The organism is Clostridium pasteurianum BC1, from assembly GCF_000389635.1.
Classification (GTDB): domain Bacteria; phylum Bacillota; class Clostridia; order Clostridiales; family Clostridiaceae; genus Clostridium_I; species Clostridium_I pasteurianum_A.
In genome coordinates this window covers 403,700-634,385 of sequence record NC_021182.1, presented here as the reverse complement: position 1 = coordinate 634,385, position 230,686 = coordinate 403,700, and the positions used below count along the sequence as shown (strand labels likewise).

General features: G+C 31.4%; 221 protein-coding genes, 3 pseudogenes, 2 riboswitches and 1 other annotated feature (2 of these 227 cut by a window edge). Of the genes and pseudogenes, 33 read left to right on the top strand and 191 right to left on the bottom strand.

The genetic code is table 11. The features are described 5' to 3' along the window. The 6 genes from CLOPA_RS03000 to CLOPA_RS02975 all read right to left on the bottom strand — a co-directional run. A protein-coding gene (locus tag CLOPA_RS03000) for a Yip1 family protein (RefSeq protein ID WP_015614000.1) crosses the window boundary here: on the bottom strand, positions 1–34 show its start. It extends 647 nt beyond the left edge of the window; 34 of the gene's 681 nt are visible here — the first part of the coding sequence; it begins with the start codon at positions 32–34; the stop codon falls past the left edge of the window. A gap of 18 nt (positions 35–52) precedes the next feature. Further along, positions 53–1,333 (bottom strand): ABC transporter permease, encoded by a 1,281-nt coding sequence (locus CLOPA_RS02995; RefSeq protein ID WP_015613999.1) that lies wholly within the window; start codon positions 1,331–1,333, stop codon positions 53–55. 1 nt (position 1,334) lies between these two features. Continuing rightward, entirely contained in the window at positions 1,335–2,159 is an 825-nt protein-coding gene (locus tag CLOPA_RS02990) for a hypothetical protein (protein ID WP_041710736.1), read from the bottom strand. 28 nt (positions 2,160–2,187) lie between these two features. After that, entirely contained in the window at positions 2,188–2,874 is a 687-nt protein-coding gene (locus CLOPA_RS02985; protein WP_015613998.1) for an ABC transporter ATP-binding protein, read from the bottom strand. Between the two features lie 169 nt (positions 2,875–3,043). Next, complete coding sequence (locus CLOPA_RS02980) at positions 3,044–4,378, bottom strand: sensor histidine kinase (RefSeq protein ID WP_015613997.1); 1,335 nt, start codon at positions 4,376–4,378, stop codon at positions 3,044–3,046. Next, positions 4,366–5,106, bottom strand: a complete 741-nt coding sequence (locus CLOPA_RS02975) for a LytR/AlgR family response regulator transcription factor (protein ID WP_015613996.1) — start codon at positions 5,104–5,106, stop codon at positions 4,366–4,368. The genes CLOPA_RS02980 and CLOPA_RS02975 overlap by 13 nt, the downstream gene beginning before the upstream one ends. A 193-nt stretch (positions 5,107–5,299) precedes the next feature. On the opposite strand from CLOPA_RS02975, the gene CLOPA_RS02970 reads away from it, so the two are divergent. Continuing rightward, positions 5,300–6,076, top strand: a complete 777-nt coding sequence (locus CLOPA_RS02970) for a CPBP family intramembrane glutamic endopeptidase (RefSeq protein ID WP_015613995.1) — start codon at positions 5,300–5,302, stop codon at positions 6,074–6,076. A 153-nt stretch (positions 6,077–6,229) separates the two neighbouring features. Here the strand turns inward: CLOPA_RS02970 and CLOPA_RS02965 are convergent, their stop codons facing one another. Continuing rightward, the gene (locus tag CLOPA_RS02965; RefSeq protein ID WP_015613994.1) at positions 6,230–6,577 is read right to left on the bottom strand and encodes a winged helix-turn-helix transcriptional regulator; all 348 of its coding nucleotides are present in this window, start codon (positions 6,575–6,577) and stop codon (positions 6,230–6,232) included. 152 nt (positions 6,578–6,729) lie between these two features. On the opposite strand from CLOPA_RS02965, the gene CLOPA_RS02960 reads away from it, so the two are divergent. Continuing rightward, positions 6,730–7,524, top strand: coding sequence for an amidohydrolase family protein (locus tag CLOPA_RS02960; RefSeq protein WP_015613993.1), 795 nt, complete (start codon positions 6,730–6,732; stop codon positions 7,522–7,524). Positions 7,525–7,590: 66 nt separating this feature from the next. Here the strand turns inward: CLOPA_RS02960 and CLOPA_RS02955 are convergent, their stop codons facing one another. The 4 genes from CLOPA_RS02955 to CLOPA_RS02940 form a co-directional block, all read right to left on the bottom strand. After that, a complete protein-coding gene (locus CLOPA_RS02955; RefSeq protein ID WP_278246042.1) occupies positions 7,591–7,836 on the bottom strand; it encodes an Lrp/AsnC ligand binding domain-containing protein in 246 nt (81 codons plus the stop codon). Between the two features lie 1,015 nt (positions 7,837–8,851). After that, positions 8,852–9,355 carry a GNAT family N-acetyltransferase gene (locus CLOPA_RS02950; RefSeq protein WP_015613992.1) on the bottom strand — a complete coding sequence of 168 codons (504 nt, stop codon included), beginning with the start codon at positions 9,353–9,355 and terminating at the stop codon, positions 8,852–8,854. A 198-nt stretch (positions 9,356–9,553) separates the two neighbouring features. Beyond that, complete coding sequence (gene arsM / locus CLOPA_RS02945) at positions 9,554–10,372, bottom strand: arsenite methyltransferase (protein ID WP_015613991.1); 819 nt, start codon at positions 10,370–10,372, stop codon at positions 9,554–9,556. 13 nt (positions 10,373–10,385) lie between these two features. Further along, the gene (locus tag CLOPA_RS02940) at positions 10,386–10,826 is read right to left on the bottom strand and encodes a MarR family winged helix-turn-helix transcriptional regulator (protein ID WP_015613990.1); all 441 of its coding nucleotides are present in this window, start codon (positions 10,824–10,826) and stop codon (positions 10,386–10,388) included. A 454-nt stretch (positions 10,827–11,280) separates the two neighbouring features. Here CLOPA_RS02940 and CLOPA_RS02935 point away from each other — a divergent pair, with 454 nt between their 5' ends. Continuing rightward, positions 11,281–12,507 (top strand): acetylornithine/succinylornithine family transaminase, encoded by a 1,227-nt coding sequence (locus CLOPA_RS02935; protein ID WP_015613989.1) that lies wholly within the window; start codon positions 11,281–11,283, stop codon positions 12,505–12,507. Between the two features lie 1,588 nt (positions 12,508–14,095). Continuing rightward, complete coding sequence (locus tag CLOPA_RS02930; RefSeq protein ID WP_015613988.1) at positions 14,096–15,655, top strand: glycoside hydrolase family 32 protein; 1,560 nt, start codon at positions 14,096–14,098, stop codon at positions 15,653–15,655. Between the two features lie 459 nt (positions 15,656–16,114). On the opposite strand, the gene arsA is transcribed toward CLOPA_RS02930, so the two are convergent. From arsA to CLOPA_RS02915, 3 genes are read right to left on the bottom strand one after another with little or no spacing between them, the layout of a single operon-like run. After that, positions 16,115–17,860, bottom strand: coding sequence for an arsenical pump-driving ATPase (gene arsA / locus CLOPA_RS02925; RefSeq protein WP_015613987.1), 1,746 nt, complete (start codon positions 17,858–17,860; stop codon positions 16,115–16,117). 19 nt (positions 17,861–17,879) lie between these two features. Then, complete coding sequence (gene arsD / locus CLOPA_RS02920) at positions 17,880–18,254, bottom strand: arsenite efflux transporter metallochaperone ArsD (RefSeq protein ID WP_015613986.1); 375 nt, start codon at positions 18,252–18,254, stop codon at positions 17,880–17,882. A gap of 57 nt (positions 18,255–18,311) precedes the next feature. Further along, complete coding sequence (locus tag CLOPA_RS02915) at positions 18,312–18,635, bottom strand: ArsR/SmtB family transcription factor (RefSeq protein WP_015613985.1); 324 nt, start codon at positions 18,633–18,635, stop codon at positions 18,312–18,314. A gap of 885 nt (positions 18,636–19,520) precedes the next feature. On the opposite strand from CLOPA_RS02915, the gene CLOPA_RS02910 reads away from it, so the two are divergent. Both CLOPA_RS02910 and CLOPA_RS02905 read left to right on the top strand, forming a co-directional pair. Beyond that, positions 19,521–20,741: an RNA-guided endonuclease InsQ/TnpB family protein gene (locus tag CLOPA_RS02910; RefSeq protein ID WP_015613984.1), complete on the top strand. Its 1,221-nt coding sequence runs from the start codon at positions 19,521–19,523 to the stop codon at positions 20,739–20,741. Positions 20,742–21,133: 392 nt separating this feature from the next. After that, entirely contained in the window at positions 21,134–22,804 is a 1,671-nt protein-coding gene (locus CLOPA_RS02905) for a ribonuclease J (RefSeq protein ID WP_015613983.1), read from the top strand. A 178-nt stretch (positions 22,805–22,982) separates the two neighbouring features. Here the strand turns inward: CLOPA_RS02905 and CLOPA_RS02900 are convergent, their stop codons facing one another. The 5 genes from CLOPA_RS02900 to CLOPA_RS02880 all read right to left on the bottom strand — a co-directional run bounded on the left by CLOPA_RS02900 (position 22,983) and on the right by CLOPA_RS02880 (position 29,325). Further along, positions 22,983–24,632, bottom strand: coding sequence for an FAD-dependent oxidoreductase (locus CLOPA_RS02900; RefSeq protein WP_015613982.1), 1,650 nt, complete (start codon positions 24,630–24,632; stop codon positions 22,983–22,985). Between the two features lie 29 nt (positions 24,633–24,661). After that, the gene (gene arsB / locus CLOPA_RS02895; RefSeq protein ID WP_015613981.1) at positions 24,662–25,717 is read right to left on the bottom strand and encodes an ACR3 family arsenite efflux transporter; all 1,056 of its coding nucleotides are present in this window, start codon (positions 25,715–25,717) and stop codon (positions 24,662–24,664) included. A 187-nt stretch (positions 25,718–25,904) separates the two neighbouring features. Further along, positions 25,905–26,288: an ArsR/SmtB family transcription factor gene (locus tag CLOPA_RS02890; RefSeq protein ID WP_041710734.1), complete on the bottom strand. Its 384-nt coding sequence runs from the start codon at positions 26,286–26,288 to the stop codon at positions 25,905–25,907. A gap of 361 nt (positions 26,289–26,649) precedes the next feature. After that, entirely contained in the window at positions 26,650–28,035 is a 1,386-nt protein-coding gene (locus CLOPA_RS02885; protein WP_015613979.1) for a glutamate decarboxylase, read from the bottom strand. Between the two features lie 132 nt (positions 28,036–28,167). Continuing rightward, the gene (locus CLOPA_RS02880; protein WP_015613978.1) at positions 28,168–29,325 is read right to left on the bottom strand and encodes a DUF362 domain-containing protein; all 1,158 of its coding nucleotides are present in this window, start codon (positions 29,323–29,325) and stop codon (positions 28,168–28,170) included. 775 nt (positions 29,326–30,100) lie between these two features. Here CLOPA_RS02880 and CLOPA_RS02875 point away from each other — a divergent pair. Further along, complete coding sequence (locus tag CLOPA_RS02875) at positions 30,101–30,652, top strand: Uma2 family endonuclease (RefSeq protein ID WP_015613977.1); 552 nt, start codon at positions 30,101–30,103, stop codon at positions 30,650–30,652. A gap of 1,154 nt (positions 30,653–31,806) precedes the next feature. Here CLOPA_RS02875 and CLOPA_RS25495 read toward each other — a convergent pair. The 5 genes from CLOPA_RS25495 to CLOPA_RS02855 all read right to left on the bottom strand — a co-directional run bounded on the left by CLOPA_RS25495 (position 31,807) and on the right by CLOPA_RS02855 (position 37,504). Beyond that, positions 31,807–31,947: a hypothetical protein gene (locus CLOPA_RS25495; RefSeq protein WP_015613976.1), complete on the bottom strand. Its 141-nt coding sequence runs from the start codon at positions 31,945–31,947 to the stop codon at positions 31,807–31,809. 94 nt (positions 31,948–32,041) lie between these two features. Next, positions 32,042–32,806 (bottom strand): MerR family transcriptional regulator, encoded by a 765-nt coding sequence (locus tag CLOPA_RS02870; RefSeq protein WP_015613975.1) that lies wholly within the window; start codon positions 32,804–32,806, stop codon positions 32,042–32,044. 529 nt (positions 32,807–33,335) lie between these two features. Continuing rightward, positions 33,336–34,025 (bottom strand): fructose-6-phosphate aldolase, encoded by a 690-nt coding sequence (locus tag CLOPA_RS02865; protein ID WP_015613974.1) that lies wholly within the window; start codon positions 34,023–34,025, stop codon positions 33,336–33,338. Between the two features lie 204 nt (positions 34,026–34,229). After that, positions 34,230–36,635 carry a glycyl radical protein gene (locus tag CLOPA_RS02860; RefSeq protein ID WP_015613973.1) on the bottom strand — a complete coding sequence of 802 codons (2,406 nt, stop codon included), beginning with the start codon at positions 36,633–36,635 and terminating at the stop codon, positions 34,230–34,232. A gap of 113 nt (positions 36,636–36,748) precedes the next feature. Beyond that, positions 36,749–37,504 (bottom strand): DeoR/GlpR family DNA-binding transcription regulator, encoded by a 756-nt coding sequence (locus tag CLOPA_RS02855; protein ID WP_015613972.1) that lies wholly within the window; start codon positions 37,502–37,504, stop codon positions 36,749–36,751. 504 nt (positions 37,505–38,008) lie between these two features. On the opposite strand from CLOPA_RS02855, the gene CLOPA_RS02850 reads away from it, so the two are divergent. After that, positions 38,009–38,911 (top strand): glycyl-radical enzyme activating protein, encoded by a 903-nt coding sequence (locus tag CLOPA_RS02850; RefSeq protein WP_015613971.1) that lies wholly within the window; start codon positions 38,009–38,011, stop codon positions 38,909–38,911. A gap of 641 nt (positions 38,912–39,552) precedes the next feature. Beyond that, on the top strand, positions 39,553–40,437 hold the full coding sequence (locus tag CLOPA_RS02845; protein ID WP_015613970.1) for a hypothetical protein: 885 nt from the start codon (positions 39,553–39,555) through the stop codon (positions 40,435–40,437). A gap of 60 nt (positions 40,438–40,497) precedes the next feature. Here CLOPA_RS02845 and CLOPA_RS02840 read toward each other — a convergent pair whose 3' ends face one another. From CLOPA_RS02840 to CLOPA_RS02740, 20 genes are all read right to left on the bottom strand, one after another. Then, the gene (locus CLOPA_RS02840; RefSeq protein ID WP_015613969.1) at positions 40,498–40,902 is read right to left on the bottom strand and encodes a hypothetical protein; all 405 of its coding nucleotides are present in this window, start codon (positions 40,900–40,902) and stop codon (positions 40,498–40,500) included. A gap of 57 nt (positions 40,903–40,959) precedes the next feature. Continuing rightward, a complete protein-coding gene (locus CLOPA_RS02835) occupies positions 40,960–41,913 on the bottom strand; it encodes a GH25 family lysozyme (RefSeq protein WP_015613968.1) in 954 nt (317 codons plus the stop codon). Positions 41,914–41,916: 3 nt separating this feature from the next. Next, positions 41,917–42,330, bottom strand: a complete 414-nt coding sequence (locus CLOPA_RS02830; RefSeq protein WP_015613967.1) for a phage holin family protein — start codon at positions 42,328–42,330, stop codon at positions 41,917–41,919. 77 nt (positions 42,331–42,407) lie between these two features. Continuing rightward, positions 42,408–44,567, bottom strand: coding sequence for a BppU family phage baseplate upper protein (locus tag CLOPA_RS02825; RefSeq protein WP_015613966.1), 2,160 nt, complete (start codon positions 44,565–44,567; stop codon positions 42,408–42,410). A 46-nt stretch (positions 44,568–44,613) separates the two neighbouring features. Beyond that, positions 44,614–47,433: a hypothetical protein gene (locus CLOPA_RS02820; protein WP_015613965.1), complete on the bottom strand. Its 2,820-nt coding sequence runs from the start codon at positions 47,431–47,433 to the stop codon at positions 44,614–44,616. 23 nt (positions 47,434–47,456) lie between these two features. Further along, on the bottom strand, positions 47,457–47,837 hold the full coding sequence (locus CLOPA_RS02815) for a hypothetical protein (protein ID WP_015613964.1): 381 nt from the start codon (positions 47,835–47,837) through the stop codon (positions 47,457–47,459). 16 nt (positions 47,838–47,853) lie between these two features. Further along, on the bottom strand, positions 47,854–48,123 hold the full coding sequence (locus tag CLOPA_RS02810) for a hypothetical protein (RefSeq protein WP_015613963.1): 270 nt from the start codon (positions 48,121–48,123) through the stop codon (positions 47,854–47,856). Between the two features lie 17 nt (positions 48,124–48,140). After that, entirely contained in the window at positions 48,141–48,488 is a 348-nt protein-coding gene (locus CLOPA_RS02805) for a DUF6711 family protein (protein ID WP_015613962.1), read from the bottom strand. Between the two features lie 10 nt (positions 48,489–48,498). After that, positions 48,499–51,867, bottom strand: a complete 3,369-nt coding sequence (locus tag CLOPA_RS23530) for a hypothetical protein (RefSeq protein ID WP_155241857.1) — start codon at positions 51,865–51,867, stop codon at positions 48,499–48,501. A gap of 74 nt (positions 51,868–51,941) precedes the next feature. Further along, positions 51,942–52,466, bottom strand: coding sequence for a hypothetical protein (locus CLOPA_RS25760; RefSeq protein WP_015613960.1), 525 nt, complete (start codon positions 52,464–52,466; stop codon positions 51,942–51,944). 51 nt (positions 52,467–52,517) lie between these two features. After that, positions 52,518–52,814 (bottom strand): Gp15 family bacteriophage protein, encoded by a 297-nt coding sequence (locus CLOPA_RS02785; protein WP_242834300.1) that lies wholly within the window; start codon positions 52,812–52,814, stop codon positions 52,518–52,520. 35 nt (positions 52,815–52,849) lie between these two features. Continuing rightward, complete coding sequence (locus CLOPA_RS02780) at positions 52,850–53,179, bottom strand: hypothetical protein (RefSeq protein ID WP_015613958.1); 330 nt, start codon at positions 53,177–53,179, stop codon at positions 52,850–52,852. Positions 53,180–53,192: 13 nt separating this feature from the next. Beyond that, positions 53,193–53,639, bottom strand: a complete 447-nt coding sequence (locus CLOPA_RS02775; RefSeq protein WP_015613957.1) for a phage tail tube protein — start codon at positions 53,637–53,639, stop codon at positions 53,193–53,195. 10 nt (positions 53,640–53,649) lie between these two features. Further along, positions 53,650–54,036, bottom strand: a complete 387-nt coding sequence (locus CLOPA_RS02770) for a phage tail terminator protein (protein ID WP_015613956.1) — start codon at positions 54,034–54,036, stop codon at positions 53,650–53,652. Beyond that, a complete protein-coding gene (locus CLOPA_RS02765; RefSeq protein WP_015613955.1) occupies positions 54,036–54,419 on the bottom strand; it encodes a hypothetical protein in 384 nt (127 codons plus the stop codon). The genes CLOPA_RS02770 and CLOPA_RS02765 overlap by 1 nt, the downstream gene beginning before the upstream one ends. Then, positions 54,419–54,745 carry a hypothetical protein gene (locus CLOPA_RS02760; protein WP_015613954.1) on the bottom strand — a complete coding sequence of 109 codons (327 nt, stop codon included), beginning with the start codon at positions 54,743–54,745 and terminating at the stop codon, positions 54,419–54,421. The genes CLOPA_RS02765 and CLOPA_RS02760 overlap by 1 nt, the downstream gene beginning before the upstream one ends. 9 nt (positions 54,746–54,754) lie before the next feature. Further along, on the bottom strand, positions 54,755–55,114 hold the full coding sequence (locus CLOPA_RS02755) for a hypothetical protein (RefSeq protein ID WP_015613953.1): 360 nt from the start codon (positions 55,112–55,114) through the stop codon (positions 54,755–54,757). A gap of 2 nt (positions 55,115–55,116) precedes the next feature. After that, a complete protein-coding gene (locus CLOPA_RS02750; RefSeq protein WP_015613952.1) occupies positions 55,117–55,344 on the bottom strand; it encodes a hypothetical protein in 228 nt (75 codons plus the stop codon). A gap of 11 nt (positions 55,345–55,355) precedes the next feature. Next, the gene (locus tag CLOPA_RS02745; protein WP_015613951.1) at positions 55,356–56,234 is read right to left on the bottom strand and encodes a hypothetical protein; all 879 of its coding nucleotides are present in this window, start codon (positions 56,232–56,234) and stop codon (positions 55,356–55,358) included. 17 nt (positions 56,235–56,251) lie between these two features. Continuing rightward, on the bottom strand, positions 56,252–56,827 hold the full coding sequence (locus CLOPA_RS02740; protein ID WP_015613950.1) for a phage scaffolding protein: 576 nt from the start codon (positions 56,825–56,827) through the stop codon (positions 56,252–56,254). 142 nt (positions 56,828–56,969) lie between these two features. Between CLOPA_RS02740 and CLOPA_RS02735 the strand changes: the two genes are divergently transcribed. After that, a complete protein-coding gene (locus tag CLOPA_RS02735) occupies positions 56,970–57,674 on the top strand; it encodes a nucleoside 2-deoxyribosyltransferase (RefSeq protein ID WP_015613949.1) in 705 nt (234 codons plus the stop codon). Here CLOPA_RS02735 and CLOPA_RS24740 read toward each other — a convergent pair. The 23 genes from CLOPA_RS24740 to CLOPA_RS02635 form a co-directional block, all read right to left on the bottom strand. After that, entirely contained in the window at positions 57,666–57,827 is a 162-nt protein-coding gene (locus CLOPA_RS24740; RefSeq protein WP_015613948.1) for a hypothetical protein, read from the bottom strand. The two genes, CLOPA_RS02735 and CLOPA_RS24740, sit on opposite strands and share 9 nt — an antisense overlap. Beyond that, positions 57,828–57,998, bottom strand: a complete 171-nt coding sequence (locus CLOPA_RS24735; RefSeq protein ID WP_015613947.1) for a hypothetical protein — start codon at positions 57,996–57,998, stop codon at positions 57,828–57,830. 5 nt (positions 57,999–58,003) lie between these two features. Beyond that, the gene (locus CLOPA_RS02730) at positions 58,004–59,224 is read right to left on the bottom strand and encodes a phage minor capsid protein (protein WP_015613946.1); all 1,221 of its coding nucleotides are present in this window, start codon (positions 59,222–59,224) and stop codon (positions 58,004–58,006) included. Positions 59,225–59,226: 2 nt separating this feature from the next. Beyond that, entirely contained in the window at positions 59,227–60,747 is a 1,521-nt protein-coding gene (locus CLOPA_RS02725) for a phage portal protein (protein ID WP_015613945.1), read from the bottom strand. 2 nt (positions 60,748–60,749) lie between these two features. Next, positions 60,750–62,078: a PBSX family phage terminase large subunit gene (locus tag CLOPA_RS02720; RefSeq protein ID WP_431602565.1), complete on the bottom strand. Its 1,329-nt coding sequence runs from the start codon at positions 62,076–62,078 to the stop codon at positions 60,750–60,752. Positions 62,079–62,220: 142 nt separating this feature from the next. Beyond that, positions 62,221–62,988 (bottom strand): phage terminase small subunit, encoded by a 768-nt coding sequence (gene terS, locus CLOPA_RS02715; RefSeq protein WP_015613943.1) that lies wholly within the window; start codon positions 62,986–62,988, stop codon positions 62,221–62,223. Positions 62,989–63,649: 661 nt separating this feature from the next. After that, complete coding sequence (locus CLOPA_RS02710; protein WP_015613942.1) at positions 63,650–64,198, bottom strand: hypothetical protein; 549 nt, start codon at positions 64,196–64,198, stop codon at positions 63,650–63,652. A gap of 12 nt (positions 64,199–64,210) precedes the next feature. Continuing rightward, positions 64,211–65,581 carry an SNF2-related protein gene (locus tag CLOPA_RS02705; protein WP_015613941.1) on the bottom strand — a complete coding sequence of 457 codons (1,371 nt, stop codon included), beginning with the start codon at positions 65,579–65,581 and terminating at the stop codon, positions 64,211–64,213. 6 nt (positions 65,582–65,587) lie between these two features. Next, on the bottom strand, positions 65,588–65,794 hold the full coding sequence (locus CLOPA_RS02700; RefSeq protein ID WP_015613940.1) for a hypothetical protein: 207 nt from the start codon (positions 65,792–65,794) through the stop codon (positions 65,588–65,590). Beyond that, a complete protein-coding gene (locus CLOPA_RS02695) occupies positions 65,794–66,075 on the bottom strand; it encodes a VRR-NUC domain-containing protein (RefSeq protein ID WP_015613939.1) in 282 nt (93 codons plus the stop codon). Before CLOPA_RS02695 ends, CLOPA_RS02700 begins: the two co-directional genes overlap by 1 nt. Before the next feature lie 292 nt (positions 66,076–66,367). Further along, a complete protein-coding gene (locus tag CLOPA_RS02690) occupies positions 66,368–68,788 on the bottom strand; it encodes a virulence-associated E family protein (RefSeq protein WP_015613938.1) in 2,421 nt (806 codons plus the stop codon). Positions 68,789–68,852: 64 nt separating this feature from the next. Next, entirely contained in the window at positions 68,853–69,083 is a 231-nt protein-coding gene (locus CLOPA_RS02685) for a hypothetical protein (protein WP_015613937.1), read from the bottom strand. A 143-nt stretch (positions 69,084–69,226) separates the two neighbouring features. Beyond that, positions 69,227–69,925: an aspartate/glutamate racemase family protein gene (locus CLOPA_RS02680; protein WP_015613714.1), complete on the bottom strand. Its 699-nt coding sequence runs from the start codon at positions 69,923–69,925 to the stop codon at positions 69,227–69,229. A gap of 253 nt (positions 69,926–70,178) precedes the next feature. Beyond that, positions 70,179–72,152 (bottom strand): DNA polymerase, encoded by a 1,974-nt coding sequence (locus CLOPA_RS02675; protein WP_015613936.1) that lies wholly within the window; start codon positions 72,150–72,152, stop codon positions 70,179–70,181. Next, entirely contained in the window at positions 72,149–72,901 is a 753-nt protein-coding gene (locus tag CLOPA_RS02670; protein ID WP_015613935.1) for a DUF2815 family protein, read from the bottom strand. Before CLOPA_RS02670 ends, CLOPA_RS02675 begins: the two co-directional genes overlap by 4 nt. Beyond that, on the bottom strand, positions 72,894–74,075 hold the full coding sequence (locus CLOPA_RS02665; RefSeq protein ID WP_015613934.1) for a DUF2800 domain-containing protein: 1,182 nt from the start codon (positions 74,073–74,075) through the stop codon (positions 72,894–72,896). Before CLOPA_RS02665 ends, CLOPA_RS02670 begins: the two co-directional genes overlap by 8 nt. Further along, positions 74,072–74,599 carry a hypothetical protein gene (locus tag CLOPA_RS25755; RefSeq protein WP_015613933.1) on the bottom strand — a complete coding sequence of 176 codons (528 nt, stop codon included), beginning with the start codon at positions 74,597–74,599 and terminating at the stop codon, positions 74,072–74,074. The genes CLOPA_RS02665 and CLOPA_RS25755 overlap by 4 nt, the downstream gene beginning before the upstream one ends. Positions 74,600–74,613: 14 nt before the next feature. After that, on the bottom strand, positions 74,614–74,841 hold the full coding sequence (locus tag CLOPA_RS02655) for a hypothetical protein (RefSeq protein ID WP_015613932.1): 228 nt from the start codon (positions 74,839–74,841) through the stop codon (positions 74,614–74,616). Between the two features lie 100 nt (positions 74,842–74,941). Continuing rightward, positions 74,942–75,064, bottom strand: coding sequence for a hypothetical protein (locus CLOPA_RS26370; RefSeq protein WP_015613931.1), 123 nt, complete (start codon positions 75,062–75,064; stop codon positions 74,942–74,944). Between the two features lie 33 nt (positions 75,065–75,097). After that, on the bottom strand, positions 75,098–75,283 hold the full coding sequence (locus CLOPA_RS02650; RefSeq protein ID WP_015613930.1) for a hypothetical protein: 186 nt from the start codon (positions 75,281–75,283) through the stop codon (positions 75,098–75,100). A gap of 38 nt (positions 75,284–75,321) precedes the next feature. Next, complete coding sequence (locus CLOPA_RS02645; protein ID WP_015613929.1) at positions 75,322–75,561, bottom strand: helix-turn-helix domain-containing protein; 240 nt, start codon at positions 75,559–75,561, stop codon at positions 75,322–75,324. A gap of 2 nt (positions 75,562–75,563) precedes the next feature. Continuing rightward, a complete protein-coding gene (locus CLOPA_RS24090; protein ID WP_015613928.1) occupies positions 75,564–76,619 on the bottom strand; it encodes a BRO family protein in 1,056 nt (351 codons plus the stop codon). Positions 76,620–76,632: 13 nt separating this feature from the next. After that, positions 76,633–76,866: a helix-turn-helix domain-containing protein gene (locus tag CLOPA_RS02635; protein WP_015613927.1), complete on the bottom strand. Its 234-nt coding sequence runs from the start codon at positions 76,864–76,866 to the stop codon at positions 76,633–76,635. Positions 76,867–77,094: 228 nt separating this feature from the next. Here CLOPA_RS02635 and CLOPA_RS23520 point away from each other — a divergent pair, with 228 nt between their 5' ends. Beyond that, complete coding sequence (locus CLOPA_RS23520) at positions 77,095–78,012, top strand: helix-turn-helix domain-containing protein (protein WP_015613926.1); 918 nt, start codon at positions 77,095–77,097, stop codon at positions 78,010–78,012. A 59-nt stretch (positions 78,013–78,071) separates the two neighbouring features. After that, entirely contained in the window at positions 78,072–79,232 is a 1,161-nt protein-coding gene (locus CLOPA_RS02620; protein ID WP_015613925.1) for a tyrosine-type recombinase/integrase, read from the top strand. 1,307 nt (positions 79,233–80,539) lie between these two features. Here the strand turns inward: CLOPA_RS02620 and CLOPA_RS02615 are convergent. The 12 genes and pseudogenes from CLOPA_RS02615 to CLOPA_RS02560 form a co-directional block, all read right to left on the bottom strand. Continuing rightward, a complete protein-coding gene (locus CLOPA_RS02615) occupies positions 80,540–81,472 on the bottom strand; it encodes an ABC transporter permease (RefSeq protein WP_015613924.1) in 933 nt (310 codons plus the stop codon). After that, a complete protein-coding gene (locus CLOPA_RS02610; protein ID WP_015613923.1) occupies positions 81,465–82,574 on the bottom strand; it encodes an ABC transporter permease in 1,110 nt (369 codons plus the stop codon). Before CLOPA_RS02610 ends, CLOPA_RS02615 begins: the two co-directional genes overlap by 8 nt. Positions 82,575–82,639: 65 nt before the next feature. Next, the gene (locus CLOPA_RS02605) at positions 82,640–84,166 is read right to left on the bottom strand and encodes an ABC transporter ATP-binding protein (RefSeq protein ID WP_015613922.1); all 1,527 of its coding nucleotides are present in this window, start codon (positions 84,164–84,166) and stop codon (positions 82,640–82,642) included. Positions 84,167–84,356: 190 nt separating this feature from the next. Next, positions 84,357–85,430, bottom strand: a pseudogene (locus CLOPA_RS02600) (BMP family lipoprotein). A 281-nt stretch (positions 85,431–85,711) separates the two neighbouring features. Beyond that, positions 85,712–86,398, bottom strand: a complete 687-nt coding sequence (locus tag CLOPA_RS02595; RefSeq protein ID WP_041711167.1) for a DNA alkylation repair protein — start codon at positions 86,396–86,398, stop codon at positions 85,712–85,714. A gap of 19 nt (positions 86,399–86,417) precedes the next feature. After that, entirely contained in the window at positions 86,418–87,251 is an 834-nt protein-coding gene (locus tag CLOPA_RS02590) for a deoxyribonuclease IV (protein ID WP_015613920.1), read from the bottom strand. Positions 87,252–87,358: 107 nt separating this feature from the next. Next, entirely contained in the window at positions 87,359–87,826 is a 468-nt protein-coding gene (locus CLOPA_RS02585) for a methylated-DNA--[protein]-cysteine S-methyltransferase (protein ID WP_015613919.1), read from the bottom strand. Between the two features lie 231 nt (positions 87,827–88,057). Continuing rightward, positions 88,058–88,537 (bottom strand): siroheme decarboxylase subunit beta, encoded by a 480-nt coding sequence (gene ahbB / locus CLOPA_RS02580; protein ID WP_015613918.1) that lies wholly within the window; start codon positions 88,535–88,537, stop codon positions 88,058–88,060. 6 nt (positions 88,538–88,543) lie between these two features. Then, on the bottom strand, positions 88,544–88,996 hold the full coding sequence (gene ahbA / locus CLOPA_RS02575; RefSeq protein ID WP_015613917.1) for a siroheme decarboxylase subunit alpha: 453 nt from the start codon (positions 88,994–88,996) through the stop codon (positions 88,544–88,546). Continuing rightward, positions 88,989–89,999 carry a putative heme d1 biosynthesis radical SAM protein NirJ2 gene (gene nirJ2, locus CLOPA_RS02570; protein ID WP_015613916.1) on the bottom strand — a complete coding sequence of 337 codons (1,011 nt, stop codon included), beginning with the start codon at positions 89,997–89,999 and terminating at the stop codon, positions 88,989–88,991. The genes ahbA and nirJ2 overlap by 8 nt, the downstream gene beginning before the upstream one ends. A 113-nt stretch (positions 90,000–90,112) precedes the next feature. Continuing rightward, positions 90,113–91,291: a putative heme d1 biosynthesis radical SAM protein NirJ1 gene (nirJ1, locus tag CLOPA_RS02565; RefSeq protein ID WP_015613915.1), complete on the bottom strand. Its 1,179-nt coding sequence runs from the start codon at positions 91,289–91,291 to the stop codon at positions 90,113–90,115. 226 nt (positions 91,292–91,517) lie between these two features. Next, positions 91,518–92,978: an amino acid permease gene (locus CLOPA_RS02560; RefSeq protein ID WP_015613914.1), complete on the bottom strand. Its 1,461-nt coding sequence runs from the start codon at positions 92,976–92,978 to the stop codon at positions 91,518–91,520. Between the two features lie 441 nt (positions 92,979–93,419). Between CLOPA_RS02560 and CLOPA_RS02555 the strand changes: the two genes are divergently transcribed. Continuing rightward, the gene (locus CLOPA_RS02555; RefSeq protein WP_041710728.1) at positions 93,420–93,662 is read left to right on the top strand and encodes a hypothetical protein; all 243 of its coding nucleotides are present in this window, start codon (positions 93,420–93,422) and stop codon (positions 93,660–93,662) included. Between the two features lie 43 nt (positions 93,663–93,705). Here the strand turns inward: CLOPA_RS02555 and CLOPA_RS02550 are convergent, their stop codons facing one another. From CLOPA_RS02550 to CLOPA_RS02525, 6 genes are all read right to left on the bottom strand, one after another. Next, complete coding sequence (locus tag CLOPA_RS02550; protein ID WP_015613912.1) at positions 93,706–94,512, bottom strand: MBL fold metallo-hydrolase; 807 nt, start codon at positions 94,510–94,512, stop codon at positions 93,706–93,708. A 145-nt stretch (positions 94,513–94,657) separates the two neighbouring features. After that, on the bottom strand, positions 94,658–95,266 hold the full coding sequence (locus CLOPA_RS02545; protein ID WP_015613911.1) for a class I SAM-dependent methyltransferase: 609 nt from the start codon (positions 95,264–95,266) through the stop codon (positions 94,658–94,660). A gap of 84 nt (positions 95,267–95,350) precedes the next feature. After that, positions 95,351–96,286 carry a cysteine synthase A gene (gene cysK / locus CLOPA_RS02540; protein WP_015613910.1) on the bottom strand — a complete coding sequence of 312 codons (936 nt, stop codon included), beginning with the start codon at positions 96,284–96,286 and terminating at the stop codon, positions 95,351–95,353. A 175-nt stretch (positions 96,287–96,461) separates the two neighbouring features. Next, positions 96,462–97,028: a PadR family transcriptional regulator gene (locus CLOPA_RS02535; RefSeq protein ID WP_015613909.1), complete on the bottom strand. Its 567-nt coding sequence runs from the start codon at positions 97,026–97,028 to the stop codon at positions 96,462–96,464. A 276-nt stretch (positions 97,029–97,304) separates the two neighbouring features. Then, a complete protein-coding gene (argC, locus tag CLOPA_RS02530; protein ID WP_015613908.1) occupies positions 97,305–98,246 on the bottom strand; it encodes an N-acetyl-gamma-glutamyl-phosphate reductase in 942 nt (313 codons plus the stop codon). Positions 98,247–98,543: 297 nt separating this feature from the next. Continuing rightward, positions 98,544–98,906, bottom strand: a complete 363-nt coding sequence (locus tag CLOPA_RS02525) for an MmcQ/YjbR family DNA-binding protein (protein WP_015613907.1) — start codon at positions 98,904–98,906, stop codon at positions 98,544–98,546. A 353-nt stretch (positions 98,907–99,259) separates the two neighbouring features. Here CLOPA_RS02525 and CLOPA_RS02520 point away from each other — a divergent pair, with 353 nt between their 5' ends. Continuing rightward, positions 99,260–99,436, top strand: coding sequence for an H-type small acid-soluble spore protein (locus tag CLOPA_RS02520; protein ID WP_015613906.1), 177 nt, complete (start codon positions 99,260–99,262; stop codon positions 99,434–99,436). 168 nt (positions 99,437–99,604) lie between these two features. On the opposite strand, the gene CLOPA_RS02515 is transcribed toward CLOPA_RS02520, so the two are convergent. The 13 genes from CLOPA_RS02515 to CLOPA_RS02465 form a co-directional block, all read right to left on the bottom strand. Next, on the bottom strand, positions 99,605–100,225 hold the full coding sequence (locus CLOPA_RS02515) for a transglutaminase-like domain-containing protein (protein ID WP_431602564.1): 621 nt from the start codon (positions 100,223–100,225) through the stop codon (positions 99,605–99,607). Between the two features lie 217 nt (positions 100,226–100,442). After that, entirely contained in the window at positions 100,443–100,580 is a 138-nt protein-coding gene (locus tag CLOPA_RS26730) for a 4Fe-4S binding protein (RefSeq protein WP_080648265.1), read from the bottom strand. A 15-nt stretch (positions 100,581–100,595) separates the two neighbouring features. Beyond that, positions 100,596–101,228 (bottom strand): MBL fold metallo-hydrolase, encoded by a 633-nt coding sequence (locus CLOPA_RS02510; RefSeq protein ID WP_015613904.1) that lies wholly within the window; start codon positions 101,226–101,228, stop codon positions 100,596–100,598. Positions 101,229–101,272: 44 nt separating this feature from the next. Beyond that, positions 101,273–101,530 (bottom strand): hypothetical protein, encoded by a 258-nt coding sequence (locus CLOPA_RS02505; protein ID WP_041710726.1) that lies wholly within the window; start codon positions 101,528–101,530, stop codon positions 101,273–101,275. After that, on the bottom strand, positions 101,520–101,822 hold the full coding sequence (locus tag CLOPA_RS02500; RefSeq protein WP_015613903.1) for a hypothetical protein: 303 nt from the start codon (positions 101,820–101,822) through the stop codon (positions 101,520–101,522). The genes CLOPA_RS02505 and CLOPA_RS02500 overlap by 11 nt, the downstream gene beginning before the upstream one ends. Next, positions 101,815–102,639, bottom strand: coding sequence for an EFR1 family ferrodoxin (locus CLOPA_RS02495; protein ID WP_015613902.1), 825 nt, complete (start codon positions 102,637–102,639; stop codon positions 101,815–101,817). Before CLOPA_RS02495 ends, CLOPA_RS02500 begins: the two co-directional genes overlap by 8 nt. A 2-nt stretch (positions 102,640–102,641) precedes the next feature. After that, positions 102,642–103,202, bottom strand: a complete 561-nt coding sequence (locus tag CLOPA_RS02490) for a PadR family transcriptional regulator (RefSeq protein WP_015613901.1) — start codon at positions 103,200–103,202, stop codon at positions 102,642–102,644. Positions 103,203–103,561: 359 nt separating this feature from the next. After that, a complete protein-coding gene (locus CLOPA_RS26725; RefSeq protein WP_431602571.1) occupies positions 103,562–103,696 on the bottom strand; it encodes a DUF2992 family protein in 135 nt (44 codons plus the stop codon). A gap of 14 nt (positions 103,697–103,710) precedes the next feature. Then, complete coding sequence (locus CLOPA_RS26720; protein WP_431602563.1) at positions 103,711–103,821, bottom strand: DUF2992 family protein; 111 nt, start codon at positions 103,819–103,821, stop codon at positions 103,711–103,713. 161 nt (positions 103,822–103,982) lie between these two features. Next, complete coding sequence (locus tag CLOPA_RS02480) at positions 103,983–104,225, bottom strand: zinc ribbon domain-containing protein (protein WP_015613900.1); 243 nt, start codon at positions 104,223–104,225, stop codon at positions 103,983–103,985. Between the two features lie 92 nt (positions 104,226–104,317). Further along, positions 104,318–104,905, bottom strand: a complete 588-nt coding sequence (locus CLOPA_RS02475; protein ID WP_015613899.1) for a TetR/AcrR family transcriptional regulator — start codon at positions 104,903–104,905, stop codon at positions 104,318–104,320. Positions 104,906–105,298: 393 nt separating this feature from the next. Next, complete coding sequence (locus tag CLOPA_RS02470) at positions 105,299–106,972, bottom strand: alpha-keto acid decarboxylase family protein (RefSeq protein ID WP_015613898.1); 1,674 nt, start codon at positions 106,970–106,972, stop codon at positions 105,299–105,301. 173 nt (positions 106,973–107,145) lie between these two features. Beyond that, positions 107,146–107,556: a CGGC domain-containing protein gene (locus CLOPA_RS02465; RefSeq protein ID WP_015613897.1), complete on the bottom strand. Its 411-nt coding sequence runs from the start codon at positions 107,554–107,556 to the stop codon at positions 107,146–107,148. A 300-nt stretch (positions 107,557–107,856) separates the two neighbouring features. Here CLOPA_RS02465 and CLOPA_RS02460 point away from each other — a divergent pair, with 300 nt between their 5' ends. Further along, positions 107,857–108,045, top strand: a complete 189-nt coding sequence (locus CLOPA_RS02460; protein WP_015613896.1) for a ferredoxin — start codon at positions 107,857–107,859, stop codon at positions 108,043–108,045. A gap of 166 nt (positions 108,046–108,211) precedes the next feature. Here CLOPA_RS02460 and CLOPA_RS02455 read toward each other — a convergent pair whose 3' ends face one another. The 7 genes from CLOPA_RS02455 to CLOPA_RS02425 all read right to left on the bottom strand — a co-directional run bounded on the left by CLOPA_RS02455 (position 108,212) and on the right by CLOPA_RS02425 (position 116,289). Then, positions 108,212–108,442 (bottom strand): type II toxin-antitoxin system MqsA family antitoxin, encoded by a 231-nt coding sequence (locus CLOPA_RS02455; RefSeq protein ID WP_015613895.1) that lies wholly within the window; start codon positions 108,440–108,442, stop codon positions 108,212–108,214. Between the two features lie 122 nt (positions 108,443–108,564). Further along, the gene (gene aspS / locus CLOPA_RS02450; protein ID WP_015613894.1) at positions 108,565–109,842 is read right to left on the bottom strand and encodes an aspartate--tRNA(Asn) ligase; all 1,278 of its coding nucleotides are present in this window, start codon (positions 109,840–109,842) and stop codon (positions 108,565–108,567) included. Positions 109,843–110,053: 211 nt separating this feature from the next. Further along, positions 110,054–110,273: a binding site (T-box leader), on the bottom strand. 205 nt (positions 110,274–110,478) lie between these two features. Next, on the bottom strand, positions 110,479–111,093 hold the full coding sequence (locus CLOPA_RS02445) for a TorD/DmsD family molecular chaperone (protein ID WP_155241856.1): 615 nt from the start codon (positions 111,091–111,093) through the stop codon (positions 110,479–110,481). A 72-nt stretch (positions 111,094–111,165) separates the two neighbouring features. Continuing rightward, entirely contained in the window at positions 111,166–111,768 is a 603-nt protein-coding gene (locus CLOPA_RS02440) for a DMSO/selenate family reductase complex B subunit (protein ID WP_015613892.1), read from the bottom strand. A 138-nt stretch (positions 111,769–111,906) separates the two neighbouring features. Beyond that, positions 111,907–114,222: a DMSO/selenate family reductase complex A subunit gene (locus tag CLOPA_RS02435; RefSeq protein ID WP_015613891.1), complete on the bottom strand. Its 2,316-nt coding sequence runs from the start codon at positions 114,220–114,222 to the stop codon at positions 111,907–111,909. A 19-nt stretch (positions 114,223–114,241) separates the two neighbouring features. After that, positions 114,242–114,703: a YbaK/EbsC family protein gene (locus CLOPA_RS02430; RefSeq protein WP_015613890.1), complete on the bottom strand. Its 462-nt coding sequence runs from the start codon at positions 114,701–114,703 to the stop codon at positions 114,242–114,244. 146 nt (positions 114,704–114,849) lie between these two features. Beyond that, positions 114,850–116,289 (bottom strand): MFS transporter, encoded by a 1,440-nt coding sequence (locus tag CLOPA_RS02425; protein ID WP_015613889.1) that lies wholly within the window; start codon positions 116,287–116,289, stop codon positions 114,850–114,852. A 606-nt stretch (positions 116,290–116,895) separates the two neighbouring features. Here CLOPA_RS02425 and spoIIP point away from each other — a divergent pair. Further along, positions 116,896–118,431, top strand: coding sequence for a stage II sporulation protein P (gene spoIIP / locus CLOPA_RS02420; RefSeq protein ID WP_015613888.1), 1,536 nt, complete (start codon positions 116,896–116,898; stop codon positions 118,429–118,431). Between the two features lie 274 nt (positions 118,432–118,705). On the opposite strand, the gene CLOPA_RS02415 is transcribed toward spoIIP, so the two are convergent. The 12 genes from CLOPA_RS02415 to CLOPA_RS02365 form a co-directional block, all read right to left on the bottom strand. After that, on the bottom strand, positions 118,706–119,920 hold the full coding sequence (locus tag CLOPA_RS02415; RefSeq protein ID WP_015613887.1) for an MFS transporter: 1,215 nt from the start codon (positions 119,918–119,920) through the stop codon (positions 118,706–118,708). A gap of 315 nt (positions 119,921–120,235) precedes the next feature. Beyond that, positions 120,236–122,152 (bottom strand): ribosomal protection-like ABC-F family protein, encoded by a 1,917-nt coding sequence (abc-f, locus tag CLOPA_RS02410; protein ID WP_015613886.1) that lies wholly within the window; start codon positions 122,150–122,152, stop codon positions 120,236–120,238. 335 nt (positions 122,153–122,487) lie between these two features. Continuing rightward, on the bottom strand, positions 122,488–122,655 hold the full coding sequence (locus tag CLOPA_RS24720; RefSeq protein ID WP_015613885.1) for a hypothetical protein: 168 nt from the start codon (positions 122,653–122,655) through the stop codon (positions 122,488–122,490). Positions 122,656–122,885: 230 nt separating this feature from the next. Continuing rightward, on the bottom strand, positions 122,886–123,476 hold the full coding sequence (locus CLOPA_RS02405) for a DJ-1/PfpI family protein (RefSeq protein WP_015613884.1): 591 nt from the start codon (positions 123,474–123,476) through the stop codon (positions 122,886–122,888). A 268-nt stretch (positions 123,477–123,744) separates the two neighbouring features. Beyond that, positions 123,745–124,179 (bottom strand): DUF523 domain-containing protein, encoded by a 435-nt coding sequence (locus CLOPA_RS02400; protein ID WP_015613883.1) that lies wholly within the window; start codon positions 124,177–124,179, stop codon positions 123,745–123,747. A gap of 361 nt (positions 124,180–124,540) precedes the next feature. Next, positions 124,541–125,068, bottom strand: a complete 528-nt coding sequence (locus CLOPA_RS02395) for a DUF1003 domain-containing protein (protein WP_015613882.1) — start codon at positions 125,066–125,068, stop codon at positions 124,541–124,543. A gap of 242 nt (positions 125,069–125,310) precedes the next feature. Then, positions 125,311–126,969 carry a dihydroxy-acid dehydratase gene (gene ilvD / locus CLOPA_RS02390; protein ID WP_015613881.1) on the bottom strand — a complete coding sequence of 553 codons (1,659 nt, stop codon included), beginning with the start codon at positions 126,967–126,969 and terminating at the stop codon, positions 125,311–125,313. 128 nt (positions 126,970–127,097) lie between these two features. After that, positions 127,098–127,784: a FadR/GntR family transcriptional regulator gene (locus CLOPA_RS02385; protein WP_015613880.1), complete on the bottom strand. Its 687-nt coding sequence runs from the start codon at positions 127,782–127,784 to the stop codon at positions 127,098–127,100. 185 nt (positions 127,785–127,969) lie between these two features. After that, on the bottom strand, positions 127,970–128,149 hold the full coding sequence (locus CLOPA_RS02380; RefSeq protein WP_015613879.1) for a hypothetical protein: 180 nt from the start codon (positions 128,147–128,149) through the stop codon (positions 127,970–127,972). A 156-nt stretch (positions 128,150–128,305) separates the two neighbouring features. After that, positions 128,306–128,659: a DsrE family protein gene (locus CLOPA_RS02375; protein ID WP_015613878.1), complete on the bottom strand. Its 354-nt coding sequence runs from the start codon at positions 128,657–128,659 to the stop codon at positions 128,306–128,308. A 430-nt stretch (positions 128,660–129,089) separates the two neighbouring features. Further along, positions 129,090–129,248 carry a hypothetical protein gene (locus tag CLOPA_RS02370; RefSeq protein WP_207637895.1) on the bottom strand — a complete coding sequence of 53 codons (159 nt, stop codon included), beginning with the start codon at positions 129,246–129,248 and terminating at the stop codon, positions 129,090–129,092. Positions 129,249–129,301: 53 nt separating this feature from the next. Further along, entirely contained in the window at positions 129,302–130,477 is a 1,176-nt protein-coding gene (locus CLOPA_RS02365; RefSeq protein ID WP_015613877.1) for a phosphoribosylaminoimidazolecarboxamide formyltransferase, read from the bottom strand. Positions 130,478–130,676: 199 nt separating this feature from the next. Next, a riboswitch (ZMP/ZTP riboswitch) is annotated at positions 130,677–130,752 on the bottom strand. A 175-nt stretch (positions 130,753–130,927) separates the two neighbouring features. Between CLOPA_RS02365 and treP the strand changes: the two genes are divergently transcribed. From treP to treR, 3 genes are all read left to right on the top strand, one after another. Then, positions 130,928–132,871 (top strand): PTS system trehalose-specific EIIBC component, encoded by a 1,944-nt coding sequence (gene treP, locus CLOPA_RS02360; protein WP_015613876.1) that lies wholly within the window; start codon positions 130,928–130,930, stop codon positions 132,869–132,871. Between the two features lie 58 nt (positions 132,872–132,929). Next, positions 132,930–134,609, top strand: coding sequence for an alpha,alpha-phosphotrehalase (gene treC / locus CLOPA_RS02355; protein WP_015613875.1), 1,680 nt, complete (start codon positions 132,930–132,932; stop codon positions 134,607–134,609). 137 nt (positions 134,610–134,746) lie between these two features. Further along, the gene (treR, locus tag CLOPA_RS02350) at positions 134,747–135,457 is read left to right on the top strand and encodes a trehalose operon repressor (RefSeq protein WP_015613874.1); all 711 of its coding nucleotides are present in this window, start codon (positions 134,747–134,749) and stop codon (positions 135,455–135,457) included. Between the two features lie 17 nt (positions 135,458–135,474). Here the strand turns inward: treR and CLOPA_RS02345 are convergent, their stop codons facing one another. Then, positions 135,475–136,035 (bottom strand): hypothetical protein, encoded by a 561-nt coding sequence (locus tag CLOPA_RS02345; protein WP_015613873.1) that lies wholly within the window; start codon positions 136,033–136,035, stop codon positions 135,475–135,477. Between the two features lies 1 nt (position 136,036). Beyond that, entirely contained in the window at positions 136,037–136,873 is an 837-nt protein-coding gene (locus CLOPA_RS02340; protein ID WP_015613872.1) for a hypothetical protein, read from the bottom strand. A gap of 395 nt (positions 136,874–137,268) precedes the next feature. Here CLOPA_RS02340 and CLOPA_RS02335 point away from each other — a divergent pair, with 395 nt between their 5' ends. The 4 genes from CLOPA_RS02335 to CLOPA_RS02320 all read left to right on the top strand — a co-directional run bounded on the left by CLOPA_RS02335 (position 137,269) and on the right by CLOPA_RS02320 (position 139,839). Beyond that, the gene (locus CLOPA_RS02335) at positions 137,269–137,919 is read left to right on the top strand and encodes a TetR/AcrR family transcriptional regulator (RefSeq protein ID WP_015613870.1); all 651 of its coding nucleotides are present in this window, start codon (positions 137,269–137,271) and stop codon (positions 137,917–137,919) included. 267 nt (positions 137,920–138,186) lie between these two features. Continuing rightward, positions 138,187–138,663 carry a flavodoxin domain-containing protein gene (locus CLOPA_RS02330; RefSeq protein ID WP_015613868.1) on the top strand — a complete coding sequence of 159 codons (477 nt, stop codon included), beginning with the start codon at positions 138,187–138,189 and terminating at the stop codon, positions 138,661–138,663. 25 nt (positions 138,664–138,688) lie between these two features. Beyond that, positions 138,689–139,252: a flavodoxin family protein gene (locus tag CLOPA_RS02325; RefSeq protein ID WP_015613867.1), complete on the top strand. Its 564-nt coding sequence runs from the start codon at positions 138,689–138,691 to the stop codon at positions 139,250–139,252. A gap of 2 nt (positions 139,253–139,254) precedes the next feature. Beyond that, the gene (locus CLOPA_RS02320; RefSeq protein ID WP_015613866.1) at positions 139,255–139,839 is read left to right on the top strand and encodes a CDP-alcohol phosphatidyltransferase family protein; all 585 of its coding nucleotides are present in this window, start codon (positions 139,255–139,257) and stop codon (positions 139,837–139,839) included. Here CLOPA_RS02320 and CLOPA_RS02315 read toward each other — a convergent pair. From CLOPA_RS02315 to CLOPA_RS02245, 16 genes are all read right to left on the bottom strand, one after another. Next, on the bottom strand, positions 139,804–140,754 hold the full coding sequence (locus tag CLOPA_RS02315; protein ID WP_015613865.1) for an alpha/beta fold hydrolase: 951 nt from the start codon (positions 140,752–140,754) through the stop codon (positions 139,804–139,806). The two genes, CLOPA_RS02320 and CLOPA_RS02315, sit on opposite strands and share 36 nt — an antisense overlap. An 82-nt stretch (positions 140,755–140,836) precedes the next feature. Beyond that, positions 140,837–141,607: a methyltransferase domain-containing protein gene (locus CLOPA_RS02310; protein WP_015613864.1), complete on the bottom strand. Its 771-nt coding sequence runs from the start codon at positions 141,605–141,607 to the stop codon at positions 140,837–140,839. A 42-nt stretch (positions 141,608–141,649) separates the two neighbouring features. Then, on the bottom strand, positions 141,650–142,513 hold the full coding sequence (locus CLOPA_RS02305; RefSeq protein WP_015613863.1) for a hypothetical protein: 864 nt from the start codon (positions 142,511–142,513) through the stop codon (positions 141,650–141,652). Between the two features lie 89 nt (positions 142,514–142,602). Continuing rightward, on the bottom strand, positions 142,603–143,130 hold the full coding sequence (locus tag CLOPA_RS02300) for a histidine phosphatase family protein (protein WP_015613862.1): 528 nt from the start codon (positions 143,128–143,130) through the stop codon (positions 142,603–142,605). A 31-nt stretch (positions 143,131–143,161) separates the two neighbouring features. Continuing rightward, positions 143,162–143,734, bottom strand: coding sequence for a GNAT family N-acetyltransferase (locus CLOPA_RS02295; protein ID WP_051115595.1), 573 nt, complete (start codon positions 143,732–143,734; stop codon positions 143,162–143,164). A 181-nt stretch (positions 143,735–143,915) separates the two neighbouring features. Next, the gene (locus tag CLOPA_RS02290; protein ID WP_015613860.1) at positions 143,916–144,542 is read right to left on the bottom strand and encodes a class I SAM-dependent methyltransferase; all 627 of its coding nucleotides are present in this window, start codon (positions 144,540–144,542) and stop codon (positions 143,916–143,918) included. Between the two features lie 166 nt (positions 144,543–144,708). Beyond that, positions 144,709–145,470 carry a peptidase MA family metallohydrolase gene (locus CLOPA_RS02285; protein WP_015613859.1) on the bottom strand — a complete coding sequence of 254 codons (762 nt, stop codon included), beginning with the start codon at positions 145,468–145,470 and terminating at the stop codon, positions 144,709–144,711. Between the two features lie 307 nt (positions 145,471–145,777). Beyond that, positions 145,778–146,239 carry a phosphohydrolase gene (locus CLOPA_RS02280; protein ID WP_051115594.1) on the bottom strand — a complete coding sequence of 154 codons (462 nt, stop codon included), beginning with the start codon at positions 146,237–146,239 and terminating at the stop codon, positions 145,778–145,780. Positions 146,240–146,438: 199 nt separating this feature from the next. Then, on the bottom strand, positions 146,439–149,693 hold the full coding sequence (locus tag CLOPA_RS02275; RefSeq protein ID WP_015613858.1) for an MMPL family transporter: 3,255 nt from the start codon (positions 149,691–149,693) through the stop codon (positions 146,439–146,441). Between the two features lie 246 nt (positions 149,694–149,939). Next, a complete protein-coding gene (locus CLOPA_RS02270) occupies positions 149,940–150,488 on the bottom strand; it encodes a TetR/AcrR family transcriptional regulator (protein ID WP_015613857.1) in 549 nt (182 codons plus the stop codon). 400 nt (positions 150,489–150,888) lie between these two features. Beyond that, positions 150,889–152,883 carry an FAD-dependent oxidoreductase gene (locus CLOPA_RS02265; RefSeq protein WP_015613856.1) on the bottom strand — a complete coding sequence of 665 codons (1,995 nt, stop codon included), beginning with the start codon at positions 152,881–152,883 and terminating at the stop codon, positions 150,889–150,891. A gap of 15 nt (positions 152,884–152,898) precedes the next feature. Continuing rightward, positions 152,899–153,072, bottom strand: a complete 174-nt coding sequence (locus CLOPA_RS24710) for a hypothetical protein (RefSeq protein ID WP_015613855.1) — start codon at positions 153,070–153,072, stop codon at positions 152,899–152,901. A gap of 237 nt (positions 153,073–153,309) precedes the next feature. Further along, positions 153,310–153,978 carry a metallophosphoesterase family protein gene (locus CLOPA_RS02260; protein ID WP_041710723.1) on the bottom strand — a complete coding sequence of 223 codons (669 nt, stop codon included), beginning with the start codon at positions 153,976–153,978 and terminating at the stop codon, positions 153,310–153,312. A 121-nt stretch (positions 153,979–154,099) separates the two neighbouring features. Then, positions 154,100–154,519, bottom strand: a complete 420-nt coding sequence (locus CLOPA_RS02255; RefSeq protein ID WP_015613853.1) for a GNAT family N-acetyltransferase — start codon at positions 154,517–154,519, stop codon at positions 154,100–154,102. A gap of 234 nt (positions 154,520–154,753) precedes the next feature. Next, the gene (locus CLOPA_RS02250; RefSeq protein ID WP_015613852.1) at positions 154,754–155,260 is read right to left on the bottom strand and encodes a hypothetical protein; all 507 of its coding nucleotides are present in this window, start codon (positions 155,258–155,260) and stop codon (positions 154,754–154,756) included. A 388-nt stretch (positions 155,261–155,648) separates the two neighbouring features. Continuing rightward, on the bottom strand, positions 155,649–156,248 hold the full coding sequence (locus CLOPA_RS02245; RefSeq protein WP_015613851.1) for a nitroreductase family protein: 600 nt from the start codon (positions 156,246–156,248) through the stop codon (positions 155,649–155,651). Positions 156,249–156,699: 451 nt separating this feature from the next. Here CLOPA_RS02245 and CLOPA_RS02240 point away from each other — a divergent pair, with 451 nt between their 5' ends. Beyond that, positions 156,700–157,977, top strand: coding sequence for an IS110 family transposase (locus CLOPA_RS02240; RefSeq protein ID WP_015613850.1), 1,278 nt, complete (start codon positions 156,700–156,702; stop codon positions 157,975–157,977). A 478-nt stretch (positions 157,978–158,455) separates the two neighbouring features. Here the strand turns inward: CLOPA_RS02240 and CLOPA_RS02235 are convergent, their stop codons facing one another. The 17 genes from CLOPA_RS02235 to CLOPA_RS02155 form a co-directional block, all read right to left on the bottom strand. Then, positions 158,456–158,764 carry a winged helix-turn-helix transcriptional regulator gene (locus CLOPA_RS02235; protein ID WP_015613849.1) on the bottom strand — a complete coding sequence of 103 codons (309 nt, stop codon included), beginning with the start codon at positions 158,762–158,764 and terminating at the stop codon, positions 158,456–158,458. Between the two features lie 281 nt (positions 158,765–159,045). After that, positions 159,046–159,249, bottom strand: a complete 204-nt coding sequence (locus CLOPA_RS02230; RefSeq protein ID WP_015613848.1) for a hypothetical protein — start codon at positions 159,247–159,249, stop codon at positions 159,046–159,048. Then, a complete protein-coding gene (locus tag CLOPA_RS02225) occupies positions 159,246–159,563 on the bottom strand; it encodes a PadR family transcriptional regulator (protein WP_015613847.1) in 318 nt (105 codons plus the stop codon). The genes CLOPA_RS02230 and CLOPA_RS02225 overlap by 4 nt, the downstream gene beginning before the upstream one ends. Before the next feature lie 166 nt (positions 159,564–159,729). Beyond that, on the bottom strand, positions 159,730–160,548 hold the full coding sequence (locus tag CLOPA_RS02220; protein ID WP_015613846.1) for an alpha/beta fold hydrolase: 819 nt from the start codon (positions 160,546–160,548) through the stop codon (positions 159,730–159,732). A 225-nt stretch (positions 160,549–160,773) separates the two neighbouring features. Next, entirely contained in the window at positions 160,774–161,517 is a 744-nt protein-coding gene (locus CLOPA_RS02215; RefSeq protein ID WP_015613845.1) for an amino acid ABC transporter ATP-binding protein, read from the bottom strand. A gap of 13 nt (positions 161,518–161,530) precedes the next feature. Continuing rightward, complete coding sequence (locus tag CLOPA_RS02210) at positions 161,531–162,199, bottom strand: amino acid ABC transporter permease (protein ID WP_015613844.1); 669 nt, start codon at positions 162,197–162,199, stop codon at positions 161,531–161,533. Between the two features lie 23 nt (positions 162,200–162,222). Beyond that, a complete protein-coding gene (locus CLOPA_RS02205; protein ID WP_015613843.1) occupies positions 162,223–163,014 on the bottom strand; it encodes an amino acid ABC transporter substrate-binding protein in 792 nt (263 codons plus the stop codon). 429 nt (positions 163,015–163,443) lie between these two features. Further along, complete coding sequence (locus CLOPA_RS02200) at positions 163,444–164,262, bottom strand: hypothetical protein (protein WP_015613842.1); 819 nt, start codon at positions 164,260–164,262, stop codon at positions 163,444–163,446. A gap of 658 nt (positions 164,263–164,920) precedes the next feature. Then, positions 164,921–165,478: a hemerythrin domain-containing protein gene (locus CLOPA_RS02195; protein ID WP_015613841.1), complete on the bottom strand. Its 558-nt coding sequence runs from the start codon at positions 165,476–165,478 to the stop codon at positions 164,921–164,923. Positions 165,479–165,484: 6 nt separating this feature from the next. After that, complete coding sequence (locus CLOPA_RS02190; protein ID WP_015613840.1) at positions 165,485–166,105, bottom strand: hypothetical protein; 621 nt, start codon at positions 166,103–166,105, stop codon at positions 165,485–165,487. 438 nt (positions 166,106–166,543) lie between these two features. After that, positions 166,544–167,509 carry a methylenetetrahydrofolate reductase gene (locus CLOPA_RS02185; RefSeq protein WP_015613839.1) on the bottom strand — a complete coding sequence of 322 codons (966 nt, stop codon included), beginning with the start codon at positions 167,507–167,509 and terminating at the stop codon, positions 166,544–166,546. A 116-nt stretch (positions 167,510–167,625) separates the two neighbouring features. Further along, positions 167,626–167,814, bottom strand: coding sequence for a hypothetical protein (locus tag CLOPA_RS02180; protein ID WP_041710721.1), 189 nt, complete (start codon positions 167,812–167,814; stop codon positions 167,626–167,628). 128 nt (positions 167,815–167,942) lie between these two features. Continuing rightward, complete coding sequence (locus CLOPA_RS02175; protein ID WP_242834255.1) at positions 167,943–168,176, bottom strand: hypothetical protein; 234 nt, start codon at positions 168,174–168,176, stop codon at positions 167,943–167,945. 225 nt (positions 168,177–168,401) lie between these two features. Further along, a complete protein-coding gene (locus CLOPA_RS02170; RefSeq protein ID WP_015613838.1) occupies positions 168,402–168,689 on the bottom strand; it encodes a Dabb family protein in 288 nt (95 codons plus the stop codon). Between the two features lie 56 nt (positions 168,690–168,745). Further along, positions 168,746–169,087 (bottom strand): nuclear transport factor 2 family protein, encoded by a 342-nt coding sequence (locus tag CLOPA_RS02165; protein WP_015613837.1) that lies wholly within the window; start codon positions 169,085–169,087, stop codon positions 168,746–168,748. A 337-nt stretch (positions 169,088–169,424) separates the two neighbouring features. Next, positions 169,425–170,330, bottom strand: coding sequence for a helix-turn-helix transcriptional regulator (locus CLOPA_RS02160; protein WP_015613836.1), 906 nt, complete (start codon positions 170,328–170,330; stop codon positions 169,425–169,427). Between the two features lie 48 nt (positions 170,331–170,378). After that, the gene (locus tag CLOPA_RS02155; protein WP_015613835.1) at positions 170,379–170,912 is read right to left on the bottom strand and encodes an HXXEE domain-containing protein; all 534 of its coding nucleotides are present in this window, start codon (positions 170,910–170,912) and stop codon (positions 170,379–170,381) included. Between the two features lie 173 nt (positions 170,913–171,085). Here CLOPA_RS02155 and CLOPA_RS02150 point away from each other — a divergent pair, with 173 nt between their 5' ends. Continuing rightward, positions 171,086–171,646, top strand: coding sequence for a TetR/AcrR family transcriptional regulator (locus tag CLOPA_RS02150; RefSeq protein ID WP_015613834.1), 561 nt, complete (start codon positions 171,086–171,088; stop codon positions 171,644–171,646). 255 nt (positions 171,647–171,901) lie between these two features. Here the strand turns inward: CLOPA_RS02150 and CLOPA_RS02145 are convergent, their stop codons facing one another. From CLOPA_RS02145 to epsC, 4 genes and pseudogenes are all read right to left on the bottom strand, one after another. Next, positions 171,902–173,020 carry a 5-methyltetrahydropteroyltriglutamate--homocysteine S-methyltransferase gene (locus CLOPA_RS02145; protein ID WP_015613832.1) on the bottom strand — a complete coding sequence of 373 codons (1,119 nt, stop codon included), beginning with the start codon at positions 173,018–173,020 and terminating at the stop codon, positions 171,902–171,904. Positions 173,021–173,036: 16 nt separating this feature from the next. Further along, a pseudogene (locus CLOPA_RS02140) lies at positions 173,037–173,969 on the bottom strand (LysR family transcriptional regulator). A 23-nt stretch (positions 173,970–173,992) separates the two neighbouring features. Further along, positions 173,993–174,736, bottom strand: coding sequence for an AAA family ATPase (locus CLOPA_RS02135; RefSeq protein ID WP_015613830.1), 744 nt, complete (start codon positions 174,734–174,736; stop codon positions 173,993–173,995). A 446-nt stretch (positions 174,737–175,182) separates the two neighbouring features. After that, positions 175,183–176,142: a serine O-acetyltransferase EpsC gene (gene epsC, locus CLOPA_RS02130; protein ID WP_015613829.1), complete on the bottom strand. Its 960-nt coding sequence runs from the start codon at positions 176,140–176,142 to the stop codon at positions 175,183–175,185. A gap of 918 nt (positions 176,143–177,060) precedes the next feature. On the opposite strand from epsC, the gene CLOPA_RS02125 reads away from it, so the two are divergent. Beyond that, the gene (locus CLOPA_RS02125) at positions 177,061–178,368 is read left to right on the top strand and encodes a UDP-glucose dehydrogenase family protein (RefSeq protein WP_015613828.1); all 1,308 of its coding nucleotides are present in this window, start codon (positions 177,061–177,063) and stop codon (positions 178,366–178,368) included. Positions 178,369–178,441: 73 nt separating this feature from the next. Here the strand turns inward: CLOPA_RS02125 and CLOPA_RS02120 are convergent, their stop codons facing one another. From CLOPA_RS02120 to mocA, 14 genes are all read right to left on the bottom strand, one after another. After that, entirely contained in the window at positions 178,442–179,374 is a 933-nt protein-coding gene (locus tag CLOPA_RS02120; protein ID WP_015613827.1) for a lysylphosphatidylglycerol synthase domain-containing protein, read from the bottom strand. A 118-nt stretch (positions 179,375–179,492) separates the two neighbouring features. After that, complete coding sequence (locus CLOPA_RS02115; protein ID WP_015613826.1) at positions 179,493–180,521, bottom strand: glycosyltransferase; 1,029 nt, start codon at positions 180,519–180,521, stop codon at positions 179,493–179,495. Further along, positions 180,508–181,491, bottom strand: a complete 984-nt coding sequence (locus tag CLOPA_RS02110) for a glycosyltransferase family 2 protein (RefSeq protein WP_015613825.1) — start codon at positions 181,489–181,491, stop codon at positions 180,508–180,510. The genes CLOPA_RS02115 and CLOPA_RS02110 overlap by 14 nt, the downstream gene beginning before the upstream one ends. 39 nt (positions 181,492–181,530) lie before the next feature. After that, positions 181,531–182,985: a hypothetical protein gene (locus CLOPA_RS02105; RefSeq protein ID WP_041711148.1), complete on the bottom strand. Its 1,455-nt coding sequence runs from the start codon at positions 182,983–182,985 to the stop codon at positions 181,531–181,533. 433 nt (positions 182,986–183,418) lie between these two features. Then, positions 183,419–184,288 (bottom strand): FAD binding domain-containing protein, encoded by an 870-nt coding sequence (locus tag CLOPA_RS02100; RefSeq protein ID WP_015613823.1) that lies wholly within the window; start codon positions 184,286–184,288, stop codon positions 183,419–183,421. After that, positions 184,282–184,758 (bottom strand): (2Fe-2S)-binding protein, encoded by a 477-nt coding sequence (locus tag CLOPA_RS02095; RefSeq protein WP_015613822.1) that lies wholly within the window; start codon positions 184,756–184,758, stop codon positions 184,282–184,284. The genes CLOPA_RS02100 and CLOPA_RS02095 overlap by 7 nt, the downstream gene beginning before the upstream one ends. Further along, positions 184,742–186,880 (bottom strand): xanthine dehydrogenase family protein molybdopterin-binding subunit, encoded by a 2,139-nt coding sequence (locus CLOPA_RS02090; protein WP_015613821.1) that lies wholly within the window; start codon positions 186,878–186,880, stop codon positions 184,742–184,744. The genes CLOPA_RS02095 and CLOPA_RS02090 overlap by 17 nt, the downstream gene beginning before the upstream one ends. 54 nt (positions 186,881–186,934) lie before the next feature. Next, positions 186,935–188,023, bottom strand: coding sequence for a 4Fe-4S dicluster-binding protein (locus CLOPA_RS02085; RefSeq protein ID WP_015613820.1), 1,089 nt, complete (start codon positions 188,021–188,023; stop codon positions 186,935–186,937). 190 nt (positions 188,024–188,213) lie between these two features. Next, on the bottom strand, positions 188,214–189,551 hold the full coding sequence (gene ssnA / locus CLOPA_RS02080; protein WP_015613819.1) for a putative aminohydrolase SsnA: 1,338 nt from the start codon (positions 189,549–189,551) through the stop codon (positions 188,214–188,216). 155 nt (positions 189,552–189,706) lie between these two features. Then, on the bottom strand, positions 189,707–191,095 hold the full coding sequence (hydA, locus tag CLOPA_RS02075; protein WP_015613818.1) for a dihydropyrimidinase: 1,389 nt from the start codon (positions 191,093–191,095) through the stop codon (positions 189,707–189,709). 56 nt (positions 191,096–191,151) lie between these two features. After that, a complete protein-coding gene (locus CLOPA_RS02070; RefSeq protein ID WP_015613817.1) occupies positions 191,152–192,336 on the bottom strand; it encodes a YgeY family selenium metabolism-linked hydrolase in 1,185 nt (394 codons plus the stop codon). Positions 192,337–192,482: 146 nt separating this feature from the next. Further along, positions 192,483–194,069: an N-acyl-D-amino-acid deacylase family protein gene (locus CLOPA_RS02065; RefSeq protein ID WP_015613816.1), complete on the bottom strand. Its 1,587-nt coding sequence runs from the start codon at positions 194,067–194,069 to the stop codon at positions 192,483–192,485. A gap of 473 nt (positions 194,070–194,542) precedes the next feature. Then, positions 194,543–195,355 (bottom strand): selenium-dependent molybdenum cofactor biosynthesis protein YqeB, encoded by an 813-nt coding sequence (gene yqeB, locus CLOPA_RS02060; protein WP_015613815.1) that lies wholly within the window; start codon positions 195,353–195,355, stop codon positions 194,543–194,545. Between the two features lie 54 nt (positions 195,356–195,409). Further along, complete coding sequence (gene mocA / locus CLOPA_RS02055) at positions 195,410–195,997, bottom strand: molybdenum cofactor cytidylyltransferase (RefSeq protein WP_015613814.1); 588 nt, start codon at positions 195,995–195,997, stop codon at positions 195,410–195,412. Positions 195,998–196,468: 471 nt separating this feature from the next. Here mocA and CLOPA_RS02050 point away from each other — a divergent pair, with 471 nt between their 5' ends. The 3 genes from CLOPA_RS02050 (at position 196,469) to CLOPA_RS24705 (ending at position 198,015) form a co-directional block, all read left to right on the top strand. Then, complete coding sequence (locus CLOPA_RS02050) at positions 196,469–196,945, top strand: hypothetical protein (RefSeq protein ID WP_242834254.1); 477 nt, start codon at positions 196,469–196,471, stop codon at positions 196,943–196,945. 178 nt (positions 196,946–197,123) lie between these two features. Further along, positions 197,124–197,233: riboswitch (SAM riboswitch) on the top strand. 240 nt (positions 197,234–197,473) lie between these two features. Then, positions 197,474–197,692, top strand: a complete 219-nt coding sequence (locus tag CLOPA_RS02045; protein WP_015613812.1) for a hypothetical protein — start codon at positions 197,474–197,476, stop codon at positions 197,690–197,692. A gap of 176 nt (positions 197,693–197,868) precedes the next feature. Continuing rightward, a complete protein-coding gene (locus CLOPA_RS24705; RefSeq protein WP_155241854.1) occupies positions 197,869–198,015 on the top strand; it encodes a hypothetical protein in 147 nt (48 codons plus the stop codon). Positions 198,016–198,739: 724 nt separating this feature from the next. Here CLOPA_RS24705 and ltrA read toward each other — a convergent pair. Both ltrA and CLOPA_RS02035 read right to left on the bottom strand, forming a co-directional pair. Then, positions 198,740–200,035, bottom strand: a complete 1,296-nt coding sequence (gene ltrA, locus CLOPA_RS02040; protein ID WP_015613811.1) for a group II intron reverse transcriptase/maturase — start codon at positions 200,033–200,035, stop codon at positions 198,740–198,742. 513 nt (positions 200,036–200,548) lie between these two features. Next, positions 200,549–201,376 (bottom strand): hypothetical protein, encoded by an 828-nt coding sequence (locus CLOPA_RS02035; protein WP_015613810.1) that lies wholly within the window; start codon positions 201,374–201,376, stop codon positions 200,549–200,551. A gap of 729 nt (positions 201,377–202,105) precedes the next feature. Here CLOPA_RS02035 and CLOPA_RS02030 point away from each other — a divergent pair. Further along, positions 202,106–203,982: pseudogene (locus CLOPA_RS02030) on the top strand (APC family permease). Between the two features lie 264 nt (positions 203,983–204,246). Here CLOPA_RS02030 and CLOPA_RS02025 read toward each other — a convergent pair. The 11 genes from CLOPA_RS02025 to dapF all read right to left on the bottom strand — a co-directional run bounded on the left by CLOPA_RS02025 (position 204,247) and on the right by dapF (position 215,836). Beyond that, positions 204,247–205,122 carry a VIT1/CCC1 transporter family protein gene (locus tag CLOPA_RS02025; protein WP_015613809.1) on the bottom strand — a complete coding sequence of 292 codons (876 nt, stop codon included), beginning with the start codon at positions 205,120–205,122 and terminating at the stop codon, positions 204,247–204,249. A 620-nt stretch (positions 205,123–205,742) separates the two neighbouring features. Then, positions 205,743–207,251, bottom strand: a complete 1,509-nt coding sequence (locus tag CLOPA_RS02020; RefSeq protein ID WP_015613807.1) for an IMP dehydrogenase — start codon at positions 207,249–207,251, stop codon at positions 205,743–205,745. Between the two features lie 176 nt (positions 207,252–207,427). After that, on the bottom strand, positions 207,428–208,141 hold the full coding sequence (yqeC, locus tag CLOPA_RS02015) for a selenium cofactor biosynthesis protein YqeC (protein WP_041711144.1): 714 nt from the start codon (positions 208,139–208,141) through the stop codon (positions 207,428–207,430). Positions 208,142–208,161: 20 nt separating this feature from the next. Beyond that, positions 208,162–208,818 carry an HAD family hydrolase gene (locus CLOPA_RS02010; protein WP_015613805.1) on the bottom strand — a complete coding sequence of 219 codons (657 nt, stop codon included), beginning with the start codon at positions 208,816–208,818 and terminating at the stop codon, positions 208,162–208,164. A 305-nt stretch (positions 208,819–209,123) separates the two neighbouring features. Then, positions 209,124–211,397, bottom strand: coding sequence for a xanthine dehydrogenase family protein molybdopterin-binding subunit (locus CLOPA_RS02005; RefSeq protein ID WP_015613803.1), 2,274 nt, complete (start codon positions 211,395–211,397; stop codon positions 209,124–209,126). A gap of 3 nt (positions 211,398–211,400) precedes the next feature. Further along, the gene (locus tag CLOPA_RS02000; RefSeq protein WP_015613802.1) at positions 211,401–211,850 is read right to left on the bottom strand and encodes a (2Fe-2S)-binding protein; all 450 of its coding nucleotides are present in this window, start codon (positions 211,848–211,850) and stop codon (positions 211,401–211,403) included. Next, positions 211,850–212,638: an FAD binding domain-containing protein gene (locus tag CLOPA_RS01995; RefSeq protein WP_015613801.1), complete on the bottom strand. Its 789-nt coding sequence runs from the start codon at positions 212,636–212,638 to the stop codon at positions 211,850–211,852. Before CLOPA_RS01995 ends, CLOPA_RS02000 begins: the two co-directional genes overlap by 1 nt. Positions 212,639–212,769: 131 nt before the next feature. After that, complete coding sequence (locus tag CLOPA_RS01990; RefSeq protein WP_015613800.1) at positions 212,770–213,039, bottom strand: DUF3343 domain-containing protein; 270 nt, start codon at positions 213,037–213,039, stop codon at positions 212,770–212,772. A 20-nt stretch (positions 213,040–213,059) separates the two neighbouring features. Further along, the gene (gene yedF / locus CLOPA_RS01985; protein ID WP_015613799.1) at positions 213,060–213,695 is read right to left on the bottom strand and encodes a sulfurtransferase-like selenium metabolism protein YedF; all 636 of its coding nucleotides are present in this window, start codon (positions 213,693–213,695) and stop codon (positions 213,060–213,062) included. Between the two features lie 35 nt (positions 213,696–213,730). After that, positions 213,731–214,768, bottom strand: coding sequence for a selenide, water dikinase SelD (selD, locus tag CLOPA_RS01980; protein ID WP_015613798.1), 1,038 nt, complete (start codon positions 214,766–214,768; stop codon positions 213,731–213,733). 198 nt (positions 214,769–214,966) lie between these two features. Then, entirely contained in the window at positions 214,967–215,836 is an 870-nt protein-coding gene (gene dapF, locus CLOPA_RS01975; RefSeq protein WP_015613797.1) for a diaminopimelate epimerase, read from the bottom strand. A gap of 441 nt (positions 215,837–216,277) precedes the next feature. Here dapF and CLOPA_RS01970 point away from each other — a divergent pair, with 441 nt between their 5' ends. Further along, positions 216,278–217,414, top strand: a complete 1,137-nt coding sequence (locus CLOPA_RS01970; RefSeq protein ID WP_015613796.1) for an aminotransferase class V-fold PLP-dependent enzyme — start codon at positions 216,278–216,280, stop codon at positions 217,412–217,414. A gap of 164 nt (positions 217,415–217,578) precedes the next feature. Here the strand turns inward: CLOPA_RS01970 and CLOPA_RS01965 are convergent, their stop codons facing one another. The 4 genes from CLOPA_RS01965 to moaC form a co-directional block, all read right to left on the bottom strand. Then, a complete protein-coding gene (locus tag CLOPA_RS01965; RefSeq protein WP_015613795.1) occupies positions 217,579–217,959 on the bottom strand; it encodes a RidA family protein in 381 nt (126 codons plus the stop codon). Between the two features lie 184 nt (positions 217,960–218,143). Continuing rightward, entirely contained in the window at positions 218,144–220,717 is a 2,574-nt protein-coding gene (xdh, locus tag CLOPA_RS01960) for a selenium-dependent xanthine dehydrogenase (protein WP_015613794.1), read from the bottom strand. A gap of 34 nt (positions 220,718–220,751) precedes the next feature. Then, complete coding sequence (gene dpaL, locus CLOPA_RS01955) at positions 220,752–221,978, bottom strand: diaminopropionate ammonia-lyase (RefSeq protein ID WP_015613793.1); 1,227 nt, start codon at positions 221,976–221,978, stop codon at positions 220,752–220,754. Between the two features lie 489 nt (positions 221,979–222,467). Next, positions 222,468–222,944 carry a cyclic pyranopterin monophosphate synthase MoaC gene (gene moaC, locus CLOPA_RS01950; protein WP_015613792.1) on the bottom strand — a complete coding sequence of 159 codons (477 nt, stop codon included), beginning with the start codon at positions 222,942–222,944 and terminating at the stop codon, positions 222,468–222,470. 265 nt (positions 222,945–223,209) lie between these two features. Here moaC and CLOPA_RS01945 point away from each other — a divergent pair, with 265 nt between their 5' ends. Further along, positions 223,210–223,779, top strand: coding sequence for a Uma2 family endonuclease (locus tag CLOPA_RS01945; protein ID WP_015613791.1), 570 nt, complete (start codon positions 223,210–223,212; stop codon positions 223,777–223,779). Between the two features lie 203 nt (positions 223,780–223,982). Here the strand turns inward: CLOPA_RS01945 and CLOPA_RS01940 are convergent, their stop codons facing one another. Beyond that, positions 223,983–225,728: an ABC transporter ATP-binding protein gene (locus CLOPA_RS01940; protein WP_015613790.1), complete on the bottom strand. Its 1,746-nt coding sequence runs from the start codon at positions 225,726–225,728 to the stop codon at positions 223,983–223,985. Continuing rightward, a complete protein-coding gene (locus CLOPA_RS01935; protein WP_015613789.1) occupies positions 225,718–227,463 on the bottom strand; it encodes an ABC transporter ATP-binding protein in 1,746 nt (581 codons plus the stop codon). Before CLOPA_RS01935 ends, CLOPA_RS01940 begins: the two co-directional genes overlap by 11 nt. Positions 227,464–227,631: 168 nt before the next feature. Here CLOPA_RS01935 and CLOPA_RS01930 point away from each other — a divergent pair, with 168 nt between their 5' ends. Then, positions 227,632–228,495 (top strand): LysR family transcriptional regulator, encoded by an 864-nt coding sequence (locus CLOPA_RS01930; protein ID WP_041711141.1) that lies wholly within the window; start codon positions 227,632–227,634, stop codon positions 228,493–228,495. A gap of 209 nt (positions 228,496–228,704) precedes the next feature. Here the strand turns inward: CLOPA_RS01930 and CLOPA_RS01925 are convergent, their stop codons facing one another. Beyond that, the gene (locus CLOPA_RS01925; protein ID WP_015613787.1) at positions 228,705–229,310 is read right to left on the bottom strand and encodes a Fe-only nitrogenase accessory AnfO family protein; all 606 of its coding nucleotides are present in this window, start codon (positions 229,308–229,310) and stop codon (positions 228,705–228,707) included. A gap of 94 nt (positions 229,311–229,404) precedes the next feature. Beyond that, a protein-coding gene (locus tag CLOPA_RS01920; RefSeq protein ID WP_015613786.1) for a hypothetical protein crosses the window boundary here: on the bottom strand, positions 229,405–230,686 show its 3' portion. The gene runs 266 nt beyond the window's last position; the window shows 1,282 of its 1,548 coding nt (coding positions 267–1,548); the start codon falls outside the window, past its right edge; it ends in the stop codon at positions 229,405–229,407.

The following is a 230,686-nucleotide window of genomic DNA, read 5'->3' as shown; positions in this document are numbered from 1 at the left end:
AAGTCATCTGTTCCACATTATTTGTATCTTCCATAGAAAATACCTCCTTTAATTATTCATCTTTGATTGATTTTATAACATTAAGCTTTGCAGCTTTTGAAGCTGGATAAATACCTGATAAAAAACCTATAAACAACGAAAATAATAGTACAAACAATACTAAGCCTACACTGGCAGTAGCTATTTTTACATTTCCACCTGAACTGCCGCTAGACAAGTATCCTCTTAGTGCTGCATTTATAATAAAATTGATTATAAACCCTATAATGATACCTGCCAATCCCCCTATAAAACCTATGGCACTGGCTTCACCTATAAATATCTTTTTTATATCAAACAGCCCTGCACCTATTACCTTCATAACTCCTATCTCTTTTTTTCTTTCATATATGGACATATTCATGGTATTGGCTATACCAAAGGCTGATACTAAAAGGGAAATTGCACCTAAGGCCCCTATAACCAGCTTTACACCATTTAAAGTTGTATTTGTAGCATCTAAAATTTCCTTAAGAGAAGATGCAGTATATCCCAAACTATTTATGCTCTTTTCTATTTGACTTATATTTTTTACATCATCCACTACTACATTTATTTGTCCGTAAGTTAAGCTATTTTGTCCTTTACCTTCCATTATCCAATCATTTAAGGTTTTCACAGATTTCAAAGGTATTTTTACCATAAAATCATCACTTGTGCTTTCTAAAGAAATTCCACTTATTTTAAAACTGTATTCTTTATTTTCCTGTTCTCCAGTGTCTGATACTCTGGAAACCACAATCTGAACTTTTTTCCTGAGAAGATCCTTTATTTGATTATCAGTAATATTATCAGAATTATTGCCACCTAAAATATACTTAGCTAGCTTATAACCTATGACACATTCTTCACTGCCATCTGATGGAAATCTTCCTGCAAATAATTTATGGTCTTTTGAGTATTCCTTCATTTCCATTCCCATAAAGTTTGATTGCAGTTCATTTTTCTTGTATTTTATACTTCCCTGTATATTTATTATAGGTACACAATATTTTACATTTGGCAGCTTTTTTAGCTCATTTAAGGACTTATCATTAAGTACTAATTTTTTCTTTTTTATATTATTGGTAGTTGTCTGCTGCCCATAGGAGTTATAAGGTAGTACCGTTATTACATTTGCATCTCCAAAAGAAGAAAATTGGTTTGATACATAGGATTGAAAGCCGTTACCTATGGACACAATAACAAATATAGCTATACTTCCTATTACTACTCCTATCATTGTAAGTATGGTTCTAGCCCTTCTACGCCACATATTACTCCATATTATTTCTAGTAAATCACTAAGTTTCATGTTAATCACCTAATCCAAATAATCTCTTGAAAAAATCTCCTATAGATGAAATCCCACTTTTTTTATTATTACTGGAAATTTTCTCATTATTGCTAGCTGATTTTTTTATATTTAAATCCTTAGATACTACACCAGTTCTATTGAGTTCATCTGTATAAGAAACTTCTATTTTCCCATTTATATCCTTTGTGAAAGGCAGTATTACTTCATAGTTTTCATTATCACCAGGATCTAAGCTTCCATAATACTGTGAAAACTCCCTTCCATTTGAAGTAACCTTTACCATAACCTGATCTAAAATACCTTTACTAGCATTTACAAAAGCTACTTTTAAATCTTTTTCAGCATCACTTTTATCACTGGAATCCACTGAAGTTATATTAAGATTGGCTTTGTTATCTATTACTATACCTATGATCTTACTATCCTGAACAACTGCATCATTATATTTATAACTTATATTGATTACAATATTATAAGTTCCAGTCTTTAACTGAGCATCTGCAATCATATCCAGACTTAAAACCGCTGTATCATTCTTGTTTATCTTACTGCAATAAACTTCATTGGTAGAATTAACTGGAGAAAATCCACTTAAAGCATTTTTACCCTCAATGCTGGCAAGCTTTATGTTTATATCACTTATACTATCACTTGATATATTTTTGAGGAAAAAGTTGATTGTGAATTGCTGACCTGGCTCTACAATTTCAGGTTTTGTTTCTACTCTTTGAAATAAAAGTTGTGAAGAATCCGCTTTCACATTAAATGAAGGGATAATTAATAAACTACAAAATATTATTGCTAACAGTATTACTTTTTTCATTTAGATTACCTCCAACCCCTTATAAAAATTAATTATAATTGTTTTCATCTACAATAAGACCATCTTTAACTCTTATAATTTTATCTGCATATTTGCATACCTGCTGTGAATGAGTTACTACTACGAAGGTTTTATTTTCCTTTTCGTTTAGTTCTTTTAGCATTTCTATAATTTCTACACCAGTTTTACTATCCAAATTCCCCGTAGGTTCATCGGCAAGTACAACAGCTGAATTATTTACCAGTGCTCTTGCTATAGATACTCTTTGCTGCTGACCCCCTGAAAGCTCGCTTGGTTTATGGTTCATCCTCTCTTCAAGACCGACCTTTTTTAGCATTTCTGCTGCTCTTTCCTTCCTCTCTTTTTTTGATATCCCTAAAAACACAAGTGGAAATGCAACATTTTCTAGAGCTGTAAATTGAGGCAGCAAATTATAAGCTTGAAATACAAAACCTAAATGCTTTCTTCTGAATAAAGCCAATTGATTTTCATTAAACTTAGATATATTTTCATTGCAGATATTTACATCTCCCATTGTTGGAGGCATAAGTCCTGCCAGTATATTTAAAAAAGTTGACTTACCTGAGCCGGATTCTCCTATAATAACTGCAAATTCACCTTCTTCTATGCTTATGCTTATACCTTTTAATATATTGACTTTTATTTTATTTAAATAAAAATCCTTTGTTACATTGTTAGCCTGAATTATTGACATATTTACCTCCACTTCAATTCAATATAAGTTTTGTATATACATCTTTAGCATTATAATCTAATATTTGGTACATACCCATATGTTAGATTAGGTATTTATAAATGTAAATATCCATGTCGTAAGACACGAATTATTTATCGTAAAAAGTTTTATTGTGATGGTTACCCACTTATTTAGATCTGTAAATAATAAATTCCTGTTTAAAAACGCTGTTTTCAATAGTAGTATTAAGAAATACATTACTATAATTTTTATGTATAATATTCATAACAGACTTTAAACCAATACCCCTGTTATTTCCTTTAGTTGAAAAGTCCTTTTTATATAAACCATGAACTGGTGGAGTACTCTCCAAACAGGAATTACTTATTATAAAGACCACATTATTCTCTTCCTTTATCACTACAAAATCAATAAATTTCTCCTGACATAATTCTGCCGCTTCAATTGCATTGTCAAAAAATACACCAATAATTCTACATAAATCTATTAGCCCTATAGATATCTCAGTTACATCCTCCTCAATTTCAATATTAACCCGTATATTTCTTTTCTCAGCAATATTAACCTTAGATGATATAAATGCCTTCAAGGGATTTATTTTTATATTCTGAAGTTTTGTAAAAGACATATTTTTAGTTATGATTTTTTCACTTTGAGGAAATAATTCCTCTTTGTAAAAAGCTTTAAGCTTATTTATGTCACCTAAATCAATGTAATATCCTATAATTTTAATTATATTGGCATAGTCATGTTTAAATTTTCTTAAATCATTAGACTGATTTTCAATCATGGCAGTATATTCATTAAGTCTTAATAGCTCTTTATCTTTATATTCTTTATCCAATCTTTCCTTATAATTATTATTGATCAAATATGTAATTACAATCAATAATAAAGTAAAAATACAAATGATAGAAAAGTTCATTATAGCAACTAATTTATTATAAGTCTTAAGTACTCCCTTAACCATAAGTAAAAAAGAATATATGGAAATCAATGATATTATCACACACAGCACTGGAAGTATTAGATTTTTGCCCTTGGTTTCTATGAAAACAGCATACTTTGACCTTTTAAAAAATAAATTTAGAAGTTTGCTTAAAATAATAGCTAATAGAAGAATGGTAAATGCAATACCCAAGTATATAATCTTATTGTTTGTAATCTCAGAATAATCAAGTCTAAAAATAAACATAAATATTATTCCAGCAAAAGCATCACTTAAAGCAAATATTATCTGTGTCGAAACAGAAATTAGTATTGAATAAGCTATTTTCTTAAAAATTGTATATAAATATATAATTGTTGTAATTGTTGAAAAAGGCACTGAAAATATATCTTTGTGATATATAGATAGCAAATAAATTAGAATAAAATTTACAACAATCAGCCCCAAAGTATGCTTCCAAGCTAATTTTGACATTGTGATATTATTTATAATTACTGCAATGTTTAAAGTTACAATAAGCACATATAATATATTACTAATTATAGAATACATATACTGATCAATCCTTTTAAATAACGTTTTGAAACAAGACAAATATCATCATTTATCATATATATAATAAGATCTTTTTTATCTATTGCTCTAATTTTACTTGTGTTTACTAAATAAGATCTATGACTTTTATAATAGTCCGTTGGCACCTGAGCTTCTATATCTTTTAATTTACCATAAAATTCAAAAACACCTTTTTCAGTATGCATCCTAAGCTTATGGTCAATTTCTGTTGTCTCAAAAAATAATATTTCATCCATATTGAAATTAGTAATTTTACTGCCTATTTTTATTGGCATAGCTTTTCTTTTATCAGCATTAAGCTTTTTATAATTATTTTGAATTTCTAATAAACATTTAAATATATTTTCTTTAAGAATACTATTATCTACCTTTAGAATATAATCAAATGCTTGTACCTTATACTTAAATGTCAAAAACGAAAATTCTATATGGGATGTTATAAATACAATATATCCTCTTAAATCATACTCTCTAATATTTTTTGCAAGCTCTATGCCGTTTATATCAGTATTTAAATCTACATCTAAAAAATAAATAAAGCTTCTTTCTTTATTTTTATATACATAATCAATTACATCTCCAGGATTATCTGTTGATAACTCAACAAAAATATCTATTTTTAAATTTACTAATTCTTCTTCTATAATATTTTGAATTTGTTTTAGTTGAATTTTATTATCTTCACAAATTATGATACTAAGCATTTTTCACCTCATGGACAAGTATTTAAGCTACAATCTGCTTTTTAATCATTATTATAGAAAAATATAGAAAATATTGCAACTTTCAACTTCTTTTAGTTAAAATAGAATGTATAATTAGTATGTAAATTAATGCAGACTTGTAAGATATGGTGAAGCAAAATTATTTATATTAGTTTAATGGGAGGATACCAATATGAGTAATAAAAATATTAAAAAATATATTGCCCTATTTTTGATTTTTGCGTTTGGCTTGCCGTTAATATGTGTTTTATTAGTAAAAAATTTCAGCATTTTTCAAGCTGGAACGCTGAATTTTATTTTATATGGAATTGAAGCAATGACACCAACACTTGCAGCATTAATTGTAACTGCAATCTTGGGTGGCAGTGTAAGAATACGGGTATTTTTAAAAAAGTGTTATTTTTACAATATAAAAATACATTACATAGTATTAGCGGTAATACTGCCGGTAACTGTAGTAACTATCACAAAGTTAACTTCGTTCATCTTTGTCCATGATACTCCATTTATAACAGGTATTACTGCAAAGAAACTGATAGTAATTATGTGGGCATTGTTTGCAGAAGAAATTGGATGGAGAGGGTTTTTGCAAGAGAAATTAGATAAACGTTATGGTCACATAGCAACACCTATACTTGTTGGGATCATTTGGGCATTGTGGCATTATCATTTCTTTTGGTTAGGAACTATGTCAGCACCATTGATATTATTTTTACTTGGGTATATTGCAGATAGTTTTGGGTATTACTGGGTCACTAAAAAGTCAGAAGGCAATGTTATTCCAGTCTCTTTATGGCATTTTATAGAAAATCTATTTTTCAATCTTTTTTTGATAAGGCATGGTAGTATTGTGCCGTATTTGATATTTGTAGTTTATTCAACCATTATGGCTATAGGTGTAAGTATGTGGGGAAGTTTTTCTATAAAAAATGACAGCAGCATTAATTGATAACATGAAGGGTTTGATTATAATCATTTGTTTCATTATTGCACAATCTTCAAATAGGTCGAACCATAAAGAATTGAATTAAATAGATATCTTAACTTTAATTAACTACTGCTCTATTGATAGGTTCAGAAGTTTAACAGCCTTATATAACTGCTATATTGGGTTATTAAATTTAGTTTGAAATTTTTTGTAACCTTTTCCCCATTCACACATTAAATTTAAAATAGGTTTTATACTTTCACCCAGCTCACTAAGTCCATATTCAACCTTTGGTGGACTTTCTGGATAAACTTTTCTATAAATTATTCCATCTCTTTCTAATTCTCTTAATTGAAGTGTTAGTGTCTTCTGAGAAATACCGTGTAATAATCTTTGCAATTCGTTAAATCTAACGACTCCTCTTATTAAATGCCAAAGAATTGATATTTTCCATTTACCACTTAATATATTTATAGTTATATCCATAGGACATTCTGTTGTTAATTTTTTTGATTTTGACATTTTAATTCTCCTTAAAATTTTTAAGTGTTAACTTTATAGTATCATTTACTACACTACATTTCAAATTTGTGCGTACTTTAAATGTATTATTCTTAGTGTTATGCTTTCAAAAAGAATAGAAAAGATGACTAAATAAGGAAAGGATGTTTTAAATGATAATTGATAGTCATGCTCATGTAATATTACCAACAGAAAAACAAATATTAATAATGGAGGAAGCTGGAGTAGATAAAACTATATTGTTTTCTACAACACCACATCCTGAAAAAGCTAATGATTTGAAATCATTAGAAAAAGAATTATTTATATTAAACAATATATTAGCAAGTAGTGTTTCATTAAATGAAAGAATTAAAAACATTAAGAGCACTACAGCAATATTAAAAGAAGTTATAGATAGAAATCCATCAAAATTTATAGGTTTTGGACTGGTACCATTATCTTTAAACTATAATAAAACAGCCGATTGGATAAATAATAATATAGTTAAAAACAATTTTTATGGTTTAGGAGAATTTTCACCAACATCTGGTCAAGTAAAATATTTAGAAATAATTTTTCAAGCTTCAAACGAGCTAGGACATTTACCAATATGGGTTCATACTTTTTATCCTTTAAATTTTGATGATATTAAAGAACTTATACAACTAGCTAAAAAATATCCCAAAGTTCCATTAATACTAGGGCATATGGGAGGTATACACTGGATTGATGTAATAAAATTTGCTAAAGAAAATAATAATATTTATTTAGATTTATCAGCTATGTATACAATTTTAGCCCCTACAATAGCAATTAAAGAATTACCTGAACGTACACTATTTAGCTCAGATGCTCCTTATGGCAATCCTCAACTGTTTAGAAAAATGATTGAAATGATTAGTCCAGATAGAAAAGTATCAGAACAAGTACTAGGTGGAAATATACTAAAATTATTAAAATTATAATATATTATAGTCCTTATGAAATATCACTACAGCTTATTTATATATAATTTCTAAAAAATAAAATTACTAATCTTCTGTATCAGGAACAATATGACGATAGGGTACAGGAGATTTAAGTACTACGGATGTGTTAACATTACCATAGGGCAATAACCTATCTATAAGTAAACTCATACTGTCCATATTATTTACAGCAGCTTTAATAAAATAATTAATATGTCCAGTTACTCTATGGCACTCTAAAATATCTTGATCTTCTTTAATCATATCCTCAAATACTTCCGGAGATACTTTTAAAGAACTTAATTCAATAAATAGTATAGTATTTCTACCAATTGCCTTTAAAGATATTCTCGTAGTAAATTTTTCAATAAATAAATCCTAATAGATAATTATATCTTAAAACTATATGTTTATAATAGAGTGCCTTTATCTCCAATGTTAAACCACTAATTTTCAACGCAAAAAATCAAACCACCAATTAGCTATATATTAAATATAAACTAATTGGTGGTTAAGCAACTCCTAACTCATTGGAACAATCCGATTCTATTTGAATATCCATCACCCTTTTTTCTAGTTATTTTTATAATGTGTATTACACTATAAAATCTACTTTTTTGAAATTCTCTAAATACAACCTTCTTCAATATACTATATTGATTAATAATTAGCCAATATACATATCTTTACAATTATATTTACTTCTTTTTTAACATTTGTAAATATCATTTTATAGTACACATCAAAATCAGATTCTCAGTATCTGTATTCTGCGTTTTCTATAAATTAATACTACTAAATGTTTTTAGTTTTTCTGAACATTCTCTTAAATCAAACGTTCATGGCATTTTCAGTAATCTTCTTACAGTTTACATCTTCAAATATTTAACAATATCCACTTTTGTTTACTTAAGGTATATTCAAATAAATAAATTGTCATCATACTACTTCACATTCTGTATCATACTTCACCAATAGAACCTTTTGATAACTCACTATCTATTTTCTATTTCCCTATATGATCCAAAATAACACAGTATATTTTGACTTAATATCCATTTTCCCATACCTGATAAGTTTTTTACTGTTAATGCTTTTAACCTTATTACTAAATCTTTGCAATTCTTTGTTACCTTTACTTTATGAGTTAGGGTTGCTAGAAGAAGTTTTTTTATATCTTCTTCATGCTTTTATGATAATGTAAACGTTTATATTTGTCAACTATTTTTAATAATTTTTTTCATCACATCACCAGATAATTCATCTAAACTTAGCAGAAGCTCAAACTTCCACTAAGTAAGATTCATTTATTGATACTAAATAATTAGTTTATTCCCACTTTATTACTTCTACGCTCCATAAATGCAACATCATGCCACACACCATTACTCATTTTGGCAATTTTTTCTCTTATGCCAATCTGCTTAAATCCACATTTCTTATGCAGCTCTATGCTTGCAGTGTTTTCTCTTATAATACCTGATTGCAATGTCCAGAATCCCTCTTCTTCTGATCTTTTAATCAAGCTATTAAAAAGATTTTTTCCTATTCCTAATCCTCTATAATTTTCTCCAATATATATACTGACTTCTGCAACCCCTGCATAGACACATCGACTTGATGTTGGACTTAATGCAGCCCAACCCAATATATTATTTTCTACTGAACGTGCTACTAATCTACAGGAAGCAATATGCCCATTATTCCAATTTTCAAAGGTTGGTACTTCTGTCTGAAATGTTGCTTTACCTGTATTAATGCCCTGTAGATATATCTTTGCTACTTGCTCCCAATCCGATTCCTTCATTTCATCAATTTTATAATCCATCTTTTTCTCCCCCAACTACTTATACGATGACTACCCACTCTAATACTCTCATCCCACTCTGTGAAAGCGATTCACACAAAATCAAAGATTTTTGTTCTCTGCTTTTCGTAAAGTGGGAGTAAAGAACGGCTACGTCCATCATAAATAACGATTTTTCCTAAAGGACGACGATTTCTAAGTATCATAGTACTAAGAATTCTATTTAAATGCCTTAACATGAGCTCCTGCAAAAGCTCTATCAAGAAGTTCTGAATCTATCTTACTATATACATCTCCTAAGTTCTTCTGTGTGGCAATATCCTCTATTATTTCTTTGGTGTATATATTAACTGGAGTAATTTCAATATCTTTAAATCCAACATTTTCAAGTATTTTTTTATACTCATTAACTTCCAAAGCACCAGCAATGCATCCAACCCACATTTCAACACTTTTCTTTATATTCTCAGGAATATCTTTAAGAACTATAACATCAGCTATTGCTAGCCTTCCGCCATTTTTTAATACTCTATATGCCTCTTTTAATGCATCTTCTTTACTCTCACAAAGATTTATTACACAATTTGATGTAATAACATCTACACTTTCATTTTTAAGAGGAATGTCTTCAATATATCCTTTAATAAACTCTACATTCTTCACTTCCATTTTATCTTTATTTTTATTTGCCAGCTCAAGCATTTCATCTGTCATATCAAGACCGTATACTTTTCCACTTTCACCTACATACTTTGATGAAATAAATACATCTATTCCACCACCACTTCCTAAATCCAATACCACTTCTCCCTTTTGAGGATTTGCAAGTACAATAGGGTTTGCACATCCTAGTGACGCATTAATAGCTTCCTCTGGCAATCCTTCTATATAATCTTTTGTATACAGATTTGAGTTGATTGCAGTATCATCTCCACAACATGAGCTTCCACACCCACAAGTAACTTTAGTTTCAGCATTCACTTTTTTAGCTATACCTCCGTAATAGGCTTTAACTTGTCCCTTAATATTATTTTTCATAATTAAATTCCCCCTAGCAACATTTATTTTCACTTACAGCTTTGATTAAAAGCTTTAAGCTATCAAGCACTTGATCCCTTTTATCTTCTGGAATAGAATTGAAAATAGCATTAAAATACTGTTTCATTCCTTCTTCAATATTTTTAAATATCTTTATTCCTTCATCAGTTAGCTTTATGGTTACATACCGTCTATCTTCTGGATGTAATTTTCTAACTACTAAAGCATTTTCTACAAGATTATTTATGGTTCTGCTCATTGTACTTTTATCTAAGGTTAATATTTCAGCAAGCTCATTTAAAGAAATTTCTTGTGCTCTTCCAATCTCCACAATAGCATGACATTGTGAAATTGTTACACTACAGCAGGTTGCATCCCCTTTCTCCAATATTCCCAGGTTTCTTACCAATACTCTGATCAGTTCACGCAAATAACTACTTTCCTGACTTTCCATTTAATCACCTCAATTTCATTGTAATACAAAACTGTTGCATATTGCAATTATTTTCTTGATTTATCTAATGGATTTTTTCTATTCATTAGATAATCACTAATATTTATGCATAAATACTTATATTAGTTATGTATAAAATTACAACAATTTTTAAATATATAAGCTGCAATAAATTATATTCATTATAAAATATCTATTCTATTCAAATTACTTCTATACCACTACTACCTGTCATTAATTAAATCTACAATTTTAATTTCAACTTGTTTAAGATAATTTTATCCCATGAATCAATTTAAATTAAAATTTAAAATAATTTATTGTATATTTATAAATTTAATTGTATAATAATGCATATAGTGTATTATAAATTTATCCAATAACAGCAGCACATCCCTAGATAATTCATCTAAACTCAACAGGAGTAGAAACTCCCACTAAATAAAATTCATTGATGAAAGGTGTTGATATATTTATGAAACAAATAAACATAAATTATACTGATAATCTTATAAGCGAAAATAAAAATTCAATATTGTTTACTACAAATCGTCCAAACATCGTGATGGAACATGGAAAAGGTATGTACCTATTAGACACTGAAGGAAAATGTTATCTTGACTTTGTAGGGGGCTGGGCTGTGAATTGTCTTGGACATTGTCCTGATATTATTAATGATGCTATTATAAAACAGGCTAAAACACTAATAAATGCCAGTCCTTCTTTTTATAATAAACCCATGCTTCAATTTGCAAAACTGCTTACTGATAATTCCTGCTTTGACAGAGTATTTTTTTCCAATAGTGGTTCTGAAGCAAACGAAGGTGCTATTAAGCTTGCGAGAAAATATGGTGAAAAATTTCTTAACGGTGCCTATGAAATAATTACTATGATTAACAGTTTTCATGGAAGAACACTTGCTACAATGTCTGCAACAGGGAAAAAAATCTGGGAAGATTTATATGAACCAAAAGTTCCAGGCTTTAAACACGTGCCACTAAATGATATAGATGCAATAAAAGCATCTATAACTTCAAAAACCTGTGCAATTATGCTGGAACCTATTCAGGGAGAAGGTGGCGTTAACAAAGCAGACAAAGTTTATATTGAAACCATAAGCAATATATGCAAAGAACGTGGAATACTACTAATTTTTGATGAAGTTCAAACAGGCATCGGCAGAACTGGTAAATTATTTGCCTATGAACACTACGGAATTGAACCTGACATAATGACACTTGCCAAAGGTATAGGCGGAGGCTATCCACTATCGGCATTATTAACTAAAGAAAAGTTAAATATATTTGAACCGGGTGATCAAGGTGGAACTTATTCAGCTCAACCCTTAGGAATGGCTGTAGGAATGGCTGTGGTAGAAGAAGTTATTAACAAAAAACTATTCATTAATGCTGAAATACAAGGAAATTATATATTAAAAAAATTAGATGAGCTAAAACATAAGTATAAATTGAAAAATATACGTGGTAATGGACTTCTCATTGCATTCGATCTTCCATGTAACAAAGGGACTGAAATTGTAGATAAATGTTTGCAAGAAGGCTTGATTTTAAATTCACCAAGACCTTCAATTATTCGATTAATGCCTCCTTTAATAGTAACTGAAAAAGATACTGATAATATGATTAATATTTTAACTGAGGCTTTAGATATGACTCTTTAAATGTATTTATTATTAAATAATCTTTAATCAAAAAATCAAACCAGCAATTAGCCATATTATTTATTAATATAAACTAATTGCTGGTTAAGCAACTCCTAATTCATTAAAACAATCTGATTCTATCTGAATATCCATCACCCTATTTCTCATTATTTTTATAATGTGTATTACACTATAGATTTTAACTTATTTTAAATATAATCTTCTTCCAATATTTATTATCAATATCTAAATACTTTTTGCAATTATATTTATTTAGATTTAATAATCTTTGACATTGTAAATATCATTCTATAGTCTTACACTAGGCTACCTTAAATAAATAATTATTAATATACTAGCGTATATTAGATTTGCTTTTCAATAAAACTTTTGATAAAAACATTATCATCAGCATTTATTTACTATGCTAAAATACACTGAATATTCTACTTCTTATTTATTTTTAGACTTCCTAATCAGATTTTTATATTCCCTATAGTCTAATATTACTAAATGTCTTTTTAGTTTCTATGAACATTCTTTTAAGTCAAATGTTCATAGCATCTATTAGCAGTATTCTTATAGCTTGGCTCTGTAAATATTTATAATTGTATTTACCTTTGCTATTCACAAGATTTCTACTATTAGATTTTTTGAAATTCACTAATACTCTAATACCATCTTATTAAAGTTTTAGTTTTCTTTATGAATTAGGGTTGCTTTATATAATATAAAGAAGTTTTTCTCTAACGATAAGCTTATGTCTGCATTAAAGTTTTTAAGCTTTAAGCTACAATACTTATTTTTAGATTAAGATTTTTAAATTTCAGTAGAATTAACATCCTTCTGCTATTTAAAATCTTTTTGTATCTTCTTTATGTCTTTATTATAATGTAAACGTTTGTAATTGTCAACTACTTTTTTAATAGTTTTATTTGAATCTGTTTTTATATATTTTTCTCATAACATAGTCAAGATATATTGGGGTAATACCAGTAGCTCTGTAACCAGGGGCAAGGTAGTTAAGCTTGTCCCATAATGCTGTATGTGTCTAACAGGTTGTTGTACCTTCACCCCAAATATCTTCTACTGGACTCTTAAGTATTGCATTTTTATGGTACTAACTTTTACTTATAATTAGATTAACGTGGGTAAAAACTTTAATTTATATTCAATTATTGTCTTAGCATGGGCTTTGTCGGAAATATTGGTGCTACCCCAGTTATAAAACGCTTGACCTATGTAAATGTTTACATTATAATAAAAAGTAAATTTAACAAATCTCAATTGCTATATATGTAACACGAATCCTATATAAAAATTGAAACATTTCAAAATTAATATTTTAACTCTTCAGTTATACTTAATGAAAAATAAAATAATTAAAACAATGCTGTACTGGGCCTATATAGTCAAAAACAAATTTTTATCTTTTTCTGAAATTTGTACTTTTATACTGAAAAAAAGTGTATAAAAGCACAAAGAATTATATATAAACGAAAATTAAAGCATAATTAAATATTCATAAAATCTAAAAAAGAAAAAGGAGTTGAAATTTAGATGATTTGTAGATTTTAAATTAAAAAATATAGAAAGGAAGTTGCTAATGAAAAGAAAAATTAAAAAAAATAGACAATTAATAAACTTATTTATTGCTTATTTATTATTACCAATAATATTTACTTTTTTATTATTGCTAACAGAATTAAAAGGAGTATATGCAGCTACAGCTGAAGACCCGTATAGACCCTTATATCATGTTACACCAGAATTAGGGTGGATGGGTGATGTACAGCGACCACTCTACATAAATGGTACACATCAATTTTATTATTTGAATAATTTAGATTATTCCTGGGGAGGTAATGGAACAGCGTGGGCACATGCAGACTCAACAGATTTAGTACATTGGAATAGAAAACCAATAGCTATAGAAAAGTATCAAACTCCGTATGGAGACCCCTGGACAGGTAGTTTAGTAGTGGATAAAGATAATACTGCAGGGTTTGGTGTAAACGTTGTAATTGCCCTAGTAACAATGCCTTATGAAAATCAATCTACCCATCTGTGGTACAGTACAGATAATGGAAATTCATTTCAGTATTATGGTATTGTACAGCATAATCCAACAGGAAGTTCAGACTTCAGAGACCCAAAAGTTATTTGGGATGAAGAAACAGGAAAATGGGTTATGTTACTTGCTGAACACGATAAGGTTGGATTTTATACATCATATAACTTAAAAGATTGGCAGTATGTTTCATCATTTGTAAGACAAGATGTAGGTACTATAGAGTGTCCAGATTTATTTCAACTTAATGTAGATGGAGACAGTAACAATAAAAAATGGGTATTAGCAATGGGAGCAAATGGTTTTAACTATGGTTTGACAACAGGGACATGTTATTTTGTAGGTGACTTTGATGGTCAGACATTTACTCCAGATACAGGTTCAGATATAAGTTGGTTAGAAGAAGGCGCAGATTCTTATGCAGGAGTAACTTGGGATACACCTTATACTAATGGTAACTATAGATATTTTATATCATGGATGAATAACTGGAATTATGCACTTCAAATTCCATGGAACAATTATTCGGGAAATGCAAGTATCGTTAGAGAGCTAAGACTAAATACAACCATCAATGGATTAAAACTACAAGAAGTACCAGTTTGGAATTTACTTAGTAACTTTAATCAAGTAATGGATATAGAAAATCAAACAATATATACTAATCAATCAAATATTCTTGATAGTTATAAAGGTTTATCCTATAGTATTGAAACCCAGATAGATGTATCAGACTTAACAAATGGTAAATTTGGATTCTCTGTCAGATGTGGATTAAATGAGCAAACAAATATAACTTATGATAAGAGTATAAATCAATTATCTTTTGATAGGAGTAACTCAGGTACAATTGTAAATGTAAACGAATTTACTAGTCCGCAGAGGGTTACAGCTGACCCTATAAATGGTAAAATAAAATTAACTATATTGGTAGATGTAAGTACAGTTGAAATATTTGTTAATGATGGGCAGTATACATTAAGCAATATAATCTTCCCTTCATTAACATCAAATGGAGTAAGACTATGGACTGATGACCATGTACATTTAGATTATTTGAAGATAAGAAATAACGATAATAATATGATTAATTAGTATGTCTTTAAAGACATACTAATTTTTAAAAGAAATGAACTGGAGTATAGTCAACTATTGGGCAATCAGGTACAGATCTTGTATTTTTAATTTGCCTTTTTTAGTATATTACAATATAATTTTCATAACAAAAAATCAAACCAGCAATTAGCCATATTATTTATTAATATAAACTAATTGCTGGTTAAGCAACACCTAACTCATTGAAACAATCTGATTCTATCTGAATATCCATCACCCTATTTCTCGTTATTTTTATAATGTGTATTACACTATAAAAATTTACTATTTTTAAATTTTTATAAATACAATCTTCTTCAATATACTATATTGATTAATAATTAGCCAATATACATATCTTTACAATTATATTTACTTCTTTTTTAACATTTGTAAATATCATTTTATAGTACACATCAAATCAGATTCTCAGTATCTGTATTCTGTATTTTCTATTTTTTATTTTATCAAATCAATTAACTCTTTACCTTTCACTTCCTCCGCTTTCCACTCCACAACTGCAAAATTTCCATTGGAAATTTCATTCACTTTATTTATCCAAGTTATCTCATTGTTTGCTTTCACCTTGAGAATGTCATTAGTGGTATCAGTTGCAAAAAGACTAGAATTTATAATCCACCACTTATTGTTGATTCCAGCTCTCTTTAAATCCGCTTCTAATCTCATAGCTTCATATACAGGTGTAGCTTCAGCTAAAGTTACAATAATAACCTCTGTTTCATTGGCATTTTTAAGCTTTGGTAAAAGCTTTTTAACTGACCCTGGTATATCCCCTTGTGAACGCTGTATCTCTTTGTTATAGCTTTGGGTAGAATCTAGTAATAATAGTGTATGGCCAGTTGGTGCTGTATCTATAACCACAACTTCATTTTCAGATCTTTCAACTATTTCTGCAAAAGCTCTAAATACAGCAATTTCCTGAGTACAAGGTGATCTTAAATCTTCCTCTATATAAGCTATATCTTCTTCACTCATGGTTTCCTTTGCTTTTGTCAAAACTTCCTCTTTATATTTTTCCAGTTCTTTCTTTTCATCCACATGGCTTAAAGTAATACCGTAACTATCATCTAAAACAAATTTTAAGTGTGCTGCTGGATCTGTAGTGGTTAAATGTACCCTTTTACCTTTTTCAGCAAGACCTAAAGCGATAGCTGCTGCTATTGTAGTTTTGCCAACCCCTCCTTTGCCCATTGTGAAAATCACTTTTTTGTCTGAAGCATATAAATCGTCAATAACATCCCTTAAATTTGGTACTTTCTGAGTATTAAGAATATCTTTACTATATTTAATATTGTCACGCTTTAAAAAAGCTCTTACATTTTCAATCCCTGTTATATTATATGGCCTTAATGGAATTTCATAGATTTGTAATCTACTTAAATGTTCTGGAATATTCTTTAAAGCTTTTTGTTGTTTTGTAAAAATTGCATTTGAAAGATCGTCATCATAATTTTTAAGGACTCCATTAATAACTAATACCTGATTATTTACACCTATATCCTGAAGTTCTTTAGATGCTCTTTCAGCTTCTTTGAGCGGTGATAGTTCAGGACGAGCTACAAGTATAAGTGTAGTTTTTTCTTTATCAGATAAATTACTAACGGCATTTTTATAAACTTCTTTTTTACCTTCAAGTCCTGAAAGCTGTCCTAAACATGATGCACCATGTGTGCTCTCACTAATAAAATTACTCCATGCTGAAGGAAGCTGAAGCATTCTCAAGGTATGACCTGTTGGTGCTGTATCAAATATAATATGATCATACTCCTCTGCTGCTTTTTCATCGGTTATAAAGGTTGAAAATTCATTAAATGCAGCAATCTCAACAGTGCATGAGCCAGAAAGCTGTTCCTCCATATTTTGCAAAACTACTTCTGGTAATTTTCCACGATAAGGGCCTATTACACTTTCTCTATACTCATCAGCAGCTTTTTCCGGCTCAAAATTTGCAACTACTAAATTAAGAACCTCTTTTATAGCTACTCCTTTATTGTTTAGCTCAGTGTTAAAAACATCTTGCAGATTTGAAGCTGGATCAGTGCTTATAAGCATGATTTTCTTACCTTCATCCGCCAAAGCTACTGCTGTCGCACAAGCTGTTGAAGTCTTACCAACGCCACCTTTTCCAGTAAAAAACAGATATTTTGTTAAATTAATATTCTCTACATCAAAACTTTTAAACATTCAATCCCTCTTTTCTCTCTTAGCAGCATCCACCATTACATCCACAATCATTTGATTTTTTAATTTTTATCTTAGCTTTTAAATAATCATCTGTAATTTCAAGAAGTTCACAGAACTCTTTATTAGTTGGATAAGCTTTAGTTTTTACTACTACACCATCAACCATTGTAACTGGAAGTACTTCTACTCCACCTTTATTTAATATTTCATTTATAGTTTTATTATCAACAAATATTTGTGGATTATTAGTAAGGTTATATCTTTCTACTAACATTCCTTTATTCTTTAAATTGTTTATTATAGTTGAAATTCTCAGTAACTCTGGATTAACAGATGGTCCGCATACCCCTGTTGAACAGCACATAGCTGGATCAAAAATAATCATTTTTTTCATAATCATTCACTCCTTGTCTTTTAGGCATCTGAAAATAAATAACAAGTCAAAGATGCCTTATTTGCATTCGCATTTAGTTTTATCTTTACAGATACATTCATCTGTATCTGTTATAAGATTCATAAGAAATAACATTAATTTATTGCAGTAGGCAATATTTAATGAATAATAACTCCATAAACCATCTTTTCTACAATTAACAATCCCACATTCCATTAAAACCTTCATATGATGAGAAAGTGTAGGCTGAGTAAAGTCAAAATATTCTAATATATCACAAGCACACTTTTCTCCACAGGACAGTATATCAATTATTTGTAATCTATTAGAATCAGCTAATGCTTTAATAACTTTAGAGTTTTCTTCATAATTTAATCGCATTCAATCACCTCTTACATAGATAATTATCTATGCATATAATATAGACTAATATCTATGTATTGTCAATATAATCTATTTATATAGGGAATAATTAATTATTATATTTATTATTCTCTATATATATTATAGTATTCATATTTTTCTTTTATTGCTACTACTTATTTATCTGATGACTAGTGGCTGTAACACTTCATAGCATTCTGTGAAAGCGAACAAATACAAAATAAATTTTGTTTTGCCTGCTTGCACTCTGTGAAAGTGATTCGCACAAAATTAAAAATTTTGGCTCTCTACTTTTCTAAAGATTGAGATAACAGCCACACGTCCCTGGATAATTCATCTAAACAAGTGGGAGTACAAACTCCCACTTGTAAGATTCATCGATAATTAAGTTTGATTATTTATAATTTATATTATATAGTTAATATGGCTTATTGTACTATTCATAACAAATCTCTAGAAGAGCATAAGAATAATTTGGTCACTATTAAATGATATTTATGAAAGAAGATGAATGAATATAAATATAACAACCTCAATCATTAAAAGCAGATTATTATATTTATTCAAGTTTTTTCATATACAGTAAATAATGAAACTATAGATTAGCTATTCAATGTATTTTTAACCTAATGTGCGGAATTCTCCCACTCTCTATAGGTGGGAGATGGATAGCACTTGCTTACGGGCATAAATGTGATAAATTACATGAAGTTATATAAATGTGCTGTCAGTAGACTTGTAAAAAAGTGTTTACGAATAGAAAGAAGCAGTTATGGAAAGAATATTTCTAAAATGGAATTTACTGACTTACAACAACTATTAGTGAGACCATAGATGTAGTAAAAAATATATAGATAATAAAAGCATAGGTGAGGTGAGAAGGTGAGTATCAAAAGAAATAAAGGTTATAAATACAGATTAAAGCCTACTAAAGAAGAAAGAGAGTATTTTGAAAAAGCCTTTGGATGCACAAGAAAATTATACAATATCTATGTAGACATGTTATATGAGAAACTTGAAAATAAGAATTATGTAAATGGAAAGGTGGATTATAGAACTGTAAAATTTCCTACACCAGCAGCCATAAAAAAAGAGTATGAGTATATGAAGGAAATAGACAGTCTGGCCTTTGCAAATGTCCAGCTTGATTTTCAAGAAGCATTAAAAAAATACAATAAGGAATATGATGGTAAAACCTACCGGAAAAAGTCAAAAAAACTTGAAAAAACTACAGGAAAAATACTGACATTTAGAGATATAAAGGGAATGCCATCCTTCAAAAGTAAAAGGCAAAACCATCATTCTTTTACTACCAACAACCAAAAGGGAACAATATCAATAGTAGATGAATGTTATGTGAAAATACCCAAACTTAAATCTTTGATAAAGTTTGTTAAACATAGAGAAATACCAGAAGGATATTGTATTAAAGCTGCTTCAGTGTCAAAGGACTGCAGGGGTAAATACTACATATCTTTCACAGTAGAATATTATGAAGAAGAAAAGGAAATAACACCAGAAAATTTTATTGGTCTTGATTATTCACAAACTTCTTTTTATGTAAGCAGTGAGGACGAGAAAGCCAATTATCCTCATTACTATAGGGAGAATGAAGAAAAGCTGAAAAAAGAATATAGAAAGCTCACAAGAAAAAAACTAAAGTCAAAAAATTGGTGTAAACAAAAATCAAAGATATCAAGACTGCAGGAAAAAATATCAAATCAGCGAAAAGACTGGCTGCATAAAAAGAGTTTTGAACTGTCACAGAAATATGATGCAGTCTGTATAGAGGATATAAACCTTAGAAATATTGCTCAATGTCTGTCTTTAGGGAAAAATGTACAGGATAATGGCTTTGGCATGTTTAGAAATTTCTTAGAATACAAACTGCAGCATAGAGGGAAACACCTTATAAAAATAGATAAGTGGTATCCTTCATCAAAAACTTGCAGCTCCTGCGGCAGTATAAATGATAAATTACAGTTATCAGAAAGAGTATGGACTTGTAAGAATTGTAATATTATCCATGACAGAGATAAAAATGCTTCAGTAAATATACGAAATGAAGGAATAAGAATATACGAGAAAAGTAAAAGTGCATAAAATATATAAAAAAACCGTTGGGCAAACGGGGTTAGCTTGGTAATTATACTGATATTAGTTGGTACATCCCAAGAAGCTCCAACCTCTTAGCATAGCGTAGGTGGCGGGAGTATGTCACTATAGAGATACATATACTGTTAAAGAAAAAAATCGAATTTGCTATTCAAGAATATTAATATTTAATAACATCATTTTTGTATAAAATAAACTATATAGAATTTGAAGCTGATTTGATTATTATTCATAATCATTGTTAAGAGGCTTTGATTTTATGTTGTTTTTATAAAACATATTTAAGGATATATTAAAAAAGTATTTATAAATACCAAAATAAAAAAATTAATGGTAAAGAAAATTTAAATAATCAAATTTCTTACCAGACTGGAGATTAAATGATAAAAAAAAGTAAGAATAAAGTAAAGGTAATACCACTAGGAGGATTAGGCGAAATTGGAAAGAATATTACTGCCATAGAATATGATAATGAAATAATTATTATTGACTGTGGTTTAGCTTTTCCTGATACGGAGATGTATGGTATTGATTTAGTTATACCAGATATAACATACTTATTAAATAATAGTGAGAAGGTAAAAGGTTTTGTATTAACCCATGGACATGAAGATCATATTGGTGCTCTCCCATATGTCTTGAAGCAACTAAATGTGCCAGTTTATGGCACAAAATTGACTTTAGGTTTAGTAAAAAGCAAGTTGGAAGAACATAATATGCTCTCTGACTGTACTCTTTTGGAAGTTAAACCAGGAGAAGAAGTCAAAACTGAAAACTTCAGAGTTGAATTTATACGAACATGTCACAGTATATCAGATGCCTGTGCATTAGCTATACATACACCTGAAGGTATTATAGTTCATACAGGAGATTTTAAAATAGATTACACTCCTATAGACGGTGAATTAATAGATCTTCAGCGTTTTTCAAAGTTTGGAAAGCGAAAAGTACTGCTGCTAATGGCAGATAGTACAAATGTTGAACGCCCAGGTTATACAGTTTCAGAGAAAATTATAGGAGAAAATTTAACAAGAATTTTTGGGACTGCAAAGGGTAGAGTAATTGTTGCTTCCTTCGCATCAAATATTAATAGAGTTCAACAGATTATTAACTCCTCTTTGTCTTATGGAAGAAAAGTTGCCTTTAGTGGAAGAAGTATGGAGAAAATTTCTAATATTGCTATAGAGTTAGGTTATATGCATTTACCCGAAGATCAACTTATAAGTGTAGATGATATTAATAAATATCCTTCTGACAAAGTAACTATTATAACTACAGGAAGTCAAGGAGAACCAATGGCTGCACTTTCAAGAATTGCATATTCAAGCCATAAAAAAATCACTATTGAAAAAGGTGATTTAATAATTATTTCCGCTTCACCAATTCCAGGAAATCAAAGACTTATATCCAAAGTTATAGATGAACTTTTTAAGAAGGGAGCAGAAGTAATTTATAATGCTTTAGAAGAAGTTCATGTTTCAGGTCATGCTTGTCAGGAAGAACTAAAACTAATACATAAATTAGTTAATCCTAAATTTTTTATGCCTGTTCATGGTGAATATAGACATCTAAAACAACATGAATTGCTAGCTAAAAAACTTGGTATGGATTCAAAAAATATATTTGTTTTAGAAACTGGTCAGGTATTAGAGTTAAGCAGAAATAGCGCTAGAAAATCAGGAATAGTCACTTCAGGATCAATTATGGTAGATGGCCTTGGGATTGGCGATGTAGGTAATATAGTACTTCGAGATAGAAAACATTTGTCACAGGATGGTATATTAACAGTGGTAGTAACAATAGATAAAGCGTCATTTAGTATACTTTCGGGACCTGAAATTATTACAAGAGGCTTTGTTTATGTAAAAGAATCTGGGAATTTATTAAATGAAGCAACAACACTAGTAAAATCAGAGTTAGATACATGTATGGATAAAAAAATTACGGAATGGTCAGTAATAAAATCTAATATAAGACATTCCTTAGGAGAATTCTTATATAATAAAACAAGAAGAAAACCTATCATTTTACCAATAATTATGGAAATATAAATATATCAAAGTGGGAGATAACGGCTGCTACGTCCCTGGATAACGATTTACCCTAAAGGACAACGATTTCTAAGTATCGAAAATACCGATACTTAGAAATCTGTTAGTAAGTTTCAGGTGGAGAAAAAACTCCACCTGAAACAAAGAACTCTGTTTATGGAAACTACTTTTCAGCAAATTATTTCGTTTGAGCTTTATAGTTCTTATGTCCTCCAGAAATATTATAAACCTTCTTAAATCCATTATTAATTAATATATTTTGTACAGCATTTCCTGTTACGCCTTTATTACAGTATGTTACAACCACTTTTTCCTTATCTAATTCGTCAATCTTATTCCTAACCTGGGCATGAGGTATATTTATAGCATTTTCTACATGGGCTTCTTCATATTGTCTGCTTACCCTGGTATCTATTACTGTAACATCATTTCCAGCTTTCCTAAGTCCATTGAGTTCTTTTGGAGTTATTAGTTCTCTGCCTCTATTTATTGCATTATCTAAAATCATCCCAGTATACATTACAGGGTCCTTTGTTGTAGAAAAGGGTGGTGCATAGGCCAAATCTAAATGGAATAGATCTTCTGCCTTTGCTCCAAAAGTTATTGCTGTAACAAACACATCAATTCTCTTATCTACTCCAGTATATCCAACAATTTGAACCCCTAGAAGCTTTCCTGTATTCTTATCAGCAACAGCCTTAATAACCATCTCTTTTCCATGATAGTATGCTGGTTTATCCGGTTTAATATTGTGACAAACTACTGTATCAAAGCCTTCACTCTGTGCCTCTTTCTCTGTAAGACCTGTTTGTGCAACAGCCATATCAAAAACCTTAAATATTCCAGTACCAAGAATACCTCTGAATTCAAGGTTGCCGCCCGTAAGCTGATCCCCTGCTATTCTGCCCATTTTATTTGCAGTTGAACCCAGCGGTCTGTATAAAGGTTTTTTATTGATAACAGAAAAACTCTCAGTGCAATCACCGCAAGCATATATATCCTCTATATTTGTCATCATTTTTGTATTTACCCTTATTGATCCCTTAGCTCCAAGGTCTATTCCGGCATTTCTAGCAAGCTCTGTATTAGTTTTTACTCCAATGGACATTATAACAAAATCCGTATTTAAAACCTTACCACTTTCTAAAGCCACTTCGTTAACCAAAGTTTCTCCCTTTAACGCTGCAACAGAATCGCCTAAAATCAAATTAATATCTTTACTTTTTAAATACTTTTCAACATATGCAGCCATATCACTATCAAGTCCTGGTGTAACCTGATTCAGTCTTTCTACAAGGGTAACCTCAATGCCAAGCTTCTTTAAATTTTCTGTCATTTCAAGTCCAATAAATCCCGTTCCTACTATCACTGCTGATTTAGGCTTGTGACTTAAAATATATTCCTTTATTTTATCAGCTTGCCTAACATTTCTTAAATAAAATACATTGCTCTTTTCTGCACCTTCTATATTAGGTACGATAGGCTTTGCTCCTGTGGCAATAACTAATTTATCATAGCTTTCATCAAATACATCATCAGTATCCAAGTTTTTTATAGTCAGCACTTTATTCTCAGTATTTATTTTCAAAACTTCGTGTCTTCTGAATACATCTACATTGTATTTTTTCTTAAAAAATGCTGCGTTTCTTGGAGTTAATTCATCCCTATCCTGTATTTCCTCACCTATATAATAAGGTAAACCACATCCAGAATAAGATATATCATAATCCATATCATATATTTTTATTTCTGCATCTTCATCATTTCTTCTTGCCTTCGCGGCTGCAGAGGTTCCACCAGCTACAGCGCCTATTATAACAATTTTCATCAATCTTTCCTCCCTCTTACATCAATATTTTACTTTTCTTGCTTTAAACCAAAGTATTTTCTTCCCCACATTAAAGCTACATGTACAAGTCCAATCATTACAGGCACTTCAATCAACGGTCCTATAACAGCAGTAAAGGCTTCTTTAGATTGAATACCAAACACTGCAACTGCAACTGCTATGGCAAGTTCAAAATTGTTACTTGCAGCAGTAAAGGATAGGCTAACTGTTTTATGATAATCTATTTTTGATTTATAACTTATATAGAAGGAAATAGAGAACATAATAACAAAATATATAATTAAAGGAATTGCAATTCTTACAACATCCATTGGCAGTTCTATAATATATTTCCCTTTAAAAGTAAACATTATAACTATAGTAAATAATAAGGCTATTAATGCCAAAGGACTTATCTTAGGTATAAATTTTTTAGTATACCATTCGGTTCCTTTCATAGGTTCTAACAATAATCTTGTAAGCATACCTCCAACAAATGGAATACCTAAGTAAATTATTACTGAGTAAGCTACTTCTCCCATAGAAATATGCACCTGCATCCCCTGTAAACCTATTGCTCTTGGCAATACAGTAATAAATATATAAGCAAATATTGAATAGAATACTACCTGGAATATGGAGTTAAATGCTACTAAAGCTGCTGCATATTCATTATCTCCATCTGCTAGACTGTTCCACACAATAACCATAGCAATACATCTAGCAAGACCTATAAGAATTAATCCAACCATAAAAGGTGGATAATTTCTAAGAAAAATAACAGCTAAAACAAACATTAAAATTGGCCCTATAATCCAATTTTGAACCAGTGAAAGACCTAATACTTTTGGGTTACGAAAAACCTTTCCAAGTTCCTTATAATTGACCTTGGCAAGTGGCGGGTACATCATAACTATAAGTCCTACGGCTATTGGAATAGACGTTGTCCCCACTGATAAACTTGACAATACATTAGATAGACCAGGTAAGGCCCATCCTAAAAATATTCCGAGTCCCATTGCAATAAAAATCCATAATGTTAAATAACGGTCAAGACATGATAATCTTAGTGATTTACTACTCATAATAATACCTCCAATTTTAATTAGTTTAAATATAATTTCAATTTCACAAATACATCAATGAATCTTACTTAGTGAGAATTTTGTACCCCAACTAAGTTTAGATGAATTATCCAGGCGCATGCGCTGTTATCTCCAGCTTTTAATGTATTTAAAATTTATAAAAAAATAATACTTAGTTATCATTATTCTATTCCATATGATTGTCACAAAAACATACTTTTCCAGCTTTTAAATCATCACAATTTAAACCACTGCTCTTATACTTTTTCAATCTTTCATAATCAATTTTACATTGCTCAAGTTTCATGGTTTCTTTTTCTATAATTTCTTTTATAAATGGATATTCTGCCAAAGTATTTTCATTTACCATATAATACACATATTTAGTTACTTTATAATAGTCAAGTATCTTAGCATTTGTCAGCTTTGTTAAATGTCTTGATACATTTGACTGTGTAATATCAAGTATCTCTTCAAGCTCACAAACGCACAGTTCTCCATCTCTAAGTATATTTAATATTCTTATACGCGTTTCATCTGACAATGCTTTCATCACTTGTATTAAATTCAAAATCGTTGCCTCCTTATCATATTTACTATATATCATATTCACATATTCAATTACAATCATATAACAATCATTTATACATTGCAAGATATTATTTATAGGTTTTCTCATAGTTTTTTGTTTCCATTCTTAAGCTTTATGAGGATCTATATTCCTATAAAATAAATTCTATATCATCACCTAAGAGATCAATCAATTAATTTTCAATGAAAAAAATCAAACCACCAATTAGTCATATATAATATATAGGCCAATTGGTGGTTAAGCAACTCCTAACTCATTTGAACAATCTGATTCTATGTATACAATTTACATTAAACTTTGAATTTAAGACTTCTAAATAAGTAATACTTATTTGTATTACTTAATGGTGAAAACTAATTTTTTCTGAAGAATTTAATACTGGATTATTTTTTAGATGCTCCAGTTCTTTACATAAATCTCTAAGGAGTAAAAATATCATATCACGACTAACACCGTGACGAATTAAAATACGTTGTACTGTTATATTTTCACGATTACTTGGAAGAGGATATGAGGCAATTTGCCAACCGTGCATCTTTAAGCGATCAGAAAGATCATAAAGTGAAAATCCAGTTGTATTTTCATCTTTTAAGGAATAACAAACTGCGGGGATACCACCATGCCCATCGTATAATATTTTCAAAGAATCTATTTTTCTAAGTTGTTCACCTAAATATTGGGCAGTACTTGCACAACTCTCTTGAATTGCTGTATAACCCTGACGACCCAAATACAAAAATTTGTAATATTGAGCAATAATTTGCCCAGCTGGTCTTGAAAAATTCAAGGCAAAGGTTGGCAATTGACCTCCTAAATAGTCAACATTAAAGATCAATTCCTTAGGTAAATCATCTATAGTTCTCCAAATTATCCAACCAACGCCTAGTGGAGCCATTCCAAATTTGTGTCCAGAAGCATTAATGGATTTAACCCTAGAAATAGAAAAATCCCACTTTATGTCCTTCTGTATAAACGGTGCAATAAATGCCCCACTAGCCCCATCTACATGAATTGGTATATCCCATCCTTTTTCATTTTGAATTACGTCTAGAGCTTTAGCTAGCCCCTGTACTGGTTCATATACACCTGTAAATGTACTGCCTAAAGTTGCAACTACTCCAATTGTGTTCTCATCACAGTAATCTTTCAGTTGACCTGGCTGCATACATAGATTATCTGAGGTTAGCGGAACTTCTCTAATTTCCACATCAAAGTAACGCGCAAATTTATGCCAACATATCTGTACCGGTCCACATACTATATTAGGATTATTAGTGGCTTTACCTTCAGCTTCACGTTGCTTACGCCATTGCCATTTAAGTGCCAATCCCCCAAGCATTGCCGCTTCACTTGAGCCAGTTGTTGAACATCCAATAGTGTCTTCTTTTTCAGGTGAATGCCATAGATTTGCCAGTATACTAACACAACGATGTTCAATTTCAGCAGTTTGAGGATACTCATCCTTGTCTATCATATTTTTGTCAATTGACAGATCCATAAGTTCCCGAACTTCATCTTCAATATAGGTAGTACAAAATGTTGCTAGATTTTGACGTGCATTTCCATCCATAAAAAGTTCATCACAAATCAGTTGCTTAATCACTTGCGGATCTGAAACCTTTTCTGGCAACTCACTTTTTGGGAGCTGCGTCTTGGATATTGAATTAGCATAAACATTTTTAAAATCTTCTTCATATTTCTTTTTCTTATAATGATGTAATGCCATATTTTAATTCACTCCTTCCTATCTCTCGTATACAATATACTAAAAAACAAATTTCTTTTTCTTATAGACTTATTATTTTTCCTTATATTAGATTAGCCTTTTCTGTTATTATACCCATTTTTCATCCACTATCTACTTTAAACCTAACATCCTGCTTAAGGGTTTGTTCTTTGTTACTATGGCTCCCCTTGGACAAAGCTCCTGGCAGCAAAAACATCGTATACAATTACTATACTTCCATTTTGGTATTACTTTGTTATTATGCTTTACAAAAGATATTACTTTAGATTTTTCTGGACAAACCTCACCACATTTCTTACAACCTATGCATTTTTCTTCAATCAAAACTGGATTAGGTGCAGTCAATGAAGCCACAAAGTTATTTAGTGAAGGACTTATAAAATTAATCACTTTTGCACTTCGTGAGAGCTTAAAATCTTTACACTTCATATCCTCAATCTTTTCTCCTAGAATCTCTATTTCTTCTGGAATTACAGTTCCCCATTTTGTATCATAAGCTGCCTTTAGAATAGGTATAGCTAATACATCATCATATCCAATTAACCTTACTGCTGTGGAATCAACTGCTGTAAGGCATTTCCCCATAATTATAGTATCCATTTTTTTAGGTGTTCCATTCCTAGGCCCATTTCCTTCCATGGCAATTATACCATCAAGAATTGCAAAGCTGGTTTTCACAACAGAATTTAAGTCCAGTAACATTTTACTAAAGTTAACTGCATCAGGTAGTTTTGTGTGCCATGCTGCCTTTTGAGAACCAGGTATACATCCAAATTGATTCTTAACCGCTCCAGTATAATACATCATGGCGTGAGTTTTAAGCTTAGGCAGGGTTATAACTACATCTGCGTCATAAGGCTCTTTAGCAATATTCCAGAACTTGTACATTAAGGGGTTTTTCAGTTCCACATGTACTTCATCATTAAAATCAACAAACCTAACTCCATATCTCTTGGCAACCTCCATTAGCCCTGATTCTTCAGCAGCTTTTCTCGTATCTCCTGAACCTGGAGAGTCACCAAATATTATATTATTACTATATTCCTTAATTATCCTGACAACAGCTTCAAACAGTGCATAATGTGTTATAACCGGGGAGCCCTTTTCAACTATACTAAGAAAATTAGGCTTTAATAATACTTTACTATTTTCCGGTATAAGGGTTCTCAAAAAAGAAGTCCCACCCAAAAGTTCAAAGCCTTCTCTAAGCTTTTTTTCAATATTATTGACATCATAATCTGTACATTTTAATAAAGCAACCTTTTCCATAACATTTCCGCCCCTTTATTTAATTCTTTTTTTCATACTTTCGGATTGACCCTTTTATTTCTAATTTCTAAACTCTACTACATATTTTTATATTACCATGCTCATTAGATTCTGTCGAAGGTTATTATGGAGTCAGAAAGTTTTGAAGTATATTTCTCTATTATGTTTTTTCACAATATATTTATATGTAGAAAAACCAAGTTTCAAAATCTATATACTCATTTTCTAGCATCGCCTAGTCTCTTATATCCAAAAAATCAAACCACCAATTAGCTATATATTAAATATAAACTAATTGGTGGTTAAGCAACTCCTAACTCATTGGAACAATCTGATTCTACTTGAATATCCATCACCCTTTTTTAGTTGTTTTTTTATAATGTGTATTACACTATAAAAATTTATTTACAGTTTACATCTGTAAATATTTAATCATATTTACCTACTTATAAGTTTCCTACCATTAAATGCTTTTAGATATACTAACTCTTTAACACTATTTTTATTACTTTTTTTAGTTTCTCTTATGAGTTAGGGTTGCTATAAAGAAGTTTTTTATATCCTCTTTATGCTTTTATTATAATGTAAACGTTTGTATTTGTCAATTACTTTTGACCTAATTTTTTTATTTTATTATAAATATCATTGTAGCTTTTAATCTTGAGTTAAAATAGAGTATACAATTTACATCAAACTTGGATATAATATATGTAAATACTAATAAAACAATTAACTTGCTTAAAATTAAAAATAAATCAAGGAGTTGAGAACTATAATGCTTCCAGATAAAAAATTTATCAGCTATGAAGAGTTTGAGAATATAGATATTGGAAATGAAAACTTAGAATTTATAAATGGATCAGTATATATGCAGGCAGCTCCATCCGTTGCACATCAAACAATTGTCACTAATTTATCCACTGAATTTGGAATTTATTTCAGAGGAAAAGAATGCAGACATTTTGTTTCTCCTTTTGATGTAATTTTTAAAAATAAAGACCATAAAAATAAGGTTCAACCGGATTTAACAGTTATATGTGATAGAAGTGGTCTTAACGAAAATAACTATATAGGCATACCAACTCTTGTTGTTGAAGTACTTTCACCATCAACAACTTCAAAAGATTATATAGAAAAGATGAATTTATATATGCAGTTTGGCGTAAAAGAATATTGGATAATATCTCCCAAAAGCAAAACCGTTGAAATATTTGCATTAAGTGAAAACGGTACATATTCTGAGCCCATAATATATTCAAAGGATGATATTGTCATATCAGAAATATTTAAAGATTTTTCAGTTAGATTACAAACGCTGTTTATATAATATAACAAAAATCAAACCACCAATTAGCTATATTATATATAAACTAATTGGTGGTTAAGCAACTCCTAACTCATTGAAACAATCTGATTCTACTTGAATATCCATCACCCTTTTCTAGTTATTTTTTACGATGTGTATTACACCATAAAAATTTAACTTTTTTAATTTGTTTTAAATACAATCTTCCTCGACATATTATATATTGATTAATAAAGTAATTAGGTTAATATAGTGCACTAATCTATACATATATCTTTACAATTATATTTACTTTTTTCTTTAACATTTATAAACATTATCCTATAGTCTAACATCGCTAAATGTCTTTTTAGCTTTCTGAACATTCTCTTAAATCAAACATTCATCACATCTATTAGTAGTATTCTTATAGCTTATATCTGTAAATATCTAATCATATTTACTTTTGCTATTTACGAGATTTCTACTATTAGATGCTTTAGATTTACTAATCCTTTAACACCATCTTATTATTGTTTTAGTTTTCTTTATGAGTTAGGGTTGCTATAAAGAAGTTTTTATCTAACAATCAGCTTCTCCGCTGCATTAAAGTTTTTAAGCTTTACGCTACAATGCTTATTCTTAGATTAAGATTCTTAAATTTCAGTAAGATTAAAAATCCTTCTGTTGTTTAAGAACTTTTATATCTTCTTTATGTTTTTATTATAATGTAAACGTTTATATTTGTCAATTACTTTTTTGAATGATTTTTTATTTTTCTTTCCTATATGAATGTCTACTATAATTATCTCTCTTGATAATCCGCTAAAACTTAGCAATAATTCAAATCCGCATTTAAAAAAATTCATTGATAATTATAGATAAAAAATAACACTCCTATGATAAATACACAGAAAGTGTTAGTGAACTACCACCACTTATAGAAGTGAATGGCTTCCTTTAATCCATCCTAACCACAAGGGAAATTTTCTTTTACAGGATATCAGTTTCCAAGGCTATGGATTTTTTATGAGGAAAATCCTTCCCGTAGTACCCACGGTAGTGTTATCTCACAAATAACGTTTGTAAACCTATAATTTTATTATAATTCATTTGTTGCCTATCGGCAAGTGCTATTATTCTCCCACCTAAGATGATAGGAGAATTTCGCACGTTTTGTTAAAATTTCATATATCTTATGGTCTTGTATACTTTTTAATGGATTCATATTTAGATTTATTTTTTTCAGAAGGATCAATGTATTCAAAATCTCCATTAATATTTTTTCTTATGCCTAGCCTTTCATACTGATTATTCTTTACTTTATGCTTATTCATAAAAGTATCACCTCTAATAATTAGTATGCAAAATATTGAATTGGATTATACTTATATTACTTACACCAATAGCTCTTAATTATTTGTAACAAAATTATTTTTTCATCCCCGTATAAATAAAAATAGCATCCCTTAAAAATTCTGCTGGACCAGGCTGCTCCTTATCATAGTAGGCTGTAAATCTCTCATCAACTACATACATCTGAGCAAGACCTGCATGGGCTTCTTTATTGTAGCTTCCCCAGGCATAGGTTAGCCATTTATGGTGTAGCTCTGCAGTTTTTTGTGCTAGCTCTCCTGCTGGATCACCTGTTGCAAAGGCTTCCTTTAAAGTACTTATTATACTGGCTCCAAGTTTTTCAAACTCATCATATTGCTCCTTTGTCATATTTTTAAACGCATTATTTGAATCATCAACTTGCTTATCACCGTATTTTTCTCTAATCTCTTTACCATATTTTTTCTCATTATCCTCAATCATTCTTTGTTTAAAACCTTCAAATTTTTCTTTATCAGCCATTGTAATTCCCTCCTCTGATACTGCTATGGTTTTATCAATATTGGCAATTAACAGATTTAATTGCTTCCTTTTTGCCAGAAGTTTTTTTCGATGCTCCTTTAGCGCCTTAGTTGCATCAAAAGATGGTGAAGTTACGATATTTTTAATATCTGATAGACTTACTTCCAGCTCTCTATAAAAAAGTATCTGTTGCAGCCTATCCACTTCTGTCTTTCCATAAATACGATATCCTGAGGAATTAATTCTTGCCGGCTTAAGAATTCCAATTTCATCGTAATATCGTAATGTCCTCGTGCTGACTCCAGCCATTTTACCAAGCTTTTGTATCGTGTACTCCATCCTTGCACCTCCTGACAACATAAATATACACCTTTACGCAGCGTCAATGTCAACGGTTTTTTATAATTTTAAGCTAAATCTTTATTTTTATATAGATGGTATGATATGAAAAAAGATAATAGCATTATTTGGATTTTATGTAATATAGATTCAAATATTATCATATAGAATATCCAGCATTTCTTTTAATTCTTCTTTAGACTTAAATTTAATAATTCAAAAAATTTTTTCATATTTGTAGTACAAAATACATATAAACTATACTTAAAGTGAGAAGGATATATGGATATAAAAAAGTTACTCGAATAGTTCAATCATTAGGCATAAATTGAAAATATTATGCCATAGGAGAAAGTATTGAAGATAACTAAGAAATGATAAGAGTAAAAAGTAAGCTGCCATATATTTTGACAGCTAAAAAATAATTGAATATATAATTAATCAGCACTTGTAAAACCGCATATATAATGAATATGACCATCTACGAATGTTACCTTAGTTTCAAAATAATTATGATACTTTAGACAATCTAGTTATTAGGCAAATCACAAATTGAAACTTTTTCTCCAAACACGCCTTTCCAATCAGCAACAAAATCATCTACTGCTTTCTGTATGGATGGCATTTTAAAAGCGGTATGCAGTAAATCTGGTGACACAGTTACCATTTGTGCTCCTGCGGCAAAAGCATCATTTACCTGACCAATATTTTTAAAGCTTGCTGCTAAAATTTTAGTTGAATAGTTGTATTCACTGATCATATTGGCAAAGGTTGAAATAACCTCACGAGGATTAATATCCATATTTTCCATACGATTAAAATATGGTGCAATAAAGTCTGCTCCTGCTTCTATTGCCAATAGGCCTTGAATTTTTGTGTAAATTGCAGTTGCTGTAACAGAAATTCCCTTAGCTTTAAGAGTTCTTATTCCCTTTAAACCCTGTTCAGTAACTGGAACCTTAATACACACTTTATCATCCACATTTTCTAAAATTGTTTCTGTTTCTTTTAATATTCCTTCAGCGTCTTCAGCAAGGATTTGAATATGGAGATCTTTATCCCTACCGATTATTTCACGAATTTCTTTAAAGTGATTGAAGAAATCAATTTTCCCTTCTTTTTTTATGATACTAGGGTTACTTGTAATACCTGCAATTGGGAAAAACTCACTATATCTTCTAATATCCTCAATATTGGCTGTGTCAAATAAAAATTTCATTTTTTATTTCTCCTCCTATATATTTTTTAACCCTGAATTCAGTAAATAGTCTAATAAAGTGTTAATAATACCTTATATTTTTTTAAGTTTCTATAAGTGAATATACATATATCAACATTTATAAAGATTACTTGCCGAGTTTAGGTTTAATATACTTATTTATTCTTAAATTTTCATAATTAACAAAGTAAAACTTTTCCTTAACTATAGAACCTGCTCTGTTCTCTCAATAATATCGTCTTGAGTTTGTTTAGACAATACATTAAAGAAGGCACTATACCCTGCCACACGGACAATTAAATCTTTATGCTCTTCTGGATGCTCCTGTGCGTCAACAAGTGTTTCTCTGGATACTACATTGTATTGTACATGAAATCCCTTTAAACGATTGAAGAAAGCTCTAAGCAAAGAAATTAATTTCAATCTGTCAGCCTCCTTAGACAACATTTGAGGTGTAACCTTTTGATTTAGCAATACACCACCAGTAATTTTATCTGTTGATAATTTTGAAACTGATTTAAATACGGATGTAGCACCATTTTTATCCATTGCATGGGACGGAGAACAACCTTCTGCCAGTGGTTCTCCTGCTTTTCTTCCATCTGGAGTTGCTAAAGTACCTGCCCCTTGAGGCACATTTGCAGAAATTGAAGAAGTTCCTGCGTAATAAACACCACCAATAGGACCACGTCCAAATCTAGTATTTTTATACTTACTTATTTCATCAATATAGATATCATAAGCCTCCTTTAAAAGTAAATCTGCATAGTCCTCATCATTTCCATACTTAGGTGCATCATTAATTAAAATATCTTGAATTCTTTTACCTTCTTCTCCATAAAAATTATCAATTAAAGCATTCCATAGCTGCTTTGAAGTTATAACCTTATCTTCAAACACACATTTTTTAATGGCTGCAAGGGAATCCGCTAAATTGGCAATACCTACTTGAAGATCACTGATAAAATCATATACAGCTCCACCTTCTTTTATTGTTAGGCCTCTTTCAATACAATCCTCTGTCAAAGCTGAACACAATACATCTGCAGTATCTTTCTCCAAGGCTATATCAGCACAGTTATCTATAATAACACTATGTCTCGTGAAATCACGAATTATTTTTTCCCAAGCTTCCATAACTTGTGAGAAGGAATTCATATCTTTGAAATGACCTACACCATCACAAAGTTTAACTCCAGATTCAAGATCCACACCATCATTTAAGGCAATCAAGAGAGATTTAGGGAAGTTTAAGAAACTCATACCTGTACATCTGTAACCCCATTTACCTGGAACTGCAACCTCTACGCAGCCAATGGCGCTATAGTTGTAAGCATCTTCTTCTGACACACCTTTTTCTATAAAGGATGGGATAATTATTTCATCATTATTAAAAGCTGGCATACCAGTACCTAATCTTACTACTTCAATACATTCCTTCATAAAATTATCATCTAGGCCCCTGTGGTAACGTACTGTTAAATTCGGTTGTGGTAATTTTGTCTGTGCCACACTTCTTAGAATTAAATAAGTTAATGGATTTACAGCATCTTTCCTATTAACGGTTTGGCCCCCTACTGTAACATTTTGATATAGTGGGCTTCCTGCACTAAAACGTGTATGGGACCAGCTTCTTATCTTATTTATAGTAAATGTTTTCATCCAGAGGTTTGAAAGAATTTTGCAGGCAATATCTCTTGTAATATTATTTTCTTCAATGTCTTTTTTATAATAAGGATATAGATATTGATCCATTCTACCATAGGAAAGTGAATGCCCATTGGATTCAATTTGTAAACATAAGTGAATCATCCATATTGACTGCACAGCCTCATGAAAACTTTCGGCAGGATAATAGGGAACTTTGTTTAAAATTCTCCGCATTTCTAACAATTCTGCTTTTCTCGAAGCATTAGTTTCTTTTTCTGATAATTCTAGTGCTAAATCTGCATAACGTTTTGCAAAAGACGCAACTGCATCAATTACAATGAGAATTCCCTTATAAAAATATGACTTATTCAAATTATTGTAATCAGTAAGATCCAGCTGTTTTAATTTTTCTTCTGTTCTCTCTTTATAATAAATCAATCCCTGTTCTAATACTGTTCCATAATTTACAGCTATATGTCCATCTCCTGAAGTAATATTTCCTTCCGCTTTTATAATTCCTAAGACATAGAAAACTTTACTTTCATCTGGCATAGCTGCAAGTCCTCTATCTTTTAAAGTATTGTGCTCCCAAAACGGTGCAATATCCCGTAATGCTTCTTTATTTTCTTCAGTGATATAAAATCTATCCCCTTCACGTTTGTCAAATTTATCAAGTTCATCAATAACCCAATCCATTGCATATTCAGGAAATATAGGTGCTGAACGATTAGATGAAGCCTGGTTACCTGCAATTAAGGTTTCTGGTTCAATAAAGATGCTCATATTTTTTAATATATTTTCTAAACTCAATGCTCTGCGTAATACCATTGGCTTATCGGCATGTTCCTTATAACTTTCTGTGATGAGCTTTGCTCTTTCTACACACACCATAGGCCTTGCATTTAATAATTCTTCACGAAAATTATTCATTCTTTCTGTTAATTCCCCAAAATGATTCATAAACAATTCCCCCTATAATCTAAATTTTGCTTAATGGTTAGACTATAACTTTTAAATTTTACTATAAATAAAACTTACTCTAAACCTAAGAAATTCTATATATACAAAAGAATTTAATCCGCTGAAACTATTTGAACCTCTACTTTATCTTTTTTTAATAATTCTACAACATCCTCTGATATATTATTATCTGTTAATACGTAATTTACTTCCTCCGTTTTAAACTGAGCAACAACACCCTGTTGGTGGAATTTTGATGATTCAGTTAAAACTATTATTTTGTTGGCATTTTTCCCCATAGCTTTTACAGTTTCTGTACGCATAAGATCTTTCCCTGTAAAACCTATTTTAGGATTATATCCATCTGTTCCAACAAATAATTTATCTACGAAAAAGTCCTCAGCACCTTTTTTGGCAAGAGGGCCTACTAAAACTTGTGACTCCTTCTGATAATCTCCTCCCAGCAATACAACTTTAGCAAAGGGAGCTTTTCTTATATAAGAGGCAATAAATACAGAATTAGTAACAATTGTTATATCCCGTTTATTATAGGCTAATTCTTCTGCCAGTAAAGCACAACAGGAACCCGATTCAATCATAACCGTTTCTCCATTTGAAACAAGATTTGATGCTACCTGTGCTATTTTCTTTTTTATTTCATAATTAAAAGCGAGTCTGCTATTAATATCATCACTGGGACTTATAACTGCATAACCATGTTCACGACGCAATAGTCCCTTTTCTTCTAGCATACCTAAATCTTTACGTATAGTTACTTGCGATACATTTAAGATTTCTGCTAATTTACTAACTTCTATTTTCTTGTTGTCATTTACCATTTCAATGAGTTTTGTATGTCTATTGGTCATATTATCCTCCGCTCTATAACTTCTTGATATCAATTATATCACAGAATGATTTACTAATACAAACAATTAGGTTTCGAACGTAAGTTAAATTGCTTCTTTCATATCTTATTATATATTATATTTGTCTAATGTCAATAATCTCATTTCATTTGAAACTATTTTTATTCTTAATGAAATATTATTATTTACATAAATAATTGATTATGCTAACATTAATATATATACTATACCTCACCAATTAATCTTACTAATTGAGATTTTGTTTTTCATGTTCAGTTTAAATAAATTATCCATGAACGTCCCTGCCATCTCTATCATTAGAAAACAGAGAAGCAAAATCTTTGATTTTGTGTGAATCGCTTTCACAGAGCAAAAACATGTAACATAAAAGGAATTTTTAATCTTATTACAACTAATATTGATCATATAAGATAGATATGAAAAGAGGTGAACTCTAGCAAGAGGTTGTTATTTATACACTGTAAACTCTTGTTAAAATAATTTATGGAAAATATAAAAGCTTGCATTTTTAATATTCAAAAATATAGTATACACGATGGTCCTGGCATTAGAACCGTCGTATTCTTTAAAAGTTGTCCACTTAAATGCCTGTGGTGTTCTAATCCTGAATCACAAAATAGTATCCAGCAAATAACTTGGGATAAATCAAAGTGCTTAAAATGTCTACGTTGTGTTCATAATTGTGAGCACAATGCTATATCCTTAAATAACAATCTTATAGAAATAGATTCAAGAAAGTGTGTTTCCTGTTTTAGGTGTGTAAAATCTTGCCCTAAAAAATCATTAATAATAGAAGGAAAATACTTAACTCTTTCTGAAGTAATGGAAGATATTATAAAAGATAATGTATTTTATCAAGAATCTAATGGTGGAGTTACACTATCTGGTGGTGAGGTATTAGAGCAATATGAATTTGCAACTGAACTTTTAAAACTCTTGAAAGAAAACAATATACACACTGCAATTGAAACTACAGGATATACGTCAAATGAAATATTTTCTGACTTTATAAAAAGTGTAGATTTACTATTATTCGATGTAAAACACTATGACAGGGAAAAACATTTTAAAACTACTAATGTATACAATGATGTTATTATAGAGAATCTTAGAATTGCTGTAGAAAAAGATAAGGATGTCATTATACGTATCCCCGTTATTCCAACTATTAATTCAAGTTTAGAGGATGCAAAAGGATTTTGTACACTTCTTAAATCTATTGGTGCTACTAAAATTAATCTTTTACCTTTTCATCAATTTGGTCAAAAAAAATATGAATTATTAAATAAGTATTATAGCTTTAAAAATATAGAACAATTACACGAAGAAGATTTATTAGAATATCAAAAGATATTTATTGAAAATGGTTTTAACTGCTATTTTTAACGTGAAAATTGGAAATCTTGTTATTAAAAGAGCACCAGCATTTCTACTGGCACTCAGTCTAAGGAAGTTGCATCGAAGAGCGGAATATATTTATAAATTTCTTAAATCCTTTACCTATCAACACTTTACAGGGTTTAAAATTTAAAATGACTGTAATTAATACTGTAATGCTATGATTTTTAAAAATAGTAAAAAGGAGTAACTATATAAGTGAAGCTACTCCTTTTTACTTGAATAAAACTCTAACATATGTAAATAATATAAATGGTTTTAAATTTTTCATTATTTAACTTTCTCTCAAAAGGTGTGGCCTTTATGGCTGCATCTTTTTTAGTATTGCATAAATTAAAAATATCTGTAAATAATATACCTATAATGAAACTTTTTTCATTAAACCTCATTATAAAGTTTTTCTAAGTTTACCAACCAAAGAAAGGTACACAGTGCTAAAAGTGTACCTTTTTACTATTCCCACATATATTATAACTGAGCATTGTATCTATAAAATTACTCTCTATAATTACTTTTTAAGATGTGCCTTTGTGGTGCATCTTTTTTATGTAAAGCAATTGAAATTTGAAAACATTTACAGTATAATTGTAGTTAAATTATAAATTTATATATTAAAAAGGAGAAATAAGATGAAGAGAGTTATGATTTATAATTATGACAGCTTTGATAACTTTTATATAAATGCTAAAGAAAAGTGCTTAAAGGATGGCGAAGGTATTCCTGCATTTTCTACAGAGTTACCACCTCCAAATGATATTCCAGATGGTTTTATAGCAGTATTTAACACCAAGAAAAATCAATGGGAAATAGTTAAAGATGAATTTTGGCATGTATCAATTGAAGAAATAAACTACTATACAGGTTCAGACACTCATGGAATACCAATGCTTCCAACGCTAAAGATTAATCAATTTCCAAATTTTAAATGTATACCTCAACTATTTAACTCTGGACGTTTCAGTATGTATTTTATATCAAGAATTGATACAATCAATGAAATTACAAAACAAATATATGCTGAACATTATAGATTCCAAAATTCCACTAATGGTATTACAACTACTGAACCTACAAAATATAAAAATAATATAGAGTTTGTTGTATATCTTATAAGGAAGTCTATAGATGAATTAATTACATTAACATATTGTTTATTGTACTATGAAGAAATGTTATCGACTAAAAAATTAAAAATAACAAGTATCGGAGATTTATTAGACTCTAGAAATGACAAAATTACTAAACTGATTAAAGACTATATTAACTATGATACACATTCAGAATTTTTAGAAATCATCAATTCTATACATAACTCAATGAAGCATGATATATTTTCATCTGAAACAGTAACTATTTTTGGTGAATCTTATCCAACAATTATAACCTTACAAGCTAATTGGGGAAATTTAAATAAAATAAAGTATCACAATCATTCATATGGTCAAATAATACTGGGTTTTTCAAATTTCTTATTAGATTTATTTGCAAATTCAATAAAAGAGCCTGAAAATTAATATTAGGCTCTTTTGTATAAAGAATCTTGTAATATGAAATTAACAACAATATTATATTGACTAAACAATATTTTTTGTAGTAATGCTTGTAGGCGTTTCTGTAGAAGTCCTCAAACTATTAACTTCTAATACAGCAGCTTTAATTATATTGTAAATTTCTTCATCTGTAAGACCTGTTTTACCGGAAATTAATCCCAAAACTTTACTGTGCTTAATAGCACCTTCCCAGTTAAACTCTTTACCTAACTGTTCTGCAGCGAATACAGCATTTTTTACTATAGCTACATCTTTATTATACTGATCTATTCCTATAGTCTGTATAAGAGCTTCTTTCTGCTTTTCTATTAAATCCTTATGCGCATCAAGGAAAGCTTTTAACTGCCGTCTACCAACTTCCAATACTGTAACAACACCAGCACCAATTACAGGGATTATAATCTCATTTATAACTATTTGACTTAACATTTTTACATTCCTCCAATATTTAAAATTAAAAAAGGACTATAGTTTCCTATAATCCTATTAACCTAACATCTTAGCCCATGTTTGAGGTCCAACTTCTCCATCTGGTACCAGCCCATGAGCTGCCTGCCAATTCTGTACCGCTACTTTTGTTTGATTACCAAATACACCATCTATAGTAGCTCCAACTATCCACTGAATAAACCTAGTAGCATATTCATGATGTGGCTGTTCTACACCATCTAAAGGCTTTGAATAAATTTCTGTTATTGCAACTATTGTTTTTGGTCCCCAAACAGCATCTTGGACTAATCCCATGATACCTTGGAAAACTTTTATAGCAGTGTTGGTTAAATTTCCTCGTATACTATCCACTACTAAATTAGCTTTTATAAGATAATTTAATTGCTGCTGAATTATTCTTACTGATGGATCTCCTTGCTGTACTGGTTGCTGTACTTGTGGAGCTACTGCTAAAACTACATTGTTAGAATCAATTAATACGTCTGATCCAAACAGGTCTATATCTACATCACCCTGCATCCCTGCCACTCTTCCAGTCCAGCTGTATTGAAGTCCTGCATAACCTTTTGTATCTGATGGAGCAGCACCAGGTTCAGCAATCCAAATTTTATTTTTAGGAAGGTTAGCTTTATCAGCTACATTGTGAGCTGCATATAATAGTAAGTTAGCATCAAGAGCCATAAATGCAGCAACAAAATTCATATCTGGATTAGCTACTTCATAGTCAAGTACTGGCTTTAAATCTTGTTCATATTTGCTGATAGTGTTCATAAAGTGCTGATGTTCCTGCGCTGGTACATTTCTGCCTGCAAAGTGATAGAATCCTACCTTTAACCCTCTACCCTTAGCTTTTTTGTATTGACTATCCATTAAAGGATTCACGTAGTTTATGCCCTCTGTAGCCTTTACATAAACTGCTTCCACACCGTCTGTCTTAATTGCATTCCAATCTGTAATTATAGTTCCTGAATAAATATCTATTCCTTTCATATACTATTCCTCCTCTTTTTTTAATTGTTCCAAAACATTGATTAACTTTTGTGGTAATGGTACTCCTGTTTTACCTACATTCTCTAAAATAGAAATACCTTCATTTGCTATATAAAAATAACAAACGAAGGTACGAAACACCCATACATCATTATTTATTAATCTATCTAATAAAACTGCTACTGTGACTATTATAAGAATAGATAACTTCTTAGCAATACCCCTATAACTGGTTTTACTATTTAATTTATGTTGTGCTATGGCTCCAAGCAAACCAGTCATATAATCTATGCCCATAAACCAAAATAAAACTGTTAAAGGAGTATCCCACCCACCTAAAATATAAGTAAATATGCCTCCTATCCCTGCTACCATACCATTAAACAATGGATTATCACCTAATAATTGTCTCTTCACATTGCACCTCCTTAAATGTTTGTAATAAAAAAGGTCTTAGAAATTAATCTAAATCCTTTGGGTTTAACTATTGTGAATTAAATATAGCAATATTCAAGTCTTTTTATTGTTATTGTACCTATAGCACCCACTCCACTATATACACCTACATAGCCAGCATTTTCTGTAGTATCTGTAACTTGTAACACCTGTGTACCATCTATATACGCAGTAATAACTCCAGCAGCTGTCATTGTGATTCTATATGTTCTTTCTACTGAGTTATCAAGTGCTGTAGCGCCTGCTAATAGTACGGAATAAGTCGTTCCATCACTTTTATATATTGTAGCATTACCTGAATTATAAGAGAATGCATATCCAGAAGGAAAAGCTGTACTAGGTTTATTATTAAACCAACTTATGCCACCAGTATTGATGAAAGTTCCCTGTGCTTCAATAACAAGGGTTTTACCAGTTTTTAACTCTATAAACTCTCTGTCATTTAAGACTAATTGACTATTTTTAGTAGCATCACCATCTGTCAATTTCATTACTCCGTCAATAATTTTCATATGTGCTTCAGGGGTAAATGGAGCATTACTACCATAGGAACTAGTATTGATATTTTTATTTTTCATAATTTTGAAAACTGTAAAGTATCCTGAACCAACACCAGCCGTTGCTTGACCTAGTACGATATTAGTATTTAGAATTTCTATTATGTGTAATCCATAGCTTAAATTCTCTACAGCAGTATTTGGTACATCATAAAGTGTAGGTGTTCCAACACCAGAATAAAAATTAATCATATTTGCATTAACACCATTATCTACAATGGTTACTTTACCTCCACCAGATCCTTTTGATCCAGCTAATACAAGATTCATATTTTTCTTTTTATTAAAGAAAACAAACCTTAGATAAGTTCCCTTTGAAGTATCAGCAGCTAAACTAATGGTTTTCTTATAATCGCTTAAAGGTTGATCATATTCTGCTGTTGCAGGTATATCGGTCTGAATATAAGGACTATGCCATATTGGCACTACAATATCATCATTTACTTGCAGAATATTTTTAAAATCATCTACAGCAAGAGCATTATTAATTACTATGTCTGAAATATAGAAATACTTGTTTTGGTCAAAATGCACCATATCTGGATGTAAAACAATTGGAACTTCAATTTTATTGGAAACAATATTAGAAGTTTCCTCAAACATATTGATATATTGCACGTTCATTTCTTTAGCAATCTCAATAGTAGCCTTAGCATATAATTCTTGTCTGTGCATTCTATCATCATCTGGTTTATAAATAGTATGACAAGTTAATACTAACACCTCAATTCCAGCTTTTAAACATTTCTTTATCATCTGGCGCCAATTATCTTTGAAGGTTGCTAAATCCATTCTTTCAGTACCATCATTCGTTCCCCACATCAATATGCATAGGTCTGGTGTTTGACTAATTACTTGTGTGTCAATGTTTGCAAGTCCGAATGTTGTGTCCATTCCTGGATTACCTTGATTAATAACAGTAATATTATTATTATTGTAAATCTTTCGTAACTTTGTTTGCAGTACAGCTGGATAATTGTCTACCGCTTGGCCTCCTGCTATTGGTATTTGCCCCGTTGTAATACTATCACCATAACATATTATTTTAACAATTAATGCATCTAACATTCTATGCAATACATTATATAATCTATTGCCGTTTTCTTTGTAAGTTTTAATGTCTGCTGCTTGTGAATCTTTATCTTGTAAATTTACTAGTAAACTTGCCTTTCCTTGTCTTGCATTTTGTAATTCTGTTTTTGTATTTACAAAGTCTGTTACTTCTGCTAAAGCTGTATCTAAAGCTGTAAATTGGTTGGTAGATACAATAGCTGTATCATCTAATTGCCCTGTTCCAACCATAAAAGCAAAACTCCCGGTTGTTAATCTACCATTAGAACTATCATAAATTTCTATATCTGCGTCAACTCGTCCTGCGAATGCTATGACCTGACTTTTAAATATAACATACATTTTGCCATTAACAGCATCATCAATTATCATGTCATCAAATACCTTAGTTTTATCAGCTTTCGTAAAAGTAATCTTCGCTGTATGACCTGTTAAGTTTGCTGCATCTTTATCAATTATTATACTAACATTTAATTGATAGGCATTAGTATCTCCTACGGTACATTTAATGTTGTCTATTTTACTATTGTTTCCTTTAAGGTCGAAGGTTGCATTATATGGTAGTATCATTTATATTTTACCCCCTTTTTTTTATATATAAAAAAGCACCCTAAAATTAGGATGCCTGCTTAACTACTGTACTTGTATCTACTTCAACTGATTCCATTCTGGTATTTTCAAAATCTCTCTGTTTAACTTTTATTTCCCATACAAAAGGGATATCTGCTGAACCTCTAACAATAAAATAGTTTGGATACATTTCACCAGGATCTACCCATACATTGCCATTCCCATAAGGGCTGACAAATACTTCGTACTGCTCATTGGAGTTTACAGTTTCCAGGAACATAGGATCTAAATTAACAACACATATACCATTAACAATGTTGTTTCTCTTCATGTCTCCAAAATAGCATTCGGTCATTTCATATGCATTAAGAGCTCTAGTTCCGTAATGATCCGTGGTCACTATTCTATTCTTAGCACCACTAACATATAAACTACTACAAGACAAATTGGCGATTAGACCTACATCCCATCCATTAAAATAAGTAGGTCTATAAAAATTTATACCCCCACTATCAAAACTAGCTCCACCGCCGCTATTTCCAGGATTAATAGTTATAGTTCCACCGCTCATAGATGCATTATCTTGTATTTCTTTTATCCCTCGTATAGTCCAGCCATTAAAATTAATATTGCCATAAAAATCTGACCATTGGTCAGAAGATTGGTCTCCGGCTAAAACAAATTTTCCTGTTCCCCCAGCAATTTTAAGAATATTTTTAAAACCATTAGACCATCCTACACCAATACCAATGTTACCTCCACCACCGGACAGGTACTGTACGTTATATATACCCCACTGCTGCATATTAATATTGCCATAATATATAAATTTTTCTTGTACACCGTTGGGATTATAGCCATAATTAATTAAGAAATCAGTAGTTATATTACTACCATCTGCTGCTTCTTTCCCGAATCCTAAAAACCCTTTTGCAGTACCAATGCATAGGCCTGTAGTATTTGCATTGGTAGCGTCACTGCCATAACTTAAGAACATTCCTGCTGCAACTGCTCCAGTATTAGAATAATCCTGAAAGCCTATTGAATGGTCTCCTATATCTAAGCCCTTGACACCGTTTATTGTGCCTATCAGTGAGGCACCATTTATAGTCAACTTTGAGTTTCCAGACGTACTGGTTATTGTAATACTATTTATTGCACCGCTTGTTATACTGCTTGCATTTAAATTTATTACATTAATTAAAGAAGCATCTAATGTTCCAGTAGTGATTTTTCCTGCATCAATACTGGCTATAATACCACTTGAGGCGGTTATTGTATTAGCTACCATTTCATTTGCTGTAATGGTATGCGAAGCTATTTCATTTGCTGTGATAGCATTAGCAACAATTTTATCTGTCGTTATTGTCCTAGGTGTTACAATTTCACCGTTTAAAGTATCTACATTTTGAGATTGTAAAGCACCAGTAATATTATTAAGAGCATATACTATACTTGTATTAGTTCCTCTAATTTCAAGTCTTTCAACAGATAGTGTTCCGGCAGTAATTTTATTTGCTGTTAGATCTACAATTTTAGCATCCGTTATACTTCCGTCTGCTATTTGTATAGTGCCTACTGCCGCGGTGCTTATAAGGGCATTAGTAATTGCTCCTGTTTGTATTTGGGCTGTACCCACGGCTAAATTAGCAATTTGAGATGTTCCCACAGCTTCATAAGCAATTTTAGCTGTGGTCACAGCTAAATCGGAAATTTGAGCTGTTCCCACAACTAAATTATCTATCTTTGCGTTTGTAGCAGTTAAATCTTCAATTGTGGCGGTATTAGCTAACAACACTTTAATATTAGCCTGTTCTGTAACTATTCTATTTACAGTGTTACTAATGCCACCACTGGAACTAAAATTCTGTCCAGTTTGCGTTTTACCTACAGCAGAAGCAGTAGCAGTTATAGCACCTTTATAGGTAATCTTATTATCCATTAAAAGAGTATTATACACATTACCCTGCAGATCAGTTATAGTAATTTTATCTCCAGCCTGTAAAGCTTGATTTCCTTGCCAATCCATAGAATAAGGCATATAGGATAAATTTTTTAATACATTATAAATGCTGTTTAACTGGTCCTGTGTCATTAAAGGATTCTCAAATTGTACTTCATTCCCATTTGTCCCAGCAGTCAAAATATTATCAATCGAATTACCATTACTATCCGTAGTAGAACCTGCTTTACAAGTTAACTTACCTATGGTAAATAGGTTTTGGCTAGTTGTAAAGTTAGGGAAATAATTATTTTTATCTAATGAAACTCCACTATCATTATAGGTTGTTATTTCAAGCTGTCCAACTCTGTTAAATCTTGCAAAACCACCTAAAAAAGAAGCTATAAAACTAACAGCTTCCCTATAAGTGTATCCATCTATTTTATTTATTTGTGTATTTGGCAGAACTGTTGCAAGTTGAACTCCTGCTTTAGAACATATGTCTTGTGCTACTGCATTAATACTATTCGGATAGCTTAAATCACTAAAATAAGCTTGTTCTAACAGAATCATGTTATCATAGCAGGTTAGTTTCGTACTGTTTTTATTTATGTCTACTTCATCTACTGTAAATACACCTAAAGGCACATCGTCATAACTTCCATTTACTAATAGGCTTATTGTAGCGGTTACTGGTGCATTTTCAAGTATAAGACTACTTGGAACATTCAAGAGAGTAACTTCCAATTTAGAACTTCCTACACCACCGATCATAAAGCTTTCAGTGGGATTAACATTTTCTTCTAAGTCTATTTCAGTAATATTGTTATTATCAAAAATCGTGCCCCTTACATTAACAGTAGCTTTAAAAGTTCTTCCATTTTGCTTTATTACATTTAAAAAGTTTTGTGAGACATTATACATCTAGCATACCCCCTTTTAGAGGTTTATTTTTCATCTATCATGTAATCTATAGCCATAAGATCTGCTGCAGATAATTTAAAACCATTAAGTTCACTAAAAGAAAATTTATGGACATTAATATCACTTTCTATATCTAATAAAGCTTTTATATCTTTATCCCAATCCTCTTTACATTCAGGCTTAAAAATAATTTGGTCATTTTTATCAGAAAGAGGTTTTCCATCAACTTTTTGAGCATATTTATCTATGAGTTTTTCTCTTTCCTTGCCGTATATTTTAAGCTCTGATTCAATTTTTGAAATATTCTTTGCTATGGCATAACTAACCTTTACAGGTAATTCCTTTTGAGATACATGTCCTATTTCCTGTATATTTTTTAATAATTCTTGATTGCTAAATTTCATTTAAAATCATCCTCTCTTAACCAAATATTACATAGCCAAGTGATTTAGCTTTTGTCTTTACCGCTGTTTCAAACGTCGCATACTGCTGCGCTACTGTTTCACCTGCGGCATTAACTGCATTAGCTTGTGTCAATAAAGCTTTGTTGTAAGTATTTACATTAATACCTAAATTCATATTTGCAGAATCTAAACTATTTACGCTTAAACTTGCTACTACTGTATCATTATTACTTGCATCCTTTACTGTTAAATTTGCACTTAAACTCACTGTTTCTTTAATATCCATTATTAATCACCATTCCTTTATATTTCTATTAAATCAAATTTCAAACCTAACCACTGTCCTGAATTAAAATTAAATGCTGGTGCTGTTCTGTCTCCAGCATAAAATGTTCTTGTTTGGTCTGATCCTGCATATGGATCCGGATAAGTTACAGGCATACTTGTAGGATCTACTGCATGTAGTATTGTACTTATTTCTACTGTAGTCAGAGGGCCCCACTCACATTGTAATTTTCTCATTTGCCTAAGTCTATCACGCATCAAAACACCTGCAGCATTTCTCTGTGTAGTATCTGAATCTAGGTCAACTAAATCAACCTGAAAAGTTTTAGGAGCAGTAACAGCCACTCCATTTATTAAAAAGCTCATGTCACTCCTCCTATAAAATTAATTCTGTTTTACCTGTCATTCTAGTCCTTCTGTTTAGCTGCTTAATTACCATTCGTGCAAGTTTGTCACCATCAACATCTATATCCATTCCTAAATTCTTTAATATATCAACTATTATCTGTAAAAGCTTAACTACATTATCATTGTTTTGTTGTCTATCTTCCTTAATTGCTTCAACTATGGCAGTTTTTAAAGCTGCAAAGTCTGATTTACTTTGAGATACACTTCCACTGCTACTGCCTGCCATTGTTAACTGCGGCTGTTGTATAGTACTTATTTTCTGTGATAGCATACTAGCTAACATATTAAGTCCACCAGTATTATTTTTCAAAGGAACTACAGCTTCTGGGCCAGCTTCACCTATCATTGCAGTTGTTGGTCTATCTACTATACCACCTTGAGCCAGGTATGGAATTCTAGGTATATTAAAACCAAAGCTTCCTCCGCCCATAAAGTCAGGTAAACTTACATGTATCTGATTAAGTCCTGATATTGCGGCATTGACTAAACTAATTAATCCATTTAAAGGTGCTTTTGCTATGCCATACAGGGTATTAAATATTCCTCCAAATATATTAACAACACCCTGCCATGCTCTTGACCAGTTGCCAGTAAATACTCCAGCTATGAAATCAATAATTCCCCAGAATATTTGTCTTATACCACCAAATATATTGCTTATATTTCTAAGGAATCCATTTAAAATGTCACCCATCCAGGCGAACTTTTGTGACCAGTCTGTTGAGAATACGGAACCGAGCCAGTTTTTAAATGAATTAAATGTAGCTGTTATACCATTCCATACCTCTGTAGCTTTAGCCTTTATGGTATCCCAGTTTTTATATAATAAGATTCCTATAGCTATCAAAGCAGTTATAGCTAATATAGTTAAACCAATTGGCCCCGTTAAAAAAGCTATAGCTGCACCAAATGCGATTGTAACCGTAGTTGCTATTCCACATATTACATTCCAAGCACCTACAGCTACATTATGAGCAATTTGTGCAATAGTACTTGCCGTAGTTGCTATAGTTCTTCCTATTGTCGCCGCAGTAGATGCTGCTTTCACAACTGCATCTCTAGCATATAAAGCTATTAATTGTATATTTGCACCTATATCTTTTGTCTTAGCTATCATGCCAGCTTCATTTGCTGCATTGTTAGATGAGGTTGCTAGTGTATTTGAAATTTTTGCAGTAGTATTAGCTATAATTGAGAGTGTAGAACTTACTATATTGGCAATAAAACCTGCTACTTTAAATCCTGTGAATAATATCAAAAAATCACGTGTATATTTAGTTCCATCTCCCATGAGATAGTCAATAAGACCACTTAATTTATCAAATAGTTTTCCAATCACATCAAGTACAGGTACAATCGCTGGGGCTATCATATTTACAAACCAATTTACAAATGGTGTTACAAAATTAGTAAATATAAATAATGCTAATTCTCCAATCTTTAAACCTAGTCTTACAAGCCCTTCAAAAGCATGTTGACCGCCATTATCCCAGATTAACCCGAGCTTTTGTGTAATATTTTCTATAACACCGCTGCCAGCCTTAAGCGCTTGCATAAACATATCAGCAAATTTAGGCCCTTCTTGCCCCCATACAGTCCTAACAGCTTGTAGCATCCTATCAATCAAGCTAAGTACATTATTAAATGCATTTGCTAAAGATTGTACAACCTGTGTTCCTATATCCCCTTTGTTCCAGGCATTAGCAAAGGTTACTCCTATATCTCCAATAATATTCAACATGTCTTGTAATATTTTTAGAAGGTTAACAAGTATCCTTTCACCAGTTCCATTAGTCCATACTATATAAAAGCTTTTTCCTATAGCTCCAAGTAAATCCAATATTCCAGTAAGAGCATGTTTAGCCGCATTGATTGTGTTTTGTCCTTCTGTCGCCCAGGCTTGTTGAAATGGCTTCCATAGATTAGATAATATATTTTTAAACTTATCAGCCCATCCGCTGGTAGTTGATTCAATTGGCCCCATGTTTGCCATAGGTGTTATTGGAGTTATTACACCACTACCAGCGGGTGTTGGAACTTTTGGAGCCTTAGGAGCTTTATTAACAGTAAGATTTAATTGATTTATTTCATCAAATCCAGCTAAGGCTCCTTTTACTTGCTTGGCGGCTTTTGTGGTTGCGTCTGCTGAATTTGTTGCTGCCTTTCCAACTCCGCCTAAACTATCCGCCGCTTTTTTAGCTTGCTTGCCAGCTATATCCATTGCCCCTATTTGGCTTTGCATTGCTTTTGCTGAATCAAAACTTTGCTGATATGTTTTACCAAACAGTTGACTTATGAAACTTGCAATATAGGCGGTTGCTGTAGCTAAAGAACTCATTAAAGAGTTTAATGCAGGTAATACAGCTTGGTATATAGGCATAAAGGCAGTCATTAAGTTGCTCTTAATTTGATTTAGGCTATCCGCAAATTGAACATTGGCCATAAATGCAGAACTTATATAAGTGCCGACTGCTGTTAGTCCATTCATTATCATAGGAAAGATTATTCCCCATTGGAGCATACTGTTAAAAAAACCGTATGAATGATTTCTTGCAGAATTAGTTTTGTTACCAAAGTCCGTCATGGAACTAGCCGCATTTTTTATGCTGCCACCAACTTTTCCAGCTACATCAGTAATCCCTTTGAGTTTATCCATAAAAGAAGTTATACCACTGCCTGAATTCTTTGAAGCATTACTTAACCTAGAGAACTGATCATCTAAATCAGCAAGTGCAAAACCAGTTTTATTAGATGTAGCAGTTAATTTATTTATAGCTTCTTCTGTTTTTAATATTTGTTCTTGAAGCTGATTTTTCCTTGATTCATCAAAAGTTTGATTATATGACTCTTTTAAACCTACAAGCTTAGCCTGTTGCAATTCTATTTTAGCATTTGTAATATCTAAGCTTTGACCTAAATTATCAATTTGAGCTTTTAGGGCTTCCATGTTAACACCTGTGCTCATTTTAGGCATGGGTGGGCCTCTTGGCTGTGGAATCTTGGTACCTGTAGTTTGACTTGGCATAGCCATGTTTGTTGGCATATCAAATTCTACAGGGATTTTTATAGCTTTCATATTAGCCATAGCAGCTTCAAGTGCTTTACTTAGATTTTGCTCAATAAGTTGCTGCATAGCTTTCATACTATCTTCAATGGAACTGGTCATTTGTTTACCTATATTATCTCCAAGTCCTTTGAAGCTCAGGTCTCCCAAACCCTGTAAAGCAGTTTTAAGTTGGTCTCCTATTTTAGAAGCTGCCTGTTCTATCTGCTTACTTAAGTCACTTGTAAGCTCTAAATCTAAGCTAATTTTTCCTACTGATTCATTATCTGCCACAATCACACCCCCCTTTTTAGACATAATAAAAGCACCTAGAATCAACTAAGTGCTTGATAAAATAATATTGAATTTTATAATTTCCAAGTATGACCGCAATTAAGACATTTAACTTTTCCTTTTTTACTAGTTATCCCTCCAAGGATTGCCCCAGTTTCACCAAGTGCAGCACCACCCAATAATGCTCTCCCAATACTAAGCTTTTTATTTACAAAAGTTAACTGGGTACTCTTGCACTTAGGACAAAAAGGAATATGATCCCTCTTAAGTTGTTTCAATCTTTCTTTTTGATATTCTTTTTCCTTTGCTTTTTCACTCAGAACAATTTTACCCGCGTTAGGATTATTTGCTCTTATCTTATTTATTTTATCATTTATGTCTGATATTTTTTTATCTTTTTCAGCTTGTTTTTTCTCATATAAGGCAGCTTTTTCAGCACGTTTTTGTGCATATTTTTCATTATTTGCTTTTATCTTTTCCTTGGCTTTTTCATTTCTTTCTCTTATTTCTTCCTTGCCTTCTTCTATTTTTGATTTTATCTTTTCATTGGATTCTGATTGTTTATCAGCCATCTTTTTCATAAAATCTTTAAGCCCCATACAAATACCCCCTATATTTTTACCACAATTATACTATATTTTTAAGGGCATTTATACAGACTGACCAAAAGCTTTTGCAAATAATTCCTGCACTTCTTTAATTGAGTTTTGCTTCTCTTCTTCTGTCATATCATCTATCTGTCTATTTCTCCACTCATCCCTAATGTGATTCTGTTCAGCTGTAAAGTTTTTAAGCATATCTTTGTCCTCCTCGCTTCTGATAGCCACAATCTGTCCAAGTGGAGTCTTAGGCATTATTCCAGCTAGGAGAGTACAGAATTCAGACCAAGACATATCAGGTTCATTTCTAAGTCTTATTCCATATTGAGCAGTAAAACTAGCTTCAATTAATCCCCAATCATCATATATGTCATACCACTGCTCTACTTTTTTTTATTTTGGTCTTCCTCTGCTTTTTCTATTTCCTCTATTTCTACACCATTAAGTGCTGCTATTATAGTGTTTATTATAGGCTTATAGCTGCTCATATTAAGATTAAGGCTTTCTATATAATTAAAAGCTTCTTCCCCTAATCCAATTTTAATTATTTTGTCTACTCTTTCATAATCATTTAAACTTTCATCTTTTGAAATATCAGTAAGTTGTAATCCTACTGCTTTATGTGTATTTATTTTAAAGATATGTTCATCATCTATCTTTACCTCTGATTTAGTATTATCCATTCGATTGGATATGTCATAAAATTTTCCCATTTATAAATTCCTCCTAACCCACTGCTGGTGTAAATGTTGGTTCGCCATCAGACTTCAAGTCAAATTCCAAAGGTGTCATAGCTTCACTTTTATCTCCACCAGGGTTTGTTACATCAACCGCACAATTAAAAGCTAATTTTGAACCATCAGGGAAATCTATCTCTGCCATAGTTGAACAGCTAAGACCAGTTTTCCATGCTAATCCTGCAACATAATCATTGCCTGAATCTCCTACATTTCTTTTACCTTTAAGAGTTATTGCGAACCCCTTTGAGGTTATTATATTTCGTTCCCATCCATTAGTCGTCATTGGTATCCATGTTTCAGCTTTACCAGCCATTTTTATAGCAAAACTTTCCATGTCCGCAATAGGCATCATATCCGTTGCTACACTTGCTAAACCTTTTGTTCCAATCTTAAATACAAGATCATAGACTGGAAATACTCCACTAAATGACATTATTCATTACCTACCTTTCATAAATTATTGTTGTTTCAATTACAAATTCAAAAATATCATTACTATCTGTTCCTACTCCTATAGGCTCTGAAGTTCTCATATCAAATTGAATAACTCTTTTACCGCCTATTACAGCACTTTGGCCAAAGAATGTATTATATACTTCTTGAGCCTTTTGTTCTGCTGGAGTAGTTTGATTCCCCCAATGGATTAGGATTGATATAGATTTCTTAGCATAGGATGTATTATTTAATCCACCTACAGCTATGTTGGACTTGCCGCCTACAATACTGTAGATTCCTATACATTGTTCTACGCTTCCATCAATCTTTCCTACATACCAATTAGGACAATCTATTTTAGTTTTAAGCCAGTCTTTTATTTCACTTAGTAACATTATTTAACCAGCCCCTTACTTAACTCTTTAAAGAACTTCATGTAAGTATCTTTTATAAAATCTTTCTTATCGCCACTAATGTAAGCTTCCATCCATTTACCCTGTGCATTTACATTTTTATCATGCCTAAAATTATATTCAGGATGCCAATATAAACGCCTTGCATAAGGTGTGTCAAATACTATAGATGCAACCATATCCTGAAGCCTTGAAGTATCTACATAGCCGCTTCTTTCAAGTTCTCCTGTATTTTTAGGAACCACAGCAGAAGTTACTATATCTGTTTTAACAGCTTCCATAGTCATTTCTAGTGCCTGCTGCTGTGCTTTTTGTAAAGTAGATATAGCGGAATTATTAAGTTTAATGCTTACTTTAGCCTTCATTACATCAAATCCAATTCAGTAGAAAAGACTGTGCCATCAGGATTCTTTGGTCTTGAAGATCTAAATATATCTCTCTTAACCTCACCTACCTGGACACAGCCTTCTATTATTTTACCTGGATTAATATCCCCGGGAACTATTACTTTGCCACTTAATGTTACAAGCTTTCTTTCTTTATCTAATGTCTGCCTTGTTTTTTCCTCATAGAAAGCTTTATCATCAAATAAAATAGTTTCCTCAGGGCCACCATCTTCACCAGTTTTAGTTTGAAATATCTTAAGGTCAGTATTTAATATCCACTTTGGAAATGGTAATTTACCTTTCATACGACCACCTCATAATACTCTGTTTGTTAATCCTGTTTGTTTTAAGTAATGCATAACTGTATTAGGAGCTTTTATTCCGTTGCTGCCATTACCTAAATTCAGGCTCACACTTCCAGCACTATAGTTATTTACTGGCAAGTTTATAAAATCACCATACTGGTATAGGAATTCAGCTTGTAAACATACTGCTTTCTGTACCTTATCCTGCTGAAATGGTGTAAGACTATCAAATCCAGCAGCAACTATAGAATTATAAGTTAAAGAATCTATATTGTCACTTGCTAATTCTAATTGGTTGTCTAATTCATCATCAGGAATAACAGTACCCTTAAATGTAGTTTTATAATAATTACTATCTACATAAACCATGATTATTTACCCTTAGGATTTTTGAGGGCTTCAATTTGATTTTCAAGTTCTACTATTTTATCCAAAGCTTCTTTATACTTGGCATATGTTACTGTTTTACCTGGGGCATTTTCAGTAATCGTTAAATTACCTTTCTCATCTACATCTGCTATGTCATAACCTAATGTTAAATAATAAGCTTTGTCTTTCTCTTCAATTTTAATCTGTTTATTTCCTTGTACTGCTAACATCTATATCCCTCCTAAGCTAGTTTATTAATTTGAATACCTGGTACTTTATTCTGTATTAAGAATAAATCTGTATAGGATCTATTTTGATATAACCAGCCATCACCTTGAGTATGTGTCCCTGGTGCCCATAAATATATAGCACTTCTCTTTATAGGTGCTATTACCGCACTTGGGTGCATAAGTATCATGTTTATTTGCTTTGCACCTACTCCTGCCACTGCTCCAGTGGTAAAATCATAAACCGTCTGCATTCTATCGGATGGAACTATGATAATGTCTACATCATCAAGAGAATGTACAGTTCTATTAATTGTCCCAGAGGTGCTTCCATCTACATTTATAAATCTTTGCATTTGATTAGCTTGCTTTAATAGAGTATTAACAGCAGGAGTTACATATATTTTTCTTCCACTACCAGGAACGTTAGCATCATCCATATTCTGCATAAGCTGATCAAACACAGTTAAGATATTAGCAAGAGTAAGTACTGTAGTATCAGCAACTCCACCAAAACCTACAAAATCAGCATATAATTTACTGTATCTGTATTTATCTAATTCTGGTATTGCCTGCTCAGTTAAAAATACATTAGTGATATTTGCAACTGTAAGTATCTGATTGGTTTCATCAACGTCCTCAGCATCAACATAGAAAGATACATCTCTATCATGCGCAAGTGTCTTTATTTCAAAGTCATTACCATAAGTTCCTGTATTCCACCCACCTGCTCTATTGTGATCCTTATATCCACTAAGTGTCATTCTAGGTATTTTCACATTCTTAGCACCTATAAATTTAACATTGTCAGAAGTTAAGGCACTAGAAGTAAGTTCTCTTGTATATTTCTGTTGCAATTGTGTTAAAAAACTGTCTACATAATTAATTGCCATTATTTATCTCCCCTTTACTATTTAGTCTCATTTCCAAATATAGCATCTAGCTGAGTATTTATATTTGCTGCACCACCACTACCACTGCCATCTGCTCCAAGTTTAAAACCTGGTATAGTAGTATTGGTTGTATCTTCTTGCTTAAATAAGAAAGCTTTACTTTCTTGAAGTCCTTTTAACTGTTCATCAAGTCCAGTAACTTTTCCATCATCACCTAAAATTAGCTTTGATTTATCTATTAGTCCTGAAACTATACCTTCATCCTGTACCTTACCAGCTATAGATAACTTAATAGCATTACTTAATTGTAAATCCTTAAGTTGTCCTTGATATTCCTGTTCTTTAGTTGCATTATCAGCCTGTAATGTAGCTATTTGATTTTTAAGTTCTTCATTATCTCCAGCGGACTTTTTAAGGTTTTCAAGTTGAGTTGCATTTTCCTTTACGGTGGTTTTGAGGTTCTTATTTTCCTCACTAACAGTATCAAACTTTTGTTTTTCAACATAAGACTTCAACTCCTCTGTAGAAGCTTCTGCTGCCTTTTTAGCCTGTTCCTCTGTAAGTCCTAGTGCTATAAATTGCTCTTTATTCACTTATAAATCATTCCTTTCATATGAATTTAAACAGTTTAAAGTCTTATTTAGGACAAAATAAAAAAGCCCTATTGCTAAGACTTAAAATAATTGTAAAATTATGTTTTAATATGATAAAATGTCATTGAAAGAAGGTGTATTTATGAAAAAATGTTTTATTGTATGTCCTATTGGTAATGATGGTAGTGATACTCGTAAGCGATCTGATAAACTTTTAAAACACGTTATTGCTCCTGTATGCAATGAATGCGGTTTTGATGAACCTATTAGAGTAGACAGTTTAAACTCAAGTGATTCCATAACTGAAACTATTCTAAAACATCTAACAGAATCCGATTTAGTCATTGCCGATTTAACAGAGCATAATCCAAACGCTTTTTATGAAATTGGCTATAGAACTGCTTTAAATAAACCTATAATACATTTAAAGGACAAAAGTGATTCTATTCCTTTTGATGTATACGCAATTAGAACTTTTGATTATGATTTAACTGACCTAGATTCTGTTGATGAATTAAAAGAAAGACTTATTCAAACTATTAACTCTATTTCATTTACAGACAGTACTTCCTCTGTAAATGAAGATTCATCGAAAACTTTTAACTCTCAAATTTTACAGGAACTATTTGTAATACAAGATAACATTAAAGATTTAGATTCTAAAATATCAAAATCATCTACAGACACTTCTGTCATATCTGTATTAGCAGACAAGATAGCCAATAATAATAAAACCTCTCCAGAAGAAAAGTTTTTAGAACAACTAATTCCAGTTATGATGGAGGATCCACAAAAATTAAACTCTCTTATTGAATTTAGTAATAAAATTAATAAGAATTCAAAATAATTCTTTGATTTCCTTGAACATAGTATCAAGGAAATCTTTTATACTTTTCAATTGCTTAGATTCAATTTTAGATAATTCTACAGATACTTTTATGCATTCTCCTTTTTTAAATCTAATTATCTTATCAATTTTAACATCTAACTCCTCATCCATTTACTTCACCTCGCTTGAATTTGTATTCTCTTTTATCCATTTTTTACATTCTTCATTCACCTGTTTAATACTAGCATTAGTTTTCTTAATATCATGCTTTACATACATATCATAAATAGCTGAACCAATTATAAATAATCCTGCTAGATCAAGAATAATTGTCTTAATCATTTATCTCACCTCGCTTTTTCCCGACTATAATCTCTTCTAAGTTCTGGATTATCCCTTAGATGTTGTCTTAATCTATCTTGTAATTCCTTAACCTTATCACTGGCCGTATTTACATTCTTAGGATCTAAAGAGCCAGCTTCTCGCCTTTTCCATCTTCTTATTTCTCTTTCAATGGCCCTTTGCTGCTGCTCCGCTTTATAATTACTGGTTGAAGTATCTTCATCAGGTACCTCAGGTAGTTTTGTTATACCTGGAAAGTATGTCGCTAATGTATGCCTACAGTTAGGATGTAAAAGTCCTGCTTTCATAGCTTCACTAAGTAATGGATAATCACCATCAGCTTTACTTCCGCTACTGAATACATCATCTATGAGGATTTTGCCTTGCCATGGTAAGCAAAGTTTGCATGTATTAGCATGAGCTGACACAACAACTAAATGCAATCCCCATTCATCACGCTTCTTGCCTTCACCTAAAAAAGTTGCTCTTTGACTTGCTGTTCTTAGAGCCATTTCAGCGTATGCGGCAATATTTACTCTCTTGCCATCTTTATATACTATTGAGTTAATACCTGCGTCTAAGAAGTCCTTAGTAGCCATATCAATAGCCTGATTTAAACTAGTAGCTCCACTCTGCATAAATACTTGTGTTTTAAATATTGTCTGCCTATACACATCATCCATTTTTCTTAAAACAGAATGTTGGCCCACATTAATATCATGCTGCACTGAATCTGTAAGAGCTTTAAGCTTTTTATCATTCATACCAAAGAAGTTAGTTTCCTGCGGAGGTGGATTATTCTTAGGTTTATTCATTACCCTTGATACTATATCCTTTAACTTTTCCATACCTTGTGGGCTAGAGCTTCTTTGAATATCACTAGGAAATTCAATTACTGCTTCTTTCCTTCTATATTTGCCTAACCAGTTTTTTATTTGATTTATAAGCTTTGTTACTCTGTTTTCTCCAGCTTTATAGCTTTCCTGCAATACTGCATCTATAGTCTTCTGTATAGGATCACTATACTTACCAACAATCTTTTCATTCTGCTTGCGGTACTTTTCAATATTTCTAAGTTTGGATAGTTGCCACTGTTCCCACTGAAAACCTTCTTTTAATTCTTCATTCTTATGCCTATAAAAGTTTCTCTTAAGTGAAGCTATAAGGTCCAGTTCCATTTGCTGAAATATTTCTCTTAGGCTGTAACTATCATTGTTTCCACTCATGATTATTCACCCTTAGGCAGATTATCTTGATTGCCAGTAAGAGTTGTATCAGCCGGAAGATTATCACTTCCATTTACTGCAGGTGGATCTACGGTAGTTAATCCTTGTTCTTCTTTCAGCTTTGAGACTTCTTCAGCTTTTTGTTCTTCTGTCCATGTATCACCATATAGCTGCTCAACACATTGTTCTACACTCATTATCCCATTAAGCTTCGCCTTACCTATAGTATCAACTCTATTCTCAAAGTCAGGTGCAGCATACTCACCAAAATCTAAAGTTACTTCTGTATCACCACCTACAGCCATACTTTTCAACGAATTATAAGCCTTTATTGATGTATTAATTACCATTGGAATAACCTCAGATAAAGTTTCTATTATTTTACTTCTAGTATATAAAGTTGTCTTTTCCTTTTCTCTTTGTGCAACTTGGTTGTCTCTCTTTTTAAGATCCATGCCTAATGTACTCGGAGATATTATCCCTTGTAGACACATATCTACCGCAGATGCATAGCTTTCGACAAATGCAGCATAATTAATTGTTGGCTGCAACATGGTTGTAGTCCCTGGTTTATCCTCACTGAAAGTTGCATTTAACTGAATAAATTGATTATCAAATGGATTAGGCTGCATTATTTTACCGCTGTTAGGATCTTTAGGTAATAAATCTTCAGGAATATACTTTTGAACTCTTCCTGCTCTTATGGCATCAATCCATTGGCTTATTATTTCATCCAATGCGTCAAATGCATCCGTTTTATTATCAAATATGCTTTTACCCCTGTTATCCCATTTAGGAGAATCATAGAACTTAATAGGTACAGCCATCATAAAGCTTTTGTCGAATGTTGCATCTTGCATACCTGCTAGTTCTGGCACCATAATTAAAGGTACTTCTTTTCCTCTTTCATCTAGCAACTGGTTTCTTATATACCCATACCCAAATGTTTCTACAAGCCTATAATTCCTATCATTAGCAGCATAATCCGTATAAAATATAACTTCTTGTATTCTGCCACGTTTTACAGTGTAATCTACTTTCTCACCACTATAGAATTCTAATATAGGATATTCCGTAAGGTCGGTATCTATTGTAATTTTAAAAGCACCATCACCTGTTACAAGAGTATCAATTATCATATTTTTAATAAGCTTATCAAATTTATTATCTTCTGATATCTCCTGCCAAATAGCGTCTTGTGTTTCGTCATTAACTTCTATAGTATTTATTCCACTTATAACTATGTCTGCCAAAGCTTCTACGATTATAGAAGGCATACCACTGTGCATTTTTCTTATGTTTAGCTTTGCACTAGGTACCGCAGCCCAAAACCTAGATCTACTTACCAGGTCAATTACTGTATTCTTAAAGAACTGATCTAATTCACTAGGTTCACCTCTATACCAGATTCTATTTCTTAATACAGTGGCTTCAAAACTTAAAGGTTCCTGTATAGTAATTGGTGAAGCTGGTGCAGGCATTACATTTAACATTTTCATTATCATATTCTTAAACCACCCCATTCTTACACCTCCAATCTCTTCTTAAAAGGTTGTATGCTGTATTCTGAGCTGTCTAAACAGTCAACGGGGTAACTGCCATCATCAGTACGCACCCATTCGCCCTCAGTTCTTTTCTTTTCATCCCAGGTTGCATTTTCTATAGCTTCTATCCATGGTTTTAAATGCTGCATTATTTTGTATCTGCCCTGATTAATTAATATATTAACTAATCTGATACGGTCAATAATGCCCTCTTTCTTGTACGAAGGTACTACTTGAATGTTTATACCTCTACGCCTTAATTCATTGCTAAGTGCTTGTCTAAACAGCTTATCAGCACTTTCACAAAATATAATTGTGCCAATAAAAAAAGATGGGTATGTTTTTATCCATTCTTCAATCTTGTCAACTATTTCTTTCGCATATTTGTCATGTGTATAACCACTACTTTTGCCTTGTTTATGGTAATACCCATCAAGCTCTATTATTTCACCATACTTTACTGTATACCCTGTTAGCGTTGCAACTGTGGCATCAGTACCACCTATATCTATACCAATACTAAACTGAATAAACTTCTTATCCTTGATATAATCTCTTGTTATTACAACCTCTTTATAGCTGTACCCAGTATAAATACGCCCTGTAGCTGCTGTTCTTTTACCTAGTATATCAGCCTGATACCAAAGGCTGGACTTATCATAAGGCTTTAATACTGCTCTAAGCCTATCGTTCTTTATGCTTAGATTATCCCATATGGTAAAGTGAGCATAGCTATAACCAGGATTCTCACCATTCTCTTTAAGTTGATCCTGATAATCAAGTATATCTCTATAAAACCAATGACTAGGTGGCATAGGGTTTAAATCAAAGAATATTTGTCTTTTACTACTGGATAAAGTTCTGTCAAAAACTTCTTGAACAAAAGATTGACTGCACTCATTAACTTCCGTGAGATAAGCAGATCCATAAGAGTTACCTTTTATCTTTGCCGCATCATTGGCCTTACCTCCACCAGCAATAATAATTACTTTTTCGCCTGTGTTTGTTTCAATGAATAAGGCTTCTTTACCTTCATACTTACCTTCTCTTGACCTACCATCAAACAAATACTTAAGTCCAAAGCCATTACTATCAATGATATTCATTCTAGCTGCTGCAAGACTTACCCCTGCTACCAGATGCAGTTTATCCGGATGAACTTCTAAGCACATTGAATATGCAATTAGGTTAATAATATTCTTACCTGCTCTTTTACCACCTTCAAGTACAGACAGCCAGGAATCTACTGAGTTCTTTATATATTCTGATTGTCTACCTGTTAAAGGTGCGTAATTAATCAAGTTTATCATCCTCCCAACTGCGTCAAATCAAAATTTATTGCAGTTCATACATTGTAAACGACCTATTTTAGCCACTTTAAAGCCATCTTTATGAATAAATATTTAAAATCCCATAATTTATACAAACTTTATGCAATATTATCTTATACAATTATTCATCATCCAAAGGTTCTCTTTCCTGCGGCTTGTTGATTAATTCAGCAATAGCATTAAGTTGACCTTGAATATTAAGTTTATCTTTACCTGGTACCTTAGACTTAAGAACCTCAATTCTTGCCTTCTGTTCTTCTGTAGCAAGACTTTTATTAAGCAATTCATCATATTGCTTAATTAACCTTTCAAGCGTTGTCATGGCCCTTGATTGAGCCTGTAAAAAGGTTGCCTGTCTATCCCATGAAAACTGGAACTCATATTCATCTGTATCTGAGGTATCACCACGAGTTTGCTTCTTAAGTTCCTTAATCATTTCTTCTTTGTCTTTAACATACATAATCCTTTGAGCTCTTATAATAGCTGCATACTGGATATTAATATTTTCCCAAAGGATATCTAAAGGATCTTTCTGTTCTATCTCCTGGATAATATCAAAAGTATCCTCAGGAAGATACTTAGAAAAAAAGCCATGAGTTTCTGACTTTTTATTCTTAGGTGGCCCACCTGTTCCTCCTGAATTACCCTTTGCATTCTTATTTCCATGCTGGCCACCTTTTTTACGTTTGGAACGTTCCGTATTCTTTTTAACTTTTGTTTGGAACGTTCCGTTCAATTTGTCATCCCATTGGTCTTTATTTTTCCATCCTCTTATTGTCCCGGGTGAAAGATTTAAAGTCTCTGCAATCTTTACTAAATCAATATTCCCATTATTCTCTTTGTAAATCTCAAATGCCTTATCCCTGCTCGGACTTCTTTGTCTAGGCACATCACCTCACCTGCCCTAATTGGTTGTTCGTGTTGGTTTTGTCGAACTATTCTACACATACTGTTAATCGCTTTTCTTATTGCTATGGAACCAATGTCCTATAGAATTAGCCAATGCTAGTAATATAAAGAATGTCATCCAAGGATGCTGCATACACCAGTTATACATTATTATCACCTTCCTTATTTTTGAATATAGAAAAAGCACCGGTATTTCTACCAGTGCTTAATAACAGGGGTACCATATATGTCTACAGTACTCTTTAATATTACTCTTTTATTCTATTTTTGTAAATATTTATTACATTTTTCTACAATATGTTATATAAAAAGACACCTAGAATTAACCAAGTGCCTTTTTATATATTAGTTATTTAAATGGAGAAAGAAACTACACTTACATAATATCTAATTATTGTTAATATTTAATTTCCAAATTATGTATATATATTAAATATAAGTTAATATATTTTAAATAAAAGAGCACCCGTTACAGGTGCCTTTTCGTACAAGATGTATTATTTTTTACAATTTTACACAATACTATTAAATCATATTATAAAAGGTACGTCAATCCCACTAAAAAGGACATTTTTTCAGACATAAAAATTATAAACTTTGGCGCTATTACTGGCTTTAATACCATTTTGACAAGGACATTTTTAAAGCCTTATTCCGTCTATACCGAAAAATAATATGCTTAAATCTTCAATAGCGTTTCTCACATCTCTCCCAATGGTTTTAACAGTAATACTAAAATGCTCCGCTGCTTCCTCGTAAGTTGGCGCTACCTCATCCTTGCAGACATCTACATAAATATATTTAATAATATTAAATCTTCTCTCTTTAGCCTTTCCTTCACTTTTACATACGGATTCATAATACTTCATGGCTTTATTTATGTGACCAACTATAATTAACGTTCTCTTCTTAGTTCTACTTAATGCTTGAATATACTGCTCTTCATCATTTATAGCCTCTATGTCATCCAGTACATCTATCGCATTATCCTCATATATTGCATTTACAGAACTATCAGTTATTTTCCCGTGGATTTTCAAACCTCTATAATGTTTAAGCAGCAGCCTAGTATTCCTAAGCCTTCTGTCGTATCTCTTTTTAGTCTTATAGTATTCCTGTTCTTTTATATACTTTATACCTTCTCTTACCCCAATTTTTACAGCTTCATCAACGCTTATATTTTGTTCCATACTGTCGACCTCCTACTCCTTATATTTTTTAATTCTAGCTTTTAATGCATTCATAAGATTATCCTGGGTTCCGCTTTTATCTTCCAGTGCCATCATAACGTCATGATCCACTCCATCATCTACAACAAGGTGATGTATTATAACTTTATCCTTTTGGCCTTGTCTGTGAAGCCTTTTATTAGCTTGCTGGTATAATTCTAAGCTCCAATTAAGTCCAAACCATATAACATGATGACCCCCTCTTTGAAGATTAAGGCCATATGCACAGCTGGCAGGATGGGCTAGTAGTATATCAATCTTTCCATCATTCCAGTCATCTTCATCCTGTGGACCTTTAAGCTGTCTAACTCTAAGTTTCATTCCCTCTAATGCCTTTTTTATTCTCATAAGGTCATGCTGGAAATTATAAAATACTAATGCTGATTGCCCATTAAGTCCTTCTACAAGCTCCAGGAATGCATCAATCTTACACGAATGTATCTCAACTATGTTTCTGTTTTCATCATACACAGCACCATTACAAAGCTGTAAAAGCTTATTTGTAAGTACTGCTGCTGTTCCTGCATCAATTGTTGATTCATCAACCTCAAGAAGCATTTCCTTTTCAAGCTTTTCGTAAGATTTCTTAGCCTTGCTGTCCAGTATTACTGGTGTAGTAACTGTGATGCAATCCGGAAGCTCCAAATAATCCTCTGCTTTCATGCTTACACATATATCACCTATAAGTTCCTGTATAGTTTCATTGGCTCCCGGCTTTGGCATATAACTAAACACATGGTCTCTATCTCTCTGATCCGGTTGAAAATATCTTTCACGAAAATGTGTTATTCTTTTTCCAAGTCTTTTACCTTCATCCAGTAAATAAATCTGCGCCCATATATCAAGCAGTCCGTTAGGTGCCGGTGTTCCAGTAAGTCCTATAAATCTATCAATGTGATTCCGAACCCATGTAAGTGATTTAAATCTTTTGGCCTGATGATTTTTAAAGCTGCTGAATTCATCTACAACCACCATATCGAATGGCCATGCATTTTTATAATATTCTACAAGCCATGGTACATTTTCACGATTGATAACATAAATGTCTGAAGGTGTATTAATTGCTCTTATCCTTTTAGTCTTTGGCCCAAGTACTGAAATAACTCTAAGCATTCTTAAGTGATCCCATTTTTCAGCTTCCTTTGCCCATGTTGCTTCTGCTACTTTCTTTGGCGCTATAACAAGTACTTTTGATATTGCAAACTTGTTATACTTTAAATCGTTTATTGCAGTAAGTGTTATAACTGTTTTTCCAAGCCCCATGTCAAGGAACAATCCTATTGCTTTATCCGTTAATACCCTGTCTATGCAGTATCTTTGGTACGCATGTGGTATGAATTTCATACACCATCACCCTACTATCTCAATATTTTCTATAAGTTCAATTTTCATAGTTTTCTTCGTAACAGTCGTAGATATCATATACACTTCTTTTCTATCTTTTACCCTTACAAAGACATACCCACACGTAAATGCATTTAATATAAAAACATTACTGTTCTTAGGTATTTCTTTAATATGCTCTTTTTTAACTCTATATACTTTTTTACTTGCCATCACATTCTCTCCTCGCGCCATATGAAATTATCTACAGCTTTTTTATTATCTATCACATAAACTCTAAATCCTAAATCACTTATTCTTTTTTGCTGCACTGTTTGAAGGGCTGTAGGTTTTCTACCTGGTGCTTTTAATTCTACAAAAGCGATTTTTCCTCCTGGAAGTAAAACTAATCTATCCGGTACTCCAGCATTGCCAGGTGAAACAAATTTATATGCCCTGCCACCTGCTTCTTTAACTTTTTTAACTAAATAACTTTCAATTACATTTTCTCTCAATTATCACACCTACCTAAGTGAAATTTATAAAATGTCAACTTTCTCACCATATACCCCTATACATATATACGCGTAGGCATATTAGGCATATATATATTACCTATTATATCTATTTATATTGATTATATAGAAATCATAGTTACATAGTTGACATATATCTATAAGTTAGTAATACCAATGGGTTTCATGTCAACCAAAGTGTCAACTTTCATTAGTTTTTATAGTTGCCTTGGTTGACACATTAAAAATAATTTCCTTTGAGAAAGTTGACATTTTTTCAAGAAAGTTGACACTAATTTTTGCGAATTGAAACTGGTCTAAACCCTTTTTGTTTTCCATAATTTGCACCAAATCTCATCGTTCCTGCTCTTTCCCATCCAGGTAAAACTTCTAAAATAGCATTTATTCTGTGCGCTTCTCCCTTAGACATATTCCTGATCTCACATAGACACTCTTTCCATACTTCCATTGCACACACTCTGTCCCTTTGTATCAGCTCCAAGGTATCAGTAACTCCGTTTCCCCAAAACATACGCCTTCGCTCCAGGCTCCATTTTTGCCAATCATGTGGTATCGCTCTATCTAAAAAGGCTTCTATTTGCCCCTGCAATGGATCCCTTTCTAAATGCGTAGTTCTTCTCTTTTCTGCTTCTTCTTCCATTTCAGGTGATAATATTAAAGGCTCTCCTAATCTCCATCTTAATACTGCTTCTGCCCATATTTGATTTACTTCATCATCCAAATGCTCAAATACTCTTTTAGTTGGCTTTTGTATTTCTGTATCTACTGGCCAAAATCTACGATTACCTGTTGGATCACTAAGATACTCGTGATTATTTGTTGTTCCAAAGAATACACACTGCCTTAAATGTTTTTCTGTTTTCCTAGCATAAGCAGCACGATACTGGTCATCACATTTACTCAAAAACTGTTTTACTGCCTTAATATCAGTCTTATTAAAAGCTTCAAGTTCTCCAATTTCCACTATCCATATACCTTGAAGAAGTTCTGCTGCGTCCTTGCCCTCAAAAGTTTTTATACTATCTGAAAACCACTTGCCACCTAATTTTGAAAACAAAGTACTTTTACCTATACCCTGTCTACCACATACAATTGTCATGTAATCGAATTTACACCCTGGAGTCATAACTCTAGCCACAGCTGCTACAAAGGCCTTACGTGTTATTGTACGCATATAAGCGCAGTCCTCAGCACCTAAATAATCAATATACAATGTATCAAGCCTGGGAACACCATCCCATTCAAGGCCCTTTAAGTAATCCACCACAGAATTAAATCCATTTGCATTAGAATGATTTTTAAGAGCATCATCTACAACTTCTCTTGACCGAAAGCCGAGTATTTTTTCAATGTATTCACGAAAACCAGAGTCATCATCATCTGTCCAGAGGAATACACCATTTTCTTTTTCACGTATCCCCCATGGAAACGGTGCTTCGCCTAATATATGGTCTGCAAAAGTATCTTTACGAATCCTTCCTTTTAGCAGTGGATCATTCTCTAAAACTACACGTACATTAGCTGTAGTTTTAAGCGGCGCTCCTGTAGAAGAGTTCAACTTTAATTTACTTATCCAATTTGCAAGCTCCCCTTCGCTGTCTTCTACAGGCTGAGAAAAAGCTTCAGTTGTCTTTTCATATCTCTCTTGATTAATAAGCGTGGCCACAAAAGGATCACTTACAGCAAACTCACACATGGCCTTATATGAAGGCAATTTATTCACAGGAGTATCCGGCTTTGATTCGTCGTCCATTTCACCAAACTTATGAAACCTTACCAGGTCAAAGGCATTACAAAGCTTTCCTCCTGCCGGATCCGTAGCATGATGTGAATACAGGAAATTACCATTTTCATATACAATAGCACCACCTACAGTACTACCACCTGTAAAGGTAAATCTGTTTGAATTATCGTCGCATGGTTCATATATTCCTGGAATAAAAGATTCTATTACCTTATACACATCATAAGTCTTACAAAAGGCTCCTATAACTCCAGTTTTAGTTGTAGGATCTTCCTGCCTTGCTGCTAACTTTTGATGATTCTGCTTTTCTCCTGGTACCTTTGGCCATTCATTTACATCACGCCAGTTTGTATATTTATCAAGTACCCCATCAGCACTTATAAAAGGTTTATCCCAGTATTGAAATATATATTGGCTATCATTACAGCATGAAGGATTATACATTAATCTTGAAGCTTGAAAGGTTGTAGGATCACAAAGTTCTATTCCTATTATCTGCCCAAGCTTACGTGATATAGGCTCATATTCATCTGCTGTGACTGTTTTATCTAAAGGTATTAATACTCTTAGCCTTGGCCTAGCTTCCTCATGCTTACGTGTAGAATAAACTGCTACTGAACACCCAAGACCATCAATTCTGCATAGAACATCATTAGTCCCTCCTGGCTGTATATTATCAAGGTCAAGAGTAACTACATCTCTGCCTACTACACTTCCAGCTTTTCTTTTATTTCCTTCAAGAGTACCAGCTATAAAGCCCCCTACATCCTTAAGATTATCCTGTTTACTTTTAGGATAGGATAAATATTCAGCTAAACTTTCAGGACTTCTTACAGGTATTCTAAGTTTTTCATAAAACTCAGATATAAATAACTTCTGAGGTGTCCATACTGTGGCTTTCCTGCTCCCTGCTGTTGATATTGTTATCTCTCTATCATTTATTAACATTGGAGTATCACCTCCTCCCATCACATATAAGATGTTTGTTACAGCTAAATTCTTGAAATATGACTTAAACTATTGCTTTAATTAGATCTGATTTATCTAATAACTCAGGGCATTGATTTAGCGCAGCTATATATCCTGCCAATGGGCACCCTACTCGTTCTTCATAATCTAACTCATAGTATTTTATATCTCCACTCGTAAGTCTAGTTCTCATAGCTAATATATTTCCGCTCACTTGACCATTACCTTCAAGTATTCTAACTTTACCATTTTCCCTTACAAGTACAATTTTCATTGATATAACCTCCTTCGCCCTAATTTTGAATGGCGAAACAAAAACACCGTAGAATTCTTGAATAATACGGTGTTTTATGAAATATTTAATTTTCACTATTAATAAATATTATATATAAATAAAATTTTACTTTTGTAAATCAATTAAGATTCCTTAATACAATTTTTAATAATACTTTCAACATGAATTTTTGTAGTATTAAGGAATGGTATACCAAATTCATCTTTTGTAAGAATTAATGGCAACTCTGTACAACCAAGAATTAATCCCTCTATTGAATCTTCATCAATCATCCTTTTAACAATATTAAGTAATCCATTACGTGTTTCATCAAGAAACTTTCCAAATTCAATTTCAGTCATTAGTTTATGATGAATATAATCCTGTTCTTCTTCTTTTGGAACGATAATTTTTATATTACTTTTGTCAAATACTTTCTTAAAAAAATTGCTCTCCATTGTAAATTTAGTCCCAATTAGGCCAATCTTTTTTATTCCTAACGCCTCAGCATTTTTACATGTTTCCTCAACAATACTTATTAATGGAATAGGAGATAACTCCTTAATTCTTTCAAATACTATATGTGGTGTATTTGATGAAATGAATCCAAAATCTGCACCTGCTTTATAGAGTATCTCGACACCTTTAATTAAGCAATTTACAAGGTTGTCCCATTGTTTATTCTCAACAAAACTTAAAAGAATATTCATATCCATGCTATTAATCAATATTTCAGGGTAGCTACCATCCTTTACTTCATTACGATATTTTTCAATAATTAGGCGATAATAATCTAAAGTTGATTCGGGTCCAAGACCACCAATCATTCCTATTTTCTTCATCCATTAACTCTCCTTATATTTAATTTCGGCTATACCACTACCTATAAATTAAGTATTTATTATCTATAATAACTGCTAGATAATATCTTATACTTTTAGCTTAATTCATATAGAAATTATACCATAATATTCTATATCGTCCATTATTACCGATAAAATATATTAGAAGTTTATTCTATAAACACCGCATTATTCAATTATCAAAGTACAATTTTATCTACCCATCTAGTTCGACCTATAATCAGTGGTCGAACTATTCTTTCTTATAAAATTCAGCTGTAAATCCATCTGCACCTAATGGAAGTCCCTGTGCCCATGGTATAGGCTGGCTCATTATTTCACACACTCTATCTAAATCTGCATATTCTTTAGGACAATCAATAATAACTTCATCATGTACATGAAATACAACTTTATATCCTAGTTCACTTAATCTTTTTATATTCTCTGCTAGACAATCTCTCGCTATAGCCTGCACGATATTCTCCACTAATTTGCCACCATAAGTAGGTACTGTTTCCCATTTCTTAGTATTCTGATTCATACCGTGATACTGAATTGAATCTTTCCCCCAGTCATTTTGAGCAATAAAAGGTCTAGCATAGAATAGTTTTCTACCACTTGGAAGTGTAATAGTTAAAAAGTCCTGTCCGGTAGCATAGTCTCCTTCATGAGCAATAATTATATTTTTAACTCCTGCCGCTTGGCCTGTTTTCATAACTGAGATAGCAGCATTTTCTATAGAGTACCAAAGGTCCACTATCCTTTTATTTGACGATCTCCATCTGCGTACAATCTCCGGAAGTTCTTCTTCAGTAAGTCCCATATTTAAGGCGCCCATAGCTATAAGTGCACCGGATGCACCCTGGTATCCTAGTGCAAGCTCCGCAACTTTACCTTTTTGACGTAAAGCATATTCCGGATTACCTTTTTTAATAAGTTCTATAGGAACACCAAACATCTGACTTGCTGAAGCTTCATATATCTTTCCATGTGAGTTAAATACATCAATACGCCACTGTTCTCCAGCAAGCCAGGCTATTACTCTTGCTTCAATAGCACTAAAGTCTGCATCTACAAATAAATTACCCTTAGAAGGTACAAAGGCCGTTCTTATAAGCTGTGACAGAGTATCTGGAACACTTCCATATATAAGTTTTAAAGCATCTATCTTTCTACCCTTAACACAATCTCTTGCATGACTAAGAGTTTCAATATAACTTCTAGGAAGGTTCTGTACCTGTACAATTCTTCCGGCCCATCTGCCGGTCCTATTAGCTCCATAAAACTGTAATAGTCCTCTTACTCTTCCATCAAGGCATACTGCTTCTTTCATGGCTGTATACTTTTTAACACTTGTCTTTGAAAGTTCCTGCCTTATTTCAAGCATTCTCTTTACTACATCATTATCTGTGATCTTTATAAGACTTTTAACTGTTTCTTTAGTAAGATCTGCTGTTTCTTCTCCAGTTTCCTGTTCTATCCACTTTGACAGCTGCTGCACACTTTTAGGGTTATCTAGTCCTGATAAACTGATTGCTTCCTCCATAAGACTATCTGTAATAGTTTGGTGGCAATATAAAGCACCTTCAATAAGTTCCTGGCCAACCTTAACACCGTCAGCATTCATACGTTGATCCAGTTCCCATAATCTTTGTTCCTGGTCAGATACTGGAAATGCTGATAGTCTATTTTCAATTTCCATTTCAGTAACTACATCCTGTTTGCAATATTCTTTAAATAAATTCCACTTTTCAGGTTCATGATAATGCATATTCCTAGTACGGTGTCCATTCTTAGCTGTAGGCTTACATGGCAAGCAGAATAATCTTATAAGTGCTTTACCTATACCCATTTTCTTTTTATCCTCAGGAAGTCCTAAAGCTGTTCCTGTAGCAGCAAGTCCTGCTGTGTATCCACAATATAGGCCATGAAACATAGTACAATGCCACTGCTCTAAAGGTGAATAATAAAATTTATTTAAGCAGTACCATTCAAACGGTGCATTGTATGCATGTTTAATTACTCTGGGATCTGCAAGCATTTGAAGTATAGAAAATGGTATCTTTTCGCCCTGTGCCAGGTCTACTATTTGAACCGGTTCACCATCTAAGGAATAAGCAAATAAAAGAATCTCAAAATCAGGGGACTGGACATATTTATATAGTCCAGCCTTTCCTAAATTAATACTGCTAAAAGTTTCAATATCTATGCTTAGATGAATCATATACCCATCACACCACCGTTAATTGGCCTCCCGGTGATTGGATCTATTTGTACTGCCTGTTGTGGTGTCTGATATGCTGGAGGTGGTACTTGCTGTGGATATCCCTGCTGCACTTGTGACTGATTATAGTTTTGTGGTGGATAACTTTGTGCTGGCTGTTGATATTGTGTTTGTGGTGCAGCTGGCGGAGTATACCCACCAGGAACAGGTGCATCACCAAAGGCGGATGCTGCTGAAATACGTCCTCCAAGTGGCTTACCATCTTCTAATTTCTGTACTGGACCTAATCCACATCCTACACCTTTATTGCCGCTATTAAAATAAGGGAAAAAATTAGTACTTACTCTTGCATACATTCCTGAATATACTTCTGTTTGATTTATGATTGGATTCATGTTAATGTCAATGATTTCTTGCTGTTGGTTAGATGAAGCTGTTAAAACCCAGTGTCCCTTGCATTCTGTGCCGAAAGGTTCACCATTTTGACGAACTCCATCACCATCCCAAACTGGGTTTTTAACTTGTGGAGGACGAGTACCGTTCCATTTCCCAGTAACTCCTTGCTGTATAGCAGCTGCAATTGCTGCGTCAATCCTTTGTTTTGTAGCTATATCTGTTTTAGGTATTAAGATAGTTGTACTATACTTAGGTTCAGCACCTACTTGATGGGCATAAGGTGTAAATAGGTGTACAAAACTTAGTCTTACCTTTCCTGTTACAATGCTTGTTTGATTCGATTGATTATTCATTAATTACTCCCCCTTCATTTTTAAAAACATCTGCTGCACTTACTTTTTTAATTGGTTCTCTATTATCACTTAATGGTGCAAGAGTCGGTTTTCCAGGTGGACTACTGACCTTGTCGGATAAAAGTTCTTTAAACTTTGGTTTTCCTATTAGTTCTTCGATTTTTGCAAGAGACAGCGGCACTTTATCATAAAGCATAGCTTCATCTGTACCGTTATCCTTTAGCACTTTGAATGCTTCATCTGTGTTAATGAACTGCCTTACACTTCTGCCATGAACAGCTTTCCAACCTGAAATATCGTTTCCTTTTAAAACTTCACCTAAAGCATATTTTTCAAGGGCTGTAACCCAGCTTTTTATGCTTTTAGCTTTCTCAAGAATCTGCCCTACTTCCTCATTTGTAAGAAGTGGCGGCATTTTGTTTTCATAAACTTCTACAGATAAATTTTTATCTTTAGCAGCCCTGCAGATTGCCTTTGCTCTGCAAAATTGGCAGTGATCTCCTGGAATATAATCTCCTACGCCATTAAAAGCTTTTTCAGCTATAGGTCTTATGCTTTCGCCCCAGTCTAACAACTGCTTTATAGGTATAGAGAATTCTGAAATTGAATCAAGTCTAGGCTGAATAATTGTCATTTTGACTTGTTGAATGTTGAATAATATTTTCTCTTCCTCATAGGCTCCAAGGGCATACAGCATCATTTGAGGATTACTTTCCGCTGATACCGGCACACCTTTTCCGTATTTAAAGTCAATTACATGAAGGGTATTTCCCCCTATAATAATGCAATCACCTGTTCCAAATCCTTCCGGAGCATACACGCTGTAATCAAGTTTTTTCTCTGCCGCAATGTATGGTGGAGAAGAAAAACTATAGGTTACTTCAGAAATGTAATCCATGTAAGTATCAGTGTGTCTTAGCATTTCATCCTGGAATAAAGGATCTTCTTTAAATTTCTTAATTCTGTTGTTAAAAGTTCGCGGCCCCATTGGTTCAATGTATTTTCTAAGCTTTAACTCTGCAATGGCATGGGCAAGAGTACCTTCTTTTGCATTTTCACTTGTACTATCTGGAAGAGTTTCCTCAAGTCTTGCTGAAGGTGTACATATAAGCCACCTATGGGCAGAGCTTGCAGATAACAAAGCATGTGCTCTAGTTTCATTTTTTTTTATCATATCTTTGCCCCCAATGATCTAAGTTGAGTTGCAAAAGCCCCGTATTGTTCTTTTGGTAATGCTGTTAATGCCTGTACTCCAAAGCTTGCAAGCAAGGATACAAGTTCATTTCTGTGTCCGGCATCAACAATTTGTGTAGCTGCTACTGCAAGCTGTTCCATGGTATACGATTGAGTTGTTGTCTGAACCGGTGCTACTGGTGGAGCTGCATTCTGCTGTGGTATTTGTTGAGCCTGTGGCGGTGTCTGCTGGGGCTGTACTGGTTGCGTATATTGTGGAGCTACTGGTTGTATTGGTGGTGTGATTTGTACCGGAGCAACTGGTGGCACTTGCTGTACAGGTGGTGTAATTGATGCTGGCGTTACCTCAGGTGAGTGCAATTGAACTGGTTTAGTTAGTTCTGCATCTTCTGATATTGTTTTTGCTCCAATTTCTCCTTTTGTAGCTCCTAATTTTTTACTTCCGAACGTATCGGCAAATTCCAATACCTCCATAATTGAATCAAATTCTGCTGTAATTTTCATAATTAAAATTCCTCCTAAATTTTGTTTTCATTTTTAGGTGCATCTGGCCCCATAGTATAGAGTTCCATTACACCATGATTGCTGCCATTTTTAGCTTTATACTCAATTACTATTTTTCCTATCCCGACTATAGTTTGCTTTGTAATAATGCACTTCTTAGTTAAATGCTCTATTATTCTTTTAGGTACATATATAAAATCATTATTTTCTGTGGGATAAGCTATTTTCTTTAATCTACCCACTATTCAAGACCCCCTATATAATTTGACTTTTACCCTCATTCCATAGTAGAATAAGGCTACAACACTTTCTCTATGATCCTTTTTACAAGGATCTCTTTTTTTATTCCTCAACATAAACTTCAACAAACTTACCATCTGTAACAACTATTGCTACTCCTTCATTTTGGAATATAACTGCTTCTTCTAAAGTCATTATTTCTCCAACATCATATTTTCTTGTCATACATTTTCACCTCCTTAAATTGCCATGGTTCCATTATTTACACGCCTCCAAGTCCAATATTCTCTCTGACATTTCATTAATAGTTGCTTCAAGTTCATTAATCTTTTTCTGTAATTCATAAATTTCCATAGTCTTTTCATACTGTAATTCTGACAGCTTTTTATTACCTGCTAAAAGTTCGTCAATTCTTTGGTTTAGAGCTCTAATTGTTTCACTCATTTATTACACCTTCCTTTTACTTTTTAGCCATTGCGGCACTATCTATTTTCTGGAAGCTCTTCTCTTTCCTTGACCCATTCAAAAGCTTCTCTGTGAACATATATTTTTCTCTCATCCCTTGTGCAAGGAAATCCTTTAATGTTACACAGTTCTCTTACTCTTGGTACTCTTATAGATGTTAGCTCAGAGAATTCTTTAACACTGTACATCTGCTTTGGCTCCGGTCTAGTTAAAATGAGTTCTTTTAATCCTTTAATCTGCTCTAATAATTCGTCCATTGTTAAATTCCTCCTTCCAGTAAACTTTCAAGTTTAGCAATAGATCTGTTATTCATCCTAACCTTTTCAAGCATTCCTAAATTTGAATTACGTAAATCCTTAATCATTAACTTCACAGTATCTGCACTGAAATTTAAATACGTATCATCTAGGACTCTATACTCGGATTTTATTTCCACATTTCTTGATGTGTAAGCGCCAGTTTTACGAATAGAAGGAAGAACATCATTAGTCACCCAATTTCTAAAAGGTCTGCATTTTTGTGTTTTAGCTTCTAGCATAAAATCATAGAGCATAGGTTCGGTTAGATATTTGTGTCCATTATGGACACGTGGCTTTATACCAGCACTTATGATATTTCCGTCTATTCTCTCTTTCCTAGGGTACAATCTACCCTCTGAATTTTTCTTAATTTGACCAAGAGCCATACCCGTTGAATAAAGTTCAAATAAAATCTCACCAGTAACCTCAATTATTTCTACTTCTTGCCCTTCAAAAATCTGTAATGCAGATTGAGTATTACCGATTTCTTTTTCTTTAACTTCTATTGGAGCTGTTAATCCTTTTGGAGCTTGAGCATTTACAATTAATTCTTTTATGAAATTTTCCACCACAACTCTATTTCTGCATTTAGAACTGTATAGTTTTATACCTGTACTACTTATTAGGAGTATTCCAGTTTGGTTTGCAAAAAGTCCTAGATCTCTCGCTTCATCTGTAGTTAATTTAGCAACAAAATCATTTCCAATGGTTCTTATTATCCTATATGAGTTATTTACTCCTAAAGCTTTCACTACATCAACAAGCACGTATAAATCCTTACCTTTAATTTTTCTAATAGTACCTAACGAGGTTTTTACAGCTTCAACTCTTTCAGGTAGGTATAAAAGATTGTTAGATGTCGCTTTCATTTTTTCTAGTTCCCTTGAAGGTATTCTTATTGTTTTACCTAAATTAGGAACTTTTGATATCTGACCACGTTTTATAAGTTCATAAACATGGCCTTTGCTAATGCTGAATTTCTTAGCAAATTCTTCTGCCGTGTAATTTTTACTCAATTCAATTCCCCCTTTATATACTTGTATTTCCGTCATTTTTAACTAAAAAATTTAGATCTATATCTAATGTTTTTGCAATCTTAGCTAGGGTCTCTACACTTGGCATATACCTGCCGTTTTCAATATCGGACAAATAATTTCTTGACATGTTAATGCTACATGCTACCTTATTTTGAGTGAATTTTTTTTTAATTCTTTTACTTTTTATAATTTGCCCTAATTCTTTTTTTACATTTTGCCCCATCATTTTTTACCCCTCCTTTGATTAATATTGTATTGTATTTCCGTCATTAGTTCAAATTCTATATCTTAGGATTATTCTTTAAATTAAACAATGTAAGAGGAATAACTTGCTAATCCGTCGCATTGCTTTTATATACTTGTATTTCCGTCATTCTACAGATTGTATTTCCGACTTTTTATGGATATAATATAAATAAAAGTCGGTACAAACGACATGAAGGAGTTGTATAAAATGGATATTGGTAACAATATAAAAATGATAAGAAAAGAAAAAGGGTTTACTCAAAAGGAACTAGCATTAAAAGCACATCTGTCTAGGTCATATTTAGCCGATTTAGAAAATAGCAGATATAACCCAAGTATTGATACTTTAGAATCTATATCGAATGCATTACAAACGCCATTAACTTATCTAATGGGTGAATCAGCTAAAGCTATCATTGATAATAAATTAGCTGACCTTAATATGACAGTAGAAGAACTTTCAGAAAAATCAGGAGTACCAAAGCTGTTCTTTGAAAATTTAGATAATATCCAACCTGAGGAACAAGATTATAACCACATGAACACTATTGGAAGAATAATTAATGTGCAGCCTAGAATATTATGCTCCGCGCTCTCAAAACAAGAACCACCTTCATATGAAGGGCCAAGGATTAGTGCCAAGGAAGCTTTCGGTGATAGCCCTTGGATTAATGAAGATAAAATAAAAGAATCAGCAGCTATTTATGATACCCTCAATAAAGATTTATCAAATATAGTTAACATCCCTATAGTCGGTGTAGTAAGAGCAGGAAGACCTATACTTGCACAAGACAATGTAGAAGGATATTTACCTACGTTAAAACAATTTATAGATAATGATAAAGATTACTTTTATTTAAGAGTTAAAGGGGATTCTATGGATCAAGAATTTAAAGATGGATCTTTATTATTAATAGAAAAAACACCATGCATTGAAAATGGCCAAATTGGAGCAGTATTAATAGATAGCATGGAAGCCACTGTTAAAAAAGTAGTTAAAAATGATAACATGATTACTTTAATACCTATGTCAAATAACTCAAAATATCTGCCAAAAATGTATGATATTCAAAAAGATGATATTCACATTATTGGTGTTGTAAAACAGGCTGTTAAGATTTATTAGTTTAGAAGCTACCTAAATAGAATCTGGTAGCTTCTAAATATTTTTGAGGTGGTGATTTTATGAAAAAAAGAGGAAATGGAGAAGGAACTATTTATCAAAGAAAAGATGGAAGATGGTCAGCTACTTTTATGGTTGGGACTAACCAAGCAACTGGAAAACCTAAACGTAAAACATTATATGCTGATTCCCATTCAAATTTATTAGAAAAAATCAAAAAATTTAAAAAAGATTTTGAAAGAATAGATTTTACAAAAGATGATCTAAAACTTAAAGACTGGATGAAAGCTTGGTTATTTGAATATAAAAAGAATAGTTTAAAACCAAGAAGTTTTCAAAGGTATTTTGGACTTTATCAAAACTACATTGAAAGCTCTGCCATAGGTGTTAAAAAAATTAAGGATTTAAAGGCCATTGAGCTGCAAAGATACATAAATAATTTAAAGACAACTTCCAATAATATAAGATACATTATCAGTCTTATAAAGTCATCTTTGAATGAAGCTATGAAGCAGGATTATATAATTAAAAACCCTTGTGATGCCGTTGCACTTCCAAGAGTTGTCCCTAATAGAAATAGAAGATTCATGACAGTTGAGGAACAGAGCAGACTAACAAGTTATTTAAAGAAGCATATTGATGAAGGATATAACTATTTGATTTATTTCACTCTATCTACTGGATTAAGAAAAGGGGAAGTGTTAGGACTGGAATGGTCTAAAGTTAATCTTAAAAATAAGACCATATATATAAACAAGACATACAATATAGAAGCTGTATACAAAGATGACAAAGTAATTAAATATTCCAAGTTACTAGCTGATACTAAAAATGATGAAGTTAGATATGTGCCAATTCCAGATAAAATAATTCCACAACTAAAAAAAAGACACAGTTTATATTTAAAAGATAAGGCTAAAAATTCTAAAAAGTATAATAAATTAGAACTTGTATTTCCGGATGAACAGGGCGCATTTTTAGATGAAAGGAAGCCACTGAGAGCAATTAAGAAAATATATAAACTTTTAAATATACCAACTGAACTTACATTTCATTCTTTACGGCATACATATGCTACGAGGCTATATGAAAAAAGTGGTGACTTAAAAGTTATACAATCGCTTTTAGGCCACATAGATATTGATACAACTGAAAAAATTTATGTTCATGTATCTGAAAAAAAGAAAAAAGAAGTTACATCTTTGCTGAATGATTTTTTATAAATAGCAGCTATTTTTTTGACTGTAATTTGACTGTAATTAAGTTATTTTTGACTGTAATTATAAAGTATTTTAAAATGTGTTAATACAGTCATCACTTTGATAAAACCTTATATTTAAAGGTTTGTGATAGTTTAATATTTCTTAATAGTTTATATAGCATCGAAGAGCGGAATCGAACCACTACTGCAGATAGTATGCTTATAGCATGCTTCCTGCCCTCTGCCCTGAGGTGCTTCGATATATTATATTTGTATATCCTTAACCTACCTTGATATACTCACCTTATGCCACTAACTATTATAAGGCTTCCCTCTATAACATATATACAACTAAAGGGGTAATCTCTATGTTTCTATAATATCAAGCTGTTGTTACAGTTTTATTACAACTTTATATATATTAAGTTTCAAGTGAAAAATTTTTATGAACTTCAATCCATCAGATAATCCTAAAACCTTAACTCATCAACACTTATAAGAATTATTTAATGAATTCAAAATGTATTAAATAATTATCCTTAATAGGTAATTCAATAATGATATTAAAAATAGGAAAAAAGCGCCAACATCTCTGCTGGCACTTTTCCCAATAGGTAATTTCGTACACCCTTATAATAACCCATAATTATTAATATTCTTTTTCATTTTTGTTAAATTAAATCATTATTAATTTCCAAATCTAGCTCTATTTTTCTGTATCCTTCTCTAAATAAAGATAATATAATATATACAACAACTTATCAATGAGATAAAAAATGAATTAACAGGAGATGAAATAATGATTTTTAAGAAAATCCTTAATAAAATTATACCGGTTCCACTGCGAATAAATCAAGTATACAGAGTTCCATCAGTCCTAATTCTACCTCACACGGACTGATAAAAGGAAATATCAATTCTAATGGTGAAAAGATTTATCATGTACCCGGAGGACAATTCTATGATAAAACAAATGCTGAAGAATGGTTCAATACAGAACAAGAAGCACAAGCGGCTGGGTATAGAAAATCTAAAAGATAAACAACTTCTTGTAACATATAATTTCATCTAATTACTATGGTGCGTAACCATAGACTCCAAAGAGGTAAATGACAACAGCATGCTTCTAAAACTAATGTAAATTTAGTGGGATTACAAACTCCCACTAAATAAAATTAATTTATCTGATGACTAGCTTCTGCACTGCCAATACTGCAGTGACCTCTAATTCTATAAGATTCATCTGTAAACTACAGGAAGGTCTTTCGTAATACACAAAAGTTTTTAGCCAAAACACAGACATAATTAATTAAAAATTTGGTAGGAAAATTATCTTTTGCCCTTTTCATAAGGTACTCCATCTGCAGCTGGCGGCGTGGTTTTGCCTACAAACCCTGCTAAAGCCAGCATAGTAAGCACATATGGAATAACTGCATATACTTCATTTGGAATGTTAAAGTTTAATATCTGTGCATTTATTTGAATTGCACTACCGAAAGCAAACAGTAGACATGCTAACATAGTGCCCTTAGGCTTCCAGTTTCCAAATATCATAGCTGCTAGAGCTATAAATCCACGGCCAGATACCATTCCATCTCTATACATATTGGACGCCCCTATAGATAAAGCTGCTCCACCAAGTCCTGCAAGCATACCGGATAAAATCACACAAAGATATCTCATTCTATATACATTTATACCCAAAGTATCTGCTGCACCTGGATGTTCACCTACAGCCTTTATTCTTAGTCCCAGAGAAGTCTTCTCCAAAACAAAATAGGCAAGTATGACAAATATAAAAGCAAAAATTACAAACCAATTTAATCCATTAAGCAGTGCTCCTATTACTGGAATATGTTTTATAAAATTAGGTATATTATAGGATACCGAATTTACTATATCTGTTTGACCACCTTTTTTAAATATCTTAAATATAAGAAAGCTAGCAAAAGCAGTAGAAAAAAGATTTATAGCTGTACCTGAAATAATTTGATCTGCCTTTAAATTTATACTTAAAAAGGCATGCAATGCCGCTATAACCCCACCTGCAACTAAAGCAAATAGTATTCCTAAAAATGGACTTCCTGTAGCAAAAGAACCGAATACTGCAAAAAATGCCCCTATAGTCATCATACCTTCAAGACCTATATTTACTACACCTGACTTTTCAGAAAACAAGCCTCCAAGAGCTGCAAATATAAGTGGTGTTGCCATTCTAAGCGTTGCTGCTATTATACTTATAATAAGCGTTCCTTTATCCATTTACAGTTGCCCCCTTTTTTCTCTTCTTTTCTTCGAAATATTTAACTATATAATCAGTGGCTACGAAGATTATAACAACTGATTGTATTAAATACACTATTTCCTTTGGTATATTGTTTAATTGAAGTATTCTTGAACTACTATTTAAGGCTCCAAACAGTAATGCTGCTGGTATACATCCAATAGGATTACTCTTAGCTAAAAGAGCAACAGCTATACCATCAAAACCGTAACCTATAAAGGACATTAAATCACTGGAAGAATAAGCTGCTCCTGATAAATGTGCTGCTCCACCAAGTCCTGCTATCGCACCTGATATTACCATTGCAAGTACTGTACTCTTAGCTATATTTATCCCGCCATATTCGGCACTATGAGGATTAATACCTACTGCTCTAATCTCATAGCCTACAGTAGTTTTCCAAATTAACCAGTATATAAAAATGGCACATATAATGGCTATTATTATTCCAATATTTGCCCTACTGGAACTACTAAATTGCATTAATTTTGCACTATCCTGAATTACAGGTGTGCTAGATTTTGATGCTATGCCTATAGGCGTCCTTAGCACTACAAAATTTACTACATACATAGCGATATAGTTCATCATTATTGAATTTATTACTTCATTAGTACCGAATTTCGCTTTTAAATAACCAGGTACTGCCCCCCATACTCCACCTGCTGCAATACCACTTATTATTAATAATGGAATATGGACTATAGGACTTAATCCTGGTATAATACCAACTATTGATGCTGCGAGCATTCCTAAAGTGAACTGACCTTCTACACCTATATTAAATAATCCGCATTTAAATGCTACAGAGTGTGCTACACCTGTAAATACAAGAGGTGTTACAAAAACTATAGTTTCAAAAGCTCTTGATTTATCCCCAAAACTTGCATTCACTATAATAGTTAACAGGTCTGTCAATGCTGTAAAATATTGAGTAATATTATACCCTTTAGACCACATTACAAAGAAAACAGCTACAAACAAAGAAACTAGTATAGAACATATAGGAAATACCAAGCTCTTTAGAGAATTTATTATAATTTCACTAATGTTATTATTTTTAACTTGTAAGTTACTCACTCCTATTCCTCCTCATTAAAAGCATGGTAAATAAATAACTAGTCTGTATACTAGTGTATTTATTTTCACATGTCTTTTGTTTTTTTTAAACTTCCACCTGCCATAAGTATTCCAAGTTTCTTTTCATCTGCATCTTTTCTATCAATTATATCTATAATTTTTCCGTCATACATTACTGCAATTCTATCAGAAAGTGCAAGAACTTCATCTAACTCTAAGGATATTAGAAGTACTGCTTTTCCTTTATCTCTTTCTTGTACAATTCTACCGTGTATATATTCAATAGCTCCTACATCTAATCCCCTGGTAGGCTGAGAAGCAATTAAAAGATCTGGATCCTTTGATATTTCTCTAGCAGCTATAAGCTTTTGCTGATTTCCACCGGACAATGATCCTGCACGCACTTCATCGCTAGGAGTTCTTACATCAAATTCCTCAATAAGTTTCTTCGCATGTTTATGTATTTCTTCATAATTCATAACAATTCCCCTGCTAAAGGGTTCTCTGTGTTGAATCCCAAGTATTGAATTTTCAAACAATGAATAATCTAATATAAGACCTCTTTTATGCCTATCCTCTGGAATATACCCTACCCCTCTGTCCGTTATATCACGTGGTGTCTTATTAAATATATCTTTATCATTAAGAGCGATCCTACCCCTTTCAGCTTTCATAAGCCCGATTAAAGCTTCTATAAATTCTGATTGACCATTTCCATCTACCCCTGCTATCCCTACAATTTCTCCAGCATATACAGACAAATTTACACCTTTAACTACTTCAATTCCTCTATTATCCTTTACTGCTAAATCTTCTACTTTTAATACTTCTTTCCCTACATTGGACTCTTTCTTTTCTATCGTAAGGTTAACCTTTCTGCCTACCATAAGTTCTGCTAGTTCATCTATATTAGTATCTTTTGTATTTACAGTTCCAGTTACCTTTCCTCTTCTTATAATAGTAACTCTATCACTCATTTTCATAACTTCTTTAAGTTTATGAGTTATGAGTATTACAGATTTACCTTCCTCTTTTAGATTTTTTATTATAGCTCCTAATTCATCTATTTCCTGTGGAGTTAAAACAGCTGTTGGTTCATCTAATATTAGAACCTCTGCTCCTCTATACAAAGCTTTTAGTATTTCAACCTTTTGCTGCTGACCTACTGATATATCTTCAATAATTGCATTAGGATCAATAACAAATCCATATTTTTTAGCGATTTCTTCAACATCTTTTATGGCTCTTCGTTTATCTAACAAAATTCCCTTTTTAGGCTCCATACCTAAAACTATATTTTCTGCTACTGTAAAATTATGTACAAGCATAAAATGTTGATGAACCATACCTATTCCCAATTTTATAGCATCATTTGGATTATTTATTGATGTGGTATTTCCATTTACAATAATTTCTCCTCTTTCAGGCTGATACAATCCATATAAAATGTTCATAAGTGTAGTTTTTCCTGCTCCATTTTCGCCAAGCAAAACATGTGTCTCACTCCTTAGGAGTTCAAAATCTACATTGTCATTTGCTATTGTTCCAGGAAATATTTTCGTTATCCCCTTCATTTGAACTACCTTATCCATTTTGATACCTCCCTCTTTAAAATGAATTATATATTTAAAAATATCCCATTTATCTATTAAAAATCAGATTTTAATAGTTGTTTTTAATAGAAGCATAGTTAAAAAGCTGTCTTGCTATTGCATATATATGCATCGTAAAGACAGCCTCATTTCATATTTATGTCGTTAATTTAATCTAACTATATATTTGTTATTGTAAAGCTTCTGTTTTAAAGCTATTAGCCGCATCTTTTGTTGTTGGTACATTTATCTTACCATCAATAATTGCCTGTTTATATTTATCTACTAAATCTAACACATTTTTAGGTACATTTTTACTGGTACTTGCTGAATATCCAACGCCATCTTCTTTTAATCCAAATACTCTTATTTTTCCGCCTTGGAAGCTTCCCTTTGAAAGATCCTTTACAGTGTCATAAGTAGAAGTATCAACTCTTTTTACCATACTTGTAAGAATAACATCAGAGTATTCTGGAAGTGTTACAGCCTGATCTTGGTCCACACCTATAGCCCAAACTTTTTTACCACTGCTATTTGCACTCTTAGCTGCTTTAAATAGTCCATTTCCTGCACCACCAGCGGCATGATATATAACATCATAGTTTTGGCTATACATGGTTGTTGCTGCCTCTTCACCCTTTGTTGCATCTGCAAAACTGTCTATATAAACAACTTTAATATCTATACTTGGATTTATAGTTTTTGCTCCTGCAATATATCCTGCTGCAAATTTGTTTATAAGTTCACTATCTTTTCCACCAATAAATCCTATTTTATTGGTTTTAGTAGTTTTAGCTGCAATAACTCCCATTAAGAAAGAACCTTCCTGTTCCTTAAATACTAAAGATTCTATATTTTTAGGCTGGTTATCATAAGCATTATCTACAATGGCAAATTTTTTATCTGGATATTTTTTAGCTATAGCTTCTAAATCATCTGCCATTTGATATCCTATACCAAAAACTAAATCTGACCCATTATCTACTAAAGCCTGAAGATTTGGCTGATATTCATCCTTCTTCTTTGACTCTATTGCTTTGTAGTCAACATTTCCAAGTTCTTTCTGAGCCTTTTTAATTCCTTCATCAGCTGATTGGTTAAAAGATTTATCGTTAAGTCATCCTTCGTCCGTTGAAAGTCCTACTTTTATTGTTTTTCCATTGCCTTGATTTCCTGTGCTGTTATTACTGCTTCCACAGCCGGCAAATAAGGTAGCTACAACCATCACTGATGCTAGAGCTACTATTATCTTTTTTTTATTCATTTTATTCCCCTCCAATATGTATATAGTTTATTTGTAAAAATTACCTAGTTATATAAATATATATCAATAATTGTATAAATAGTAATATTTATTTTCTAGCCATGAATTACTATACTATATTTATTGGAAAAAATCAATATATCAATTTTCAGTATTATTAATTATCGATTTGTCAATAGTATAAAGAAAATATGCATTAAATTACGATTTTTTTAAAGTTTATGCAGAAACTCACAGTATTATAATCAAATCAAAGATACCACTTACCGCAATCTTTCTTTTTATATTTTGCGTTTCATACTTCTTATAAGAGTTTTGGTTTCCCTATCAACTCTTAAAGACTCTGTAATCTTTTGTAATGCTTTATTATATGTAAAATCATCTAAGGTATTATTCTTCAGATATTCCATTGTCTTTTCAGGAAACTTCACGTAGCATATTGAAACAGCCCAGGCAACAGCCATTTTCACATAGTAGCCTTCATGTTTTGCTCCATCCAGCAATAATAGCACTCTGTCAATATAATTTTCCTCTATGTAAAAGTTAAGAAGCATCACAACGGCAAACCGCACTTCAAATTCTTTTTCTGAAGATAGATATGGCTTAATATAATTAAGTACAGTGTCTCTATTAGTTTTTGTAAATTTCAATCCTGTACAAAGACTATCGCACACAGCCCAGTTATCAATTTTAGGAATAAAATCCGTAACAAAATTTAGAATTTCTTCAATGTCAGCTTTTACATATCCAAGAACCAAACCCTGAAGCATAACTTCTTCGTAATATTCATTTTCTGCTTCCTTCATGTAGGTTTTCCAGTCACCTTTGGCTATCTGTTTAGCCAGCTTCCTTAGCAGTGGTAGCCTTACCCCTACAATATTATCATTCCCCGGGCATAATCCTCTTTGAAATTCTCTATATTTTCCATCTGCCAATTGAAAAATCTGTTCTCTTATTGTATTTTCCAATGTCTTCTCCTCATTTTTATTAGTATTCATAGGCTTCTCTCAGTATTTTAATTTCTTCAGCATAACCAGATAATTCATTTGGAGTTTCCAGAAAAAATGGTAGGGTATATAATTTAGGATGATTGATTACTCTTATTATAGCTTCTTTTCCAAGAGAGCCCTCACCAATTTTCTCATGTCGATCTTTGTGACTTTCAAAGGGATTTTTACTGTCATTTAAATGTATGGAACGCAATTTGTCAAGTCCAATAATTTCATCAAATTCCTCTAATACATCATCTAAATGATTCACAATATCATAGCCTGCATCATAAACGTGACAGGTATCAAGACATACACCCATCTTTTCTGAAAGATTGACCCCATCAAGAATCTGCTTTAATTCCTGAAAACTACGTCCTACTTCTGTACCTTTACCTGCCATTGTTTCAAGTAGTACTGTAGTTGTCTGTTCTGGCTTTAGTACGGCATTAAGCATATCTGTAATATATTTTATACCAACCTCTACTCCCTGCTTTACATGGCTGCCTGGATGAAAATTATAAAGATTATTTGGCAAATACTCCATCCTTTTTATGTCATCTTCCATAACCTCTAATGCAAACTTCCTTATGCTTTCATCTGCTGAACAGGCATTTAAAGTGTAAGGTGCATGAGCCAGCATTGTAGCGAATTCATTTTCCCTTGCTATTTCAAGTAGTGCTTCTACATCTTTGGGATCAATTTCTTTTGCCTTTCCACCCCTGGGGTTTCGTGTAAAAAACTGAAATGTATTTGCTCCTATTTTAAGTGCTTCTTTACCCATGGCTTTGTAGCCCTTTGAAGCTGATAAATGGCAACCTATATTTAACATATTAAAATCCTCCAATTAAATACTATATTTTAGTTTTTCATATTTAGTCATATTTAAAATATTCGTCACATCTTTGGCTTACTATTTATTTTCACATGCCTTAATGCTTATCCAACATTTCGTTTTTCCATTTCTAAAAGTCTCTCCTTTACATCAAGTCCAGCTGCATAACCTACTAATTTCCCATTAGAACCAATAACACGATGGCAGGGAATAAAAATAAATATTGGGTTCTTATTGTTTGCCATTCCCACTGCACGGGAAGCCTTTGTATTGCCAATATTTTCTGCTATATCTTTATAGCTGCAAGTTTCACCATAAGGGATTTCCTGCAGCGCCTTCCATACTTTTCTTTGAAAATCCGTTCCTTCCGCTTCCAGTGGTAAATCAAAGTTTTTTCTCTTTCCAGAAAAATATTCCTGCAGCTCTTCATTTGCTTTTTTCAATAAAGGTGTTTCTTCTATATTTACATCTTGTTGAATTATATCTCCAAAATACATATTAGTTATAGCCGTACCATTTTCAACAATTCCTATTTTCCCAATTTCTGTTTCATAATAAAAACCGTTACCCATTTTTTAATCCTCCTTGTATGCATTTGTATTTATCACTTGCTATACTTATATTTTACTATATTAACTCATTATTTTCTTTAGAAATATCACTTTGTAATTGAGATAAATTACTGCCTTAATAAGAAAAGTATTAAAACATAACTATTCTTACGTTTTAATACTCTTAAACTTTACAAAAGATATCTTTTCAACAATTTTGATTCTTTTCTAACAACTTTAACATATTATATTTCATACATTTTCATTATCAAAATATTTCATGCTAACCTTTTTAAACTGACAGGTACTATACAATATACTATAATCACTAATATGACTTAACCTTGAAATTTCTGCAACTATTTTTTCACAATGATTTTTTGTTTGTCCATGAATCATAGTAAAAATATTGTAGGGCCAATGAGGAAATACAGGCCTTCTATAGCAATGACTCACTTCAGGAAATTTCACCATAATTTCAGTTATTTCTTTAATTCTTTCCTCCGGTATCTTCCATACTACCATAGCATTTGCCTTAAATCCAGCATTTCTATGATTTAAAATAGCCCCAAATCTACGAATAATTCCTTTACTTGAAAATTCCTTTATTTTATCTATCAATTGCTTTTGGGAAATTCCAAGTTCCTCAGCTATTTGTTTATAGGGCTCTGGTACAATGGGAATTTCTCCTTGAATTTTTTTAATGATATTTATATCTAAAGGACTTAGCATACCCTATCACTCCTTTAGTGCAAAAATAGCTTTAATTTTAAATACATCTATGGCAGGCAGCTCCAATATTTCTTCAATACCAGTACGCGTCTTAATATTCTTTAAAAAATTTTTGATATCCTCTTGTGAAGGTGCTGTAACTGTAAACCATAAATTATAGTCATTATTCCTCTCATAATTATGGGTAACACCCTTATAGCTGCTTATAAGCTTTGCCACTTCAGAAATTCTCTCATCGGGTACTTTTATAGCACACAAAAGACTGCAGTAACCCAATTTTTTAGAATCAAATATTCCTCCTATCCTTCTCACATATCCCTTATTCTTTAGTTTATTAATTGTATCAATAACCTTTTCTTCAGTAGTGTTAAGTTTATTGGCAATTTTTAGAAAAGGTCTGTTATCTAGTGGAAATTCGTTCTGTATTAAATTAAGTATCTCCTTACTTTCCCTATCCATTGCCTATATTCTCCGCTTCTACATTGGAATATAGACACCAGATATCTTCTGCCATTGGATCTTCATTATTATAAAATGCTGCCCGTGCCCTGCAGCCACCACAGGTCTTTTTATAATTACAAATACCGCACTTTCCCTTATAATCTAAAGTTCTTAATTTTTTCAATATTAAATTATCATTCCAAATATCGCTAAATGGAATTTTTCTTACATTACCGATAGGCATATCCAAATAAGCGCAAGCCTGAACGTTTCCTGTGGGGCTTATAATACAATAAGCAGTGCCAGCCAAGCATCCTTTTCTGAATCTTGTCTTCACCCCATTTTCTGCCGCAATTCTCATAAACTGAGGTGCACAGGTAGGTTTTAATTCTATAGATACTTCTTTTTGTTTTAACATTATATTTTTTAAGGTTTTTTCATATTCTTCTTTACTCAATGCTTCATCTTCTATATTTAATCCTCTTCCTGTAGGAACCATAAAGAATACATGATGAGCCACAGCTCCTATATCCACAGCAAAATCAGTTATATCTAATATTTCATTCTTATTCCAATCCATTACAGTGGTATGTACCTGAAAAGGTAGTTTTGCCTCTCTACAGTTTCTCATTCCCATAACTGCCTTATGCCAACCACCACTATAATTTCTAAAATTATCATGTTTTTTAGTATTGAGACTATCCAGACTAATACCTATACCCATAGCCCCTGCATCTTTTAATTTTTTAGCAACCTCTAATGTTATAAGTGTACCATTACTGCCAAGTACAGGTCTTAAGCCAATTTCTGATGCATATTCCACTAATTCATAAATATCAGGACGCATAAGAGGTTCTCCACCAGAAAATATCATTATCTTAAAGCCAGCTTTTACTATTTCATCTAAGAGCAATTTTCCCTCTTCAGTGCTTAGTTCCTCTTTGGCTCTAATACCAGAATTTCTATAACAATGTTTGCAATACATATTGCATTTATTAGTAGTATTCCATGATATGATCATAAAATAAATCCTCCTCTATACGTTTTAATCTCATTTGATTTCAATTAGTACTATAGGAAAAAGACAAAACAATCTTTTATTAGTTGAAAGTTGAAGATTAAAATTGGAAAAAATTACACTCCTGGGCTAATTCCTTCTATTTCATTATCAGTCAAGTAACAGGCAGGATCTGATTCCCAAAAATCTCCTGTGACAGCTTCTGCCCTAGATCTGAAATTCCCATTACAGATGTCAAGCCATTTGCAACTACTGCACCTTCCTTTAAGCATAACTTTTCTGTTTTTTAATCCATTAATAATAGAATTGGAAGTATCGGACCAAATATCACCAAAGCTTCTCTCTTTAACGTTTCCAAAAGTATACTGTGATGTAAACTGATCAGGGTGAACATTTCCTCTATAATCCACATTTGCAATAGCTATTCCTGATCGATTTCCGCCATTAAGCCTCATTAATTTAAGGATATTATCCGCTAAAGCAGGATATTTTTCTCTTGATTGCAAATATAGATAAACGGAATCTGTATGGTTATCTACTGTGAGTATTTCCACCTTATTTCCTAATTCCATAGTTTTTGTCATAATTAAATTCATTGCTTCTCTGGCCTGATCATGAGATATATCCTCATCAATCATAGATGTTCCTCTACCTGAATAAACTAAATGATAAAAGCAGACTCGATTAATTTTTTCTTCTTCAATAAGATGAAATATATTTTCCAGTTCATTATAATTATATTTATTTATAGTGAATCTTAATCCAACTTTCTGACCTGTTTCCCTGCAATTTCTAATTCCTCTTAGCGCACTGTCAAAAGAGCCTTTAACACCTCTAAATATATCGTGTCTCTCACCAATTCCATCTAAACTTATACCTACATATCCTACGCCGCATTGTCTAAGCCTAGCTGCAATATCCTTATTTATAAGCGTACCATTAGTTGAAATTGTACTTCTTATATTACACTGTTTGGCATATTTAATTAATTCAAATAAATCCTCACGCAGCAGAGGCTCTCCTCCTGAAAACAGTATCACAGGTACTTTGAGCTTCTGCAAATCATCAATAAAATTCTTAGCTTCTTTAGTAGTAAGTTCATCTTTATATATCCTGCTGTCTGAATCTGCATAGCAGTGCCTGCATTTTAAATTACAGGTTTTTGTACAATTCCAGACAACCACAGGCCCACGTCCTTTACTAACTCCATTCTTTTGCATACTAGCTCCATGTACATATCTCAATTTGTCTCCAAAGCTTTCAGTACCACATAATAATTTGGATATTCCTATCATATTTTACTCCTATATTATTTTAATTTTTAGGCAAAATTTATAATATATAAGTTGCAATTATAAGTAAGATTCATCGATAATGAATATACTTTATTGCAGCATACATAAAAAATTAATTTACTCTAATACATTACTATCCCTTTTAAATAATTATGATATAAATATTGGGAGAATATAAATCTACTCATGAATTTCCAAAGTAAACTATATAAATTATTTCTAAAGTTTAATTTTTTTTATTGTTTTTTATATTCTTATTTGAGTGCCTATGCTCCTCAGTCAGTTCTTCAGAGAACTCCGTGGATAAACCTAATCTTTGCGCCTTTCTATTTAATGAACTATTATTAATTTTTGGTTTCTTAACTTTTTCATAAGACTTCATTACCAAATAAGCTGAGGAATATAAAGCAAGAATTATCAATCCTGCTATAAGACCTGATGCCTGCCCTGAAATAAAGGGCATACTGATAATGGCAATAATAAGACTTATTAAAGCAATCCAAGAGGTATATGGATATCCCGGCATATGATATTTTCCTTCTGGAGGATATCCATACTTTTTACGAAAACGAATATGGGTAGCAACTATCATTGCATAAGTAAAAAGTAATGCAAAACCACCAGAGCTTACTAAAAATAAATAAACGCTTGGGAAAAAAAGTCCCAGGGTTAATCCTAAAAGCATGGCAAAACCTGAAAACAACATTCCTCTATAGGGAATATTCTTTTTATCCTCTAACAGCTTTGGAGCATGACCTTCCTCTGCAAGAGAACGGAGCATCCTTCCTATTCCAAACATAGCTGCCAGCATTGTGGAAAGGATGGCAGTAATCATTACTACATTTATTACATTTCCAGCCCACGGCATTCCCCATCTGCTAAGAGCTGCTACCATAGGGCTAACATTTTCATTAATAAGAGCTGTAGGTATTAACGGCAGCAATACAGCGACAGAAACTATATAAAGTGCAACAAGACTCAAAGTAGTATAAAAAATTGCTTTTGGAATTGTTTTTTCAGGGTTATCAGCTTCCGAAGCAGCCAATCCAATTATTTCAAAGCCTGCATACGCAAATATAACTATAAGCATACTACCGGCAATACTCTTTATGCCTCCTGAAGCCAAAGGCTCCCGTGCCAATTCCCCAGCTCCAACAGAAGGAGCCCCATTAATCAGCCCAATAATTAAAAGTAATGCAATAATTATAAAAGAGACTATTGCCATCAGTTTAATAGCAGCAAGACCACTTTCCAGCTTGCTTAATTTATCAGCTCCTAATAAATTTAACAATGTAACTACTACAATAACCGCACTTCCAAGTAAGGATATAGAGACTCTTGGAAACCACTTGTTCAGTAAAATAGACACAGCTGTAGCCTCACTGGACATAGCTAAAACCATTCCCGTCCAATAAACCCATCCAACAACAAATCCAGCTCCAGTCCCAAAGGTTTTTGCAGCAAAAGTACGAAAGGAACCCGGTGAAGGATCTGCCACTGTCATTTCTGAAAGAGCAGATAGAATAAGATAAACTAAAATTCCTCCAAATACATATGAAATTAAAATGGCAGGTCCTGCAGCATGAATAGCTACAGAGGATCCAAGAAAAAAGGAACCACCAATTATAGTACCTAATGCCATCATTGTAAGATGAAATACGGACAATCCTTTCTTCTTATTTTTCATTATTACATCACTCCGAACTTAGGCATATTCAAAGAAATAAGCGTCAGTATGTTAGTATCTTTCACTTACTATTTATTTTCATATGCCTTATTTATTTTAAGCTAATGTGCAGAATTCTCAAACCTCTATAGGTAGGAGATGGATACCATTTATATTAAGTAGACTTGTATAATAATTATTATTTTAGATAAAATATAAATGTTAGTTGCTCTTTGTAAACTGAATATATAAGGTTGTAGGGAGAATAGTTCACGAATAGTATTCCTAAAATAAATAAAAATATTCCATAAAAACATATGGAATGCTAAAGTTTTGAAGTGTTAACAGAATTATTTATGTATATTTTAATATCCTAAGTACTCTAGAGAAATGTCCAACAGTACATATACAATGTAACCATACTAAAATTATCTGAATACACTAAATTTGAGGTGAATTATGATGGCATTGTTTGATTCACTAAGTCCTAAGGAGTTGGTTATTTTAGAAAGTCTAGTTGCATTGACGCTTACGGAAGGAAAATCATCTACTGATAATAACGTACTGGGTAATTTTTTAACTGCTGTTTCAGGTATTATACTTTCTATTGCAGCTCAACAGCAAAATCTTGAATCTCTAAAAGAGAAAGAAAAACAAATTCAAGATCTACAAAAGCAAATTAAAAAGCTTAAAAATGATCTATAACACATAGGCGATCTATGTGTTTTTTGCTAAATCTTTTAAATTTTCACCAATTTATTTTCAATCCAACCCCAACTTCTTTCACAGGCAAAGCTTTATGTATTTCTGCTTTGACAACAAATGAAGTACAATGACAAGGATATAATTCCCTTAAATTGTTCTGTTTTAAATAATCAATAGTTTTATTAACCTGCTCATTTAATTCAAATAAATGAAATCCTCCTATAATTCCTAATACTCTGTTATCTTTACATACTTCTTTTGCATATTCTGTTATATTACATATCCCACTATGAGAACATCCTGTAATAATATAAATGCCATTTTCACTTTTATATACAAGTGCTGTATCATCTATTACATAATCATCAATGGAAGTTTCACCAACAACTTGCTTACCAATACATTTTCTATTTTCAAAGTCATTTATTTGTGGTATTTCTCCTAAGAAAGTTATATGTTTACTAATTTTTTTAGGTTCCTTAGAAAGAATTAAATTGCACTTTTCTTTTAACTCTTCTTGCAAAATAGGAGAGCTAATTTTTAAATTATCTGCTACTTTTTCTTTAAATGCATCTGGATGAGCAATAATAGAAATATTATTTTTATACTTTTGTTTAAAATAGTATTTTAATCCTCCTGTGTGGTCATTATGACCATGTGAAATAGTAATAACATTTATATTTTCTAAATCTATATCTAATGCATTTGAGTTTTTCAAAAATACATCAGAATAACCTACATCAAATAGCAATCTGATGTCCTCATCTTCAATGTAATATGAAACAGCAGGTTCCCCACAATAATATTGGTCAATATATGTATTATTATCCACTAAAACTTTTAATTTCACCTTTTTTCTCCTTTGATTAATATAAATAAACTTCACAATTATTTACTATTATAACGCTTTTATTTTATCATACGAATTATTCAGCAATTAATTAAAAGATTCTAAAAAATCATTTATTAGACTGAATTAATAATAAACATTATCCTTATATTTTCTTAACAATATAATCAACGAACTCTTGTCTAATTTTTTCACCTTCATATATTCTTTCTAAGACTCTATCCTCTTTATATAATATTTTCATATTTTCAAAATACTTGTCTGGTTCGCATTCTTCAAAATATGAATGTATTACAGGAATATCATCCATTTGTTCATATTGATTTTTGCCAATGTCTACACCTGTTCCACAACGCAAATCTTTTGTGGTAAGGAAATTTACAAAAAGTAGTCCATTTTGCTTCAATACTCGCTTCATTTCATTTATAGATTTTATAACATCTGCTTTTGTCATATGAAATACTGAATTATAAGAATAAACAAAACTAAATGACTCATTCTCAAATTTTAAATTTCTCATATCTCCCTGTTGAATATTTAAATTCTGGCTTTTTTTACTTGCATATTTATTGGCTTTTTCCAATTGTTTACCATTAAATTCTATTCCATAGGTTAAGTATCCATATTCTGAAAATAAGCTTAGTGGTGGACAATCGCCTCCTGCACCGCAATCTAATACTGTCTTATTCATAGTTGTTTCATTACAGAACATAATAAACCTATATAGCGGTATTTGTTTGAATATTTCATTCATTTTATCTTCTCCTATTTAGAAAATTATTTTTTTCAGTCTTAGAGTTCTCCTAAACATTGCATTTCCCTTACATTATTTAAAAGATTATAATTGATTAAACAATTCAGTTGATAAATATCTTTCTCCAGTATCTGGACAAATAACAACTATTGTTTTATCTTTGTTTTCTGGCATCTTTGCTAATTTAGCAGCTGAAAAAACTGCTGCACCCGATGAAATTCCTACAAGCAGTCCTTCTGTTTTTCCTAGTATTCTGCATGTTTCATATGCTTCATTAGTTTTTACTGTGATTATTTCATCAATTACTGATAAATTAAGAACATCTGGTATAAATCCTGGACCAAGTCCCTGAAGTTTATGAGCTCCTCTATTTCCTCCAGATAAAACAGGAGAATCATATGGTTCTACAGCAACTATTTTAATGTTAGGATTTTTTTGTTTTAAAACTTCACCAATACCTGTAATAGTTCCACCTGTTCCTACACCTGCAACAAGTATATCTACATTCCCGTCTGTATCTTTCCAAATCTCTTCAGCTGTTGTTCTTCTATGTATTTCAGGATTTTCAGGATTTTGAAACTGTTGTGGCATATAAGAATTAGACATTTCCATTGATAATTCTTCTGCTTTCTTTACAGCTCCATTCATCCCTTCTTCTGCTGATGTTAAAACTAGTTCTGATCCAAGAGCTTTTAAAAGCTTTCTTCTTTCAATACTAAAGTTTTCTGGCAATGTGATTATAAGTCTATATCCTTTTGCAGCAGCTACAAGTGCAAGAGCAATGCCTGCATTTCCACTAGTTGCCTCTATAATCACAGTATTTTTGTTAATAATACCTTTGTTTTCAGCCTCTTTAATCATGGATAAACCTATTCTGTCTTTAACACTTCCACCAGGATTAAAATATTCAAGTTTAGCAATTATTTTTGCGCCTATATTTTTTACTCTATTATAATTAGATAGTTCAAGTAAAGGTGTATTACCGATTAATTCAGTTAAATTTTTTGCTATTTTACTCATTTAATGACTCCCTATTTTAATTTTTACTTTTATAAAATTTGTTTGTATATATATTTTTAAGTTATTGCACTATACTAATATATATCAGTACTGATATATATTAGTATAGTGGCTAAAATATTTCCTGTCAATGTAAATTTATTTTATAGACATACTATTAATAGAAATATATATATTAACCCAATAATTTAACAAATGAAGAATCCCAATTAGAATCATTCTGAGCTTCAGCTATTAACTCTTCAGTTATTTTTATTTCTATTTCAATACGATAAACATTATATTTAAGCATCATTCTAAAATTTATAGGTATTTTATTAGTATTAGTATTTAGTTTTTTATCTGCTTTAAATTTCATATCTTTAAGTTTATTAAGTCTTTTCCTTAATAAATCAATTGCATTATCTCTATTAAGGCTGCAAATATGAAATAATGAAATTCCAAAGTTGCTAGCTTCAGTTTTATATGTTTCTAGTCCAATTTCCAATGAATTTATTAGAGCTTCTTCTCCTTTTTTTGTTAAGGAATACATAGTTTTATGAGGAAGATTCCCCTCACTAATAGTTTCACCGACAATATACTCTTTACTGCTTAAATTCCTTATAGTTGTGTAAATTGAGGCTGAAGTCATAGGAAACCAGTCTTGAATTTCTGAACGTTCCATTAACTTTGTGATTTCATATGGATTTAAAGGCCTTTTCCAAATAAGTCCTAATACTAGATTCGATAATTTTGACAGCATATAATTCATCCTCATTTCAGTTGTGTACCAAATTTACTTTTCCCAAGTAAAGTAGTACTTCTAAGTTTAAATCTAAATCTTTAAACATATTTACTAATAACTTTTATAATTAAGATTAAGATGTTTAATATGTAGAAAATGTTTTAAATTAAATATTTGCTACATATTATAGCACATCGGATAAAAAACATTTGACATAATAATAAGTAAGATCGGCAAAATATAATTTAACATTTATAATATTCCTTTCTTTGTTTAGTGAAATTATTAATTCTCTTACACTAAACCCGTTTCCTCATTAATACCCAGCATAATGTTCATATTTTGAACAGCTGCGCCAGATGCTCCTTTCCCTAAATTGTCCAGCCTTGTCATCAGCATAATTCTATCTTTGTTCCCAAATACAAAAATCTCAGCCATATTTGTATTGTTACAACCTGTTATATTAAATCTCCCGTCTATCAATAAGCTTTCATCTTCAAAAGGTATGACCTGAATAAATTTTTCTCCTACATAATACTCCGTTAAAAAATCACATATATCTTTTGCTGTTCTGTACTTTAATAATCTATTAGTATACAATGGTATACTTACAGCAAGGCCATTATAATAATTGCTAACTACAGGCATAAAAATAGGCTCATAGGTAAGTCCTGAATACTTTTTTATTTCTGATAGATGTTTATGGTTAAGTCCTAATGCATACTGCCTTGGTATCTTTAAATATTCATCTTTATTATTCTCATATTCTGCAATCATTTCTTTTCCACCACCGCTATAACCTGAAACTGAGAAAATGGATACCGGATAATCTGATGGTACAATTCCACCTTTTACTAAAGGTGCAAGTGCAATTATTGAAGCGGTAGCATGACAACCAGGAACAGTAACACGATTAGAACTTTTTATTTTATCTCTTTGTTTTGGACAAAGCTCTGGTATTCCATAAGCCCATTCATCCTTTGTCCTATGTGCAGTACTAGCATCAATAATTTTTGTATGATTATTCTCTACTAGTGCTACAGCTTCTCTTGCAGCACTATCCGGAAGACACAAAAAAACAATATCTGCATTGTTAATGTATTCTCTTCTAACTTTAACATCTCTTCTCATTTCATAATCGATATTTAACAATTTAACACCTGGATGTTTTAATAAGTATTCATGGATTTTCAAACCAGTTGTTCCATGTTGGCCATCTACAAATATATTGTACATACTTTCACCTTCTCTACTCATAAATATTTATATTGCATAAATATTTATATTTATTTATAATTATGCATAATTTATTATAGCATTATATTGTTTTAGAGTAAATTAATACTATAAAAATTATAAACATGAAAAAAGTAAATGAAATTATTATTATTTAGATTGTAGTAATTTTGAAGAAGTGTAATGCAGAAATACCGTAAAATTCATTTTATTGAATACTACGGTATTTTTTAGAAATTATTCATTTTTTATGATTTCTACATACCTCTTAGCTATGAATATCATCTGTTTTATGAACTAAATTTCCTTTGAAATTTCCTCCTGCACTTTTTTACTCAAAGAGTTTAATACCAATTTATAGGACATATCTATCATTTGTTTTAGAAGATTATCAGGAACATCGTCCTCTAAATACACTGAATTCCAATGTTTTTTATTCATGTGATATCCTGGCACAATATTCTTATTTTCATCTCTCAAAAATTGCCCGAATATAGGCTCACATTTTAATGTTATAATAGATTTTTTATACTTGTCTCCACCTACCATAGCAAATATTTTCCCGCCTACGAAGTATCTTGTTGCTTCCCATTCTATCTGATAATCTTTTTCTGCTGCTTTTTTTGAAAGACAATATTTATCAATCCACTGGTATTGCATGTATATTCTCCTTATTTTAAATGTAATTAAATGTCAATTCACCACATATTATTCATAAACTTTAGTAACTATCGGCTTACCTTCATCATCTAATAATACATAACAATTGTCAGTATAACCCATTATTTTATGTTTGTACATATTAATGAAAACATATATTTAATATATACAGGATTCTTAATACATAGTTTAACTTAATAAAATTGCTGTGAAATAATACTGTAAAACTTTGAATTGCAGCACAAAAATATCTTATTATTCAATTATCCAACGTTAAATTTATTAGTTTCAAGCATTTTTTTATGTTTAAGGGAGAAGATATATATTAACACTACGAAAAAGGAGAAAAATACATGGATATAAAAAAAGCTGCCGAAATAGTTGAATCATTGGGTGTAATTGATGTAAAGCATAAAGGTTGTCCAGTTTGGATAGAAAATATCAATAAAGAAACTAATGAAGTTCAAGTCAAAGATTTAAAGACAGATAAGCATTTTACAGTAGATGTCACTGAATTAAATGAAGGGTAATTAATTGTCCTAGAGTAGAAAACTACTCTAGGATCTATCTATTATTGGACAACTATAAAACTAAAATTCGGAACCATTAATGCATTTACTGTTTCCAAAATAAGTACCAGTACTTCACTTATTTTAAGCACTTTTTAGTATCTACTTGACTACATTATACTTTTAAATTTATTTTGCCAATTCTTTAGGAAGAGTATGAAAAAGCTCTCCAATAGTATCACATGAATTCAAGGCCTTTATAACATTATCGTCTGGTTTTACAAAAATTATTGGTATGTCCATTTCACCTAATTCACTTCTAACAGGAAATGCTAATTTCTCGTCTTTCACAGAAAACTGTGCATTGACACCTTTCTTATTTCCTCTTGAATCAATTCTTATCCATCTTTTTAACTCTTCTATATATACAGCATTTAAACCATGTAAAATTAAGTAAGGTTCTATCTCATCGTCTAAAATAAGTTTTTGATAGCAAAATCCAGTTGGGATGTCTAAATAACGTAAAAGTGCTGCCAGTAAATGAGCCTTAGCAAAACATATTCCCTGCTTCTCTTGTAAAACCTCTGATGCTTTGCAGGTAACTACGCTTCCATTAATATCAAAAGAATGTGAAATATTATCTCTAACGTATTCGTATACTTTTTTTGATAGTTCTAATTTTGATTTAGTACCTTCTTTAAGCTTTTCTGCCAATTGTTTAACATTATCATTATTAAAGTCTATTACGGATGTATTTTGTAAATAATCTTTCATATTGTTAGATTCTAAAATCAACTTCAATTTATTCACCTCTTTTAATTTCTTATAAAAGCATTTTCTTAACCTATACTTTCTCTAGAACTTCACGCTGACAGATACAAAATATTAAACTGTAATATAAATTTATTTAAGTCTCCATAGAATAGACTAAGAAATCCGAGCGCTTTTTCCACCCCATTATATTCCAGAAACTCTTTCCCATGTCATGATGTGGAGTATTACAGCAGCTAGTCATCGGATAAATGTTTTAATCTTTTTTATATCTACAAAATGTGAATTGAATCGCTTTTGACTTACAAGCATTCACACACTCTCCACACATAATACATTCGGTATGTTCCAGCTTGCCTGACTTAACCACATAATCCACCTCAATAAAAATCATTAACTAATAAATATGTTATATATTTAGCTTATTCAATAAATTACCACGTTCAATAGGTTCTCCATGTGCTGGACATGCCCATTTGAAAGGAATTTGACAAATTTTATTTATCGATTGCATCATGATTGAATTATTCCAATTCCATGCTTTAGGGTAAGGTCTCAAGTTACCATTCTTGTTTTCTAACAAATCACCGATAAAAAGGACGTCATTATAAATGAAACATAAATGTCCTGGTGTATGTCCTGGGGTTAGTATAACCTCGATACCATTAACCACTTGACCAGTTGTAAATGATTTTATATCCTTTGGTTTTTTTATGTGAAAAATATACTTCAAGTATTTTTTAAATCCATAACGTTCAACATCACCATAAATTACCGGAATGTCTTCTTCAGATGCCCAAACATCCGATCCTGTCAGTTCTTGAAGAATGGCAGCATTACCAATATGATCAATATCATGATGTGTTAGTAAGATGTGTTTCACTTGTTTAAGTTTAACTCCTATTGATGTTAATTCTTTTTTTATACTTTTCCATCTTCCCGGCAAGCCTGTGTCTATCAATATGATTTCTGCGCCAAAAATAACATAGGAATATGCCCCTTTCGTTGATTCTAGCCTATAAACGTCATCAGTTATTTTCACTTATTTCACTCCCTTTAATTTATTTATATAATCATCAATAATGACTATTTAAGACTCTTAACAATATGCTCTTTTATTTTAACATTCTTCCATATTAGCATAACTGTTAATATGATGATAACAGCCATAGTTATAATCATAGAAATCCATTTTAATTTTGTCATTATGCTGGCTGTCATTGCAATTCCAAAAATTCTTTTAGGATAATTCAAAAGAATTATGATGATTGAAAAGTTTTCTAAGATATCGAAAATTCCCCTTATTAAGGGTGATAAATATAAAAATGTACATTTACTTTTCATTGCAAGCTTTTTTAAAAGACAAACTATTATTAATAACTGCGTAATGGCCAAAAAAAATAATAATTCCAAAATCCAAAATGAGAAAACTTATGTAAGACTGTCTACCCAAATTTCCTAAATCACTTATAATTTGGTACGCTTTTTCAGGACTATAACTAAATTTCATATCCAAATAACCTGTTCTTCCACTGTTTAGATAGACAAAGAATAAAAGAATTGCTGTAGAAATAATAATATATTTTATTGTAGCAAGATTTTGTATCCTTATTTGCAGTTTCTTGAAATTAATCATAATGGCACTCATCCTTCCTAAAATCACACAATTTTCCTTCAGTCAATATATCCTTTAGTTGAACAAAAGGATTATGATACCGGTTCTTTCCAATAGTTTTTTCAGTGTACTGGATTGATACCCTTGGACACCAATTCAAACATGCAAAACATTGCTCACACTTATGTAACCAAGCTGGTTTTTTATTCTTTATGACAATATTCATTACAGGACATATCCTTTGACATATTCCACACCCATTGCAGTTATTGTCAGTCCAAAACCTTTTATCCCATTTATTAAACAAGCGAGATACCATTGGATAAATAATTGTCAATTGAAAAATTCTTTTCACAAGAGTTAGTTGCTCAATTTTATTTTCTTTATTTCTTACTACTGAAACCATTTCATCCAATTTCTCTTTCCACAACCTAAATTTTTCTTCCTGTATATCAATTGAATCAGCTTCATAAGAATAAATGAAATTACCTGGCATATTTACGCTGAAGCCCGCTGATAATCTAGCTCCTTTATCTTTAAGCTCATTTGCTACCTGTAATATAGCTCCTCCCTTTTCAGCCTTGCAAGTTGCAACAGCAAAAAAGTATTTGTTTTTGTCTATTATCATTAATCTTTTAATGAAACTTGACACAATTAATGGCAACCCATAAACATACACAGGAAATACAAATCCTATGCAATCAGATGATAAATTTACTTCTTCATTTATAATCCTGGGAATAGATACAATATCAGCATCTCCAAGTTTTTCAGATATATCTTTTGCAACTTTTAATGAATTTCCCGTACCTGAAAAATAATACATGGTTGTGTTCATTATCATTCACCTCCTTGTTTTTCTAAATTTTCTATACACTCATTTGCCCAAAAAATCAACATTTCCAATGTTAAATTTGCCCTTCTTAATACAAATTTCCAGCACAACTCTTCATCATTAAAAAGTTTCATTTCTTTAGTGTATTTTTCAGAGATTTCATTTAAGCTTTTTATTTCCTCTAAATTTTTTAATTTCTCGTCTTTAAAACGTTGGAACTGTTTTATCAAGTCTTTTTTGCTTAAATTTGATCCAAAAAAAATTCTTAACGTAAATTCATCCCTTGTTTCTTTAGATACTTTTTCCGGAAAATTTACAAGCCACTCTTTAAATGCAGCCTTACCTGTTTCAGTGATGCTATATATTTTCTTATCTGGTCTATCTCTCTGTAGTTGAACAACAGAAACTACATAACTTTTGTTTTCAAGCGTACCTAATTCTCTGTATATCTGACTTAAACTTGCAGCCCAAAAATTATTAATTGACTCATCAAATATTTTCTTTAAATCATATCCAGTCATTGATTTATACTCTAATAATCCTAATATTGCAAATTGCAATGACATAATTTAATTCCTCCCAAATAATTTATATTCTACATGTTATATATTATTCTACATGTTATATATGTGTCAATGATTATTTTTCTTTTGAAACACTTATATAAATAGCTATATGAAAAAACTGTCATTTCTAAAAACTTATCTTATGCTGGATATTTAAAATTTACAAATTAATTTTATTGTTATTCCCTCAATTGGTTTTAACGCAAAAATAACACCAGCTTTTAAAGCTGGTGTAAAGAGTTGGTATCTATTTATGCTATGATACGATTTAAAATATTATCATATCTCTTAAATCTAGTAATATCCTCATCATAAGGCAAGTTTAAAGCAACCAATACTGTATTTTTATTGCTGTTTAATCAATGTCCTTTATGCTTCATTAATTTCTTTTGCTGTTTTAATTGAAATTTTCTCTTTTCTTCTTGTTCCTTATCTTCTCTTAGAAGCTTTTTTCTCTTTACTTTGCTTATTTCATGCTGCAACTTTACAGCAATTTGAGCTTTCGTTCCTACAGGTGTAAGTTTTGTTTCCTTTTTAATTTTTCTTCATAAACTCTTTCAAATATTCCTACCCAAAATACCTCTTCAAAAAATACTGTTAATTTGATATTAGTTTTCATTTTATATTTCCTCCTGTTTAATTAAAACCTGAAGAAGGGACAACCCCAGGAGGGCAGGTTACTGCTATCTACAAAATATGGATAGGTTCGGACTACCAACCGAAACTGTGTTTTTATCTCCATCTTATATACTATAAAAAAATTAAAAGTTATACAAATAGCTAGTCTATATTTTCCCAGGCTGGAAGTTTGGACATCATTGATTTTGCAGCAGCTTTTGCTGTGTTTTCATCTAATCCCTGTGTCTTCAGTATAAAGCCAGTTAGAGATTTTAGTTTCTCATCATAAGATTGCATTGTTCCATCTGGGCGAGAACAGTATTTACAGTATTCTTTTTCTGTATCTCCCATAGCAAAATCTTCTGGCTTTTTCATAGGTATTCCACATGCAATACATTGTTTCATTTTAATTCCCCCATTAGGCATATTCAAATAAATAACTAGACAGTATGCTCGCATCTTTGGCTTACTATTTATTTTCACATGCATTATATTTTTTATTTTTTGATCAAGCTCATATAATTCTGTAATAATTCATTAGAGTATTTTTTCAAAACAGAACCATCAGGAGAAAACAAATCTCCATTGGTTATGTAATAATGTATCAATCCTATCCACATATTATAAAGAATGTGTATAGGAAGTTTACGAATAGTACCTTGTTTCATCTCTTTCTCAGCAGCTATACCAATATGAAATGAAATTGTAGATTGAATCATAATATAGGTATTATTAACAGCTTTAGGAAGCAAACGTCTTTCAATAACTAATCTGCTATAAAAAGCTTCAAATTCAATTAATCCCGTCATATGAGCCTCTAAAATTTCAAATAAGCTGATATTTATATCAATCAGTTGCTGAAGTCTCTGTGTGATTCTAATTCCAAATTCCTCAACTACAGCTATCAATAATTCTTCCTGTGTTGGAAAATGTGTAAATACAGTTCCATGTGCCACATTGGCGGCTTTTGCAATATCAGCTGTTTTTGTTGTTATTATTCCATTCTCGCCGAATTGCCTCATTGCTGTTTCTATCAGATGTTTTCTAGTTAATTCTTTTTGCTTCTGCCGTTTTGTTTCTGCCATCACTAATTAACTCCTTTTGCTGACTAATTACTCATTGACTATATACTCATTATATTTATAAAAATATCTTCTGTCAATAGGTACTTTTCCTAAAACATATAATTTTATTTACCCCATTTATCAATTAAATTTTTAGTTACCATATACTTATTTAACAATTCATAAGAACTGAAAAAAATCCGTATCAAAAAATATTTAATCTCTTTTGATACAGACTTTCTAACAAATAAATATTTATCCAATGACTATCCGCTGCAGCACTCCACCTATAAAGGCAGAGATAACATAAGCGCAGCCCTGAATGATCCATCTAAACTCAGTGGAAATACAACTTTCCACCGAATAAGATTCATTGATACCACTTCAACTATAATATCTATTTAGCCATATTTTCTAGCTCATTTGCTGCTTTTCCATTTCCTCTATCATTGTATGAACATTATGGACAATACCTGGTGCATCCATCTTATCTGTATTTATTTCAATAAAACACATCTTATCCTTACCTTGAATTGCAATTTGTCTTATAGCTTCATCTAATTCAGTATTTGTATTCACCCTAGCAGTGTAGGCATTTCCGCCAAAGGCTTCAAGAAGTTTTTGAAAATCCCAAACAGGTATATTATTATAATTAGTTGTTTTAGGTGTATTAAGATAAGCTTCAATAGTATAGTATTTATTATTTATCAAAAATATAACAGGTTTACAGCCGTTATATATCATGGAACTTAACTCTTGAGCAGTTAAGTGAATAGCTCCATCGCCAGTAAATATAACTACACGGCGATCTCTAGCAGCAACGCAGGCACCAAAACCAGCAGGAGTGGCATATCCTATAGATCCCCAGCCATATTGACATATGTAGGAGACATTGTTTGGCAGCTTTACTTGTGCCATACCAAGTGGCAGTGAGCCTGATTCTACAATTACTATATCATTTTCCTTAATGAAACTCTGTAATTTGGGATAATAATAAACTGATGAAACCTGATTATTTCCATCGCCCACCTGATTCTCAGTGTAAGGTAGCTTTATATTTGGTACAGGAGTTGATTTCCTATCTAAAACTTTAACCAATTCATTTAACAAATCTTCCATTAACACATTTTCATAAAGATTCATACCCACTTTTACGTAGCTTGGCTGAATTTCTATAATATTCACAGGATTTAATTTAGCAGTGAAAGAAGCTGTATTATAATCTGACCAGATTGGTCCAATAGCTAAAATGCAGTCACAGCTTTCCACAAAATCTTTTACTTCCAAACTTCCCCATCTACCTGCATATAGGCCAATGTAATTTTTATGACCTTCATTAAAAGAACCTTTACCCATCATCATAGTGGATACAGGTATATCAAGCTTATTAGCTAATTGTTCAACTACAGCTTGAAGATTATATCTTGACACCATTATGTCTGGAAGAAGTAATGGTTTTTGAGCCTTACTAATAACCTGCTTTATATTATTAAGTGCTAATTGTAAAGAATTTTGATTAGTCTGAGGCTTTGATAGAGAAACTTCTCTTTTTGTGACTGGCTGATTAACTACATCAATGGCTATAACTAAATATACTGGCCTTTTCATTTCCTTAGCTTTGGCAATAGCTGTTGGAATTTCAATTTCTGCATTGTCTTTAGTAATTACTGCTGTATATTCAGTTATATTTTTATACATATTTTCATAAACAGAATAATCTCCATTCATCAGTGTATGGTGCATTTTTCTATGTTCCATCTGTAGCATAGTTTTTGGAGCACCAACTATATGAATAACTGGAACATATTCAGAATAGGCTCCTGCAATTGCATTACATGCGTTTAATTCACCTACTCCAAAGGTGGTTATCATTGCTGAAAGTCCTTTAATTCTCGCATAAGAATCTGCTGCATACCCTGTATTCAGTTCATTCCTGCAATTAACAAATTTTATTCTCTCATATTTTTCCAGGTTATCTAAAAGAGTGAAATTATAATCTCCAGGAACACCAAAGATTTCACTAATACCCTCACTATTTAGACAGTTAAAAAGATATCTTCCTACGGTTAGTTCATTTTTTTCAAGCATATAAAAACTTCCTCCCTTGTGATATAAACAAATTGTATAATAATATGTTTATTCTAACCTGTAGGTTGAACCTTATACATAAATACTATTATCAAAACTAACAGTTAATAAATTCAATCGCAAGTAACTTTTTAAAATAATGCATTGCTTAAATAGCTTGTACACCATTATTTTTAGTATTTATTATACTGTCCCTTTTCTCTTTTATTAATTGCTCCCTTACTTATATAAGAACCTTCTACTACCTTTTCATAGCCTTTTTTAGCTATAATATTTTTAATATAATCTATATGAGGACATCTATCATAATGATAATTGTCAGTTGCCATACAAGAAGATAAATGCACAACTACCTCACTCTTATCTATATTATTTTTAGCCTTTAACTTCTTTGAAAAATGCTCTAATTTAGAAGCAATTGTTTTTCCACAGCAGCCTCCGCAGGTAAAGGAAATATATCTTGTATTATCATCATAATCCTTAAATAATTCATCTCTATTATAATAAGCATTGGTACAGGCAAAACCGCTGCATCTTTTATGTGCAATATCACACTGAATAATAACTACATATTTTATATCCATTTTTTTCAGCTCCCTTATGTTTTCAGATAAAATTTTAGTTTCATATTAACTATATAATCCAAACATATTAAAAAAATATTGTTAGATTAATATATCACTTTATATGGGATTTTAAAAGACTAAGTTATTTAATATCAGCAAAGTACAGTTAAAAATGTTTATACTCAGTTTTCTTCTAGAAACTGTATTATCAATTTAAACAGTGACTTAAATCACATCTTATCTAACATAAAAATTCTATAATTTAATCATAGGAAATAACCTAAATAAATAATTTAAATTATACGAGGAGTGAGTGTTATGAAAGGTTTTGTTGATAAAGATACTTGTATAGGATGTGGATTATGTACTTCAATATGCCCTGAGGTTTTTATAATGGATGATAAGGGAAAAGCTGAAAGATCAAAAAATGAAATTCTGGAAACACTAGTAGCCAGTGCACAGGAAGCTGCTACGGAATGCCCTGTAAATGCTATAACAGTTGAATAATAAATATGCAAAAAGTCTATATAACCATAAAAAGCTTGCGAATGTTAATTTCACAAGCTTTTTATAGTAAAAATTTTTAAAATGTATTTCTTCAAATATAAAGTTAAGATTTCAAGACTAATCCTATGAGTAATATCATAATAGGTTCTAAGCTTCATACTCCTAATTAAGCTACTATTTCAGAATAATTTACAACAAATATTTCAGCCTTATTTTTTAGAACATCTTCAATTATTTTTTCTAATTTTAATGCTATATCAGTTTCAATAAAATATTCACCGCATTGCTTACAAACATTTGCTGGAACTCCTTTAATTATAATGATATGACCATCTAAATCAACAATATGATTAACTTTTCCTCTAACTAAATTAGATTTACATAAAATGCAATCCATATTTTACCTCCTCCTTGTTTTTAAATCTTCATACCATTCATCTAAATATTTAATCTTAATTTTAAAAAACGGCTACTTTTTACACTATTGGTTTCCTTTCACTTTCTACAAAGAAGGTTATTCTAAGGGGTTATCCTCTCCCTATCTCTTGGAAACAGTGCAGCTTCTCTTATATTTTTCAATCCTAAAAGTTGAGCTGTTAATCTTTCAAGACCTATAGCCAATCCACCATGGGGAGGCATACCATATTTAAATACCTGTAAATAATCCTGAAAATCTTCTGGATTTAATCCCTTAACTTCCATATTTCTCTTTAACATCTCATAACTGTGGATTCTCTGTCCACCAGTTGTAATTTCAACCCCTCTAAAGATAAGATCAAAACTATGAGTTAACCCATCTCCTGTGGGCATAGTATACATGGGCCTTTTTTCAGCTGAGTAATGAGTTAAAAATACGAAGTCACTATTGTATTTATCTTTTACATATTTAGAAATCAGTCTTTCTCCCTCTGGATCAATATCTTTAACTAAATCATCTTTTCCATATACATCTCTCAATATCTTAATAGCTTCTGGCAATTGCATGGAAGGAATTTTGTCTTTGATTTCTGGTAGTTCAGCCGCTAAAATCTCTAGCTCTTTTTGGCACTTGCTTTTCACTTTTTCAATCATACTTTTTAATAATTCTGTTTCAATATCAATTATATTATTCTCATCCTCAATAAAGGCCATCTCAAAGTCTAAACTTACATATTCATTTAAATGTCTATTTGTATTGTGCTCTTCAGCCCTATACACATGGCCTATTTCAAATACTCTCTCATATCCTGCTCCAACCATCATCTGTTTATAAAACTGAGGACTTTGAGCAAGATAAGCCTTTTGCTCAAAATACTTTAACTCAAATACTTCAGTTCCCCCTTCTGCTCCTCCTGCTACTATCTTAGGAGTAAAGATTTGAGTAAAGTCATGTTCTATAAGGAACTCCTCAAAGGCTTCAGCAAGGCAAGCTTCAATTTTAAATACTGAATTGATAGTTTTATGCCTTAGACTAAGCACTCTATTATTCAGCACTGTATCTAAATTAGCTTGAATTTTATCCTTATTAATTTCAATTGGTATATTCTCTTCTACTTCACTTATGATATCTAAACTTATTAGCTGAATTTCTATATTTTTTTCTAAAGCTACCTTTCCAGTAATTTCTACCACACTTTCAAGCTTCAATCCATTTATATCTATATTCTTTGTATTCACTACACATTGGACACTTCCTGAACGATCTCTTAAAATAATAAAGGCAATTTTTCCAAGCTTTCTTATTCTCTGAACCCAGCCTTGTACTTTAGCAATTTCTCCAAGCTTATTATTCAATTCTTCTACTAATGTACGATTCAACTTAATCATCTCCCACCTTTTATTTTTATTTCTCTTTTTATACCCGGCATATAAAAAGAGTTTAAATTTCATTTCAAAAATAATTTAACCAAAAGAAAGTCCCTAAACATAAAACAGTTTAGGGACGAAATGTACTTCCGTGGTACCACCCAAATTAACCTAATTATTTTCTTTTAAGCACAATTAAAGAACTAAAAAACTTCCACTCCAATATAGGAGTGGAAGTAATATTCCACGGTACCATCCTGCTTAATCCAAAATAATTTGATTCACTCATGTCCTTATAACGGTGGATTTCCGTTTTACCCTACTGAGATTTCAGGCAAACAACTCAAGGATGTCCTTCTGTCTATATTTACCATTTAGGTTTTCACTACTCCTAAATCACTGTATAGCTCCTATAAACTTACTTTTCCTATCATAGTCAATTTATAATAAATATATTTATTTTATTATAATACGCCTTACACTAATTTATGTCAAATATTATTTTTATAAACAGAGTTCTTAACATCAGTATTTTAATACTTAGAAATCGTTGTCCTTTAGGAAAAATCGTTATCCAGGGACGTAGACACTCTTTACTCCCAGTTTCAAGAAAGATGGAAGTATTAGAGTGGATAGTATCGGACAAAATTATTTTATGGATTTAATCACATTATTAAGATCCATTAAATCTTCCTTAAACCACCTTACTACAATTCGAGAAATATCTCTCCAAAATTTAGTTTTTGCATTTTCAGCTACTTCATCATACCACTTATATGTCCAAGTCAATAAATGATTATTTAAAAAATCTATTTGACCTTTAATATTTTTCTTAACCTTTGAAGAATCATCATATTCCTCAATAGAAAACAACCTTGACATAAAGGCTAACTGAAAGGCCAAATGATCTGCCGGCTCTTTTTTGCTCACATCCAATCCAAAATTTCTATAAAATTTTCTAACCTGCAATTCTGATTCTCCAAATAACAATCTATCTTCAGTTTCATATACAGATTCCCAAGGTGGAGCTAGTATAGCTGCTGGTCCAACAAATAAATTTTCATAATCCTCTAATAAATCTTCTCTATCCTGTTTAATCTCTTCTATAATATCTCTGCTATAGCCCTTTTTTATAAGAAAATCCTTAAATACTGAGACTTCCTCAGAAATTTTTAATACTTTATCTAAATCTCCACGATAAAGTGCTGCCAGCATAGCATAAATAGCTTGTCTTTTTGTTATAAAATTTTTTATATTTTCCATAATTTGCATTAGTAAGAAGATAGATATATGAAGTTAATTTGCAAATATTTCTATTCAATATGCAAAATGACTCTATCTCTTACTATCCTCCCTCTGATCAGAATCAATTCTTTCGTGTGGAGTTATTACCAAAGCAGGCTCTGTTATACTAGCTTTTGGCATGCCTTCCGTTTCAGCCACCTCTCCATATTTTTCACGAAGTTCTTCAAATGCTCCAAAGCCAAGTGCCCTCATGGGACAGGATGAAACACAGACAGGTTCTTTTCCCTTTTCCAATAAATCCATGCAAAAATCACATTTATTCACCTTTTTTTCCTTAGGATTATATTGTGGCGCTTCATAAGGACATGCCTTTATGCAGCTCTTACAGCTTATACATTTTTCCTTTTCAATATATACTATTCCATCCTCTTCTCTTTTTACAAGTGCACCTGTGGGACAACTTTTTACACATATGGGATTAAGGCAATGATTACAGCTTACAGTAATCCAAAAAGCATATATATTTGGTATAATTGCCTTTCCTCTTTGTATAAAATTTCCTCCAGCTACTTCATAAACCTTTCTAAAATTCTCACCAACTGTTAGATTATTTTTATCCTTGCAGGCTATTTGACAAGTGTTACATCCAACACAATAATTTTGCTGAAAATAAAATGCCAATTGCTTACCCATATTTTATACCACCTTCTAATTTTAAGTTTAATATTACTTTTAATCATTAACTCTTCCCAGTAAAAATCCATTGTAATACTTCATATCCAAAACTTAGTTGTAGTTTGAACTTCAACTAAGGAAGCTTCATTAATACTATTAAGCCTTCATTACTTCAACTAAATTAGTATGTGACGGATTTCCAAAAGCCAAAGGAGTTGGATGATACTTTGTAAGTGTATTAACATTGCCTCTCCTATCAATGCCCTCTTTATCAGGCGTCCACCAGGCTCCCTGAGGTATGGATACCACTCCCGGCATAATTCTAGGTGTAACCTTTGCTGGTAAAATTACTGTACCACGAGCATTAAATACTTTTACCTCATCTCCATTTTTAATACCCCGTTTTAGAGCATCTATACTACTTATCCAAATTTCCTGCTTTCCTGCCTCTTCCATCCAGCTTGTATTATCAAAAGTTGAGTGAACACGACGCTTGTAGTGATGCCCTATACATTGAAGTGGATATCTTTCCTTCATAGGGTCCTCAGGCCCTTCCCATGCTGACACATATTTAGGTACAGCTGGTATCTCTAAAGGATTATTCATATTCCACAGTCTCTCTGAAAAAATCTCTATTTTACCTGATGGAGTTGGAAAAGGATTGTTCTCAGGGTCTTTAATCTCCTGTTCAAAAGCTATGGAAGGCTCATCATAATTCCATCTATATATAGATTTTTCCTTAAATTCCTTAAAGGAAGGAAAACCAGGATTTTTCTTTGCTGTTTCCTCTACAAGATACCCCATCCATTCATCTATGGATTTTCCTTCTGTAAATTCTTCCTTAAGTCCAAGTTTCTCTGCTAAATCGCTTATCCACTCATACCCATTACGACACTGAAACACCGTATCCACCGCTTTATTCATATAAATTACATAGTCTCCAGGACCCCAAGGAGTAACAATGTCATCTCGCTCCATCATATTATCTGCCGGCAAAAGTATGTCTGCAAATTTAGCGCTTGGAGTCAAAAAATGATCACTTACCACTATAAATTCTACTAATTCTTCCTTCTCCAATAATTTAGCCGTACCATTTGAATCACCATGCTGATTTACAAGGATGTTACCTCCTAAATTGAACATAAGCTTAATATTTGAGGATAGTTTTTCCACACCTGTTACACTTAATTCTGCTCCCATACCCTTTCCCCGTGCAATAGCATCAGGCCAGCTATACACAGAAATCTTGGCTTTATTGGGATTATAGGCTGGGATTGATGCTACAAATTCCTGACGGGTAGGATAGCCTGTGCCAGAAGCCCATCCTCCATTAATACCTATATTTCCTGTTATAGCCGCCAGCACAGTACCGCTTCTTGTATACTGTTCTCCATAGGCATGTCTTTGTGGACCAAAACCCTCAATCAATGCAGAAGGCTTATTTACAGCATACTCTCTGGCTAATTCAACAATTGTCTCCTGAGGTATACCAGTTATATCCTCAGCCCAGGTCGAAGTCTTTGGAATTTTGTCCTCACCTTCACCTAATATGTAGCTTTTATAGGAGTTACCCCTTGGTATACCATAAGGCATATGCTCATCATCAAAGCCCAAGCAGTAACTGTTAAGAAATTTTTGATCCTGTAAATTTTCCGTAATTATAACGTAAGCCATAGCATCTAGTAATGCACTGTCTGTAGTTGGCCTTATGGGAATCCATTTATCAGCTAAGGCTATGGCAGTATTTGAATAAATGGGATCAATACTTATAATCTTTGCCCCTGCTTCCTTTGCCAGCTTTAAATAATAGGCAGTATTAGTGCCATGTATAGTTTCTGCTGGATTAAATCCCAGTAGAATAATTAATTTTGAGTTCTGCCAGGTATCTCTGCTGCTACCAGTATATATTGTTCCAAAAGTATAAGGAGTTGCAATTTGAGTACAGGCAGTACTGTAGCTGCCATAATAATCTAAAAACCCCCCATACATGCCAAGTAACCTTTTCATCCAGGTTCTTTCCGCCACTCTTCCGGCATTTCCCGTAGCATATTGCACATATATTGCATCCTTGCCGTACTTTTTCATAACTCCCTTAGTATTATCTGCAATGGTATCTATAGCTTCCTCCCAGGTAATTCGCTTAAATTTGCCTTCTCCTCGTTTGCCTATTCGTTTCATAGGAAATTTAAGTCTATTGTAATTATACATACGATTTCTATAGGAACGACAGCGGAGACACCCCCTTAATTGAGGCACAACTTTTGTATCAACAATATTGTCTTCAGTGGAAATTCTCACTATACTATTATTTCTAACATGAACTTTTATAACACATCTTCCCCCACAATTATGGGAGCCTGAAGTGGAAATGATTTTTTCTCTATTTTCATTAACTTCCTCTTCAATATTTGCTTTATAACTATGAAAGCCATCTTCCTTAAATAAATCCTCTATGAAATGAAAATTTTCCAATTACATACCGCCTTTCACTTTAATATGTACAAACATCTATCCAAAGAGCTTTGGTCAATTCTTCAACCTTTTGTGGAGTTATTTTTAAAGCAGTAGTTTTAGAGCCTGCAGCAGGGTATATGTATTCAAAATTACGTATAGATTCATCAAGAAATATTTCTACATTATCCTTTACTCCAAAAGGACATACCCCTCCCACAGGATGGCCTATTGTATCTTCTACTTCATCAAATTTAAGCATTTTTGCCTTTGTGCTGAAATACTGCTTGAACTTTTTATTATCTACTTTGGCGTCTCCTCTAGCAACTATAATCACATTTCTCTCTTTTACTTTAAAAGCTAATGTTTTTGCAATAAATTCCGGTTCAACACCTATAACCTTTGCCGCAAGATCTACAGTAGCACCGCTGTCTGGAAGATCAAATACAGGGTCTTCAAGTTCTCTTTCTAAAAAAAATTTTCTTACATTTTCTACACTCAAAATTATTGCCTCCTTTTAAAAGCTTATATTAGAATTATACTTTATTTCTCAATTTTAACCTAATATGCTATCCATCTCTACTCCTCTATCTCAATAAGATAACCGGCTATAAAAAGACTTGCACTTTAACATTTTTTCTTTTTCTGTCATGACTTTAGGTAGGCTTCTCCTCTTTCTCTTTTCTCTTTTACAATTCTCATTATAGTTAAAGTCATACCTAGAATACATATACATCCTGTAGCTACATATACTATTTTCATTGCATATAAAAATATATCCGGTCTTCCACTTACATATCCTGTAACTCTATGCCCTATCTTACTACTCATCCTATTATATAAAAGAGCTACGGAAAAGGTTATACCTGACACCATACCCATATTTCTAACTAATGCGTTTATGCTGCCAACTACCCCTAATTTATCCTTTGAAACCAGTGACATGACAATAGCATTGTTAGGGGCCTGAAATAATCCATTTCCTATACCTATTATGGCTATACTAAACGCAATGTATATATAGTTGGAACTAAGACTTAGTAGTGACATTGTAAAAAGACCAATTGACATAGTTAACAAACCTAAGACAGTTAAAATTTCTCCACTAAGTCTATCTGAAAGATACCCACTTATGGGAGCAACTACTGCGATACTTATAGGTACTGACATCATTAAAAATCCTGAAGTCGCAGGAGATATTTTCATAGCATCCTGAAGATAAAAAGGCTGAATTATATTTACGCAGAACAAGACTCCAAAGGATATAAAAGCACAGAGTATACTTATATCAAATAATTTATTTTGAAACATAGACAAATCTACTATAGGATCTTCTACTTTTTTCTCTGTAAAATAAAAGCTTATTCCACATAATATGCTTATAATAAGGCTTATAATTATCTTTCCATTATTCCAGCCTAAATCTTCACCACTTAGAAGTGCCCAGAAAAGAGCAACTATAAAGACCATAAACAAAATAGCTCCCCTTAAATCAAAAGCCGAAGCACTTTTATTTATCTCTTCTTTAGGAAGTATCAATTTCCCTGCAATAAATGCAAAGATGGATATAGGTATATTTATTATAAATATAGATTGCCAATTAAAGAGTTGCACCATAATTCCTCCAAGTGCAGGTCCAAGCATAGTACCTATAGCTACAGTACTTCCAAGGAGCCCAAGTGCCCTGCCTCTCTCGTTTTGTGGGAATACAACGGCTATTATAGATTGATTGGCTGACATATACATAGCTGCTCCAACAGCCTGCACTATCCTGGCAAAAACCAAAAAACTTAAGCTTTGAGAAATAGTACATAGAAAAGATCCCAACCCGAATATGAGAAATCCATAATTAAAAATAATAACTTTACCAAATTTATCTGATAATTTTCCAAATATAAGTACAAAAGCAGATATTACTATCAAATAACTAGTAACTACCCACTGTATACTATTTATCTCCACACCTAGATGCTTTGACATCATGGGTAAGGCTATATTTACAATACTGCTGTCCAAATTTCCCATGAAAGGAGATAATAAAACAACCGCTAATATTTTCCATCTATTTTTATAAATTTTTTCTTCCATATAAGCTCTCCTATTTATTATAATATAATATACTATAAATTATCATGAAATAAATCATCAGTGTATATATGTGATATCTTACACTTGATATTTATATTAAGCTCTCTAATCATTACTATACAACTACAAGTTGATTTGTCAACTATGTATAATATGAATGCCGCCATAAATTTACCCGATGACTATCCACTCTAATACTCTCATCTGCTTCCAATAACTCTGTCTATGAAGATAAATTTTCAAAGTAATGTGTTATAAATTCATATTATTTTTCATATACTCTAATTAGTTGCACCTTGAAAAAATAATAATAAGTATACAATTGCTAAGAATAATTTTCCGCCACGGAAATACCATACTTAACAATTACATACTTATAAGGCATATCCAAATAAATAACTAGTCAGTATGCTAGTCTATTTTGCATCCTACTGAGTCAACAGAACCCTCAGATAGCCCACTATCCTCAGAACCTGTTTCCTTGTATGATTCAAAATATACGTCGCATCTTTGACTTACTATTTATTTTCACATGCCTAAAAAGAAATATGCGCTAAAAATTTCACGGATATTTCTTTTTATATGTCCAAGCTGGAGGTAATATGGATGGTTAATAAAAGGATAAACAATGAGAGAAGTAGTTTTGTATTGGTTTTAGGCATTACCATAATGATATTTTCTATTTATCTGTTCTTTAGCTTTTTTAATAATCAGGAAAGCTTCACAAATGTCACAGGAAATATACTTTACATTCAGATTCTAAACTATGTAATGCCTGTAGTAAAAGTTACAAACTTCGATAAATCTATAGCGAAAGATACACCTTCTTTAAAAACTTACATTTTAAACTATGCAGGAATTAATTTAAGCCATCCTGATGAAATTTTAAAAAAAGAAATATCTTATTTAGATGGAGATGACAATTCTATTAAAGATGGTACAGCAGCTATAGGTGACTTTAACTTAAGCAATAGTGATGTAATTAAGAATGATGGCAGCAGTACTTCCAATGCAAACAATGGAAGCCCCAATACTGAAAGTCAAATAAGTCAAGCCTATAATCCAAAGTTAAAGAAAACCCTTGATAATTCAAAACCAGAGGTTCTCATATACCATTCTCATACCACAGAAAGTTATGGTGCAGATGGTCAAGATAACCTTGATCCTGACAAAAATGTAACTGCTATTGGTAATTCACTTACTAACACTCTTGAGAATGACTATGGGATCTCCGTGATTCATGATACCACAGTCCACAATGCATTATCCTATGACAATAGCTATTCAAGATCTGGACAAACCGTGAATAACTATTTGCAAAGATACGGTAATTTTAAAATGATAATTGATCTAGATAGAACTACAAATCCAAACAAAGCTGACGTTACTAAACAATTGAATGGATTAAATGTAGCCAAATTTACCTTTGTCATGGCAAAAAATAATCCACATTTTAATGAGAATATGTCCATGGTAAATCTTTTATTAAAGGATGCCTCTAGTTATTTCCCAGGATTAACTATTGGTAATGGTGTAAATTGTCCCGACAATGGAGCAAATTTTTTCAATCAGGATAAAAGTAATAATGCATTTTTATTGGAAATAGGTTCTTCTCCAAATACCCTTGATGAATCAAAGGCGACTACTCAGTATGTAGCAAGAATAATTGCAGAATATTTAAATGATGAACAATTCATTGCTACAGTTGCACCAGTTGCTCAGGATACTTATAAAAAGGATAAAATATTCCCATCAGTCACACTTGCTCAGGCAATGCTGGAAAGTGGTGAGGGAACATCCTCTCTGACTAAGCAGGCAAACAATCTATTTGGTATAAAGGCCTTTAGTTGGCCTGGTAAAACAATCAATATGCCAACCAGAGAGAATTATAACGGTAAAAATGTGGTGATAATGGGCAAATTCAGAGCCTATAATAATTGGGGAGAAAGTATTGAAGATCACGGCAATTTTCTGGTTAGTAACAGCATTTACGCAAAACATGGAGTATTCTCAGCAACTAATTATGCGACCCAAGCAAGAGCACTGCAATCAGCTGGTTATGCTACAGATCCTAACTATGCTAATGAGCTTATAGGCTTAATAGAGGAATATGGTTTGAATAAGTATGATAATGTACATTAACTTAATATGAATTAAATTTATCAATATTTTTCTAAATTTCCTCACAAATTAAAGTTTAAAAAATGACAAGAACACTATGAAAATCAATATGAATTTCATAGTGTTCTTTAAAATTATTCAAATTAAAATTGCTCTTTCAGAGAATCAGCACGAAAGTCTTTTAAATTCACTAGATTTTTCTTTCCCCTGTTTCCTTTTGTAGTTATTAATTCACCTTTATCATTTGCTTTTTTAAATATATAATCTCCCGTAGATTAATAAGCGCAAACCATGCCTATTGTAATTTATCAGCCTTTAAAAGTTCAGGAAACAACTTCATCCATATTACCACAACTATTATAGTGCCAATTCCCCCAAGTAAAGCTGCTGGTACCACACCAAGGCAAGAAGCTAGTACCCCTGATTCAAATTCTCCAAGTTCATTAGAAGTACCAATAAACATGGAATTTACTGAACTCACTCTCCCTCTCATATCATCTGGTGTCCTAATTTGCACTAAAGTAGAACGAATAACAACACTTATTACATCACATACTCCTAATATAAAAAGAGCTGCAAGAGAAATTATAATTGAAGTTGACACTGCAAAAATAATAGTAGCTACTCCAAAAAATATTACTGCAGTAAACATAGTACGTCCAACTTTTTTTCTTAAAGGTCTCTTAGCCAGAAAAAAAGACATTATTAACGCTCCAACAGCTGGTGCTGATCTAAGTAGTCCCAAGCCAAAAGGTCCCACAACTAAAATTTTACTAGCATAAATAGGTAATAAGGCTGTAGCACCTCCAAGTAATACTGCAAAAAGGTCTAGTGATATGGCTCCTAATATAATTGGATTCTTTTTTATAAAGTCTACTCCTGCAAACATTGATTTTAAAGTTGCAGCTTCTTGCTTCACCGTTCTCTTTTCCATTGAAATAAAAGAAATAATTACACTTGCTAATAATGCTAAAGCTCCAGAAATTGAATACACTACGGAAGGCCCTAAAGCATATAAAAATCCTCCAAGTCCAGGACCAATAATTACTGAAAATTGAGATGCAGAAGCCATAACGGCAGCTGCTTTTGGAAAAATTTCTTTACTTACAATATTAGGTAATATAGACTGCATACACGGTCCTTGAAAAGCATTAGCCGTTCCTATAAAAAATACAGCAATAAGGATGGTTTCTTTATTAATCCATCCATGATAGCTTGCAAATGCCAAAGTAAAAATACCAATACCTTCTACAATTTGACTTATACAGACTACTAGCTTTCTATTATAACGATCTGCTACATGACCAACTACAAGGGTAAACAAAAGCATTGGTAAAAACTGAACTAATCCAACCAGACCTAAATAAAGTGGCATCTGGGTAAGTGAGTATATCTGCCAGCCAACTGCCACCGCCAACATTTGAAAAGCAAGAAAAGTAGACACACGTGCAATTAGAAGACATCTTAGAGATTTATTTTCAGTTATAAAAGATTTGTTTAATACTGACATATTACATTACACCTTTCTTATAGTATTCTTCATTAGTTGATAAACACTAGTTATGATACTGTTTCATTATCCATAAATTAATAAGCCATACAAACAGCCAAATGCAACTTAACCAAGGCTACTGATTTTCTATTCTCTATGGTTTTCACAAATCAAAAGTATCATGAAAACAAAATATGATAAGAATGAGTTTTACATATAAAATTTTTCATTTAATTTATAAATTAATCTTATAATACAGCCTACTAATTATCAACTAATAAATTCAATATGATGTAAATAAGCAAAACAGTGAGCTCTACTATTTATCTTAAATTACTGAAAATATTCCTCCATTAATTCATCAAGTATCTCATTTAAATCTACCCTTTCTTCATATAGAGAATTTAATCTCTTATAATTATCCTTGACCTTGTTAATTTCCACATCAATAAATTTTATCTTTTGTTCCAACTCTTCTATACTTTTTTCAAGATGCTTTTTCCTATTTTCACTATTACTATCCATTTTTTCTGGCTTTAAGATTTCTTTTTCTTTACGCTTCTTTATTTTATCTTTCTTTATTATTATTTGATCTTTAACTGCTGCTTGCTTAATTTCTTCATCATTTTTATTCTCTATTACTTTTTCTTTATAATATTCGTAATTACCTTCATAAGAAATGAGAGACCCCTTTGACAACTCCACCAATCTGCCTGCTATAGTATTTATAAAATATCTGTCATGAGATACAAATAAAAGTGTGCCTTTAAATTCTTTTAAAACATCCTCTAATTCTTCTCTTGAATCAATATCTAAATGGTTAGTAGGTTCGTCTAAAATAAGAAAATTAACTTCATTATACATAAGCATAGCAAGCTTTAGCCTGCTTCTTTCACCACCTGAAAGCTTTCCAACCCTCTTAAACACCATTTCACCTAAAAACATGTATTTTGCAAGATATTCTCTTGCTTTTCCTTCAGTAATAACTATTTCTTCTCTAAAACATTCTAATATGGTTTTGTTTTCATCTTTAAAAGAAATGTTTTGAGGTAAATATCCTAATTTAATAGAGCTTCCTAAGGAGGCAGTTCCCTCCTCAGCTTCCACCTTCCCCAACAATATTTTAATCAAGGTTGATTTTCCACAGCCATTTGAACCAATTAAAGCCACTGCTTCACCTTGTCTTACTAAAATTTCGGCTTTATTAAAGATCACTTTCTCACCATAGTTTTTGCATAAATCTTTAACTATGACCACATCATTTCCAGAACGTTCTGCCACATGGGTGTTAATGCTAATGCTTTCTTTCTCAAGTATTGGTTTATCTATTCGCTGAAGCTTATCCAATACCTTCTGCATGCTTGCAGCCCTTCTAAAAAATTTGCCATTATCTCCTCTCCTACCCCAATCTTTCAGTTGAGCAATACCCTTTTCCATAGCTTTGATTTTTTTCTGCTGGTCTATAAATCCCTCCAACTGAAGCTGCAGCTGTTTTTCCTTTTCTTTTACATAGGCCGTGTAATTACCTATATAACTTTTTGATACCTTATCCTCAATTTCAATTATTTTTGTAACAGCATTATCCAAAAAATATCTATCATGAGATACTATAATCACTACACCTTTATATTCATTGATATATCTCTCAAGCCATTCCATTGCATCTAAATCCAGATGGTTAGAGGGCTCATCCAACAATAATATATCAGGATTCTGAAGTAGTATTTTTCCAAGAATCACTGTAGTCTTTTCTCCACCACTTAATTGTGAAAATAATTTTTCTTTAAATATTTTATTTATTTTAAGTCCTGTGCAAACTTTACTTAACTTTTCCTCTTTTTCATAACCTCCCCTGCTTTCATAAAGCTCCTGCAGCTGAGAATACTTGCTTAATAATCTATCCATATTGGCTATATCAGTATTTGACAGTTGTTTTTCTAATACCTTCATTTCTTCATGTAAGTTATCTATTTTTTCAAAAGCTGAATTCAATACATTAATGACTTTAAAACTGTCAGGATAAATTGGCATTTGTTCAAGATAACCTAAATTTGCTCCTTTTCTAATAGACAACATACCTTTTTCGTAACCTTCAACGCCCATAATTATCTTTAACAATGTGCTCTTTCCACAGCCATTACTTCCTACAATACCCACCTTTTCGGCAGTCTGAACTTCAAAGGTAATATCCTCTAAAATCATAGTGGCTCCATAATATTTTTGTAATTTATTTAAGGCTAATTCTATCATTTTCAATTTCTCCTTTTAATTTATTGAAATCTAAAATTGTATACTTTTAATTTTTTGCAAACGAAAATAAGCCCCCCTGACAGATACTTTAATCAATTACTTTTTAAGTATCTGAACAGATAGAGTTCTCATATAAAAACTTAACCTAGTAATTTTGTATTCTTCTAGATTTCAAGACAAAATTGTCAAGTATAAGTTTGTATTTGAACCCTATTTAAGGCTTATGAAAGAAAGTATTCCAAATTTAAATGAGCACACAAAAAGACTCAAGGTATAAAACCTTGAGTCCTGTAATTATCTTATAATATTAGTAAACAAATTCATAAAATTACGAATTAAACTAAATCAAGATATAGAATCATGGATTTATACAACAGTCGATACTTTTCTAAAAATGGACGCACTTCTCCCTTAATATCTAAAATTGCGCTTTTTGTAACAGAACTACTATATTTACAATGCTTATCTGTTACAAATTTTTCAGTACCAACTATATGAGCCATGATCTACACCTCCTCTTTCTAATAATATCTATAATATAAATTAAATTGTAAGAATTGTCAATGGAGATATTTTAAAACTTATGGGCAAATAATTATGTTATAGGAATTATAATTTTTATAACTTCTTTTCAAAACAAAAAAATTCACCTTTTCTAAAAGTTACAACTCCTCTTTTTTTATAGCCATTTTTCTCATACAGTTTACATGCATGATTGTTTTGTGTAATCTAATTAAACCACATTAAAACCCATTATTTCTCTTATAAAATCTGATTTTTCTTTGGATGTCAGGAGTTCAAGCAGTTTAAATGCCACATCCATGGCTGTGGAAGGATTCCAGGAGGTTATTATATTATCATCAATTACTATTGGTTCATTAACTACATTAACTCCATATTCTCTTAACTTTTCCTGCCAAATACCGTTTTTCATATTATAAGTTGTACCTTTTTTTCCTTCTAATATTTTACTTTTTCCCACTGGAAGAGCTGCAACACAAATTGATGCAATTATTTTGTTTTTCTCATGAAATTTTCTAATAAGTTGAAGAAATTTTTCATTATATGCATCCTCATAGAATCCATATTCCTCAAAACCTCCTGGAATGGCCAATGCTGCATAGTCATCTACGTTAACTTCATCAATTGTTATATCTGTAGTTATCCTTAAATTAAAAGTACTTTTAACTTCTTTTTTCATTCCACATGTAATTACCTCAGTAGTTCTATCTCCATCAGCAAGATTCCATCCTATAACATCTGTAAAAACACTTGCTTCATAAACCTCAAAGCCTTTTGCTAATAATAACAATACCTTTTTCATTTATTGTATCCTCCATAACTCATAATCAATAAATTGTCCTTCATTATTCTTATGTACTATAAACAGAATTCTTGGCATCAAGTGGAGTTTTTATTTCATCTGATGCTTAGAAGTCGTTATCCAGGGACGTAGCCACTCTTTACTCCCATCGCTTTCACAGAGTGCAATGGGAGTATTAGAGTGGGTAGTCATCGGATAAATTAATTAGTTGAAAGTAACTTTATTTCTGCTCATTGTATAGTTTTCAATTATATTTCCAATTATAAGATTATTTTTCTAAATCATTTTCTGTAAACACTTCAATTCCATTTTTAATTAATAATTCTGCAGTTAGTCCTTTTCCCTCTATAAGATTTCCTGAAAATGTTCCATCGTATATAAAACCACAGCCACAGGATGGACTTTTAGATTTCAATATAGCTTTTTTTATACCATTTGATTTTGCAATTTTTAAAGTTTCCTCTGCTCCTTTAGCAAATTCATTAGTACAGTCTTTTTCCTCTTTAGTAAGTATTTTTATGTTACCTTTCTCATCCATAACAATTTCACAGCTTGCTCTTGGAGTAGGTAATCCACCTAACTGTTCTGGACATACAGGTATAGCTTTCCCTTGTTTAACTAATTCAGCTACAATTTTATTTTCACTATTTTTTCCATCATATCTACAATTAATTCCTACTAAGCATGCACTGACTAAGTACATAAAACCATCTCCTCTGTATATTTATGTAGTAGATCACAGAATTCTAATCTTAGAGCTTTCAACCAGTAACATAAATACTTTTTACTTTATTTTTTTAATAAAACTATATCAATTTCTATAAAAAATCTTTAAAAGTCTTAAATTTTGAGAAAATGCGATAACCAAGCTATGCCTTCCCTAAGTAAAATATTCAAAGCTCATGTACAGGAGCATTTATCGTACAGTACCCTCGGTGCAAGGAAATTTCAAGCCTGTGGATAGTGTTAGGTTACGAACTCTAAGCAGCAGGAAGCTCTCACTTCTATAAGTGAAGAGTAGCTCAAAAACAGTACATAAATACCTATGTACTGTTTTTATAATATCATTTTTTTGTTTTTAATAATAGCTCTATATTTTTCGTATTTTCCTCTTGCTGTTCTATTAAAATATCAATCTTTTTATGCAAGTCCTCTATTATTATTTCTGATTTCAAATTTATAAGATAATCATTAGCAGCAGTAAGCCTATCTTTTTCAGATTCACGATTCTGAGACATCATAATTATAGGTGCTTGTATAGCCGCAAGACAGGATAAGGCTAAATTTAACAATATAAATGGATATGGATCAAAAGCCTTTTTTGATAATAATACTGCATTTACTATTATCCACACTACTAATACAGTCATAAAACTTATTATAAAGGGCCAACTTCCACCAAAGGAAGCAATTTTATCTGCAACTTTTTGTCCAATTGTGAGATTATCATCATGAATATTATTTATATTTTTTGAGATTTTTCCACTTATGAGTTCATGCAATAATTCTTCACTAATGTTAGATCCATCTAAATCTCTATCATTATCTAATATTTTCTTTACTAATTTCTCTTTATTAATTTTATCATCCATATTAATTACCTCTGTTAATTTGAAGTAATTATAACATTTTAGCCCATGAGATAATACTATTTTTACTGCTAATTAACAATATTTTTATTTTTTCATTTGCACATAATTCTGAAAAAACTATTCAATAGGCACTTAATATAGTTACTGCATAATAATAAAGCTGCAAGCACAAGTGCTATTATACACTTATTGCTGCAGCTTCTTTATTGTAGTAAAAAATAAAATTTTGTAATTTTCACTTGCTACTTGTCTATTTCTAAAACAGCTCCCCTATTTCCCGATGTAACTAAGGCTGCATATCTTGCAAGATATCCTGTTGTAATCCTTGGTTTTCTTGGCTTCCAGTTTGCTCTACGTTTTTCCAACTCGTCATCACTGATTACAAAATTAATTTTATTTGCCATAATATCAATCTGTATAATATCGCCCTCTTCTACCAAGGCAATATTACCACCTACTGCTGCTTCTGGAGATACATGTCCAATTGCTGCGCCTCTAGTTGCACCACTAAAACGTCCGTCGGTAATAAGTGCTACACTTTCTCCAAGACCTCGTCCCATAATGGCGGAAGTAGGATTAAGCATTTCTCTCATACCTGGACCTCCCTTAGGTCCTTCGTATCTGATAACAACAACATCTCCTGGATTAATTTTCCCAGAGTTAATTGCTTCCATAGCATCCTCTTCGCAATCAAAAACTCTTGCAGGACCTTCATGCTTTAGCATTTCAGGTGAAACAGCAGAGCGTTTAACAACACAGGAATTAGGTGCTAGATTACCTTTTAATACAGCAATTCCACCGGTTTTACTGTAAGGATCTTCTACCGATCTTATTACCTTTGTATTTTTATTAACACAACCTTCAATATTTTCTGCTACAGTTTTACCTGTACAGGTAATCAAATCTGTTTTTAGTAGTCCTAATTTATTTATTTCATTCATTACTGCATAAATACCACCAGCTTCATTGAGTTCCTCAACATAATTATGTCCAGCTGGAGCAAGATGACAAAGATTAGGCGTTTTCTCACTGATTGCATTTGCAGCATCAACATTTAGTTCAATACCACATTCATGAGCAATGGCAGGAAGGTGAAGCATACTGTTAGTACTGCAGCCCAAAGCCATGTCCATAGTCAAAGCATTTATAAATGCATCTTTCGTCATAATATCTCTTGGTTTAATGTTTTCCTTCAACAAATTCATAATTTGCATACCTGCACGTTTTGCCAGTTGAATACGTTCTGAATATACTGCTGGAATAGTTCCATTCCCCTTTAAGCCCATTCCAAGTACTTCAGTAAGGCAGTTCATGCTGTTAGCCGTATACATACCAGAACAGGAACCACAAGTTGGACATGCTTTATTTTCAAATTCATCTAATTTTTCTTTTGTAATTTTTCCAGCATTAAATGCACCAACAGCTTCAGATACACTGGAGAAACTTATTTTATTGCCATCGATTTTTCCTGCAAGCATTGGTCCACCACTTACAAATATAGTTGGAATATTTAATCTAGCTGCCGCCATTAATAATCCAGGGACATTTTTATCACAGTTAGGAACCATAACCAAAGCATCAAGAGAGTGAGCTAATGTCATGGCCTCCGTAGAATCAGCAATTAATTCTCTTGTAGCAAGAGAATATTTCATCCCCTGATGTCCCATTGCTAAACCATCACATACTGCAATAGCGGGAAATACCAGTGGAGTCCCTCCTGCCATAGCCACTCCAAGCTTTACTGCATCTACAATTTTATCCAGATTCATGTGTCCTGGAACAATATCATTTTTAGAGCTAACAATACCTATTAAAGGCTTACTTATTTCTTCATTTGTTAATCCCAATGCATGAAACAATGCACGATGGGGTGCGGTTCTAGTTACTGTATCACTATTCATCAATAAACACCTCTATGTTATATTTTAGTTGTATGAATTTATTGTATGATGTATGATGTCTAATGTCAATAAGATAATCATACATAGTAAAAAAGTAAATTTAGTTTTAGAAATTCTCTAATAGATAACTATCCTTCTGTAATCCCAAAGCCTCTCATAGCGTGAATAATGTGTAATTTCATAGCTGTCTTTGCTCCCTCTGCATCTCTTTCTGATAAAAATTCCATAACCATTCTATGATCATTGAGAGTATTTTTAAGCATCTCTTCATTGGCGTTTGATAAGATAACTCCTTTATCAATGGCTTGATAAAGAATAGGCATAAGTCTATTCATAAACTCATTATGAGTGGCCTTTGCTATGGATTTATGAAATATCTGTTCAATCTCAGTTCTATCCTCTCTATTTAAAATTTTTTCTTCTTCCAGTTTACCATAATATAAAATACGTTCCATTTCTTTATCAGTAGCACGTTTTGCAGCATAGTAAGCAATTTCAGGTTCAAAAATTAAACGTATTTCATACAAATCTTTTACATCCAATTTAAGAGTTGAGAGCTTCTTTAATCCAAACTCCTCATTTATTTCCTGATTGTTTTTAACATAAGTTCCCTTTCCTCTCTTAATTTCCAATATATCATGAACCACTAAAATACGAATAGCCTCTCTTAAGGTAGTACGACTGATTTTTAATTCTGCAGAAAGCTGATTTTCATTAGGTAGCTTGTCTCCAATTGCAAATTTTTTATCTACAGTAATCATAGCAAAAATATCCTCTGCCACATTTTCTGATAGACTCTTTTCTTTCCTCACCATAATATGATCTGCTCCTTCGTCTTTATAAACCTATGAATCAATCATATATTAAAAGACATCATTTTTCAATAATGATGTCCGATGTCTCTTGAAAATTTAATATACTTTTTCAAATTTCTCTTATTAACTTCATCTTCTATAACATGTTCTATGCTTATTACACTATTCTTCGTTCTATAATTAAATTATATTGATTTTGCCTTTATGGCCTGACAACTATAAATTATATTTATAATCGTACTTATTACCCAAAGAATTACTCCAAACATAGCCATTCCTTTTATATCTGTCCACACACCCGTAATAGAGATAGCTGCTGCAAATATCATAAAAAGAATTCTCCATACTATATGTTTTTTAATCATCCATCACACCTCAAATTTATTTGCATATTTATATATTATTTTACCCACCTAATTATTTTTTATTAATGAGATAATGAATTACAGCCCCCACCTCTAAGCATAGCGTAGGTGTGGGGAGTATGTCACTTATCTTTACTAAAATTTTATATCAATACACTACCACGCTTTTAGATAAATATATTCTTCACTTTGTCTATTTATAAGTTCTAAAGTTCCAATTGGAACTTTATCTACAAAATTAATTATGTCATCGCTTTTTATATTATAAGTTGTTAATGAATTATTACATGCAACAAATTTTATCCCTTTATCATTCAAATTTCTCATAAAGTTAAGATCTGTGTTTAAAATTTCATTAATATCATAAAACTTTACTGCTTCTGAAGTAGCTAAAACTTCAATATAAAATTTGTCATTACTTAAAGCATCTAATAAAATACTAACATCTTTTAATAACAAATTCCATTTGTCAAGTTCATCAATATGAAATATGACCTTATTTTCTGACATAAAAATTCCTCCCTAAATATATTCGGATTGGAGTCATCACTATCTGCTAATGCTTTTACTTCAAAATCCAAATTCAGACTGCCTAACAAGCATTACCTTATAGTATTCTCTTAGTGCATATTGTATTTTAATAAAGAAAATATCTAATTGGCCTCATTTTTAAGAAGAAGCAGCATGCATTTACATGGTGCTTCAAAACTTACACCGTAAGTAAATTATAACATCACATATAACAGTCCACCACTAGTTAAAGTATATGATTATTTAAGTTATTACTGAATATGTATTTAAAGATTACTTCATAATTTGTAAATTTTTTTACTCTCTTGTCTGTAAACAATCCAAATATTGAAAATACAAATAGTATAATATATGATTTGAATGTGAAAATCATGGCACTAATTTTCAATGCCATGATTCTATAAATTTATTATACTGTTTTAACTTTTCTCATATATAATCTAAATGCCAGTTCTTCAACAAAATTAAACATGCTGATAGTTATTAAATATATACCAACTGCAATAGGTGCCGCTTTAGCAACAATTAAACTGACAATTGCCATTATTATGATGTTTCCTTTTGTCATCTTAGCCTGACCTTCAATTTTGAAAAAGCTTACGTAGGAAAGTAAACTTGGAGTTAGTGATGAAACAATCTAACATTTGAACAAGCCATTACCATATCATACTCATTACATGCATCTATTACTACATCATCCCTTATGGAGCCACCAGGTTGGGCAATGTATTTAACTCCACTTTTTGAGGCCCTATCTATATTATCACTAAAAGGGAAAAATGCATCTGATCCCAAAGCAACATCTTTTAAGTTAGAAAGCCATGCTGTTTTTTCTTCTTTGGTTAATCTCTCTGGAATCTCTTTAAGTACATCCTTCCATCCTTTAGTCTCCATAGAAGTAACGTCATCTCTTAGAAATTGATCAATTACATTATCTCTTTCTGCCCTTGAAACACCTTCTTTAAAAGGCAAATTTAGTAAAGCGGGATGCTGCCTTAAATACCAAAGATCTGCTTTTGATGCAGCAAGTCTTGTACAATGTATTCTTGACTGCTGTCCGGCTCCTACACCGATGGTCTGACCGTCTAAAGCAAAACAAACGGAATTAGACTGAGTATATTTTAATGTTATCATAGAAATAAGTAAATCTCTTTTTGCCTCATCTGTCATATTTTTATTATCAGTTACTATATTATCAAGCATTTCCTCTTTTATATTAATGTTATTCCTCTTCTGCTCAAAAGTCATACCATATATTTGTCTTCTTTCTATAATCCTTGGCTCATAGTCAGAGTCCATTTTAATTATGCAGTATTTTCCTTTTTTCTTTTTCTTTAAAATCTCCAAAGCTTCCTCTGTATATCCTGGAGCAATTATACCATCTGAAACAGATTTACTCAAAATTGTTGCAGTAGGTAAGTCAACAATGTCACTTATGGCAGCCCAGTCACCATAAGAAGAAACTCTGTCTGCACCTCTAGCTCTTGCATAAGCACAAGCTACAGAAGATAATTCTATATCCTCAACAAAATATGCCTTTTTTAATGCATCACTAAGTGGCACTCCAACTGCTGCACCTGCTGGACTTACATGCTTAAAAGAAGCTGCTGCTGGTAATCCTGTTGCTTCTTTTAACTCTTTCACTAATTGCCATGAGTTAAAAGCATCCATTAGGTTTATATAACCTGGATTGCCATTTAAAATTTCAAAGGGTAAAGACTTATTATCTGTATAAATTCTTGCTGGCTTTTGATGTGGATTGCATCCATATTTAAGTATAATTTCTGAATCTTTCACAATAGTAACCTCCAAAAAACCGTCTGAGTAAATAATGAACTTACCCAGACGGTCGATATTTTTCTTAGGCATATGAAAATAAATAAAAGGCAAAGATACGAGGTATATTTTGTGTAATACAAGGAAACAGGTTCTGATGATAGTGGGCTATCAGAAGGTTCTGTTGACGCAGTATGACGCAAAATAGACTAGTATACTGACTGGTTATTTTTTGAATATGCCTAGAATCATGTTCCCCATGGTTAACTCCATTTCCGCCAGTTACATGATTCTTTTATTAACTTTTACTAAATTATATTATACGTAATTTGTTATGTCAATTTATAATTTTTAATTAACATATATTTTTAAAAATTTATCTTAACATGTATAAACAAGTGTTGACAAACTTGTTTATACATGTTACCATGCAAATATAACGTTTACACATATTATAAGGGGGAATCATTAATGGAGGTTTCAAAACAGTCTGTAGAAGAAATTATTGCAGCCGTTGGCGGTAAAGACAATATAACTGCTGCAACTCATTGTGTTACTAGATTAAGATTTGCTTTGAAAGATGAAAATAAAATAGACAAAGACAATCTTGATAAAATAGACATAGTTAAGGGATTTTTTTCAAGCAATGGTCAGTTCCAAGTGATTATAGGTCCCGGACTAGTTGATAAAGCTTATGATATACTTGTTTCTATTACTGGAATTCAAAGCGCAACAAAGCAAGAAATAAAGGATGCAGCAGAGGACAATCTTAATATAATTCAACGTTTAGTGAAAACGTTAGCAGATGTATTTATACCAATACTTCCAGCCATTGTTGCTGCAGGTTTATTAATGGGTATAAATAACATTCTTGCTGGCAAAGGTATCTTTTTTGCAAATAAATCACTGATTGACGTTTATACTCAGTGGAAAGATCTTTCCGATGTTATAAACCTTATAGCTAATACTTCCTTTACATTTTTGCCGGCATTAATTGGTTGGTCAGCAGTTAAAAAATTTGGTGGAAATCCACTTCTTGGTATTGTATTAGGCTTAATGCTTATTCATCCATCCTTACTAAACGCTTATAATTATGGAGAAGCTGTTGCAAAGGGTACAGTACCTTATTGGAATTTATTTGGACTTAAAGTAGCTAAAGTAGGATATCAAGGACAAGTTTTACCAGTATTATTTTCATCTTTTGTATTGGCAAAATTAGAAATACAGTTAAATAAACGTGTTCCTAATTCAATTAAATTACTACTTGTTGCGCCTATAGCTTTACTAATAACTGGATTCTTATCCTTTATTATAATTGGACCAGTAACCTTCTCTATAGGTAATGCAATTACTTACGGATTGGTTTTCATATTTGATAAGTTACCACTACTGGGTGCTATTTTATACGGTGGTTTCTATTCAGTATTAGTTATAACAGGCATGCATCAAATGTTCCTAGCAATAGATTTTCAGCTCATAGCAAGCACAGGTGGAACTTTCTTATGGCCTATACTGGTTCTTTCAAATATTGCACAGGGTTCTGGTGCCTTAGCTATGATGTTTATATCTAAAGATGAAAAAATAAAGGGACTATCTTTTACTTCTGCTATTTCAGCTTATCTTGGGATAACTGAACCAGCTATATTTGGAGTTAACCTAAGATTTAAATTCCCCTTCTTTTCTGCAATGATAGGTTCAGCAGCAGGTGCCATAATAATAACTCTAAATCATGTTAAGGCGCCTGGTATAGGTGTTGGAGGATTACCAGGCTTTTTATCAATATTTCCACAACAATGGGGCATTTTCTTTGTTGGAATGATTGTAGCCATAGTAATTCCTTTTATATTAACTTTGATATTATCAAAGTTCAAGAATTTTAAGTTACAAGATTCAAAGAATGAAAAAGCTAGTTTAAACGAAAAGTCTGTAAATGAAGAAGTTATAGATAGAGAAGCTAAAGAAAATGAAACCATTTTATCGCCTCTTGATGGTAACGCTATATCACTTAAAGAAGTACCTGATCCAACCTTTTCTCTAGAATTAATGGGTAAAGGCATAGCAATAGAACCTTCAGATGGAGTGTTAGTATCACCGGTAGATGGAACTATAACTCTTTTATTTGAAACAAAACATGCAATTGGGATAAAAACTGATAGTGGAGTAGAATTACTTATTCATATAGGAATAGATACAGTAAAAATGAATGGAGAAGGATTTAAGAGTTTTATAAAGCAAGGAGAAAGAGTAACAGTTGGGCAGAAAATAATTGAATTTGATTTAGATTTAGTTAAAGAAAAGTCACCTTCAGCAATGACAATGCTTCTAGTAACTAACGTAGATGATGTGAAATATGTTGAACCATTAAATGTTGATAATGTTAAACAAGGTGATGAATTATTGTCAGTAGGTATATAAGTCAAATGTAAGACTTAGTAAAAATAAATAATTAAAAATATAAATGGTGGTGTTAAGCATGAATGAACTTTGGTGGAAAAAATCTGTTGTATATCAAATTTATCCAAAAAGTTTTAAGGATACGACAGGAAATGGAACAGGAGATTTACAGGGAATAATAGATAAACTTGATTATATAAAAACTTTAGGAGTAGATGTTATATGGATAACCCCTATATATGAGTCTCCTCAACATGATAATGGCTATGATATAAGTGATTATTATAAAATAGATTCTCGATATGGAGATATGAACACTTTTGAGAATTTATTGTCAGAAGCTCATAAAAGAAATTTGAAAATTATATTGGATATGGTAGTTAATCATACCTCTACAGAACATAATTGGTTTAAAGAATCATGTAAATCCAAAAATAATCCTTATAGAAATTTTTATATATGGAAAGATGGCAAAAATAATGAAATTCCTAATAACTGGCAGTCTAAATTTGGAGGCAGTGCCTGGAAGTACGACGAAACCTCAGGACAATATTATCTACATCTTTTCGATACTACTCAGGCAGATTTAAATTGGGAAAATCCAGAACTTAGAAAAAGCATATATGATATGATGAATTTCTGGCTAGGCAAAGGAGTAGATGGTTTTAGATTAGATGTAATTAATTTATTATCCAAGGATCAAACTTTCCCTGATGATACTTTAAATACGCCTTCAGAAGATGGTCGGAAATTTTATACAGATGGTCCTAAAATTCATACATTATTAAAGGGAATCAATAAAAATGTATTCTCAAAATATAATAATATGCTAACTGTTGGTGAAATGTCTTCTACTTCTATAAATAATTGCGTTAAATATACAAATCCTGATGAGAAAGAATTAAGTATGAGTTTTAGCTTTCATCACCTAAAGGTAGATTATCCTAATGGAGAAAAGTGGTCCGCAGCTCCATTTGATTTCATAAAACTTAAGCAGATACTCAGTGACTGGCAGTATGGTATGATTAAAGGTAACGGATGGAATGCATTGTTTTGGTGTAATCATGATCAACCAAGAGTAGTATCACGTTTTGGAAATGATAAGGAATATCATAATAAATCTTCTAAAATGCTGGCAACTACTATTCACTTATTACAAGGTACTCCTTATATATATCAAGGTGAAGAAATAGGAATGACTAATCCAAGCTTTGACAAAATACAGGATTATAGAGATGTAGAATCTATAAATGCCTATGATATATTAAAAACTAAAGGTAAATCTGAGAAAGAAATTATGGATATACTTAAGCAAAAATCTAGAGATAATTCGAGAACTCCAATGCAATGGAATGATTCTAAAAACGCAGGCTTTACTGATGGAACCCCTTGGATAAATGTATCTTCAAACTTTTCAAATATAAATACAGACAATGCATTAAAAGATAAAAATTCTGTTTTTTATCACTATAAAAAGCTTATAGAATTAAGAAAAGAATATGATATAATTGCCTACGGAGATTTTGAGCTTATATTAAAAAATGATTCACAAATATTTGCATATATTAGACGTTATAAAAACGAGAAACTATTAGTAGTAAATAACTTTTATGCTGAAAGTACTACTTTTACTCTTCCAAAAGATATAAATTTAGAAGGAAAATCACAAATATTAATATCTAACTATGATGATACACAAAACAATGTAAATAAATTTGTATTGCGTCCATACGAATCTGCAGCCTTCTATATAAGATAATCTATAATGATTATAGAAAGTATCAGTGATTACGAACAGATTTTCAAAATTCACTGATACTTTTTTATAATTTATTTTGCTTATGACATTAGTAAATGGTATACTCTTTATGAAAAATAGCTTTCGGAGGCTTACTAATGGATAAGAAGTACATATGCATATATGAAACCATAAAAAATGATATACTTAATGGAAATTACAAGCTAGGTGAAAAACTTCCTTCTGAAAATGAGCTTTGTAAAATTCACAACACAAGTAGAGGTACGGTTAGAAGAGCTTTAGACCTCTTGTCAGAAGAAGGTTTTGTAAACAGTGTTCATGGTAAAGGTGCTTTTGTTCTAGACAACAATCAAATCACTTTTTCCTTTGGTAATATTATAAGCTTCGCTGAAGTTTCAAGCATGACTGGAAATAATTTTGTTACCTCTGTACCAATATTTGGAGAAATATTAATTGATGCAGCTTTGCATAAGAAAACTTGTTTAGCAGAAGGAAAGGAAGCTTATAAATTATATCGTGTCAGAAGTTTAAATAATGAAAGCATTATCTTGGATATAAATTACTTTCTAAAGGATACTGTTTTAAATCTTACAAGAGAAATTGCAAAAAAATCTATTTATAAATACATTGAAGAAGATTTAAAAATTAAAATAGGTTTTGCTAAGAGGATTATAAAAATTGAAGCTGCTAATTCCATTGATAAAAAAAATCTGAATATGAAATCTTATGATTTTGTAGTGGCAGTAAAGAACTTTGTATATTTAAACGATGGGACTCAATTTGAGTATACAGAATCAAGGCATCGTCCTGATCGCTTTGAGTTTTCTGATTTTGCTAGAAGAAGATAATGCTAAGAACATAAATTCTATGTTCCTAGCTGCACTCTACACTTCCTAAACATCACCATAATACAAATAATTGCAATGCCCTTTATCATTCCTACAATAAAGAGAAATATATTATACCCTACAGGTAAGTTTATAGAAAAAGGAATAGAAAATAAAAATATTAAAGATATTACAAAATAAAACTTCCATGCATCAGCTGTATTTGTCATAAGTGAATCTAATTCCCGTTCCCTGCAAAGCTCACATATTCCCTTGCATATTATGTATATGAGGTAGAGATCAACTACAGCTGTTACTGCTCCAATTAGCATTGTAACTAATCCTAGATTATAAGAACTTCCTATCATAATGCTATTATCTTTATTATGCCATACATCCTTTAAGGTAAGTATTACAAGTATAATAGCCGGAAGCTTCCCCTTTTCATAGATCTTATGTTGTGATGATAAGATATTTAATCCGGAATAAATAAGCATATATCCTGCAAAATTAGGGAGTACATTTATAGGTCCCAGATTTATGTGAAAGATAAGGACTATCATTCCCCAAAATAGCCTGTTATAACTTGAAGCATACATACTACTCCACCCCCTTATTATCTTTCAAAACATTGATATTAATATTGTCCGAGGAATATGGATAAAAGTCTATAAAACAAGGACTGCTGCCTTTGTTGCCCTGTGAATCTTCCGTTAAAATGTTAAAGGTTAAATTATATGCATTATTTAGTCTTATATCATTTCTATTATTGAAATTAAATGCATAACTTACATCAATAGTTTCACCAGCTTTCATTTTAATAGGAAAGGTTATTTTAGAAAGCGGTACACCACCAATGTTTATCTTTAGCACATCTTTTAATCCATCGTAAAATCCACTATTTATCCCTGTAATATTGATATCTTTGTTTGCATAAAGAATAGTGCTTCCATTGCTATCCGTGGTTGCTGTAACACCACGCTGCACCAAATCATCGCTACTGTTTTTATCACTGTAAAGATATATTTTACCCAAATTTACATTTAATATTTTCCCATTGGAAAAAGTTATCTTTGCCTTAGTGATAAACTTATTTTTATATTCATCAGGTATTTTATTATTACTATCATTATTAATATTTATCATTAAAACTTTTAATTTATAATATGGTCCATTAGTATTACCCATATCATACTCAGCAAAGTTTATATACTGTTGTCCTATTTCAGGCAGTACAATATTAATTATCTTATCTTTTGAATTTATACTTTGCACATAGTATAATTTAAAGATATCTCCACTTATGTTTACATCATAGTAATGTTTTATAAACAAAGGCTCTTTAATAGCATGCTTTTCATAATAAATAATGTTTCCTGTCCATAACACTATTAACAGTACCATTCCTATGACTATCAGTTTTTTATTTAAATTCATATTTACCTCCCAATCTCTTATAATTTTATCTAAACTAATAATTTATAAATAAAAGCTTCATAACAAATTTAACACATGAATTATTTCAATTTTTTCTTTAAAAAACACTAAATCAAAAAAAGAACTTCCTAAAGCTAAACCAAAAGGAGTAGAAATTATATTTCTTCTCATACTTCACCTCCATAAAATATTACTGTATAAACAGAACATCAATAATCACACTTCAGACATGTATAGATAATAACATATAATTGATTATATGGAAATTTGATATTAAATACTATAATAATAGATTTTTACTTTAACATATTAGTATTGACATAACTACACTAAAATGATACTCTCTTATTCAACAGTGTTTAATAACTAAACTATGTTTAAAAGGAGTCGTAAATATGGGTACAAAAGAACGTAAGGAACGTGAAAAAGATGAGCATAGAGAGTTAATTCTCAGTGCAGCAAATGAAATTATAGAAAAAGAAGGTCTAGAAAATCTTTCTATCAGAAAAATTGCTGCCAGGATAGAATACTCCCCAGCAATTATATATCACTATTTTAAGGATAAAGAAGAAATAATAAATATTATTATGCAAAAATCCTATGAAAAAATATTAGATGTTTTATCTTCATCTGAAATTTCGAATTATACTCCTGAAAATAAAATAAGACATTCCCTACATAAATATATATACCTGGCTTTGGAAATGCCTGAGGAATATAGAACCATACTTCTTAACAACTCACCTGGAGTACGTGAGCATACATCAGTACTTTTCAAAGGTGCCTCTATAAAAAGAAAAGCTTTAGGTATACTATATCAATCTTTAAAAGATATTTATATGAACAAAAACATTGAGGATAATGTAATTGAGCTAACTGCACAAATAATATGGACTTCTACTTTTGGACTTATCTTAAAGCTGATAGTTGAAAAAGATACTCCTGAAGAACAGCGAAAGTTGCTTATTGACCACCATATAAATCTTATAGTAGATGGCATAATACTAGGAAAGCCATTAACTAGTTATGTGAATTCTAACACTTAATTTAAACCTGTATTCAGTAAATAATACTTATAATATGATATCACTAAATTTAATTGTGAAGTTTTTTATAAATCAAATTAAGTATTATCAATTGTAATAACTGTTAGTGAAGTCACCATATTCACTTCAATTACAGCCATGATAATTGGACAAATTTTATTAGGAGTAAAGGTAAGTTTTGCAGAAGTCATTATATTTCCTGCATTTAATTTGATAATAATATACTGCCTGTTTCTAATTATGAAAAATATTAAGGAGTGAATAAAAATGAAAACACTTATAGTCTACGCAACAAAACATGGTTTTGCAGAAAAATGCGGCAAGCTTTTAAAAGATAAACTTTCTGGTGAAGTTACAACTGTAAATATTAAAAAGGATACTCTTCCTAACCTATCTTCCTTTGATAAAATTGTTATAGGAGGCTCTATTTACATGGGAAGAATTCAAAAAGAAATAACTGAATTTTGTACCGAAAATCTTGATGTCCTAAAAGATAAAAAAATAGGTCTCTTTGTCTGTGGTATGCAAAAAGATAATATTGAAACTGAAATAGCCACTTCTTTTCCAAATGATTTATTAACTCATGTCTCTGTTAAAGAGTGCTTTGGCGGTGAATTTATACTGAAAAATATGAATCCTCTAGAAAGATTCATAATAAAAATAGTGGCTAAAACAAAAGATGATGTGTCTAGTATTTCTGAGGAAAATATCAATAAATTTGCTCAGATAATGAATACTCTTTAACTTACTAATGAGGAGAGATACTTAAATGAAAATTATTTTAAAAGTTCTTTTATATATAGTTTTAGGAATACTTGCCTTATGTATATCAGAAATGTTGTTTTTCTTTATCCTTATACATTCAAATAATACAGAAAAGGGAAACAAAACAGTAATTATGAAAACAGATTCAATAGCACATTCAAAGGCACTTGTTGTATACCAACCCTCTTTAATGACTGATTCAACTAAAAATGTAGCTTATGACCTAGCTAAAGGACTAAACAGTAAGGGTTATGATGTAACCATTGCTTATCCGGGGAAATATCTTTCAACTGACCTTTCAACCTATAAGGTAGTTGTTTTTGGTTCTCCTATTTATATTGGACAAACTTCTTCTGTGTTAAACGATTATATAAAAAGTGTTAATAATTTAAAAGATCAAAAAATCCTTTTATTTGTTACAGGTGGAGCGGATGATTCAGAACAGCTCAATAGCTTAGAAAAGCTTTTTACAAATGCTGAGATTCCAATGAAAATATCATTCAAATATAATGATAAAGGCAATGAAAATAAAGCTTTTAATTTAGGTTCTGAAATTGGAAAGGAATAATTATGAACATTGTATACAAAATACTCCCTAATATAATTACTCTATCTAGAATTTTATTGACTTACGTATTTCTTTTATTACAAAATAAACAATATCATGATATAAAAAATAGGGAGACTTTTCTGTGTTTATCAATTGTTTTTTTATGTATATGTATTACAGATTTAATTGATGGAAAGATTGCCAGATTTCTCAATAGTAAATCCTTTATAGGAAGCCTTCTAGATGTGGCAGCAGATGCTGCCTTTATTTTTTCATCATTTATATTCCTGAATATTCATGGAATTATACCTTTTTGGTTTACAATAGTCATATTAAGCAAATTTGTTGAATTTATAATCACATCCTATGTATGGAAAAAGCTGAATAATAAAACCTCTGAATTATTCATATCTGATCCTATAGGTAAATTAACAGCAGTTTTATTTTATATTATTCCTGGAATAGTAGGAATTTTATTTTACAAATTTCAGAATAATCTATTATTAGCAACTAATACGTTGATATTTATTGCAACTACATTATCAGTTATTTCATCTTGCATAAGATGCTCAAATTGTTTTAAGCACTTTAAGAGAATACCTTGAAAGCCATGCCAAAACATCTTCAATAACTTCATCTTTATTAATTTCATTTAACATGTCATGTCTGCCATCCTTATAAAGCTTAAAGGTAAGATCTTTCACTCCCAGTGACTTATAAGTTTCAACTAATCTTTTTACTCCCTTACCACTTTTTCCTACAGGATCTTTTCCACCGGAGAAAATATATATAGGTAAATCTCTAGGAACAGTTTTTAGATTTTTCTTATTTTCTATTTCTATTAAACATTTAAAAAAATCATAGTAAAAGCTGCAGGTAAATACAGTGCCGCAAAATGGATCTTTTATATACTTGTCTACTTCCTCATTATTCCTGTTAAGCCAATCAAATTTAGTTCTGTTTGGCTTAAACGGTTTATTATATCCTCCGAAAATGAGATCATTTAATATCTGGCTCTTTGCTTTTACTCCATTTTTTTTAATTTCCAATTTAGAAACTAGTAATCCAATCCTTAATATAAGTCCTTGCCTACCATTAGAACCATAAAGTATAGCTCCTTTTAATTCCTTTCCATATAGCATTATGTATCGTTGGGTCAAGAAGGATCCCATACTATAACCTAATAAAAATATTGGCAAATCTTTATTTTCTTTTTTTATAATACCAGTAAGGGTATGCATATCCTTCACTAGCCATTCAAAACCATCTTTTTCTGCTAAATAACCAACATTCTCTATATTTTTTGCAGTCTTACCATGTCCTCTATGGTCATTAATATAAACAATATATCCATTCTCCGTTAACATCTTTGCAAATCCTTCATATCTTGCTGCTGTCTCCGCCATACCATGAGCTATCTGTATAACTCCTTTAATATTAATATTTTTTTCTGGTTCCCACTTATAAACGTAAATTTCCAAACTATCTTCACTTTTAAAAATAAAATTTACAGATTTCATTATTTATCTTTAGTGATAGAATGTATCTCAGTACAAGCCTCCACTAAATTCTCGCCTCTTTTCTTTTTATATTTTTTAATAATCATCTCACAGCAATAAAAAAGAATCTTGGAAATCTAAAGATAATATTGCCATTTTTCTGTGTTGGATATTCTTTTACAACCCGTTTAAAAATGTCCTCCTCAAAGGCTTTCTTTTTCTCATCTGATAGAATATTTAAATATGGTCTCAACCCTGTACCACGATACCATTCTATGATGCCATTATGAGATTTTAGTTTATGGCAATATATAGTTTCCCACATAGAAAAATCCGATGAAATTTCTGAAAGCAAATCAAAGTATTGACTTTGTGTAAGATTATAGAAAACTCTAGGATTAGGAAATTCTGATTTCCACTTTTCACTTGTTGAAACTTCTTGGATAATTTTATGAATTGGCTCTTCGTAATTCATTGGTATTTGTATTGCAAGTATTCCATCAGGCTTCAGCAGTCCAATTATGTTTTTTAAAAGTTCATTGTGATTTGGTATCCACTGAAGGCAGGCATTTGAAAAAATAATATCAAAATCATTGTCAAGCATTGATAAATCTTTGCTTACATCACAACTCATAAAATAAAGCTTAGGATAATTTTTCTTTGCGGTTTCAATCATGTTTAAGGAATTATCAACGCCGAGAATGTATGCATTTGGAAATCTTTGTGCCAAAACCTGTGTACTATTTCCCGGACCACAACCAATATCAAGAACCTTTTTGGGATTATCAATATTAATACGATTAGCCAGATCAATTGCTGGCTGTGTTCTTTCATTTTCAAATTTCAAATATTGTACTGAATTCCAATCTGCCATAATATCTTCTCCCTTTTTTATTCTAATATTAAACAACCTTTATCAATTATAATTATATAAAATTCCTCTCCAACTATCATATATTTTCTTTGTAATAGAGAATAAAACAACATCAACTTTTTCCTGCAGCGGTTCTACAAATCCAATAAATAGCCTGTGATCAAATAAATTTTCGTTTTCTGGATTTTTTGTTTTCTCCATTAACATCATTGGAGCAGTAGTATAATTTATACCCTTTTTTAATCTCTTTTCGGTAAATAGTTGCAAGTCTTTAATATCTGAATGGGAACTAGCCACTCCCCATAGCAGCTTTTCATTTTCATTACAGCTAAATAAACACCTGCGATCCTCTGCAATTTCTTCTGTATACAATTCTTTTATTATGATGCTGCTTTCCATACCATTCTCTGGATCTTTATATGTAAAATCAAATGGCTTATCCACTGAGCCAATCTGCATTGTATGTTCCTGATGTATCAAATATTCTTTGACTTCAATTTTGTTAATCAAGGATATTTCTTTTATTTCAACATCTTTTTCCAGTGCTTCGAATTCACATTGTATAATATCTAGTTGTTTATCTATGAATTCTTTTGGAAGCTGAATCCTATTTTTAAAATATTTCTCTGTTCCGTTTCCCTGTCTTCCACCAATGGAGTTGTATTTTTTTCCATTTACTAGTAGTTGAAAATAGCCTAACTTTACTACTTTTTGTCTTCCATTAAAGCTTTCAATTAAACTCTCTTCCAACGTCTTAGGCATATGTATAGGCTCATGGCTATCACGGTTTTCTCTTTCAGTTATAATATCAAGTAATATCCTAGTATCAATAAAATAAATGCTAAGTACAAAATATTTTTTATCGTTTATGTTGAATATTTTATTGATTTTTATTTCTTTAAGCAAGTTTATGACCTCCTTAATTTACTTTATTCATATGATTCAATACAGAGTGGCATTTATCAATCTAGTCTATCTTTTCATAAAGTATATATTTAAATTTTAGTATATTCTAATATTGAACAATGTAAAATTTTATCCACTGGAACTAATGCAGCAAATATTTCTGCATGAGCAACCACAGTTACCCTCGAATAATTTAAATATCTCACCAAAACCGAATCAATTCTTTTTCTAAGATTTTCTTTTGTTTCCCAAAGTTTTAACTCATCTTGTGGGTATACTCCCCCATGCATAGTATAGTCATGCCATAATTCAATTAATTGATCTTTCGAATCATAGTTAAAATTTAAATCTGACTGCCATTCTCTCAAGTCAAATTCTACGTGTAAATCAACTCCAGTCTCCTTTGATATAATAGAAGCAGTTTGTAGCGCTCGTGTATATGGTGAAGAAATAATAATATTTGAGTTACCTATTCTTACATCCTTAGAAGCTTTTTTAGCCTGCTTGATACCATTGTCCGTCAAAGGTATCAAATCCATTGCTTGTCCTTTTAAATTATATTTCTCTATACTATCCCAATCTTGCTCGCCATGTCTAATGAAATAAAATTGTGTCAATTATAACACTTCCTTTCATCAACTTGAATAATTATAAAATCACTATCTCATACAGTTTAAACCAAACTAATTCTGGAATATTTAAACCCAGATCAACAGTTCCAACATATTTATATCCACTCTTCTCATATAATGAGATTGCCGGTGCATTATGAATAGAGACATCTAAACGAATTGCTTTCATTTCCTGTTCAATACTATATGTCTTTGCAAAATCCATTAACTTTTTTCCAGCACCGTTTTTCATATACTTTGGATGAACAACAAGAGTATGTATTACAATAATATCATTGTAGTCCGCTTCAATTCCCCAGGCTACTTGAGAGTATGCAGTTTCAGGTTCATGATTTAGTATTATAGAACCTGCTATTTCATTATTAATTTTTAATACAAATAAATTATTATTTTTAATTCCGTTAACAGCTGTTTCTCTAATAGGATATATGCCCTTTATCCATCCTGGATAATTTATTCCTGTTTGTAAATAATCATTTAAATCATCATATAAACTCGCTAGTTCATCTATGTCATTTATTGTTCCTTTTTCTATTATGTAATCATTACTATCTGCTTTTTCAAGTAATCTATAATTCAAAGTAATCATCTCACTTTCGTACGAATTATTAATCTATATGATAATATCTCCTGTCATATAAAGTACAGCCTTTCCACTTATCTTAACTCTATCACCAGCCATCTCGCAATATAACAATCCACCTCGCTTTGATAACTGCCTGTTAATTTTCCATCATCAATGTGTTAAACTTATCACCTTTTATTGTATGTCACATTTTCTTAATTGAAATTTCCCATGCTATTTTACTCATATTGTACCTATTTATCTCTGTTTCCATTATATATAGAATATCCCATTCTCTAAAAAGTTCTCTCAATTGTGATTCATTAAAAAATCTCTTTAAATTACCATCAATATTATAAAAATTTTCTTCTATTTTTATCCCTTGTCCTGCGCCATAATTCATATCTCTTGTTGAATTAACTCTACATATCAATGTACCCTCGTTTATTAAAACTCTTTTTATTTCTTTCAATATATCTTGAGTTTCATTCCATGTAAAATAATGTAATGAAAGGTCTGAAATAATTACTTTTGCAGAACTATCTTGAAAAGGCAAGCCATCTTTCATATCAAAGCATTTAACATTTAAATTATCAATAAAATTACTCAATCGTCTTAATGCCTTTTCTGAAAAATCACAAGAAATCACTTCATATTTTCTCTCTTTGAGGTAAAGAGTATCATTCCCAAATCCACATCCTAAATCAATAATTGGAGTATCCTTTGATTTCATAAGTATATTCTCATATTTATCTAACCATGGGTCATATTTAAGTTTTTTATCCAAAATTGATTCATATATTTTATTCCAATATTCTTTTTGTAGATTCATTTTTAATTTTTCCCCTTTTTTCAATAACATCAGTAATTTTATTCATTAACCTCCACACAGTGGCTAGATTCCATATTAACTACTTAAACTACTTGAATACAATCGGTTTTTTATGCTCCGTACAGCAATATTTGCTATAATATCGGCTGAAAAGAAATTGAAAAACTTATGTTAGCAGATAGTTTTGCTTAATGTACTCTATCCATTTATTTTGCAATTGCTTCTCTGTTACACCAAAAATATTCATGAAATTATTAGGGCATTTTATTAAACTACATAGCTTATCATAACCAAACTCTTCTATTATTGATTCTACTATGGTATATGAGTATTGATACCCATTACGGTTGAAAAACGTTTGAAAATCCTCTCCAGTATCTAAATCTTTGAATGTGGGAATCATATTACTTATTAATCCGTTCTTAACGGTTTTTCTTATCCAATTTTCATCATTATCTTTTGCTTCGTAACAGGCAACTCCTTCATTCAACCATCTTGGTGTATTCCCATTTATTTTATTTACTAAGATATGAACGAACTCGTGAACAGCTGTATTTAATACGTTATCAAAATCTGAACCTGGTGGTGGATTTAAAGGGGATGCTATGACAATTTTACCTACCCCAAGCCCTCCTCTTATCCAATCAGGTGCATTGGGAAATCCCAAAGCAACATGAAGCTGATTAAGATCTGAATGAATTTCAATAGTCATTTTCTTCTGAAGTTGTTCACTAAAATTAATGGTAATTCTATTATAATTATTTTCAAGAACATCTAAAACTTTATCTATACATGTCTTGTCTATTTCGGTGTAATAAACTATAAAATGTTGAGTTTCTTTTTTTAAATTTAGCTTGTAATCTTTCTCTTTATATATCCGTTTAAATTCTACATTACCTGAACAATCTTCTTTTCTTTTTCCTATCATTTAGTTTCTCCTTCATATTATACTTAAATCTTTATATAGTGATAATCCCCATTTAGCTATACAAAATTTCACCAATTATCATGCACAAAATCCCATTTTATCTTAACTTATACATCAATATTATAATATAGCATATTAGTTATCAACTAATAATTTCAATAGGATGCAAATATATATATTCTATTTTTGTATCAAAAAATAGAAAAACACTATCAGACTATTGTGTTTAAGTAGATTTGATAGTGTTGATTTTTGTTACTTTTGTAAATAGAATAGGTTAAATTAAGGATATGATTAATTCGCAATCCTATTCAACGCCTTCTATCTCTAGCTTCAATCTATTAAAATATTCCGCCATAAATTTAAGCCTCTCTTTTCCAATCTCTTTTGCTTTTTCTGTATACAATTTGTCAGGGATTTTTTTAAACTTTACTTCATATTCAATAAAAGGCGTATGTTTTGAAACATCTTTTAATCTTCCGTTTTCAACAGTGTTATCCTCTAAATAATCATTAATTGCTTCATCTACCCTCAATCTTTGTCCAAATTGTCCTGATAACATAAAAGTACGGGCAATCCCAATAGCACCAATAGCATCAAGTTTATCTGAATCGAAAAGTATCTTTGCTTCTATTGTAGTAGGCTCATTTCCGGTTCTGAATCTATGAGCTATAATACAGTGTTTTATTTTTTCTATTTTTTCTTCTTCATATTCTAAACTTCTCAATATGCCCTCGGCAATTTCACTACCTAAAACAGCATGGTCAATTTCTCCTGAACAATTTCTATAATTTTTTTATGCCTTGTATCTGTATCCATTATGTCATCCTCCATTTACTAAAATAATTTTATGAACTCAGCATGCCAAACATATGTTCGATTGTCAAATTATTCTTATTTTGTATTATATACTAAAAAACACTATCAAAACTATTGCATTTAATAGCTTTGATAGTGTTAATTTTTATTTACGAAACTTTACTATCCTCAAAGGAATCATCCTTATTTTTATCCATCAAATTATTTATCCACCCAGGCAGGGCAATAAGTGATGGTACAAATATTGGCAGCAGTAATAAACTTAAAGCTGCAAGACCAATAACTACGGCTATAGCCAGTTGAATTAATAATTTCACCCCAGATGGTGCCATAGTAATAAAGGTACCTCCAAGAATTAATGCCGCTGACATTACTATTCCACCTATATTTTTTGAAGCTATGATTATTGCTTCATTTTTAGAAATACCTTTGCATTCTTTAAACCTCATCATTAGGAATATACTGTAGTCAACTCCTAAGGCTACAATCATAACGAAGGAGAAGAATGGTACATTCCAGGAAATTCCATCAAGTTTAAATATATGGAATACTATAAAATTCAATAAAGAGGATGATATATAGTAAGCTGCCATTAAAGCTATACTTATATACAATGATATTAAAGGTGACCTTATCACTAATACCAGTACTGCAAATATAGCAATTAAAACTATTACCTTTATAGTATTCAAGTCACTAAGTGCTATTTTATTCAGGTCATAGTCAGAAGCACTGGTGCCAGTAACTCCATAGGTTGCATTCTTAAGGTCAGTTCCATTAATAGCATTTGGTATTATATCATTAATATTTTTTGCAGTATTCATAGCCTCTGTTGAATAAGGGTCAGCATCCAAGACCACTGTAAGCTTAGTTATCTTTCTATCATCAGTCATATACATATCCAAGGATTTTTTAAAATCATCAGAATTTAATTGTTCACTTGGCAGGAAAAATGTCTGAGTATTAGTTAATTGATCCAAATAATTGTTTGTCTGATTAAGTCCACTAGAAATAGAAGATAATCCATTACCGCTTTGTCCTAAGGCATCTTTTAATTCAGGTATACTTGAAGAAAACTTCTTAAGTTCATCATTAAGCTGAACCTGACCTCCCTTCACCTGACTTAATCCTGAATTAAGTTTGCTCATATTTTGTATTATTTCACTTTGACCATTTCCACCTGCTCTAAGCCCACTGGCTAAAGCAGAAGAACCATCCTGAAGCTGTGAAAGTCCAGTTACTATCTGGTTTTGAGCAGCATTAATATTATTTATATTTGTTGTAACATCTCCAAGATTCGATGTAACAGTATCGTAATTCTTTTTGAATTCAACAACTCCGTTGTTTAACTTCTGAGCACCAGTATTTAACCCTTCAACTCCAGTGCTTAATTGAGTAATACCACCATTTAATTGTCCTATTCCACCATTTAATTGCCCTATTCCATCAACTGCTTTTTTTAAATATGGGTCATTAGTAATTGCAGTTTTAAATCCAGAGTCATTATTTAACGCAGCAAATGAGTTAAATAGTTCATTAGAATTATCATTAAGTGTACTGGAGGCATTTTTTATTTCTCTAATGTGTTCCTGAATTTCACTGATCCCACTTTGAAGATCATCAGCACCCTTCTCAATCCCAGCATAGGAAGCTCCCAATTGATTATATTTATCATGTATTTGTGATACTCCAGCTGATAACTGCTGTGTATAGCTTACTACCTGTGCCAGACCATTCTTAGCCTGAACTATACCAGCATTAAGCTTATCTGCACCATCAGCTCCCTGAGAAATCACTGTATTTACCTGATTCATTCCTGAAGTTATAGCAGTTAATCCATTTTGAACCTGTGTAGTTCCAGCTACTAGGGCATCAACTTTAGATAAATCATTTAAGTTAACCGAATTTAAATTGTTATTAATCTGTGTTAACCCATTATTTATTGTATCTACACCATTCCTAGACTTTGAAATTCCTTCCGTTACCTGCTGAGTCTGTTTCCCTATATAAAGCAAATCAATAGGATTAGACAAAGGTTCTGTCACACTGGATACAGACTTAACTCCCTTAACATTTCTAATTTGCTTAGTTAAATTATCAATTGCACTTAAATCAGCATTATTGTTCATTGGTTTATTATTCTGAAGAACTACTGTAGTTGTCAGTGCCTGCCCCTTTCCAAAAGAATCTGCCACCAAATTAAAGCCTTTTACAGATCCAACAGAATCACTCAGTTCATTTATTGTATCATAGGAATACTTTTGAACATTAAATAAAACTATAGGAATAAGAACAAGTATTATTATAATTGAAACTAAAGCTGGTTTTTTTACTGAAAATGAAGTTGCTTTCCCCCAAAACTTACTTGGCTTGTGATTGGTAACTTCTTTTGAAGGCCAGAAAAGTTTTATTCCCAAAGTTTTCATTATAAAAGGAGTAAGGGTTAGTATTTCAAGTAAAAGTATTATTACACCAATAGCAACACAGTTTGCAGAACGATACATTCCAAATTTAGCAAGAGTAAGACTTAAAAATGCTATAAAAACTGTAGCTATACTAAAAACTATTGTTTTTCCAGCAGTTTTATAGGTCTTTATAATTGCCTCATCTATTGAGTTACTCTTTGACATTTCATCTTTAAATCTGTTAAATAAGAGGATATTATAATCTGTTCCAATACCAAATAATATAAGTACAAGAACCATCTGGGTAAGTGATGAAACAGGGTAATTAAATCTATAGACAAACTGTCCTACAATGGCCATGGAAACAATATAGGATATTCCTACTGCAAGTAGAGAAACAATTGGAGTAACAAAAGACCTGAACATAATTATTAATATAACTAATATAAAAATTATAGTAAGTATTGCACTTTTATCAACACCATTGGAAATAACCTTTATATAATCATCATTTATAAAATCTTCTCCTGTTAAATAATAATTTATATGAACATCTTTAAGTTTATTTTTAAATTCATTTTGTATATCACTTACTTCACGTCCGTTTTTATTAAGTCTAAAAGTCACCATAACAGTTTTTTCATCTTTTGAAACCAGATTTGATTTAATATCCGGTATATTAAATGGATCAAGCATATCACTTACACCAAGGTCTTTTTCATTATCCTTAATGATATTTACTCCAGCCTTTATATTATCCATATCACTGGAAGTCAATTTATTTTTACTGTTAAACACCATCAGATCAGCATTTCCTGAGGTCTTATTCATTTTCTTTAGAATATTATCCGCTTTAACAGAAGGATTATCATCACTTAAAAATTGCTGTCCCTTATCTCTAAGTACCTTATTTAGATCTGGTGAATATACTACTGATAATACTACTGCAGCAATCCACACCACAAATATAACCCATCTGTATTTTATTATTTTATGCATTTTTTCCCCTCCATCAATAATCTTTAGTTTCTTTGATATATCACCTCACTTAAACTCCTATTAATTTTTTATATAATTAAATTTATATATTAAACTTTAATTTCACAACTAACTCAAAAATTATTGGTAAAGCTTTATTATTTTTATCAAAAATTACACAAATAAAATAGTTATTTTAATGCTTATGAGGATTAGTTGTGAATCTAAGTTCAATATAATTATGTTAGCCAAAAGTATGATGCAAACTTATTTGAGAATACCCTTTAATGTTATTTTAATAATACCGTCAATAATATCATCTATAGTCAAATTGTTATTAACGAGAAAGTCGTAATCAAAAAATATATCACTAATTTTTTGAATTAACTTACTTAAAATTCTATAATCTATATCCTCTTTAATTTTTCCCTCTTTCATTGCATCTTTTATGAGTTTTTCTACTATGTCTAATTTAAAATTTTTTAGTTTCTGTACTTCTTCCCATTGCCCTGGATAATATAGTTTTGCTTCATTAATAATATTTATAGGTATTTTATATTCATTATTTGAACTGACAATTTTATGAAGTTTATCACTAAATTCTCCTTCATAATTAATAGCTTCAATAGTATTCTCCTTACATGTTCTTATAACTTCATTAAAGAATTCTTTTACTATTTCATCTTTACTGCGAAAATACTTATATATAGTTTTTTTGCTAATTTTCAGCTCTATTGCAATTTCATCTATAGTAAATTTTCTCAAACCATATACCTCTATTTTTGAAGTCGCCACATCCAGTATTCTTTCTCTCATATTCACACCTATTTTCACTGTAGTCTAAGGAAACTATATTGGTTTAATTAGTTTCCACATAGTTATAATATATCATCATTAATATGTTGTCAATTATAATTTTTTAACAATTATACATTTATGATGAAAAAATATAGGTTATTTCTCGTATATTTTCCGTTCAATTGTAATAATCTTTCAAATAACTTACTATTCATTGAAAGTGGATATTTCACATATAACTATTAATATTAAATCTGACAAGTATTCTAATAAGTGGTAGTATACTATATCTATGCATAAAATTTTTTTTAACAAAATTAAGTATTACTACCTATTTATTAAATCACTTGCCATCTACAAATTAATACAATTTTAAAAATTTTTCACTGATTTTATTTTTGGAATATACTCTTTATTATTAAATATGTGAGGCAATCTCATATGCATCCCAAATAGCATACATAATATTTGAAACTTTACGTGAATCACCTAGCAAATATATTTCTTGTATTTCATTTTTTAGAGCATCATATATTGACCTTTCAGAATTATACCCTACTGCCAATATAACACTATTACATTCAATAGTTCTAGAATCCTGTCCATTTCTATTTATTATTACTTCATCTTTCGTTGCTCTAACTACAGTAGAAGATGTTAAAACTTCAACTCCATTAAAAGGAATGAGCTTTTTCAGCATATTACTATTAGCTGGACAAGATGGTGCATTTACCGCAAGAAGCTTATCTAATGCTTCCACAATAGTGACATTAACACCTTTTTTAGCCAACCAAAGTGCAATTTCACAACCAACAAGGCCACCACCCACAACAACTGTTTTTTTCCCTGGATTAACTTTTCCATTGAGAATATCTGCTGCTGTAAAAACATTATTGTCATTACCAAAATTAAATATTTTTGGGATAGAACCAGTTGCAACTATTACTGCATCTGCATTATGGTTTTTAGCCTTTTCAGAGGTTATAGCTTCATTTAAGTGTACTTCAACATTAAGTGAATCAAGCTGATATTCGTACCATTTAACCAGTGCATGATCATCCTCTTTAAAATCTGGCATTCCACCTGGAATTAAATTTCCACCAAGCCTATTGCTTTTCTCATAAATCACTGGTTCATGACCTCTAAGTGCAAGTACTCTTGCAGCCTCACAACCAGCAACTCCTCCGCCTATAATTAAAATTTTCTTTTTCTTTAATGCAGGCGCAATTCTATTCACACTCTCACGACAAGCTTCTGGATTTACTGCACAATTAAGAGAAACATATGTAAACATACGGCCAAGACATCCTTCATGACATGAAAGACATGGACGTATAGCTTCTACTTTTTCAGCCTTCAATTTATTGACATAGTATGGATCTGCTAAAAGAGGACGGCCAAGACTTATAATATCACATGCTCCATCTGCCACTGCCTTGGATGCCATATCTGGATTATCCATTCTTCCGGCACAGATAACTGGTACATTTACATTTTCCTTAATTATTTTAGCATAAGGTATATATAACCCTTTTTTCTGATACATTGGCGGGTGATTCCACCACCATGAATCATAGGTTCCTACATCTACATCAAGAGCATCATACCCGTAACTTACAAGCAGCTTTGCAACCTCAATACCTTCTTCAATGTCACGACCTTTTTCTTCAAATTCTTCTCCTGGCAATGCTCCATCTTTCCAATCCTTTATAAAACTTTTTAACGTATAACGTAGAGTAACGGTAAAATCTGGTCCACAGGTTTTTCTTATCTCTTCCACAACTTCTCTGGCATAACGTAATCTATTTTCCAATCCTCCGCCATATTCGTCATTTCTATGATTATAAAAGGCGGTTGCAAATTGATCCATTAGATATCCTTCATGTACTGCATGTATTTGCACACCATCAAAACCTGCATTTTTTGCAATAAGGGCAGCTTTACCAAACATTTTAACAATATGTTTAATTTCATCCACTGTTACTTCACGACAGGTTACATCAGTCCATACATTTTTTATAGGTGATGGTGCTACAGTTTCAGCTTTATAAGGAGTGTACAATACTCTTCCAAATCCACCACCTAATTGTATAAATATCTTTGAATCATAAGCATGAATACGTTCTACCATTTCTCTGGAAGTTCTTAAAAACTGATTTGGATTTTGTGTTGCACATGGAAAACCTGTTCCAATGTGATTCTCAACAATATTATCTACCTGAGTAACCCCTGTAATTATAAGTCCTGTTCCACCCTTGGCACGTTCAGTATAGTAGTCTATACCACGCTGATTAAATCCACCCTGAGAATCTCCTAAACCCATAGGCCCCATAGGTGCCATGGCAAATCTGTTTTTAATTTCAAGTTTTCCAATTTTTACAGCTTCAAATAAAATTTCATGTTTCTTCTTCAATCAAAATTCCCCCTTTTAATATCCATGCTCTCCCACAGCAGCACTCATAGGCAACTTTTCATTTTCTAATATAGCTATGTATTTTTCAGTATCAGTTACTGAAAAAGCAGCTTCATCGTCAAAAATTATTTTTAGATATGGCATTACTGTAGAAAAAGCCTCTAATACTTTATTATTTTTGTTTTCCATAACAATTTCTCCTCTTATAATTTACTTTAGTTATTAATTTAGGAACTATCTAGTTATTATATCTTTAATTGGGCAAATAATTCGGTAGGCATTGATAATACTTAGTTCTCTTTTAAAAAAGTTTTACACATACACGTGAGTATATCACGTCTACCAGAATCACTTACAGATTGTAGGATGTTATAAACACTAAAGTAAATATTTCCTTATTATATATATCGTAGAATAATTGTTACTCTAAACATAAAATTCTTCTTTATCTTCCAATCTAAGGCAGGATAGCTTTCCATTTACTTGTGTAAAAACGCAACCACAGTCTATATAGTAGGTATCATTTGCTTTTAATATTTTTGCATTTTCACTACTGTTATTAATAACTTGAACTGGAGTATGACCGCAAATAATATTATAACCTTTTATCTTTTCTTCATGTCCTATGCCACCTCTGTACCAAAGAATGGTTTCTTCATCCTGAATATTCATTATTTCTTTTATTGATAATTTTTTATATTCAACTGGCAGCTTTATTCCTGCGTGGACTAATATGTTATTATCAACTATTTCATATAGAGGAAGATTAGATATATAGTCATATAAGGAATCATTGAAGACTGCCCCTCTTTTCATTATTTCAATATAAGTTCTTTGTCCTCCATTCATAAACCAGGTCACACCATATATTCTGTTCTTATAAAAATTTTCATACATATTCTCATGATTACCTTTTATCAAATGTATATTATTGTGATTTCTAATATAATCCAATATATCAAGTGGTTTATTTCCTCTATCAAATATGTCCCCTATTACATACAATTCATCTTTATCGGAAAAATTTACAAGCTTTAACATTTCAATAAATTTTTCATAGCACCCATGAATATCACTCATTACATATTTGCTCATTTTTTATCACCAGACCTTAGCGAACATTTTATGATATTAAAAAATTATATATAAAACCCATAAACTTATTTAGTATTCATTTACACATTATGAATACTAAATAAAATTTCATAATATTCTCTTAATAAATTTTTCTGAATCCCCTAACACTATCTATAAATCCAAGATTTTCATAAAATTTGTGTGCTCCTTTTCGAAAATCAGAAGATACAAGTATTGCATAAGCACAGCCTTTTGCTTTAGCAAATTCATCAAGAGCAGACATTAATTCTTTACCTATTCCTTTTCCTCTTAAATCCGCCTTAACAATTACATCTTCAATTACTAAAAAAGACAATGTTAAACATTTACAACATATACCAAGCATAGATCCAATAATTTTTTTATCTTCTTTAGCTACTGCTAAAAGATAATTTTCATTCTCTATTATTTCTTTATAATTTTCTATAGATTTTTCCAATGACATTTCAAAGGGAATTAACTCATCATATAACTCTAATAAATCTGAAATATCTTCTGCCTTTAATTTTTCTATAATCATAATTTAATTATCCTTTCCTCAATATATTACTATTCATAAAAACAATTTATTATATTGTATATTTTATATTGTAAATATTCAACCAAGTTTACTATTTAAGCAAAATAAGTAAATTACGCAATAAAAAAATATCATAAAATTTAATTCTAATAAATTTTATGATATTATATGAAATATTTTTCATGGTGAAAATTAATTTTTAAACTTGCTTTTTAAAGATTTATTAATTTTATATTACTTACCAACAAATGTAGCTGCTCCATTATCTCCACTGTAAGGAGGAGCTCCTTGAACTGTAACGTAACAAATTATTAATTTATACTCTTCTCCTCTAGTAATATCTTCGTTAAAAGTTAATATAAATGTTTTTGCTGAGCCATCCTTTTGCTCTATTTTAACCATATTGTCTGTAAGAGAATTGCTATTATTTACTTTATCATTTTTACCTAGAGTGGCTATACCTTTTGGTTCCACATTATTTGTACTTTGAATCCAGTAATTAGTTGCTTTTGTTCCTAATTTTACATCTACATCTCTATCGTAGCTTATTTGAATTTGGTTATTTGAAATCTGCTCAACATTTACTAGCTTTGGAATGGAGAATTCTTTATTATTATTCATAGATATCATAGAAGTATCATATACTTCCGTGGTAGACTTAGCACTTACATTACTTGCCAAAAGCAACTGAACTGTCATTACAGTGCACATAATTAAAAAATAATTCAAATATTTTTTCATAATTACCTCCCAATATACTTAATGAGTATTTTACAAAACTATATTTCCCAAAAATCATCAAATATATTAATATAGATTATCCATATCATATCCATTAGATAATTTTTTATATAATTATCGTATCTTTCATATCTAGAATAAATATTTTAAAAGAATAAGACTATCGCAATCTAATCAACATAGCAATTACAATACGTTTACTTATATTAATAAAAGGCGGATTTAAATAGTAATATTCTTACCCATTTCATAATAATTTTCAAATATAAAGAAAAATACCGTAAAATTTCATTTCTGAACTGCTCCTGTCTACTTAACAGGGAGCAGGTCATTTTGAATAATACGGCATTTTTTATTAAATTAATAATCTCTCATCATATAATATAAATTATTTAAATACCTTAACACGTTCCTCTAAAGGCTGATATTGCTTTTCATCCGGTTCTGCAGTTGGTTTTCCAAAAGGCATTTGTGCAATTAGTTTCCAATTATCTGGTATATCCCATTCTCTCTTTACATCACCTTCAATAATTTCATTATAATGCTGCAAAGATGCACCAAAGCCCTCAATTTCTAATGCAGTCCAAATAACATATTGATGCATTCCACTTGATTGCTGAGACCATATTGGAAAATTGTCTTTATAAAGAGCAAATTGCTGCTGAAGTGATTCAATTATACTTTTATCTTCAAAGAATAACACTGTACCATATCCACCGGCAAATGCATCTATTTTAGCTTCTGTAGGTGCAAAAGCATCAGCTGGTACAATCTTTCTTAAATCTTCTTTTGCAATATCCCATAGTTTATCATGCTGTTTTCCCAATAATAAAACTGCTCTGGCACTTTGAGCATTAAATGAGGATGGAGTATGCTTTACGGCATGTTGAATAATTTCTTTAATTCTCTCATCTGAGACAACTTCCTCTTTACTAATTCCATAAAAGGTACGTCTATCTGCTACTGCAGTTAAAAAATTTTTTTCCATATTAATCTCTCCCTCGTATAATAAGTTTATAGTCAGTTAAATAACTGTTATAGACTTATTTATTTTTTATATTTTGTATAGATTAAGAAAGCATCTCTATTTTTCTAATGGGGATTCTCCCAATTCAATATTGCTGATTCTTTAACTTTCAAATCTATACATTTTAACTTACTATTTATCAAAGGATTTCCTAATGCTAAAATAGTCCTTATGGAACTTTAGCAAAGGTTACTGCATTATCTCTCCTGCAAAACTTATTGTTATTGCCTAGAAAGCTTGCAGCCTGACCAAAGTATCATATTCTGCTTACACAAATGTTGCATATCCTTTCGTAGCCACCAGCAAGGTTTTTCGTCTGGATAAATGCTAATTACGCGAGGTTGCAGTCAGTACTTTGGATTAGGATAATTCCTTTCTAATTTCCTCATTATTTTTGAAAGGTGGTGATTTCATGAAGAAATTAGATTACTTATCAACTCTATTTGTTGGTATCGATATTGGTGCGAGACAAAATGTTGTCTCTGCTATTAATTTTGATCAAGAATTCTTGATTAAAATGGAGCCTGTTCCTAATACACAATTTGGTGCAGAACAATTAGAATCCATGCTTGTTAAAGTGTTAGAAAAGAACACTTTTAAAACTGTAATAATCGGCTTAGAATCTACTTCCTTTTACGGAGTACATATTGCCAATTTTTTATCTTCAAGTGAAAGACTTATGCCTTACAAGCCTTATGTTTACTGCTTAAACCCTAAGGAAGTTGCTAACTACAAAGATTCCTTCAATTCTCTTGATAAAAATGACAGCATTGACTCTTTTGTTATTGCTGATTTTGCAAGAGTTGGCAGAATTCATACTGAACCCTGGCGGGGTTCTCAATATCTTGCTCTGCAAAGACTTACAAGACACAGGCTTCATATTGTTGAATGCTTAACCAGAGAAAAGACTTACATGTTATCCAATGTATTTCTCAAGTTTAGTGAATTTGCTTTGTTACAGGGTGATGATCATCCTTTTTCTGATAAATATGGTGCTACTGCGTCATCTATATTGACAGATTTTCTTTCTTCTGAAGATATTGCAAATACTTCAATTGAAGATCTTGTTGACTTCGTCAATAAAAAAAGTCGCAAGCGGATTTCCAATCCACAGATGACTGCTGAAATTCTGCAGCAGGCTGCACGTAATTCATACCGCCTTGATAAATGTTTGTATGAGCCTTTAACAACCTCAATTGCCTGCTCTTTTAATTGTATTCAGGCTTTTGAGAAAGAACTTAAAGCTATTAACAAGGCTATTGAAAAAGCAGTTATGGGAATGAACCCCGTTGAATACCAAATTTTAATGTCAATACCTGGGTTCGGCCCTGTTTACTCTAGTGGCATTCTTTCAGAATTAGGTAGTGTTCATGCTTTCCCTAATAACAATGCCATTGCTAAATACGCTGGCATCGTATGGAAGGAAAATCAATCTGGTGGTTTTAAGGCTGAAAACACACCAATGAACAAAGCAGGCAACCGTTATTTGCGCTATTATCTGATAGAAGCTGCTGGAAGTATCGTAAGATATATTCCTGAATATCAAGAATTCTATCAGAAGAAATTTGCTGAAGTAACTACACATCAGCATAAACGAGCACTCGCACTAACATCTCGTAAATTGATTCGTTTGATTTTTGGATTGCTGGCTAAAAATCAACTCTACTCTTCAAATAGGGTAGATAAATAAATAGTTTTGCGAACATACGTTCTAAGTTTGACGTATGCTTGTTAAGGTTACCCATTTTTTTCAAAATCATTTCTTTTTCTTTTCATTTTGTTCTTGACATATTACCAAATTGCTTATTTTAAAATATATTTTTATTCTTTAATATAATGTTTCCTCGCAGCTGAATTAAATATAGCTGTAACTTTCTTCTTATCAGGAATCTGGTTTATTTTTAAACAAATTTTAGTTGTTAATATTTATTTTGTTCGTTTAGTATATTTAATTATTTTTAGTAACTAACTCTATATTTATTATTACATAAATATTATTATTAGTCAATAATTAATTCTAAATAATTTTAAATCTTATATTTTTTAAATTAAATTACAATCTTCATATACTTTTTATGATTTAGTATATAAAAAGTGATATCTAGAAATAAAAAACCTCCTAATATTAAATTAGAAGGTTTTCTAAATTGTAAATGATATTCTTTTTACTAGTTCCATTTTTCTGCCCACTTTTGAATCTCATCCATAACAGCTTGTAATTCTCTTCCTTTTTCTGAAAGCTCATATTCTATACGAACAGGGGTTTCTGGATAAACCCTTCTGATTATTATTCCTTCTTTTTCTAACTCTTTAAATCTTTCCGTAAGCATGCGAGCGCTCATATTAGGAATAGTTTCTGCTATATCAGAAAATCGCTTTTGTCCACTGAGTAATGTTCTTATAATCAATCCAGTCCATCTTTTTCCTAGTAATTCAAAAGCATTTTCAAATTTGGGGCACATATGATATTTTTCCATTAAATCACCCCCTACTTCTATTTTATCACATATACTTAATAAAAGTAAGTGTCTTATTATATTATACCAATACATATATATTACTATTCAATTGCCTTCTAGACTTTAACATATCTATATAATGTGCTAATAAACATATATTTTTAAATATTTATAATTCCTTCAAAAATAAAAAGCCTAGATATAATTAATTCTCTAGGCTATAACCAGTCCAATAATATGAAAATTGTGACTTGAAAAGCTATGAATTATACTTAATTTGTTTCAGTTTAAAAACAATATTATTTAAATCTGTTTTTATATATTTTTCTCATAACATAACCTAAATATAATGTAAAGGCAGAAGATAAAGCAATACCAAAAATAAATTGCACTATGCCGCTTGTAGATAAATTTGAAAAACTCATTATAAAGGCTGTAATTACTACTTCAACAGGAACAACATTTCTAAATGCAGATATCCAAACGGTCTTTGTATTCTTCATAATAATCCCTCCACAATATGATATATTTCTTTGATACGCTGTGCTTCTTCTAGAAGAATTTGTTCACCAGTATCAGTTATTGCGTAAATCTTTTTTCTATCTATTTCTTTTACATGTATGATTAATCCATCACTTTCTAATTTCCCCAAGCTTTGATAAATTGTACCTGCACCTAAAATAATACGCTCTTTTGTCAATTTTCTAACGTACTGCATAATTGCATATCCATGTCGCTCTTCCTGTAAGGAAAAGAGAATATAAAACATAGTCTCACTCATGGGAATATATCGTTTACGTATTTTTTCAATGTTCAAATCAATCAGCCCTCCATATATCATGTCAATGTATATCACATCATAATATAATAATTATATATCATAATGTGATATATTTCAATAATTTTAAATAAAAAAATAAGACAGTTTTAATGCTGTCTTATACTTATTTATTTGTGATACATTAAGCTACTATAAATTTTCTCTATATATTTTCTAAAAATTCATCAAGCAGTTTATTAAATTTATCAGGGTACTCCCAAAACATCATATGACGTCCTAAGACAAATGTCTTAGGATTAGGAAAGTATTTTTCCATAAATGGCACTGCTTTACTAGCTCTAGGTTCTGAAATAAACATACAGGACGCTATTGATTTATCTACTAATTTAGCTGCTTTAGTCTTATCTGAAAACATACCACTGGCATATAATTCTCGAGTTATGTAGTAGGGTGTTCGTACTGAATGTTTTATTATTTTATTCACCTCTTCCTCAGAAAGCTCACGTTCAACCATAAATTCAGTGGTAAAGGGAATCATAAAATTCCTTAAGCTTCTATTGGAATTCATATTGTAGGTATAATTATTTGATATTTCATCAATTTCTCCCCCTACCCAAGCATCTTCATTTATAGATATTTGTTTTGGCGTAACATCAATATTCACTAATGCTTTTACATTGGACAATCCCTGTTGTTCAATATATCCCCACGTAACCAGGCCACCAAATGACCAGCCAGCCAAAATTATATTTTTTAATTGAAGATAATCTAAAAGCTTTATAAGATCTTTTACATGTGTATTATAATCATTTCCATGCAAGACTATTGTAGATCTGCCATAACTTCTTGGGTCAATGGCAATAACTCTATAGTTTTTAGCATAATAATCAATCTGATATTGAAAAACATCAGAAGTAAATGTCCAACCAGGTACAAAAACTAAAGGTATGCCTTTTCCTTTATCTATATAATAGATTTCTGTATTAGGTTCAATCTGAAAATAATTACCGTCTTCTAACAATTATTATCATCTCCATTTTAATATATTACTCTTTATTTAATATGAATGTACTTTTACCTGCTAGTTTAAAAAATGTAATCATAAACAACAGATTATTTACATATTTTTCAACCATACTTTATTTTAATAAATAAAAAAAGACTACACTCCATTTATCATGAAATATAGCCTCCAGTTATCCGGTCAGCAAATTATTATATAATTATTAATTAAATATTATACTTTTTACTCCTTAAACAAGTTCAAGAACTGCTTAACTCTCTCATTTTGTGTTTCTTCAAAGATATACTTTGGAGTACCTTCATCAACTATAGTACCATGATCCATAAATACCACCTTTTGAGATGCATCCTTTGCAAAACTCATTTTATGAGTTACAACTATCATAGTCATGCCCTCCTTAGCCAGTTCTTTCATAACCTTTAAAACCTCGTTTTCAAGTTCAGGATCCAGTGCAGATGTAGGCTCATCAAATAGTAAAACTTCTGGTTCTATTGCCATAGCACGCGCTATAGCAACTCTCTGCTGTTGTCCACCTGACAGCTGATGTGGATATTGATCACGCTTATCTGAAAGTCCAACCTTATCAAGGAGTTTTATTGCTTTATCTCTAGCTTCATTTTTATCCTTTTTGATAACAGTAATCTGTCCCTCCATAATATTTTCAACTACAGTCATATGAGGAAAGAGAAAAAAGCCCTGAAAAACCATGCCCGTTTTTTTTCTAAGTGTTACTATGTCATTTTTACTGTTCTTCTTATTCTCGTAAAACTCAAGCTTACTATTTCCTACACTGACAATTCCACTATCAGGTGTTTCCAAAAGATTAACACACCTTAAAAGAGTAGTTTTTCCAGAACCAGATGGACCTATTATAACTGCTGTTTCACCTTTTTTTACATGTAAATTTATTCCCTTTAAAATTTCATTGCTACCAAAAGCTTTATGCAAATTTTCTATATCAACCATAAGAATGCCTCCATTATTTATCCACATATCTATCAAGCTTTTTCTCTAAATCACTCTGCAATTTGGATAAGAAAGTACAGAAGATCAAATATATAAATGCAACTTCACAATATATCCAAAGAGGCTCATAGGTGGTAGCAGTTATTCTCTGCCCAATTTGAAACATCTCCGTAACTGTTATAGATGCAGCTAAAGATGTATCCTTTACAAGACTTATAAAAGAATTAGAAAGTGGTGGTATTGAAACTCTTACAGCTTGAGGCAGTATTATTCTTCGAAGTACCTGTCTATCAGTCATTCCTATTGAGTAACCGGCTTCCCATTGTCCCCTTGGTATAGATAATATTGCTGCTCTTATTATTTCAGAATTATATGCTCCAACACTTAAAGTAAAGCCTATTACTGCCGCCGTTAGTGCATTTAGTGTTATTCCTGAAGCGGGCAATCCATAAAAAATTATGAATAATTGTACCAGTAACGGGGTACCTCTAACTATCCACACATAAAATTTAGTTATTATAACTAATGGCTTTATATTTGATATCCTAGCTAATGCCGTTAAAAGTGCAATAATTAGCCCCAGTAAAAAAGAAATTAAGGTTAAAGGTATTGTCACTTTTATACCTGCTTCAAGCATTGGTAAAAATGAGCTTAAAAGTATGTGTATAATTCTATCATTCATGTTAGCACCACTCTATTCAAATTCTATTTTGATACATCTGTACCAAACCACTTTTGTGATATCTTTAAATAAGTCCCATCTGATTTCATATCTGCTAAAGCTTTATTTATAGCATCCAATAGTTCTTTTTTATTTTTCTTAAGAATAATTGCATTTTTATCTGCATTTTTATCTGTATCAGCAATTTTCAACTGTGTATCTGGTTTTTGCTTAATAAGATCATAAAAAGATAAACTGTCATTAATCGTAGCGTCAACCCTCTTTGAATTTAGAAGATCAATGGCTTGATTAAATCCATCAACTTGTACAAGGTCAGCTCCATTTGCTGTAGCTATTTTAGCAAGGTTACTAGTTAAAGTCTCCGCTGCTTTCTTATCCTTTAAATCTGAAAAACTTTTTATTGAATTGTTATCTTTATTCACTATTAATACTGCCTTAGATGTAATATAAGAACTTGAGAAATCATACTTTTGCTGTCTCTCTGGGGTTATAGCAACTTCATTTGCAACAATATCAAAGCGATTACTGTCAAGACCTGCAATCATTCCATCCCATTTTGTTTCCACAAATTTAGGCTTTACACCAATACGTTTAGCAACTTCTGTTGCTATGTCAACATCAAAGCCCGTTAGTGTTCCATTACTATCATGAAAAGTAAATGGAGCATAGGTACCCTCTGTACCAATAGAAATTACTCCAGCATTTTTTATTTTTGTCAGTGCATCACTGCTGCTGGTATTGGATTTACTAGAACATCCTGATGCACCTAACGTAACTAAAAATATTCCTATAATTATTGCTAATAATTTTTTCATGAATATCCCCCTTTTTATAATTCCGATTTGTTTAATATGTTTACTATGATAACCCCCTAATATATACCTGTCAAATAATATGTATCAATTAATTTAATTTATGTAATCGTTTAAATTTAATATGTTTATTAATATAAACACACATCTTTATCATATTAATATTAAAGCTAAATTTTTGTTATTTTTTTATTAATTAAAATAATATACTACATGATTAAATCACAAAAGTTGTAAATTAATTTCCAGTATACCATCTATAGTGGCTTCAATATGAAATCTTGGCGATATATACTATATATCTTTTATTAGATATACTCTTTGTGAGAGAATCACTTTATACAATTAAAAAAAATTCATAAAAACATCTATAACTACAAATGTTTTTATGAGTTTTATACTATATAAAACATTAATTGAAAATTTTATCATTTAAGCAACGCCTTTTATTAAACACAATAAATAACTAACTATAAAGGAAATTGCTGAAAAGACCAATGCCATAATTAAAAAGGAAGCTACATAGGCATTGTATTTTCCAATTCTTAAAAGGTAATCATAAGTATTAATATTTAAATAATGTGAAATAAAATTAATTACAAAAATCACTATAAATAAAAGTATGAATCCATCCAAAGCACCTTTGATATCAGGTTTACTTAAGGCAATATGTGATGAAACACAAAATGCTAATATTATAAATATCCAGAAACCTGCTTTTGCAAAATTATTTAAAACAAATATGCTTTTTATTAATCCTATAGAAGCAAGCATGTTCCATTCTATTAATTTTATATCTAAAATATTGTAATTAGAGTTACTCTTTAAATGATTTTGGAACAGTCCAAAAGATTGAGGTAAAAGAAAGTGTAATCCTATAATCAAAACAAATATCCCACTTATAATTGGTCCAATACCTATAAAAAAATTTCCTACTCTTTGATATATATTATTAGGATTATACGAATGCTCCACATAACCTAGTACCCCATTTGTACTATGCGTATCAATGAGCTTCATTCTGGTAATTTTATGACCGAAAATAATGCACATAATTGCATGGCCCAATTCATGAATTGGGGTACCAATAAAGGCAAAGGTCATAATCCCCTTTACTCCAAACGCCCTTTGCATATTTCTATTTGTACCTTTCTCCAGTATACCTAGTAATAATCCTATGGCTATTATCAATGCTGTAAGATAGAGCAATTCTAATATACTTGTCTTTAAAATAGTTATGAATAAATCCATTTTTATGCCTCCATTTTGTATTCAGTTTATGATATAAAAACCTCTTTATGTTAAATACAATCTACATTTAGTTTAAATACCTTTATTATTATAGCATTAATTTATTAACAAGCTTTAGGCAATAGCTTGCTAATATTATTATTTTACTTAATTGTTATATTATAATACTCCCATATGCCTGAAATGATTTATTTAGATCAGAGAAGAAGATCTATCACTAAACTTACCTAATTTTATACGATGACTATCCACTCTAATACTCCCATCGCACTCTGTAAAAGTGGGAGTAAAGAGTGGCTACGTCCCTGGATAACGATTTACCCTAAAGGACAACGATTTCTAGTATCACAAACCGATACCTAGAACTCTGTTAGTAAGCATCAGAAGTCATAAACAAAAACTCCACCTGATGCCAATAACTCTGTTTATATACATCTTATCAACATTTTACACATAAAGAAAAGACACCGATATTTCTATCAGTGACTTTCTCCATAACATCTAAATTGAATTCCACGTTTAATATTTTATCATTTCATTTAAAATTCGTAAACGATTTTACAAATAAATTTTGACTATAAAAAGCATCATTTATACACTTGTAAATAAAGATTATTTTTTCATGATTTCACAGGTATTCTATATTTTTTAGTTTACTCTAAATAATATATTTGTGCTCCAGTTCTTCTAAAAGCTTTATATAATTTTCCTGTATATGTTTTTCTTCTGCTTCTTTTTCAAAGCTTTCACACTCTTCGTCTATTTTTTTAAGAGTATCTTTGCTTAATCCACGCTTTGCAAAAGTATAAGCTACATTGTCTTCTTTTTCAATGTGTCTCTGTAAAAGATGGGTATAGGAAACAGCATTTGCTATTACATCTACTTTCGCCTCTTCATCGCCTTCTTTTACCTTTACTAAAGCTTCTTCCAGTTCTTTTATAAAAAGTCTTCCAAGATCATGTTCTGCAAGCATTCCATATCTTACAAGTGGCTCAGCCACTCCGCCAATTTCATCTATCATACGATTAAAAAGCATTTTTTCTTCTTTCCCATGATGATGTGCATCAGCATAATTTCTTATAAACGAAATAATTTTACTAAAGTCTTCGTAATCAATTTCACCTGTTTTCATAACCTTAACACTAGCTTTTCTCACTAGCAAAAGCATTCTCTTAATATTATTATGCTCTTCCATCATTAAATTAATAGCATCCATGTACTCTTACCCCCTTGTTATTTTATTATTTCCATTTTCGCTGCGAATATAAGAATATTCAGTTGCATCTAAAAGCCCATTTATCCATGCTTTTCTCAGAGTATAAAAATTGTTTACTTCTCCACCAGTCTTATCCCAATGCTGTTTATGGATACATCTTGTAGTTTTCCATGAAAATTCACTCTCTGACTCAAAAATAACTTCATTAATCATGTCGCAAGGCATTCCTTCCAGCATATAGGTAAATATAATATCAAATAAATCCTTTGGTAAAAAATCTTTCACTTCCATAGCACCCATAATCCTTTTACCATTGTCATAATAAATTTTAGAAATATCATCCATTTTTATATCATGCTTATTTATTAATTCAGTGACAATTGCTGCTGTCCTATTTTCAACACTTTGTATTTTTTCCTGAAGCCACCCATGGATATTCCCCTGATCAATAGCCTCTTCCAAATCCCTTTTCTCTGGGTAACCATATTTTTCATAAATTTTACTTTTTATCTCTTCAACAGGAATATTTTTTCCTTCTGCAAAATTTAATATACCCCCCAGTAAATCTTCATTTAGTTGTATTTTATTATATAGTAAATAATGGATCTTACCCAAAAACGCACTCATTTTCCATACCTCCAGATTATTTTATTTAAATTATTGTAATTATTTTTATAAGATTGTCTTAAAAATACAATATATATGACTCTTTAAAATTTCATTATGTCAAGACAAAAACTGTATTAAAATCTAAAAGTTTCATTTATATATGCATTAACTTACAAGCATTATTATATAGAATTTTTATTTATTAATCGGTAACCTTCGTTACCAACAATATGATTTTTAATAATGAATATTTTAGTGTTTCATAACTACAATAACTTTTATCCAATGGCTAGCCACTGAAATACAAATGTTCATTAGTTAATATACCTTCCAATAAACATAAGTGAATATAAAAAAAGGACACAAACTTTTTTATATCAAAATTTGTGTCCTTTTTTATATTTATATAGAATTTTTATAAATTTTTTCCTAACAGTAAAATATATCTATATGAGATCAATTCATATTTATAATTTTTAATTTTTCATATTTATAACCTTTTAACTTATTTTCAATAATTAATTTTATATCTCTTACCAGTTGTATTGAAGCTTCAATTTCTACTTTTCTAATGGATAGACTCTCAACATTACATCCAATTGGTATACCCTTATCCAGTGCAAAATCCAATAATTCTTCAAATATATTTTTAGCCAAATTAATAGATTTATCCAGAATATCATTTGAATGTATTAGCTCATTTTCCATCCACTTAGGTACATTTATGCCCAGCCATTTCATAAACTCCAAGGTTTTTATAGAACCACAGGGTGTAAGGGTAAACAATATAGGCACCATTTCCATATGATTATCTTTACAGTAATAAAAATAATCTGATAGTAAATTTTTTGAGACTTCTATATCATAAATTACCTGTGAAACAAAGAACTTACATCCCTTATTTGTTTTATTAATAATTCTCATATGTTCATCTTTATTTCTTGTATGCCTTTCTGGTATTACAACTCCACCTAAAGTCAGCTTATCCTCCAATTTTTCTCTTATATTATATGCCTCTGATAATTTTAATTTAACCTCCTGTTCTCTTGAAGCTGCTCCAACAAATACTGAAAATTTATCTTCTTGCAAATCAGAAGCTATAGATTCTCTTAACTCATTCTCATGATATTTACCTACACAACGATATATAATCTTTTCCACAGTTAATTCTTGCATATATTTTCTGCTATACTCAGCAGGATTTATTGTTTCTAAAAATGGAAAGGGTCTCTTATCCTGCAATCTATCACCTTCATCCTGTATATCATATATAATTAATCCATCAATATCTATGTTCTTTATTCTCTCCACATGTCTTTGAGAAATTTCAATAATCTTTTCCTGTGAATTGCTTTTCTTAGGTGGAGTTATTGCATAAGTTACTATTCCCATATCTCTATTTAATATTTTACTTTTTAACATATTTCCTCCCTCTTAAAACAAATCAATATAATCTTCAATTATAGATATTCCTGTCCTATGTTCCACTATCTACGTAATCCTTATAAGCGTTGATATTACTAAGATTGATTGGATAGTTAAAGTTCATAACTTAATTTTTTTGCCTTGTCTGAAAGTTCCTCAGCATCAATGTCATCTTTAAAATAGGCTTCTACTGGAAATTTCAGTTCTCTATTTACTCCTATTCTTGAATAACCTACAATGGTTGTTTTACTTATTTCATTCTCCCCTTTACAACCGGTTTTACTGTGAATTAAGTATAGCATGGCACCAGCGGCCTAAGGTAACTCCAAAAAACTATTGCCTGCTATAGCAATTAACTATAGCAGGCAATTTAGGTATCTGAATTATATACAATCTAATTTTTATATTATATAAATAATTTTTATTTGTTCTATATTTGCTGAGCAAATCTTATTCCCATATTAAAAGCCTTTTCACAATCTTTAGGAAATTGTTCACTTCTAACCTTTGCCTTTTTCTTTTCATCAAATACAGTTATTACATATTTTGAATAATCATCAAACTGGTATGTGTCATTAGCAATTAATGATTCAAAATATCCAAAGACTCTTCCCATATCCATTTCTGAAAATTTAAGACCTTGTTTATATCCTAATTGTTCCATTTGTTCATAGCTTACATTCATAGTATAAATAAATGCTGTTAATATTTTTCTCCCAAAAATACTTCTATAATTAGATGTATAAGTTTGAAATGGAAATGGATTATATTATGGGAGTAATTCCGATACTTAATCTTATGTTCCAGTGGGGTGAGAAGCATATTAAAAATACGTAAATTGGGGAACATACATAGATTTGTATAAATCACTATGTATGTTCCCTCCCTGCTAATCTAGAGATTCATAACGAAAAGATACTTGCTTATCCAATACACTTACAATATATTTTGATACTTCAACATGAACTGGATGATTTAAATAAGTATTTAAATCATCAATTGAATCATATTTAGTAATTAGCATGAGGTCATAATCTCCTTGACTTATATCAACCTCAACTTTTAAATCACGAAGAGTCTCAATCTTTCCCTTCATACTTAGTAAAACATCTCTTGTCTTTTGAATATTTTCGTTATTTCTTTCCTTTAATCTTATAAATAAATTATTAATAATCACTTTAAAAATCTCCTATTTTTATTTATAGTATTTGTTTTATGGCCAACTCATTTTTACTATTTTTCTTCAGAAAGTAAGATTTTCAAAGTAGTAATCTTGTCATTATTTAAAGTAAAATAAAAATCTAAATTAGTTGGACTTCCTTCAAAATTACCAGAAACAACTGCTGTAAGTACGATATTTTCATTCTTTTCTACTAAATTTAAAGCTTCTAAAGTATCATTATACTTTTTATTAGTCTCGTCAATCCATTCTTTGATAGCTTTTACTCCACATATATTTTCTCCCTCATCTTGTACAATAGCGTTGTCTGAAAAATAAGAAATAAGTTCATTACTATTGTGTTCATTTTTTGCTTTAATAAAATAAGCAATAGGTTGTGGTAATTTAATATTCATAATACACTCTCCTCAATTACATTTTTAGTTTATCCGATGACTAACTAAAATTTTCTTATAGCTGTTTTCAACTATCAATGAATTTTACTTAGCTTGAGTTTATACTCCTATTAAGTTTAGATGAATTATCCAGGGACGTTTCGCTGTTCTCTCCACCACACTCTGTGAAAGTGATTCACACAAAATCAAGATTTTGGTTCTCTACTTGCACTCTGTGAAAGTGATTCACACAAAATCAAGATTTTGGTTCTCTACTTTTCTAAAGGCGGAGTGTTACAGCGACTAGTCATCGGATAAATTAATTATAAATGTATTAACTTGACAACATTATGTCATATTATTTATACTTTCCAATCATTTTTTTTAATTTCTCTAAAAGTATATCCCGTACTACCTTAGGCTCTAAAACCTCAATGCCAGTACCAAAAGACATAATATAATCATATATCCATTCTCCTTCCGGTAGAACAGTAATAACATTAAAAGATCCATCTTTATTTTTTACAATATCTTTTTCATCAAATTCATCATATATTCTATAAGCAGCATTGGGTAAAAAATGTAATTTAAAATTAGTTACCTTATGTGCTTGTTCCCTTTGAGATTGGATTTGTAACTTGTCTAAGGATATTATATTAGAAATCTCTTCTGTAATTGTTATATTAGACATACGACTAATTTTAAATGTTCTATAATTTTGCTTTGATAGACAAAAACTCTGTAAATACCAAGATCTATCTTTAAAAATCAACTTTAACGGTTGAGCTTTTCTATTACTTTTTTCTCCTGATGAATTATAATATTTAAATGCAATAATCTTGTTGTTTATAACAGCTTCTTTTAATATATCAAACTTTTCTTTATCAAATTTATTACTACCCCAATTTGAAAAGTCTACTTCAATCCAATTATAATTATCTTTTTTAAATAAATTACTTAATTTAGAAAGAGTAGTATCAATATCAGGATATTTCAATGCCTTTAAACTTTGGAGTGCAATTAATATTTCATTTTGTTCATTTTCTGAAAGTAGAGATTTATTAAGTATAAAATTATCTAAAATTCTTATACCTCCACCTTTACCTTGGTTTGTATAGATTGGTATTCCTGTTGAACTTAAAGTATTAATATCCCTATAAATTGTTCTTGTTGATACTTGAAAATATTCAGCAAATTCTTTAGCCGTAGATACTTTTTTATTAAGCAAAATATATACAATTTCAAATAATCTATTTATCTGCATGCAATCACCTCAAAGGTATTATAAATTATAAAACATGACACATAAATGTCATATTTTATAATTTGTACTAAACTGCTTTAACCAATAATCAAATTTTTTCATTCCTCTATGCAAAAAGTATAAATTTATAATCATTATAATCGAAGCAATTAGTATGTAAAGAAACAAAGTGACAGAGTTATAATGCAGTAAAATATTAAACTTATATATCATATAAAAGCAAATGGGAATAAACAATACACTGGTTATGGTGGAAGGTACATATTTTTTAAACCTTAACCATTGAAACAGATGAAAAATCAGATGTAGAGTAAAAGCAATAAATAAACCATACCAGATAGCATAACTGTAAATTACATATGAGATTAAAGTTACTATTGATATAATAAGAAATTCTTCAGCTACTGCAATTGCAAAGGCAGCGGTTGAAGCATTGAACTCAAAGGGAATACGTTTATTTTTAATCTCCTCAATGTATTCTCTATTTCTCTTCTTCCATGGATTAATCATTATAATTTCCTCAAAGTCATGAATCATAAAAAGTATAGGGAAAAGCCATATAATTATAGTTAATGTTTTCATAAAACAACCTCCTCTGTATTATCACACAGCGACTAATCATCAGATAAAATAACTGTCTCACTTGTGTCACTTGATAGTTATTAGTATAATACCTATTGAAGGTAAATCAATAGGTTTGCTTCAAGTGCTACAAAAATCAATATAATGTGTCAATTACACATTGGAGGCTTTCTATGAAAGAAAATAATAAACTAAATCCAATATCAGTTCAATCTAAAGAATGGATTATGAAATCACTATTAAATCTATTGTGGAAGAAATCTTACAATGAAATAACCATAACGGAAATAGCTTTTCATGCACAGCTGGCAAGGCGTACATTTTATCGGAATTTTACTTCTAAAGAAGATGTTTTAGATTTATACATTGAGAAATTATTTGTTGAATATGCTGAACTGTTAAAAAAAGAAAAAATTTTGAAAACACATGATATTGCTAAAATTTATTTTACATTTTGGAAAAAGCATATAGATTTTATAAATGTAATGGAAAAGAACAACTTACTATATATGATATTGCAAAAATATAATGAACACTTACCTGACCTTCATAAACAATTTAAGGATGACTATGGAAAATACAAAGATAATAGCATATTGGAATACCTACTAGCTTTCAGTGCAGGAGGTTTTTGGAATATGCTAATTAAATGGGTAAAGGACGGCGCTAAAAAAACTCCGGATGAAATGGCGGATATAGTAACCTTAATGCTGACCAGTGAAGTTCTTGACTAAGATATAAAAATAATTTATTATGATTATTTTTAAAATCACCTAAATTTTATTACAATTCTCTAAGTTTTACTTTATAATAAAAATAAAGGCAGGTATTTATAATGAAAATACTTAACGGAAAGATTTTTATTTATTTCATTTTTATAGTTTTCTTTGCTGTTGCTATATTAGTAACTACTAATTTTGTTAAAATAAATTCTCCAAAAGAATTTTCGACTAAGGAAAAGCAGCTGTTAACTTCCTTATTTAACTATTCTATTCCACCCATATCTCATTAGCCGTCTCTACCACAAGCTTTATCTTTCCCCACTGTTCTTCCTCTGTGAGTATATTACCTTCTTCAGTGGATGCAAAGCCGCATTGAGGACTTATACAAAGCTGATTTATATCAATGTACTGACAGACTTCAGCAATGCGAACTTTTAATCTCTCTTTGCTTTCAAGTCCTCCATGCTTTGTAGTAACAAGTCCTAATACAACATATTGGTCTTTTATGTATTTTAAAGGTGCAAAGTCTCCAGAACGTTCATTGTCATACTCAAGGAAAAATCCATCTACTTTGCAATTTGAAAATAAAATTTCAGCAATGGGTTCATATCCTCCAGATCCAAACCAAGAGGAGTGAAAATTACCACGACATATGTGAAGAGTAATAACCATATCCTTAGGGTGATCTGCAATACTTTCATTAATCAGCATTACATAATCTCTTGCAAGTTCATTTGGATCAATCCTTTTATTTTTTAAATGCTCTCTATGTCTTTCACTGCACAAACTTCCCCAGGCAGTATCATCAAGCTGAAGATAACGACAGCCTGCGTCATAAAAAGCTCTTATAGCTAATTTGTAAACTTCAATAATATCACTTAAAAGTTCGTCTTTAGTCTTATAAACATTATTTTCATTATGGCTTTCAACAAAGTGAAAAAGTGCCGGTGAAGGAATTGTAAATTTTGGCACACATTCCCCAGTAATACTTTTTAAATATTTAAAATGCTCTACCATAGGATGATTTTGAAATTTTATTTTATCCATAATACGAAAGCTTTCAGCTTTAATTCTTGATCCATTAAGATTTTTGCCTTGATTTAAAATAATCTTTTCTGTGCCTTTTATACCTAAAAAGAAATCAAGATGCCACCAGGAACGCCTGAATTCACCATCAGTTACAGACTTAAGTCCTATTTCTTTCTCTTTCTCTACTAGCTTTTTAATTTCTATATTCTCAATAGTAGTAAGTTGCTGACAGTTTATTTCACCTTTTTCAAATTGAATACGAGCTGTTTTAATTTCGTCCGTACGAAGAAAGCTTCCCACAATATCATAACGAAAAGGTGGAGCTTCTCTTTTTTTACCTATAAGTTTCTCAATCATATTTTCCCTTCAACTCCTATAGCAGATAATAATCCAAATCAAAATAATTTGTTGAAACAATATCATTTAATATATTTATAAATTCCGTTGCTATCTTACTAAGCTTAATATCCTTATGGGCAATCCATCACACTGTAAATATTTCACTGCTTTCTAGTGGAATTGATTTAATTTCATCTCCATTTAAATTAGAAACTACAACTCCCGTACCTATGGTATAGCTATTTGTACCAATCAATAAATTTGATAGAGTGGCTCTATCATTTACACGAATCATTTTATCTGTTTCAGAAAAATTTATCATTTCTTCTGAGAAGTGTAAAGAATTGTTTTCTCCCTGATCAAATTTTATATATGTAAAGGGTTCTATATCTTTAGCGCTTATACTTTCTCTAACTGCAAGAGGATGCTTTTTCCCTATAAAAACATGTGGATTAGTATTAAATAGGGGCGTAAATTTAAGATTACTATCACTAAACAATTTATTCATTACCCTTGAATTGTGATCATCAATATATAATATCCCCACATCGCTGCGCAGTGTCCTCACATCATCAATAATTTCATAGGTTTTTGTCTCTCTCAAATTAAATTCATACTGAGTAGTATCAAGCTGCTTCATTAATCTGATAAAAGCATCTACTACAAAGGCATAGTGCTGAGTTGAAATGGAAAAATGTGCAGGGTTTAACTTTATTCCCTTATAATGATTTTCCAGCAATTCAGTCTGCTCTATAATTTGTCTGGCATATCCTAAAAATTCAACGCCCTCTAAGGAAATACTAATGCCTCTATTAGTTCTATCAAATATTGTAATTCCAAGCTCATTTTCAAGTTCTCTTATTGAATTGGAAAGGCTGGGCTGGGATATAAAAAGCCGTTTAGCTGCTTCATTCATTGATCCGCAATTTGAAATTTCAATAGCATATTTTAATTGTTGTAGAGTCAAAGCATTCCCTCCCTTTTCTTCCTTTACCCCATAAGAATATTTATCATCTTATCCTTATTATTAATAAAATTTTTCATTATCTGATAATGCTCGGTATCCTCATATTTAACTAACTCTAAAGTATCCTTTATTTCATAAATAGTGGCATCTGGATATGCCATTATAATTGGAGAATGAGTTACAATAATGAATTGAGATCTCTGCTTTACTAATTCATGAATTCTAGCAAGCATAGAAAGTTGCCTTGAAGGTGATAGTGCAGCCTCTGGCTCATCTAATATATACAATCCATCACCGCCAAATCTATTTATAAATACCGAAAAAAAGGATTCTCCGTGAGATTGTTTATGTAATGATTTTCCCCCATAGAAATTCACAAGACCTGGAACTTCCCTGTCAAGTTCATCAACATTTGTTGCAAGATTATAAAAGCTTTCAGCTCTTAGAAAAAATCCATCTTTAGGCTTTCGTACTCCCTTTATCAATTTTATATGATTATATAATTCTGAGTGAGTATCCATGGATGAAAAATTGAAGTTGATTGTTCCTCCTTCCGGATTAAATCCATAGGCAACTGCAATCGCCTCTAAAATTGTGGATTTACCAGAACCATTCTCACCTATAATGTAAGTCACCTTTGGATGAAATTTTAAATTTGACAAATTTTTTATAGCAGGAAGACGGTAGGGATATTCAGACAAAGATTTTATGTGTTCTCTTTTAAGTTCTATACTTCTCAAATATTGATTACACTCTAATATATCCATAATGCTCTCTCCTAAATTTATAATTATGATTTTCATTATACCCTTGTGAAGTAAAACACAAAAGTCTTTTAAAGTGTATTTATCAATTTAATTAATAATAAGGATCATCAGACTTCAACAAGTCATCTGATGATCCTTATTTTTTTAAGCTATTATTAATGAACATTACTCTACAGCACTAACTTCATTTTCTTTAATTACTGTTGAGTAAATATCCTGAATTAAATCCAAGTTTATTTAGAATTCTAATTAACATAAAAGGCCAAGCATTTTTACTTTCATAAAAATACCTGGCCTCCAGTTTGACTGGTTGGTCATTCCTACTAATCAAATTATTTGTGTATATGTTACAATAAGATATGTATTATTGTCAATATTTACTTATATAGAGTTGATTGGAAACACTAATTATGGCTTTCATATTTATTCCTACATACACAATGTCTTTATATAATCCAATCAAATATAAATTCCTGTTCCAGCTCTTTAGGTTTACTATTGCTATTGCTATTTCTAAATTTAAGTTCTGGATTCTTAATACTAACCCTTGTATCTTCTGGAACTGATTTTGTAATAAAAGCATTCCCACCTATTACTGAATTTTTTCCAATAATAGTATCTCCACCTAAAATAGAAGCTCCTGAATATATGGTAACATTATCTTCAATTGTTGGATGCCTTTTTACACCTTGAAGACTTTGTCCTCCTCTAGTTGACAGGGCGCCTAATGTTACTCCTTGATATATCTTTACATTTTCTCCAATAATAGAAGTTTCGCCAATAACAACACCTGTGCCATGATCTATAAAAAAGTATTTTCCAATTTGAGCACCTGCATTGATATCAATTCCTGTTTCACTATGTGCATATTCTGTCATAATCCTTGGAATGCATGGTACTGATAATTTATAAAGTTCATGAGCTATTCTGTAAATACTTACTGCAAATATACCTGGATATGAAAATATAATCTGTTCTATATCTCCAGCAGATGGATCTCCATCATATGCCGCTTTAAGATCTGTATTAATGTATTCCTGTATCTTAGGTAATAATTTTAAAAATGTTAAACATATATTATTTGTTTTTTCTTCTAAACATGAAGCCTCAGATTCATTATCAATACTATTCTTATATAGCAATGCACATTTTATCTGTCTATGTAATTTTTCCTCAATACTAATTAAAAGATCTCCTATATAATATTCTATTGTATCGCTTGACAATTTTTTACTTTCAAAAAAACCCGGAAAAACCAATTGTCTTAGTTCCTGCAAAATTTCTATAATTTCAACTTTACTAGCTAATTTAGAAGAAGCATATAGTGAAAAAATAGAATTTCGTCTATAATTCGCCGCAATCTCTGATACCAATTGAACCATATTTTCATCGAAATCTCTGCTCATATATTCACTCCCCGTCCTAAATCATAATTTTAATTTTTAAAACGTATTTTTATTAATCAATGAATCTTACTTAGTTGAATTTGTACTCACGCTAAGTTTAGATGAATTATCCAAGGATGTGCCGCTGTTACCAAAGTTTTTAAGATATAGATTGTTACAACAGCTTGTCATTAGATAAATTACAACACAATTATATTCATATTAAATATATATGAATAATATGTTTATTTGCTTTATTATACTTCAAACATTTAATCTAATCAAGGATAATTATAAGTAAATTGAATTATTGTACCCCATGGGTGTAATAATTTCCATTTTTTCTGTACTTTACACCCCTGGAATGCAAAGTATAAGTGTGGGTTATACAAAGGCTCCTGACTCTTTATCTACAATTACAGTTACCGATGAATACACCTAAGCATAGAAGACGGATTTTCAGTAGTTATTTCCCCATTGAATAATCTTCTTATTATATCCACTTTACTACTGCCAGATGCCTGAAGTATAGTCCTCTCTTTAATTCATAAATTATTTATATTTTTTACCCATAGCTGTCACTTAATAATGTTAACTTTAAGTTATATAATAACAAAAATAGTAATCAATCAAACTATAAAATTGTATTATTTAATATATGGAGCAATTATTATAAACAGAGTTCTTTGTTTCAGGTGGAGTTTTTTTCTCCAGCTGAAACTTAGAAATCGTTATCCAGGGACGTAGCAGCCGTTATCTCCCACTTTGATAGAAAAGCAGAGAACAAAAATCTTGGATTTTCTGTGAATCGCTTTCACAGCGTGCAAGTAGAGATCCAAAATTTTTAATTTTGTGCGAATCACTTTCACAGAGTGCGACGGGAGCATTACGGATGGTAGTCATCGGATAAAAATTTAATAGGAAATGGAGTGTTAGTATATGTCTAAAAGAATAACAGTAGTAGGTACAGGATATGTGGGTTTAGTTGCAGCAATAGGTTTTGCTGATTTTGGTAACCAGGTTATAGGTGTTGATATTGATAAAGAAAAAGTAGATAAACTTAATGCTGGTATATCTCCAATTTACGAACACGGCATTAATGACTATCTAAATAGGAATTTAAAAAGTAAACGCTTAAGATTCAGCTCAGATATTGCTTCATCCATAATTGAATCAGAAGTAATTTTCATAGGAGTTGGAACACCTCCAAAGGATAATGGTGATGTGGACTTATCTCAGGTAGAAAATGTAATTAATGAAATTTCTAAAAACTTAAATGATTATAAAGTTATTGTTACTAAGTCTACAGTTCCAGTTGGAACAAATAAATGGATAAAAGAATACATAAAAGAGAAAACAAATTCAGATAACTTTGATGTAGTTTCAAATCCAGAATTTTTAAGAGAAGGTAAGGCTATAACTGATTTTTTCCATCCAGACAGAGTTATTATAGGCTATGAATCTGAAAAATCAAAAGAAATACTTAAGGATGTCTATAGATCTTTATATTTAGTAGAAACTCCTTTTGTATGGTGTAATTATGAAACTGCTGAACTAATAAAATATGCAAACAATGCTTTTTTAGCAACAAAAATTACATTTATAAATCAAATTGCAAATCTATCAGAAACTATTGGAGCAGATGTAAATGAAGTGGCAAAAGCTTTAGGCATGGACGGCAGAATAAATTCTAAATTTTTGCATGCAGGTCCCGGATATGGTGGAAGCTGTTTCCCAAAGGATACAAAAGCCTTGGTACAAATTGGAGCTAAATACGATGTTAATATGAGTCTGGTTAAAGAGGTTATAAATTCTAATGAATTACAAAAAATCAGAATGGTTAAGAAACTTAAAAATATATTGGGAGATTTGAATGATAGGTGTATTGCCATATTAGGCTTAGCTTTTAAATCTGAAACAGATGATATGAGAGAGTCACCAGCCATTAGTATAATAAATGAATTAATAAAAAATAATTGTAAAATAAAAGTGCATGATCCAAAAGCATTAAATAATGCAAAAAAATTATTTGGTGATAAGATCATATACTGTGAATATAGTCTAGAAGCAGTTAAAGATGCAGATGCTTTAATGCTGGTTACAGAATGGAATGAGTATAGAAACTTAAATTTAAATAATATTGCAAAATTAATAAAACAAAAAATAATTATAGATACAAGAAATATGCTGCCAGCAACAAAAGTAAAAGAATTAGGATTTATTTATGAGGGTGTAGGCAGAAAATAGCATAGAAATAATAGAAGACACTATGAAATTATGGGAATTTCATAGTGTCTTCTTAGTTAATCTAGTTTTTGTATTAAGATAAAACTTTACTTTCTATTACAGGTTCTAAAAAAAATGCTATTAAATCCCCTAAAACTGATATAACTCTAAGTATAATAGTCGCCATAAGCACTACACTATTTGTATAAAATGGCGTTAATATAAGAAGTAAAATCGTTTCTCTTATGCCTATTCCCCCTGGAGCGCCAGGTGCTATAAAGCCAAGCACCCAGGAAATCGTATAAGAAGATATTATTATCATAGTCATATTCAGCGAAACGTTACAATGAAGAATGAATTTTAAAGATAACATCAAAAATATTCCGGGAATTATTAGTGTTATACTATAAATAAAAAATAATTTGCATAAAAGTATAAGAAATTTCTTTGTAAATATATGACTGTAGTTTTTTAAAAGCTGTTTCTTTTTACATATAATCCAAATTGCTAGTAATACCAATATGGCTAAAGCTGTTAAAACCACCCAAATAATATTATGATTTACTTTAAGTAATGCATATTCTAGTGAATTTCTAAAAATTCTCATTGCAAATATAAGTGGTATAATAACTGCAGTAAAAATCAACACGACTATTTCAAGTATAGTACAAAAGGTAATATCCAGCTGCTTAAATCCAAGCCTACTTGCCAATAAATTTCTACCTGCAAAATGCATTACATTTCCAGGCAAGTATTTAGCAATATTAGATTTTACGTAGACACCTGTAATATCTTTAAATGGTATAGAATCTTTATTAATAAACTCTAATATGCTTTTCCAGGCATAAGAGGATATATAGACTGTTACGGCATATCCTATAGACATTAATATCACAAATATTATAGCTGAAAATGGATTTTTTATGTATTTCACATCTAAATTCATGGAAAGAAAAGATTTTCCTATAAAAATAAATGCTACTATTGTAATTATGTATCCTATATATTTAATAATCTTATTTCTCATATAAAACTCATTTCTTTCTAATTAGTTTTAGACATCCTCAAATAAATAACTAGTCAGTATACTCTTATCTTTCACTTGCTATTTATTTTCACATACCTTATAACTATCTAAACATATTTTAGTTTTCCTTAAAATTTTTCTTTTTCATCACGTAAAGTATTTTTTCTTTTAATTTATCGGAATTACCCATTTCAACATAATAGTTATTAATATTATCTTCTTCAAACAGCTCACGATTAGCAGAATTATCTCCTAATATCATTGGTTTTTTCATAGAATTATAAATATAAGCTTTACCGGGAATCGTTCTGGCTGCTTTGCCTATAGTACTGTTAAAATGTCCAGCCAAGCATAAATCTGCTTCTGAAATTTTTTCTGCTAAAGCAGATTGAGAAAGCCAAGGGATAAAGATTAAATTTTCACATGCTTTGTATTTTTCCATATGTGCTTTACTTACAGGCCCTATTATTTCAAAAACTATAGAAGATATATTTTTCATTTTTTCGACACATTCCAAAATAGTATTTATGCCTTGCAATGGCAAGATACTGCCAAAATACAATACTAAAAACTTATTACTTAATTCCTTTGGCTTCTGAGTTAATCTTGGATAATAAATTGATGAATCAGCTGTAAGATATAAGATATTTATTTTGCCTTTATCAGCTTCAAGTTCTTTTACAAAATAATCACCATGAGCGCAAGTATCAACAATAATTTCATGAGCCTTTTTCAGTGTGATTTTATCTAAATATAAAAGTATCTTAGCCAATATACTATTTTGTTTAAATTTTTTTCGATCATTTATCATTGTATCATACAAAGAAATAAAAAAATCTTCTACAACAATTTTCTTTTTAAATCTAAAACTAAAAAAAGGTACAATCAGCTGAGGAGCAAAGCCTACAAATATCACTTCATAGCTTTTTAGGGATATAGTAAGCAGCTGAACATATATCTTAATAAGTCTAGAAATATATCCTTTATCGCTATAACCTATTACCCTAACCTCTGCAGCTGATTTTTTCAAAGAATCTATTTCTTGAGAATTACGTATATAATCAATATTTTTTGTAGTTATAAATAGTAACTTTTTGTTATGAACAATATTGTTAATACAATCTCTTTTAAAATTAGTCTGTTTCATCTTTTTTCTCTGCCTTTGAATTTTTCACCTCTGAATCATAATCAAATTTACGTACACGGTATTGAATATCTTCCAATAATTTACGATTAGCGGCAATTAAATCTGCCTGGAGCCCAGTAATAAAGGTTTGAAAACCAAATAGCATTAAAAGAACACTGAGTAGAATAGATTGTATATGGCCCCTACCGCTATTTTCCAAATAAAACATTAAAAATCGCATTGCTATTATAAATCCTATTACAAAAACAGTAGCTCCAATAATACAGAAAAATTTAAGAGGTTTATACATCATATATGCACGTATAATAGTCATGGATGAACGTTTTATATAACTGCCTATACCTTTAAAAAGACGAGATTTTCTAATCTCAGGATTCGTTTTCACAGGAACGGAAGTTATGGCTATTTTATCCTGACCAGCTTGTATTATTGTTTCAAGTGTATAGGTATATTGATTTACCACATTTAATTTTATTGCCGCATTACGTGAATATGCCCTAAAACCACTAGGTGCATCAGGTATATCCGTATTTGAAGCTTTTCTTACTACCCAACTGCCTAAATGCTGAAATAATTTTTTATTTTTCGAAAAATGTTCTGTTTCATCTATAGGGCGGCTGCCAATAACAATATCATACTTCCCATCTATAATTGGCCTTACAAGATTTTTAATATCATCACCAGAATACTGATTATCGGCATCGGTATTAACAATAACATCTGCTCCTAGGCATAAACATGCATCAATGCCAGCCATAAAACCTGCTGCAAGTCCTTTATTTTGTTTAAAACAAATCACATGATGTATGCCAAGAGACTTAGCTACATCCACGGTATTATCTGTACTTCCATCATTTATTATAAGATACTCTATTTCATCTATACCTTTAATAGAATCAGGTAAATCTTTAAAAGTTTGTGGTAAAGTATTCTCTTCATTGTAACAAGGTATCTGAATTATAAGTTTCATAAAATTAATTGCCCCCGTTCCATTAAATTTAATTATAATCTATAGATAATCTTTAAAATTAATTAAAAAATATATAAGATCTTCATAAAAAAGTAGCAAAATAAAAAATAAACATATAGTATACAATATTGCTTTTTTATATTTAAAACCAGTTTTTGATTGATAGCACTGCAGCGTTAATTTATTTTCAAATTCTATGTTCATTACAGATATATCATCTTCATCCTCTAAAAGATTCTTCACAATCATTACAATGCCCAAACTGATGGCTGATATACCACATAAATAGTAACGGGATTGATATCCCCCCATATATCCTGAAATACTTACATACTCATTATAAGCACGTAAACACTGTGTTATAGCTGAGATTATAACTCCTAAATAAACTGAAATTGCCACTAAAGTAATAGAAGATTTTTTTGCAGCCTTTTTTATTTGGAATATTAGTATAACTGGAAGAACCAAAAGTGCAAGTAATGCAATATTATTTACAGAAAAAAGTCTATCAATCTTTATTAAAGAAACACCTGATGCAATTCCCGTCCAAGTTCTCAAAAAACTTTTACTGAAATATATTATATATTGAGTAAAATTCATATGAGTACGCTGTGCAACATCAACATAAAAGCCTGAGGCATAATAATCTGCAGGATCTAACAATCTGTATGTAGGCATAATGCTGCTTGTTTGAAAATAAACTATTATATAATATGCAGCTGTTACAGCATATACAGGAAAAGTAGCCAATAATTTTCTGGAAATTAAAAATCCTGCATTTTTTTCTTTTATTATAATTAAAATAATATATATACATAAGGAAATAAAAACTACTAAGCCCGCTGTAAGCTTAGACATAAAAGAAAGAAATACACCTAAGCTTATTATAAGATAAGTAGGAAAATTTCGCTTCCGCTCAGAAAAACGCAGCAGTCCAAATACAAAAACAGATAATCCAATTACTGCTAAAGTATCATTATTAACACCTGCAGAATCATAGGCCAGCATTGGTACAGATACTACTATTGCTGCATACAGGAAATGTAACAATGGATTTTTACCAATTCTGCTATATCCAATATATAAAATAAGTAAAATAGCCAGAGAACTAAGCATTATGTTAAAGGATCGAAGTCTTATAAAATTAATAATTACAGTATTGTTTTGAATTTTTACTGCTCCACTAATACGCATAATTTGATAATACAACGGTGGATGACCTAGGTAATTAAAATCACTGCCAAAAGTATAGGTGGCATTCTTAATGCTATTGTTATCAATAGGTTTTGTTTGCTGTAGTATTGTCATGCTTTTAAAATCTGGAATTATTTTATGTGTTTTTTCAAGATAGGCAATATAAGAAACATGAGTAATCTCATCAGGAAATCTTCCAACGTGTTCTACATAAAATAACATTTTAAACCCAAAAAATAAAAATGCTGCTAAATAGATTAAAATTATAAGGTACTTAAATTTATATTTTCCTTTTTCCATATTTTCCACAAAACATGCTCCTTCTAGAATAAAATATTATTAATCATTGTGCTTAAGTACAATGATTAGTAACAATTATCAAGCTTATTTAAGAAATCATTTTCACCTTAATAAACTTCCAACACGCAGTAAAAATGACTAGAGTTCTAACTTCATTTAAAAATTGTTGCAAAAATTAAATAAAAAAGATATTTAAAACTTATTTCATTTATAGATTAACATTAATTTGTGACAGTTTAGTTTCAATATAATAAACAAAATATTAAAGAATTCATTATAATAATATGTTTTATACATATTATTTATACTAAACCTTAGTATAAATAAAAACACTATGAAATCCATTTGATTTTCATAGTGTTTTTATTATTTCATTTACTAAATTAACTTGTACCTACATTTATGCTCATCGCCGAGCCTGATTTTTATATTTCTATATATTCAAATGTTCTAAAAAATCCACCAATAAATTTATCGATACTTTCTTTCTATACTCTTTATTAGATCTCTGATCGTCAATAGGTGTTATGAAATTAGAATACTCCGCCGCAATATTATCTTTATTTAAAGCTATTTCCTTAAAAGTTTTTCCGGCAATGCTCTTTTCTATAACATCTGATTTAACAGCAGCAGCAGCCACCGCTCCAAAAGCTATTCTTATATCCTCAATTACATCCCCATTAATCCTTGCAAGGCCCATAAAGGAAAGCTTTGATATAGCTGTTGCCTTTCTTGTTCCAACTTTCTTATAATAGAACTTATTAAAAATCTCCAGTGGTAATTTTATTTCTGTTACCATTTCATTTTTATTTAATATGTGCCTCCCCGGGCCCGTGATAAAGTCTTTTATATCTACTAGTTTTTCTTTTTTTATACTTTTGATAAGCATCTTTGCATTAAGTGCATATAATAGAGGCAAAGTATCTCCCGCAGGAGACGCATTGCATACATTTCCTACCATAGTTGCTGCATTCCTTATTCCAAGAGATGCAAAATCTGATATTACTATCTTTATATAGTCAGGTATTATGCTGTTATCACTTATCTGAGAGAGTGTACAACCTGCACCTATATTTATATAACTGTCATCTTTATAAATATTTTTTAGTTCTTTTAAATTATTTACAAACAAAGTATCTTTATCAAATCTTGGTATAAGACCTGATGAGTTTTTTCTTCTTACCATAAGATCAGTGCCACCAGCAAGAATTATAACTTCATCTTTATCTAGTATTTCCAGGGCTTCTTGCAGATCTTCAGGCATATAAGTTATTATTTCTTTTTTATTTTCATTATCTACCATATGTCTTCACCCTTTTTCGCTGCCATCTTCACAGCCTCGATTATTTTATCATACCCCGTGCATCTACATATGTTACCCGATATACCTGTTCTTATTTTATCTTCATTAGGATTTTTATTCTTAGTAAGCAGTGCATAAGATGCCATTATCATTCCAGGAGTACAGAAACCACACTGCACTGCTCCTGCTTCATCAAAGGATTCTTTAAGAATATCAAATTCCTTTGTTCCCATAAGCCCTTCTATGGTTATAACCTTAGCTCCCTCTATATTTCCAACGGGAACACAGCAGGAATTAATTAAATTTCCATTTATTATAACAGAGCAAGCTCCACATTCGCCTTGTCCACAGCCTTCCTTAGGAGATGTCAATTTTAAATCCTCTCTTAATAAATCCAGCAATCTTCTTAAGGGATTAACTTTTAAACTCATATCTTTATTATTCAGATTAAAATTAATTTTCACTTCCATTTTCCATCACCTCCATTAGCAATTCTGGAGTTATAGGTATTTCATTAAGCGGCTTCCCTATGGCATTCTGTACTGCAATGGCATAGGCCGCTCCTGATCCTATCGTTGTAAGTTCCCCCACACTTTTAGCTCCAGAAGGTCCATTTTCATAGGGACAGTTAATTAATTTACTGTGTATTTTAGGAAAATCCTTGGCAGTTGGAACAATATAATCCGTATTAGTTCTTTGAATAAGTCTGCCTTCCTTAGATTTCATTACTTCCATACTGGCATAGCCAAGACCTTGAGATACTCCACCTTCTATTTGTCCTTCTACTATTCTCTCATCTATAGCTTTTCCAACATCAAATGCTGTCCAAATACCCTTTACATCCACTTCATAGGTTACTGGATTAACTTCAACTTCCACTACGTTTGCTCCCCAGGAATAAGTATTATAAGCATCTCCAACAAACTTTTCTGCATCCCATTTGAAGCCTTCGGGATGTTCATATCTCTTTATAACTTCCATTTCCTCATCCTGCTTCCAGGTTGCCTTCATATCACTAGCAGCATTCTCTATAATCTTTCCAACTATCATAGTAGTTCTGGATGCTACTGTAGGTCCTGAATCAGGTACTCTATCTGTATCTGGATTGGTAAATAGAATATCTTCAAACGGAATTTCTAAGATATAAGCTGCAATCTTTTTAAGGGTAGTACTAGCTCCTTGCCCCATTTCTACATTTGCTACAAAAATTTCAACTTTGTTGTCAGCGTATTTCTTTAGTTTTACCTTTGCCTTTATAATATCTCTTTCTCCATTACCGGTAAAACCACCACCATGGAAAAATACAGACATTCCAATACCTTTTAGAGTATTCTTATATGCTTTACGTTTATTACTATAATCAGACATATTATCTACAGTATCAATGATCTCTGGAAGAAGTATATCCTCTCTAAAGGTTCCTCCAGTGGAAGAAAAGTCTCCTTTTTTAAGTAGATTCTTTCTTTTAAAATTAAGAACATCTATATTAAGCTTTTCAGCAATATATTCCATATTAAGTTCTGCTGCTAAAAAGGCTTGTGGTCCCCCAAAGCCTCTATAAGCTCCTGTTACTACATTATTAGTAGCAAAAGCTCTTCCTCTAACCTTTACATTTTTTACATTATACGCTCCAATTACTGCAAAGATTGTTCTTTGCAACACTATATTTGATATTCCTGCATATGCACCAGCATCCAACTTTACATCTGCCTCTACGCAAATTATCTTATAATCTTTATCTAAATAAGTTTTTAATGTTATATCTGAAGGATGTCTCTTAGTAGTGCATTGTATGTCCTCATCTCTATCAAATATAAGTTTAACAGTTTTCTTTGTCTTTAAAGCTGCTGCTGCCACTTGTCCTCCTAATATAGAAGGATACTCTTCTTTACCGCCAAAGCCACCACCAGTATTACTTTGAACAATCTGTACCTTATCGTATTCGGCTCCAAGTGCTTCTACTACTGCATCCTTAATATAATAAGGGCACTGCATAGAACCCACTATTTTTACACGCCCATCTTCATAGGAACCTACCATCCCTTGAGGTTCAAGATATACATGCTCCTGATATCCTGTTTTGTAATTTCTCTCAAACACATGAGCCGCTCTATCTTTAATACTCTCAATGTCACCTTTACCATATTTATAATCTGCAAAGCAATTATCCTTACCATATATGGTTTCTGTACACTTTTCAGCATCTTCTATGGTAAATACTCCTGGAAGTTCCTCGTAATTTACCTCTATTTTAGATGTCAATTCCTCTATTTTCTCCTTTTCAGGTCCTACTACAAGAAGGATTGGTTCACCTATATAATTTACAGTATCCTCAGCGAAAAAAGGCTGATCATAAAAAATCATTTTTACCTTATTTCTCCCTGGTATATCATCTTTATCTACAATAAAATATCCCTCTGGCATTTCAGGTAAATCTATGGAGAGCAATTTAGCCCTTGCCTTTTCTGATCTCAATGTCTTTGCATATAATGCATCTTTAAACTCCATGTCAGCTAGATACTTTGTAGTACCGCATATTTTCCCATCTACATCTATTCTCTTTACTGGTTTACTGATATCCTTAATAAACATATAATTTTCCCCCCTTCTAAAACCATAACTCTTAACCAAGCTGTTTATAATATTTTAAAGTTTTATAGCCCCAACTGGACAACGAGTGCTGCAGAGTCCACAGCCAAAACATCTAGAATTATCCACAACCGCCTTTTTATTATCCACAGTTATAGCCTGATATACACAGCTTTCTTTACATTTTCCACAGCCAATACAATTATCTTCAGTGACTACTGGATAAACAGTATCATATTGTGGAGCCTTTCTTTCCTTCAGCTTCTCTATAGTTATACCTCTTACATCATCTAAGGATTTATAACCATGGCTATCTAACCAGTTATTTGTTTCCTTTACTATTCTACCAAAAGCCTTATTTCCTTCAACTATAGCTTGAGTACAGACCTGAACTGCTGCTGCTCCAGCCATAAACATTTCAATAACATCTTCCCCCTTGGTAATTCCACCTACTGCAAGCACGGGAATTTTTACTGCCTTGGAAAGTTCATATACATGTCTCAGTGCAATTGGCTTTATAGCCGCTCCAGACATCCAACCGTAGCCTGCTTCACTTCCCATATTAGGTAGTCCTGTTTCTATATCTATGGCAAAACATGGTCCAACAGAGTTTATAGCAACTAATCCATCTGCACCAGCATTCTCCAGTGCTCTTCCAAATTCGCCCATATCCGCAATTCCGGGGCTTACCTTCATGAATACTGGCTTTTTAGTATGAGCCTTTGCTGCTTTTAAAGTATTTAATACAGGTGTTATATCTCTCCCTACATAGTGACTGGATATTTCATAGGCATCTGCAAATTTATCCACTCTAGGGATTAGATTCTCTATTTGCTCTGGAGTATATCCCATTCCTACAATTAAAGGTACTCCACATGTTTTAGCCTTTTCATATTCCTTCTCAATCCAATGTTCTGGACTAAGTTCAGACCAAAGCTCCGTATTTAAAAATCTTGTCTTGTAATCAGCCATGCAAGGCTTAGGTATATGCGCAGCCTCTGTGGATATAGTCTTACTTACTACTCCGCCAGCTCCGTTTTTTACACAATCTATAATCATTTCTGCATTCCTGGAAGGCGGTCCTGCTGCAACCATAACAGGATTTTCAAAATCCATACCACCTATTTTTACTTTTAAATCTGCCATATATGTTTTCCTCCTTATTAACAAATCTCATTTAATGTTTTTAAAAATACATTTCTTCTTCAAAATTTTTAAATTATATATTCTTTATTACTAGAAATTATTTTCCCTCTATGGATCCAGCTAATTACTATATGTTATTTAACCCATTAGAAATTATTATTTCCTGACTATCAGTATATTGTAGTTACTACTATTTATTATTTAGCCTATCCCACAATCCTTTAGAAACTTCTCTGGACTTCTTCATAACCATTTCTTCATCTATATTTATAAGTCTTCTATCCTTCATAACTACTTTTCCATTTATTATGGTGCTGAGCACATTATTACTGTTCATTCCAAAGATAAGATGGCCTCCTGCATTTGAACTATTTAAAGGAGTTGGACTATTATAATCCACTACTATTAAATCTGCAAAGGCTCCTTCTTTTAATACTCCAGCAGGTTTTCCAAATAATCTCTTAACTATTTCACTATTATTTTGGAAAGCAATTTTAATAGTTTCCGGCACACTCATAATTCTTGGATCTTTATTTACAAGCTTATGCACCACATAAAGATTATCTATTTCTCTAAACATATTTCCTGTAAATCCGTCTGTACCAAGTCCTACTAGCACATCTTTATCCATCATATCTAAAATAGGAGGAATTCCAACTGCGTTATTCATATTGGATTCTGGATTGTGAACTACTATACTATTTGTTTTCCGTAGTATATCCACATCTTCCTTCCCTATGTTTACACCATGTACAGCTATGGTCTTCTCTCCTAGAACCTTCATATCCCTTAGTCTTTTTACTACACTCTTTCCGTAGTTATACAGACTAAGTTCTTCATCCATATTTCCTTCAGATACATGAACATGGAACCCGCAGCCAAGTTCATCTCTCATAACCACTGCCTCTTTTAGAGTTTCATCTGATACTGTAAAGGAAGCGTGGAGCCCAAAGGAAGCTGTTATTAAATCATCTCTGTTATTATTACACTTCTTTATAAAATTATAATTTTCTAGAAGTCCTTCTCTTGCTATATCCATACCATCTCTCTCAGACACTTCATAGCAGTAATTTCCTCTAACTCCCACCTTTGAAAAAGCCTTGCTAAGTTCTTCAAGACTGCCTGTGCAAGCATAGGGGCTGGCATGATGATCTATTAAAGTAGTAGTACCACTTTTTACTGCTTCTATAGCAGAAACTAAGCCGCTGTAATATACATCTTCCAAGGTAAGTTTTTTGTCCAGTCTCCACCAAACTCTTCTTAAAACTTCTATAAAGTTTGAAGCCGGATCTCCATCTAGAATCATACCTCTGGCAAAGGCACTGTATGCATGATAGTGGGAACATATAAGCCCAGGCATCACTATTTTCCCCTTGGCATCTAATACTTTCTCTGTTTTATATTTTTTCTCTAACTCAGAGAATTTTCCCACCTCCCTGATAATATTATCTTCTATGTAAACAGCACCATTTTCTATAACTGTATTTTTCTCATCAAAAGTAACAATTGTTCCATTTTTTATAAGCATATTAATGTTTCATCCTTTCTGAGGATATCAAATTCTATCGTTCATCATATATTCTAATACTCAAATTAAATCTCAAAATTCCATGTATATCCATAGACTGAATATGGAGAAATAAACTATTATAATTACTATATATTCGTTGCAGCTTTGACTTATCATTTATTTTTAGATGCCTTACCCCTGCTCAGAAATTCTCCATAACCCTTTTCTCCTGTGAACACATTATCTCTTGCAATAACCGTTCCTCTCACCATGGTTAAAACAGGATATCCTTTTAGCTTCATACCTTCGTAGGGTGTATAATCAACATTTTCATGAAGCATTGCCTTTGATAATGTAACTTCTCTATTTTTATCGATGATTACAATATCTGCATCTGCTCCCACATTTATAACTCCCTTTTTAGGGTATAATCCAAATATCTTTGCTGGATTAGTACTCACCATATCAACAAAAGTTCTTATATCAATTTTTCCCTTCATAACTCCTTCTGAAAATAAAAGTGGAATTCTGGTTTCTATACCTGGTGCTCCATTAGGACATTTTGTAAAATCATCTTTTCCCCTTTGTTTATCACCTTTAAAATCAAAAGGACAATGATCTGTTGCAACAACCTGTATATTATTATTTGATATATCATTCCAAAGTAAATTCTGATTTTCTTTTTCCCTTAGAGGTGGACTCATTATATACTTTAAGCCTTGCATATCCTTCTCTCTATATTTATCTTGATCTAGAAATAAATATTGAGGACAAGTTTCTGCTATTACATTTTTACCTTCCTGCTGAGCCTTTATTATATGTTCCATACTCTTTTCGCAGGATACATGTACAATGTATAGTGGTGCATTTCCAGCAACGGATGCTAGACTGATCATCCTATTTACAGCCTCTGCTTCACTCTCTTCAGGTCTACTTAAGGCATGGTATATAGGTGCTATTTTTCCTTCTTTGATGAATAATTTTCTAAAATAATTTATAACTCCATCATTTTCACAATGTACTGTGGTAATAGCCCCTAGTTCCTTTAACCTAATCAATACCTTAAGAGCCTCTTCATCATTTACTTTGTTATCATAGGTTAAATATATTTTAAAGCTGGATATGCCTTCTTTTGCTACCATGTCCTCCATTTCTTCTAGTATATTTTCATTTACATGCTGAATAACTCCATGAAAACTATAATCTATAACTGAATTACCCTGTGCATATTCATGATAGACCTTTAACTGATGATGTAAATCACACCCTTTTGGTCCAAAACCCATATGATCTATAATAGAAGTAGTTCCGCCGCAAGCCGCTGCCTCAGTTCCAGTATAAAAATCATCTTTAGCCACAATATCTCCCATGTGAATATTCAGATGTGTATGGGCATCAATACCTCCAGGAACTACAAATTTATCACTGGCATCTATAATCTCATCTGCAGTTTTATTTATATTCACACCTATTTCACTTATTATGCTATTTTCTATATAGATATCACCTATTAGCTCTTTATCTTCTGCTATTATAGTTCCATTCTTTATTAAAACACTCATATCCCCACACCCTTTTAGATTATCAATAAAAATAATGTATGCTTACCCAATGAAAGTTAAACAAGATTAGATTTAGCTATTAAATAATATCCCTTCACAGCTTTTAACAGCTGCTCTATTTCAATATATTCATCTATAGTATGTGCTAAATTTTCCTTTGAAGGTCCGAAACCTATAGTCTTTATACCTGCTTCCCCGGCATAGTGACTTCCATTTGTACAGAAGGAATAATGAGTAATTTCTGGATTTAATCCCGCTTCAACTAGACCTTTATAGGATTTTTGTACATATTCATCCTGCTCATTAAGTACCCAACCAGGGAAAAATCTTTCACCTTCAATTAAATTTCCTGTGTAACATTTTTCGGTTCCAGCAGCAAAGCTTGCCTTTGCCTTAAAACTTGAATCTTTGTCTTCTGCTTCACTTATTATATCCAGTATAGGTTTAAGCACACTTTCCTTAGTTTCTCCAACTAAAAGTCTTCTATCATAAGTTACCCTGCAGTAATCCGGTACTACAGAAGCTCCTGGATAAGGTGAAGATTTAATATCTGTGAGCTCTAAAATTCCGTCTCCTAGAAAATCGTCATGCTGTCTGCTTATATGTCTTATCTTTTCAATTAGTTTATTCATTTCATAGACCGCATTGATTCCCTTTTCCGGATTGGCGGAATGAGCTGGTTTTCCGAAGGTTTCTACCACTATCTCCGCTCTTCCTCTCTGTCCTCTTTTAAGATTGCAGTTTGAGGCTTCACCTATAACTACATAATCCGGTTGAACCTTTTTACTTATCTTTCTAGACGCAACCCCTTCAAAGCATTCTTCATGGACAACTCCTGATACATAAATATCTCCTGCAAACTCCTTATTTGTATCCTTTGCAAAATATGACAGTGCACAAATCATTGCGCAGAGAGCACCCTTCATATCTGAAGCTCCTCTACCGTATATCCTTTTATCTACTATGTCTCCACCAAAAGGATTCTGAGTCCATTTTGTTTCATCTGGTACTGTTACTGTATCTATATGTGCATCAAACAATATTTTCCTTCCACTTTTATTTCCTTTTATGTGACCTATTATATTTCCATAATCATCTACAAAAAAATCATCGTAACCCATGTCTACAAAGGCCTTTTTAGCTCTTTCCACCACACCATTTTCTTCTCCTGAATAACTTCTTATACGAAGTAAATCCTGACATAATTCTATTATTTCTGCTTCTCTTTCTTTAGATATCATTTTTACATTACCTCCAACACAGTATAATTACTAAACCTTTATTATCCACTGCAGATAACTTATTCAAATTATCTTACTGCCCTATTACTCTCAATAAATTATGGAAAATTTGTTGTTGCTGTAAAATAATCTGCTAATTTCTAAACTTATATCCTTATTACTTTACCTGTTAACTTATCAGACCTTTTGTCATTATTTAGTATTATCTCTCCATTTATAATCACAGTTTCAATTCCATGAGAATACTGGCCAGGCTCTATAAAACTTGCTTTATCTATTACAGTATCAGGATCAAATATTACTATATCTGCCTTTTTTCCCTCTGCCAGTTCTCCTCTATCCTTAAATTTAAACACCTGAGCTGGTTTTAAGGTCATCTTATATATGGCTTCTTCCAGTGTAAGAATTTTTTCTTCTCTCACATACTTTCCTAATATCCTCGGGAAAGTGCCATATACTCTGGGATGTGGCTTTCCTGCAAGCAGTCCATCTGTACATACGTTCTGTTCTTCTCTCTTCATGAACTTAACTATATGTTCTTCCTTACCATAATAATCGTACATTCCCACTGCATTTTCCTCTTCATATAGCAAATCAAAGACAGCATTATAGGCATCTTTTCCTCTAAGTTTTCCTATTTCATTAAGATTTTTTCCTATGCAATCCTTATTTTTCTCAGTTTTAACGCTGGTTACATATATATTATCAATACCTGCAAAGTCTATGAAATTATCCCATCCAGGTATACCATTTTCTATATCATAAATCATCTTTTTTCTTAATTCTCTATCCTGCAGTCTCTTTAAGAGCTTATCTGTACCTCCATCGTGAACCCAAGGAGGCAGTATTACTCCAAGCATTGTACTTCCTGCTGCATAGGGATATTGATCAAAGGATACTCTTATTCCCTCCGCTTTTGCCTCATCTAAAAGCTTCAACATTTCATCAATTTTATCCCAGTTCTTTTTTCCACAAACTTTAAAATGAGAAAAATGAATTTTTACGCCGCTTTCTCTTCCTATTCTTATTATTTCCTTCATGGATTCCACTATAGTATCAGCTTCACTTCTCTGATGTACTACAAAAACTTTGTCATGTTTTGCCACAACCTTGCAAAGCTCAATTATCTCCTCGGTATCTCCATAGGCACAAGGCATATATATAAGCCCAGAAGATAAGCCCACTGCCCCAGCTTTTAGCTCTCTTTCCGTTATAGCTTTCATTTTTTCTATATCTTCAACGGTTGGCCTTTTATTACTAAGGCCCATAGCTTCCATTCTTATATTTCCATGAGGAACAAGGTATGCCATATTGGGACCAGCACCTGATTTTTCTAATAAGTTAAGGTAACCCTCAGTATTCTCCCAATCCCAGGAGAGTTTATCGCTATCTCCATCAAGTCCTGCTAAGTTTTTTCTCCAGGAACTTATATATTCCTTTGGAAGTGGTGCCATAGAAATGCCATCCTGACCAAGAAGTTCTGTAGTTATACCCTGTCTAACCTTTGGCTCTATATATCCATCTATCAATACTTTCAAATCAGAATGACTATGAGTATCTATAAAGCCAGGACAAACTATTTTACCTCCAGCATCTATTATATAATCAGCCTCAATTTTCTCTTTGCTGCCAATTTTATCAATATTCTCACCGGATATAAGTATATCAGCAGAAAATCTCTCTTTACCTGTACCATCTATTATTAATCCATTTTTTATAAGGACCTTATTCATTTAATCACCTACTTTATATTATTAAAGCGTTAAAAACATTTCCAACTCAAAAACCTAAATGATATTTTTAAGCAGATACCTATACTATAAAGCAATCTTTGTGCCAATTAAAAAAACAGATCTTTTTTTATCATTTTATTAAATTAAGACCTGCTTCTCTAGCATTTAACTATTTAATTTGTCATATTTTATATTTACCCGATGACTACCCACTCTAGTACTCTCATTGCACTCTGTGAAAGTGATTCGCACAAAATTAAAAATTTTGGCTCTCTACTTGCACTCTGTGAAAGCGATTCACACAAAATCGAAGATTTTGGTTCTCTGCTTTTCTTCACGTGGGAGTAAAGAGTGGCTACGTCCCTGGATAACGATTTACCCTAAAGGACAACGATTTCTAAGTATCAAAAATACTGATACTTAGAACTCTGTTTATCTTTATGATAATTAATATTATTTTGATAATTTTTATTTTAATTTGATAATTTTCCTGTTCTTTTCATATATAATATTGATTCCAGTACAGCTCCCCCAATATTTCTAGCTTTATCTGAAATAGTAAAACAATTTTTTACTTCTGAAAGCCTTGGATCAATATCTGCAATTTTTAAACCTTTAAAAACCTCTGTTTTATTTTTTATTATTCCTCTTAACACACCATTTATAGTAGCTCTTACAGTTTTGTTACCTATATAGGCTAATATATCTTCTTTTTTAACTATATCCCCAATGTCTCTTATGTTATTAATAATGCCACTGGTAGGGCTGTATATTACACGTTCCTTTGAATATCCTGCTATTACTCCAGGTACACCTGTATTTTCCGCCGCTTTTCCATGAAATATTAATCTTCCCAAATCGTGCCCTCTGTTGGTCTCTACAACTATATCTACATCTGAACCTGCTTCAGAACCAGGTCCAAGAGCAATGGTACACGGGGCCATATTCCTATTTGTTCCTAAGTTTTTTTTAGCCAGTATGGCATCCACCACAATTTCTGGTCTTAATAAATCTATGTACTTACCCTTAGGATCTATTACCACAGGAATAATATCTTCTCTCCAAGCTTCAAATATTTCATCTTTATTTCTTACCTTAACTGCGGTTATTTCCTCTATAGTAATTCTGTTTTCATATACCGCTTCACCAAAGCACACCTTTCTTCTAATAGAACTGGGTTTTTCTATTTCTAAAACTAAAACTCTGAAGCCACTTCTATATAATTTTTGTATTGTACCTGATGCAATATCTCCTCCGCCTCTCACTACAACAATTTCACTAAACAAAATTTATCATCCTTTTCCTATTGTTTTTAACATATAACTATTCCAATAGATATTTTATAAATTTTTCCCAAACCTATTTAAGTCATAATAATCTTCCCATGTATCAACATCCATAAGTACTTCTTCTTTTTTAACTTCCACAAATATTATGGATTCCTTGTGAGCATTAATAATCTTTTTCCCACCTGTATCCCCTTGAAGTTGTGTTAATTCTTTTAAAAATTTAGATGAGAATATTACAGGACTTCCCTTTCTGCCTTTAAATCTAGGAACAATTATACTATTATTGTTCTTATTAAAAGTATCCATTAGAAGTTCAATAGTTTCAATATCCAGGAGAGGCTGATCTGACGTAAAAAACATATACCCATCACTAATAGGTGAATTATTCAATCCAAGCTTTATAGCTTCGCTTTGACCTTTATCCGCCCGTTTATTTTTTACAGTCTTAAAATCTAAACTCTCAGCTAATTCAACTATGGCTTTATCTCTTGCTACAATTATTCTACTGTAAAAATCACATTTTTTAACTTTATCTAAAGTATGCTGAATAAAAGTTTTATCTTTACATTTTAATAACAGCTTATTTTCACCCATTCTCCTAGAATAACCAGAAGCCATAATTATAGCAGTTATTTTCATTATATCACCTTGTCTTTACCATATTGTCAATGAATCTTACTCAGTGGGAGTTTGTATTCTCACTGAGTTTAGATGAATTATCCAGGGACGTGCCGATGTTATCTCCACATTTAGAATTTGGAGTGTTACAACGGCTAGTCATCGGATAATTTTCATATAACATCCTTTAAATCCCCTATTATGAAATGACATTTTTGTTAATCTTTTTATTAGAATTTTGTTATATCTCACTAAAATTACATTTTTCAACAAACATTTATTCTTTAATATTGAATATGCCTACACTTTAATATATAATCAAAATAAAATTAAGTTTTATTGATAGTAAATAGAGAACAAAGGGTGAGATGCTACTTGATAACTTTTATGTACCTATCTATAATAATTATTATACCAGTTATCCTATTATTCAATTGGCAAAATAATAAAATAATCAAAAAGAATTTTACTCTCAATTATAAATATAAAAAAATGTGCCAATTTCTCATAATAGACATTTTCATTGCCTGTGTAGGAATTTTTTTTATAACTTTTATTCTTCCTTTTTTAATATGGAATTTAGGGAGTAAAGGATATGTAATTGAAACTGAAGTTTTAAATAGTTATAATATAAAACCTATATCGTCTTCAAATAATAAAAAGAATATTTATGTAAAAGAAAGTTATATAGATAACAAAAAAGAATATATGATTAATGTAAATGGATCATTACAAAATTATGATGCTGCATCAATAGAAATAGAAGAAAATAATTATTATGCAAACAGTCCCAAATACGAAGAAGTGAATAGTTACAAAGTTTACGAATTAACGTCGAGCAATATAATCGTCAAAAGTGTTAATGATATTTATGTAGATGTATATCTAGATAAGGGTACAAGCACTTTTTTATATAAGAAAATACATATATGTATACCTGAAAACTCCATTGACAATTCAACTAATTAGGTACTGAAACATATGATTAATAATTTTTCATTCTAACTTATTGATTATCTGTACTTCCTAATTCTAGATAATTAGCAATTTATCACCTTCAATTTTCTCTTGACATTAAGCAATATATAGTGTTATAATATGTAAAATAATTACTTAACAAAATATTTTGAAAACTTAATATTCTTGACTCTTATCAAGAGTGGTGGAGGGATCGGCCCTTTGAAGCCCGACAACCGGCATTATTTAAATGTATCGGTGTCAATTCCTACAGAATATAATTATTCTGGAAGATGAGAACTGTAGTATTAGTATAAGGTTTTTTTATAACCCAAAAGCTACTTTTCTCATAGGAAAAGTAGCTTTTGCTTTTTATCCGATAACTAGTAGCTATAACACTCCACCTTTAGGATGTGGAGATAACAGCCACACGTTCCTGGATAATTCATCTAAACTTAGTGGGAATACAAACTCCAACTAAGTAAGATTCATTGATATTAGTTTAATCTTAAAACTTTAAATAAAATGGAGGTATTTTAAATGGATATTGGAAACAGGTTTTTAAACATTCTCAATGATAACTTTGAAAATTCTAAACAAGAGGAAACTTTTGTAATTTGTCCTAAAACTTTTTATAGCGGCCTAACTGAGCGAGAAATTTCTGCTATGCAAGAACTCTACAGCAGAGCTTACGCAAAAGCAGTAGAACAAGTAAAGAAAAAGAAATATGATGACTTTCTTAATGGAAGTGGAATATAAAAACTGTGATAATCTTAACCATGGAGTTATATCAATTTATCAATTAAAACTTCATAATGTAATATTCAATTTTACACTTAACGTTAATACTAATATGGAATAAAATGCAATTAATAAGAAATTCTATTAGTTTAAGGAAGGTGTAAACATGAGATCATTAAGAGTAAATTTATTAAATGAAAATTATGTGCATGACTTGGACTAGCGGAGATGAAATGATGTGTTCTATGATTCAACGATGTTGTGATTGCATGATGAGCATGATGGAATGTGGATGTACTGCTGTAATGTGCATGAATAATACTCCAGTTTGCTGCTGCTAATTCTTATTTTATAATAAACATAAGGTTTAATTTACAATATTTAAAATATAGATTTGTGTAAAATAAAACATAGCTAGTTGTAAAATAGTCTGGATAAACTTCTTTTTATGAAGCTTACTCAGACTATTTTATTGTTTTTTGAGTATATTACCCCACCCATATTATGCCTAAAGTATGCAAAATCCTAGAATTGATGAATATCGTAAGAAATTTAACACAAAATTTTTCTGTAATAAATATTAATTTTCCTTATTTAATAAATAATCAGTGTATAAATTGTTATCCTTCAGCAGCTATAATTTCTTTTTATCTGCATAAAAAAACAAGAGGTACACTCTAGCACAGTGTACCCTTTTCAAATTATATATTAAAATTTAGGGGAATATAATGAATAATTTTCATCACCTTTTAATTATTACCACAATTTATATTATATATTCACTATATTATAAATAATTTTATTTTTTATTAATAAAATAATACTCATCATCAAAATATACGTTTAGCATTAAAAATCATATAATATCTAAGCCTTGTTTTATTGAAAAAATTAGTGTAATACATAAACTGCAAAAGTCAAATACACATTTTAATATAAAACTAAAATTATAGATAAAAATAAACAATATACAGTCGAGTAGACTTACACCTTACAATGTAAGCCCCTCACAGAATCCGTACGTGCGGCTTTCCCGCATACGGCTCCTCATAATAACATTCACAGTTAAAACAATTTAAAATATATCTTTGGTTTCGCTAAAGGATAATATTTCAACATTTCTATATATCCATCCCAGCTGTAGCTTTTCTTATCGCTTCGCCTATTCAGTGTCTTACTTAGAAATTGCTGTACTCTATGCAAAAAGTTTGTTATCATCTTACCATTAAAAGATACACCATAGTACCTATAATGCCCAACCAATTTGAGGTTTAATGCCTTTATCATTTCCTTAACTGGCATAGTTCTATTCTCGTACAGCCACTTTTTAGTGTCTTTTAGCTTTTGTCTAAATTTCTTTCTACTTGTTTGTAACATGACACATGGATATCCTCTGCGACTTCTTCCACAGTAAAATGTAAATCCTAAGAAATCAAATGTTTCTGGTTTACCTTCTCCCCTTGCTTTCCGGTTTCCTTCTGCAAATTTACCAAACTCCAGTAATCTACTTTTACTATCTTCCATCTCTAGATTGAATTTTCCCATTCTTTTCTTGAGTTCACCGTAGTATTTCTCAGCTTCCCATTTGTACTGGAATCCTGCTATAAAATCATCTGCATAAACTGTCAAAAAGCTATCTCCCTTTGTTTCTTTTGTAATAACAATCTTATACCACAACATTAGAACGTTATGCATATAAATATTTGCTATTATTGGGCTTATGATATTCCCTTGAGCAGAACCATCTGTACTTTCTTCAAATACGCCCTCAGTTATTACCCCAGCTTTCAAGTATTTATTAATCAGCCATAGGAGATTTGGGTCTTTTATGTATACTCCCAAAAATTTCATTATCCATTCATGACTCATGTGGTTAAAGAAGCCTTTGATGTCCGAATCAACAATGTAGTTTATCTTTCCATGATACATTCCGTTATAAACTTCCTTGATAGCATCATGACAACCTCGTCTCGGTCTGAAACCATGCATATTTCTCAAAAATCTTGGTTCATAGATTGCTTCCAGTATCTTCTTTACTGCTAGTTGCACCATCTTATCTTCATAGGATGCAATTCCTAATGGTCGCATTTTTCCATTACCTTTCGGTATGAATACTCTTAATGATGGTAAAGGTTTGTATGACTTATTCTTTAACCGTTTTACTAAATTAGATATATTTTCTTCTAGATTTACTTCGTATTTTGTTTTTGTAACTCTATCAATGCCTACTGCCTTATTTCCATCTAGTTCTTTGTGGCACTGTCTTAGCATACCATCATTAATATGATGATATAGCGAAGTAAATTCTGGCTTTCGAGTCTTTGCTGATATTTCTGCTATTCTTTCTAATTTTGTTTCCATCATTTCTCCTGTCCCTGAGTACAGATGATGTGTCCTCAGAAAGATTGTTATTATGTAATCCCCTTCCCTCCACTGGCATTACCCAGTTTCAGCGGTACTATGAGACTATCCGACTGCCTGTCGTTCATTTGACATTCTCCGTTTTATTGTTGTCTGTCATACTTATTACTAAGAAACGGCAGGCTCTCCCCAGTTGATAATTAACCACGATGTAAAGCATGATTGGCCCTTTGACCCCGCAGTGCCACATAGTTCTTGCCATTACGACCTATGTGATGTTGCTTTCCGCACCAATTAAGACGTCAGCCCTCTGATATACAAAATTTCGAGGCTCAATAGCATTTCAACCCTACTTTCTCGCTGTCTACGCTTAGCTCCCACCATTACTGTTGGCAACTCAAGACTCGCTACTGCTGGTTGACTAGACCTTATTCAGACAGGATTTCCACCTGCTAGGTTAATTACCCTTAGCTGGGCGCACAATTGAAATTTGTATACTATAGTATTGTTGTGCTATTTACTATAAATACTCCATGTATCATTATTTATATCTGCGTATCCTACCGTTATAGTATTGTCTTCATTTTTTAAGATATATATACTAGGATCATCGTTATGGGCATATAAAACTGATCCATAGTTGCCCTGTTCATCTGAATCACTGGATGAATACCAATATACTTCCTTGGAATTTCTATAACTAATTTCTCTTCCATTAAAAGTTATACTATTGTCTTTATTATTTTTATCAGTCCAAGTTCCCTGTAAACTGCCTAAAACATTAAAATATTCTTTATTATTTTTAGAAAAATTAAGAATTTCCACTTTTGGCTTAAGAGCCTCACCATATAAAAATTTAAGAATAGCTTTATCATTATTTATCCAGATTACTTTATACGTTTTATTAGAAAATGGCTTATATCCGTTTCCTATAGCTATCTTATCACTAAGCCTCGTAAATATCTTATATTGTTTTTTATATACTAAAATGAACTTTGAATCATTCTTTATTTCTTTTACAATAAATGAATTCTCTTCATGAGTAAATGTTAACTGAAATTGTACATTATCTATACTCTTATAAATACCTATTGTATTTATTATTAGTAAAATTAATATAATCGCAGAATATACCCATCTTACTTTTTTATTTGTAAAATATACCGATAATGCCATTGCTAGTATAATGTAATTTATTATATTATAAATATAGTCATGTGAAAGATATAGACCTTTACTTTTAGCTATTTTTTGCAAAAATATTCTTATTAACAATAAAAGAACAGTTACACATATTGTTATCCATCTATATTTACTTAACTTTTGTAGAATACTTTTCATACACTCATCCCATTTCACAAATTTTATCCGATGACTAGCCGCTGTAATACTCCACCACACTCTGTAAAAGCGACAAAATACAAAATAAATTTTGTTTTGTCTGCTTGCACTCTGCGAAAATGATTCACACAAAATCAAAGATTTTGGTTCTCTGCTTTTCCCTAAAAGGTGGAGATAACAGCGGCACGTCCCTGGATAATTCATCTAGACTTAGTGGGAGTACAAACTCCCACTAAGTAAGATTCATTGATAATATATATAATTATACTATAGAATAACTTCAAATTTACAATCTAATTTTTTTATTGTTGTATGTACATATATGTAGTCAATTTGTTTTATTAATATAAATACCTTTTTAAAGGTATAAGTACTAATTTTAAGATAAAAATATGATTGTGCAAAACTCCATATCTATTTTACAATATATGGAGTTAAAATTGTTTATTTATATCTAAAATATACATGTTTATATAATTTTCATTATTTATTAATCAATGATAATTAGAGGCTTTGCGTACTTCTAAATTGAATTGTTAAGTAACCTGCTATTGATTATTCAGCAATTATTCTATAAAATACAATTAAATGTTTAATAACTCTAATTTTACCACAAATATTTATACAGTTACTTTTAAATTATATATAATGAGCTAATAATAAGATTTACCCATTTAATTTTATTAATTATTTTTATATGTAAAAAATTATTCATTGGAGGCAAAGACAATGTTAAATAGATTTCTTGACATATTAATTGGGAAACCCCTGGCAAACGAAAAACGTAGTGGTGAAAAGTATAATGTCCTTTTCGGCCTTGCAATAATGGCCAGTGATGCAATTTCATCTGTAGCCTATGCAGCAGAAGAAATTTTACTTGTATTAATAGCAGTTATAGGTTTAGCATCTTATCAATGGCTGGGATGGGTTTCCTTAATGATTATAGGATTACTTTTCATGCTTACAATTTCTTACATTCAGATTATAAAGGCTTATCCTCAAGGTGGAGGAGCCTACATTGTAGCAAAGGAAAATTTAGGCATTAAACCCGGTCTAGTTGCAGCAGCCTCTCTGCTAATTGATTACATATTAACAGTTGCTGTTAGTGCCAGTGCTGGAATGGCCGCAGTAGTATCTGCTTTTCCAAATCTTGCAGAGCATGAGGCTCTTCTTGTTGTTGTTCTTATTATAATATTGACTATATTAAATTTAAGAGGTGTCAGTGAATCCTCAAAGATATTAAGTATACCTACATATTTATTTATTTTAGTATGCTTTTCATGATTATTTATGGCTTAATAAGATATTCTCTGTATGGAGCTCCCACTCCCATGATAAATCCACCGATAAAAGTAGCTGGAGATATAAGTTTATACTTAATTTTAAGGGCATTTTCATCCGGTTGTTCAGCTTTAACCGGTCTTGAAGCAGTAAGTAATTCAGTTCCAAACTTTAAAGAACCAAGTCAGAAAAATGCCATAATTGTTATGCTTTTATTATCCAGTTTAATATTTTTTATATTCGGAGGTACTTCACTACTTGCAAGATTTTATCATGCATATCCTACAACACAAGGTAGTCCAACAGTAATAGCACAAATAGCCCATGGAGTTTTTGGAAATACCTTTATGTTTTATGTTGTACAAATCACCACTGCCATAGTACTTCTTATGGCCTGCAATACTGCATTTACTGGATTTCCGATGCTTATGTATGTAATTGGTAAAGATCGTTTTGCACCAAGACAATTCACGGTAAGAGGTAAGAGATTAAGCTTTTCTACAGGTATTGTAGCACTTTCTGTAATAGCATGTATACTCGTTATTGCCTTTAATGCAGAAACTCATAGATTGATTCCATTATACTCAGTAGGAGTTTTCTTTTCCTTTACATTAGCTCAAACTGGAATGGTTATGCACTGGAAAAATATAAAAGAATCTGGATGGGAAAAACGTGCATTCATCAATGGTTTAGGAGCTGTTATTTCTGCTATAACAGCATTAATACTTATATATGAGAAATTTGATCAAGGTGCATGGATAGTCATAATACTTATACCAATTCTTGTACTTATTATGATGTCTATAGAAAGGCATTACAGCAATGTAGCAAGACATTTGAGTACATCCCCTGAAGAATTATCTACTGCAGATATAGGTAAAAATTTTACTCATATTATGGTAGTTCCTGTTCAGAGTTTAAATAAAGCTTCACTAAATGCACTACAATATGCGAGAAGTATTACACCTAATGTAATAGCACTTAATGTATATACAAATAAAAGTGAATTAGAAAAATTGCAGAGTAAATGGAATGAACTTAATACAGATATACTTTTAGTTTCTAAATATTCTCCTTATAGAGCAATATTTACCCCTTTAGTAAGCTATATTGATATCATAGCAAGGGCTGCAGGTAAGGATGAAAAAATTACATTATTATTATCTCAATTTATGATTGATAAATGGTGGGGCAGTATACTTCATAACCATACAAGTTTTCTATTAAGAGAAACAATTCTTCATAATGAAAATATCGTAGTATCAACTTGTCCTTATCATTTTGATGACAAATATTCTAGAAGTTATAAAAATAAAACTAATTAGATCATATTGCAATACACATACTAGTAATGCTGTTAAGTTAAGGGGCTGTCTCACAATGCATAGATATGCATTGTGAGACAGCCCCTTAACTATTCTACTATTAAAAATGATTATTAAAATCTGATTTTTAATAATCAAATGAGGACGCTCTCAAATTTAATGAATATTTATTTCTTTTGATACAGCCCCTTTAATTATATAAAAATTTGTACATAATAGTCTTTTTATTTACTCATTTTTTATAGTTTAAATTCTGAAACTAGTTTATAGATTTATTTTCAATATGTTCTTAACTAAAAGCCCTACTACAAATGAAAATGCTGCGACCCCAAGACTTACCACTGCCATCTGCAAAAATCTTTTTTTAAAATTGAGTCCTTTAGCTACTGATATATAATAATTGAATATGAATATTATAATAACAGCAATAACAAGACTTATTATTAGTGCCTGTACATACATATCATTATTCATAAAAATGAATGGAAGTATTAATAAAATTACTGTACCTAAATAAGAAAGTCCTGTATACAAGCTGGCTTTTAAAGCATTTTTAGCGCCTTCCGTTTTTTCAGCTATATATTCACTGGCGCCCATGGAAAGAGTTGCCGCTATTCCTGTAATTAATCCTGCTAATGCTATTACTCTAGTGTTTGCCATAGATAAGGTAAATCCCGCTAAACTACCTGTTATCTCTACTAATGCATCATTTAATCCAAGTACTATAGCCCCTACATATTTAAGTCTTTCTTCATCCAGCATATCAAGCAATAAGAGTTCGTGTTTTTCCTCTTCCTCTGCTATTTTAGAGAGCTTTGGAAAATTAACTGCTAATTTTTCATAGCTATATCCTTTAACTACTTCATTCTCCCTACCCTCCATTTGCTTAACCGCAAAAGTAAATCCAAAAATCTTAGCTGTTAAATAGTAAAACCATACTCTTATTTTGTTTAGAGGAACATCTGTATTCGTATAGGATTTTATTAAATTATAATGCTGCTGCTCTTCTGCTGCAATTTTAAGCATTATCTTTTTATTACTTTCATCCTTTGTAATTTTTGAAACCTTAATGTAAATTTCATTTTCAGTTATCTCATTACACTGCATTGTAATTAATATATTTTTTAAATTTTCTTCCATGACTATACATCTCCATATATGTTCTGTATACAAACATCAGAAAGCACAGTAATTATCTTTAATCTCAATTTTTTATTTTTCATTTAGATACACTTCCTTTATACCCTATAAATTTTATTTAAATTCAGAGCTTACATATTCATACAAATTAATTATACTACTATAAATACAACCTTAGAAGCACTGTATACATAATCAAATAATATTTAAAAGAATCCACATATTTAAATAATACAAATAATATATTTACTAAAGATAATTTTATTATATTGGAGGCTTTTAATGGAGTATTTTGTTAATAACCGTCCTAAAATGCTTATTAATAGCGTTGTCGATATGTTTTTCTTTCAATTTCCAAGAAAGTTACGAACTAACTTGAGGGTTTCTGTTCACTAATCAGTGAAAGCTTTTGTGGCTGCAAAATCCCGAAAAACATAGAATTTTACAGCCACAAAAAGTTAAATCTTTCACCTTGACACCTCAGCGGAATCTTTCGCTTTTTCACCGCGTAAGCCAAGTGAAAAGCTTTCGTTAGTTAATGCTCAAAAATTAACATGTATTAGCTTACCTAGCCTGATAGTTACTTCGCCTTTTCTCGCCTTTGGTAAGCTAAATTATTTTTATTTTATAATATTGTTAGATGTATCCTTCAGCACAACATCATGTGCTCCACCTTCTACAATAGAAGTAGCTGATACTAAGGTTATTTTTGCATTCTTTTGAAGTTCTGGGATAGTCATAGCTCCACAGTTACACATGGTTGAACGAACCTTATTTAGTGTCAATGATACGTTATCCTTAAGGCTCCCAGCATATGGTACATAGGAATCAACCCCTTCTTCAAAGGATAACTTGCTGTCACCGCCCATATCATATCTTTGCCAGTTTCTAGCACGGTTAGAACCTTCTCCCCAGTATTCTTTCATATAGGTTCCATTAATACTCACTTTGTTAGTAGGGCTCTCATCAAAACGTGAAAAATATCTTCCAAGCATAATGAAGTCAGCTCCCATTGCAAGGGCAAGAGTTACGTGATAATCATATACAATTCCTCCATCAGAACATATTGGTACATATATTCCAGTTTTGTCAAAGTACTCATCTCGAGCTTTTGCAACTTCTATAAGGGCTGTTGCCTGTCCTCTACCAATACCCTTTTGCTCTCTGGTAATACATATAGAACCTCCGCCTACGCCTATCTTAACAAAATCAGCTCCTGCTTCTGCTAAGAACAGAAAGCCCTCTCTGTCAACTACATTTCCTGCTCCTACTTTAACTTTGTCTCCATAATTTTCACGAATATAGTCTAATGTTAACTTCTGCCATTCAGAAAAGCCCTCAGAAGAATCTATGCATAAAACATCAGCCCCTGCTTCCACTAAAGCTGGCACTCTTTCTTTATAATCACGAGTGTTAATTCCTGCTCCCACAATATATCTCTTAGAGCTGTCCAAAAGCTCTAGTTTATTTTCTTTATTTGAATCGTAATCCTTTCTAAATACCATATACACAAGATGCTGATCATCATCTACAATTGGTAAGGAGTTTAGCTTATAATCCCAAATGATATTGTTAGCTTCTTTTAAAGAAGTTCCTTTTTTTGTAGAAACCAGTTTTTCAAAAGGTGTCATAAAGTCAGAGATCTTGCAATCTGGACTCATTCTACTTACACGATAGTCTCTGCTAGTAACAATGCCCAAAAGTTTTCCAGTAGCTGTACCATCCTCCGTAACCGCCACTGTAGAATGTCCTGTTTTCTTCTTTAAATCCAAAACATCCTGCAATTTTTGATCTGGTCTAATATTTGAATCACTAATAACAAAACCTGCTTTATGATTTTTTACACGCGATACCATAGCAGCTTCGTTTTCAATAGACTGGGAACCATAGATAAAGGAGATTCCACCCTCTTTAGCAAGTGCAATTGCCATTTCATCATCTGAAACAGACTGCATAATTGCAGAAACCAAAGGAATATTCATCTCAATTGATGAGTTTTCTCCTTTTTTAAATTTTACCACTGGCGTTTTCAAACTAACATTTGCTGGTATACACTTTGAAGATGAATATCCAGGAACTAATAAATATTCACTAAAGGTATGTGATGGTTCATCAAAGTAAAAAGCCAATTTTATCAACTCCTTAAAATATAATATATTCAGTATTATCAATTATACATCATAAAGCACATATTGAAAATTTATTTAACAAACTTTTATATGCTATATATCAGCAAGCAATCTTTCACTAATATACCTTCAATTATACATGCTTAATGTTATATAGTTTTTTATAATATCTTTTTCTATAGTAATTTTTGAAAAACAATACTGCCAATATAGCCATTATTATTTTTACAAACATTTTCAACCAATTCTTTCGTTAAAACAATATCATTTTCACTTTCTACCTTATTTATAAATAAAATTTTTTCTCCTACAGCATCTTTAAATAAACCTTTGGGATGAAATATTAATTTCATAATATGAGCTATATTTATAATATCTCCTTTAGAAGAAGCTGTAATATTCATAAACTGCTCCAATCTATGAACATTATTTTCATTGACTTCTTTTCCTATATTTTCTATACTAAAGACTCCTATAGTTTTATTAGTTTTATGACTTATAACAGGCTCATTATCTTTCCAGCCCTTAATTGATTTTTTCTTAGAACCATCTGCCTCTATAAGTATATAATCAAAATAAGGCAGTTGTTTTTGCAAAAGTTCACAATCCAAACCAATTAATTTATTTTCATGGTGATCTATTTCTTTTCCATATACATAAATTCCATTATTATTCATATGATTATAATAATGGAATTCATCTTTATTATTAGCAATATAATTATATTGCTGTTCCTTTGGTACATATACTTTTGTAGTAGTGGTTACAAGAACCTTATTTTCTCTTCTTAATTCCTCTGCTAGAGAAAACATTAATGTAGTCTTTCCACCCGCCCCTACTATGGAAATAACATCACCCTTACTCAGCTTAAGTAGACTTTTTAGATTTATTTTATTATTATTTTTTTCGATCATTTAATAAGTTCAATAAGCTCTATAGGATTATCAATTATTTTCTTAGCGCCATTCTCCAGTAATTCATCGGCTTTTCTGAAACCCCAAGTAACTCCTACCGCATACATACCAGCGGCATTAGCCGTTTTCATATCAACTCCAGTATCGCCTAGATAAAGGTACTCTTCTACTGGTATTTTTGATAGTTTTGATATTTCTAAGGCTGCTGTTGGATCAGGTTTTTTAGGTACATTTTCTCTGGCACCAAAAACAATTTTAAAGCGTTTTAATCCAAAAAACTTATCTATTAAAACCCTAGTAAAATTATTAGGTTTATTTGAAAGCACAGACATCTCTATACCATTATTATCAAGACCTTCCATTAAATCATTTATTCCATTATAGGGTCTTGTTAATTTGTCCCATCTTCTGTCATATTCTCTCATAAATTCATCTAAACATGTCTTCACCATTTCTTCATTCTGTAAAATACTTTCTGGTACAGCTCTTCTAATTAATTTCTCCATGCCGTTACCAATAAAGTATTTATACTTTTCCACATCATGTACAGGAAATCCATGCTTTTCTAATATAGAATTCACTGAATCAGCCATATCATCAAGGGTATTAAGAAGTGTTCCATCAAGATCAAAAATAACTCCAGAATAACTCATATTGTTTCCTCCATCTAATTATTTGTTCTCACATACATAATCATATTAAACACTTATTATCTTCAATTTGCAAACCAATACCACAAATCATTGATAAGTTCTTTAACTCTCATATAAGAAATCCATATATAAGTACAGATATATTATAACATCTAAGAGTCTTATTGCGAAATTTAGTATTATCAAATACTTCTTTAGTTATTATTATAGTGCATAATTCCATAAGTATATAGTATACTAGCCCTAAAAATAATATGTCTAATATTACCATTATACTCCCAAGTATATTTTTTGTACCCTAAAATTTATCTATACATCTCCATAAAAATCTTCTCAGGAGTAATCGGAAGCTTGTTTATCCTAACACCAGTAGCATTATAAACTGCATTTACTATAGCTGGAGGCGGTGTATTTGCTACCACCTCTCCAATTGATTTTGCTCCAAAAGGTCCTGTAGGCTCATAACTTGGCTCAAAATATATTTTTATACTTTTTATATCCTTTCTGCTTGGAATTTTGTATTGCATAAAGGAATTGGTCTGAAGGTTACCTTTATAATCAAATTTAACATCTTCATACAGCGCCATTCCAATACCTTGGGCAATTCCGCCTTCCGCTTGAATTTTAGCTAATTTTGAATTAATTACAGTTCCACAATCAATCACTGCCGTATAATCTATCAGTTCTACCTTTCCGGTTTCAATATCAACTTCCACCTCTGCAAAACCAGCCACAAAAGGCGGTGGTGATATTTCGCTTCCATACGTACCGTTACCTACCAGCTGCAGCTTTCCTGTACCCAAAACTGCCTGCTCTGCAATTTTCCTTAAACTTATAGATTTGGACCCATCTTTTGTCATAATCCCCTCTCCGCTGAAATCCACCTCATTGGAATCCACTCCTATAAATTTCGCTCCACGTTCTATTATTTGCCTTTTCAGTTCCTCAGCTGCCCTTACCACGGCCATTCCTGTAACGTAAGTAGTGCTTGAGGCATAGGAGCCTGGATCATAAGGTGAAACATCTGTATCCGCCGCATTTACTATGAATTTTTCAATGGAAGTTTCTAAAACCTCAGCTGCCATTTGAGTAAGAATTGTATCGCTGCCAGTTCCCATATCCGTAGATCCTATAAGAAGAGTATAGTTTCCATCATCACTTAATCTAATCTCTGCAGAAGCTGTATCTATGTTAGCTATACCTGAGCCTTGCATGGTCACTGCCATGCCCATTCCCCTAACTTTATTCTTTGAGACCCTTCTCCTTGGATACTTTTCCTTCCAGCCTACTAGTTCCCTGCCTCTCTCTATGCATTTATGAAGTGTAGAGCTTCCTAAACCTTCAGGATGTATTAGAGAACTCTCTCCTTCTTTTATTAAATTCTTTAATCTTATTTCCGTACTATCCATATTAATTTCTTCTGCTAATTTATCTATGGCTGATTCAAGAGCAAAAGTTCCCTGAGTGGCACCATATCCTCTAAACGCACCAGAAGGTGTTTTATTAGTATATACTACATTGCCCATAAATCTTACAGCCTTAGTCTTATTATACAATGGAAGAGTTTTCTGACCAACAACTCCAAACACCGTAGAAGCATGTTCTCCATAAGCTCCTGTATCAGATAAACCATGAATATCAATAGCCCTTATAAAGCCTTCTTTGTCAGCTCCAAGCCTGACTCTTATTCTCATAGGATGTCTTGTGGTTGTACATTGAAAAGTCTCTTTTCTTTCATATACAATTTTAGCAGGTTTACCTGTTTTTATAGTTACAAGAGCTGAAAATATTTCTACTGCGGAAGTCTGTTTCCCACCAAATCCTCCTCCTATTCTTGGTTTAATTACTCTTATTTTGCTGGCTGGCATTTCCAGAGCTATTGACAACTGTCTTTTCACATGAAATGGAATCTGAGTAGAACTTACAACCACCAGCCTTCCCATATGATCAAGATAATTGAAGGCACGATAGGTCTCCATCATACAGTGGGCCTGAGCCTGAGTATAATAGGTTTCATCCACCACTACATCACATTTCTTAAGTTCTTCTTCTACGTCTCCAATTTCCACCTTTTGACTTGAAACAATATTCCTTCTTCTGTCCATTCCTATATCAAAATTACAATGGATATCCTCTTCAGGATGAACAACTATTTCAGAATCTGCTGCTTTTTCAAAATCCAAAACTGGCTGAAGTATTTTGTATTTAACCTTTATCAGCTTCATAGCTTTTATAGCAGTTTTCTCATCCATTGCTGCTATAATAGCCACCTCATCCCCAGAATATCTTACTATTTTATCTAGTATCAATCTATCATAAGGTGACGGTTCTGGATAAGATTGGCCAGCCAAGGTAAATCTTGTCTTTGGCACATCTTTATAGGTGAGAATACATTCAACACCTTCCATTGCCTCTGCTCTTGAAGTATCTATATTTTCTATCATTGCAAAAGCATGGGGACTTCTAAGTATTTTAACTACTAAAGCATTTGACATAGCTAAATCTTCTGTATAAACAGGTTTTCCTGTAGCAATAGACATTCCGTCTATTTTTGAAATACCTTTTCCCACGATTTTCATAATTTAAACTACCTCCAAATACTTTTTAATGGCTCTCATTTGCCCCATATATCCTGTGCATCTGCATAAATTACCTGTTAAATAGTGAATTATATCTGATTCCTTTGGATTATTCAATTCTTTTTTCATAGCAATTACAGTCATTATAAAACCAGGACTGCAAAATCCACATTGCTCTGCACCTTCATCTACTAGAATTTTAGCAAATTTATCAGCCTCTTCTGAGATTCCTTCTATAGTAATAATCTTTTTACCATTGGCCCTAGCACTTAAAAAAGAGCATGATAAAATCGGTTTCTCATCTACCCATACTGTACAAAGCCCACAGCAAGTAGTGTCACAGCCTTTTCTTATACTGTATATTCCATTTAATCTTAAAGTATCTGCAAGAAACTCATCTGGTTCTACTTGAAAATTTACTCTTTTGTTATTCAGCATAAATTCTATTTCCACTATAGCACCTCCATTATTGCTCTTTTTACTAATACTTTGCACATGGCTTTTCTATATTCTTCTGAACCTCTCATATTAGTGCCAAAGGCCAATTCCTTTGATGCCATATCAGCTGCTTTATCTATATCTTCCTCTGTTAAATTTTCTTTGTTCAATTCCTTTGATGCTTCTTTAGCTATAGCCGCTTTCCCAGGTCTTGCACCTACAACTATAACCCAATTATTCTTCAAGCTTGATACAGTAACATTTAATATAGGATAATCACTAACAGCATTTCTCAAATCTTTATATACTGCTTTTCTACTGTTCTTTTTTATAAATATTCTTGTTAAAATATCCTTTTCATAGGGCATATTTAGAAAATCCTCTAAATTAATTCTTCCACCATTATATAATTCAACCTCTGTGTCCAATGCCAACAGCGCTGTTATAACATCTGAAAAACCATATTTTGAAAATACTGTAGCGCCCACTGTAACAATATTTCTAAATTGAACTCCTATTATATTGCTTACCGCTTTTCCAAGAACTCGTCCAAAGTATTCCTTTAATAAATAATGAGTTTCAAATTCTCTTAGATTTGTCATGGCACCTATTTCTATGTAATGTTCCTGTTCCCTTATGTAATTTAAATCTAATTTTGATAAATCTATAGCTGTACCTATACTTTTAGAACCCATTCTGAGAAAAGCACATCCACTTAAAATACTATTGTTTTTTCTCTCTATTAAGGTCTTGTAGGCAGCAGCAAGGCTTTCTGGCTGAACTAGTTTTTGTATTGTGAACACTATTAAGATTCCTCCTATTTCAATTATTGCAATAAAACCTATATATGCTGCAATAAATTAGCTATTTTATTTAAATATCATCTACTATCTCCTATTAATCAAATGTACAATTTTAATTGCAGCTTGTATATTTACTCATGAATAGCCCTTATTTCCTTAATTAATCCTGTCTTTTTAATATAATAATAACCGGACACCTGTATTTTTTCCTTTAATAATATCTTTCTTGCTTTACGTAAATCATCCAAACTTATTTTTATGGAAAGTCCGCAACTGGAAGTTATTTCTGTAGGCACAGGTATAACCTTAACCTTTATACCCATTGAAAGCAGCTCTTTCTCTGCCCTAATTGTACTGTGGGTTGAATTAAAAGTAATTAAATTGAATATTTCTATATTCATAAATACTACCTATAATAAACCTAAGGTTTAATAATCTTATGAGCCGCGTTCATTTTTTCCACAATGCTATACATATTTGTTATTGCTCCCACAGCTAAAGACTCTTTTATGTCGTAATAATCAAGACAGGTTCCACAGGTTAATATTTCTACTCCCAGTTGCTCAAGCTTTTGTAGGTCCTCTATTACTGGGGATTCTTTTATGGTAAGCTTTGCCCCACCATTATAGAATATAATAGAAGCAGGTAATTCTTCTATTTCTGTTAAGGCATATATAAATCCCTTAATAAGTATTTTACCAAGTTCTTCATTGCCATTTCCCATGGCATTAGAAGAAATTACTACTATTGTATTATTGCTTTTAGGGTATTTTCTTATTTCGTTATCATTCTCTGTTTCATTCTGATTTTTTAAATTCTCAGAAATTTTTTCTGTACCTTCACCTTTTACAATTTTCACTTCGTAATGTTCTTTATTTATAGTTTCACTGCTATATTTATAACCAAGTTCTTTGGCCATTTTTTCTAAATTTTCCTTAGCTATTTCATTGTCCACTACAACTAAGACTGTTCCATTATCTTTAATGTTCTTAAGTTCCTTCTTTGCCTTTATAATTGGTATAGGACAAACTTCTCCCCTTGCATCTATCTTTATCATATGCACCTAACCTCCTTCTATTTTCTTATTTCACTTTAATTTGTCTGATTTCTAACTACTATATTTACATCTTCTCTAGTTACTACTTCCCCTACAATCTCTGATCTTAACTGAAGCTCATTTAAATCCTTTAATAATGCTTCTGCCTGCGAACTGTTTACGCTTATTAAAAGACCACCAGAGGTTTGTGGATCAAATAATATTTCCTCCATGGCAAATTCTATATTTTCAAGTTTTACTTTATCCTTTAAATGATTTCTATTTTTTTGTCCTGCTGCGGTTATAAAAAATTCCTTTGCATATCCATAAGCTTCTTCTATATAGGGAATCTTATTTGCAGCTACAGAAATAGTATACCCTTCAGTTACCATTTCATTTAAATGTCCTAAAAATCCAAAGCCAGTTACGTCTGTGCATGCACTTATATTATATTTTTTAGCTTTCTCTACAGCATATTTATTTAAAGTTTCCATAGATTTTATGGCTTTTTCATAGGCGGCTTTACTGGCTTCTCCAACCTTGTTTGCCGTAGTTATTATACCTATTCCAAGAGGTTTTGTAAGTATAATTTTATCTCCTATGTTACATTTATTATTTGGTAATACCTTTTTAGGGTTAATTATTCCCGTAACAGATAATCCATATTTAGGCTGATCGTCATTTATGGAATGTCCTCCACAGACTATTCCTCCTGCTTCCTGAACTTTCTCTGCTCCGCCCCTTAATATTTCTGCAAGTATTTCTCCTTGAAGCTTTTCTGGAAAACAAACGATATTAAGAGCTGTTTTCACTTCACCGCCCATAGCATAGATATCGCTAAGAGCATTAGCTGCAGCAATTTTTCCAAAGGTATAGGGATCTTCTACTATAGGTGTAAAAAAATCTAAAGTCTGTATTATGGCTATATCTTCCGTAAGTTTATAAACTGCTGCATCATCACAACTGTCAAAACCTATTATTAAATTTTCATCAAATCTATTGGGAATTTTTTTAAGTACCTTTTGTAAAAATCCTGGGCCCAATTTGGCGCTGCAGCCTCCTCCACAGGAAAATTCAGAATTATTTGCTCCCATACTACATCACCTGATTTCTAAAATATAATATTAGCTTAAATTTACTTAGTCATATTCAAAAAATAAATAGGCCAGTATGCTAGTATATTTTAAATTCTACTGCGTCAACAGAACCCTCTGATAGCCCACTATCATCAGAACCTGTTTCCTTGTTTAATTTAAAATATACTTCACATCTTTGATCTATTATTTATTTTCTTATGCCTTATTTAAATCTTCTATAAGTTCACTACTCAAAACTCCCTCTGCTATTTGTCTAACTTCACCAGTCATTTTTATATTCCAATTGTCATCTATTTCTATAAGTAATTCTCCACCAAGCATTTTTATTTTAATATTACTATCAACTAAATTTCTCTTTCTTAAAACACTTGCTACTGCGCAGGATGAACTTCCTGATGCTAAAGTAAAGCCGGCACCCCTTTCCCATATTAATATTTCTGCCTCACTTCTTGATATGACCTTTGCAAATTGCACATTAGTTCTATTGGGAAATTCACTGTGATTTTCTATAAGTGTGCCATATTTTTTTATTTCATCAATGCTTAATTCATCTTTTAAAACTACGCAGTGAGGATTCCCCATAGAGACACAATTTATTTCATACTCTTTATCTTCAACTTTTAATTTTTCTCCTATTACTTCATCAGTAGAAAAATTTGTAGGAATTTCTTTTGAATTAAAATTTGCTCTTCCCATATCCACTGAAATTAATTTTGCTTTTTTATTTGAAGTTTCAATAATCTTTGCCTTAACTAATCCTCCCTTGGTTTCAACAGAAAATTCCTCACTGTTGGCAAAACCATAGTCATAAATATATTTACAAAATATTCTTAGACCATTTCCACTTTTTTCTGCTTCCGATCCGTCTGGATTAAAAATTTTAAGTCCAAAATCTGCTTTTGTAGATTTAACCTTTAATAAGATTCCATCTGAACCTATTCCAAAGTTTACATTACATATCCTTTTAATTGCCTTTTCTGTTAATTTAAAATTTATATTTTCCTCATCCAAAACAATATATTCATTTCCCAATCCATGAGTTTTTACAAAACTATTTATGCTCATTTTTATCTCCTCCATAATTCTTAATTTTAACTTGGCTAATATAACATTATAGAACATTTAACTAATTTTTTAGACACTAAGCATTGAAATAATTATATCTATCAAAATTCCATTTTAAACTTAAATTCATCATTAATCCAGTAAAACATCGATAAAAATTACTCCCATAATTAATTATATATGTTGCAATAAATTGCGTTCATAATAAAGTATTATTTCATTTGAGTAACTGACTACTATCTAAATGTTATTTATTATTGAATGAACATTTTTAATTTCAACCTGTATACTATCAATTCATCTAAACTTGATTGGAGTACAAACTCCCATCAAGTTTAGATGAATTATCCAGCGACTAGTCATCGGATAAAATTAAGGTATCATCCATTTATGCAATGATTTTAAAAGCATGATATAATAATTGCAAAGGAGGACTAACTAATGATTTACTTTGATAATGCAGCTACAAGTTTTCCAAAACCACCACAAGTTGCAAAAGCAGTGTTTAATGCTATAAATACCCTTGGGAATCCATCAAGGGGCAGCTACAAACTATCTCTAGATGCTTCAAGAAAAGTTTATACTGCAAGAGAAAAAATTGCAAAATTATTCAACCTAGATAACCCATTAAATGTTGCCTTTACTTCAAATGCCACGGAAAGCTTAAATATTGCCATAAAAGGTTCCTTTAAGGCAAATGATCACATAATAACTACAGCAATGGAACACAATTCTGTACTAAGACCTATTTACGAAATTAGAAAAAATGGTGTTCAGATTTCTATTATAAAGTGTGATAAAAAAGGCTTATTAGATTACTATGAATTAGAAAATGGAATAAAGGAAAACACTAAAGCCATAATCTGTACTCACGCTTCGAATTTAACAGGCAACCTAATAGATATTAAAAAATTAGGCAAAATATGCAAAGATCACAATCTGTTATTCATATTAGATGCTTCTCAAACTGCTGGTGTTTTCCCAATTGATATGAAAGCTGACTACATTGATATACTCTGCTTTACAGGGCATAAATCTCTTTATGGTCCCCAGGGAACTGGTGGAATTTGCATAAATGATACCGTAAATATAGTTCCCTTAAAAACAGGTGGAAGTGGCAGCTTTTCCTTTTCACAGCAGCATCCAAACACCATGCCTGATGCCTTAGAAGCAGGAACCATTAACGTTCATGGTATTGCCGGACTTTTAGCAGGCATTGAATTCATTGAAGATACCGGTATAGATAAAATAAGAGATCATGAACTAAAGCTTATGTGGCAATTTTATAATGGAATTAAAGATATCCCGAGGATTAAAATCTACGGTGATTTTTCTACCACACTAAGATCTCCTATTGTTTCTCTTAACATAGATTCTTATGACTCTAAAGACATAAGCCAAGAATTAGCAGATACCTACGATATAGCCACCAGAGCTGGTGCTCACTGTGCTCCTTTAATGCACAAAGCTTTAGGTACAGAAAATCAAGGTGCTGTCAGGTTCAGCTTTTCATATTTTAATACTTCAGAAGAAGTAGATATTGCTATTAGTGCCCTAAAAAAATTATCAGATTCATAAAAATTTTACTGTAATGAATCCTTTTTTTTATTTATAAAATTCCATTATATCTCTCATAAATCGTTTTTATGTTCATAAAACCTCTATTTAATAAGTTTCTACTTAAGCAAATAACTTGCTGATCTTAAATCAACAAGTTATCCTTAAAAGTTTTATTTCACAAATTACACTTCAGCAATAGCTTCAACTTCTAATTTTGCATCCAAAGGTAATTTACCTACCTGAAAGCAAGATCTAGCTGGATAATTAGATGTAAAATAAGTAGCATAAACTTCATTTACTGCTGCAAAATCATTTATATCCTTTAAATAAACTACTGTCTTTACTACTTTGTCTAAAGAAGAACCGGCTTCTTCTAAAATAGCTTTTAAGTTTTCAAAAACTTGAGTTGCTGCTTTCTTTATATCCTCATCTACAAGTTTTCCTGTTGCTGGATCCAGTGGTATCTGACCTGAAGTAAAAACAAGATTACCCACCTTATTAGCTTGTGAATAAGGTCCGATTGCTCCTGGAGCATTTTTAGTTGCGATTATTTCTTTACTCATTTTCTATTCCTCCATGTAATTTTATTTATATCTTAATAAGCAGCCTTAAAGCTTATATTCCTATAAATAAAGCTAAAAGGGCATATTCTTAGATAATCTAATTTGTAATTTACTATTTTCATAATAATAAATTGATTTTTGTATTTAGGCATAGATTTTAATCTACACAATAATTTACCTTCAATTATTTCTTGCTCTTACGGTAAGCTGTATCTTCTAACGGCAATTTTGTTCTGAAAATGCCATCTAATTTATAGTAGGCTCCCTGAACTGCCGGTGCTGTGGGCACCACCACTATTTCCCCTACACCTTTTGCTCCATATGCCAGCTGCGCTTTATTCTTCTCTACTATTACAGTATCTATTTCAGGAACACTAGTAGCTCTAAAAAGGCCTAACGTTCCAAATTTAGCAGTAGGTATGGAATTTTTTAGCGGATAGTCCTCTGTAAGTGCGTAGCCAAGCCCCATTACAACTCCACCTTCAATCTGACCTTCTACCGTTGTGGGATTAATTGCTCTGCCTACGTCATGTGCCGCTATAAATTTCTTTATTAAGCCCTTTTCATCAAGTACCACCATTTGAGCAGCATAGCCATAGGCAACATGACTTACAGGGTTGGGTTTATCGGACCCCATAGGATCTGTAGCAAAGGAATACTCACCATAGAAATCTTCCCCCTCTAATTCCTCAAGAGTCTTAGTGGCTAGAGTTTTTTTCAGCTTTTCCGATACCACTCTAACTGCTTCTCCTGTAAATACAGTTTGTCTTGAAGCTGTAGTAGTACCTGCATTAGGAGTTATAAGAGTATCTGGCTGATCTAATACTGTGAGCTTTGGATCTATTCCTGTAGTTTCGCAGAAAATCTGAGTGACAATAGTTCCAAGCCCCTGACCTATACATGCAGCACTGGTTCTAATATGTACCTTACCATTAATTATAGTAAGCTTGCATCTTCCTATATCTGGGATTCCAACACCTACGCCGCTATTTTTAAGTGCACAGGCTATACCTACATATTCATCCTTTTTAGCCTCATGAAATAAATACTCATCCTTTAATGCCATAAGGGTTTCCTTTAGCGCGGTACTGGCATCTGCAATCTGTCCATTAGGTAGTTCCTGTCCCTCTTCAATAGCATTAATATACCTAATTTCCCAAGGAGATATGCCCACCATTTCAGCTAATTTATTTAAATTACATTCTGTGGCAAATGCTGACTGAGTGACGCCAAAACCCCTAAAGGCTCCCCCTGGAGGATTATTTGTATACACAGACTTACCCACTATATCTATATTTTGATAATTATAGGGTCCTGCGGCATGAGTACAAGCTCTTTGAAGTACAGGTCCACCTAAAGATGCATAAGCTCCTGAATCTGATATCAATGTAGCCTTCATTCCTGTAAGTATACCATTTTCATCACAGGCTGTAGTAAATTCCATTTCCATGGCATGTCTTTTAGGATGAATAGCTATACTTTCCTTACGTGACAGTATGACTTTAACAGGTTTTTTGGTTTTATAGGCAAGCAATGCCGCATGATGCTGAACGCTCATATCCTCTTTTCCACCAAATCCACCGCCTACATATGCACTTTTTACTCTTACCTTATCTTCCGGAAGTCCTAAAAGTGCTGTTATTTCATGTTTTTCATCATATACACTTTGACCACCAGTATAAAGCAGCACACCGTCACCTTCAGGCATGCCTATAGCACACTCTGGTTCTAAAAATGCATGCTCAGTAAAGGGAGTGGAATACTTATATGTTACCACATATTTTGAATTTTTAATAGCTTCCTGGGCATTTCCTCGCTTTAAAACCTCTTTTACCAATATGTTTCCTTTAGGATGGATCTTAGGAGCACCTTCCTTTAAGCCTTCCTCTGGACTTGTAATTGGTTCCAATTCTTCATATTCAACTTCAATAAGTGCTAAGGCTTCTTTTAGAATTTTCTTTGATACTGCTGCAACTAATGCAATAGCATCTCCAATATATCTAGTTTCCTCCCCTACTGCAATAAGAGCTGGCCAATCCTTAACTATATGTCCCAGATATCTTTCTCCAGGAATATCCTCTGCAGTGAGTACTGCTTCTACTCCTGGGTAACTTAATGCCTTTGCTACATTTATACTTTTAATTAGAGCTCTAGGATATTTTGTTCTAAGAGCTGATCCATAAATCATTCCAGGGAGTTTAATGTCATCTACATATTTAGCAGTTCCCAAAGTTTTTCTAATAGCATCTACTCTATGAAATCTTTCCCCAACTTTTCCATCTTCATCTTCTATAGGAAGTGATATATTTTCTCTTAAAAATTCTGCTGCCATAAGTATTGCCTTTTCTATTTTTACATATCCAGTGCATCTGCATATATTACCTCTAATAGCTGCTTTAACATCTTCAGTAGTGGGATTATTATTTTTATCTATTAAGGCCTTTGCACTTATTACCATACCAGGTATACAAAATCCGCATTGCACTGCACCTGCCTCAGCAAAGGAATAGGCAAATACATCCTTTTCTCTTTGAGACAATCCTTCTACCATTAGTACTTCTTTACCTTGAACCTTTGATACTGATAATATGCACGCTCTCATAGGTCTATTATCCACAAGCACCATACAAGCTCCACAGGCACCTTCCGAGCAGCCATTTTTAACAGAAGTTAAATCTTCCTGCTCTCTTAAATATTCTAATAAATTTATGTCCTCATTAACTTTGACCTCTATATTATTGAGTATAAATGTATACATATAATCACCTTCTTTATATACTCATGGAGTTTTTTTATTTATTTTGATACAATCCATCCCAAGTTATTCTTCTATAATTTTCAGGATCTGTATCTCCTTCTGTACTTATAACAAGTATTCTTGATTTTTCATCTAATTTTAAATTCTCTGCTATTTCCTTTAAAGAACTGTCCTCAAGTATTAAGCTTACTATCCCCAATCCAACTGCTCCTGATTCTCCGGATACAATTTTAGGATCTCCCTTTAGTGGATTTCCCAGTATTCTCATTCCCCTGGCACTTACATTATCAGGGCATGAAATATACATATCTGCATAATCCCTTAGTATCTTCCAGCCATTTATATTAGGCTCTCCACAGGCAAGTCCTGCCATTATAGTAGGCATATCCCCTGTTACTGCATGAGGATCCCCATCCTTCATAAGTGCAGATTTATATATGCAAGCTGCTTCATTTGGCTCTACCACTGTTGTTATAGGTCTTTCCCCTTTAAACTTTTCTGCTAAATATCCTTCAATGGCACCTGCAAAAGAACCTACTCCTGCCTGCAAAAATACATGAGTTGGCATTTCTTTGCCCATTTCCATTATCTGCTCAACAGCTTCATCTATTAAAGTAGTATAACCCTGCATAATCCAGTTGGGTATCTCTTCGTAGCCTTCCCAAGCTGTATCCTGTACCATAACGCCATTATTTTCTTCTGCATATTTATTTGCCAGCCTCACAGCATCATCATAATTTAAATCTGTTATACTTGCTTCTGCACCTTCTGCTCTTATGTTCTCAAGTCTTATATTTGATGAACCCTTTGGCATAAATACAACGGATTTTTGTCCAAGTTTATTTGCCATCCAGGCTACTCCTCTTCCGTGATTACCATCTGTAGCTGTAACAAAGGTTATATCTCCTATTTTGTCTTTTACTTCTTTAGATATAAGTTTTTCAAAGGATACTTTATCTATATCTTCCCCTATTTTATTACATATATAATTTCCAAGTGCATAAGATCCTCCTAAAACCTTAAAGGCATTAAGCCCAAATCTATAGGATTCATCTTTTACCATTATTTCATCTACACCTAAATGTGAAGCTAATTTTTTAAGTATATGAAGCGGCGTTCTTTCATAATCAGGTAACGTCTTATGAAAGTTTCTCACTCCATTAACTACATCTCTTGATAAAAATGCTGTAGAAAATTTATTTCCCTCTGCTTCTCTAGCTATCGGATTGGATATCCAGCCTATTTCATTATTATTCGTCATAATCTTACAACCCCTTTTTTATCTGATAACCAGCTGTAAATCACACTCAGTAAAAGAATGCGCCCAGCTACACTTTTCTAGATAAGGCATATTCAAATAAATAACTAGTCAGTATGCTAGTCTGTTTTGAATCCTACTACGTCAACAGAGCCCTCAGATAGCTCACTATCCTCGGAACCCGTTTCCTTGTATGATTAAAAATATCCGTCGCATCTTTGACTTACTATTTATTTTCATATGCCTAATTCCTATGAGCTCAATATTAAAAATAGTCCTTATACATATATGAACAAGCTTCATTAATATTATCTTTATATATATATGTAGCAAAGTCCATGCCAGATAATTAAGGCAGAAGTATTTTATCATTTCATCAAATATTTATTTGTTTTAATAACATTTTGATATTATAAATAAAATAATATCTTCTTGTCATTTTGATAATTTCATATCATTTTGATAATACTATGTTTTAAAAAATCGATATTATTACTCTTCTCTAATATATACTCCAGACTTTCCACCGCTCTTTTCCATAAGCCTTATATCTTTAATTACCATGCCCCTGTCTATTGCCTTACACATATCATATATAGTAAGTGCAGCAGCAGATACTGCTGTGAGGGCCTCCATTTCAACTCCTGTTTTGCCTACCGTTTTTGTAGAACAAGTAATGTCCACCTTATTCTCTTCAAAATCTAGATTAAAGCTTATATCGCAGCCTGTTATAAATATAGGATGGCACATAGGAATAATGCTGGAGGTAGATTTAGCAGCCATTATTCCTGCTACCTGAGCTACTGCCAGTACATCCCCTTTCTTTATAGTACCTTCTTTTATTTTCTCAAGAGTTTCTCTTTTCATGTAAATAGAACCTTTAACTACAGCTTCTCTTTCCGTTTCAGCTTTTGCTCCTACATCTACCATTTTAGCTCTTCCTTCATCATTTATATGAGTGAATTCCATATTGTTTCCTCCTAATATCAATTTATCATATTAATTAAAAAAATAATTAAATTGTCTCTTTTCTTTATTTTATTAATCCCCATTTTTAAAGAATTATTAAGTTATAAATATATCATTATAGTTAAATAATACAATCCATGTAATATAAAATCAATTTAATTAAACTAAGAGTTCTATCTATAAACCTTCAAATGTATAGTTCACGAAAACTTACCTATGATATATAATAAATATATCATATCAATATTAAAGAGAGGTGAATTATATGCCATTACCACAGGAACATAAGAAATACAACTATTCAGATTATCTAAATTACCCGGAGAATGAAAGATGGGAGTTAATTGAAGGAGTGCCCTATATGCAAGCAGCGCCCTCCTGGCAGCATCAAGCAATTACTTTTGAATTAGCTAGACAATTTGGAAACTATTTAATAGGTAAATCCTGTAGAGCTTTTACAGCACCCTTTGACTTAATAATACCAGAGGACGGAATTAAAGAAGACAAATCGCAGAATGTGGTACAGCCAGATCTTTTAGTTATATGTGATAAAAGTGGATTAAAGGGTACAGGATACTTTGGAGTTCCAGACCTAATTATTGAAGTGTGTTCACCATCTACTATAAGAAATGATAAAGTTCTAAAATTTAATAAATATGAAAAGGCTGGAGTAAAGGAATATTGGATAATAGAGCCTGAAGGTAAGTTCCTAAGTATATTTACATTACAAAAAAATAAACGGTACGGCAGACCTGAAATATATACGGAAATTGATGAAATAAAAGTAAGTATTTTTGAAGATCTTATAATAGATTTGAAATTAGTTTTTACTTAATTAACATAAATTATAGACAAATTTTATTTTGTCTACAATTAAATACACAATAACATCAGCACGCCCTTGTATAATTTATCTAAACTTAGTGGGAGTACAAACTCTCACTAAGTAAGATTCATTTATAACAAAACCAATGATAAAAATATCATTTCATCTATTTATACTTAAAATATGATAAGAAAACATCAAATCAAAAATTTTTAAATTGCCTCCTCAGCATTTTTAAACTGACTTTCATAGAGTTTAGCATAAAAGCCTCCTCTTTCTAATAATTCTTCATGATTTCCCCTTTCAATAATTTCTCCATTATTCATTACTAAAATTACATCTGCATCACGAATAGTAGAAAGCCTATGAGCTATGACAAAACTTGTTCGTCCTTTCATCATGGAAAGAAAGGCGCTTTGTATTTTTAATTCTGTTCTGGTATCAACACTGCTGGTTGCCTCATCAAGTATAAGCATTGGAGGATCTATAATCATTACTCTGGCTATAGTTAACAGCTGCTTTTGTCCTTCTGAAAGATTTGACCCAGATTCTGTAATAATAGTATCATAACCTTCTGGAAGTTTTTCAATGAAGCTATCAATATAGGCAGCTTTTGCTGCAGCTTCAATTTCGCTTTGAGTTGCATTTTCCTTTCCATAGGCAATATTGTCCCTTATGGTACCTTCAAATAGCCAGGTATCTTGAAGCACCATTCCGAATAAACTTCTAAGATTATCTCTTTTAATTTCATATATATCAGTTCCATCAATAAATATTTTACCCTTATTTATATCATAAAATCTCATAAGTAAATTTACCATAGTAGTTTTCCCTGCACCTGTAGGCCCAACTATGGCAATAGTACTTCCTTCTTTTATTCCTGCACTAAAATCATTAATCAATGGAACTTCACTAGTATATGAAAATGATACATTGTCAAAGCTTATATTTCCATTACACTTTGTAATTTCCTTAGTATTTTCTGCATCGGATACTTCAGGCATTTCATCTATTACAGAGAATACTCTTTCACAGGAGGCAAGAGCCGCCTGAAGCTGTGTTGCCACACTGGTCACATTGTTTATTGGCTGTGAAAATTGTGTGGAATAAGTTAAAAAGCTTGAAATTGTACCTACACTAAGACCGCTTAAAACCGATAGCAAGCCCCCCACTATTCCAACTAAAGCATATGTAATATTATTTACATATCTGGTTCCTGGATTTGTTAAGGATGAATAAAACTGTGCTTGTTGACCGCATTTATAAAGCCTTTTATTAATCTCATTAAATTTTTTCTCTGATCTCTTTTCATAACCGAAGGCCTTAACTACCTTTTGATTTCCAATAATCTCTTCAATATAGCCATTTAATTCTCCAACAGTTTTTTGCTGTTCTTTAAACATTTTATTTGTTCTCCCAGTAATAAATGAAGCTACTAAAAAACACAAAGGTGTCATAACTATAATTATTATAGTTATTTTTACACTTAATGCCAGCATCAATATAATTGAGCTTGTTATAGTTATAATTCCAGGATAAAATTGAGTTATTCCTTGAAATAGACCATCTGAAATAGAATCTATATCATTGGTAAGTCTGCTCATTATATCTCCGTGTGCATTTCCATCAAAATATTTAAGTGGCAGCGTACCAATTTTACTAAAGGCCTGGTTTCTTATATCCCTAACAGTATTAAAAGCCACAATATTAGCTATAATCGTAAATATCCATGTAAATAAGGCACTGATTATATATACTATACCTAAAATAATTATAACTTTTAAAAGATTACTAAAATCTACACTTCCTTTTCCTATAATATTATTTATTCCCTTTCCTACAATAAAAGGAATAAAAGCTATTAAAACATTACTGATAAGTGCACATATAAGGGCCATAAACATATATACTTTATACTTTGCAATGTATTTAAATAATCTTACTAAATTACTGTTCATCTGTATCACTCCCCTTTGAAAGCTGAGAATTATAAATTTCCCTATATACACTGCAATTTTTCATTAAATCCTCATGATTTCCAACTCCAGAAACCAATCCATTATCTAAAACTATTATCTTATCTGCTGCCTTTATTGTACTTATTCTTTGACTTACCATAATAACAGTCATTCCCTCTGTATTTTTCCTAAGATCACTTCTAAGTGCTGCATCAGTGGCATAATCCAAAGCACTTAGACTGTCATCCATAATCAATATTTCTGGTTTACGCACAAGGGCTCTTGCTATAGTGAGTCTTTGTTTTTGTCCTCCCGAAAGATTCACTCCTCCCTGTGATACATTTGTTTCGTACCTTAATGGAAATTTTTCAATAAATTCCGCTGCCTTACTAATCTCAGCTACTTTTTTAATCTCCCCTGTACTAGCATCTTCTTTTCCCCATTTTATATTTTCCAAAATTGATCCTGAGAATAAAGCTGCTTTTTGAGGCACCAAGCCTATTTTATTTCCAATTTCTTCTTTAGGATATTCTGTGACATCAATTCCATCAATAAAAACTTTCCCTTCAGAAGCATCATAAAGTCGCGGAATTAAATTTATAAGGGTTGTTTTACCTGAACCGGTACCCCCTATTATTCCAACAGTCTCACCTTTTTCTATATCAAAGGAAATATTGCTTATAGAATTTTTTTTAGAATTTTTATATGCAAAAGATACATTTTCAAATTTTATTAAACTTCTATTTTTATTTGATAATTTATCTACTGACAGCTTATCCTTATATTCTATACTTGGATTTGTATCAAAAATTTCATTTACCCGGGCAGCACTTGCAGCTGCTTTTGTAAACAATACAATGAGATTGGCAACAATGATGAGAGCTGATAGTACCAAAGTGGTATAATTTATGTATGCAATAATCTTTCCTCTTGTAACAAACCCATTATTTACCCTAATACCTCCAAACCACAATATAAATAGAACTGAAAAATTCATTATTATACTTGTGGCGGGATTCATCAAAGCTGATATCTTACCAACCCTAATGGATGTATCCGTCTGATCTTTATTGGCATTTTTAAATCTTATTTTTTCATAATCCATTTTTGAAAATGCTCTTATAACTCTTATTCCTGATAGATTTTCTCTTAATATTAATGCCAATTTATCTAATTTTATTTGAACTGTTTTATAGATAGGAAGAGACCTGCTCATTACCATGTATATGGCAAAGGCAATTATAGGCATGGATAAATACATTATGGATGAGAGCTTTATATCTAAAAGCATTGCCATTATAATTCCACCAAGACATAAAAATGGCACTCTTATGGCAAGCCGCATAAACATTGCTAGTGCTAGTTGCAGCTGATTTATGTCATTTGTAACACGGTTTATTAAAGAAGATGTACCAAATTCGTCAATTTCACTATAGGATAAAGTGCCTATCTTATTAAATAATTTTTCTCTTAAAATTGTTCCAAAGCCCTGAGATGCTATAGAGGCAAAATATTGACAAGTAAAAGCAGACGTAACCCCTAATGTAGCTATGACAATCATTAGTCCACCTATTTCAAGTATATAAGGTATACTTCTAATTTTTATACCTTTATCTACAATTAGAACCATTATTGTAGGCATTAATATTTCAAGTATGGCTTCTAACAATTTAAATATTGGTCCTAAAATAATTTGTTTTTTATATGGTTTAGCAAATCTCAATAGTTTAAACAAAGTGTAACCCCCTTAGATGTAAAATATACATCACATCTTTCACTTATTATTTTCAGATGGCTTGAATATTTTTTATATTTCTTTTATCATTATATCAAACATAAACATATATAAAAAATACATAATATGTATCTGTCATATACAATTTCTATATGGGAAGTGATTATTATAGATATCAAACAATTAAAATATTTTTACACAATAGTAGAGGAAGGTCAGATAACTAATGCTGCAAAAAAACTTCATATGGCACAGCCGCCTTTAAGTTATCAATTAAAAAATCTTGAAAATGAATTAGGTGTAAAGCTTGTGGAAAGAGGAAGCCGAAATATTAAATTAACTGCTGCAGGACTTATGCTTTATAATCGTGCCAAACAAATATTGAATTTAACGAAAATCGCCATAGCTGAACTTAAAGATTTCAACGAAGGCCTTCAGGGGACTTTATCTATAGGAACAGTTTCCTCTTCCGGTTCTTCATTACTGACTAATAGATTAAATGAATTTCATAATAAATATCCTTCCGTAAATTTTGAAATATATGAGGGGAATACCTATAAACTAATGGAAATATTAAATAGAGGTATAATTGAAATTGCAATCGTCAGAACACCTTTTAGTACAGCAGGCATAAATCACATTTATTTACCTAAAGAGCCTATGATAGCTGCTATGGTTGAAAATTTAAACTGGAATAATGATAAAATTATTAAAATGGAAGTCCTAAAGGATAGGCCTTTGATTTTTTATAGACGATTTGAAAAAATTATATCTGAAGCCTGTGAAAATTCTGGCTTTCAGCCAAAGGTTTTCTGCAAAAATGAAGATGCAAGAACATCCTTGCTATGGGCAAATGCAGGTCTTGGAATAGCCATAGTTCCAAAATCTTCTCTTAAACTGATAGGTTCCTCAGATTTACTTTATAAAGAAATTGATGACAAATCCCTAACAACTCAAATAGCTGCCATATGGATGAAAGACGGCTATCTTTCACCTGCCGCTAAGAACTTCTTAAATACTTTTACTTATTAAAACTATATTGAAATAATTTTTATACGATAACAGCGACACATCTTTGGATAATTCATCTAAACTTGGTGGGAGTACAAACTCCCACCAAGTAAGATTCATTGATAATTTAGACATCTGATAATAAATAGTAGAATAATCAAAGAGCTGTCTCACAATACATAGATATGTATTGTGAGACAGCCCCTTAAAATAGACTTCTTAAAATAGACTTATTTATGATAGACTTTTATTTTCACCAATTTTGAACTTATAGACTCAGCAAAAAATCCCAAATTCAAATTTTTAAATTTATCTTCAAACCATCTTGGAACATGGGTACAATAAATCTCCAGTTCCTCAAATTTAACATTTTGAAAGAATGGTAAAAGTACCTGTTTAGAACTAACCTTCTCATTACCCTCCATAACTGTTCTTAAATCAATATAATAATGTTTAGGTTGTCCTTTTTCTATAGGTACCGGTGCCTCTTCCCTACTAATTTTTTCAATTTTCTCTTCCTGCTCTCTTCTAAACACATATTCTAAAAATTCCTCTGGCATTCCATCTATAGTCCAGATATCAAATTCCATACAATCCAAAACTGTATAAAAAACACCTTTAACTTCTGATGCTATTATGACCTTGCATTTATCCAAGGATTCAGCCATATCTCTCATTTTTTCACATATTATATCTTTATCAATTATATTAGTAATATCAAATGGAATTTTTTTTGTAATCTGCCATTCTTCTTCTTTTGAATATACATTTATTATGCCACTTTCATTAAAAGATATTGTTTTACCATTATCATTTACAAATACAGCTATCTCCATAAATATTTCAATTTATCAGCAATTGTTTTAGTCATCTTCAAAGAAATAAATAACCAGTATGCTAGCTTTGACTTATTATTTATTCTTAGACGCCTTAATCTGATAAATTTGCCTTCCCCCCTATGTCACATTTTTTTAATTCTTCAATAATTTCCTCTTCCACAAGGTCTATGTTTGTTTTTCCAATATATCCAAACTTAATTTGATTTATTCTTATCACTTTCATAGCTTTATTATATGTAGAGTGGCTCATAAGCCCTGTATAGAAAAATACATAATCCACATTTTTTAAAATACTTGTATCAAAATTTTCATTAAATCCATTTAATGTACGTATTTCATTGTATTTTTCTTTAAATCTCATTCTCCAATATTTACTTCCACCTATTATTAAAATATTTTTATTCTGAATATAATGATCCAAGTTTTTATCAGACTTAATAGGAATATATTCATTTTTCACCTGAAACATGTATTCTCTTAAATTATTTAATTCATATCTGTATTTTCTTTCTCTATCCAATTGATCTTCAAGAATTCTGATATCTTTCTTAATTTCAAATATTTCAGAATTATGACTTTTATTTAATTTATTTATTTCACCATTTAATGTTTTATCAAATACTGCTTTTTCATTTCTAAGAGATTTTATTTCCATTTCCATCTCTTTATTTTCACTTTCAAGACTATTAACCTTTTTTTCTAAAGAGTCTAATTTAAAATATAAGGTTTCCTGACTATTTTTAAAATAAATGTCTCTGGATTTTTTATATTCATTAATAAAAGATTGTACATAAATACCATTAATAACAGCTTGAATTATATCCTTAAGCTTTAATTTTTTATTATTGCCCTTTATGCAGGCCAAAATTATATTATCAATATTTAAATCTTGGGACTTATCAAAAAACTGAGTAATATCAATTTTATTTATCATAAAAATATTTTCTATTATTCCATCTATGTCCATCACATCATCATTTTCAGAATGCAAAATATCATTATAGTTTAAAAACTCACCATATGTTTCTTTTACCAGAGACTTAATACTCTGTACTTCTCTATAATTATCTTCCACCTCTTTATCTATATCTGTTGTCATAGGACTATAAAGAGAATAATTTTTTATATCATTAACAATAAAGGATATGTGATTATAATCTATTTTTTTTGTATAACAGTACATAACAAAATATAAGTATACTGCACCATCAAGTCTTTTTTCCGTGGATATGTCAACTATATCCATACCCAAATATTTTGTTATCAGTTCTTTATTACTGCACTTTTTTACAGCACGATAAATTAAATAATAATGCTTGCGAAATAATTTAATAATTTCATTTCTTAAACTTTTGTCTTTTTCTGCAACCAAA

Bases quoted from the DNA above. Each gene is read 5' to 3' on its own strand.
- CLOPA_RS02270 (WP_015613857.1), bottom strand. From the start codon at position 150,488: ATGAGAGAAAGAATACTGGATGTGGCGACTTCAAAAATAGAGGTATAT.
- ltrA (WP_015613811.1), bottom strand. From the start codon at position 200,035: ATGGAAACAAAATTAGAAAGAATAGCAGAAATATCAGCAAAGACTCGA.
- CLOPA_RS02025 (WP_015613809.1), bottom strand. From the start codon at position 205,122: ATGGAAGAAAATTTAAAAAATATATTAATTACAATGCAGTGTAATGAG.
- CLOPA_RS02005 (WP_015613803.1), bottom strand. From the start codon at position 211,397: ATGAAAATCGTGGGAAAAGGTATTTCAAAAATAGACGGAATGTCTATT.
- CLOPA_RS02535 (WP_015613909.1), bottom strand. From the start codon at position 97,028: ATGCTGTCAAAATTATCGAATCTAGTATTAGGACTTATTTGGAAAAGG.
- CLOPA_RS02495 (WP_015613902.1), bottom strand. From the start codon at position 102,639: ATGAACACAACCATGTATTATTTTTCAGGTACGGGAAATTCATTAAAA.
- CLOPA_RS02690 (WP_015613938.1), bottom strand. From the start codon at position 68,788: ATGTTAATAAATGATAGAGAGATAACAATATCAACAGCAGGGAGCAGG.
- CLOPA_RS02245 (WP_015613851.1), bottom strand. From the start codon at position 156,248: ATGGAAAAAAATTTTTTAACTGCAGTAGCAGATAGACGTACCTTTTAT.
- CLOPA_RS01940 (WP_015613790.1), bottom strand. From the start codon at position 225,728: ATGAACAGTAATTTAGTAAGATTATTTAAATACATTGCAAAGTATAAA.
- CLOPA_RS02205 (WP_015613843.1), bottom strand. From the start codon at position 163,014: ATGAAAAAATTATTAGCAATAATTATAGGAATATTTTTAGTTACGTTA.
- CLOPA_RS25495 (WP_015613976.1), bottom strand. From the start codon at position 31,947: ATGAATAAGCATAAAGTAAAGAATAATCAGTATGAAAGGCTAGGCATA.
- CLOPA_RS02325 (WP_015613867.1), top strand. From the start codon at position 138,689: ATGAAAATTATTTTAAAAGTTCTTTTATATATAGTTTTAGGAATACTT.
- CLOPA_RS02115 (WP_015613826.1), bottom strand. From the start codon at position 180,521: ATGAAACAGACTAATTTTAAAAGAGATTGTATTAACAATATTGTTCAT.
- CLOPA_RS01970 (WP_015613796.1), top strand. From the start codon at position 216,278: ATGATTTACTTTGATAATGCAGCTACAAGTTTTCCAAAACCACCACAA.
- CLOPA_RS02885 (WP_015613979.1), bottom strand. From the start codon at position 28,035: ATGGCATTACATCATTATAAGAAAAAGAAATATGAAGAAGATTTTAAA.
- CLOPA_RS02965 (WP_015613994.1), bottom strand. From the start codon at position 6,577: ATGTCAAAATCAAAAAAATTAACAACAGAATGTCCTATGGATATAACT.
- xdh (WP_015613794.1), bottom strand. From the start codon at position 220,717: ATGTATACATTTATACTCAATAATATAGAGGTCAAAGTTAATGAGGAC.
- CLOPA_RS02555 (WP_041710728.1), top strand. From the start codon at position 93,420: ATGGCATTGTTTGATTCACTAAGTCCTAAGGAGTTGGTTATTTTAGAA.
- CLOPA_RS02525 (WP_015613907.1), bottom strand. From the start codon at position 98,906: ATGCAATACCAGTGGATTGATAAATATTGTCTTTCAAAAAAAGCAGCA.
- CLOPA_RS02235 (WP_015613849.1), bottom strand. From the start codon at position 158,764: ATGGAAAAATATCATATGTGCCCCAAATTTGAAAATGCTTTTGAATTA.
- CLOPA_RS02100 (WP_015613823.1), bottom strand. From the start codon at position 184,288: ATGGTAGATAATGAAAATAAAAAAGAAATAATAACTTATATGCCTGAA.
- CLOPA_RS02345 (WP_015613873.1), bottom strand. From the start codon at position 136,035: ATGTATGCTTCAAGTTATAACAGGCTATTTTGGGGAATGATAGTCCTT.
- ahbB (WP_015613918.1), bottom strand. From the start codon at position 88,537: ATGCTAAGTCCTTTAGATATAAATATCATTAAAAAAATTCAAGGAGAA.
- CLOPA_RS02490 (WP_015613901.1), bottom strand. From the start codon at position 103,202: ATGTCATTGCAATTTGCAATATTAGGATTATTAGAGTATAAATCAATG.
- CLOPA_RS02050 (WP_242834254.1), top strand. From the start codon at position 196,469: ATGTGCCAATTTCTCATAATAGACATTTTCATTGCCTGTGTAGGAATT.
- moaC (WP_015613792.1), bottom strand. From the start codon at position 222,944: ATGGAATTCACTCATATAAATGATGAAGGAAGAGCTAAAATGGTAGAT.
- CLOPA_RS02995 (WP_015613999.1), bottom strand. From the start codon at position 1,333: ATGAAACTTAGTGATTTACTAGAAATAATATGGAGTAATATGTGGCGT.
- CLOPA_RS02340 (WP_015613872.1), bottom strand. From the start codon at position 136,873: ATGAATTTAAATAAAAAACTGATAGTCATAGGAATGGTACTGTTAATA.
- selD (WP_015613798.1), bottom strand. From the start codon at position 214,768: ATGGGAGCAAATAATTCTGAATTTTCCTGTGGAGGAGGCTGCAGCGCC.
- CLOPA_RS25760 (WP_015613960.1), bottom strand. From the start codon at position 52,466: ATGGGGCTTAAAGATTTTATGAAAAAGATGGCTGATAAACAATCAGAA.
- CLOPA_RS24740 (WP_015613948.1), bottom strand. From the start codon at position 57,827: ATGGATGAGGAGTTAGATGTTAAAATTGATAAGATAATTAGATTTAAA.
- CLOPA_RS02670 (WP_015613935.1), bottom strand. From the start codon at position 72,901: ATGAATAATCAATCGAATCAAACAAGCATTGTAACAGGAAAGGTAAGA.
- CLOPA_RS02475 (WP_015613899.1), bottom strand. From the start codon at position 104,905: ATGGCAGAAACAAAACGGCAGAAGCAAAAAGAATTAACTAGAAAACAT.
- CLOPA_RS02745 (WP_015613951.1), bottom strand. From the start codon at position 56,234: ATGGCAATTAATTATGTAGACAGTTTTTTAACACAATTGCAACAGAAA.
- CLOPA_RS02415 (WP_015613887.1), bottom strand. From the start codon at position 119,920: ATGTCAGTATTAAACAAATCTTTTATAACTGAAAATAAATCTCTAAGA.
- treR (WP_015613874.1), top strand. From the start codon at position 134,747: ATGGATAAGAAGTACATATGCATATATGAAACCATAAAAAATGATATA.
- CLOPA_RS02915 (WP_015613985.1), bottom strand. From the start codon at position 18,635: ATGCGATTAAATTATGAAGAAAACTCTAAAGTTATTAAAGCATTAGCT.
- CLOPA_RS02260 (WP_041710723.1), bottom strand. From the start codon at position 153,978: ATGAGCAAATATGTAATGAGTGATATTCATGGGTGCTATGAAAAATTT.
- CLOPA_RS26370 (WP_015613931.1), bottom strand. From the start codon at position 75,064: ATGACAAGAAAATATGATGTTGGAGAAATAATGACTTTAGAAGAAGCA.
- CLOPA_RS02505 (WP_041710726.1), bottom strand. From the start codon at position 101,530: ATGAAAAGTAAATGTACATTTTTATATTTATCACCCTTAATAAGGGGA.
- CLOPA_RS02675 (WP_015613936.1), bottom strand. From the start codon at position 72,152: ATGATTCATCTAAGCATAGATATTGAAACTTTTAGCAGTATTAATTTA.
- CLOPA_RS02230 (WP_015613848.1), bottom strand. From the start codon at position 159,249: ATGAAGAATACAAAGACCGTTTGGATATCTGCATTTAGAAATGTTGTT.
- CLOPA_RS02870 (WP_015613975.1), bottom strand. From the start codon at position 32,806: ATGGAGTACACGATACAAAAGCTTGGTAAAATGGCTGGAGTCAGCACG.
- hydA (WP_015613818.1), bottom strand. From the start codon at position 191,095: ATGAGTGTTTTAATAAAGAATGGAACTATAATAGCAGAAGATAAAGAG.
- CLOPA_RS02290 (WP_015613860.1), bottom strand. From the start codon at position 144,542: ATGAATCTACAAAAAGAATATTGGAATAAAATATATGAATCAATTTTG.
- argC (WP_015613908.1), bottom strand. From the start codon at position 98,246: ATGTACAATATATTTGTAGATGGCCAACATGGAACAACTGGTTTGAAA.
- CLOPA_RS02820 (WP_015613965.1), bottom strand. From the start codon at position 47,433: ATGTATAATGTCTCACAAAACTTTTTAAATGTAATAAAGCAAAATGGA.
- CLOPA_RS24720 (WP_015613885.1), bottom strand. From the start codon at position 122,655: ATGGCTCATATAGTTGGTACTGAAAAATTTGTAACAGATAAGCATTGT.
- ilvD (WP_015613881.1), bottom strand. From the start codon at position 126,969: ATGAATAGTGATACAGTAACTAGAACCGCACCCCATCGTGCATTGTTT.
- CLOPA_RS02160 (WP_015613836.1), bottom strand. From the start codon at position 170,330: ATGCAGATAAATAGATTATTTGAAATTGTATATATTTTGCTTAATAAA.
- CLOPA_RS02455 (WP_015613895.1), bottom strand. From the start codon at position 108,442: ATGGATTGCATTTTATGTAAATCTAATTTAGTTAGAGGAAAAGTTAAT.
- CLOPA_RS24705 (WP_155241854.1), top strand. From the start codon at position 197,869: ATGAAAATTATGTGCATGACTTGGACTAGCGGAGATGAAATGATGTGT.
- CLOPA_RS02620 (WP_015613925.1), top strand. From the start codon at position 78,072: ATGAAAAAAAGAGGAAATGGAGAAGGAACTATTTATCAAAGAAAAGAT.
- CLOPA_RS02865 (WP_015613974.1), bottom strand. From the start codon at position 34,025: ATGAAATTTTTATTTGACACAGCCAATATTGAGGATATTAGAAGATAT.
- CLOPA_RS26720 (WP_431602563.1), bottom strand. From the start codon at position 103,821: ATGAAAACTAATATCAAATTAACAGTATTTTTTGAAGAGGTATTTTGG.
- CLOPA_RS02875 (WP_015613977.1), top strand. From the start codon at position 30,101: ATGCTTCCAGATAAAAAATTTATCAGCTATGAAGAGTTTGAGAATATA.
- arsB (WP_015613981.1), bottom strand. From the start codon at position 25,717: ATGAGTAGTAAATCACTAAGATTATCATGTCTTGACCGTTATTTAACA.
- CLOPA_RS02750 (WP_015613952.1), bottom strand. From the start codon at position 55,344: ATGTTAGCAGTACAAGGAAATAAACAGATTAAAATTGAAGAGAAAGAC.
- dapF (WP_015613797.1), bottom strand. From the start codon at position 215,836: ATGAGCATAAATAGTTTTGTAAAAACTCATGGATTGGGAAATGAATAT.
- CLOPA_RS02905 (WP_015613983.1), top strand. From the start codon at position 21,134: ATGATAAAAAAAAGTAAGAATAAAGTAAAGGTAATACCACTAGGAGGA.
- CLOPA_RS02045 (WP_015613812.1), top strand. From the start codon at position 197,474: ATGGATATTGGAAACAGGTTTTTAAACATTCTCAATGATAACTTTGAA.
- yedF (WP_015613799.1), bottom strand. From the start codon at position 213,695: ATGATAAAGATAGATGCAAGGGGAGAAGTTTGTCCTATACCAATTATA.
- mocA (WP_015613814.1), bottom strand. From the start codon at position 195,997: ATGAAAATAACTGCTATAATTATGGCTTCTGGTTATTCTAGGAGAATG.
- CLOPA_RS26730 (WP_080648265.1), bottom strand. From the start codon at position 100,580: ATGATTTTTATTGAGGTGGATTATGTGGTTAAGTCAGGCAAGCTGGAA.
- CLOPA_RS02095 (WP_015613822.1), bottom strand. From the start codon at position 184,758: ATGGAAGTGAAAATTAATTTTAATCTGAATAATAAAGATATGAGTTTA.
- CLOPA_RS02615 (WP_015613924.1), bottom strand. From the start codon at position 81,472: ATGGATAAAGGAACGCTTATTATAAGTATAATAGCAGCAACGCTTAGA.
- CLOPA_RS02135 (WP_015613830.1), bottom strand. From the start codon at position 174,736: ATGGATATATTAGAGTGTAATCAATATTTGAGAAGTATAGAACTTAAA.
- CLOPA_RS02370 (WP_207637895.1), bottom strand. From the start codon at position 129,248: ATGACAAAAGGAAACATCATAATAATGGCAATTGTCAGTTTAATTGTT.
- CLOPA_RS02730 (WP_015613946.1), bottom strand. From the start codon at position 59,224: ATGAGTGGAAACAATGATAGTTACAGCCTAAGAGAAATATTTCAGCAA.
- CLOPA_RS02775 (WP_015613957.1), bottom strand. From the start codon at position 53,639: ATGTCATTTAGTGGAGTATTTCCAGTCTATGATCTTGTATTTAAGATT.
- CLOPA_RS02310 (WP_015613864.1), bottom strand. From the start codon at position 141,607: ATGGCAGATTGGAATTCAGTACAATATTTGAAATTTGAAAATGAAAGA.
- CLOPA_RS02295 (WP_051115595.1), bottom strand. From the start codon at position 143,734: ATGATTACTTTGAATTATAGATTACTTGAAAAAGCAGATAGTAATGAT.
- CLOPA_RS02250 (WP_015613852.1), bottom strand. From the start codon at position 155,260: ATGAAAAAATATTTGAATTATTTTTTAATTATGTGCACTGTAATGACA.
- cysK (WP_015613910.1), bottom strand. From the start codon at position 96,286: ATGAGTAAAATAGCAAAAAATTTAACTGAATTAATCGGTAATACACCT.
- spoIIP (WP_015613888.1), top strand. From the start codon at position 116,896: ATGGTTAATAAAAGGATAAACAATGAGAGAAGTAGTTTTGTATTGGTT.
- CLOPA_RS02255 (WP_015613853.1), bottom strand. From the start codon at position 154,519: ATGATTATAGAAAAATTAAAGGCAGAAGATATTTCAGATTTATTAGAG.
- CLOPA_RS02195 (WP_015613841.1), bottom strand. From the start codon at position 165,478: ATGGATGCTATTAATTTAATGATGGAAGAGCATAATAATATTAAGAGA.
- CLOPA_RS02405 (WP_015613884.1), bottom strand. From the start codon at position 123,476: ATGAAAAAGGTATTGTTATTATTAGCAAAAGGCTTTGAGGTTTATGAA.
- CLOPA_RS02940 (WP_015613990.1), bottom strand. From the start codon at position 10,826: ATGGAAAGTCAGGAAAGTAGTTATTTGCGTGAACTGATCAGAGTATTG.
- CLOPA_RS02585 (WP_015613919.1), bottom strand. From the start codon at position 87,826: ATGGGTAACGGTTTTTATTATGAAACAGAAATTGGGAAAATAGGAATT.
- CLOPA_RS02145 (WP_015613832.1), bottom strand. From the start codon at position 173,020: ATGATTGAGAAACTTATAGGTAAAAAAAGAGAAGCTCCACCTTTTCGT.
- CLOPA_RS02200 (WP_015613842.1), bottom strand. From the start codon at position 164,262: ATGGATTTATTCATAACTATTTTAAAGACAAGTATATTAGAATTGCTC.
- CLOPA_RS02650 (WP_015613930.1), bottom strand. From the start codon at position 75,283: ATGAGTGAAACAATTAGAGCTCTAAACCAAAGAATTGACGAACTTTTA.
- abc-f (WP_015613886.1), bottom strand. From the start codon at position 122,152: ATGATAGAATTAGCCTTAAATAAATTACAAAAATATTATGGAGCCACT.
- CLOPA_RS02335 (WP_015613870.1), top strand. From the start codon at position 137,269: ATGGGTACAAAAGAACGTAAGGAACGTGAAAAAGATGAGCATAGAGAG.
- CLOPA_RS02120 (WP_015613827.1), bottom strand. From the start codon at position 179,374: ATGAGAAATAAGATTATTAAATATATAGGATACATAATTACAATAGTA.
- CLOPA_RS02815 (WP_015613964.1), bottom strand. From the start codon at position 47,837: ATGAAATTTAGCAATCAAGAATTATTAAAAAATATACAGGAAATAGGA.
- CLOPA_RS02975 (WP_015613996.1), bottom strand. From the start codon at position 5,106: ATGCTTAGTATCATAATTTGTGAAGATAATAAAATTCAACTAAAACAA.
- CLOPA_RS02980 (WP_015613997.1), bottom strand. From the start codon at position 4,378: ATGTATTCTATAATTAGTAATATATTATATGTGCTTATTGTAACTTTA.
- CLOPA_RS02330 (WP_015613868.1), top strand. From the start codon at position 138,187: ATGAAAACACTTATAGTCTACGCAACAAAACATGGTTTTGCAGAAAAA.
- CLOPA_RS02320 (WP_015613866.1), top strand. From the start codon at position 139,255: ATGAACATTGTATACAAAATACTCCCTAATATAATTACTCTATCTAGA.
- CLOPA_RS02560 (WP_015613914.1), bottom strand. From the start codon at position 92,978: ATGAAAAATAAGAAGAAAGGATTGTCCGTATTTCATCTTACAATGATG.
- CLOPA_RS02765 (WP_015613955.1), bottom strand. From the start codon at position 54,419: ATGAAGGCTAAAGTAAGCATTAAACTTAATAATTCCGCTATATCTACT.
- CLOPA_RS02155 (WP_015613835.1), bottom strand. From the start codon at position 170,912: ATGAAAACATTAACTATAATTATATGGCTTTTCCCTATACTTTTTATG.
- CLOPA_RS02810 (WP_015613963.1), bottom strand. From the start codon at position 48,123: ATGGATATTAAAGAAACAGTGAGTTTAAGTGCAAATTTAACAGTAAAG.
- CLOPA_RS02760 (WP_015613954.1), bottom strand. From the start codon at position 54,745: ATGAAAGGTAAATTACCATTTCCAAAGTGGATATTAAATACTGACCTT.
- CLOPA_RS02950 (WP_015613992.1), bottom strand. From the start codon at position 9,355: ATGGATTATAAAATTGATGAAATGAAGGAATCGGATTGGGAGCAAGTA.
- CLOPA_RS02835 (WP_015613968.1), bottom strand. From the start codon at position 41,913: ATGAAAGGAATAGATATTTATTCAGGAACTATAATTACAGATTGGAAT.
- CLOPA_RS01965 (WP_015613795.1), bottom strand. From the start codon at position 217,959: ATGAGTAAAGAAATAATCGCAACTAAAAATGCTCCAGGAGCAATCGGA.
- CLOPA_RS02395 (WP_015613882.1), bottom strand. From the start codon at position 125,068: ATGGATGATAAAATTAATAAAGAGAAATTAGTAAAGAAAATATTAGAT.
- CLOPA_RS02480 (WP_015613900.1), bottom strand. From the start codon at position 104,225: ATGAAACAATGTATTGCATGTGGAATACCTATGAAAAAGCCAGAAGAT.
- CLOPA_RS02185 (WP_015613839.1), bottom strand. From the start codon at position 167,509: ATGTTAAAAAGTAAAATATTAAATAGAGATATGGGAATAGTAACTTAT.
- CLOPA_RS02035 (WP_015613810.1), bottom strand. From the start codon at position 201,376: ATGAAAAGTATTCTACAAAAGTTAAGTAAATATAGATGGATAACAATA.
- CLOPA_RS02680 (WP_015613714.1), bottom strand. From the start codon at position 69,925: ATGAAGAAAATAGGAATGATTGGTGGTCTTGGACCCGAATCAACTTTA.
- CLOPA_RS02375 (WP_015613878.1), bottom strand. From the start codon at position 128,659: ATGTCAGAAAATAAGGTCATATTTCATATTGATGAACTTGACAAATGG.
- CLOPA_RS24735 (WP_015613947.1), bottom strand. From the start codon at position 57,998: ATGATTAAGACAATTATTCTTGATCTAGCAGGATTATTTATAATTGGT.
- dpaL (WP_015613793.1), bottom strand. From the start codon at position 221,978: ATGACGAATAATAATGAAATAGGCTGGATATCCAATCCGATAGCTAGA.
- CLOPA_RS25755 (WP_015613933.1), bottom strand. From the start codon at position 74,599: ATGAAAATTACAGCAGAATTTGATTCAATTATGGAGGTATTGGAATTT.
- CLOPA_RS02105 (WP_041711148.1), bottom strand. From the start codon at position 182,985: ATGGAAAAAGGAAAATATAAATTTAAGTACCTTATAATTTTAATCTAT.
- CLOPA_RS02470 (WP_015613898.1), bottom strand. From the start codon at position 106,972: ATGCTTGAAAAAAATGAACTAACCGTAGGAAGATATCTTTTTAACTGT.
- CLOPA_RS02960 (WP_015613993.1), top strand. From the start codon at position 6,730: ATGATAATTGATAGTCATGCTCATGTAATATTACCAACAGAAAAACAA.
- CLOPA_RS02590 (WP_015613920.1), bottom strand. From the start codon at position 87,251: ATGTTAAATATAGGTTGCCATTTATCAGCTTCAAAGGGCTACAAAGCC.
- CLOPA_RS02150 (WP_015613834.1), top strand. From the start codon at position 171,086: ATGAAAGAAAATAATAAACTAAATCCAATATCAGTTCAATCTAAAGAA.
- CLOPA_RS01945 (WP_015613791.1), top strand. From the start codon at position 223,210: ATGCCATTACCACAGGAACATAAGAAATACAACTATTCAGATTATCTA.
- CLOPA_RS02685 (WP_015613937.1), bottom strand. From the start codon at position 69,083: ATGAAAATTGTACTTGTAAGGGAAAATGGTAAAGTTAGAATACTTGAA.
- CLOPA_RS02805 (WP_015613962.1), bottom strand. From the start codon at position 48,488: ATGAGCTTTTTAATAAATGGAGTGGCTGTTACTGCTCCTAAAACTTTT.
- CLOPA_RS02210 (WP_015613844.1), bottom strand. From the start codon at position 162,199: ATGAATGATAGAATTATACACATACTTTTAAGCTCATTTTTACCAATG.
- CLOPA_RS24710 (WP_015613855.1), bottom strand. From the start codon at position 153,072: ATGGAAAACAAAAATAATAAAGTATTAGAGGCTTTTTCTACAGTAATG.
- CLOPA_RS02545 (WP_015613911.1), bottom strand. From the start codon at position 95,266: ATGAATGAAATATTCAAACAAATACCGCTATATAGGTTTATTATGTTC.
- CLOPA_RS02190 (WP_015613840.1), bottom strand. From the start codon at position 166,105: ATGAGTGCGTTTTTGGGTAAGATCCATTATTTACTATATAATAAAATA.
- CLOPA_RS02110 (WP_015613825.1), bottom strand. From the start codon at position 181,491: ATGAAACTTATAATTCAGATACCTTGTTACAATGAAGAGAATACTTTA.
- CLOPA_RS02855 (WP_015613972.1), bottom strand. From the start codon at position 37,504: ATGACCAATAGACATACAAAACTCATTGAAATGGTAAATGACAACAAG.
- CLOPA_RS02770 (WP_015613956.1), bottom strand. From the start codon at position 54,036: ATGTTACTAAGTGAAATAAAAGACTGGCTTAAAACTAAAATAGATTGT.
- CLOPA_RS02665 (WP_015613934.1), bottom strand. From the start codon at position 74,075: ATGATAAAAAAAAATGAAACTAGAGCACATGCTTTGTTATCTGCAAGC.
- CLOPA_RS02990 (WP_041710736.1), bottom strand. From the start codon at position 2,159: ATGAAAAAAGTAATACTGTTAGCAATAATATTTTGTAGTTTATTAATT.
- epsC (WP_015613829.1), bottom strand. From the start codon at position 176,142: ATGAGCAGAGATTTCGATGAAAATATGGTTCAATTGGTATCAGAGATT.
- CLOPA_RS02385 (WP_015613880.1), bottom strand. From the start codon at position 127,784: ATGGTGAGGAAAGAAAAGAGTCTATCAGAAAATGTGGCAGAGGATATT.
- CLOPA_RS02755 (WP_015613953.1), bottom strand. From the start codon at position 55,114: ATGGTTTATGTAGATAGTAATTATTATAAAACTACATTTAAGGGTACT.
- CLOPA_RS02165 (WP_015613837.1), bottom strand. From the start codon at position 169,087: ATGAATATTAAATTACCACAACCTATTGCTTATTTTATTAAAGCAAAA.
- CLOPA_RS02700 (WP_015613940.1), bottom strand. From the start codon at position 65,794: ATGGCAAGTAAAAAAGTATATAGAGTTAAAAAAGAGCATATTAAAGAA.
- CLOPA_RS02845 (WP_015613970.1), top strand. From the start codon at position 39,553: ATGAAGAGAGTTATGATTTATAATTATGACAGCTTTGATAACTTTTAT.
- CLOPA_RS02880 (WP_015613978.1), bottom strand. From the start codon at position 29,325: ATGGAAAAGGTTGCTTTATTAAAATGTACAGATTATGATGTCAATAAT.
- CLOPA_RS02780 (WP_015613958.1), bottom strand. From the start codon at position 53,179: ATGGGAAAATTTTATGACATATCCAATCGAATGGATAATACTAAATCA.
- CLOPA_RS02735 (WP_015613949.1), top strand. From the start codon at position 56,970: ATGAAAAAATGTTTTATTGTATGTCCTATTGGTAATGATGGTAGTGAT.
- CLOPA_RS01990 (WP_015613800.1), bottom strand. From the start codon at position 213,039: ATGAATATAGAAATATTCAATTTAATTACTTTTAATTCAACCCACAGT.
- CLOPA_RS02275 (WP_015613858.1), bottom strand. From the start codon at position 149,693: ATGCATAAAATAATAAAATACAGATGGGTTATATTTGTGGTGTGGATT.
- CLOPA_RS02825 (WP_015613966.1), bottom strand. From the start codon at position 44,567: ATGATACTACCATATAATGCAACCTTCGACCTTAAAGGAAACAATAGT.
- CLOPA_RS02010 (WP_015613805.1), bottom strand. From the start codon at position 208,818: ATGAGTTATTCTGGAGTTATTTTTGATCTTGATGGAACACTTCTTAAT.
- nirJ2 (WP_015613916.1), bottom strand. From the start codon at position 89,999: ATGATCATATCATGGAATACTACTAATAAATGCAATATGTATTGCAAA.
- nirJ1 (WP_015613915.1), bottom strand. From the start codon at position 91,291: ATGATAGGAATATCCAAATTATTATGTGGTACTGAAAGCTTTGGAGAC.
- treP (WP_015613876.1), top strand. From the start codon at position 130,928: ATGGAGGTTTCAAAACAGTCTGTAGAAGAAATTATTGCAGCCGTTGGC.
- CLOPA_RS02085 (WP_015613820.1), bottom strand. From the start codon at position 188,023: ATGGCAGATTTAAAAGTAAAAATAGGTGGTATGGATTTTGAAAATCCT.
- CLOPA_RS02175 (WP_242834255.1), bottom strand. From the start codon at position 168,176: ATGGAACAATTAGGATATAAACAAGGTCTTAAATTTTCAGAAATGGAT.
- CLOPA_RS02215 (WP_015613845.1), bottom strand. From the start codon at position 161,517: ATGGTTGATATAGAAAATTTGCATAAAGCTTTTGGTAGCAATGAAATT.
- CLOPA_RS02635 (WP_015613927.1), bottom strand. From the start codon at position 76,866: ATGATGGGGCAAAATGTAAAAAAAGAATTAGGGCAAATTATAAAAAGT.
- CLOPA_RS02065 (WP_015613816.1), bottom strand. From the start codon at position 194,069: ATGAATAAGGTCCTTATAAAAAATGGATTAATAATAGATGGTACAGGT.
- CLOPA_RS02900 (WP_015613982.1), bottom strand. From the start codon at position 24,632: ATGAAAATTGTTATAATAGGCGCTGTAGCTGGTGGAACCTCTGCAGCC.
- CLOPA_RS02850 (WP_015613971.1), top strand. From the start codon at position 38,009: ATGGAAAATATAAAAGCTTGCATTTTTAATATTCAAAAATATAGTATA.
- CLOPA_RS02860 (WP_015613973.1), bottom strand. From the start codon at position 36,635: ATGAATCATTTTGGGGAATTAACAGAAAGAATGAATAATTTTCGTGAA.
- CLOPA_RS02840 (WP_015613969.1), bottom strand. From the start codon at position 40,902: ATGTTAAGTCAAATAGTTATAAATGAGATTATAATCCCTGTAATTGGT.
- treC (WP_015613875.1), top strand. From the start codon at position 132,930: ATGAATGAACTTTGGTGGAAAAAATCTGTTGTATATCAAATTTATCCA.
- CLOPA_RS02400 (WP_015613883.1), bottom strand. From the start codon at position 124,179: ATGTACTTAGTCAGTGCATGCTTAGTAGGAATTAATTGTAGATATGAT.
- CLOPA_RS01925 (WP_015613787.1), bottom strand. From the start codon at position 229,310: ATGGAGATAGCTGTATTTGTAAATGATAATGGTAAAACAATATCTTTT.
- CLOPA_RS02935 (WP_015613989.1), top strand. From the start codon at position 11,281: ATGAAAGGTGTTGATATATTTATGAAACAAATAAACATAAATTATACT.
- CLOPA_RS23520 (WP_015613926.1), top strand. From the start codon at position 77,095: ATGGATATTGGTAACAATATAAAAATGATAAGAAAAGAAAAAGGGTTT.
- CLOPA_RS02605 (WP_015613922.1), bottom strand. From the start codon at position 84,166: ATGGATAAGGTAGTTCAAATGAAGGGGATAACGAAAATATTTCCTGGA.
- arsA (WP_015613987.1), bottom strand. From the start codon at position 17,860: ATGTTTAAAAGTTTTGATGTAGAGAATATTAATTTAACAAAATATCTG.
- ahbA (WP_015613917.1), bottom strand. From the start codon at position 88,996: ATGGATAGGGAAAGTAAGGAGATACTTAATTTAATACAGAACGAATTT.
- CLOPA_RS02240 (WP_015613850.1), top strand. From the start codon at position 156,700: ATGAAGAAATTAGATTACTTATCAACTCTATTTGTTGGTATCGATATT.
- CLOPA_RS02970 (WP_015613995.1), top strand. From the start codon at position 5,300: ATGAGTAATAAAAATATTAAAAAATATATTGCCCTATTTTTGATTTTT.
- arsM (WP_015613991.1), bottom strand. From the start codon at position 10,372: ATGAAAAATAATATTAAGGGACAAGTTAAAGCCTATTACGGAGGTATA.
- CLOPA_RS02520 (WP_015613906.1), top strand. From the start codon at position 99,260: ATGGATATAAAAAAAGCTGCCGAAATAGTTGAATCATTGGGTGTAATT.
- CLOPA_RS02425 (WP_015613889.1), bottom strand. From the start codon at position 116,289: ATGGAAGAAAAAATTTATAAAAATAGATGGAAAATATTAGCGGTTGTT.
- CLOPA_RS02090 (WP_015613821.1), bottom strand. From the start codon at position 186,880: ATGTTTATTAAGGATATCAGTAAACCAGTAAAGAGAATAGATGTAGAT.
- CLOPA_RS02725 (WP_015613945.1), bottom strand. From the start codon at position 60,747: ATGGGGTGGTTTAAGAATATGATAATGAAAATGTTAAATGTAATGCCT.
- CLOPA_RS02285 (WP_015613859.1), bottom strand. From the start codon at position 145,470: ATGATAGGAAAAAGAAAAGAAGATTGTTCAGGTAATGTAGAATTTAAA.
- CLOPA_RS02705 (WP_015613941.1), bottom strand. From the start codon at position 65,581: ATGAAATTCATACCACATGCGTACCAAAGATACTGCATAGACAGGGTA.
- arsD (WP_015613986.1), bottom strand. From the start codon at position 18,254: ATGAAAAAAATGATTATTTTTGATCCAGCTATGTGCTGTTCAACAGGG.
- CLOPA_RS02460 (WP_015613896.1), top strand. From the start codon at position 107,857: ATGAAAGGTTTTGTTGATAAAGATACTTGTATAGGATGTGGATTATGT.
- CLOPA_RS02985 (WP_015613998.1), bottom strand. From the start codon at position 2,874: ATGTCAATAATTCAGGCTAACAATGTAACAAAGGATTTTTATTTAAAT.
- CLOPA_RS02720 (WP_431602565.1), bottom strand. From the start codon at position 62,078: ATGATAAACTTGATTAATTACGCACCTTTAACAGGTAGACAATCAGAA.
- ssnA (WP_015613819.1), bottom strand. From the start codon at position 189,551: ATGCTTATAAAAAATGGAACAATTGTTACTTTTGATGAGAAAAATACA.
- CLOPA_RS02930 (WP_015613988.1), top strand. From the start codon at position 14,096: ATGAAAAGAAAAATTAAAAAAAATAGACAATTAATAAACTTATTTATT.
- CLOPA_RS02180 (WP_041710721.1), bottom strand. From the start codon at position 167,814: ATGCTATACTTAATTCACAGTAAAACCGGTTGTAAAGGGGAGAATGAA.
- CLOPA_RS02315 (WP_015613865.1), bottom strand. From the start codon at position 140,754: ATGAAATCTGTAAATTTTATTTTTAAAAGTGAAGATAGTTTGGAAATT.
- CLOPA_RS02445 (WP_155241856.1), bottom strand. From the start codon at position 111,093: ATGGAAAATATAAAAAATTTTATAACAAAAAGACAAGCTATTTATGCT.
- CLOPA_RS02380 (WP_015613879.1), bottom strand. From the start codon at position 128,149: ATGATTAAAAAACATATAGTATGGAGAATTCTTTTTATGATATTTGCA.
- CLOPA_RS02440 (WP_015613892.1), bottom strand. From the start codon at position 111,768: ATGGGTAAGCAATTGGCATTTTATTTTCAGCAAAATTATTGTGTTGGA.
- CLOPA_RS02465 (WP_015613897.1), bottom strand. From the start codon at position 107,556: ATGGATATAAAATATGTAGTTATTATTCAGTGTGATATTGCACATAAA.
- CLOPA_RS02710 (WP_015613942.1), bottom strand. From the start codon at position 64,198: ATGGAACAAAATATAAGCGTTGATGAAGCTGTAAAAATTGGGGTAAGA.
- CLOPA_RS02500 (WP_015613903.1), bottom strand. From the start codon at position 101,822: ATGATTAATTTCAAGAAACTGCAAATAAGGATACAAAATCTTGCTACA.
- CLOPA_RS02645 (WP_015613929.1), bottom strand. From the start codon at position 75,561: ATGGACGAATTATTAGAGCAGATTAAAGGATTAAAAGAACTCATTTTA.
- CLOPA_RS02125 (WP_015613828.1), top strand. From the start codon at position 177,061: ATGTCTAAAAGAATAACAGTAGTAGGTACAGGATATGTGGGTTTAGTT.
- CLOPA_RS02070 (WP_015613817.1), bottom strand. From the start codon at position 192,336: ATGATATCTAAAGAAAGAGAAGCAGAAATAATAGAATTATGTCAGGAT.